203 protein-coding genes, 2 tRNA genes and 4 pseudogenes (2 of these 209 running past the window's edge) are annotated in these 227,185 nt (G+C 70.6%); 102 read left to right on the top strand and 107 right to left on the bottom strand.

The features are described 5' to 3' along the window. Positions 1-491, bottom strand: the beginning of a protein-coding gene (zwf, locus tag AC3EO4_RS10575; protein WP_431895090.1) for a glucose-6-phosphate dehydrogenase. Its footprint begins 970 nt before the window's first position; the window shows 491 of its 1,461 coding nt (coding positions 1-491); it begins with the start codon at positions 489-491; its stop codon lies beyond the left edge, outside the window. A 140-nt stretch (positions 492-631) separates the two neighbouring features. Here zwf and AC3EO4_RS10570 point away from each other — a divergent pair, with 140 nt between their 5' ends. Then, a complete protein-coding gene (locus tag AC3EO4_RS10570; RefSeq protein ID WP_379574503.1) occupies positions 632-1,819 on the top strand; it encodes an ROK family transcriptional regulator in 1,188 nt (395 codons plus the stop codon). Positions 1,820-1,902: 83 nt separating this feature from the next. On the opposite strand, the gene AC3EO4_RS10565 is transcribed toward AC3EO4_RS10570, so the two are convergent. Further along, positions 1,903-2,436 (bottom strand): hypothetical protein, encoded by a 534-nt coding sequence (locus AC3EO4_RS10565; protein ID WP_379574504.1) that lies wholly within the window; start codon positions 2,434-2,436, stop codon positions 1,903-1,905. Positions 2,437-2,545: 109 nt separating this feature from the next. Further along, positions 2,546-3,268: a DUF2470 domain-containing protein gene (locus tag AC3EO4_RS10560; protein WP_431895089.1), complete on the bottom strand. Its 723-nt coding sequence runs from the start codon at positions 3,266-3,268 to the stop codon at positions 2,546-2,548. 77 nt (positions 3,269-3,345) lie between these two features. On the opposite strand from AC3EO4_RS10560, the gene rpsD reads away from it, so the two are divergent. Both rpsD and AC3EO4_RS10550 read left to right on the top strand, forming a co-directional pair. Continuing rightward, positions 3,346-3,960 carry a 30S ribosomal protein S4 gene (rpsD, locus tag AC3EO4_RS10555; protein WP_379574582.1) on the top strand — a complete coding sequence of 205 codons (615 nt, stop codon included), beginning with the start codon at positions 3,346-3,348 and terminating at the stop codon, positions 3,958-3,960. Positions 3,961-3,962: 2 nt separating this feature from the next. Further along, positions 3,963-5,174, top strand: a complete 1,212-nt coding sequence (locus AC3EO4_RS10550) for a low temperature requirement protein A (protein ID WP_431895087.1) — start codon at positions 3,963-3,965, stop codon at positions 5,172-5,174. Here AC3EO4_RS10550 and AC3EO4_RS10545 read toward each other — a convergent pair. The 3 genes from AC3EO4_RS10545 to AC3EO4_RS10535 form a co-directional block, all read right to left on the bottom strand. After that, entirely contained in the window at positions 5,171-5,983 is an 813-nt protein-coding gene (locus AC3EO4_RS10545) for an ion transporter (protein WP_379574507.1), read from the bottom strand. The two genes, AC3EO4_RS10550 and AC3EO4_RS10545, sit on opposite strands and share 4 nt — an antisense overlap. A gap of 72 nt (positions 5,984-6,055) precedes the next feature. Continuing rightward, positions 6,056-6,535: a nitroreductase family deazaflavin-dependent oxidoreductase gene (locus AC3EO4_RS10540; RefSeq protein WP_379574508.1), complete on the bottom strand. Its 480-nt coding sequence runs from the start codon at positions 6,533-6,535 to the stop codon at positions 6,056-6,058. Further along, positions 6,532-7,167, bottom strand: coding sequence for a TetR/AcrR family transcriptional regulator (locus AC3EO4_RS10535; protein WP_431895084.1), 636 nt, complete (start codon positions 7,165-7,167; stop codon positions 6,532-6,534). Before AC3EO4_RS10535 ends, AC3EO4_RS10540 begins: the two co-directional genes overlap by 4 nt. Positions 7,168-7,220: 53 nt before the next feature. Between AC3EO4_RS10535 and AC3EO4_RS10530 the strand changes: the two genes are divergently transcribed. Further along, complete coding sequence (locus AC3EO4_RS10530; protein ID WP_431895083.1) at positions 7,221-7,919, top strand: ABC transporter ATP-binding protein; 699 nt, start codon at positions 7,221-7,223, stop codon at positions 7,917-7,919. Next, on the top strand, positions 7,916-8,638 hold the full coding sequence (locus tag AC3EO4_RS10525) for an ABC transporter permease (RefSeq protein ID WP_379574512.1): 723 nt from the start codon (positions 7,916-7,918) through the stop codon (positions 8,636-8,638). The genes AC3EO4_RS10530 and AC3EO4_RS10525 overlap by 4 nt, the downstream gene beginning before the upstream one ends. Here AC3EO4_RS10525 and AC3EO4_RS10520 read toward each other — a convergent pair. After that, positions 8,619-8,885, bottom strand: coding sequence for a hypothetical protein (locus tag AC3EO4_RS10520; RefSeq protein WP_379574513.1), 267 nt, complete (start codon positions 8,883-8,885; stop codon positions 8,619-8,621). The genes AC3EO4_RS10525 and AC3EO4_RS10520 overlap by 20 nt on opposite strands. 4 nt (positions 8,886-8,889) lie before the next feature. Continuing rightward, positions 8,890-10,248, bottom strand: a complete 1,359-nt coding sequence (locus tag AC3EO4_RS10515) for a S8 family peptidase (RefSeq protein WP_431895080.1) — start codon at positions 10,246-10,248, stop codon at positions 8,890-8,892. 176 nt (positions 10,249-10,424) lie between these two features. On the opposite strand from AC3EO4_RS10515, the gene AC3EO4_RS10510 reads away from it, so the two are divergent. After that, the gene (locus tag AC3EO4_RS10510; protein ID WP_431895078.1) at positions 10,425-12,461 is read left to right on the top strand and encodes a spermidine synthase; all 2,037 of its coding nucleotides are present in this window, start codon (positions 10,425-10,427) and stop codon (positions 12,459-12,461) included. 102 nt (positions 12,462-12,563) lie between these two features. Here the strand turns inward: AC3EO4_RS10510 and qcrB are convergent, their stop codons facing one another. The 4 genes from qcrB to AC3EO4_RS10490 form a co-directional block, all read right to left on the bottom strand. Next, a complete protein-coding gene (gene qcrB, locus AC3EO4_RS10505; RefSeq protein WP_431895077.1) occupies positions 12,564-14,204 on the bottom strand; it encodes a cytochrome bc1 complex cytochrome b subunit in 1,641 nt (546 codons plus the stop codon). Further along, a complete protein-coding gene (locus AC3EO4_RS10500; RefSeq protein WP_379574517.1) occupies positions 14,197-14,727 on the bottom strand; it encodes a hypothetical protein in 531 nt (176 codons plus the stop codon). Before AC3EO4_RS10500 ends, qcrB begins: the two co-directional genes overlap by 8 nt. 550 nt (positions 14,728-15,277) lie before the next feature. Further along, positions 15,278-17,305, bottom strand: coding sequence for an LCP family glycopolymer transferase (locus tag AC3EO4_RS10495; protein ID WP_431895075.1), 2,028 nt, complete (start codon positions 17,303-17,305; stop codon positions 15,278-15,280). Positions 17,306-17,440: 135 nt separating this feature from the next. Next, complete coding sequence (locus AC3EO4_RS10490; protein ID WP_431895074.1) at positions 17,441-18,859, bottom strand: neutral zinc metallopeptidase; 1,419 nt, start codon at positions 18,857-18,859, stop codon at positions 17,441-17,443. A 623-nt stretch (positions 18,860-19,482) separates the two neighbouring features. Between AC3EO4_RS10490 and AC3EO4_RS10485 the strand changes: the two genes are divergently transcribed. Continuing rightward, positions 19,483-20,352, top strand: coding sequence for a LysR family transcriptional regulator (locus AC3EO4_RS10485; protein ID WP_379574520.1), 870 nt, complete (start codon positions 19,483-19,485; stop codon positions 20,350-20,352). A 399-nt stretch (positions 20,353-20,751) separates the two neighbouring features. Here the strand turns inward: AC3EO4_RS10485 and AC3EO4_RS10480 are convergent, their stop codons facing one another. From AC3EO4_RS10480 to AC3EO4_RS10470, 3 genes are all read right to left on the bottom strand, one after another. Beyond that, positions 20,752-21,228, bottom strand: a complete 477-nt coding sequence (locus AC3EO4_RS10480) for a hypothetical protein (RefSeq protein ID WP_379574521.1) — start codon at positions 21,226-21,228, stop codon at positions 20,752-20,754. Positions 21,229-21,492: 264 nt separating this feature from the next. After that, on the bottom strand, positions 21,493-22,443 hold the full coding sequence (locus AC3EO4_RS10475) for an alpha/beta hydrolase (protein WP_379574522.1): 951 nt from the start codon (positions 22,441-22,443) through the stop codon (positions 21,493-21,495). Positions 22,444-22,528: 85 nt separating this feature from the next. Next, positions 22,529-23,455, bottom strand: a complete 927-nt coding sequence (locus tag AC3EO4_RS10470; RefSeq protein WP_431895071.1) for an NADP-dependent oxidoreductase — start codon at positions 23,453-23,455, stop codon at positions 22,529-22,531. A 135-nt stretch (positions 23,456-23,590) separates the two neighbouring features. Here AC3EO4_RS10470 and AC3EO4_RS10465 point away from each other — a divergent pair, with 135 nt between their 5' ends. Together AC3EO4_RS10465 and AC3EO4_RS10460 are read left to right on the top strand one after the other, a co-directional pair. After that, entirely contained in the window at positions 23,591-24,130 is a 540-nt protein-coding gene (locus AC3EO4_RS10465; RefSeq protein WP_379574524.1) for a MarR family winged helix-turn-helix transcriptional regulator, read from the top strand. A 336-nt stretch (positions 24,131-24,466) separates the two neighbouring features. Next, complete coding sequence (locus AC3EO4_RS10460; RefSeq protein WP_431895069.1) at positions 24,467-24,907, top strand: hypothetical protein; 441 nt, start codon at positions 24,467-24,469, stop codon at positions 24,905-24,907. Positions 24,908-24,999: 92 nt separating this feature from the next. On the opposite strand, the gene AC3EO4_RS10455 is transcribed toward AC3EO4_RS10460, so the two are convergent. Beyond that, a complete protein-coding gene (locus AC3EO4_RS10455; RefSeq protein WP_379574526.1) occupies positions 25,000-25,347 on the bottom strand; it encodes a helix-turn-helix domain-containing protein in 348 nt (115 codons plus the stop codon). 425 nt (positions 25,348-25,772) lie between these two features. Here AC3EO4_RS10455 and AC3EO4_RS10450 point away from each other — a divergent pair, with 425 nt between their 5' ends. Both AC3EO4_RS10450 and folP read left to right on the top strand, forming a co-directional pair. Next, entirely contained in the window at positions 25,773-26,141 is a 369-nt protein-coding gene (locus tag AC3EO4_RS10450) for a gamma-glutamylcyclotransferase family protein (protein WP_379574527.1), read from the top strand. Between the two features lie 145 nt (positions 26,142-26,286). After that, a complete protein-coding gene (folP, locus tag AC3EO4_RS10445) occupies positions 26,287-27,141 on the top strand; it encodes a dihydropteroate synthase (RefSeq protein ID WP_431895067.1) in 855 nt (284 codons plus the stop codon). A 108-nt stretch (positions 27,142-27,249) separates the two neighbouring features. Here folP and AC3EO4_RS10440 read toward each other — a convergent pair whose 3' ends face one another. Genes AC3EO4_RS10440 through AC3EO4_RS10420 form a run of 5 tightly spaced genes read right to left on the bottom strand, consistent with a single transcriptional unit; the run spans position 27,250 to position 32,520 of the window. Further along, positions 27,250-28,638 carry a pyridoxal phosphate-dependent decarboxylase family protein gene (locus AC3EO4_RS10440; RefSeq protein ID WP_379574583.1) on the bottom strand — a complete coding sequence of 463 codons (1,389 nt, stop codon included), beginning with the start codon at positions 28,636-28,638 and terminating at the stop codon, positions 27,250-27,252. 2 nt (positions 28,639-28,640) lie between these two features. After that, the gene (locus AC3EO4_RS10435; RefSeq protein WP_431895066.1) at positions 28,641-29,903 is read right to left on the bottom strand and encodes an MFS transporter; all 1,263 of its coding nucleotides are present in this window, start codon (positions 29,901-29,903) and stop codon (positions 28,641-28,643) included. Next, positions 29,900-30,481 (bottom strand): TetR/AcrR family transcriptional regulator, encoded by a 582-nt coding sequence (locus AC3EO4_RS10430; protein ID WP_379574530.1) that lies wholly within the window; start codon positions 30,479-30,481, stop codon positions 29,900-29,902. The genes AC3EO4_RS10435 and AC3EO4_RS10430 overlap by 4 nt, the downstream gene beginning before the upstream one ends. Positions 30,482-30,518: 37 nt before the next feature. Continuing rightward, positions 30,519-31,853, bottom strand: a complete 1,335-nt coding sequence (locus tag AC3EO4_RS10425) for a sensor histidine kinase (RefSeq protein WP_379574531.1) — start codon at positions 31,851-31,853, stop codon at positions 30,519-30,521. Then, the gene (locus AC3EO4_RS10420) at positions 31,846-32,520 is read right to left on the bottom strand and encodes a response regulator transcription factor (RefSeq protein WP_379574532.1); all 675 of its coding nucleotides are present in this window, start codon (positions 32,518-32,520) and stop codon (positions 31,846-31,848) included. The genes AC3EO4_RS10425 and AC3EO4_RS10420 overlap by 8 nt, the downstream gene beginning before the upstream one ends. Positions 32,521-32,629: 109 nt before the next feature. Here AC3EO4_RS10420 and AC3EO4_RS10415 point away from each other — a divergent pair, with 109 nt between their 5' ends. From AC3EO4_RS10415 to AC3EO4_RS10405, 3 genes are read left to right on the top strand one after another with little or no spacing between them, the layout of a single operon-like run. Continuing rightward, positions 32,630-33,748, top strand: coding sequence for a LolA family protein (locus AC3EO4_RS10415; protein ID WP_431895063.1), 1,119 nt, complete (start codon positions 32,630-32,632; stop codon positions 33,746-33,748). Positions 33,749-33,750: 2 nt separating this feature from the next. After that, positions 33,751-34,698: an ABC transporter ATP-binding protein gene (locus tag AC3EO4_RS10410; RefSeq protein WP_431895120.1), complete on the top strand. Its 948-nt coding sequence runs from the start codon at positions 33,751-33,753 to the stop codon at positions 34,696-34,698. After that, complete coding sequence (locus AC3EO4_RS10405; RefSeq protein WP_431895062.1) at positions 34,685-35,689, top strand: ABC transporter permease; 1,005 nt, start codon at positions 34,685-34,687, stop codon at positions 35,687-35,689. Before AC3EO4_RS10410 ends, AC3EO4_RS10405 begins: the two co-directional genes overlap by 14 nt. Positions 35,690-35,800: 111 nt before the next feature. On the opposite strand, the gene AC3EO4_RS10400 is transcribed toward AC3EO4_RS10405, so the two are convergent. Beyond that, the gene (locus AC3EO4_RS10400; protein WP_431895060.1) at positions 35,801-36,538 is read right to left on the bottom strand and encodes a YcnI family copper-binding membrane protein; all 738 of its coding nucleotides are present in this window, start codon (positions 36,536-36,538) and stop codon (positions 35,801-35,803) included. Positions 36,539-36,583: 45 nt separating this feature from the next. Then, on the bottom strand, positions 36,584-37,147 hold the full coding sequence (locus tag AC3EO4_RS10395; protein ID WP_379574537.1) for an MFS transporter: 564 nt from the start codon (positions 37,145-37,147) through the stop codon (positions 36,584-36,586). Between the two features lie 166 nt (positions 37,148-37,313). Between AC3EO4_RS10395 and AC3EO4_RS10390 the strand changes: the two genes are divergently transcribed. After that, positions 37,314-38,447 carry a hypothetical protein gene (locus tag AC3EO4_RS10390; RefSeq protein ID WP_431895058.1) on the top strand — a complete coding sequence of 378 codons (1,134 nt, stop codon included), beginning with the start codon at positions 37,314-37,316 and terminating at the stop codon, positions 38,445-38,447. Positions 38,448-38,561: 114 nt separating this feature from the next. Then, positions 38,562-39,011, top strand: a complete 450-nt coding sequence (locus AC3EO4_RS10385; RefSeq protein ID WP_379574540.1) for a hypothetical protein — start codon at positions 38,562-38,564, stop codon at positions 39,009-39,011. A 47-nt stretch (positions 39,012-39,058) separates the two neighbouring features. Here AC3EO4_RS10385 and AC3EO4_RS10380 read toward each other — a convergent pair. From AC3EO4_RS10380 to AC3EO4_RS10365, 4 genes and pseudogenes are all read right to left on the bottom strand, one after another. Next, a pseudogene (locus tag AC3EO4_RS10380) lies at positions 39,059-39,748 on the bottom strand (ABC transporter ATP-binding protein); the annotation flags it as partial. Between the two features lie 2 nt (positions 39,749-39,750). Beyond that, positions 39,751-40,539, bottom strand: coding sequence for an ABC transporter permease (locus AC3EO4_RS10375; protein ID WP_379574543.1), 789 nt, complete (start codon positions 40,537-40,539; stop codon positions 39,751-39,753). Continuing rightward, positions 40,532-41,197 carry an ABC transporter permease gene (locus AC3EO4_RS10370; protein WP_431895118.1) on the bottom strand — a complete coding sequence of 222 codons (666 nt, stop codon included), beginning with the start codon at positions 41,195-41,197 and terminating at the stop codon, positions 40,532-40,534. The genes AC3EO4_RS10375 and AC3EO4_RS10370 overlap by 8 nt, the downstream gene beginning before the upstream one ends. Before the next feature lie 211 nt (positions 41,198-41,408). Beyond that, entirely contained in the window at positions 41,409-41,792 is a 384-nt protein-coding gene (locus AC3EO4_RS10365) for a hypothetical protein (protein ID WP_431895055.1), read from the bottom strand. A gap of 96 nt (positions 41,793-41,888) precedes the next feature. On the opposite strand from AC3EO4_RS10365, the gene AC3EO4_RS10360 reads away from it, so the two are divergent. From AC3EO4_RS10360 to AC3EO4_RS10350, 3 genes are all read left to right on the top strand, one after another. Continuing rightward, complete coding sequence (locus AC3EO4_RS10360) at positions 41,889-42,854, top strand: alpha/beta hydrolase (protein WP_379574546.1); 966 nt, start codon at positions 41,889-41,891, stop codon at positions 42,852-42,854. Positions 42,855-42,900: 46 nt separating this feature from the next. Continuing rightward, complete coding sequence (locus AC3EO4_RS10355) at positions 42,901-43,710, top strand: siderophore-interacting protein (RefSeq protein ID WP_431895053.1); 810 nt, start codon at positions 42,901-42,903, stop codon at positions 43,708-43,710. Positions 43,711-43,917: 207 nt separating this feature from the next. Further along, a complete protein-coding gene (locus AC3EO4_RS10350) occupies positions 43,918-45,429 on the top strand; it encodes a serine/threonine-protein kinase (protein ID WP_431895051.1) in 1,512 nt (503 codons plus the stop codon). Between the two features lie 139 nt (positions 45,430-45,568). Here the strand turns inward: AC3EO4_RS10350 and aceA are convergent, their stop codons facing one another. Beyond that, on the bottom strand, positions 45,569-46,852 hold the full coding sequence (gene aceA, locus AC3EO4_RS10345; protein ID WP_431895049.1) for an isocitrate lyase: 1,284 nt from the start codon (positions 46,850-46,852) through the stop codon (positions 45,569-45,571). Positions 46,853-47,154: 302 nt separating this feature from the next. Here aceA and AC3EO4_RS10340 point away from each other — a divergent pair, with 302 nt between their 5' ends. Continuing rightward, positions 47,155-48,627, top strand: a complete 1,473-nt coding sequence (locus AC3EO4_RS10340; RefSeq protein ID WP_379574552.1) for a helix-turn-helix domain-containing protein — start codon at positions 47,155-47,157, stop codon at positions 48,625-48,627. Here the strand turns inward: AC3EO4_RS10340 and AC3EO4_RS10335 are convergent. The 3 genes from AC3EO4_RS10335 to AC3EO4_RS10325 form a co-directional block, all read right to left on the bottom strand. After that, on the bottom strand, positions 48,624-48,869 hold the full coding sequence (locus AC3EO4_RS10335) for an Ada metal-binding domain-containing protein (RefSeq protein WP_379582237.1): 246 nt from the start codon (positions 48,867-48,869) through the stop codon (positions 48,624-48,626). The genes AC3EO4_RS10340 and AC3EO4_RS10335 overlap by 4 nt on opposite strands. Continuing rightward, positions 48,869-49,579: a 2OG-Fe(II) oxygenase gene (locus AC3EO4_RS10330; protein WP_431895046.1), complete on the bottom strand. Its 711-nt coding sequence runs from the start codon at positions 49,577-49,579 to the stop codon at positions 48,869-48,871. The genes AC3EO4_RS10335 and AC3EO4_RS10330 overlap by 1 nt, the downstream gene beginning before the upstream one ends. Positions 49,580-49,721: 142 nt before the next feature. After that, positions 49,722-50,222 (bottom strand): methylated-DNA--[protein]-cysteine S-methyltransferase, encoded by a 501-nt coding sequence (locus AC3EO4_RS10325; protein WP_431895044.1) that lies wholly within the window; start codon positions 50,220-50,222, stop codon positions 49,722-49,724. 809 nt (positions 50,223-51,031) lie between these two features. Here AC3EO4_RS10325 and AC3EO4_RS10320 point away from each other — a divergent pair. After that, positions 51,032-51,958, top strand: coding sequence for a glucosyl-3-phosphoglycerate synthase (locus tag AC3EO4_RS10320; RefSeq protein ID WP_431895042.1), 927 nt, complete (start codon positions 51,032-51,034; stop codon positions 51,956-51,958). Positions 51,959-52,553: 595 nt separating this feature from the next. After that, positions 52,554-53,144 carry a class I SAM-dependent methyltransferase gene (locus tag AC3EO4_RS10315; RefSeq protein WP_431895040.1) on the top strand — a complete coding sequence of 197 codons (591 nt, stop codon included), beginning with the start codon at positions 52,554-52,556 and terminating at the stop codon, positions 53,142-53,144. A gap of 160 nt (positions 53,145-53,304) precedes the next feature. Here AC3EO4_RS10315 and AC3EO4_RS10310 read toward each other — a convergent pair whose 3' ends face one another. Next, on the bottom strand, positions 53,305-53,880 hold the full coding sequence (locus tag AC3EO4_RS10310; RefSeq protein ID WP_379582247.1) for a TetR/AcrR family transcriptional regulator: 576 nt from the start codon (positions 53,878-53,880) through the stop codon (positions 53,305-53,307). Positions 53,881-53,949: 69 nt separating this feature from the next. Between AC3EO4_RS10310 and AC3EO4_RS10305 the strand changes: the two genes are divergently transcribed. After that, positions 53,950-55,125 (top strand): MFS transporter, encoded by a 1,176-nt coding sequence (locus AC3EO4_RS10305; RefSeq protein WP_431895038.1) that lies wholly within the window; start codon positions 53,950-53,952, stop codon positions 55,123-55,125. A 79-nt stretch (positions 55,126-55,204) separates the two neighbouring features. On the opposite strand, the gene AC3EO4_RS10300 is transcribed toward AC3EO4_RS10305, so the two are convergent. Genes AC3EO4_RS10300 through AC3EO4_RS10290 form a run of 3 tightly spaced genes read right to left on the bottom strand, consistent with a single transcriptional unit; the run spans position 55,205 to position 56,615 of the window. Next, the gene (locus tag AC3EO4_RS10300; RefSeq protein WP_379582251.1) at positions 55,205-55,468 is read right to left on the bottom strand and encodes a hypothetical protein; all 264 of its coding nucleotides are present in this window, start codon (positions 55,466-55,468) and stop codon (positions 55,205-55,207) included. A gap of 2 nt (positions 55,469-55,470) precedes the next feature. Further along, the gene (locus AC3EO4_RS10295; protein WP_431895037.1) at positions 55,471-55,947 is read right to left on the bottom strand and encodes a hypothetical protein; all 477 of its coding nucleotides are present in this window, start codon (positions 55,945-55,947) and stop codon (positions 55,471-55,473) included. Continuing rightward, complete coding sequence (locus AC3EO4_RS10290; RefSeq protein ID WP_431895035.1) at positions 55,944-56,615, bottom strand: DJ-1/PfpI family protein; 672 nt, start codon at positions 56,613-56,615, stop codon at positions 55,944-55,946. The genes AC3EO4_RS10295 and AC3EO4_RS10290 overlap by 4 nt, the downstream gene beginning before the upstream one ends. 176 nt (positions 56,616-56,791) lie before the next feature. Here AC3EO4_RS10290 and AC3EO4_RS10285 point away from each other — a divergent pair, with 176 nt between their 5' ends. Both AC3EO4_RS10285 and AC3EO4_RS10280 read left to right on the top strand, forming a co-directional pair. Continuing rightward, positions 56,792-57,730, top strand: coding sequence for a GlxA family transcriptional regulator (locus tag AC3EO4_RS10285; protein WP_379582257.1), 939 nt, complete (start codon positions 56,792-56,794; stop codon positions 57,728-57,730). A 505-nt stretch (positions 57,731-58,235) separates the two neighbouring features. Then, positions 58,236-59,447, top strand: coding sequence for an acyl-CoA dehydrogenase family protein (locus AC3EO4_RS10280; RefSeq protein WP_379582259.1), 1,212 nt, complete (start codon positions 58,236-58,238; stop codon positions 59,445-59,447). Between the two features lie 467 nt (positions 59,448-59,914). On the opposite strand, the gene AC3EO4_RS10275 is transcribed toward AC3EO4_RS10280, so the two are convergent. Next, positions 59,915-60,187, bottom strand: coding sequence for a hypothetical protein (locus AC3EO4_RS10275; RefSeq protein WP_379582261.1), 273 nt, complete (start codon positions 60,185-60,187; stop codon positions 59,915-59,917). Positions 60,188-60,241: 54 nt separating this feature from the next. Here AC3EO4_RS10275 and AC3EO4_RS10270 point away from each other — a divergent pair, with 54 nt between their 5' ends. Then, positions 60,242-60,550, top strand: coding sequence for a hypothetical protein (locus AC3EO4_RS10270; protein WP_431895033.1), 309 nt, complete (start codon positions 60,242-60,244; stop codon positions 60,548-60,550). A 77-nt stretch (positions 60,551-60,627) separates the two neighbouring features. Here AC3EO4_RS10270 and AC3EO4_RS10265 read toward each other — a convergent pair whose 3' ends face one another. The 6 genes from AC3EO4_RS10265 to AC3EO4_RS10240 all read right to left on the bottom strand — a co-directional run bounded on the left by AC3EO4_RS10265 (position 60,628) and on the right by AC3EO4_RS10240 (position 69,083). Continuing rightward, positions 60,628-62,775 (bottom strand): hypothetical protein, encoded by a 2,148-nt coding sequence (locus AC3EO4_RS10265; protein WP_431895031.1) that lies wholly within the window; start codon positions 62,773-62,775, stop codon positions 60,628-60,630. A 10-nt stretch (positions 62,776-62,785) separates the two neighbouring features. Beyond that, positions 62,786-64,540, bottom strand: a complete 1,755-nt coding sequence (locus AC3EO4_RS10260) for a beta-galactosidase (protein WP_431895029.1) — start codon at positions 64,538-64,540, stop codon at positions 62,786-62,788. A 94-nt stretch (positions 64,541-64,634) separates the two neighbouring features. Beyond that, entirely contained in the window at positions 64,635-65,471 is an 837-nt protein-coding gene (locus AC3EO4_RS10255) for a carbohydrate ABC transporter permease (protein ID WP_379582268.1), read from the bottom strand. 5 nt (positions 65,472-65,476) lie between these two features. Beyond that, positions 65,477-66,478, bottom strand: coding sequence for a carbohydrate ABC transporter permease (locus AC3EO4_RS10250; RefSeq protein ID WP_379582270.1), 1,002 nt, complete (start codon positions 66,476-66,478; stop codon positions 65,477-65,479). After that, the gene (locus AC3EO4_RS10245) at positions 66,478-67,752 is read right to left on the bottom strand and encodes an ABC transporter substrate-binding protein (RefSeq protein WP_431895027.1); all 1,275 of its coding nucleotides are present in this window, start codon (positions 67,750-67,752) and stop codon (positions 66,478-66,480) included. The genes AC3EO4_RS10250 and AC3EO4_RS10245 overlap by 1 nt, the downstream gene beginning before the upstream one ends. A 116-nt stretch (positions 67,753-67,868) precedes the next feature. Then, entirely contained in the window at positions 67,869-69,083 is a 1,215-nt protein-coding gene (locus AC3EO4_RS10240; protein WP_379582274.1) for an ROK family transcriptional regulator, read from the bottom strand. Positions 69,084-69,192: 109 nt separating this feature from the next. Here AC3EO4_RS10240 and AC3EO4_RS10235 point away from each other — a divergent pair, with 109 nt between their 5' ends. The 4 genes from AC3EO4_RS10235 (at position 69,193) to AC3EO4_RS10220 (ending at position 78,329) form a co-directional block, all read left to right on the top strand. Then, positions 69,193-73,401, top strand: a complete 4,209-nt coding sequence (locus AC3EO4_RS10235; protein WP_431895026.1) for a glycoside hydrolase family 38 N-terminal domain-containing protein — start codon at positions 69,193-69,195, stop codon at positions 73,399-73,401. Continuing rightward, positions 73,398-74,198 carry a DUF7158 domain-containing protein gene (locus tag AC3EO4_RS10230; RefSeq protein ID WP_431895025.1) on the top strand — a complete coding sequence of 267 codons (801 nt, stop codon included), beginning with the start codon at positions 73,398-73,400 and terminating at the stop codon, positions 74,196-74,198. The genes AC3EO4_RS10235 and AC3EO4_RS10230 overlap by 4 nt, the downstream gene beginning before the upstream one ends. Positions 74,199-74,394: 196 nt before the next feature. Then, the gene (locus AC3EO4_RS10225; protein ID WP_431895023.1) at positions 74,395-76,266 is read left to right on the top strand and encodes a glycoside hydrolase family 5 protein; all 1,872 of its coding nucleotides are present in this window, start codon (positions 74,395-74,397) and stop codon (positions 76,264-76,266) included. Between the two features lie 14 nt (positions 76,267-76,280). Continuing rightward, positions 76,281-78,329, top strand: coding sequence for a phosphocholine-specific phospholipase C (locus AC3EO4_RS10220; protein WP_431895021.1), 2,049 nt, complete (start codon positions 76,281-76,283; stop codon positions 78,327-78,329). Positions 78,330-78,812: 483 nt separating this feature from the next. On the opposite strand, the gene AC3EO4_RS10215 is transcribed toward AC3EO4_RS10220, so the two are convergent. Continuing rightward, positions 78,813-79,655: a sulfurtransferase gene (locus AC3EO4_RS10215; protein WP_431895019.1), complete on the bottom strand. Its 843-nt coding sequence runs from the start codon at positions 79,653-79,655 to the stop codon at positions 78,813-78,815. Positions 79,656-79,948: 293 nt separating this feature from the next. Between AC3EO4_RS10215 and AC3EO4_RS10210 the strand changes: the two genes are divergently transcribed. Then, on the top strand, positions 79,949-80,107 hold the full coding sequence (locus AC3EO4_RS10210; RefSeq protein ID WP_379580929.1) for a hypothetical protein: 159 nt from the start codon (positions 79,949-79,951) through the stop codon (positions 80,105-80,107). A 34-nt stretch (positions 80,108-80,141) separates the two neighbouring features. Here the strand turns inward: AC3EO4_RS10210 and AC3EO4_RS10205 are convergent, their stop codons facing one another. After that, entirely contained in the window at positions 80,142-81,233 is a 1,092-nt protein-coding gene (locus AC3EO4_RS10205) for an RICIN domain-containing protein (protein WP_431895017.1), read from the bottom strand. A 513-nt stretch (positions 81,234-81,746) separates the two neighbouring features. Between AC3EO4_RS10205 and AC3EO4_RS10200 the strand changes: the two genes are divergently transcribed. Further along, positions 81,747-83,522 carry a flavin monoamine oxidase family protein gene (locus AC3EO4_RS10200; RefSeq protein WP_379580932.1) on the top strand — a complete coding sequence of 592 codons (1,776 nt, stop codon included), beginning with the start codon at positions 81,747-81,749 and terminating at the stop codon, positions 83,520-83,522. A 226-nt stretch (positions 83,523-83,748) separates the two neighbouring features. On the opposite strand, the gene AC3EO4_RS10195 is transcribed toward AC3EO4_RS10200, so the two are convergent. After that, the gene (locus tag AC3EO4_RS10195) at positions 83,749-84,024 is read right to left on the bottom strand and encodes a hypothetical protein (protein ID WP_379580933.1); all 276 of its coding nucleotides are present in this window, start codon (positions 84,022-84,024) and stop codon (positions 83,749-83,751) included. 174 nt (positions 84,025-84,198) lie between these two features. Here AC3EO4_RS10195 and AC3EO4_RS10190 point away from each other — a divergent pair, with 174 nt between their 5' ends. Next, positions 84,199-86,889: a helix-turn-helix transcriptional regulator gene (locus AC3EO4_RS10190; protein WP_379580934.1), complete on the top strand. Its 2,691-nt coding sequence runs from the start codon at positions 84,199-84,201 to the stop codon at positions 86,887-86,889. Here AC3EO4_RS10190 and AC3EO4_RS10185 read toward each other — a convergent pair. After that, on the bottom strand, positions 86,882-87,895 hold the full coding sequence (locus AC3EO4_RS10185; RefSeq protein ID WP_379580935.1) for a nuclear transport factor 2 family protein: 1,014 nt from the start codon (positions 87,893-87,895) through the stop codon (positions 86,882-86,884). The genes AC3EO4_RS10190 and AC3EO4_RS10185 overlap by 8 nt on opposite strands. Before the next feature lie 325 nt (positions 87,896-88,220). Beyond that, complete coding sequence (locus tag AC3EO4_RS10180) at positions 88,221-90,848, bottom strand: helix-turn-helix transcriptional regulator (protein ID WP_379580936.1); 2,628 nt, start codon at positions 90,846-90,848, stop codon at positions 88,221-88,223. 95 nt (positions 90,849-90,943) lie between these two features. Between AC3EO4_RS10180 and AC3EO4_RS10175 the strand changes: the two genes are divergently transcribed. Further along, entirely contained in the window at positions 90,944-91,693 is a 750-nt protein-coding gene (locus AC3EO4_RS10175; RefSeq protein WP_379580937.1) for an alpha/beta fold hydrolase, read from the top strand. 202 nt (positions 91,694-91,895) lie between these two features. Here the strand turns inward: AC3EO4_RS10175 and AC3EO4_RS10170 are convergent, their stop codons facing one another. Further along, positions 91,896-94,178 carry an ATP-binding protein gene (locus AC3EO4_RS10170; RefSeq protein ID WP_379580938.1) on the bottom strand — a complete coding sequence of 761 codons (2,283 nt, stop codon included), beginning with the start codon at positions 94,176-94,178 and terminating at the stop codon, positions 91,896-91,898. 193 nt (positions 94,179-94,371) lie between these two features. Here AC3EO4_RS10170 and AC3EO4_RS10165 point away from each other — a divergent pair, with 193 nt between their 5' ends. From AC3EO4_RS10165 to AC3EO4_RS10130, 8 genes are all read left to right on the top strand, one after another. Beyond that, complete coding sequence (locus tag AC3EO4_RS10165) at positions 94,372-95,193, top strand: alpha/beta fold hydrolase (RefSeq protein WP_431895013.1); 822 nt, start codon at positions 94,372-94,374, stop codon at positions 95,191-95,193. A 12-nt stretch (positions 95,194-95,205) separates the two neighbouring features. After that, entirely contained in the window at positions 95,206-96,036 is an 831-nt protein-coding gene (locus tag AC3EO4_RS10160; RefSeq protein WP_379580940.1) for an alpha/beta fold hydrolase, read from the top strand. 13 nt (positions 96,037-96,049) lie between these two features. Further along, positions 96,050-96,844: an alpha/beta hydrolase gene (locus AC3EO4_RS10155; protein WP_379580941.1), complete on the top strand. Its 795-nt coding sequence runs from the start codon at positions 96,050-96,052 to the stop codon at positions 96,842-96,844. Between the two features lie 169 nt (positions 96,845-97,013). Continuing rightward, the gene (locus AC3EO4_RS10150; RefSeq protein WP_379580942.1) at positions 97,014-97,265 is read left to right on the top strand and encodes a hexameric tyrosine-coordinated heme protein; all 252 of its coding nucleotides are present in this window, start codon (positions 97,014-97,016) and stop codon (positions 97,263-97,265) included. Positions 97,266-97,270: 5 nt separating this feature from the next. Next, a complete protein-coding gene (locus AC3EO4_RS10145; RefSeq protein ID WP_379580943.1) occupies positions 97,271-98,062 on the top strand; it encodes an MBL fold metallo-hydrolase in 792 nt (263 codons plus the stop codon). A gap of 50 nt (positions 98,063-98,112) precedes the next feature. Continuing rightward, positions 98,113-98,562 (top strand): Dps family protein, encoded by a 450-nt coding sequence (locus AC3EO4_RS10140; protein ID WP_379580944.1) that lies wholly within the window; start codon positions 98,113-98,115, stop codon positions 98,560-98,562. A 390-nt stretch (positions 98,563-98,952) separates the two neighbouring features. Further along, positions 98,953-99,552, top strand: coding sequence for a hypothetical protein (locus AC3EO4_RS10135; RefSeq protein WP_379580945.1), 600 nt, complete (start codon positions 98,953-98,955; stop codon positions 99,550-99,552). Between the two features lie 2 nt (positions 99,553-99,554). Further along, positions 99,555-100,445 carry a hypothetical protein gene (locus AC3EO4_RS10130; protein WP_431895010.1) on the top strand — a complete coding sequence of 297 codons (891 nt, stop codon included), beginning with the start codon at positions 99,555-99,557 and terminating at the stop codon, positions 100,443-100,445. Here the strand turns inward: AC3EO4_RS10130 and AC3EO4_RS10125 are convergent. Further along, entirely contained in the window at positions 100,442-100,693 is a 252-nt protein-coding gene (locus AC3EO4_RS10125) for a hypothetical protein (RefSeq protein WP_431895008.1), read from the bottom strand. The two genes, AC3EO4_RS10130 and AC3EO4_RS10125, sit on opposite strands and share 4 nt — an antisense overlap. A 21-nt stretch (positions 100,694-100,714) precedes the next feature. Between AC3EO4_RS10125 and AC3EO4_RS10120 the strand changes: the two genes are divergently transcribed. Then, positions 100,715-100,915: a DUF4158 domain-containing protein gene (locus AC3EO4_RS10120; protein ID WP_431895006.1), complete on the top strand. Its 201-nt coding sequence runs from the start codon at positions 100,715-100,717 to the stop codon at positions 100,913-100,915. Between the two features lie 97 nt (positions 100,916-101,012). Continuing rightward, positions 101,013-101,516: a KOW domain-containing RNA-binding protein gene (locus tag AC3EO4_RS10115; protein WP_431895004.1), complete on the top strand. Its 504-nt coding sequence runs from the start codon at positions 101,013-101,015 to the stop codon at positions 101,514-101,516. Positions 101,517-102,191: 675 nt separating this feature from the next. Here AC3EO4_RS10115 and AC3EO4_RS10110 read toward each other — a convergent pair. Further along, positions 102,192-103,058: an alpha/beta fold hydrolase gene (locus AC3EO4_RS10110; RefSeq protein WP_431895003.1), complete on the bottom strand. Its 867-nt coding sequence runs from the start codon at positions 103,056-103,058 to the stop codon at positions 102,192-102,194. 1,407 nt (positions 103,059-104,465) lie between these two features. After that, positions 104,466-104,678, bottom strand: coding sequence for a hypothetical protein (locus AC3EO4_RS10105; RefSeq protein WP_379580950.1), 213 nt, complete (start codon positions 104,676-104,678; stop codon positions 104,466-104,468). Positions 104,679-104,866: 188 nt separating this feature from the next. On the opposite strand from AC3EO4_RS10105, the gene AC3EO4_RS10100 reads away from it, so the two are divergent. Next, positions 104,867-105,040 carry a hypothetical protein gene (locus tag AC3EO4_RS10100; RefSeq protein WP_379580951.1) on the top strand — a complete coding sequence of 58 codons (174 nt, stop codon included), beginning with the start codon at positions 104,867-104,869 and terminating at the stop codon, positions 105,038-105,040. A gap of 52 nt (positions 105,041-105,092) precedes the next feature. On the opposite strand, the gene AC3EO4_RS10095 is transcribed toward AC3EO4_RS10100, so the two are convergent. Next, positions 105,093-105,557 carry a luciferase domain-containing protein gene (locus AC3EO4_RS10095; RefSeq protein ID WP_379580952.1) on the bottom strand — a complete coding sequence of 155 codons (465 nt, stop codon included), beginning with the start codon at positions 105,555-105,557 and terminating at the stop codon, positions 105,093-105,095. 49 nt (positions 105,558-105,606) lie between these two features. Between AC3EO4_RS10095 and AC3EO4_RS10090 the strand changes: the two genes are divergently transcribed. Next, on the top strand, positions 105,607-105,822 hold the full coding sequence (locus AC3EO4_RS10090) for a hypothetical protein (protein ID WP_379580953.1): 216 nt from the start codon (positions 105,607-105,609) through the stop codon (positions 105,820-105,822). 119 nt (positions 105,823-105,941) lie between these two features. On the opposite strand, the gene AC3EO4_RS10085 is transcribed toward AC3EO4_RS10090, so the two are convergent. The 5 genes and pseudogenes from AC3EO4_RS10085 to AC3EO4_RS10065 form a co-directional block, all read right to left on the bottom strand. Further along, positions 105,942-106,115 carry a hypothetical protein gene (locus AC3EO4_RS10085; protein ID WP_379580954.1) on the bottom strand — a complete coding sequence of 58 codons (174 nt, stop codon included), beginning with the start codon at positions 106,113-106,115 and terminating at the stop codon, positions 105,942-105,944. A 14-nt stretch (positions 106,116-106,129) separates the two neighbouring features. Next, positions 106,130-108,544 (bottom strand): DUF4132 domain-containing protein, encoded by a 2,415-nt coding sequence (locus AC3EO4_RS10080; RefSeq protein ID WP_431894998.1) that lies wholly within the window; start codon positions 108,542-108,544, stop codon positions 106,130-106,132. 1 nt (position 108,545) lies between these two features. Then, on the bottom strand, positions 108,546-108,938 hold the full coding sequence (locus AC3EO4_RS10075; protein ID WP_431894997.1) for a hypothetical protein: 393 nt from the start codon (positions 108,936-108,938) through the stop codon (positions 108,546-108,548). 97 nt (positions 108,939-109,035) lie between these two features. Further along, complete coding sequence (locus AC3EO4_RS10070) at positions 109,036-110,064, bottom strand: NAD(P)/FAD-dependent oxidoreductase (protein WP_431894995.1); 1,029 nt, start codon at positions 110,062-110,064, stop codon at positions 109,036-109,038. A gap of 40 nt (positions 110,065-110,104) precedes the next feature. Continuing rightward, positions 110,105-110,224 (bottom strand): annotated as a pseudogene (locus AC3EO4_RS10065) (FAD-dependent oxidoreductase); the annotation flags it as partial. An 88-nt stretch (positions 110,225-110,312) separates the two neighbouring features. Between AC3EO4_RS10065 and AC3EO4_RS10060 the strand changes: the two are divergent. Continuing rightward, a complete protein-coding gene (locus tag AC3EO4_RS10060) occupies positions 110,313-112,847 on the top strand; it encodes a helix-turn-helix transcriptional regulator (protein WP_431894993.1) in 2,535 nt (844 codons plus the stop codon). 14 nt (positions 112,848-112,861) lie between these two features. On the opposite strand, the gene AC3EO4_RS10055 is transcribed toward AC3EO4_RS10060, so the two are convergent. Continuing rightward, positions 112,862-113,758: an aminoglycoside phosphotransferase family protein gene (locus tag AC3EO4_RS10055; protein ID WP_431895116.1), complete on the bottom strand. Its 897-nt coding sequence runs from the start codon at positions 113,756-113,758 to the stop codon at positions 112,862-112,864. A 164-nt stretch (positions 113,759-113,922) separates the two neighbouring features. Between AC3EO4_RS10055 and AC3EO4_RS10050 the strand changes: the two genes are divergently transcribed. Together AC3EO4_RS10050 and AC3EO4_RS10045 are read left to right on the top strand one after the other, a co-directional pair. Further along, a complete protein-coding gene (locus AC3EO4_RS10050) occupies positions 113,923-116,070 on the top strand; it encodes a HEAT repeat domain-containing protein (RefSeq protein ID WP_431895115.1) in 2,148 nt (715 codons plus the stop codon). After that, positions 116,067-117,053, top strand: a complete 987-nt coding sequence (locus AC3EO4_RS10045; RefSeq protein ID WP_431894991.1) for a nucleotidyl transferase AbiEii/AbiGii toxin family protein — start codon at positions 116,067-116,069, stop codon at positions 117,051-117,053. Before AC3EO4_RS10050 ends, AC3EO4_RS10045 begins: the two co-directional genes overlap by 4 nt. Before the next feature lie 2 nt (positions 117,054-117,055). On the opposite strand, the gene AC3EO4_RS10040 is transcribed toward AC3EO4_RS10045, so the two are convergent. Beyond that, positions 117,056-118,015, bottom strand: a complete 960-nt coding sequence (locus tag AC3EO4_RS10040) for a MerR family transcriptional regulator (protein ID WP_431894990.1) — start codon at positions 118,013-118,015, stop codon at positions 117,056-117,058. 45 nt (positions 118,016-118,060) lie between these two features. Here AC3EO4_RS10040 and rplK point away from each other — a divergent pair, with 45 nt between their 5' ends. After that, a complete protein-coding gene (rplK, locus tag AC3EO4_RS10035) occupies positions 118,061-118,489 on the top strand; it encodes a 50S ribosomal protein L11 (RefSeq protein ID WP_431894988.1) in 429 nt (142 codons plus the stop codon). A gap of 122 nt (positions 118,490-118,611) precedes the next feature. Here rplK and AC3EO4_RS10030 read toward each other — a convergent pair. The 3 genes and pseudogenes from AC3EO4_RS10030 to AC3EO4_RS10020 form a co-directional block, all read right to left on the bottom strand. After that, positions 118,612-120,674, bottom strand: a pseudogene (locus tag AC3EO4_RS10030) (ABC transporter ATP-binding protein). Further along, positions 120,671-121,585, bottom strand: a complete 915-nt coding sequence (locus tag AC3EO4_RS10025) for an ABC transporter permease (protein WP_379580963.1) — start codon at positions 121,583-121,585, stop codon at positions 120,671-120,673. The pseudogene AC3EO4_RS10030 and the gene AC3EO4_RS10025 overlap by 4 nt, the downstream one beginning before the upstream one ends. Next, complete coding sequence (locus tag AC3EO4_RS10020) at positions 121,578-122,558, bottom strand: ABC transporter permease (RefSeq protein WP_379580964.1); 981 nt, start codon at positions 122,556-122,558, stop codon at positions 121,578-121,580. The genes AC3EO4_RS10025 and AC3EO4_RS10020 overlap by 8 nt, the downstream gene beginning before the upstream one ends. Positions 122,559-122,779: 221 nt before the next feature. Between AC3EO4_RS10020 and AC3EO4_RS10015 the strand changes: the two genes are divergently transcribed. The 11 genes from AC3EO4_RS10015 (at position 122,780) to AC3EO4_RS09965 (ending at position 137,528) form a co-directional block, all read left to right on the top strand. Then, positions 122,780-124,384 carry an N-acyl-D-amino-acid deacylase family protein gene (locus AC3EO4_RS10015; protein WP_379580965.1) on the top strand — a complete coding sequence of 535 codons (1,605 nt, stop codon included), beginning with the start codon at positions 122,780-122,782 and terminating at the stop codon, positions 124,382-124,384. 17 nt (positions 124,385-124,401) lie between these two features. Next, a complete protein-coding gene (locus AC3EO4_RS10010; RefSeq protein ID WP_431894985.1) occupies positions 124,402-126,174 on the top strand; it encodes a serine hydrolase in 1,773 nt (590 codons plus the stop codon). Positions 126,175-126,199: 25 nt separating this feature from the next. After that, positions 126,200-127,933 carry an ABC transporter family substrate-binding protein gene (locus tag AC3EO4_RS10005; RefSeq protein WP_431894983.1) on the top strand — a complete coding sequence of 578 codons (1,734 nt, stop codon included), beginning with the start codon at positions 126,200-126,202 and terminating at the stop codon, positions 127,931-127,933. A 26-nt stretch (positions 127,934-127,959) separates the two neighbouring features. Further along, positions 127,960-129,051, top strand: a complete 1,092-nt coding sequence (locus AC3EO4_RS10000; RefSeq protein ID WP_431894981.1) for a M20 family metallopeptidase — start codon at positions 127,960-127,962, stop codon at positions 129,049-129,051. 207 nt (positions 129,052-129,258) lie between these two features. Next, positions 129,259-130,761, top strand: a complete 1,503-nt coding sequence (gene arfA / locus AC3EO4_RS09995) for an arabinosylfuranosidase ArfA (protein WP_379580969.1) — start codon at positions 129,259-129,261, stop codon at positions 130,759-130,761. A gap of 419 nt (positions 130,762-131,180) precedes the next feature. Next, a complete protein-coding gene (locus AC3EO4_RS09990; protein WP_379580982.1) occupies positions 131,181-132,158 on the top strand; it encodes a LacI family DNA-binding transcriptional regulator in 978 nt (325 codons plus the stop codon). Positions 132,159-132,234: 76 nt separating this feature from the next. Further along, positions 132,235-133,200, top strand: a complete 966-nt coding sequence (locus AC3EO4_RS09985; protein ID WP_379580970.1) for an ABC transporter substrate-binding protein — start codon at positions 132,235-132,237, stop codon at positions 133,198-133,200. A gap of 150 nt (positions 133,201-133,350) precedes the next feature. Continuing rightward, a complete protein-coding gene (locus AC3EO4_RS09980; RefSeq protein WP_431894979.1) occupies positions 133,351-134,907 on the top strand; it encodes a sugar ABC transporter ATP-binding protein in 1,557 nt (518 codons plus the stop codon). Further along, positions 134,904-135,917: an ABC transporter permease gene (locus AC3EO4_RS09975; RefSeq protein WP_379580972.1), complete on the top strand. Its 1,014-nt coding sequence runs from the start codon at positions 134,904-134,906 to the stop codon at positions 135,915-135,917. Before AC3EO4_RS09980 ends, AC3EO4_RS09975 begins: the two co-directional genes overlap by 4 nt. Next, entirely contained in the window at positions 135,914-136,897 is a 984-nt protein-coding gene (yjfF, locus tag AC3EO4_RS09970) for a galactofuranose ABC transporter, permease protein YjfF (protein WP_379580973.1), read from the top strand. Before AC3EO4_RS09975 ends, yjfF begins: the two co-directional genes overlap by 4 nt. A gap of 46 nt (positions 136,898-136,943) precedes the next feature. Beyond that, positions 136,944-137,528: a hypothetical protein gene (locus tag AC3EO4_RS09965; RefSeq protein ID WP_379580974.1), complete on the top strand. Its 585-nt coding sequence runs from the start codon at positions 136,944-136,946 to the stop codon at positions 137,526-137,528. Here AC3EO4_RS09965 and AC3EO4_RS09960 read toward each other — a convergent pair. From AC3EO4_RS09960 to AC3EO4_RS09950, 3 genes are all read right to left on the bottom strand, one after another. Further along, complete coding sequence (locus AC3EO4_RS09960; RefSeq protein ID WP_379580975.1) at positions 137,506-137,643, bottom strand: hypothetical protein; 138 nt, start codon at positions 137,641-137,643, stop codon at positions 137,506-137,508. The two genes, AC3EO4_RS09965 and AC3EO4_RS09960, sit on opposite strands and share 23 nt — an antisense overlap. Before the next feature lie 128 nt (positions 137,644-137,771). Next, positions 137,772-138,581, bottom strand: coding sequence for an MBL fold metallo-hydrolase (locus AC3EO4_RS09955; protein WP_431894975.1), 810 nt, complete (start codon positions 138,579-138,581; stop codon positions 137,772-137,774). Then, positions 138,575-139,171 carry a dihydrofolate reductase family protein gene (locus AC3EO4_RS09950; RefSeq protein WP_431894973.1) on the bottom strand — a complete coding sequence of 199 codons (597 nt, stop codon included), beginning with the start codon at positions 139,169-139,171 and terminating at the stop codon, positions 138,575-138,577. The genes AC3EO4_RS09955 and AC3EO4_RS09950 overlap by 7 nt, the downstream gene beginning before the upstream one ends. A 74-nt stretch (positions 139,172-139,245) precedes the next feature. On the opposite strand from AC3EO4_RS09950, the gene AC3EO4_RS09945 reads away from it, so the two are divergent. The 5 genes and pseudogenes from AC3EO4_RS09945 to AC3EO4_RS09925 all read left to right on the top strand — a co-directional run bounded on the left by AC3EO4_RS09945 (position 139,246) and on the right by AC3EO4_RS09925 (position 143,998). Beyond that, complete coding sequence (locus tag AC3EO4_RS09945; RefSeq protein WP_379580978.1) at positions 139,246-139,749, top strand: winged helix-turn-helix transcriptional regulator; 504 nt, start codon at positions 139,246-139,248, stop codon at positions 139,747-139,749. A gap of 227 nt (positions 139,750-139,976) precedes the next feature. Further along, complete coding sequence (locus AC3EO4_RS09940) at positions 139,977-140,792, top strand: CPBP family glutamic-type intramembrane protease (protein WP_379580979.1); 816 nt, start codon at positions 139,977-139,979, stop codon at positions 140,790-140,792. A gap of 38 nt (positions 140,793-140,830) precedes the next feature. Continuing rightward, positions 140,831-140,905 (top strand): annotated as a pseudogene (locus AC3EO4_RS09935) (ISAzo13-like element transposase-related protein); the annotation flags it as partial. A 221-nt stretch (positions 140,906-141,126) separates the two neighbouring features. After that, positions 141,127-142,527, top strand: a complete 1,401-nt coding sequence (locus AC3EO4_RS09930; protein WP_431894970.1) for an IS110 family RNA-guided transposase — start codon at positions 141,127-141,129, stop codon at positions 142,525-142,527. Positions 142,528-142,795: 268 nt separating this feature from the next. Beyond that, positions 142,796-143,998: an alpha/beta hydrolase family protein gene (locus AC3EO4_RS09925; RefSeq protein ID WP_431894969.1), complete on the top strand. Its 1,203-nt coding sequence runs from the start codon at positions 142,796-142,798 to the stop codon at positions 143,996-143,998. A gap of 82 nt (positions 143,999-144,080) precedes the next feature. Here AC3EO4_RS09925 and AC3EO4_RS09920 read toward each other — a convergent pair whose 3' ends face one another. From AC3EO4_RS09920 to AC3EO4_RS09870, 11 genes are all read right to left on the bottom strand, one after another. Continuing rightward, entirely contained in the window at positions 144,081-145,166 is a 1,086-nt protein-coding gene (locus tag AC3EO4_RS09920; protein ID WP_431894967.1) for a leucine-rich repeat domain-containing protein, read from the bottom strand. Further along, positions 145,160-146,410, bottom strand: a complete 1,251-nt coding sequence (locus AC3EO4_RS09915; protein WP_431894965.1) for an SDR family NAD(P)-dependent oxidoreductase — start codon at positions 146,408-146,410, stop codon at positions 145,160-145,162. Before AC3EO4_RS09915 ends, AC3EO4_RS09920 begins: the two co-directional genes overlap by 7 nt. An 18-nt stretch (positions 146,411-146,428) precedes the next feature. Beyond that, a tRNA-Ala gene (locus tag AC3EO4_RS09910) sits at positions 146,429-146,502 on the bottom strand. Positions 146,503-146,513: 11 nt separating this feature from the next. Next, positions 146,514-146,586, bottom strand: a tRNA-Asp gene (locus AC3EO4_RS09905). Between the two features lie 259 nt (positions 146,587-146,845). After that, positions 146,846-147,265: an MmcQ/YjbR family DNA-binding protein gene (locus tag AC3EO4_RS09900; RefSeq protein ID WP_379575015.1), complete on the bottom strand. Its 420-nt coding sequence runs from the start codon at positions 147,263-147,265 to the stop codon at positions 146,846-146,848. Between the two features lie 128 nt (positions 147,266-147,393). After that, entirely contained in the window at positions 147,394-148,392 is a 999-nt protein-coding gene (locus tag AC3EO4_RS09895; RefSeq protein WP_379575016.1) for an aldo/keto reductase family protein, read from the bottom strand. A gap of 3 nt (positions 148,393-148,395) precedes the next feature. Further along, on the bottom strand, positions 148,396-149,397 hold the full coding sequence (locus AC3EO4_RS09890) for a LacI family DNA-binding transcriptional regulator (protein WP_379575018.1): 1,002 nt from the start codon (positions 149,395-149,397) through the stop codon (positions 148,396-148,398). Between the two features lie 133 nt (positions 149,398-149,530). Beyond that, positions 149,531-150,856 carry a GH1 family beta-glucosidase gene (locus AC3EO4_RS09885; RefSeq protein WP_379575019.1) on the bottom strand — a complete coding sequence of 442 codons (1,326 nt, stop codon included), beginning with the start codon at positions 150,854-150,856 and terminating at the stop codon, positions 149,531-149,533. After that, positions 150,853-151,674 carry a carbohydrate ABC transporter permease gene (locus AC3EO4_RS09880; RefSeq protein WP_379575020.1) on the bottom strand — a complete coding sequence of 274 codons (822 nt, stop codon included), beginning with the start codon at positions 151,672-151,674 and terminating at the stop codon, positions 150,853-150,855. The genes AC3EO4_RS09885 and AC3EO4_RS09880 overlap by 4 nt, the downstream gene beginning before the upstream one ends. After that, a complete protein-coding gene (locus AC3EO4_RS09875; RefSeq protein WP_379575021.1) occupies positions 151,671-152,624 on the bottom strand; it encodes a carbohydrate ABC transporter permease in 954 nt (317 codons plus the stop codon). Before AC3EO4_RS09875 ends, AC3EO4_RS09880 begins: the two co-directional genes overlap by 4 nt. 102 nt (positions 152,625-152,726) lie before the next feature. Then, positions 152,727-154,019 (bottom strand): ABC transporter substrate-binding protein, encoded by a 1,293-nt coding sequence (locus tag AC3EO4_RS09870; protein WP_379575022.1) that lies wholly within the window; start codon positions 154,017-154,019, stop codon positions 152,727-152,729. Positions 154,020-154,243: 224 nt separating this feature from the next. On the opposite strand from AC3EO4_RS09870, the gene AC3EO4_RS09865 reads away from it, so the two are divergent. Beyond that, positions 154,244-156,415 (top strand): glycoside hydrolase family 9 protein, encoded by a 2,172-nt coding sequence (locus tag AC3EO4_RS09865; protein WP_431894962.1) that lies wholly within the window; start codon positions 154,244-154,246, stop codon positions 156,413-156,415. A 32-nt stretch (positions 156,416-156,447) separates the two neighbouring features. Further along, positions 156,448-157,869 carry a glycoside hydrolase family 6 protein gene (locus tag AC3EO4_RS09860; RefSeq protein WP_431894960.1) on the top strand — a complete coding sequence of 474 codons (1,422 nt, stop codon included), beginning with the start codon at positions 156,448-156,450 and terminating at the stop codon, positions 157,867-157,869. Positions 157,870-157,913: 44 nt separating this feature from the next. On the opposite strand, the gene AC3EO4_RS09855 is transcribed toward AC3EO4_RS09860, so the two are convergent. Beyond that, the gene (locus AC3EO4_RS09855) at positions 157,914-159,923 is read right to left on the bottom strand and encodes a glycosyl hydrolase family 28-related protein (RefSeq protein ID WP_431894959.1); all 2,010 of its coding nucleotides are present in this window, start codon (positions 159,921-159,923) and stop codon (positions 157,914-157,916) included. 106 nt (positions 159,924-160,029) lie between these two features. Next, entirely contained in the window at positions 160,030-161,034 is a 1,005-nt protein-coding gene (locus AC3EO4_RS09850) for a zinc-binding alcohol dehydrogenase family protein (protein WP_431894957.1), read from the bottom strand. A 248-nt stretch (positions 161,035-161,282) separates the two neighbouring features. Between AC3EO4_RS09850 and AC3EO4_RS09845 the strand changes: the two genes are divergently transcribed. From AC3EO4_RS09845 to AC3EO4_RS09815, 7 genes are all read left to right on the top strand, one after another. Further along, on the top strand, positions 161,283-163,049 hold the full coding sequence (locus tag AC3EO4_RS09845; protein WP_431894955.1) for an MOSC domain-containing protein: 1,767 nt from the start codon (positions 161,283-161,285) through the stop codon (positions 163,047-163,049). A gap of 136 nt (positions 163,050-163,185) precedes the next feature. Next, positions 163,186-164,322: an FAD-dependent oxidoreductase gene (locus tag AC3EO4_RS09840; RefSeq protein ID WP_431894954.1), complete on the top strand. Its 1,137-nt coding sequence runs from the start codon at positions 163,186-163,188 to the stop codon at positions 164,320-164,322. A 117-nt stretch (positions 164,323-164,439) separates the two neighbouring features. Then, the gene (locus AC3EO4_RS09835; RefSeq protein ID WP_431894952.1) at positions 164,440-165,060 is read left to right on the top strand and encodes a TetR/AcrR family transcriptional regulator; all 621 of its coding nucleotides are present in this window, start codon (positions 164,440-164,442) and stop codon (positions 165,058-165,060) included. Between the two features lie 215 nt (positions 165,061-165,275). Beyond that, on the top strand, positions 165,276-165,632 hold the full coding sequence (locus tag AC3EO4_RS09830) for a hypothetical protein (RefSeq protein WP_379575030.1): 357 nt from the start codon (positions 165,276-165,278) through the stop codon (positions 165,630-165,632). Between the two features lie 72 nt (positions 165,633-165,704). Next, positions 165,705-166,880, top strand: a complete 1,176-nt coding sequence (locus tag AC3EO4_RS09825) for an ROK family protein (protein ID WP_379575031.1) — start codon at positions 165,705-165,707, stop codon at positions 166,878-166,880. Between the two features lie 87 nt (positions 166,881-166,967). Then, a complete protein-coding gene (locus tag AC3EO4_RS09820; RefSeq protein ID WP_431894950.1) occupies positions 166,968-167,723 on the top strand; it encodes an SDR family oxidoreductase in 756 nt (251 codons plus the stop codon). A gap of 85 nt (positions 167,724-167,808) precedes the next feature. Beyond that, positions 167,809-168,642, top strand: coding sequence for a citryl-CoA lyase (locus AC3EO4_RS09815; protein ID WP_431894948.1), 834 nt, complete (start codon positions 167,809-167,811; stop codon positions 168,640-168,642). A 15-nt stretch (positions 168,643-168,657) separates the two neighbouring features. Here AC3EO4_RS09815 and AC3EO4_RS09810 read toward each other — a convergent pair whose 3' ends face one another. After that, complete coding sequence (locus AC3EO4_RS09810) at positions 168,658-172,332, bottom strand: nSTAND1 domain-containing NTPase (RefSeq protein WP_431894946.1); 3,675 nt, start codon at positions 172,330-172,332, stop codon at positions 168,658-168,660. 177 nt (positions 172,333-172,509) lie between these two features. On the opposite strand from AC3EO4_RS09810, the gene AC3EO4_RS09805 reads away from it, so the two are divergent. The 3 genes from AC3EO4_RS09805 (at position 172,510) to AC3EO4_RS09795 (ending at position 175,039) form a co-directional block, all read left to right on the top strand. Beyond that, positions 172,510-172,935, top strand: coding sequence for a hypothetical protein (locus AC3EO4_RS09805; protein WP_379575035.1), 426 nt, complete (start codon positions 172,510-172,512; stop codon positions 172,933-172,935). 417 nt (positions 172,936-173,352) lie between these two features. After that, positions 173,353-174,144 (top strand): NAD-dependent protein deacetylase, encoded by a 792-nt coding sequence (locus AC3EO4_RS09800; protein WP_379575207.1) that lies wholly within the window; start codon positions 173,353-173,355, stop codon positions 174,142-174,144. 85 nt (positions 174,145-174,229) lie between these two features. Then, positions 174,230-175,039 carry an SAM-dependent methyltransferase gene (locus tag AC3EO4_RS09795; protein ID WP_379575036.1) on the top strand — a complete coding sequence of 270 codons (810 nt, stop codon included), beginning with the start codon at positions 174,230-174,232 and terminating at the stop codon, positions 175,037-175,039. Between the two features lie 5 nt (positions 175,040-175,044). On the opposite strand, the gene AC3EO4_RS09790 is transcribed toward AC3EO4_RS09795, so the two are convergent. Beyond that, entirely contained in the window at positions 175,045-176,262 is a 1,218-nt protein-coding gene (locus AC3EO4_RS09790) for a hypothetical protein (RefSeq protein WP_379575037.1), read from the bottom strand. Positions 176,263-176,409: 147 nt separating this feature from the next. Further along, complete coding sequence (locus AC3EO4_RS09785; protein WP_379575038.1) at positions 176,410-177,195, bottom strand: DeoR/GlpR family DNA-binding transcription regulator; 786 nt, start codon at positions 177,193-177,195, stop codon at positions 176,410-176,412. A gap of 192 nt (positions 177,196-177,387) precedes the next feature. Here AC3EO4_RS09785 and AC3EO4_RS09780 point away from each other — a divergent pair, with 192 nt between their 5' ends. The 10 genes from AC3EO4_RS09780 (at position 177,388) to AC3EO4_RS09735 (ending at position 188,470) form a co-directional block, all read left to right on the top strand. Next, positions 177,388-178,452, top strand: coding sequence for a substrate-binding domain-containing protein (locus AC3EO4_RS09780; RefSeq protein ID WP_379575039.1), 1,065 nt, complete (start codon positions 177,388-177,390; stop codon positions 178,450-178,452). Beyond that, entirely contained in the window at positions 178,453-179,220 is a 768-nt protein-coding gene (locus tag AC3EO4_RS09775) for an ATP-binding cassette domain-containing protein (protein WP_379575040.1), read from the top strand. Positions 179,221-179,352: 132 nt separating this feature from the next. Further along, positions 179,353-180,618 carry a sugar ABC transporter permease gene (locus AC3EO4_RS09770; protein ID WP_379575041.1) on the top strand — a complete coding sequence of 422 codons (1,266 nt, stop codon included), beginning with the start codon at positions 179,353-179,355 and terminating at the stop codon, positions 180,616-180,618. A gap of 6 nt (positions 180,619-180,624) precedes the next feature. Beyond that, positions 180,625-182,061 carry an FGGY family carbohydrate kinase gene (locus AC3EO4_RS09765; protein ID WP_431894944.1) on the top strand — a complete coding sequence of 479 codons (1,437 nt, stop codon included), beginning with the start codon at positions 180,625-180,627 and terminating at the stop codon, positions 182,059-182,061. After that, positions 182,058-183,575 (top strand): FGGY-family carbohydrate kinase, encoded by a 1,518-nt coding sequence (locus AC3EO4_RS09760; RefSeq protein WP_379575043.1) that lies wholly within the window; start codon positions 182,058-182,060, stop codon positions 183,573-183,575. The genes AC3EO4_RS09765 and AC3EO4_RS09760 overlap by 4 nt, the downstream gene beginning before the upstream one ends. Continuing rightward, positions 183,572-184,189, top strand: coding sequence for a histidine phosphatase family protein (locus AC3EO4_RS09755; RefSeq protein ID WP_431894942.1), 618 nt, complete (start codon positions 183,572-183,574; stop codon positions 184,187-184,189). The genes AC3EO4_RS09760 and AC3EO4_RS09755 overlap by 4 nt, the downstream gene beginning before the upstream one ends. Beyond that, positions 184,186-185,247 (top strand): 2-hydroxyacid dehydrogenase, encoded by a 1,062-nt coding sequence (locus AC3EO4_RS09750; RefSeq protein ID WP_431894940.1) that lies wholly within the window; start codon positions 184,186-184,188, stop codon positions 185,245-185,247. The genes AC3EO4_RS09755 and AC3EO4_RS09750 overlap by 4 nt, the downstream gene beginning before the upstream one ends. Positions 185,248-185,383: 136 nt before the next feature. After that, complete coding sequence (locus AC3EO4_RS09745) at positions 185,384-186,448, top strand: ABC transporter ATP-binding protein (RefSeq protein WP_379575046.1); 1,065 nt, start codon at positions 185,384-185,386, stop codon at positions 186,446-186,448. Then, on the top strand, positions 186,441-187,532 hold the full coding sequence (locus tag AC3EO4_RS09740) for an ABC transporter ATP-binding protein (protein WP_431894938.1): 1,092 nt from the start codon (positions 186,441-186,443) through the stop codon (positions 187,530-187,532). The genes AC3EO4_RS09745 and AC3EO4_RS09740 overlap by 8 nt, the downstream gene beginning before the upstream one ends. Then, entirely contained in the window at positions 187,529-188,470 is a 942-nt protein-coding gene (locus AC3EO4_RS09735) for a carbohydrate ABC transporter permease (RefSeq protein ID WP_379575048.1), read from the top strand. Before AC3EO4_RS09740 ends, AC3EO4_RS09735 begins: the two co-directional genes overlap by 4 nt. A 121-nt stretch (positions 188,471-188,591) precedes the next feature. Here the strand turns inward: AC3EO4_RS09735 and AC3EO4_RS09730 are convergent, their stop codons facing one another. After that, positions 188,592-189,686, bottom strand: a complete 1,095-nt coding sequence (locus AC3EO4_RS09730; protein ID WP_431894936.1) for an RNA-guided endonuclease InsQ/TnpB family protein — start codon at positions 189,684-189,686, stop codon at positions 188,592-188,594. 122 nt (positions 189,687-189,808) lie between these two features. Here AC3EO4_RS09730 and AC3EO4_RS09725 point away from each other — a divergent pair, with 122 nt between their 5' ends. From AC3EO4_RS09725 to AC3EO4_RS09715, 3 genes are read left to right on the top strand one after another with little or no spacing between them, the layout of a single operon-like run. Further along, positions 189,809-190,612, top strand: a complete 804-nt coding sequence (locus tag AC3EO4_RS09725) for a carbohydrate ABC transporter permease (RefSeq protein WP_431894934.1) — start codon at positions 189,809-189,811, stop codon at positions 190,610-190,612. A 2-nt stretch (positions 190,613-190,614) separates the two neighbouring features. Beyond that, a complete protein-coding gene (locus AC3EO4_RS09720; RefSeq protein ID WP_379575050.1) occupies positions 190,615-190,890 on the top strand; it encodes a DUF2160 domain-containing protein in 276 nt (91 codons plus the stop codon). A 10-nt stretch (positions 190,891-190,900) separates the two neighbouring features. Further along, on the top strand, positions 190,901-192,661 hold the full coding sequence (locus AC3EO4_RS09715) for an ABC transporter substrate-binding protein (protein ID WP_431894932.1): 1,761 nt from the start codon (positions 190,901-190,903) through the stop codon (positions 192,659-192,661). Positions 192,662-192,818: 157 nt separating this feature from the next. Here the strand turns inward: AC3EO4_RS09715 and AC3EO4_RS09710 are convergent, their stop codons facing one another. Next, positions 192,819-194,618, bottom strand: coding sequence for an ABC transporter ATP-binding protein/permease (locus tag AC3EO4_RS09710; RefSeq protein WP_431894931.1), 1,800 nt, complete (start codon positions 194,616-194,618; stop codon positions 192,819-192,821). A gap of 236 nt (positions 194,619-194,854) precedes the next feature. Between AC3EO4_RS09710 and AC3EO4_RS09705 the strand changes: the two genes are divergently transcribed. Beyond that, positions 194,855-195,433 carry a TetR/AcrR family transcriptional regulator gene (locus AC3EO4_RS09705; protein ID WP_379575053.1) on the top strand — a complete coding sequence of 193 codons (579 nt, stop codon included), beginning with the start codon at positions 194,855-194,857 and terminating at the stop codon, positions 195,431-195,433. Here the strand turns inward: AC3EO4_RS09705 and pcaDC are convergent. The 8 genes from pcaDC to AC3EO4_RS09665 form a co-directional block, all read right to left on the bottom strand. Continuing rightward, complete coding sequence (pcaDC, locus tag AC3EO4_RS09700) at positions 195,415-196,518, bottom strand: bifunctional 3-oxoadipate enol-lactonase/4-carboxymuconolactone decarboxylase PcaDC (RefSeq protein ID WP_431894929.1); 1,104 nt, start codon at positions 196,516-196,518, stop codon at positions 195,415-195,417. The two genes, AC3EO4_RS09705 and pcaDC, sit on opposite strands and share 19 nt — an antisense overlap. Beyond that, a complete protein-coding gene (gene pcaB / locus AC3EO4_RS09695; RefSeq protein WP_379575055.1) occupies positions 196,515-197,807 on the bottom strand; it encodes a 3-carboxy-cis,cis-muconate cycloisomerase in 1,293 nt (430 codons plus the stop codon). Before pcaB ends, pcaDC begins: the two co-directional genes overlap by 4 nt. After that, positions 197,794-198,330, bottom strand: coding sequence for a protocatechuate 3,4-dioxygenase subunit alpha (gene pcaG, locus AC3EO4_RS09690; RefSeq protein ID WP_379575056.1), 537 nt, complete (start codon positions 198,328-198,330; stop codon positions 197,794-197,796). Before pcaG ends, pcaB begins: the two co-directional genes overlap by 14 nt. After that, positions 198,327-199,067 carry a protocatechuate 3,4-dioxygenase subunit beta gene (pcaH, locus tag AC3EO4_RS09685; RefSeq protein WP_379575057.1) on the bottom strand — a complete coding sequence of 247 codons (741 nt, stop codon included), beginning with the start codon at positions 199,065-199,067 and terminating at the stop codon, positions 198,327-198,329. The genes pcaG and pcaH overlap by 4 nt, the downstream gene beginning before the upstream one ends. Before the next feature lie 9 nt (positions 199,068-199,076). Next, positions 199,077-200,222, bottom strand: coding sequence for a thiolase family protein (locus AC3EO4_RS09680; protein WP_379575058.1), 1,146 nt, complete (start codon positions 200,220-200,222; stop codon positions 199,077-199,079). A gap of 79 nt (positions 200,223-200,301) precedes the next feature. Then, positions 200,302-201,402: an NAD(P)/FAD-dependent oxidoreductase gene (locus AC3EO4_RS09675; protein ID WP_379575059.1), complete on the bottom strand. Its 1,101-nt coding sequence runs from the start codon at positions 201,400-201,402 to the stop codon at positions 200,302-200,304. Positions 201,403-201,431: 29 nt separating this feature from the next. Further along, complete coding sequence (locus tag AC3EO4_RS09670; RefSeq protein ID WP_379575060.1) at positions 201,432-201,866, bottom strand: DUF6196 family protein; 435 nt, start codon at positions 201,864-201,866, stop codon at positions 201,432-201,434. 178 nt (positions 201,867-202,044) lie between these two features. Then, positions 202,045-202,971, bottom strand: a complete 927-nt coding sequence (locus tag AC3EO4_RS09665) for an LLM class flavin-dependent oxidoreductase (RefSeq protein WP_379575061.1) — start codon at positions 202,969-202,971, stop codon at positions 202,045-202,047. A gap of 75 nt (positions 202,972-203,046) precedes the next feature. On the opposite strand from AC3EO4_RS09665, the gene AC3EO4_RS09660 reads away from it, so the two are divergent. After that, positions 203,047-203,772 (top strand): helix-turn-helix domain-containing protein, encoded by a 726-nt coding sequence (locus tag AC3EO4_RS09660; protein WP_379575062.1) that lies wholly within the window; start codon positions 203,047-203,049, stop codon positions 203,770-203,772. Positions 203,773-203,884: 112 nt separating this feature from the next. Here the strand turns inward: AC3EO4_RS09660 and AC3EO4_RS09655 are convergent, their stop codons facing one another. The 4 genes from AC3EO4_RS09655 to AC3EO4_RS09640 all read right to left on the bottom strand — a co-directional run bounded on the left by AC3EO4_RS09655 (position 203,885) and on the right by AC3EO4_RS09640 (position 207,705). Beyond that, a complete protein-coding gene (locus AC3EO4_RS09655) occupies positions 203,885-204,106 on the bottom strand; it encodes a hypothetical protein (protein ID WP_379575063.1) in 222 nt (73 codons plus the stop codon). A 200-nt stretch (positions 204,107-204,306) separates the two neighbouring features. Further along, positions 204,307-205,527, bottom strand: coding sequence for a winged helix-turn-helix domain-containing protein (locus AC3EO4_RS09650; RefSeq protein WP_379575064.1), 1,221 nt, complete (start codon positions 205,525-205,527; stop codon positions 204,307-204,309). Positions 205,528-205,643: 116 nt separating this feature from the next. After that, positions 205,644-206,939, bottom strand: coding sequence for a 2'-5' RNA ligase family protein (locus tag AC3EO4_RS09645; protein WP_379575065.1), 1,296 nt, complete (start codon positions 206,937-206,939; stop codon positions 205,644-205,646). Between the two features lie 16 nt (positions 206,940-206,955). Next, positions 206,956-207,705 (bottom strand): SDR family NAD(P)-dependent oxidoreductase, encoded by a 750-nt coding sequence (locus AC3EO4_RS09640; RefSeq protein WP_379575066.1) that lies wholly within the window; start codon positions 207,703-207,705, stop codon positions 206,956-206,958. 50 nt (positions 207,706-207,755) lie between these two features. Here AC3EO4_RS09640 and AC3EO4_RS09635 point away from each other — a divergent pair, with 50 nt between their 5' ends. After that, positions 207,756-208,865 carry a methyltransferase gene (locus AC3EO4_RS09635; RefSeq protein ID WP_431894924.1) on the top strand — a complete coding sequence of 370 codons (1,110 nt, stop codon included), beginning with the start codon at positions 207,756-207,758 and terminating at the stop codon, positions 208,863-208,865. Between the two features lie 94 nt (positions 208,866-208,959). On the opposite strand, the gene AC3EO4_RS09630 is transcribed toward AC3EO4_RS09635, so the two are convergent. Further along, on the bottom strand, positions 208,960-209,757 hold the full coding sequence (locus tag AC3EO4_RS09630) for an SMP-30/gluconolactonase/LRE family protein (RefSeq protein WP_379575068.1): 798 nt from the start codon (positions 209,755-209,757) through the stop codon (positions 208,960-208,962). Between the two features lie 147 nt (positions 209,758-209,904). On the opposite strand from AC3EO4_RS09630, the gene AC3EO4_RS09625 reads away from it, so the two are divergent. The 3 genes from AC3EO4_RS09625 to AC3EO4_RS09615 all read left to right on the top strand — a co-directional run bounded on the left by AC3EO4_RS09625 (position 209,905) and on the right by AC3EO4_RS09615 (position 213,399). Next, positions 209,905-212,226 carry an ATP-binding cassette domain-containing protein gene (locus AC3EO4_RS09625; RefSeq protein ID WP_379575069.1) on the top strand — a complete coding sequence of 774 codons (2,322 nt, stop codon included), beginning with the start codon at positions 209,905-209,907 and terminating at the stop codon, positions 212,224-212,226. A gap of 226 nt (positions 212,227-212,452) precedes the next feature. Beyond that, positions 212,453-213,004: a dihydrofolate reductase family protein gene (locus AC3EO4_RS09620; RefSeq protein WP_379575070.1), complete on the top strand. Its 552-nt coding sequence runs from the start codon at positions 212,453-212,455 to the stop codon at positions 213,002-213,004. Next, a complete protein-coding gene (locus tag AC3EO4_RS09615) occupies positions 213,001-213,399 on the top strand; it encodes a hypothetical protein (protein ID WP_379575071.1) in 399 nt (132 codons plus the stop codon). Before AC3EO4_RS09620 ends, AC3EO4_RS09615 begins: the two co-directional genes overlap by 4 nt. Here the strand turns inward: AC3EO4_RS09615 and AC3EO4_RS09610 are convergent. From AC3EO4_RS09610 to AC3EO4_RS09600, 3 genes are read right to left on the bottom strand one after another with little or no spacing between them, the layout of a single operon-like run. Beyond that, positions 213,383-214,027, bottom strand: coding sequence for a class I SAM-dependent methyltransferase (locus AC3EO4_RS09610; RefSeq protein WP_379575073.1), 645 nt, complete (start codon positions 214,025-214,027; stop codon positions 213,383-213,385). The genes AC3EO4_RS09615 and AC3EO4_RS09610 overlap by 17 nt on opposite strands. A gap of 58 nt (positions 214,028-214,085) precedes the next feature. Continuing rightward, on the bottom strand, positions 214,086-215,753 hold the full coding sequence (locus tag AC3EO4_RS09605) for a solute symporter family protein (RefSeq protein ID WP_379575074.1): 1,668 nt from the start codon (positions 215,751-215,753) through the stop codon (positions 214,086-214,088). Further along, positions 215,750-216,127 carry a DUF485 domain-containing protein gene (locus AC3EO4_RS09600; protein ID WP_379575075.1) on the bottom strand — a complete coding sequence of 126 codons (378 nt, stop codon included), beginning with the start codon at positions 216,125-216,127 and terminating at the stop codon, positions 215,750-215,752. The genes AC3EO4_RS09605 and AC3EO4_RS09600 overlap by 4 nt, the downstream gene beginning before the upstream one ends. A 329-nt stretch (positions 216,128-216,456) precedes the next feature. Between AC3EO4_RS09600 and AC3EO4_RS09595 the strand changes: the two genes are divergently transcribed. After that, positions 216,457-217,275, top strand: a complete 819-nt coding sequence (locus AC3EO4_RS09595; RefSeq protein WP_431894921.1) for a PIG-L family deacetylase — start codon at positions 216,457-216,459, stop codon at positions 217,273-217,275. Here AC3EO4_RS09595 and AC3EO4_RS09590 read toward each other — a convergent pair. After that, positions 217,272-217,490: a hypothetical protein gene (locus AC3EO4_RS09590; RefSeq protein WP_431894920.1), complete on the bottom strand. Its 219-nt coding sequence runs from the start codon at positions 217,488-217,490 to the stop codon at positions 217,272-217,274. The two genes, AC3EO4_RS09595 and AC3EO4_RS09590, sit on opposite strands and share 4 nt — an antisense overlap. Positions 217,491-217,742: 252 nt before the next feature. On the opposite strand from AC3EO4_RS09590, the gene AC3EO4_RS09585 reads away from it, so the two are divergent. Then, the gene (locus AC3EO4_RS09585; RefSeq protein WP_431894918.1) at positions 217,743-218,315 is read left to right on the top strand and encodes a TetR/AcrR family transcriptional regulator; all 573 of its coding nucleotides are present in this window, start codon (positions 217,743-217,745) and stop codon (positions 218,313-218,315) included. 482 nt (positions 218,316-218,797) lie between these two features. On the opposite strand, the gene AC3EO4_RS09580 is transcribed toward AC3EO4_RS09585, so the two are convergent. Together AC3EO4_RS09580 and AC3EO4_RS09575 are read right to left on the bottom strand one after the other, a co-directional pair. After that, positions 218,798-219,427, bottom strand: a complete 630-nt coding sequence (locus AC3EO4_RS09580) for a TetR/AcrR family transcriptional regulator (protein WP_379575081.1) — start codon at positions 219,425-219,427, stop codon at positions 218,798-218,800. A gap of 25 nt (positions 219,428-219,452) precedes the next feature. Continuing rightward, complete coding sequence (locus AC3EO4_RS09575) at positions 219,453-219,869, bottom strand: VOC family protein (RefSeq protein WP_379575082.1); 417 nt, start codon at positions 219,867-219,869, stop codon at positions 219,453-219,455. Between the two features lie 296 nt (positions 219,870-220,165). Here AC3EO4_RS09575 and AC3EO4_RS09570 point away from each other — a divergent pair, with 296 nt between their 5' ends. Genes AC3EO4_RS09570 through AC3EO4_RS09560 form a run of 3 tightly spaced genes read left to right on the top strand, consistent with a single transcriptional unit; the run spans position 220,166 to position 223,980 of the window. Further along, a complete protein-coding gene (locus tag AC3EO4_RS09570; RefSeq protein WP_431894915.1) occupies positions 220,166-221,893 on the top strand; it encodes a discoidin domain-containing protein in 1,728 nt (575 codons plus the stop codon). Between the two features lie 3 nt (positions 221,894-221,896). Further along, the gene (locus AC3EO4_RS09565) at positions 221,897-223,087 is read left to right on the top strand and encodes an MFS transporter (RefSeq protein WP_379575084.1); all 1,191 of its coding nucleotides are present in this window, start codon (positions 221,897-221,899) and stop codon (positions 223,085-223,087) included. Then, a complete protein-coding gene (locus tag AC3EO4_RS09560; RefSeq protein WP_379575085.1) occupies positions 223,084-223,980 on the top strand; it encodes a TolB-like translocation protein in 897 nt (298 codons plus the stop codon). The genes AC3EO4_RS09565 and AC3EO4_RS09560 overlap by 4 nt, the downstream gene beginning before the upstream one ends. A gap of 34 nt (positions 223,981-224,014) precedes the next feature. Here AC3EO4_RS09560 and AC3EO4_RS09555 read toward each other — a convergent pair whose 3' ends face one another. The 5 genes from AC3EO4_RS09555 to AC3EO4_RS09535 all read right to left on the bottom strand — a co-directional run. After that, entirely contained in the window at positions 224,015-224,860 is an 846-nt protein-coding gene (locus AC3EO4_RS09555) for a DUF4097 family beta strand repeat-containing protein (RefSeq protein ID WP_379575086.1), read from the bottom strand. 127 nt (positions 224,861-224,987) lie between these two features. Next, positions 224,988-225,737, bottom strand: coding sequence for a (2Fe-2S)-binding protein (locus AC3EO4_RS09550; protein WP_379575087.1), 750 nt, complete (start codon positions 225,735-225,737; stop codon positions 224,988-224,990). Positions 225,738-225,780: 43 nt separating this feature from the next. After that, positions 225,781-226,722, bottom strand: coding sequence for a M56 family metallopeptidase (locus tag AC3EO4_RS09545; protein ID WP_379575088.1), 942 nt, complete (start codon positions 226,720-226,722; stop codon positions 225,781-225,783). Then, complete coding sequence (locus AC3EO4_RS09540) at positions 226,719-227,093, bottom strand: BlaI/MecI/CopY family transcriptional regulator (protein WP_379575089.1); 375 nt, start codon at positions 227,091-227,093, stop codon at positions 226,719-226,721. Before AC3EO4_RS09540 ends, AC3EO4_RS09545 begins: the two co-directional genes overlap by 4 nt. Before the next feature lie 69 nt (positions 227,094-227,162). Further along, positions 227,163-227,185: the final stretch of a TetR/AcrR family transcriptional regulator gene (locus AC3EO4_RS09535; RefSeq protein ID WP_379575090.1), read on the bottom strand. 811 nt of this gene lie beyond the right edge of the window; the window shows 23 of its 834 coding nt (coding positions 812-834); its start codon lies off the right edge, out of view; its stop codon occupies positions 227,163-227,165.

Here is a 227,185-nt window from a genome sequence, read left to right as displayed (position 1 = left end):
CCGACCTCGTCGTTGATGCGCTGGGCGCTGACCAGGTCGCGGCCGAGCGGCTTCTCCAGCACCACGCGGGAGCGGGGCGTGACCAGCCCCGCCTCCTGCAGCTCCCTGCAGAACGGGCCGAAGGTCATCGGCGGGCTGGCCAGATAGAAGACCCTGTCCCTGTCCTCCTGCCCCGCCAGCATCTTCACCAGGCTGGACCAGCCGCCGCCGTCCTCACCGCCCACGTCGACCGACACGTGGTACAGGCGGCCGAGGAAGCGCTGCCAGGCGTCCGCGTCATCGGGCACGGCCGAGCGCACCTCGGCGTCGACCTTGCCGCGGAAGTCGGCGTCCGTCAGCCCGCCGCGCGACATCGCGATGACGCGCGTCTCGGGGGCGAGCCTGCCCTCGAGGTCGGAGTGGAACAAGGCGGGCAGCAGCTTGCGCATCGACAGGTCGCCGGTGCCGCCGAAGACGACCAGATCGGCGGTGTGACAGGTGGGGGACAACACGGCTGGACTCCGATGATCTACCAAGGAAGGACAGAACGGACATTAGCCAGAGTTCGGGGAGTACACAAGCGGGCTTTTGCTATTTGAGATGACAAAGTCTCGACTTTTCATTACCTAACTGTCTGTGATTCACTTGGCCGATGCCCAGACGTACCGCAGCCACGCTCGCCACCAGCGGGGAGGTCCTCGACCTCATCCGCACGGGTGAAGCCGTCACGCGAGCGGACCTGGGGCGGGTGACGGGCCTGTCGCGACCCGCGGTGTCACTGCGGGTCGGCGAGCTGCTCGAGCGAGGCCTGGTCGTCGAGCGGGCCGACGCGCCCTCCACGGGCGGGCGGCCTCCTGTCCGGCTGGAGTTCAACGCGGCGGGCGGCGTGGTGCTGGTGGCCGCGCTCGGCGCGAGCCGTACCAGGGTGGCCGTGTGCGACCTGGCGGGCCGCGAGCTGGCCGGCCGCGAGTTCGTCATCGACGTGGAGCAGGGTCCTGACGTGGTGCTGCCGCTGCTCATGGACACCTGGGACGAGCTGCTCGAAGGCTGCGGCGGCGGCCCGGTCAAGGGCGTGGGCATGGGTGTGCCCGCGACCGTCGAGTTCGCCGCAGGGCGGACGGAGTCGGCCAGGGTTATGGCGAGCTGGACCGGCGTGGTGATCCCCCCGCTGATCCGCGAGCGCTACCCCGTGCCCGTCTTCGTCGACAACGACGTGAACGTCCTGGCCATCGGGGAGCACCGCGGCGTCTACGCCGAGGAGACCGGCGACCTGATGTTCGTGAAGATCTCCACCAGGATCGGCGCCGGCGTCATCGCGGGCGGCGAGATCCTGCGCGGCGCGCTCGGCGCGGCGGGGGAGATCGGCCACATCCCCGTGCGCGACGGAGGTGGCGTGCTGTGCAGGTGCGGCAACGTCGACTGCGTCGACTCGGTGGCCAGCGGCACCGCCCTGCTCCGCGACCTGAGCGCGGCCGGGCGCGACGTGAAGACCATCGCGGACGTGACCGCGCTGGTGCGCGCGGGCGACGCGGGGACGATGGCGATCGTGCGTGAGGCGGGCCGCAGGATCGGCGAGGTGATAGCGGGCGCGGTCAACATCCTCAACCCCGCCGTGGTCGTGCTCGGCGGCGACGTGGCCGAGGCGTTCGGACCGCTGGTGTCGAGCATCCGCGAGGTCGTCTACCGCCGCTCCACCGCGCTCGCCACCCGCCGGCTGCGGATCGAGACCAGCAGGCTGGGCGCGGCGGCGGGCATCAGCGGATGCGCGGTGATGGTGCTCGACCACGTCCTGTCCCCTGACGCCGTGGACGAGACGCTGACGAACCGCCTGCCGCGCTGACGCGGGCAGGATCCGCCGGGCGCCGCTGCGCCCTCAGAAGCCACCGCCCCCCTCAGAAGCCGCCCCCTCGGAAGCCGTCGACCTCAGAAGCCGTCATCCTGCTGACGGCCGGAGTCGCCGACCTCCTTGAGATCGGTGTCGCTACGGATCAGCTTCTTCGGCCGCTTGGGCTTCTTCGTCCGCCGCGGCGGCTGGGGGGCCGCCGTGGTCGCCTCGATCAGTCCAGGCACGGGCGGCCTCGCGGCGGCCGACATGTCGGGGCTCTCGGTCGGCGTGGCAGGGGGGACCATGCCGGGGCTGCGCATCGCCTTGGTCCTGGCGGGTGACGACGCGGGCGAGGACGTGGGAGCGGAGGGGTGGGTGTTCTGCGTCGCGAGCGGCAGGGGCGCCTCACGCGCGCCGGAGGGCCGCTCGGTCGATCGGGGGGTGCTGCTCACCGAGTGCGTGGCGGCGGGGCGCTCGGCGGGCGAGGGCGGCTCGGCCTCGCCCTGAGCCCTCCACGGCCCAGGTGAGGGCAGGGATCCGCCTATGAGGATCGCCGAGAACGCCAGCATCATCGTGCCGGCGAGAGCCGCGATGGTCATCATGGCGCGCTCGCGCCGCCCGGTATCGCTCACGACATGCATGGTAGGCGAGCCGCCGAGCGCGTGGATCAAGCATGCCCGCCCTCGTGGAGAGTTGGCGGCGGTCGCGGGCGGCCTGGGCGGGGCGGCAGGGGGCGGCGGCTCAGCAGGTGCAGAGGATGGCCCTGAGCGCGGTTTCCAGGCACAGTCCGGTGCCCGCGGGCACCGGCCACGGGAAGCGCACCAGCGCGGGATCGTCGTCTCCGAGCCTGACCGTCGCGCCGTACCTGTCGAGCTCCCACAGCCACGCCGACTCGGCCGGCAGCCCGAGCAGCCGCCCGACGCCCGCCGCCAGCTGCGGCCGGTGCGAGCCGTTGACGTGGGCCAGCACCTGCTCGGCCACCTCGGCCAGGGGGTCGGGCGACGCGTCCAGGTACTCGTCGGCGTCCAGCGTGCCGGACTCCTCGCCCGTCAGGTAGACCACCTGGCCGACGTCGAGGCGCAGCAACCGGGGCGCCTCCGGCGAGCCATGCCGCTCCAGGGCCTCGAACAGGCCCTCGTCGGCGCTGTGCGCGGAGATCGCCACCGCGGCCTCCCGCGCCTCGTCCTCGGGCACGGCCTCGGCCCACCCCTGGACCTCGATCAGCCCACGAGGGTGCTCCACCTCGCCGAGCCGCCGCGTCGCGGCCAGGCTCACCGACACGACCGCGTCGCCGCGTAGCCCGTGCAGTACCTCGCCGGGCCTGACGAGGAGGACGGGGCGCCCGCGAGAGTCGGCGGCGCCGCTCACAGGGCATCGGACGCCGTCGACGACCAGCTGCGCGGCCCGCGACGTCGCGGCCAGGGTGCGGATCCGTTCGGGCAGCGGAGGGGCGGCCAGAGGCATGGCGTCTCCTTGAGATCTACGACAAATATAGGTTAGGCTTCCCTAAGTAAGGATTACCTAATCACATCGAGGTGAACGTGCGCTACACCGGCCCGAAGGTGCGACTGTCCCGACGCGCGGGCGTTCCGCTGACCAAGAAAGCCGTCCGCTATTTCGAGCAGCGCCCCTACCCGCCGGGCGAGCACGGCCGCAAGACCAACCGCCGCAGCACCGGCGACTACGGCCTGCGGCTGATGGAGAAGCAGAAGCTGCGCTGGTACTACGACGTCTCCGAGCGCCAGCTGCGCCGCTACTGGGACCTGGCCGTGCGCAAGTCGGGCGCCTCGGGCGCCGAGCTGGTCGTGCTGCTGGAGAGCCGCCTGGCCTCGCTCGTGCTCCGCGCGGGCCTCGCGCCCTCGATCTACGCCGCCAGGCAGTACGTCGCCCACGGCCACATCACCGTCGACGGCCGCAAGGTGGACATCCCCAGCTACCTGGTCAAGCCGGGACAGGTCGTTTCCGTGCGCGAGCGCTCGCGCAGGATGCAGCCGTTCGTGGCCGCGGCCGAGGGCGTCCACGCCGACGAGCGGATCGCCGCCTACCTGAGCGTCGACCACGCCGACCTGACCTTCACGCTGGCCGCCAGGCCCGAGCGCGAGCAGATCGCGGTACCCGTCGACGAGCAGCTCGTGGTGGAGTTCTACTCTCGTTAGCCGTGAATCACACGGACGAACGCCACGCCAGCTGGCTCGAGCTCTTCTTCGACCTGGTGGTCGTGGTGGCGGTCGCGCAGTTAGCGCACCGCCTGCACCACCCGACGTGGGCCGTTCTGGCCCTCTTCGCGGTTCTGTACTACGCGGTGTGGAGCGTGTGGACCTCGCTCACGCTCTACTCCAACGTCGAGGCGGACAGGGCCCGCACCCGCAGCATGCTGATCGGGATGTTCTGCATCGCGGTCATGGCCGCGGCCGCACCGCACGTCGCCGACAACCTCCCAGGAGAGCCGGGCACGCACGACACCGCCTTCGTGCTCGCCTACGTCATCTGCAGGATCAGCGCCTCCAGGTCGCTGCAGGCGACGGGGGCGGTCATCACCGCCTGGCCCGCCGCCCAGCTCGGCATCGGCCTCGGCCCGTGGATCGGGTCGCTGTTCGTCGACGATCCGCTGTGGCGCTATCTCATGTGGGGCATCGGCATGGCGCTCGACGTCGTCTTCACCGTGATCCAGGCGCGCAATCCCGAACGGCTCGTCGACGAGATGCGGCAGCACCATGCGCGCCTCCAGGCCCGCGAACTGCGCCGCGGCGGTGCCCTCCGGCGGATCGAGGCGCCCGCGGCGGCCGTCCTGCACACCGCGCACCTGGGGGAGCGGCTGGGGCTGTTCGTGATCATCGTGCTCGGCGAGGCGGTGATGCAGGTGGTCATGGCCGCCTCGGGTCAGGAGGAGTGGGGGCAGAGTCTCGTGCTGGCGGCCCTCGCCGGGTTCGGGCTGATCGTGTGCCTGTGGTGGCTCACCCTCCACTACGGCCTGAGTGCCGTACCGGAGGCCGGCGAGCAGGGGCTCAAGCCGTACCTGCTGCTGCCGGCCCACTTCGTCATGACCGCCTCGATCACCACGGTCGCCGCCGGCCTCGGCCTGGTGGCCGAGCACACCGAGGGTCACGTGCCCGACGGGATCCGCTGGCTGCTGTGCGGCGGCGTCGCGGCCTACTTCGCGGTCTCGACCCTGCTCGGCGTCTTCGCCAAGGCGGGGCGGCGGTGGATCCTGCTGTGGGCGATGCCCACGGTCGTGGCGCCGCTGCTCGCGGGGCTGCTGGCCGGGCCGCTGCCGGGCTGGGGTCTTGTCGCCCTCATGCTGGCCATCGCACTGTGGCGGGTGATCTACAAGCCTCCCGCGCCGGCCGCCGGCCCGGTCCTGCCGGCCTAGCCGGGCGAGCCGACGCCCATCTCCTCGCGCAGCAGCCTGACCTCCGCCCGCAGCGCCGCCAGCTCGGACATGATCGCCTGGGTGGCGTTGGCCGAGGTCTCCTCCACGACCTCGCTCAGCGCCTCCTCTTCGGCGTGCTTCTCGTCGTCCATGGCGCTCACCACGACCGCCATGAAGAGGTTCAGCACCACGAAACTGCAGATCAGGATGAAGACGACGAAGAAGATCCAGGCCGAGGGGTGCGAGGCCATGACCTCGCGGGCGATGTCAGGCCACGCCTCGCCCGTCATGGTCTGGAACAGCGTGAACAGCGAGACGGGCAGCGAGCCGAAGTACTCCGGCGCGGTCGTGCCGTAGAGCTTGGTGGCCATGACGCCGCCGACGTACAGCACGAGCGTGAGCAGCACCACGATCGAGCTCATCCCCGGCATCGCCGCCAGCAGCGCGTTGACCACCCGCCGCAGGCTCGGCACGACGGACACCAGGCGCAGTACCCGCAGGACGCGCAGCGCGCGCAGCACCGACAGGCCGCCCGTGGCGGGCAGGACGGCGACGGCGACGATGACGGTGTCGAAGATGTTCCACGGGTCGCGGACGAAGCGCCCGCGGTGGACGTAGACCTTGGCGAGCAGTTCGGCGACGAAGACGTACAGCGCCGCGTGGTCGACCGCGCCCAGCACGGGCCCGGCGCTCTCCATGGCCCAGGGGACGGTCTCCAGGCCCAGGGTGACCGCGTTGATCAGGATGACGGCGATGACGAATCGCTGGAAGCGGGGGCTCTCGATGATCAGACGAGCGCGCTCGCGCACAGAGGAACTCCTTGTGAGGGTGGTACGTGAGCAGACCCCCATGAGGGATGGGGGTGGACGTCCCGTGGACGGTCAGTCAACGGGCGTCAGCCTGAAGACGCGCAGGTGCCTGCCGGACTTGACGGTGTAGCGGTCGTAGACCGGCCACTGGGCGACCAGCCCCGGCCAGACGCGCTCCCGCTCCTCGCCCTCCAGCAGCCTGGCCACGACGGCGACCCGCGCGCCCCTGAAGCTGACGACGGCCTCGGGCGTCCTGAGCAGGTTGCCGCTCCAGGCGGGGTGATGGTCCCTGCCGAAGTTGCTGCCCACGATCAGGAAGGCGCCGCCGGGCTCGGGCAGGCAGGCCAGCGGCGTCTGCCTCGCCTGCCCCGTCTTGGCGCCGGTCGTGGTGAGCACGAGCGTGGGGATCATCTTGTCGCTGATCGGGCGGCCTCGGGTGACCTTGTGGACCAGGCGGTCCATCGCGGGGACGATCTTCGGGCCGACCTTCATGAAGGCGTCGGTGCCGGCCAGCCACTGGAAGAACGGCTTGAGCCGCTCAATGATCGTCACATTCGCACACAGTAGTCCGAGATTCCGCGTTCCAGAAGATCGAAGGCGCGCTCCGCCTGTGATCTGAGGAGGGGGATGATCTCCGCCCAGCTCTCGCCCGCGAGCTTGCGCGCGATCGCGTGGCGCGACAGCAGGCGCGTGGCGTCCATGATCTGCGCGGCGACCAGATCGGGCGTCAGGTCGTCGGGGTCGGCGTCCGACTCCTCGGCCAGCGTCCTCGCCAGGCGCTGGGTCTGCTCGTGCTCGAGTTCCCTGAAGCGCGCCATGAGCGAGGGGCTCTCACCCACGATGCGGCCGAAGACGTCGGAGCCCTCGTTGAGGCCGTAACGCCAGTCGCGCTGCTCGATGGCCTCCAAGAAGTCGCGGCGGAAGGCGGCCACGGCGCTCTCGCCGCTCCGCCGCTCGCGTACGACCCTGCTCTGCAGTTCCTCGACCTCCTCGCGCCGGTCGAGGAACAGGTCCTCCTTGGTGCCGAAGTAGTTGAAGACCGTGTTGACGGACACGTCGGCGGCCCTGGCCACCTCGGCCACCGTGACCTGCTCGAACCCGCGCATCATGAACAGCCCCATCGCCATGTCGGCGATGCGCTGCCTGGTCTCTCGCTTCTTGCGCTCCCGCAGCCCCTCTTCCATGTGGACATGCTACAAGGTTGCAGTGACTCTAAAAATGTGGCTACTCTAAAAATGTGATCGATGTATCCGGTCTGACCAAGACCTTCAAGAACGGCGTGAACGCCGTCGACGGCGTCGACTTCTCCGTCGCGCCGGGCGAGATCGTCGGCTTCCTCGGCCCCAACGGGGCAGGCAAGACCACGACCATGCGCATGCTGACGACCCTCCTGCCCCCTACTTCGGGCAGGGCCACCATCGCTGGACACGACCTGCTGACGGACCCCCGCGGCGTGCGGCGCAGCATCGGCTACGTCTCGCAGGGCGGCGGCATCAACCCCGTCAACCCCCTCGGTGACGAGCTCGAACTCCAGGCCATGCTGTACGGCATGAGCCGCGCCGAGGCCCGCGAGCGCATCGCGCAGACGCTGGAGACCCTCCAGCTGACCGGCATGGAGAGCATGCCGGGCGGGGCGCTGTCCGGCGGTCAGCGGCGCCGCTTCGACATCGCCTTCAGCCTGCTGCACCGCCCGTCCGTGCTCTTCCTCGACGAGCCGAGCACCGGCCTCGACCCGCAGAGCAGGGCGGGACTGTGGGATCACATCCGCTCGCTCGGCCTCACCGTCTTCATCTCCACGCACTACCTGGAGGAGGCGGAGGCGCTCTGCGACCGGCTGCTCATCATCGACAGCGGCAGGATCGCCGCCCACGGCAGCCCCGCGGAGCTGAAAGGCGACCGCACGCTGATCGAGGCGTTCATGGAGATCGCGTCATGAGGGACACCTGGCTGATCTTCCGGCACGACGCCCGCATCATGCTCCGCCACAAGCTGGGCATCCTCATCTCGGCCGCCCAGCCGCTGTTCTTCCTGGTGCTGTTCGGGCCGATCTTCGCGACCTTCGGCACGTGGGAGACGCTGGTCCCCGGCCTGATCATCCAGCTCGGGCTGCTCAGCGCGGGCCTGGCGGGGTTCGGGGTGGTCTTCGACTGGCGCTCGGGCGTGCTCGAACGGCTCAGGGTGACCCCGGCGAGCCGCCTGTCCCTGCTGCTCGGCCGGGTGCTCACCAACGCCTTCACACTGGTGATCCAGACCGTGCTGCTCGTCGCCGTCGCCTACGCCCTCGGCCTGCGGTCCCCCCTCCCCGGCGTGATCGCCGCACTGCTCCTGGTGATCGTGCTCGGCGTGAGCCTGGCGGCGCTGTCCTACGCGGCGGCGATGCGGTTGAACGAGCACCTGTTCGCGCCGGTCATGATGACGGCGGTGTGGCCGCTGATGCTGCTGTCCGGCACGTTCCTGCCGATGTCGATGGCGCCGGCCTGGCTGAACACGCTCTCGTACGCCAGCCCGTTCCGCTATGTGCTCGAGGCCATGCGCGAGCTGTTCGCCGGGCGGTACACGACCGGCACGGTCGGGCTCGGCGTGCTGGTCGTGGCGGTCTTCGCGGCGATCAGCCTGACGGTCGGCAACAGGGTCTTCAGTCGCGCGAACGCCTAGGCGGGCCGTAGGGCTCGATCCTGGGGTCGGAGAAGGGCGGACCGGCCGTGCGGCCCGCCTCCTCCGTGACGCGCAGCCCGTACAGATCCTGGTCGGGGTCGATGAGGACCAGGCCGTAGCCGGTGTCGACATCCTCCTCCGACAGGTGAAGCCGCTCGATCGCGTCGGCGAGCGTCGCGTCCCGCGGCAGCCGTACCGTGATCAGGACGTGGCGGCGCTCGCCGCCCTCGGACCCGGACTGCTCCATGGGGTCAGGCTACGCGCTTGGCCCTTCGCTGCAGCGCGGCGAGGATGCCGGCGGCGTCGACGACGCCGTAGCCGTAGTCGAAGTCGTAGCCGACCTCGCTGCGGTCCTCGGCGGTACGGCGCAGCAGCGAGCGCAGCTGGCTCGGCGAAAGGCGGGAGGCGGGCCAGTGGGTGCGGATCGCCGCCACCAGGCCCGCGGCCACCGGGCAGGCCGCCGAGGTGCCCGAGTCGGGCTCGCCGTCGCCGAACGCCTTCGACCCCGAGAAGTGGGTGAAGGCGCACACGTCGGGCTTGCGGGCGGTCAGCCGTCCCGGGCCCTGCGAGGAGTAGCCGACCCGCTCGCCGCTGATGTCGACGCCGCCGATCGACAGCGCCCTCGGGTGGGAGTTGGCGCCGACGATCGGCCGGTCGGGATAGGCGCACCTGCCGTCCTTGCAGTCGCGGCCGCAGTTGCCCGCCGCGAACAGCACGTCGGCGCCCGCCCTCTCGAGCGAGGCGACGATCAGGTTGAACGGGTGGGCGGCGTTGTCGGAGTAGTTGCCCGGATGCCCGGGAGGAAAGTCCCACCGCGGGGAGAACGAGCCCCACGAGTTGCTGATCACCAGCGCCCTGGTGTCGGCGGGCTGGGCCTCGAGCACGGTCCTCAGGTGCGCGAAGGCGGCCACCGCGTCCGACAGCAGCCCGTCGAGCGCCGACCCTCCGGGGCGGCTGGACAGCAGCACGGGAATGTCGATCAGCGACGCCTGCGGCGCGCCGATCAACGTGTCGAACGCGCACATCGTCCCGTGGTCGACCTCGAACTCGCCGGGCCGGCCTGAGACGCTGGAGGGGTTCCAGCTGCGCTCGGCGTCGAGGTTGACGCCCCTGCCCAGATGCCTGGCCACGTGCGCGGCGTTGATGCCCGTGTCGAGGACGGCGAGCGCCACACCCGAGCCGTCGAGCCCCTCCGAGTGCAGGGCGGCGACGCTCAGCAGCCGCTCGACGTCGCGCCAGTCACCGACGGGCGCGTCGCCGCCACACGTGAGGCTCGACTCGATGACAGGGTCGGCGTAGACCCCGACGACGTCGGAGCGCATCGTGGGCAGCAACGCGCTCCTCGTGGCCAGCTCGTCATCGGCGATCTCGCCCCGCACGAGCACCGAGGCGTCCTCGGCGGCCAGCGAGAAGTCGAGCGGCTGGTCGAGCGAGAGCGGGTCGGCGCCGGGGGCGGGAACAGGACGGGGAACCGCCACGGGAACGAAAGAAGGGTCGAGCACCACACCAGGGAGGCCGTCGGCGACGTCGGCGGTGGTGGCGATCCGCTCGGGGTCGGCGACCGCCGCCACGAGATCGGGGGATGGACGGAGCTGGATGAGCACGCGCATGGAGGATCACCGAATTCTGCTGGAGGGAATGAACCACCCCCACATTCCTTCAACATCACCTCCCGCGTCCAGCGAGTCTCCATGGTTGTGACCTGCAATAACGCGGCAAATCGCCCGTATCGGGACGCCGCGTGGGGGCTTCCCTGTTTACGGTCGGTTCACTAGCGTGTGACGGCATGACCGCACAGGTGCAGGCCACCTCCCCCGGCTCCATGCGTGATCACTGGATGGCCGTGCGGCCACGGCTGATCCTGGCGAGCGGGTTCATGCTCTTCCTCGAGCTCGCGCTGATCCGCTGGACCGGCTCGAACATCGTGCACCTGAGCTACTTCACCAACTTCGTCCTGCTCGGCTCCTTCCTCGGGATCGGCCTCGGGTTCCTGCGCGTGGGCAGGAGCAGGCGGCAGCCGTACTACTCGCCCGTCGTGCTGGCCGCGCTCGTGGTGGTCGTGCTGACGTTCCCCGTGACCGTCGACCGGCAGGCCGACGGCGTCCTGTACTGGACCAGCCTGGAGACCACGGGGCCGCCCGCGTGGGCCATCCTGCCGGTCATCTTCGCCGCCGCCGCGATCGTGCTCATGGGCCCCGCCGAGCTGGTCGGGCGCTGCTTTCCCGAACTGCCGAGGCTGGAGGCCTACCGCTACGACCTCATCGGCTCGCTCAGCGGGATCGCCCTGTTCACGGCGCTGTCGTTCCTGAGCGCCCCGCCCGTCTACTGGGGCGTCCTGGTGGCCGTCGCCTATGCGCTGCTGCTGGTGCCCAGACCGCCCGTGCCGTACCTGCTGCTGGTCGTGACGCCCTCGCTCGTCGTGGTCGGGCTGCTGCTGGCCGAGACCCTCACCGCGGGCGCCCTCTGGTCGCCCTACTACAAGGTCACCAACCGGCAGCTCGAGAGGGCCGGCGAGCAGGTCATGAACATCCAGGTCAACGGCATCCCGCACCAGGAGGCCGTGCCCGCGGCCGCCAGGCTGCAGTGGGAGGCGCAGTACGGCCTGCCGTACGAGAGGGCGGTCAACCCGCCCAAGGAGGTGCTGATCGTCGGCGCGGGCAGTGGCACCGACGTGGCCATCGCCCTGTCGAAGGGCGCGCAGAAGGTCGACGCCGTCGAGATCGACCCCAAGCTGCGCGAGCTGGGCGGCACCTACCACCCCGACCACCCCTACAGCGACCCGCGCGTGAGCACCACCATCACCGACGGCCGCGCCTACCTCGAGCAGACCGGCAAGAAGTACGACCTCATCCTGTTCGCCCTGCCCGACTCCCTCACGCTGGTGTCGGGGGCCTCGTCGCTGCGCCTGGAGAGCTACCTGTTCACCGAGGAGGCCATGCGGGCCGCCCGCGCGCACCTCAAACCAGGCGGGGCCTTCTCGATGTACAACTACTACCGGGAGAGCTGGCTGGTCGACCGGCTGGCCGCCACCATGCAGAACGCCTTCGGCCACAAACCGTGCGTCGACGTGGTCAGCCAGGCGGGCCAGCAGGCCGTCATCACCGCGGGCCGCACGCCCGAGGCCCAGCGCTGCGGCCGCGAGTGGGCGGGCGCGGCGGCGGGCACGCCCGCGCCGACCGGCGACGACCGGCCCTTCCTCTACCTGAAGGACTCCGCGGTCCCGTCGCTGTACATCGTCACGCTGACCCTCATCCTCATCGTCTCGCTGCTGGCGGTGCGGGTCGTCGCGGGGCCGTTCGCCAGGATGCGGCCCTACGCCGACCTGTTCCTGCTCGGCGTGGGCTTCCTGCTGCTGGAGACCAAGAGCGTCACCGGTTTCGCGCTGCTGTTCGGCACCACGTGGGTGGTCAACGCGATCGTCTTCGCGGGGGTCCTGGTGGCCGTGCTGGCCGCGGTCGAGGTCACCCGCCGCTTCCGCGTCCCGCCCCTGCCCGTGATGTACGGCGTGCTGTTCGCGGGACTCGCGCTGGCCTGGCTGGTGCCGAACTCGTGGCTGCTCGGCCTGCCGGTGCCCCTGCGCGCGGTCGCGGCGGTGTCGGTGGCGTTCCTGCCGATCTTCGCGGCGAACGTCGTCTTCGCCAAGCGCTTCGCAGACACCGCCGACGCCACCACCTCCTTCGGCGCGAACCTGCTCGGCGCGATGGTCGGCGGCTGCCTCGAGTATCTCGCCCTGGTCATCGGCTACAAGGGACTGCTGCTCGTGGCGGCCGTCCTCTACCTGGGCGCCTTCGCGCTCCTGCCGCGCCGGGCGGCGGCGGCCTGAGGAGACGACCACGGCGACCGCCCGCCCCGGCCTCGGTGGAGGTCACCGCGGGGGCGGCCGGCTCGTCCCACCTGGCGGGCGGGACGGCCGCCTGGCGTGCGGTCAGCCGGGGTGGGTCTCGTCGTCCTTCTTGCCGATGGCGGCGTGACCGTGCCCCTGGCCGTCGTCCAGCGGGACCTTCTCCCCGCCGTAGGCGTTCGACATCCGCCCGCGCAGCTTGCCGAGCGGACCGCGCAGGCCCTTCGGCGGGATGCCCTCCCCGTCGGCGCCCGCGGTCAGTTGCGGAACCGCCGTCTTTCCCCGCATGTGCGCCTCGATGTCGTCCGCCGGCGGCGTGTGCATCTCGACGTACTCGCCGTGCGGCAGCCGCTTGATCACACCCGCCTCGACGCCGTGCCCGATCACCGCGGCGTCCGAGATCTGCAACCCCAGGCAGATGCGGTAGGTGACGATGTAGGCGATCACCGGGCCCAGCAGGACCAGCACCCGGCCGATGTAGGTGGTCCAGGTCAGGCTGATGTGGAAGTTGGCCGAGATCTCGTCGTTGGCTCCGAGCAGCCACAGCACGCCGTAGAACGTGATGGCCGCCATGCCGATCGCGGTACGGTGCGGGTTGTTGCGGGGACGGTCGGTGATGTGGTGCTCGCGCCTGTCGCCGGTCACCCACTGTTCCATGAACGGATACAGGGCGAGCCCCGTCATGATGATGCCCATCGGCACCAGCGCCGGGATGATCACGCTCAACGGCAGCGTGCCGAACTGGCTGGTCCCGAACAGGTTGATCTCCCACGCGGGCATCAACCGCAGCGCGCCCTCCAGGAAGCCCATGTAGAAGTCGGGCTGCGAGCCGGCCGAGATGTCGGCCGGAGTGTAGGGGCCGAACGCCCAGATCGGGTTGATCTGCGCGAACGTCGCCAATCCGGTGATCACCGCGAAGGTGAACAGGAAGTACGCCCCGGCCTTGAGCATGAAGGCCGGGTAGAACGGCGCGCCGACCACGTTGTGGTTGTTACGGCCCTTGCCGGGCATCTGGGTGTGCTTCTGCACCCACATGAGCACCATGTGCGCCGTGATCAGCGCCACCAGGATGCCGGGGATCAGCAGGATGTGCAGCGAGTAGAACCGGGCGATGACATCCACACCCGGATACTCGCCGCCGAACAGGAAGAAGGTGATGTAGGTGCCGACCAGCGGCAGCGAGATCATCACGCCCTCGGTGATGCGCAGGCCCGCGCCGGACAGCAGGTCGTCCGGCAGCGAGTAGCCGGTCAGGCCCTCGAACAGCGCCAGCGTCAGCAACATCACGCCGATCAGCCAGTTCAGCTCGCGCGGCTTGCGGTAGGCGCCGGTGAAGAACACGCGGAGCATGTGCACCATCATCCCGGCCACGAACAGCAACGCCCCCCAGTGGTGGATCTGCCGCATCAGCAGGCCGCCGCGGACCTCGAAGCTGATGTTCAGCGTCGAGGCGTAGGCCTCCGACATCATGACGCCCCTGAGCGGCTCGTACGCGCCGTCGTACTCGACCTCGCTCATGCTCGGCTGGAAGAAGAACGTCAGGAACGTCCCGCTCAGCAGCAGGATGATGAACGAGTAGAGCGCGATCTCACCCAGCAGGAACGACCAGTGGTCGGGGAAGACCTTGCGCAGGTTCCTCTTCAGGAAGCCGCCGACGCCCGTCCGGTCGTCGATGAACGTGGCAGGTCCCGCGATGGCCTTGGGTACCGTCGTCAGGTCATCCATCGCCCTGAGCCTTCCTGCGCCGCGACACGGCACGGTGGTATCGCCAGGCCACCCAGAACCCCACGCCGACGCCGATGCCCGCGGCCAGCGCGTTGATGGTCCAGTAGACGACCTCGGAGCCGTACCCGTAGCCGTTGCCCAGCACGAGGATGGCGATGATGATCGCGGCCAGGACGCAGGCCCCGATGCCGGAGGCCACGCCGACGGCGATCGTGCGGATCAGCCGGGAGGCCCGCGACCGCTGCGGTGGCGGCGGCCCCGAGGGCACGGCCAGACGGCTGACGATGGCCTCCGGCGCCTCGCCCACGCGGCCGAGGCAACGCTGGGAGATCAGGCCGGATCGGTCCTCGCCGACGCAGATCCACTGGTCTCCCGACACGTACAGAATCGAGCGCGCGGAGTCGGGCAGGCCCAGGCGGACAAACTCCTCCCCCTCGGGGAAGTGCCTGATCCGGTACGGCACGGCGGGCAGCTGGGCGTCCAGCGCGTCGAGGAGTTCGGTCAGCTGGTGCATCCGGGTCATCGCCCCCTCACCCTCTCCCTCCTATCTTCGCGCGGCAACCGTCTGTGGATGCACTGCCAGCCGTCAAAGATGCATCCATACGGGGACAAAGGCCGCGCCTGTCAGGGAGGCGGTCGTCGCACCCGCCGGGGAGCGTGGCGGGCCGCGCGACGCACGCGCCGGGGAGCATGGCGGGCCGTGCGGCGCATCCGCCGCGACCCGCCGGTGGAAGGGGAACCGGTGTGAGAGGTCGTCGGAAAGGACCTTCGCCGGGCGATGGGGTCGGCGCGAGGGGGGCCGTCCATCCATCCCAGGAGATGTTACGGCCCGCGGCCCGTCAGGCCCTCTGGTCAGCCGCGAGATCCTCGGAAGCTCTCGGTCCGCCTGGGCCGCCTGGGCCGTCCTCGGGGGATCCGCACCCCATCGCTCGGCCCGGCCGACCTGGCCCAGCGCGGCGCGCACGGCGGCATCACCGCCGTGCTCGACGGGCACTCCCGCCGCCGCGCCGATCCCCGCCGGGATCCGCGCGATGATCGACGAGAGGCGGGGTGCTCGACCCGGTGTCAGACGGTCAGAGGCCGCACAGCTCCGACAGGCTCTTGGCAGACCCGTTCTGCGCCGCCTGCCCGTTCCTCGTCGGCGTCTGCGACGGCGTGGCCGTACGGCTGGCCGACGGCGTGACGGGGCGGCTGCCGGACGGCGTGGAGGTCGCTCCGGGGGACGCCGTCACCTGGGCCGCCAGGGCGCGCCGCGTCGGCTTCGTCGAGTCGCTCAGCGCCTTCACGGTCGCCCTGCGGATCTTCGCCCAGTCCGGTGATCCGGTGTAGAACTGCGGCGGCACGAACTGCAGGCTCGTGATCCGCGCGTCCTTCACCTTGAGCGCGAGGTTGGCCAGCGGCTCCAGCAACTCCTGCGGGATGTTCGTGTCCGCCATCCGCCTGGCCGCATGAGCGATCTTGGTGAAGTTGGTGAGGATCTTGTCCGGCGTGGCCTGCTGCGCGAACGCCCCGATGACGCACCGCTGCCTGGCCATGCGCCCGAAGTCGTCGTCGACGACGCGGGAGCGCCCGTACCACAGCGCCTCCTCGCCCGACAGTCGCTGGTAGCCCGCCTTGATCGTGCCCGCGGTGCCGTAGTGGCCGCCCCACGGGATGTCCTTCTCCACGCGGAGCTTGATGCCGCCGATCGCGTCGACCAGGTCGACGAAGCCGTACATGTTGATCAGCGCGTAGTAGTCGAGCCGCAGGTTGAGCGTGTGGCCGATGGCGTCCATCAGCGCGCGCGGGCCCTTGTTCTTGCCGCCCATGATCTGCGGGTTGTCGTTGGCGAACTTCCAGACCTCGTTCAGCAGGCCGCCGTTGGGAAGCTCGGCCATGAAACCGTTGGGGAAGTGCTTGGCCAGCGGGGAGGAGGCGGGGAACCGTACGTGCTGCAGGTTCCTCGGGAGGCTGAACAGCACGGTGTTGCCGGTCTTGATGTGGACGCTGGCCACGGTCATGCTGTCGGTCCGCACGCCGTCGCGGTTGCCGGCGCCGTCACCGCCGATGAGCAGGAAGTTGACCCGGTCCTTGCCGTTCCACGGGTCCTCCTCCTTGATCGGCTGTACGTCCGGGTCGGCGGTCGAGGGGAAGATGCCCTGCACGGTCTCGCGGACGGTCAGCATCGTGTTGGCGGTCAGCGCGAACGGCGCCATCACCGAAACGCACAGCAGGCCGACCACGATCCCCGAAACGATCTGGCCCCGGCCGTTCAGACGGTCGGGGCCGAGCGTGATGTAGGAGGTGAGCACGAGCGCGAACCACGCCAGCGCGCCGATCACGGCGGCCACCGACACGGTGAGCATCGTGCTCTCCCTCGTCACGGCGCCGATGTTGCCCATGAAGGACAGGCCGTAGACGAGCGCCGCGATCAGCAGCGCGCCGAACGATCCGAGCAGGATGAAGCCGGTACGGCGGCGCCCGGCACGCAGGTGCGCGGCGCCGGGGATGATCGCCGACAGGGCGGTCCACCCGATGATCGAGCCGAGGCTCATCTTCGCGGCGAACCTGGGCGCCTGAGCGGCCTTCGGCGCTCTCGGGGCCCTGCCCGCTCTGGGACGCGTGTTGCCGGGGTTGGTGTCCCGGTCCCGAACCGGATGGCCGGCCTCGGCACTCCCGGTGTCGGTACGGCCGGCAGGCCCGCGATCGGCGCGTCCCCGCTCACCGCGCCCCCGCGCGCCGGGCCCACCGCCGGCGCGACCAGGGTCGGTGTGGCCCTGGGGCGGGCCGTCCTGGCCTGCCCGCTCCCGCGCGGCACGGTCCTGGGGTACCTGGTCCCGTGCCGCCCGGTCCTGAGAACCGCGGTCCTGGGGCGCACGGCCCTGAGCCGCCTGGTCCTGAGGACCACGGCCCTGGGGTGCCCTGTCGCGGGGTGCGCGGTCCTGGGCGGGCTGGTCAGGGGCGCCGCGGTCCTGCGCCGCCCGGTCCGTCATGGCGGAGTCCTGGGCGGCGGGGTCCTGAGTCGAACGGTCCTGCGCGGAGGACTCGGCGGGCGTGGCGCGCCGCGGAACACGCCGCTTTCTGCCCCGCTCGGCGGAGTCTCCTCCAGGGCGCTTCGACACACCGGCTCCTTCGCATGTCGTACCAGGCCAAACCCAAAGGTTTGCCCCCCGTTGGTCACGAGATTGCCAGGATTCTAGCCCCCATATCGGGACATCAATGACAGATGACCAATGTGGGATGAACGGCCCATGAAGCTACGACGTCGTCGAAGCGGGAGCGAGCCAAGTGTTGCACTGGTAGGCCTTGTTCTTCAGCCAGCCCTGCCGGAACCAGACGTTGTTATTGGCTGGAGTGCCGTGGTCGCGGGGATATCCGGGGTGATCGCCGACTCTCGAGTAGAACCAGAACAACACATCACGTTGGCGAGAATTGACCGGATATGTCCCGGATACAGCCCGCATGAACATCCCGCCGAAACACGTTGCCTGGAGCTCCAGTTTTCTGCTGAGTGCCAGCCGCCCACTCTGGCTCGACGTCTGGAGATGCTTCTGCCAGTGAGAGTCGAGGATGCCGGAGATCTGCTGGATGTGGTGACCGTACTCGTGGGCCATCATGCTGATCGTCGCGCCGTGCCACGAGACCATCTCCCCGTAGCCGATGGAGTTGCCATTGCCTCTGGCCAGGGCCGAGGTGGAGGCGTAGATGGTGTTGTTGCGCGGGCAGTAGTACGGCACCATGCTGCCCGGGGACGGGTAGTCGCCGCACGCGCCTCTGCCGCGTTTGGCGGCGATCGCGTAGTTCGGCGGGCTCCACGGAATGCCCTTCTTGCGCAGGATCGGGGCCCACGCCGCGTCCATGCACTTGCCCGTCTTCAGAATCAGCGCCTTGAGCTGGCTGTGGCTGAACAGGCTCGCGTTCCCCGCCCTGCACGTCGTACGCGGCAGCGCGCCCGCGAAGTACAGCGTGTTGGCCTGCAGGCTCGTGTTGAGCGGGACCCTGGCCGGCTGCTGCGAGGGCTGCTCGGACGGCTGCTCGGACGACGGCTGCTCCGAGGAGGACGGTTGCTCCGAGGAGGACGGCTGCTCGGACGAAGGCTGTTCGGACGACGACGGCTGCTCGGTCGGCCGGTCCGACGGCTCGATCGGCGCGTCGGTCTCCTCGTTCCACGGCGTGAAGGTGGGCGGCGTGAACGTCGGGATCGCCACCGGCGAGGTGGTGTCGGTCTTCGAGGCGCTCTTGAAGACGGCCGAGCCGATCACGAGCAGCACGAAGATCGCCGCCATGGCGCCGAACACCGCGCCGATGACCGCGCCCGCGTTCGACTTCCTGCGCTGCGGCGGCCGCGGCCACGGCCCGTACGCGCCCTGGGGCGGCCCCTGGGGCGGCCTGTGGCCGCCGGGAGCCTGCCCCTGGTACGGCGGCCATCCCGGCTGCGGGTGGCCGTTCCCGTTCGGATACGGCCCGCCCTGCCCAGGCGCACCCTGCCCATGTCCGCCGTGCCCCGGCGCACCCTGCCCATGTCCGCCGTGCCCCGGCGCGCCCTGTCCGTGCCCGCCGTATCCGGGCCCGCCGTATCCGGGCCCGCCGTATCCGGGCCCGCCGTATCCGGGCCCGCCGGGACCCGGCATCCCGGGGCCGCCGGATCCCGGCCCCGGCGCTCCCGGAACGGGCATGCCCGGTCCCTGCACGCCCGGCCCCTGAGGCGGCGTGCCAGGCGGCGGCGGTTGCGGCCCACCGGGAGGCGGGGGCAGCGGACGGCCATACGGCTGGGGGCCACCGGGCGGCGGTGGCGGCGCGCCGTACGGAGGGCCCGTGGGCGGAGGCGGCGTCTGCGGCGGTCCCGCGGGAGGCGGCGGGGGCGCGTAGGGGCGTCCCTGCGGCGGTCCGGCGGGAGGCCCCTGAGGCGGTCCCTGGGGCGGGGCGGGCGGCGGAGGCGTGGGCCGGTACTGGCGGGTGGCCGGCTCCTCGTACGGCTGGCCGTACCCCTGCTGGTGCGGAGACTGCTGCGGAGGCCAGGGAGGGAAGGGTGGCTGCTGGGGTTCTCCTGAAGTGGGTTGCCCCTGATGTCCGGGAGGCGGCGGTGGGTATTGCCCGTTGCCTGTCACCCTGTCTCCCCCTTGACCTGGTTGTCCGAAACGGGACTCACACTTCGGACCTTTGCCGAATTTGGGGCAGAAGCATACTGATTTATCACCCGTCACGGATGTCGCGGTGCTCGGTTACAGTCCGAAATCATTCGAGGTGATCTCCGCTATGTCGCCGTCCGAGCGGCGGCCGTTGTCCTAGCTTCAATGCCATGAATCTGCAGCAGCTCCGCTACGTGGTCGCGACTGCGGAGCACCGCACCATGACCGACGCGGCCAGGTCGCTCTACATCGCGCAACCTGCACTTTCACGCGCGATCCGAGACCTGGAGCGCGAGCTCGGGATGACCCTCTTCGCCCGGTCGGGGCGCGGCGTGGTCGTCACCGCGCAGGGCCGCAGGGTCGTCAAACTGGCCAGAGAGGCGCTCGACGCGGTGGGGGAGATCGAGGCGCTCTCCGGCCACGGCGGTGTCTCCGACGCCGAACTGCGCATCGCATCGACAGCCAACCTCGAGCCCGGCCTGGCGGGGCGGCTGCTTCCCGCCTACGCGGCCGAGCATCCCGGCGTCCGCGTGCACATCATCCGCTGCGACGGCCGCGAAGCGGTCGTCAACGCCATCAGGGACCAGCGGGCCGATCTCGGCCTCACCGACCTGCCGGTCCCGACCGACCTGATCACCCACCCGCTCGAGCGGCAGGAGATCGTGCTCATCTCCCCGCCCGGGCTCGACCTGCCCGACCCCGTCCCGATGACCCGCCTCGACGGACTACGCCTGGCCCTGCCCGCGAGGGGCAGCGTCAGGAGAAGGGAGCTCGACGCGATGTTCGGCAAGTACGCGGTCAACCCGATCATCGTGCTGGAGACCGACGAAAGGAACGGCTGGCTCAACGCGGTCCGCGCGGGCCAGGCGTCGCTGCTGTGGTACCGCGGAATGGCCGAGCAGGCGGCGAGGGCGGGGCTGGTGGTGCGGTCACTCGAACCGGCCGTCCGCCGCGTGATCGCCGTCATCCACGCACGCCGGCGACTGCCGCTGATCGCCCAGGACTTCCTGGCGACCGCGGAGAAGGGCTCGGCCGCTTAGGAACGTTCCCAAGCCCACCGAACCATCCGCCCCGGGGGCCACGCGCCACCCCCGGGACCAATGCGGCCCCGGTTGAGCAAGCCGACGAGACCACCGTTCCCTCCCTGAGGCCACCGCCGACTGACAGCCGGCGACGGAGCCGCTCCCGCGAGACCGACCCGCGTCCCGCCGCGCCGAGAGACGCCGCCTCCCCTCGCCCCGGCCGTCCGGACGCGCTCACGCCCCCGTCCTCTGGATCCAGAGCCAGGCCCCTCCAGGGTCAGCTGGCCACAGCCATGTAGCGGGATGACAGCGCTCACGCATGCCCCGTTTCGACAGGGGAATCCACTGGTCGCCCGCCGTACGTGACGACGCCCCGCCAGGGCGCGCCGCCGGGCGGGGCCTCGCAGGGGAGTGACGTCAGGGCGTGAACGGCTCCACGTGGCCACCGCTGTTGCGGGCGTCGACGGCGTGCCCGGCGCACAGCAGCGTCTCGGCTCCGTCGGCGTCGATGAGGCGGTGCGTCGCGAACTCGGCGCACGGCGCTTTCTCGTGGCCGTGGCCCCATGTGCGGCCGCATCCGCGGGCGGTGCACCGGGTTGCGCTGCCGATCGAGGCGAGGGTGTCGCCGTGCTCGGGGCATACTCCCCAGCCCATGCTGCAGAAGGTGAACGGGGGGTAGCCGGACCGGGCCAGGTCGCCGGCGGTCGCCATCAGCTCGTAGGCGGCCTGGCGGAGGAGGCCGGCGGCATCCGGCAGCCGGAATCCGGCCCGGCCTTCGGGGTCGGCCTGCGACAGATCGCCCGACAGGGTGTCGATGGTGTCCGCCAGCTCCTCAATGTGGGCGGCGAGCTCACGTATCCCCGCGGCCGTGGGCTTGGCCGGTGTCGACGTCATGGTCACTTCTGCTCTGGGTGTCGGCGGGCCGCTGCAAGAAGCGGCTGGCCCTGCTGCCGGAAGTACCCCCGCTGGCGTCGTGAAACCTGTTCTGACCTGGCCGGTAGCAGGAAGCAGGAGCGCGAGGCGAGGCCCGCCAGGACGGCCGGGCGGGGTGCCAGGCGAGCGGGCTCGTGCTCCTGCCGGCCTGCGGCCCGCCGACGGCCGCACCGGCGGGTAGATCGTCCTTCGTCGTGGTCGTCGTGGTCGTCGTGGTCGTGGTGGTCACAGGGAGGCGAGGGCGCGGACACGGTCGGCGATGACACGGCGGGCGGCGTCGGAGGTGAAGGCGATGCCCTCGAACTCGTGGGGGACGCCCGGGTGCAGGTGGAACTCGACCGGGACGCCGGCCTGGCCGAGGCGCAGGGCGTAGGTGAGGTCCTCGTCGCGGAAGATGTCGAGCTGGCCGACTTCGATGTAGGCGGGCGGCAGGCCCGAGGGGTCGGCGACGCGGGCGGGAGCGGCGTAGGCGGGAGTGCCGGGGCCGCCGGCGGCCTCGCCCAGCAGGGCCTGCCAGCCGGTGCGGTTGTCGTCCCACGACCACAGGACGAACGGCGCGATCTGCGGGTCCGGGGTGAGTGTGCGGTCGTCGAGCATCGGCATCACGAGGATCTGCTTGGCGATGGCCGGGCCCTTGCGGTCGCGGGCCAGGATCGACACTGCGGCGGCCAGGCCGCCGCCGGCGCTGTCACCGAACACGCCGATGCGGGCGGGGTCGACGCCGAGCTCAGCGGCATGATCGTGCAGCCAGACCAGGGCGGCGTAGGCGTCCTCGACCGGGGTCGGGTAGGGGTGCTCGGGGGCGCGCCGGTAGTCGACCGACAGGATCGGGGTGCCGCTGGCCGACACGTAGCGGGAGACCGACCCGTCGAACAGGCCGACGTGTCCGAGGATCATGCCGCCGCCGTGGAGGTAGACGGCCGCGGGGCCCGGCTCGGAGTCCCGCTTGGCATACCAGCGCAGCAGGATCGTCGCGCCGTCGGCGGTGGCCAGGTGGTGGTCGATGATCGTGACGTCGTCCGGGGTCGGCTGGGCGGTGTCGGCGTGGCCGATGAGCCCTTCCAGGGCGGCGCGGCGGGCGGCGACGTCACCGACCGGTGGCGGTGTGCTGCCGGCCATCGCGGCGGCGATCGGGGCGAGGGCTTCGGCGACCTGGGGGTCGAGGGTGAAGGACATGACGGTTCTCCTTGTGGTTTGCGTGTTGTGGTGTGCGTGGCGGTTGCCGGGCACCCGGCCGGGGAGGCCGGGGGCCGTGCGGGGGTCAGGCGGGGGTGAGGACGGTCTTGCCGGCCAGCCGTCCGGTGACGGCCTCGTCGTGGACGGCGGCCAGGTCGGACAGGGGCCGCCGGGCGGCGACGTCGATCTTCAAATCGCCGGCGTCGACGCGGGTGACGAGTTCGGCGAGCTGGACGGCGTCACTGCGGGCGAAGACCCGTACGGCCCGCACGTCCCGATCGGTGTCGTCCTGGCCCGGGGTGGTGGTGCTGACGAACACCCCGCCGTCGGCCACGAGGCCGACCAGCGCCGCGGTCTCCTGCGGCGAGGTGGTCACCAGGTTGAGGACGACGTCGAACCGCTCCCCGGCCCCGGTGACGGGAGCGGCGGCGTAGTCGACGATCTTCTCGGCGCCGTGACCGCGCACCCTATCGGCGCTGCGGGCGCCGGCGGTCGCGGTGACCACGGCCCCGGCCTGGGCGGCGAGTTGGACGGCGTACCCGCCGACCGCACCGCCCGCCCCGTTGACCAGGACGCTCTGCCCGGCCTTCAGGCCGGCGTGCTCGAACAGCGACTGCCAGGCCGTCAGGCCGACCGCGGGCAGCGCCGCGGCGTCGGCCGGCTCCACCGTCTGGGGTGCGGCGGCCAGGATCTCGGCGGGGACGGCGTAGGCGGCGGCCGCGCCGTCGGCGTTCATCGGCAGGAACCCCACGACCGCGTCGCCGGCTTTCCAGCCGATGACGCCCGCACCGACCTCGGCGACGCTCCCCGCCACGTCGATGCCCGGCACGTGCGGGAAGGTCACCGGGAACACCTGCTGCAGATAGCCGGCGCGGATCGCCGCATCGACCGGGTTGAAAGAGGTGCCGGCCACTTTCACCACCACCTGCCCCGCTGCCGGAACCGGGCGGGCGGCCTCCTCGTAGACCAAGACGTCGCTGGCGCCGTAGCGGTGGTACCGAACTGCCTTCATTGTCTGTCTCCTCACTCATTTGCTTCGAATGTGAAGCATGTGGGGACTGTAACCTGCTTCGAGTTCAAAGCAATACCCGTGAATCGTGTGACGTCCGTCACTATGCTTTGAATTTGAAGCAGGTACGGTAGGGGAGTGACCGACACCGACGACCACGGCACCCTCGAACCCGAGCAACTGGGGGCCTACTTCGCGCTCATGGAGGCCGTCAGCCTGCTCCAGCACTCCGTTGAGCAGCAGCTACGTGCCGAGGGCGACCTCAGCTGGGTGCAGTTCCAGCTCCTGGCCCGCCTGGCCGACGCCCACGGGCAGCTGACCATGACCGCGCTGGCCGACGGCGTCGTCTACAGCCGCAGCGGCCTCACCTACCAGGCCGCCCAGCTGGAGAGGGCCGGTCTCGTCACCCGCGCCCCCAGCTCCGACGACGAACGTGTCACCCTGGTCACCATCACCCCCGCCGGCCTCGAACGCGTCGCCGCCGTCCTGCCCGGCCACATCGAGGTCGCCCGCCGCCTGCTGTTCGACCCCCTCGCCGACGACGACCTGCACCACCTCGGCGACATCATGACCCGCGTCCGCGACCACATGCGCGCCCAGCCGCCCCGCTCCGCCGCCCCCCGCAAGCGCCGCACGCCCACCGACGAACTCACGGACCCGGACGCAGCACAGACCTGACCCCTCCCTCTGGACCCGCGGCACAGCCTTCCTCACGCCCGAGGACCACGCCGCGGCGATGGGCCGATGGGGCGGGCGCAGCGGTCGCCACCTGACACCGGCGACTGTCCGCGCTCACCTCCTTCATCGCCTGGGCGAAGCCTTCATCGCCTGGGCGAAGCGGCAGGAGATCCTGGTCACCAACCCGGCGCGGCGGCTGGAGTGCCGCGCACCCGGCCGCCGCGGCGGCCCCACCATCGTGCTCTGGCCGGTCAATGTCCTCTGGCTGTCCTCGAACGGCACCGCGGACTACGCGACGGTTGGCAGAGGCAACCCCGACTCCAGAGAGGAACCAACATGCGCACCTGGCGGAAACTGTCGAAGCTCGCGGCTGCGGTCACGGTGGCCGGAGGCCTCGCGTTCACCGGAATGCCATCGGCGGTCGCCGACGAGCAACCGGCTCTGGGGAACGCCGCCCCGCTCACCTGCGGCAGCGGCGTGTTCCTCGACGGCCTCCGGGCTCTCACGATCACTGAGAGCGGCCGCGACGAGGTGTTCCTCACGAGCAATGGCGTGAAGATCTGGCCGGCGAGCTCGGCCTACGTGTCCATGTCCCAGGGCCAGCGGGTCGAGGTCGACAAGTGCGTTCCCAACGGCGCCCAACTCCGCCTCGTCGAGGTCGACGACCTCGATCCCAACGACACCATCGGAGGCCAAACCGTCAACGGGGACGTGACCCGGGACTACGAGTTCTGCTGTGGCGACGGCGGCCGGTACCGGCTCGGTGCCGTCGCCTGACCCGCCGCTCCCGCATGGCACGCCTCCAGCCTTCTTCAGCCGGCCGGAGGCGTGCCGTTCTCAGACGTGACCCAGCTCTCGCGGGACTGGGGTCACGTCTGAGAACACGAAGAGGAGTCATCGTCGGATACACCCGGGTTGCGCGGGATGAGCCCGGGGCGCCGGCATCTGGTCGCCCAGCCGCCCCAGGAGGTGCCGCACTCTCCAGGCCTGGGCGCCGCCCCGGCTGCGGGTGGCGCCACACCGCGGGCCGCCGCCGCGAGTATCGCGCGTTCCTCCTCGTCCAGTTCCAGCGCTTCGCCCACCAGCCGTAACGACGTGCTGCGAGCGCGTGGCGGGCTGCCGCCCTCCATCCGCCGAACGGTCCTGACGCTGAGCCCTGAACGCTCGGCCAGCTCTTCCTGGGTGAGCAGGGCCCGCTCCCGCCAGCGTCGCAGCACCGTACCCGACGCTCCTCGATCGTCCCTTTCCCCCTCGGTCACAGCCTTCCCGCCTTTCCTTCGGCCTGGTCTCCGGAGGGCGCAGCCCTCTCGCCAACACTCTCCTCGACCGGTCCGGCGCCCACATCCGTTGCCTGGCCGACTCCGTGATACATCACTGGATGTAGTGACAGGGAGTCGGCGCTTCCAGTCATCCAACCGGCGATACGGCCTTTCGCTCGGGCGGGGGACTTGGTCACTGCTGTGACCTGTGACAACACCGCTACTTTGGGCCTGTCGCACGGACCCGAAAGGAGGGCCGGCCAGAGGCCACCCGTACGGAATGGTCGATGGCGATACCTCCGCTCATGCCACCGGACGCTCGGTTGTTGCTCAAAGCCCGGTACTCCTGCAGGCCGAACAAGGCATGCTGGCACGATTGGGATATGGCGATCTCCCACAATGACCACCCTGTCCGCCTGTTCTCCTATGGAACCCTGCAAGATCCCGCGGTTCAGAAGGCCAACTTCGGCCGCGAACTGGCCGGCGACCCGGATTCGCTCCCGGGCTACGAACTGTCCATGGTGGAGATCACCGATCCGGACGTGGTCGCGGTCAGCGGGGCGGCGCTTCATCCGATCGTGCGGCCCACCGGCAGGCTCGAAGACGCGGTCGAGGGCACGGTGTTCAGCATCTCCGAAGCCGAACTCGCCATGGCGGACGACTACGAGGTGGACGACTACACCCGGATTGCAGTGGTCCTTGGTTCTGGTACGGACGCCTGGGTGTACGTCCAGGCAGACCTGGTGCCGTAGCGGCGCTCAGCGACAATCCTCACTGGCCGAGGCGTTCCACGTTCACGTTCACTCCCGCTGACCGCGACCGCCTCCGGGCTCGGGTGAGGCGCGCCGCGGACGGGCGATGTGCCAAGCCGTGGGATCTTCCGTAGGCTCGGAGGCGATGAGCATCTTGCGACTGCGCGGCAGGGAGTTCGGTACCGGTGATCACGCGGTGATGGCCGTGGTCAACAGGACCCCCGACTCCTTCTTCGACAAGGGGAAGACCTACGGCTTCGGCGCCGCGCTCGAAGCGGTCGACGCGGCCGTCGAGGGCGGCGCCGACATCGTCGACATCGGCGGGGTCAAGGCGGGCCCCGGCGAGCTCGTCGACGCCGCCGAAGAGATCAGGCGTGTCGCCGACCTGGTCTCGGCCGTGCGCGAACGCCACCCTGATCTGGTCATCAGCGTCGACACCTGGCGCTCCGAGGTAGGCGACGTCGTGGCCAGGGCGGGGGCCGACCTGCTCAACGACACGTGGGGCGGCGTCGATCCGCTCCTGGCCGAGGTGGCCGCCAAGCACGGGGTCGGGCTCGTGTGCGCGCACGCGGGCAGGGTGGAGCCGCGGACCAGGCCGCACCGCATCGCGTACGCCGACGTGGTCGCCGACGTCATCGGCTACACGGTCGACCTGGCGGAACGGGCGGTCGCGGCGGGGGTCTCGAGGGAGTCCATCCTCATCGATCCCGCGCACGACTTCGGCAAGAACACCTTCCACTCGCTGGAGGTGAGCCGGAGGCTCGACGAGATGGTGGCGACGGGGTGGCCGGTGCTGGTGGCGGTGTCGAACAAGGACTTCGTGGGGGAGACGCTGGGCGGGCTTCCGGTCGACGAACGGCACGCGGGCACGATCGCGACGCTGGCGGTGTCGGCGCTGCAGGGCGCCCGGGTGTTCAGGGTCCACGACGCGGCCTCCGCCCGTGCGGCACTGGCGGAGGTGGACCGCCTCAACCCCCACCCCAGGCCGGCCGACGGCTGACGTCCATGCAGGCGGCTGGCGGCCGGCGTCTTTTCGTCGGACGTGTGAGCCGCCCCCGGGGTGAGGAGCGGATGACCTGGCGCGGTGAAGGAGGGGGTCGCCCGCGGTTCAGGTGTAGATCGACGAGAGGAAACGCACCAGGATCTCCTCCCGTTTCGCGGCCGGCAGCGCGTCCAGAATCGTGTTGACCACTGCCATCTCCGGCTGGCCGCCCCCGGTCAGGTCCACACCCACCGAGGCGGCCAGAGCCCCGAACTCCTCGTCGTCCAGCGTCGACAGGTCCAGCGAGGCCACCAGTTCCACCAGCCCGTCCGGCACCACGACCGGCCCGCGCGTCCTGGCCGCAGCGACCGAGTCGGCGATCACCGACAGCATCGCGTCGACGCCGGCCAACGTGACCCCGGTGACCGTGATGTGCAGGTTCGCGGGGATACCCGCATACGAGAGCTGCGGCTGGATGAACCACCCCCTCCGCCTGGCCTCGTCCGCCACCACGAACACGTCCACCTCGTCCGAAGCGAAGGCGATCAACGACGAGCCCGGCGACCCGAGGACCCGAAGGCCGTGGATCTTGCCCAGGCCCTCGCGCAGCCGTACCGACGCCTCCAGAGTCGCCCGCCCCAGGGCCAGGTAGCCGTCCCGCCCCAGCGCCCGCAGCGTCGCCCACGCCCCGCCCAGCGGTCCCGCCGACTTCGAGCTCTGCACGGTGGCGTTGATGACCGTGTATCCGGGCCAGGCGGCCGACGCGAAGTACGCTCTGCGCCGCATCGCGGGGTCGGCGAACAGCACCACCGACGCGCCTTTGGGCGCGTAACCGAACTTGTGCAGGTCGCAGGAGATCGACGTCACCCCCGGCACCGACAGGTCGAAGGGCGGCACCTCGGCCCCCGCCAGGCGCAGCCACGGCAGCAGCCACCCGCCGACGCACGCGTCGACGTGACACGGCACGCCGCGCGCGGCCGCCACCGCCGCCACCTCGGCGACGGGGTCGATCACTCCCTGCGGGTAGGAGGGCGCCGAGACGACCACCATGATCGTGGACGGGGTGATCGCCGCGGCCACGTCGTCCGCGGACACCGTGAACGTCTCCAGCGAGACCGGCACCTGGATGACCGACACCCCGAGGTAGTGGGCGGCCTTGTGGAAGGCGGGATGCGCGGTCACCGGCAGCACGATCGACGGCTCGGCGGCGCCCGACGCGTCGCGCGCCGCCTTCACCGCGAGCATGATCGACTCGGTGCCGCCGCTGGTGAAGATGCCGTGCCCGCCGCCGAGCTGCGCCGCCACCGCCCCGACGACCTCCTTCTCCATCGCCACCACGCTGGGGAACGCGGTCGGATCGAGGGTGTTGGTCTCCAGCATCTCGAAGTACACCCTGGCCGCCGCCTCGTGGACCGCGGGCAGTCCGGTGTCGTAGACGTAGGCGGTCACCTTCCCCCCGCGCACGGGCAGGTCGTCGGCGCGCAGGCGGGAGACCTCCGCCAGCAGGTCGGACAGGTTCACGCGGACTCCTTGGCGTACCAGATGATCAACGGCAGGCTGGCGAGCATGAGCAGGGCGGGCAGCGCGCTGAACCCGAGCGTCAGCCCCGCCAGCGCCGGGGCCGGCTGCGTCACCGAGCCTTCGACGGACACGAAGCCGGTGGCGGCCAGCACCAGCGCGTAGAGCCCTGGACCGAGCGCCATGCCCGCGGTCTCGCCGGCCGTCCAGAGGCCGGTGAAGGCGCCGGCCTGGGCGTGCCCGGTGCGGGCGGCGTCGGCGTGGACGGTGTCCGGCAGCAGTGACAGCGGCAGCAGCTGCAGGCCCGCGTAGCAGACCCCGGCCAGCGCCGTGAGCGCCAGCACGCCGGGCACGCTCGCCAGGGAGATCGCCCCGATCAGCGCCAGCGCCACCAGACCGAACCCCGTCGCCGCGACCAGGTAGGCGCGGACCATGCCCGCCGCGCGCCCCAGCCACGCCCACGCCGGTACCGCCAGCATGCTCGGCCCCACCATCCCGACGAACATCGCCGACGTCAGCCCGTAGTCGCCGAGCCGGTGGGCGGCCACGTACGGCGCGCCCGCCAGCATCACCGACACGCCCAGCGCCTGCACGACGAACGCCGACAGCAGCGCGAAGAAGGCCCTGTTCCCGCGCGCGACCCTGAAGGCCGCCACCAGCCCGAGCGGGGCCGGTCCCGGCATCGAGCGCACCCAGCGGGTGGAGAGGGCCGCCGTCAGCAGCGCCGCCGCCATCACCGCGCCGACGGCCACGCCCATCCACGCGTAGCCCGCCGCATGCGCGATCGCCGGAGCCAGGCCGCCCGCCACCAGGATCCCCACCGTCAGGCACACCACCCGCCACGACATGATCCTGGTCCGTTCGGCGGGAGACGCCGACATCTCCGCGGGTAACGCCACGTAGGGAACCTGAAAGCAGGCGAACGCCGACGCCGCCAGGACGAAGGCCACCGCCACCAGCGGCGCGTTCGGCACGGCGAACGTGGCGGCGAAGGCCGGCGGCAGCGTCACCGACCCGAGCAGCAGCAGCCTGAAGCGCCTGGCCGTGCGGACCGCCTCGCGGTCGCTCGCCGCCCCGATGACCGGGTTCAGCACCACGTCCCAGATCTTGGGCGCCACCAGCACGGCGCCCGCCACCCCCGCGGCCACGCCCAGCACGTCGGTCAGGTAGTAGAGCAGCAGCAGACCCGGCACCGCCGAGAACACGCCGGTGCCGACCGAACCGATCCCGTAGCCGAGCAGCCGCCCTCGCGACAGGCTCACGGCGGGACGCCGGGCAGGTTCAGCGCGCGGTGCAGCACCTCGTGCAGGTAGGCGCGGAACCGCCGCAGCGCCGCGCGGTCGTCGGCGCCCCTGCGCACGCCCTTGTCGTCGAGGATGCCGCCCCTGACGAACCCGTTCACGCACCACACGACCGTCCACATCGCCATCTCGCTGTCCGCGCCCGTCGCCTCGCCGACGAGCGTCAGCAGCGGCCTGATGTACTCGCGTTCCAGCTCGGTGACATCGCTGGCGTCGAGCAGCCACCGGTGCAGCCACAGGGCCGACACCTCGGGATTGTCGACGTAGAAGTCGAGGTAGCGGTCGGCGATCAGATGGACGCGGTCGGCGAGGCCCATGCCCTCGGTGTCGGCGACCGCCCGTTCGAGCATCGCCCGTTCGGCCTCGTGGGCGCGCTTCATCACCGCGAGGTAGAGCTCACGCTTGCCGCCGACGTGGTAGTTGACCGTGGCGATGTTGAGCCCGGCGGCCTCGGCGATCTGCCTGGTCGTGGTGCCGTCGTACCCCAGGGCGGCGAACAGCTGTGTCGCCGCCCTGAGGATCGTCTCGACCTGGCTCATAGGACCGAAACTAGTTCCGGTCGCCTCGTCCGGTCAATCACTTGATGGAGGGCAGTGACACCACCGCGCGCAGGCCGGGCGCCGCGTCCTCCAGACGGACGGCCCCGCCGTGTGCCACCAGTGTCTCGCGGACGATCGCCAGGCCCAGGCCCGCGCCGCCCTCGTCCCTGCTGCGGCCGTGGTCGAGCCTGGTGAACCGGTTGAACACCCGCTCCCTGTCCTCCGCGGGGATGCCGGGCCCGTCGTCGGTCACCGTCAGCACGCCGTCACGGGTCAGCGCGACCTCGACCGTGGAGGCGGCGTGCCGTACCGCGTTGTCCATCAGGTTGGTCACCACGCGGCTCAGGTCGAGGGCGTCGCCGCGCACCACGACCGGATCGCAGGCGGTCAGCCTGGCCTCGCCGTACCTCTCCACGACCTGCCTGACGACCTCGTCCAGGTTGACCGGCTCGTTCCTGGCCAGCCTGCCGCCGCGCTCGTCGAGCCTGGCGAGGGCGAGCAGGTCCTCGGCCAGGCGCGACAGGCGCAGGGTGTCCTCCAGCACGCCCTCGGCCGTCTCGGGCCAGTCCTGTCCCTCGGGATGGCCGAGCGCCACCTCCAGCTGCAGCCTGATGCTGGCCAGGGGGCTGCGCAGCTCGTGCGCGGCGTCGGAGACGAGCGCGCGCTGGCGAGACTCGGCCTCCTCCAGCCTGGCCAGCATGTCGTTGAGCGTGACGGCCAGCGAGTGCACCTCGTCGCGCGCCTCCGGCACCGGCAGCCGCCTCGACCTGGCCGTGTGGGTGATGTCGGCCGCGCCCCTGCGCAGCGCGACGATCGGGCGCAGCGTCCTGCCGATGATCAGCCAGCCGCCGCCGGCCAGGAAGACCACCAGCAGCGGCGTGCCGAACAGCAGCACCCTGCCCGCCGTGAGCAGGCTCCGCTCGATCTCACGCACGGGCCGCGCGGCCAGCACGGTCACGCCCCTGTCGCCACTGATCACGATCACCCGCAGCGGCCCGGGGATCCCGTACGGCTCGCCGTCCAGGAACCACGCCGATTCGTGGCGCAGCGCTCTCCGCCGGTCGCCCGCGTCCAGCAGCGGGACCAGCCTGTCGGCCCCGTAGGTGCCGTGCGTGACCTTGCCGTCGGCGCCGACGACCTGCACGATCGTGCCGTCCTGCGTGGTGATCGGATCGGTCAGCGTGCCGCTGTCGGCCTGCGCGCGTACCGCCTGCGCGTGCTGTTGCGTGGTCTCGTCCACCGTGTCCATCAGGGACCTGCCGAGCACGATCATCAGTACCGAGGCCGACGCCGCGAACACGAGGGTGAGCCCCACCACCGACAGCGCCGTCAGCCTGAAGCGCAGGCTCTTGCGCCGCCACCATTCAGCCACCGTCGCCGGCCAGCCGGTAGCCCGCGCCCCGCACGGTCTGCAACGCGTTCCTGCCGAACGGGCCGTCGATCTTGCGTCGCAGGTAGCCGACGTACACCTCGACCACGTTCGGATCGGTGTCGAAGGTGTCCCACACGTGCTCCAGGATCTCCGCCTTCGACACCACCTCGTCGTGGCGGCGCATCAGGTACTCCAGCAGCGCGAACTCCCTGGGGGTCAGTTCCACCGACTCCTCGCCCCGCTGCACCCGCCGTCTCGCCGGGTCCAGCGACAGGTCGCCCGCCGTGAGCACCGCGGGACGCCGCCCCGCGTCGCGCCGCAGCAGCGCGCGCAGCCTGGCCACCAGCACCACGTAGGAGAACGGCTTGGTGAGGTAGTCGTCGGCGCCGAGGTCGAGCCCGTCGGCCATGTCGTACTCGCCGTCCTTGGCCGACAGCATGAGGATCGGCACCCAGTTCTCCTCCGCGCGCAACCGCTTGCACACGTTGTAGCCCGACAGCCTGGGCAGCATGATGTCGAGCACCACCACGTCGTAGTCGCCGTGCCGGGCCAGGTGCAGGCCCTCCTCGCCGTCGTGGGCGAGATCCACGGCGAACCCCTCGGCCTGCAGCCCCCGCTGGAGGGCGGCGGCCATCCGCCGTTCGTCCTCGACGACCAGAACTCTCATAGGGCACATAGTGCACCATCTGCGCTGAGAGGCCTCTCAGCTCGTCTCAGGATCGCCACAGCACTCCTCACGCACTGTTGAGACGTAAGCAATACCGTGAAGGAGTGAGATGTCCAGAGGCAAGCTCGTGAGGTGGGGCGTCCCTGTCGCGGCCGTCGCCGTGATCGGCGCGGCCATCGGCGCCGGCCCGGTGATCGCCGCGGTCAGCGGGGACCCTGTCCTGCCCGAACGCTCGGCGCAGCAGCTGCTGGCCGACGCGGCCGCGGCGGTGCAGAAGGACGGCCTGCCCCCGATGTCGGGGACCGTCCTGGAAACCGCCTCCCTCGGCCTTCCCGCCCTCCCGCAGGGCGCGGCCACCGCTTCCCCGCTCAGCCTGCTGTCGGGTTCCCACGAGGCGAAGGTCTGGTACGGCTCCCGCGACCAGTTCAGGCTGGCCGTGCCGGGGCCCATGAACGAGACCAACGTCATCGTGAACGGCGACCAGACGTGGCTGTGGGAGAGCCAGACCAACAAGGCCACCCGGATCAAGCTGGCGCCGGGCGCCACCGACCGGCCGGACAGGACGCAGGTGCCGAGCGCCCCCGCGATGACCCCGCAGCAGGCCGCCGAGCAGTTGCTGTCCAAGGTCGGCGAGCACAGCGTGGTCAGCGTCACCAACACCACCCAGGTGGCCGGGCGCTCGGCCTACGAGCTGGTGCTCGCGCCCAAGGAGGGCGGCTCGCTGATCCAGGACATCCGTCTGGCGCTCGACGGGGAGACCTACGTCCCGCTGCGCGTGCAGGTGTACGCCAAGGGGTCGGCCGAGCCCGCCTTCGAGGTCGGGTTCACCCAGGTCACCTTCTCCGCCCCCGCGCCTGAGAACTTCACCTTCACCCCACCGGCCGGCGCCAAGGTGGAGGAGAAGACGCTCAGCGCCCCCAAGGAGGCACAGCAGCGGAGGGAGGACTTCCGCGAGGGCGACGTCAAGACCGTCGGCGAAGGCTGGACCACGGTCGCGGTCCTCCCCGTCCCCAAGGCCGACGCGCCCCGGTCCACGGCCGAGTCCGGCGGGCAGGAGGCGCCGTCGCTCGAGACCATCCTGCGATCCGCCACCCCGGTGAGCGGGCCGTGGGGGAGCGGCAAGCTGATCAAGACCAAGCTGGTCAGCGCGCTGTTCACCGACGACGGCCGCCTGCTGGTCGGCGCGGTCACCCCGGAGGAGCTCACGAAGGCGGCAGGCGCCAGGTGAGCATGACGCTGGAAGCGGGGGCGCCCTTCGGGGCGTCCCCGCCCTCCGACGACCACGCGATCGTCACGGAGGGCCTGACCAAGCGCTTCAAGGGCGGGCAGATCGCGGTCGACGCCCTCGACCTGACCGTGCCGCGCGGCTCGGTCTACGGCTTCCTCGGCCCCAACGGGTCGGGCAAGACCACCACCATCCGCATGCTGCTCGGCCTGGTCGCCCCCACCTCCGGCACCTTCACGGTGGTCCCGCTACCGCGGGTCGGCGCGCTGGTCGAGGGTCCGGCCTTCTACCCCTACCTGTCGGGCGAGGCCAACCTGCTGCGCTACGACGCCGCAGATCCGACCGCGTCGGGCCGCACGGCCCGTACCAGGGTCACCACCGCGCTGGAACGCGTGGGACTGTCGGCCGCCGCGGGCAAGCGCTACCGCAACTACTCCCTCGGCATGCGTCAGCGCCTGGCCATCGCCGCCGCCCTGCTCGGCCCGCGCGAGCTGCTCATCCTCGACGAGCCGACCAACGGGCTCGACCCGCAGGGCACCCGCGAGGTCCGCACGCTGGTCAAGGAGATCGCCTCCGACGGCACCACCGTGTTCGTCTCCTCGCACCTGCTCGCCGAGGTCGAGCAGATGTGCACGCACGCGGCGATCATGCGCACCGGCAGGCTCGTCGCCCACGGCACCATCGCGTCGCTGAGCGGCGGCCGCGCCCCGCGCCTGCGGGTGGAGACGCCCGACGGGGCGGATGCCGCACGTGTGCTGCGCGGGCTCGGCCTGACGGCCGTCGCCCACGAAGGGCCGGAGGTGAGCGCCGAACTCGGCGGACACGCCCCCGAACGTCTCAACGCCGCGCTGGTCGAGGCCGGCGTTGCCGTCAGGGGCCTGTCGGTCGTACGGCCCAGCCTGGAAGAGGTCTTCGTCGGCCTGACAGGGGAGGGGTTCGATGTCGAAGGTTGAGCCTGAGGTCGCGCAGGAAGCGCCGGTCTCACGCGGCGCCAGGAGGACGCCGGGGCTCGTGCCGGTGAGCGAGTCGAGGCGCACCGCCGAGCACGGCCCGCGCGCCGACCTGCCTGAAGCCGGGCCGAGCGTCCCCGCCCGTCACGACCGGGCGGCTGCGGCGACGGGGCCCGCGGGCGCGTTCCTCAGGATGCTCGGCTCCGAGCTCGGCCTGACCTTCCGCAGGCCGCGCAACGTGGCCATGCTCGCCGTCCTCACCGCCGTCCCCGTCGTCATCGGCGTGGTCCTGCGCCTGCTGGGCGACGACATGTCCGACGGGCCGGGCGGCATCATCCAGCAGGTCACGGGCAACGGCTTCTTCCTGGCGTTCATCTCGCTGAGCGTGCTCGTCCCGCTGCTCATGCCGGTCGCCGTCTCCGTCGTGGCGGGTGACGCGCTCGCCGGCGAGGCCGCCGGAGGCACGCTGCGCTACCTGCTGGCGGCGCCCGCGGGCCGTACCAGGCTGCTGGCGGTCAAGTACCTCAACGCTGTGCTGTTCTGCCTGGCCATCGCCGCGGCCGTGGCGCTCGCGGCGCTGGTCACCGGCCTGCTGCTGTTCCCCGCGGGGCCGGTGACGCTGCTGTCGGGCGTCGCGATCCCGCTCGGCGACGCGCTGCTGCGCATGCTGATCGTCATCGGCTACGTCACGCTCGGCATGGCCGCGCTGGCGGCGGTCGCGATCGCGCTGTCGACGCTGACCGAGGTCCCGATCGGGGCCATCGCCGCGACCGTCGTGCTGGTCATCACCACGCAGGTGCTGCGGGCGATCCCCCAGCTCGACGTCATCCAGCCGTACCTGCTGCCGAACTGGTGGGACGACTTCGACGCGGTCCTGCGCGATCCGATCGCCTTCGACGACCTCACCTCGGGGCTGCTGACCTTCGGCGCCTACATCCTGCTGTTCGGGTCGTTCGCCTGGGCCCGCTTCACCAGCAAGGACATCACCTCCTGACGGCCGGCGGCCGGGGCGGGAGACCCTCCCACCCCGCCACCGTCCCGTGCGGTCGCCGCCGGCCGGGACCCCGGGCGTCATCGTCCCGGAAGCCCCCTGGCAGCGGAGGTCTCAGGCGCTGCGGCGGCGCAGCCCCAGGAAGCCGATCACCACGCCGACGATCCCCACGATCAGCCCAGCTCCGCCGAGCAGGCGGGCCGTCCCATCGGACGACGAGCCCGAGCCGGCCGCCATCGGCGCCACCGACGGGGCCGCGGGCGAGGCGGCCGGCGGCGCCGAGGGCGTGGCCGACGCCGTGCCGTGGTGGTCATCGTCGGCCGAGGCGGGCGTGAGCTTCAGCGTCGGCGCGGGCCGCTCCGCCTCCGTGCCGTCCGCCTTCGGCTCGTCGGCCCACTTCACGACCTCCCCGCCCGAGTAGGTCTGCGTCGTGGGGAACATCAGCCGGTCGGTGTCGGTCGGCAGCTGCCCCATCGACACCTCGAACTCCTGGAATTGGCCCGGCTTGATCTCGCCCCCCGACCAGACGACCTTGGTGACCGCCTCGGTCAGGTCGCCGTACTCGGTCTTCACCGGCTTGGGCAGCTTGCCCTCGGTGACCTTGACCTCCCAGCCGGGCACCGGCTTGACCGAGACGAAGGCCAGCGGGTGGTCGACGGGGAAGGACACCTCGATCTTGGTGGTCGAGGCGTCGTCCCGCTCGTTCGGCACGCGGAAGGCGACCTTGGTGAAGCCGCCCTGCTCGGCGGTGCCGGGGTTGACGGTGACGTGGGCGAGGGCGGGGATCGCCAGACCGAGGGACAGGGCGGTGGCGGCGGCGAGGACGGCCGCCGTACGGCGGAACTTGGACATGCGGAAACTCCACTTGACTGGGAAAGAAGGAAAGGGAAGAGGGCGTCAGCGGGCGGGAAGTGGAGGACCGCGCCTGCTGACGATGTGGCGGAGGAGCACGCCGCCTGAGGCGACGCGGACGGCCGTGCGCACCGGCGCCCGCAGTACCGCGGCCATGGAGGGCAGCGGCGGCAGCAGCCTGATCAGGCGGCGCCCGAGACGGCGCAGCAGCGACCAGAGCGCGGCCTCGCCGCGGGCCAGCCACCAGCCGGTGATGAGCGTCACCGTCAGGTGCGCCAGCAGCATGCCCAGGCTCTCACCGAGCCCCGAGCCGTGGCCCGACCCGTCCTGCCCGTGGGCCAGAGTGAGGACGGCGCCCGTGCCGTCGAGGCCGAACAGCTCGTGCAGCCCCGCCTGCAGCGCCACGAGCGTGACATTGATGGTGGAGGTCGAGCGCTCCCTGCCCGACAGGGTCAGCGCCACCAGCATGACGATGGCACCGCCCAGGCCGAACGCCCAGGTGGCCGGGCCCGTGCCGCCGGCCGCGCTGTGGCCGAGGGCGGCCAGCAGCACGCAGACGGCGGAGAAGGCCGCCGCCCGCGTCAGCCGCAGGGGGAGATTGGCGCGCATGGGTGACCATATGTTCTCACGGCGGCGGTGCCGCCGAGGGGCGGTGGGTTTCTTCGGGCCGCCTTCACTCTCAGTTCATGACTTTGTCGGAACCATCGCCGCTCACTCCATTAACGTCTATTTCGGTCTGCTCCCTAATGAAGACGGGTACCGGAACATGCGCACAATGGCGACGCTCACCTTGGCGGCCACCTTCACCCTCGGGATGTTCTCCTCCTCCGTGGCGGCGGCCGAACCGGACAAGGCGCCACGGGAGATGCCGACCGAGATCTACGGCGGGGCCTGGCCCTCGGGCCACGTCCAGGGCATCGCCGTCGACCAGCGGAAGGGATTCATGTACTTCTCCTTCACCAACCTCCTGGTGAAGACCGACCTGCGGGGCACCCCCGTCGGATCGGTGTCCGGCTTCACCGGCCACCTCGGCGACCTGGACTTCAACGAGCAGGACGGGCGGGTGTACGGGTCCCTGGAGTACAAGGAGCAGGAGTCGTTCTACATCGCCGTCTTCGACGTCGACCGGATCACCAGGATGGACATGGACGCCCAGTCCAGCGACGTGGTGAGCACGGTCTACCTGAAGGAGGTCGTGGACGACTACGTCGCGGACATGAACGGCGACGGCACCTTCGACGGCAACGTCGCCGACACGCCGGACCACCGGTACGGCTGCAGCGGCATCGACGGCGTGTCGTTCGGCCCCGAGTTCGGCAGGAGGCACGGCAGGCAGCGGCTCACCGTCGCCTACGGCGTCTACTCCAACGTCGGCCGCCAGGACAACGACCACCAGGTCATCCTGCAGTACGACGTGCGGGACTGGAAGAAGTACGAGCGGCCGCTCACCGAGAGCGCCCCGCACAGGAGCGGTCCCGGCAAGGTCGACGGCAAGTACTTCGCCTACACGGGCAACACCACCTACGGCGTGCAGAACCTGGAGTACGACCCCCACACCGGCAACTGGATGATGGCCGTCTACAAGGGCGTCAAGCCGCAGTTCCCCAACTACTCCTTCTTCGTCGTCGACGGTGGCCGGCCCCCCAGGACCGGCCCCGTCGTGGGCCAGCCCACCCCCGAGACCGGCAAGCTCCTCAGCCTGGCGCCCGCCGGACTCCAGCACGAGGCCTCCGGTGTCCGCGGCTGGGAGTTCGGCGGCCAGTACGGCCTGGCCGCGCTCGGCGACGGCCGCTTCTACGTCTCCAAGGCGGGGACCCTCACGGAGGGCGGGGTCACCAAGCAGACCAGCCACGCCCAGCTCTACCGCTGGACGGGCCAGGCGCCGACCCCGTTCGAGAGGATCGGCTAGCGGCTACGTGATGTCATACGGCTCCGGCCAATGCCTGGCTCAAATATCTGGTTTGTCGCTATGGTCGGGGCCGAGGTGATGTTTGTGCGGCATTTTGCTGGTTTGCTACTCGGCGTGATCGTGACCGGCGCCCTGCTGGTCGGAGGAGGCTGGGCAGTCCAGCAGGCGTTGATGATCGCGCCTGGAACGGCCGCCCCGGCCGCGGGGCCGAAGCTGTGGATCGCGCTCGGCGCCATGGCGGTGATCGGCCTGGTGGTCGGGTTGGTGGTGGCGGGCAGGGTGTCGCCGCTGGCCACGTTCGTGCCCTCGCTGGTGCTGCTGGCGTGGACGGTCGTCTACGCGCTCGACGTCAACAGGGCGCTGTCGTTCGTTCCCGACGAGCCCTCCATGCACCAGATCGTGCTGGAGGCGGGCGCGGGCAGCAGGACACTGCTCACGACCGGCGTCTACGCCATGCTCGGCGTGGCGTTGTTCCTGCCGGTGCTGATGCCGTCCCGCTGGGCCGGCCGGCGGGACGACATGGACGACGAGTACGACGAGAGCGAGCAGAGCGGCTACTACTGACCCGCGCGCGTGTAGAGCCTGGTCACGACCTCCTCGATGGTCTCGTCCGGCGCGGTGGCCATCAGGTCGCCGAGTGAGCCGTCGAAGGCCAGCCTGCCGTGGTCGATCAGCATCACCCTGCGGCACAGGCGTTCGATGTCGCCGAGGTCGTGTGTGGTCAGCAGCACGGTGGTGCCGCGCTCGGCGTTCACCTTCAGCAGGAACGCGCGGATGCTGTTCTTGCTGACCACGTCGAGTCCGATCGTGGGCTCGTCGAGCACCAGCACGTCGGGCGCGTGCAGCAGCGCGGCGGTCAGGTCGCCGCGCATGCGCTGGCCGAGGCTGAGCTGGCGCACCGGCGTGCGCATGAACCCGGCCAGGTCGAGGGTCTCCACCAGCTCCTCGAGCCGCCCGGCGAACACCTTGCGATCTACTTTGTAAAGGAGCCGGATCAGTTCGAAGCTGTCCCTCAACGGCAGGTCCCACCACAGCGTCGTCCGCTGCCCGAACACCACCCCGATCCGCCTGGCCAGCGCGGTCCTCCTGCGCGACGGATCGAGGCCCGCCACGCGGACCCTGCCGGAGGTGGGGGTGAGGATCCCGCACAGCATCTTGATCGTGGTCGACTTGCCCGCGCCGTTAGGGCCGAGGTAGCCGACGAACTCACCCGGCGCCACGCTGAAGGACAGGTCCTTGACGGCGTGCACGACCGTGCGCCTGACCTTGAACGAGCGCCCCGCGCCCTCCAGTTGGATCATCTCTAACTCCCCGTCGATCGGTAGCGGCGAAGGCCCTGGCGCCAGGCGAAGGCGGCCGTCAGGGCAAGGAGCAGGGCCGCGACGGGCCCGAGGAAACGCAGGAAGCCGGGCGTCCCGAAGGGGTCGTCCCTGCCCAGCACGTACAGGCCCGGCTGCCAGTTGACGAAGGCGAGCGGCAGCACGTAGGTCACTCCGGCCACCAGGTCGCGTCCGTAGACGCTGAAGGGGTACTGGGTGAGCTGGCCGCCGCCGTAGGTGAAGGCGTTGACCACCTCGGGGGCGTCGGTGAGCACGAACTGCGCGGCGCCCGCCAGCGTCCACAGTGACGCGAAGATGACCATCGCGGTGGCGATCATCACCGGGATCATCCACGCGCGCTCCCACGGCACGCCGACCCCGGCCAGCCCCGCGGCCAGGACCACGACGGCCTGCAGTACGCGGCCGATCCTGGTAGGGGTGAACCTGTCGGCGGCGGCCTGCACCCAGGCCGAGGCCGGCTTGACGAGCATCGTGTCCAGGGTGCCGGCCTTGATGTGCTGGCTGATCTTGTCGAGGTTGCCGACGCACATGTCGACCACGGAGAAGGCGGTGCCTGCCGCGCCGTACAGGAAGAGGACCTCGTCGCGGGTGAACCCGGCCAGCGCGGTGGTGTTGGCGAAGACGACCAGGATCACCGCGACGTCCACGGCCGCCATCAGGAAGCCGAAGGCGACCATGAGCGCGAAGGAGGCGGGGTAGGCGGCCGCGGCACGGGTCCACGTCCATACCAGCATGGCGTAGGTCCTAACCACCCTGGATCACCACCTTGTGCCTGATCGCATGGGTGCCGACCGCGCCGAGGGCGAGCAGTGCGGCCGCCCAGAGGGCCTGGAAGGGCACGGCGTCGAGGAGGCCGGCCTTGCCGAGGTAGACGTCGGCGGGCACCTGCGCCATCGCGGCCCAGGGCAGCGCGGCGGCCAGGTCGCCGAGCGGTCCTGGGAAGATCGTCAGCGGCAGCATCAAGCCGCTGAAGAACGTGGTGAGGACCAGCGACACCGTGGCCACGCCGCGGTCGTCGGCGAGCCAGCAGACCGACAGCGCCACCAGATAGCGCCAGGCGAAGCTGACCAGCACGCCGAGGGCGAAGCTGACGGCGAAGGCGGCCCACCGCCCCGGGTCCGAGGGCACGACGATGCCGAACACGAGCGCGCCGACGATCGTCGGCGGGACGCCGCGCACGAGGAAGAGGTAGGCGGCTCTGCCCAGGTCCTCCGACAGGGCCCAGGCCTGCAGGGAGGCGGGCCTGACGAGGTCGAGGGCGATGTCGCCGGTGCGGATGCGTTCGGGGATGGTCAGGCCGCCGCCGAACAGCTGCATCGGGCCGATGAAGGCCTGGGTGACGAAGCAGAAGGTGACGGCGTCGGTGACGTCGTAGCCCGCCAGTCCTGGCCTGACGTGCCAGAGCGCGATCAGGACGTAGGCGCGCAGGACGCCGAAGACGCTGTTGGTGAACGCGCCCGCCGCCGCTGCCCAGACGTAGGTGGCGTGTTTGCGGAAGCCGAGCCGGATGAGCCGGAGATAGAGGGAAATGGTGCGTCACCTCCGCAGAGTGATGGCATGACGACAGCCCGTGCCCGGAAGGGGGCACGGGTGTTCGGGGCGGTAATTATCCGCTCAGAGATCAGCGGTCGGCAAGCCGATAGACGAAGCGCAGACCCGACCAGGTGCTGTCGATGGCCGCGACCTTGTTGTCGACGAGACCCTGTGCTAGGCCGTACTGCCTGACGTGGTCGTCACTCAGGTCGGTCGGCACGCCGCTCGCCCGTTTGGGCCGGCACACCCACAGGCCGCCGTTCCTGACCAGCCGTGCCGCCGCCTTGCCGAACCGCTGGTGGAGGGTGGCCGCGTCGAGGCAGAAGAGCAGGACCACGTCGTACGGCTCTCGCCCAGGACGCCGGTGGTAGGCGGGCACGTCGAAGTCGGCGGGCGCGCCGACGGCGAGCACGCGATGGCCCGGTTTGATCCCCGGCTTCCGCGGCAGGGGCGTTCCGGAGTATCCGGCCATGCGTGAAGGGTCTCATACGGTCATCCGTGATTCACCGGAAACAGAAGAGTGACGTCCTTGTCGATAGAACGATCCTCTAGAGGGAATTGTTTAGGTGTGCGGCACGAGATCGACCTGGACGTCATCCCCGACTATCCGTTCAGCTGGCAGTCCCGAGCGCTCAACGGCCTGATGCGCGGCACCCTGAAGCCGGCCTCCAGCCTGCTCCTGCGTCACTCCCTGGCCATCACCGCCTGCTCCAGGCTCGGTGAGCTGGTCAGGCTGGTCCCGGTGCGACCGCCGAGCCACGTCGGCATCGTCCCGCACCGTTCGGGCGAGTGGGTGCGCGCGGGGCAGGGGCTCGACGAGCGCAAGGTGCTCCTCTACTTCCACGGCGGCGGCTACTTCAGCTGCTCGCCCGCCACGCACCGGCCGATCACCTGGCGGCTGTCGGTCGTGGCGCGCCGGCCCGTGTTCGCCCTCGACTACCGGCAGGGCCCCGTCCACTCGCTGGCCGAGTCGCTGCAGGACGCGCTCGACGCCTACGGCGAGCTGCTCGAACGCGGCCACGATCCCGCCGACATCCTGTTCGCGGGCGACTCGGCGGGCGGTCACCTCACGCTGGCCACCCTGCTCGCGCTGCGCGACCGCGGGCTGCCGCTGCCGGCCGCGGCCATCTGCCTGTCACCGTGGACTGATCTGAGTGACACCCCGCGCAGGGCCAACCGCTGGGAGGACCCGATGCTGCCGGCCGGCCGGGTCGAGTGGCTGGCCAGACGGTGGACGTCGGGCCTCGATCCGCGCGACCCGCTCGTCTCACCCGTCTTCGGCGACTACACCGGGCTGCCGCCGTTGATGATCGTCACAGGCTCGACCGAGGTGCTGCGGGACGAGGGCCGCCGAGTGGCGCTGCGCGCCCGCGAGGCGGGCGTGCCGGTGACCTACGAGGAGTGGCCGCGGATGCCGCACGTCTTCGCGATCCTGGCCGACGTGCTGCCCGAAGCGCGCCTGGTCTACCGGCACATGGCCCGCTTCCTGTCCGCCGTGCGCGGCTCGGGCGAGGAATCTTCTCTCGCGGCATGACGTTCCAGCTGTAGGTTAGGTGTGCCTAACTACAGCTGGAGGGTTCATGACGGAACACAGGGGCGTCGTGCTCAGGACCGAGCGGCTCACCCCGCACATGGTGCGGGTGGTGGTCGGCGGGGAGGGAATGCGCGGCTTCGCCACCGAAGGGTTGACCGACCACTACGTGAAGCTGGTCTTCCCCTACGAGGGGGTGGAGTACCCGACGCCGTTCACCGTGGCGAACTGCCGGGAGAGCGTGCCGCGCGAGCACTGGCCGAGACTGCGCACCTACACCGTGCGCGCATGGGACGCGGCTGCCAAGGAGTTGACGCTCGACTTCGTGGTGCACGGCGACGAGGGTCTGGCGGGCCCGTGGGCCGTGGCCGCGCGCCCCGGCGACGTGATCCACATGATCGGCCCAGGTGGAGGCTACGCGCCGAGCCCCGAGGCGGACTGGCATCTGCTGGCCGGCGACGAGAGCGCGCTTCCGGCGATCGCCGCCTCGCTCGAGGCGCTCGCCCCGGGCGCGAAGGCGTACGTGTTCATCGAGGTCGAAGGCCCTGAGGACGAGCAGAAGCTCGACGTTCCCGTGACCTACCTGCACCGTGCGGGCGCGCCGTACGGCAGCAGGCTCGTGGAGGTGGTTCGCACCCTCGACTTCCCCGAGGGCAGGGTGCACGCCTTCGTCCACGGAGAGGCCGCCTTCGTCAAGGAACTGCGCAGGCTCCTGCGCGTGGACAGGAAGATCCCGCTCGACCAGCTGTCGATCTCCGGCTACTGGCGGCTCGGCGTCGACGACGAGGGCTGGCGCGCGGTCAAGAAGGACTGGAACCGTCAGGTCGAGACCGAGGAGAGCGCCGCCCTCGGCGCGTGAGCCTCACCGCCCTCTCGTCTTACCTGAAAGCCCAGGTACCTCACTTCTTTCTCACTGCCGGGGAAGATTCGCCTTACCTTCGATACCCCTTGTGACAGTCCTGGGGAAATGCCTCGCCCGATCCGGTCACAGTGTGCTGTGGCCGTGTCCCAGCGCAGGAGAGGCGACCCCCGGATGGCACGTGGTTCGAGCGGCATGCCACCAGGCGTGCGACCGCTGACGGTGGGCGACCCCGTGATCATCGGCAGATACCTGCTGCTCGGGCGCCTGGGAACCGGCGGGATGGGCGTGGTCTACCTGGCCGAGCACCCCCGTGGCGGGTTCGTGGCGCTGAAGACCCCGCACGCCGTCCATCTCAAGGACGCCACTCTTCGCGCCAGGTTCGCCGAAGAGGTGACGTTCTCGCGCAGGGTGGTCCCGTTCTGCACGGCGGCCGTGATCGAGGACGGCACCGACCGCGACCGCCCCTACCTCGTCTGCGAGTACATCCCGGGGCCCGCGCTGTCGCAGGTCGTGGTCGCGCGCGGCCCGCTGACCCCAGACCTCGCCTACGGGGTGGCGCTCGGCGTGGCTGCCGGACTGGTCGCCGTGCACGACGCGGGGCTGGTTCATCGTGACCTCAAACCGGGCAACGTGTTGCTGTCGCCGGACGGGCCGCGCGTCATCGACTTCGGCATCGCCCGCGACGTCGACACCGCGGCGGCCCACACGCAGGCGGGTCAGGTGATGGGCAGTCCCGGCTGGGTGGCGCCCGAGCGGCTGACCGGCGGGGCCGCGCTGCCTGCCTCCGACGTGTTCGCCTGGGGATGCCTGATCGCCTTCGCCGCCACCGGCTACCACCCGTTCGGCACCGGTGAGGCCGACGTGCTGACCAGGCGCATCATGCTTGAGCCCGCGCGCGTCGAAGGTGTGCCCGCGCTGCTGCGGCCCGCGGTGGAGGCGTCGCTGGCCAAGGATCCAGCCGAGCGGCCCACCTCGGTCGAACTGCTGCGGGCCTTACTGGCCGCGGGCGGCGTGGGCGACCCATGGGACCTGCGCGAGGCGGTCGCCAGGGTGCTGGCGGAGATCTGGACGCCGGTGCCGTACCCGCCGGGCGGCGGCAGGGTGCGCCTCGCGGACGTGCCCCGGGAAGGGGCCGAGACGGAGACGCCGGGTCCATCGGCACGCCGGCGGCGGGCAAGGGCGGGGGCGCAGCTGTCGCACGCCAGCTTCGCGGCGCTGGCCACCGTCTCGATCGCGGCGCTGACGGTGGCCGCGGCCAGCGGGGGAGGAGGGGTACGGCTGGACGGCACCGGGCTGCCGGAGACCGTTCCCGTCGTCGTGCCGAACGGCACCGCGGGGTCCACGATCAATCCGATCACGCCGTCCAGGCGCCCGGCGGGGCCGTTCCCGGCCGGGCCGTCGATCACCCCGACCGTCGTCATCACCCACACCAGGACGGTGGAGCCATCGAAGCTGCGGCCGACGCGCTCGGAGTCGGAGGAGCGGACGTGGTCCGAGCACCGCGGCAGGTCGCCGGATCCGCCGGGCAACGGCGACCCGGGCGACTGCGTCAACCCCGCGGGCAGGAAGCGGGCGAGGGACTGCCCGCAGCCGTCCTCCAGCATCACGACGATCCCGCAGGAGGGGCCGGGGGAGACGCCCGATCCCACGGCGTCGGTGTCCGTCACCCCGACCGATCAGGTGTCGCAGACGCCCACCGGGTCGTCGTCGGGCTGACGCGGAGGCGGGTGCGGGGTTTCGCGGTTCAGGGCGGGGCCGGACAGCCGGATGCCCCGGCCCCGCGGGCGCGCGGGGCCGGGGCGGTCGCCGGGGAACCCTCCCATGCCCTAGGAGGAATCGGCGAGTCTCGGGCGGCTCAGTGGGCGAACTGCTCCTCCTCGGTGGAGCCCTTGAGCGCGGTCGTCGAGGAGTCGGGCGCGATCGCCGTGCTGACCAGGTCGAAGTAGCCGGTGCCGACCTCGCGCTGGTGCCTGGTGGCGGTGTAGCCGCGCTCCTCGGCCGCGAACTCGGCCTCCTGCAGTTCGACGTAGGCGGTCATGCCGTCGGCCGCGTAGCCGTGCGCCAGGTTGAACATGGAGTAGTTGAGCGAGTGGAAACCGGCCAGCGTGATGAACTGGAACTTGTACCCCATGTGCCCGAGCTCGCGCTGGAACTTGGCGATCGTGGAGTCGTCCAGGTGCTGCTTCCAGTTGAACGAGGGCGAGCAGTTGTAGGCGAGCATCTGGTCGGGGTACTTCGCCTTGATCGCCTCGGCGAACTCGCGGGCCACGTCGAGGTCGGGCGTGGAGGTCTCCATCCACAGCAGGTCGGAGTAGGGGGCGTAGGACAGGCCGCGGTCGATGCAGGCCTCGACGCCGTTGCGGACCCGGTAGAAGCCCTCGGCGGTACGGTCACCGGTGGTGAAGCGCTGGTCGCGTGGGTCCACGTCGCTGGTCAGAAGCGTCGCGGCCTGTGCGTCGGTCCGCGCGATGATCAGTGAGGGGACGCCCGCCACGTCTGCCGCCAGGCGGGCGGCGTTGAGGGTCTTGATGTGCTGGCCGGTCGGGATCAGCACCTTGCCGCCGAGGTGGCCGCACTTCTTCTCCGAGGCGAGCTGGTCCTCCCAGTGCACGCCCGCGGCACCCGCCGCGATCATGCCCTTCATCAGCTCGAAGGCGTTCAGCACGCCGCCGAAGCCCGCCTCGGCGTCGGCCACGATCGGAGCGAGCCAGTGGGTCTCGTCCGACCCCTCCGACCAGGTGATCTGGTCGGCGCGCAGCAGCGCGTTGTTGATGCGGCGCACGACTGCGGGGACCGAGTTGGCCGGGTACAGCGACTGGTCGGGGTAGGTCTGCCCGCCGAGGTTCGCATCCGCCGCCACCTGCCAGCCGGACAGGTAGATCGCCTTCAATCCCGCCTTCACCTGCTGCACGGCCTGGTTTCCGGTCAGCGCGCCGAGCGCGTGCACGTAGTCCTCGGTGTGCAGCAGGTCCCACAGCCGTTCGGCGCCGAGTCTGGCCAGCGTGTGCTCCTCCTGCACGCTGCCGCGGAGCCTGATGACGTCCTCGGCGGTGTAGGTGCGCTCGGTGCCCTTCCATCGGGGGTCGTTCTTCCAGTCGTGCCGCAGCTGCTCAGCCGCTCCCTTGAGGCGATCGTTCATTTTTCACTCCTTTGTCGTCCCCTGGGGTGCTTGCACCGAGTGTCTGCCCCGGTGCAGCCCTTCCAGTAGGGTTCGCATAGGAGAAGAACGATGAAATTTCCGACTAGGAGCATACTGGCGAGTATTCGATAGAGAAGAAATCGCGACTTTTCTCTATGGACTAGACCAATGTGGGTCCGTGCCCGGCTCGTCTGCCGCAGGGCGCGGTCGATTCGCGAGTGACTGCCGGCTTCGGGCCGATCTGAGGCGCACGGCGCAGCTGGCTATAGAAAAAGGGTGATTCTTCCGCCTATGATGCGCACATGGCCCCCTTGCTCGGCGAAGAACCGCTTTCTTTGACGCAGGAGCTCGATCTCATCGCCTTCGGCCAAAGGCTGCGTCACCTGCGCAAACAACGCGGACTGACCCTGTCCGACCTGGGCGGGCGTGTCAGCAGAGCGCCCAGCCAGCTCTCCCTGCTGGAGAACGGCAAGCGCGAGCCCAAGCTGTCGCTGCTCAAGTCGCTGGCCACCGCGCTCAACGTGCCGGTCGAGGAGCTGCTGCGCCGCCAGCCGCCCAACCGCCGCGCCCAGCTGGAGATCGCGCTAGAGGAGGCCCAGCGCGACCCGCTCTACGCGGGGCTCGGCCTGCCGCGGCTGAAGGTCTCCGCCCGCGTGCCCAACGACGTCCTCGAACACATCCTCGGCCTGTACGGCGAGCTGCGCGCCAGGCAGGCCCGCGGCACCGCCACCCCCGAGGAGGCCAGAGCCGCCAACGCCGAGCTGCGCCGCAGACAGCGCGAGCAGGGCAACTACTTCCCCGACATCGAGAAGGCGGCCGCCGCCGCCCTCGCCGCCGTCGGCTACCGCACGGGCGCGCTGTCCCAGAGCACGATCCAGGCGCTCGTCACCCATTTCGGGTACACCGTCCACACCGCGCAGGACCTGCCGCGCTCCGTCCGCTCCATCACCGACCTGCGCAACCGTCGCATCTACGTCAAGCACGAGCAGCTCGGCATGCACACCCCGCGCACGATCCTGCTGCAGACCCTCGGACACCTCGCGCTCGGCCACGGCAAGCCACGCGACTTCGCCGACTTCCTGCTGCAGCGCACCGAGGCCAACTACTTCGCCGCCGCCGTCCTCGTGCCCGAGCGCTCGGCCACCCAGTTTCTGCAGGAGGCCAAGCAGGACCGCGCCCTGTCGGTGGAGGACCTGCGCGACGTCTTCGCCGTCTCCTACGAGATGGCCGCCCACCGCTTCACGAACCTGGCCACCCACCACCTCGACCTGGTCTGCCACTTCGTCCGCAACGACGCGGGCGGCACGATCTACAAGGCGTACGAGAACGACGGCATCGTCTTCCCCGCCGACGAGCAGGGCGCCATCGAGGGCCAGCGCATGTGCCTGCAGTGGTCGGGCCGCCAGGTCTTCCAGTCACCCGACAGGTTCTCGGTCTTCTACCAGTACTCCGACTCGCCGACCGGCACCTACTTCTGCGTCGCCCACGTCGACCCCTCCCGCGAACGGGACTTCGCGATCACCCTGGGCGTGCCGTACAGGGAGTCGCGGTGGTTCCGCGGGCGCGAGACGACCAACAGGACCCGCTCGAACTGCCCGACCGGCGACTGCTGCCGCCGCCCTCCCACCGAGCTGGCCCAGCGCTGGGAGGGCTACGCCTGGCCCTCGGCGCGTGCCAACTCCCACGTGCTGGCCGCGCTGCCGCCCGGCTCGTTCCCCGGCGTGGACGAGGCCGACGTCTACACCTTCCTCGAACGGCACGCCACTCAGGCCTAGCGCGCCCTCCAGGCCAGATACCGCGCGGGAAGGCAGATCGAGCACGGGCGGTATCCCGCCGCGACGGCCGTGGCCTCATCGGCGAAGAACACCCGGTGCCGCACGTAGCCGCCCCTGGCGATCGCCCGCAGCGCCGAAGGGCAGTCCAGGCGCCCGTACAGGCGGCCGCCGCGGTGCCCGCCCAGCGCGCCGGGAGTCTCGCTCCGGTACGGCCTGCCGTCCCCGCCGGTCAGCGTGAACATCAGGCCGCGTCGTGGAAGACCAGACCGAGCGTGTGCCGCAGGCCACGCCTCACCGTGCTGACACCGTGCCTGACCGGTGAGGCCGACCAGCCGCGCGAGGAACGCACCGGCCGGTCCCTGGTCGTGAAGATCAGCCCGTGCCCCTGCGGCAGCAACGTCACCGTGCCCCGCGACTGCGCCCTCGGCCGCTGCTCGACCAGCAGGAACTCCCCGCCGTCGTAGTCCGCGCCCGGCTCGTTCAAGCCGACCACGACCTGCAGGGGGAACACCAGATCCCCGTACAGGTCGCGGTGCAGCGCGTTCCAGTCGCCGTCCCTGTAGCGCAGCAGGATCGGGGTGGACTTCCGCTGCCCCGCCCTGTGACACATCTCCAGCCACTCGGCCAGCGTGTCAGGCCACGGCGCCGGGCGGCCGAGCCTGGCCGCCCAGTCCCTGGCGATCGGCAGCAGCCTGGGGTAGAACGCCTGCCGCAACTCCTGCACCAGGTCGGGGAACGGCCGGTCGAAGTAGCGGTACTGGCCCCTGCCGAACCGGTAGCGCTCCATGTCGATCGTCGACCGGAAGCGCGCCACCTCGTCGTACAGGCCGGCGATCTCGCGGCACTCGGCGGCGGTGAGGATCGGCCCGGTCAGCGCGCAACCATGGGCGTCCATCTCCTCGGCCAGGCCGGCCCAGTCGGCCTTCTCCACCCGCTCGGATGGCTTGGACATGATGCTTCTCCTTCATCTCGGGCATATCCGGCGTGCCGGCTCAGTGCCCTGTGCCGGCTCAGTGCCCTGTGCCGGCTCGGTGCCCCGTTCTCGGTGCTCTGTCCGGCTCGGTGCTCTGTCCGGCTCTGTGCTCTGTGCCGGTTCAGACGAACAGCGGCTGCAGCGCGCCCTCGTGAGTCAGCAGGAACCGCTTGCGCTCCACGCCGCCCGCGTAGCCGGTCAGCGACCCGCTCGCGCCGATCACCCGGTGACACGGCCTGACAATCAGCAGCGGGTTGGCGCCGATCGCCCCTCCCACCGCGCGGATCCGGTCGCGCGGGACTTCGAGCTGCTCAGCGAGCCTGCCGTATGTGGTCGTCACGCCGTACGGCAGGCCGTCCAGCGCCGCCCACACGCGTTCCTGGAACGCGGTGCCGCGCCGGACCAAGTCCAGCTCGAACCCGGTGCGCTCGCCTGCGAAGTACTCGCCGAGCTGACGCTCCACCTCGGCGAACGCCTCCGGGTCCGGCTCGCCCTCCCTGACGGCTCCCATGTCGGTGAACGACACGGACACCAGGGCGAGCCCGCCTCTCGCCGCCTCCGACCTCTCCCCGACCAGCAGCAACTCGCCGGCGGGGCTGTCGAACGTGGTGTAGATGCTCATGGTCCGCACCTCCTTCGTGGTGTCTTCGTTGTGTAGAACACCGGAAGGCACCGAACGGTTCAGCGGTTTTCGGACGTCGTGCTGCGCGACTCCCGCACCGGCCGCGCACGACCAGGGAACCCGCCTCATGAAGGTCCCCCCAGCCTGCCACGGACCCGCCACCGGGCCCCTTCCCCCGGACCCGCCACCGGGCCGCCCCCTGGCCTGGACCGCCCCTGGACACGCTCACGGACCCTCCGCCGGGCACGCCGCTGGACCGGCCCCCCGGACTAGCCGCCGGACCCGTCCCCGGACTGCCGGCCGGACCCGTCCCCGGACCGGCCCTGGACTGGCCCTGGGCACGCCCTCGGACCCTCCGCGGGGCACGTCCGGAGTCGCCATCGAACGCGCCGCCGGACCCCTCGCCGGATACGCCCAAGGATCTGCCCTCGGAGCCTCTGCCGGGCACGCCCTCGGACCTGCCGCAGGGCGGCCCCGGACCCCCGCCGGATACGCCCGGGGATTTGCCCTCGGGACCTCTACCGGGCACGGACCTGCCGCAGGACCGGCCCCCGGACCCCTCGCGGGGGACGCCTACGGACCTGCCTTCGGACCCACCAGAGGGCCGCCGCCTGGACCCGGTGTAGGACCGGCCCCGGACCCGCCGGACCCCCTTGGGCCCGGCGTAGGACCGGCGTCCGAGACTCGGCGCAGGGCCTGTCCCGGACCCGTCGCCGGGGACGCCCTCCGGGCATGGCGCACCCGTCGTCCGGTCACCCCGGCCCGGGACTCTAAGCTGATGACCGGTGACAATGACGGGGGAGGGGTCTGTGCTGCCTGAGGTAGAGGCGTGGCTGCGGAGCCGTACGTCCTCGGTCGCCGACTGGCCCCTCGACGCGCTGCTCGAACGGAAGGGCGCCACCACGATCAGCGTCGTCCTGCCCGCGCGCGACGAACGTGAGACCGTGGGCGAGATCGTGAGCGTGATCAGGCACGAGCTGCACGCCCTGGTCGACGAGGTGGTCGTCATCGACTCCCGCTCGACCGACGACACCGCGGCCGTGGCGGGACGAGCGGGCGCGGCCGTCCACGCCCAGGACGAGATCCTCCCCGACCTCAAACCCCTCGACGGCAAGGGCGAGGCGCTGTGGAAGTCGCTGGCGGTGACCTCAGGCGAGCTGCTGACCTTCATCGACGCCGACCTGCGCGACTTCCGAGCCTCCATGGTGACAGGACTACTCGGCCCGCTGCTGTCCGATCCGTCCGTGGCCTACGTCAAGGGCAGCTACGACCGCCCCCTGCTGGACGCCCCCACCGGCGGCGGAAGAGTGACAGAACTGGTGGCCCGCCCTCTCATCAACCTGCACTGGCCCGAACTTGCGGGCTTCGTCCAGCCGCTGGCGGGGGAGTACGCGGGACGCCGCTCCGCGCTCGAACGCGTCCCCTTCCTCACCGGCTACGGGGTCGAACTCGGCCTGCTCCTCGACCTGCACTCCATGGCGGGCCTCGACGCGCTGGCCCAGGTCGACCTGGGCTCCCGAGAGCACTCCCACCAGTCCACCGAGGCCCTCGGCGCCATGGCAGGGCAGATCATGCTGGCCGCCTGGTCCCGCCTGGAACGGCAGGGCAAGATGATCCCCCTCCACGAGCCTTCGGCGTGTCTTGCGCAGTTCCACCGGACGGAGACCGGCCACCAGGTGCTGGCGAGAAACGTCTCGATCGCCGAACGCCCGCCCATGATCACCCTGATGAACTGACCGCCGGGCCCGCATGCTCGGTGCCCTTTCCACTGAACTGACCGCCGGGCCCGCACGCTCGGTGCCCTTTCCACCGCTGTGCACTCACCGAAGGGCGGCCCGCACCGCCCCGGGGATCGCTGGCGACTTGTTCGAGCGCGTCTCGCGCGCATCGCTCCCGGACACCGCCGGCGAGCCGTCCAAGACGCGGCGCGCACCACACCTGGCCACGCCCGCCGCTCCGTTACACCCCGCCCGGTCTCACGCTCATGAGCCGCTTCCAACCGAACCATCACTGGTCCACCAGCGCCCCCGCGGATCGTGCGCGAGTGGCGTCCGAGGGTCGCGTCTGGGGTGGCGTCCGAGGGTCGTGTCCGGGGGTCCGCGTTCGCGGGCCGAGTCTGGGGGTGGCGTCCGAGGGTCGCGTCTGGGGGTGGCGTCTGGGGGTGGCGTCTGGGGGTGGCGTCCGAGGGTCGTGTCCGGTGGTCGCGTCCTCGGGTCCGCGTCTACCGGTCGCGCCGCCCAGGGGGGCCAAGCGCGGGCGGCGTGGATGACGCGGATGGCGCGGATGGGGCCGAGGTGCCGGGCATGCGGGCGAGCCGTACAGAATGGGCGCATGAGCAGATGGAACGAGCTGACCGGCGGAACCCTGGGCGAGACCTACGACAGCCGGTTCGCCGCGCTGGCCGCCGGCGGTACCGACGTCCATGGTGAGGCTCGTTTCTGCGCCGCCCTCGTCCCGCCGGGATCGCGGGTCCTCGACGCGGGGTGCGGCACCGGCAGGGTGGCGATCTGGCTGGCCGAGCAGGGCTACGACGTGGTGGGCGTCGACCTGGACGCCTCGATGCTCGCCGTCGCCGAACAGCGCGCCCCCGGCCTGACCTGGATCGAGGGCGACCTCGCCGACCTCGACCTCGCAGGCTCCTTCGACCTCGTCGTCGCGGCAGGCAACGTGATCCCGCTGCTCGCCGAAGGCACCGAGCCGCAGACCATCCGGAACCTCGCGAACGCGCTCACACCGGCAGGCGTCCTGGTGGCCGGTTTCGGGCTCGACGCCGGACATCTGCCGGTGCGACCGACCTTCACGCTCGACGACTACGACGCCTGGTGCGCGGCGGTGGGCCTGCGGCTGGACGAGCGCTTCGCCACCTGGGACGGCGAGCCGTACCGGAACGGGGGTTACGCCGTCAGCGTCCACCGCCGCTGACCGGTCAATCGCACCCCTCTGGTCAGTCGCCCCAGGTCAGGCGTCCCTTCGGTCGTGGCACCGCCCTCGGGGCAGGTGCCCGGCTCGGGTCAGCCGCCGCAGCTCGGATCACGCCGCGCTTGGGTCAGGCCACGTGCTGGGCTCAGGTCACGTGCTGGGTTCAGGCGCCGCCTTTGAGGGCGGCGGCGACGAAGGCGGCGATCTGGTCGCGTCCTGCCTCCGCGTCGTCCGCGTCGTCGCCCAGGATGATGCGTCCGAGCTGTGTCATCATCGACGGCCACAGGGCCAGTCCGGTCAGCGTGAACAGCAGCCGCGCCACCTCGGGCGAGGCCTCCCTGCCCAGCCCCTCGGCCAGCGATGAGGTCTTGCGGCCGCAGCGCGCCACCCGTGTCTCGAAGCCCGGCAGTTCGGGGCCGCGGAAGTTCAGCGCCTCCCACATCAGCAGCCGTACCAGGTCAGGGTGCTCCCGGTAGTAGTCGGTCAACTTGGCCACGTACTCGACAGGGTCGCTCGGCAACGAGATCCGCTCGGTGAGGTCGTTGAGCGCGTCGCCGACCACGGCGTCGAAGAGATCTGTCTTCGTCCCGAAGTGGCCGTAGATGCGCTCCTTGTTGACGCCCGCCCGTTCGGCGATGCGGTCGACGCGTGCCCCGGCCAGGCCGTACGCGGCGAACTCCTCCCGCGCGGCCTTCAGCAGCGCGGCGCGGGTGGCGGCGGTCGAGTCCTTCGTTGCCATATCTCGCATCTTACAGCCACCAACTAGTTGGTTGACATCCAACTAGTTGGTTGGCTACGGTCCGACCACATGAGCACCTTGACGTTGAATCGTCCTGCCGCCTTTGCTCCCACCCTGACGGTTTTCGTGCTGACCGCCCTGCTCGTCAGCGGCCAGCTGTACGTGGTGATCCCGCTCCTGCATGACATGGCGCTCGGTTGGCATTCCGATCAGGGCGCGCTGACGTGGCTGGTCACCGCCTTCGCCATCGGCTACGGCCTGGGCTTCCTGCTGTTCGGTCCGCTTTCCGATCAGTACGGCAGGCGGCGGCTCCTGCTGATCGGCATGCCCGTCGCCGCAGTCGCGACCGCGCTGGTGGCCGTCAGCCCGAACCCCGCCGTCGCCATCGCCCTGCGCCTCGTCCAGGGCGTCGCCGTCGCGACCTTCCCGCCGGCGGGCATGGCCTACCTGAGCGAGAGCGTCGAGCCCCGCCGCCGGGTGGTGGCGATCAGCGCGATCACCGGCGCCTTCCTCGCCTCCGCCGTACTGCTGCAGGTCGTCGGCCAGCTCACGGTCGACGTGCTCGGCTGGCGGGGCCTGTTCGTCCTCTCGGCGGCGGGCTTCGTCGGAGCGGCGTTCGCGCTGCGCGCCGTCATGGTCCCTGACGTGCGGCGCGAGCGGACCGCCTCATTCCTGTCGGTCTACCGGGCAGTGCCGTCACTGCTGGTGAAGCCCGCTTTGGCGCTGCGCTACGTGGCCGTCCTCGTCCTGCTCGGCGGCTTCGTCGCCGTCTACACGGGGCTGCAGCTCTCGGGCATCGTCACCTCGTCCACCGAGATGCTCGGCCTGCGCGCCGGCGGTCTCCCCTCGATCCTGCTGGTCCCGCTGCTCACGCCCTGGCTCGCCCGCCTGAGCGCGCCCGTTCGTGCGGTCGTCTTCCTGGGGCTGGCCGCCGTTGTGCTCGCGGCCATCGGCGTGACCGTCCCCGGCGCGGTCGGCCTGGCCGTCCTGCTCGCCCTCTACGTCGCGGCGATCACGGCGGGCCTGCCCGCGCTGAACGAGTCCATCGCCATGCTCGCCGAAGGTTCGCGCGGCACCGCACTGGCGCTCTTCTCCTTCTTCCTGGCCGTCGGCAGCAGCCTCGGCCCGCTGGCCGCCGCCGCGTTCCCCGGCTTCGACCTGCTGATGTACGGCCTGGCGGGCGCGATGGTCATCGGGGCGCTCGCCGTACTGGCCTCCCGGGCCGTGACATCACGCCGCCGCTGAGCACGAGGTCGGTCGGCCGGAGCCGACCACCGCCTCGTCGGGTTCGACGGGGTCCTGGGCGGCTCCGCGTGCGGGGACGCTATTCGGCGGCGCCTCCCCGGGCGGCCGTCTCCATGCTTCTGATGGAGAGCCAACCGCCGATGCCCGGCAGGAAGGCCAGCAGCCTGGCCCTTCGACCGGCGGAGGGCAGTCGGAGGACGCCGATGACGACGACGAGGTAGGCGCAGCCGTGAAGAGGGCCGAGCAGGGAGGAGATCTCCCGGATGTGGGCGGTGGCGAGGTTGGCCAGCATGAGGACCAGGCTGATCACTTCCGTGTACGCGGCCGCGCGAACGTAGGTCATGCTCATGCTCCCGTGCTCGAACCCGGCCTGACGATCATCAGGATGGTGACCGTGACCCACAGAAGGTTGAAGACGCCGGCCGACATGGCCAGCCCGGCACCTGGCGGGATCCCGTCGACCGCGCCTGTCTCGCCAGGCGAGGCCACCTGGATGAGATCGAGGGCGGCTCGCTGTCCCGGCAGGACCATCAGGATGAGGACGGCGGCGGCGACCGCCGTCAGCACGATCGACACGATCAGCCACGCGTCGCCGAGCACGCCCATGCTGCTGGCCGTGGCGAACCCGAACACCGGCACCGCCATGCCCACGCCCGCGTAGACCCGGCAGATCCGGTGGAGGACGCGCAGGGTGGTGGCCGACTCGTCCGAGATGGCGTGGGCCCGACGCAGGATCCTGGGAAACATGCTCGCCGCCACCGCGACAGGTCCGACGGCGACGACCGCCGCCACGACGTGAAGTGAGAGGAGGAGCTTGGTCACGCGCGCCCGCCCGTGACCTCGAGCCCCACCGGCACATGCCCTTCCTCGCGCCAGACAACTCCCCGCCGCTCATGGGCGAACAACTCCTCGACGGCGTGCGCGATCCGCGGGCCGAGCTCGCGTTCGAGCAGGTAGAGCCCGAGATCCAGGCCCGAGGTGACGCCCGCGCCCGTCACGAGGTCGCCGTCGTCGACGACCCGTGCCCTGACCGCGATCGCGCCCGTCGCGTCCAGGGCCTCCATGCCGAGATGGTGGGTGGTGGCCCGGCGGCCCTCGATCAGCCCCGCCATCGCCAGCAGGAGGGAACCGCCGCAGACGGTGGCGACGGTGCGCCCTGGCCGGTCCATGACGGCCTTGAGCAGGGCGGGAAGGCCCGTGTGGAGGGTACTGCCGAGCCGTACCAGGACACTCTGCTCGCTGTCGGAGTCGGTCAGATCGCCCGCTGCCCCCGGAACCACGACAAGGTCGGCTCTGTCCGGATCGAGCACGGCCGTCGCTCTGAGCGCGAGGCCCTCGACCCCGCTGGGCACCTCGCGCGGTCCCTCGGCGGTGGCGAGCTCGACGGTCACTGCGCCGCCCGAGGCCACGCCGCCGGCCTGCAGGACCTCGTACGGCGCGACGGCATCCAGCGGATCGAAACCGTCGAAGAGAACTATCTGGGCATGCATGACGGCATTCCATTTCATGTTTCGTGCGAAGGGTCACCGACGCTACGCGGCGTTCTCGAGCCGGCCCAGTGGCTGAATCGCCACCTTTCAACGGGATATCGCCAGCGGCACAGCCAGTCCATGCCGGTCGGCGACGCGAAGTTGGCGAGAAGTGGCGCTCGGCCTACGTTATGGCCATGCACACGGTGGCGATTCTCGCGCTGGACCAGGTGATTCCCTTCGACCTGTCCACGCCTGTCGAGGTGTTCGGCCGCACCAGGCTGCCCGACGGGCGGTCCGGGTACAGGGTCCGCGTCTGCGCAGGCTCCCCCTCGGTCGACGCGGGGTTGTTCACCATCCAGGCGCGGTGGGGGCTGGACGCGCTCGCCGACGCGGACACGATCATCGTGCCCGGCGTCGCCGACGTGTCCCGCAGGCCGCCGCCCGAGGTGCTCGACGCGCTCAGGTCGGCGGCCGAGGCCGGCACGCGGATCGCCTCCATCTGCATCGGCACGTTCACACTCGCGGCCGCCGGACTCCTCAGCGGCCTGCGCGCGACCACCCACTGGCTGGCCGCGCCCCAGCTCGCCGCGACCTACCCCGACATCGCGGTCGACCCCGACGTCCTCTACGTCGACAACGGGCAGATCCTCACCTCGGCAGGCGCGGCGGCGGGGCTGGACCTGTGCCTCCACCTGATCCGCCGCGACTACGGCTCGGCCGTGGCGGCCGATGCGGCCAGGCTGTCGGTCATGCCGCTCGAACGTGAAGGCGGGCAGGCGCAGTTCATCGTCCACGAGCAGCCGCCCGCGCCCAAGGGCTCGGCTCTGGAGCCCGTGATGCGGTGGATGGAGGAGAACGCGGGCCGTGAGCTGACCCTCCACGCGATCGCGGAACAGGCGGGGACGAGCACCCGCACGGTGATGCGGCGCTTCCGCGAGCAGACCGGGACGAGCCCGCTGCAATGGCTGCACAGGGTCCGGGTACGGCAGGCCCAGCATCTGCTGGAGACGACGGGACACTCGGTGGAGCGGATCGCCTTCCGGGTGGGATTCGGCTCGGCGACGGCCTTCCGCGAACGGTTCAAGAAGGTGACCGGAGTCAGCCCCCAGGCCTACCGCCGCACCTTCCAGTGACCTGCGCGCGTCCGTGACCTGAACCCACGCCCCGCCTTCGCCCCCGTATCCACGCTCACCTCGTGACGGACGGTTCGACCACTCCCGCCTTGGCCGTCGTGCGCGTTTCTCGTGGATCCTCGACCAGCCGCCTTCACGCCTGCCCGCGACGGCCAGGGACGCCGCGACCGTGTATCTGCGCCCGCCTGCTCGTTCGCCGGCCCGTCTGTGTGTTCGGCGGTCTGTCTGTTCGTCTACCCGCCGGCCCGCGCGCCCATCTGCCCGCATGCCCGCTTGCCTGCTTGCTCGTTTGGCCGCATGCCCGCTTGCTCGCATGCCCACGTGGCCGCATTCTCGCCTGACCCGCTTGGTTCGCTCTGCTCGTCCTCGGCTTGGCTGCTCGCCGCCACCCCGCCGGAGTGTGGCGGCTTCGCCGTACAGAGGAGTAGTGTCGGCAGCTGTTACCACCGGTAACGTCCGCTGGGGCGCAGGCCGGAAATATCATCATGTGAGCGGGAGTAGCGGTATGAGCGGCTTCTGTCCAGAACCCAGCACCGAGGTCCTCGACGTGCGCAACTGGGTCCACGCATTCGCCCGCGACGTCATCCGTCCCGCCGGCGCCGAATGGGACGAACGCGAAGAGACCCCCTGGCCCGTCATCCAGGAAGCCGCCAAGATCGGCCTGTACTCCCTCGACTTCTTCGCCACCCAATGGTTCGAGCAGAGCGGCCTGGCCCTGCCCGTGGCGTTCGAGGAGATCTTCTGGGGCGACGCGGGCATCGGACTGTCCATCGTCGGCACCGGACTGGCCGCCGCCGCCGTCTCCTCCGGCGGTACCCAGGAGCAGGTGGGGGAGTGGCTGCCCCAGATGTTCGGTACGGAGAACGACGTCAAGCTCGGTGCCTACTGCGCCTCCGAGCCCGACGCCGGATCCGACGTCGGCGCCATCCGCACGCGTGCCGTACAGGACCCTTCCGGAGACTGGATCCTGAACGGCGTCAAGACCTGGGCCACCAACGGCGGCATCGCCGACGTGCACGTGGTCGTCGCCTCCATCGACCCGGCGCTCGGCACCCGCGGCCAGGCGTCGTTCGTCGTCCCGCCGGGCACGCCCGGCCTGTCGATGGGGCAGAAGTTCCGCAAGCACGGCATTCGCGCCTCGCACACCGCCGAGGTCGTCCTCGACAACGTCCGTCTGCCCGCCTCGTGCCTGCTCGGCGGCCAGGACAAGCTCGACGCCCGCCTGGCACGCGTCCGCAGCGGCGAGCGAGCCGGGGAACAGGCGGCCATGCGCACCTTCGAGACGACCCGCCCGTCCGTCGCCGCCATGGCCGTCGGGATCGCCCGCGCCGGCTACGAGTACGCCCGCGACTACGCCCGAGAGCGCGAGCAGTTCGGCCGCAAGATCGGCGAGAACCAGGCGATCGCTTTCCTGCTCGCGGACATGGCGACCAGGGTGGACATCGCCCGGCTGCTGACGTGGCGCGCGGCGTGGATGGCCAGGAACGGCCGGCAGTTCGAACGCGCCGAGGGCTCGATGTGCAAACTGGTGGCGGGCGAGACGGCGGTGTGGGTGACCGAACAGGCGATCCAGGTCCTCGGTGGTGCGGGATACACACGCGAGCACCCGGTGGAGCGTTTCCACCGCGACGCCAAGATCTACACCATCTTCGAGGGCACGTCGGAGATCCAGCGTCTGATCATCGGCCGCGCCGTCACCGGCCTGCCCGTGCGGTGAGAACTTCGCAGGTCAGAGGGAGAGCGTGGCCGTCGGAAAGGTGTCGCGCCACGCCTCCTCTCGCCGACGGATCATCAGGCGTCAGACCTCAGTTCTGTCTCAGTTCTGCCTCAGGCGGCTCCGGGCCGGCGAGATCCAGGATGCCTTGGAGGACAAGAAGCGCCGTGATCGTGGTTGAGGCTTCGTACCGGTCAGACGGCTCGGCAAGGAACTCCCGCACCTCTGACGGCTTGATCGACCCCACCTTGCGCTCGCCGAACGCGACGTGGAGCCGGGTGCAACGACTCATAGCGGATGACGGAGGCGCTGGGTCGATGCTGGCGCGGGAGGCCAGCCAACGCTGTCCATGGGCGTCGAACTGGGCGTTGCCGGCCGCCGGGTCGATGCACTCGCCCCGCGTGGGATTCGGTTAATCAGTCCGAGGGCGGCAGTTCGTCCCAACAAGGCAAGTCGGGGGCGTTTACATGTTACGTGGTGACGCGGGGGACGATCTGCGAGATGCGCTGGTGTGACAGGCCCAGCACGCTGCCGATGTCGCGGGTGGTCCAACCCTGGTCGATGAGGGCGCGGGCGGCGTTGCGGACGGCGTCGCGCTCGGCCTGTTCGGCGTAGATGCGTGCGAGGCGAGCGGCTTTGACGTTCTTCAGCGCGTCTGCTGCTTCCGGGTCGGCGGGGGTGAAGTAAAAGCCGACGGTGTCGGGGTCGGGGTTGAGCTGGTCGGCGACCACGCGCTCGCCCACAGGCTGATTGACCGCTGGGGCACTCGGTACGAGCGCGACTGGACCTGGCAGTTCGTGGCCTGGCAATGGGGTCTCATCGCCGCCGAACTCGGCCGCCCCGGCCCTGAGTCGATGCTGGCGGAGCTGCTGCCGATCAGCGACCAGCTGGTGACGCTGGGCACCGGGTGCGTGTCATGGGGATCGATGCACGACGTGGTGGCCATGCTGCTACGGGCGACGGGGGACGTCGCGGGGGCGCGCCTGCATGCTCGCGCGGCCGTGGAGACGCACCGGCGACTGGGCCTGTCACACCTGGAACGCCGCAGTGGGACTGTCCTGCACCAGCTGGACGCCTTGTGCCATCGAGGCCGGCCAACGCGCTGAGCCCGAAGTCGCATGCCCGCTCGACAGCCGCTCGCCGTCGCGCGGCAGAGCTGGGAGCCGGCGGAGTTCGGATCGGATCAGGACAGGGACAGGCCGGCGGCATCGCTGGTGATCGTGTGTTCGACACCGTTGAAGAGGACTCCCGACAGCGTGGCGGTGATTCCCCGCGGAACCGCGGCGTCCTTCAGGCGAGGGCCGGTGCCGTCCGGGGTGTAGCCGAACAGATCACTGATGACGACGTCGGCGAACTTGCCGCCGCACAGGTTGTTGAAGACCTGCAGGCTGTCAGGTGATGCCAGGACGGCGGAGGAGCCGTCGTCGGGCGTTCCATCGCCGGCCCGGAGCTGCTGAGCCTGGAGTTGGTGGGCCTGGAGTTGGTGGGCCTGACCGAAGGGACCACGGCGGGTCACATTGGAGAATCTCCGCAGCAGCGCGAGGAAAGCGGGATAGTCGCCGAAGCGCGCGAAGGTCTGGGCGGTCAGCGCGGGCCAGGAATCGAACGCGCCCTCGGTGCCGTGGTCGGCACGGTCGACCGGCGCCAGGGCGTCGTCGCGGGACAGCGCGCGCATCCAGCCCCCGGCCAGGAGTTCGGTGGCCACGAAGTCCTTCATGGCGGTCTTCTGCTCGACGGTCAGCGACGGGGCGAGCAGATTCCCCGCGATCACGAAGTCCACGACGGTCCGCACCGGCACGAGGGTGCCGTCCGCGTGCCGGCAACTCCACACCCCGCCGTTCCGGCTGTCGTAGAGCTCGAAGACGTCGGCGAGGAGGACGTCCGCCTCGCCTGTGAGGACGTCCGCGGTCTCGGGATCGCCGACCCGGCCACACAGGTCCGCGACCTCCCGCATCATCCACACGTTGGCCGCGTTGAACGACGGCACCTGGTTGACGTAGTTCGGCAGGACTTCCAGAAGGTTGTGGTCCGCTCCGTAGTCGGCCAGGGACTGTCCCGTCCGCACGAGCTTCCGCCAGTGTGTGGCGATGCCTTTCAGCTGGGGCAGGACCGTGCTGATCTCCTCGTCGGCGACACCGCTGTAGTTGACGTAGTTGAGGATCGTCGTGAAGACAGTGAGGTCGTTGGCGCTGTACCACGGGCCGACCAGTCCGCCCTGGACGCAGTCCACGGCGTATCCGTCGTGGATCCCCTGGGTGAGCCAGTACATGGTCTGGGCTTTCATCACGGTGGGATCGAGCAGGGCTAGGACGACTGAGCAGTAGGAGGTGTCCCAGAAGTAGGTGACGGTGTTCGCCCACTCGGGAGCACCGGTGACGTAGACGCGGTCGAAGCCGTTGAAGCCGCCCGGCACCCGGCCCAGGACGTCGTTGAAGTCGGCGCCGAGATTGGTGCGCTCGCAGGCCAGGACCGACAGGACGCTCATGTAGTACAGCCGGCTGACGGCGTCGTCGTCAGTGGTCAGGACCGGCAGGGACCCCGAGTAGTGGGTGTTGCCGGGGGTGAAGGCGTCCTGCCAACGCTTCTCCCACCCTGCGCGGACGGCGTCGAACGCCTGCTGGAACGATCCGGCGGTGGCATCGGCGTCGGCTAGGACGCCGACGCCGTCGGATACGGATGTCAGCGGGCTGCCGGTCGAGGTTTCGCCGAACGCCACGACGATGTCGATCGTCACGGTCCGCCCCGGCTCGACTTGCCATTCGGCGGTACCGCCGGCTCGCGCCGCGGTGAGGAGGGAGGGCGCGGGAGTGAGCGCCAGCACGGTCACCGCGGGGCTGCTCCCGTCGGAGATCACCAGGTTCGGACGGGCGAGCCGGGCTGTGAAGACGTGGCCGTCGGGGCGCGGCGGTTCCCAGTCCCACCCAGCGGTCGCTTTGGCGATCCGCGGATCGAGCCCGACCGACACGGTGGCCGCCGCCGGTGCCGTCGCGGGGTTCGCCGCCGTGAACCGGAGCAGCAGGCGATCGGCTTCGAAGGCGAGCCGGGCCGAGGTCAGGATCTCGACGCCGGCCGGCGTGATGGCCCTGCGCGTGATCTCGTAGGCGGACCACCGGTACTCGTCGGCCGGGACGGGAACGCCGTCCACGGCCAACGCGCACCAGTCGCCGCCGTCGTCCAGATACGGCGCGAGAGTGAGGTTGCGAACCGCAAGCACGTTGTCCGCAGCTCCGACCCCGCCCCAGAAGTTGCTGGTCGCTGGGAGGTGAGCCACTCCCCGGCGCGGCAGCCATTCGCTCGCGAGCGTGTCCAGGCTCGGTGGTGTCTGCGGCACAGGACTCTCTTTACTCCTCGGTGATGCCCAGATCCGACGAACCGCGCAGTTCGACCGCGTTCGTCGCCGAGCCGTGCAGCTCCAGCACGACGAGCTCGTTGCGCCCGGAACGCAGCACCGGCGCGGGGACGTACAGCGTCGCCTGCGGTCCGCGCGACCAGTACCTGCCGAGCGCGAAGCCGTTGATCCAGACGTGGCCCTTGGTCCAGCCGTCGGTCGCCAGGAACGCGTCCGCGGGTTCGTCGATCTCGAACTCGCCCCGGTGGAACGCGGGACCGACCCGAGCCGCCGACGCGGAGAATCGCAGACCTGATTCCCAGCCGCTCTCCTCGAGCGGAAGCGCGGTCGTGATCCACGTGTCCAGGGCCGCGCCGTTGACGGTGACGTCGCCGATCAGACCCTTGCGATCGTGGATTCCCTGACCGTAGTTCACCCGTCCCAGGTTCTCGACCAGCAGCTCCAGTACGGCCCCTGCCCGCGGTGCGACGAACGACATCGCGTGCTCGTGGTTCTCGCGCTCCAGCACGCCGACCGGTTGGCCGTCGATGAACACCTGGGCGCGATCCCGTACGTCCTCGACGCGCAGCACGGCCGGACCCGCGTCAGGCAGCGAGGCCCGGTAGAGCACGAAGCCGAACGACTGGCCGATCTCCTCCATCGACAGCGGTCGGGACGCCTCGACGCCCGACCCGAAGAGCTCCGCGTGCTCGAACAATCCGGCGGACTCCGTTAGCGGAACCCGGACCGGAGCGAGCTTGCTGCCCGGCGCGGGAATCGGCTCGTCCGGCACCGGCGCGTAGCGAGCGATCACCTCACGGAACGCCGCGTACTTGGCGGCCGGATCGCCCGCCTCGTCCAGCGGCGCGTCGTAGTCGTACGACGTGACCGTCGGCCGATACGTGCCTTTGTCGTTGGCGCCGTTGCTGAATCCGAAGTTGGTCCCGCCGTGGAACATGTAGATGTTCACCGACGCGCCGGCCGCGAGGAGACGGTCGAGGTCAGCTGCGGCGTCCTGTGTACTGCGGCCCTTGTGTACCGCACCCCAGCGGTCGAACCAGCCGATCCAGAACTCCGAACACATCAGCGGCCCCGTCGGCTGGATCTCGCGCAATGCGGCCAGGCCGGCGTCCACACGGCTGCCGAAGTTGACGGTGCGCAACACGCCGTCCAGACCGCCGCGCGCCAGATCAGCGGGCTGATCGCAGGTGAACAGAGGAACGTCGACGCCGCCGTCGCGCAGCAGCTTCGCGATGTGCTTCAGGTAATCGGTGTCGGAACCGTAGGCACCGTATTCGTTCTCCACCTGTACGGCCAGCACCGGACCGCCACGGCTGCCGAGGTACGGCGAGATCAGTGGCAGCAGGGCGTCGAAGTACTCTTCGACAGCCGCGAGGAAGACAGGATCGCAGCTGCGCATCGCGATTCCCTCTTGCGCCAGCAGCCATGACGGCAGGCCGCCGCCTTCCCACTCGGCGCAGATGTACGGGCCTGGGCGGACGAGGACCCTCAGCCCCTCCGCCGCGGCCAGTTCCAGGAAGCGAGTCAGGTCGAGGATTCCGTTTGTGCGGAATTCGCCGCGCCGGGGCGCGTGCAGGTTCCATGGGACGTAGGTCTCGACCGTGTTCAGCCCCATCAGGCGTGCTTTGCGCAGCCGGTCGGCCCACTGGTCGGGGTGGATCCGGAAGTAGTGGATCCCGCCGGAGATGATGCGGAACGGCTCGCCGTCGAGGCGGAATCCGTCCTCGACGATGTCCAGTCCAGGCATGCCTGTGGTGCTCCTCGCATGGTTGCTTCGAGTTCTTGGGGGCCGTCCAGATCAGACGGGCACGCCCTGGTCGTTCCACTTCCGAGTGATCGTTCTAACCCTTGAGGCCACTGGTGGCGATGCCTTCGACGATGTAGCGCTGTGCGACCAGGAACATGACGACGAGCGGCGCGATGGTCAGGACGGCTCCGGCGAACAGTCCCGGAAGGTTGATGGTCTGGGCGGTGAGGAAGTTCGAGAGCGTGATCTGTGCCGTCCACGATCCTGGGTCCTGTCCGATGACCAGCGGCCACAGGAAGGCGTTCCAGCTGTCGATGAACGCCAGCGCTCCGAGTGAGGCCAGCATCGCGGCGGAGCTGGGAAGCGCGATCCGCCGGTAGAGCCCGAACCAGCCGAGGCCGTCCAGGCGGCCGGCTTCTTCAAGTTCCCTGGGGAAGCGCAGGTAGAAGTTGCGGAACAGCAGTACCGCGAAGGGGTTGAACAGGCCGGGCACGATGATGCCCCACAACGTGTTCACCCCGCCGAGTGACCCTACGACGACGAACGTCGGGACGAATGTCGCCGAGCCCGGAATCATGAGGGTGCCGACGACGAACGCCAGCAGGAGTCCGCGCCCTGGCACAGGAAGCCGCGCGAAGGCGTATCCGGCCGCCGAGGCGAACAGCGTCGAGAGCGGCGCGGTGATCGCCGCGACGATCAGTGAGTTTCTCAGGCCGTCTGCCATCGGGACACTCGGGTCGGTGAACAGGGAGGTGAAGTTGTCCCAGTGCATGGAGGACGGCCACCATACCCAGTGTGGTGATGTGATCTCCCGGGAGTCCATCAGGGAGTTGCGGAGCATGAGGTAGAACGGCGTCAGGAAGATCAGGGTGACCACGCCGATGAGCGCGCTGCGGGCCGTTACCCGCAGCGTGCGGGTCAGTGGGTGCACGGTTGTCACTCCTCGCTCTTGCCGAAGCCGGTGATTCGGCCCTGGATCAACGTCACGGCCACGATGAGGCCGGTGAGCACGAATGCGCCCGCCGATCCGAGGCCGTAGTTCTGGGCCTGCATCGCCACGTCGTAGAGGTAGACCAGGGGTGGTCGGACAGCTGTCGCGGCGCCGCTGGTGGCCCCTCCTCCTCCGGTGAACAGGTTGTAGAACTCGTCGAACGCCTGGAACGCGGCGATGAACAGCAGCATGAGGACCGCGACCGAGGTGTTGCGCAACATCGGCAGCGTGATCCGGCGCAAGAGGCGCCAGCCGCTCGCGCCGTCGAGTGAGGCCGCCTCGTAGACTTCGCGGGGGATGCCCTGGAGTCCGGCCAGGAAGAGGATCATGAAGAATCCGACCTGGAGCCACAGCCGTAGGGTGACGATCACGACCCAGTACAGCGGCGGACTCTGCGTCTGGAGCCACGGTGTCGCGCTCATGCCGAACCAGTCGCCGATCGTGTTGGCGACGCCGCCTGGAAGGCCGTTGAACAGGGACATCTTCCACAGCAGCGACGCCGCCACATACGACACCGCCGCCGGGATCAGGAAGCTGGTCCTGAACAGGGCTCTGCCCCGCCGGATGCGGTGGACCAGCAGGGCCAGGCCGAGCGAGGCGGCGAACGTCACCGGCACGATGAACAGGGTGAACAGCAGGATCTGGGTGATGGATTCCCGGAAGTCGGGGTCGCCGAGGAGTTGGGAGTAGTTGGCGAACCCGACCCAGTCGCCCAGGGAGATCGTACGGTCCGCCTTGGAGAAGCTGAGCAGGAAGCTCCAGCCGATGGCGAAGTACTTGAAGATCCCGATCCCGAGCAGGACCGGGGCGGTCATCAGGGCGAAGACGCCCACGGCCCGCCAGTCGGTGCGCCTGCGTCGGGCCATCGTCGAGGCGGTGCCCCGCGACCGGGTCGCGGGACTCCCTGAGCCCGTCGGCGGCAGCGTCGCCTTCGGTGCCGTGTTCATCAGACCTTCTGCTTGTCGATCTCGGGCTGGGCCTTCTCGGCAGCGGCGGTCAGCAGGGCCGCGACATCACCCTGCCCGGTCATCGCCTTGGCGGCTGCGGTGTCGAACACGCTGCTGACCGCGCTGGACCAGGTGTTCGGGTTCGACTTGCCGTACTTGGCGGCCAGGTCCACGGCGTCCTTGGCGCTACCGGCCCGCAGCTTGTCGGCCGTGGCTGCGACGGTCTTGCGCGGGGGGACGTGGAGGCCGTAGCTCTCGTTGAAGTCCTTCTGCAGGTCGGTCTGCGAGATCCACAGCCACTGCACGTACTTCTTCGCGGCCTCGACGTTCTTGCCCTTCGCGTTGACCAGGCTGGCCCAGCCACCGATGCGGACCACGGGATTGCCGCCGGCCTTCAGTGCGGGCCACGGGGCCACACCGAAGTCGTCGCCGAGAGCCTTCTGCATGTCCGGCATCGACCACAGGCCGCCCCACTGCATCGCGGCAGCGTTCTGGGTCAGGGCCGCGGCGTCCCACCAGTCGGTGGTGAAGCCGAGCAGCAGCGACTTGTCGTCGTGCAGCCGCTTGACGGCGGTCACAGCCTCGATGGCCTGCGGGGAGGCGAAGGCGGCCTTGCCGTCGGCGATCAGTTCGCCGCCGTTGGACCAGATCGCGTTGGCGGGCGCGTTGCCGACGCCGTCGTTGCCGACGAACAGGCCCTTGGCGTCCTTGGTAGTGAGCGCCTTGGCCGCGTCGGCGAGCTCGGCGAGGGTGGTCGGAACCTTGATACCGGCCTTGTCCAGGACGCTCTTGCGGTAGTAGAGCATCATGACGTCGTCGACCTGCTTGATGCCGTAGATCTTGCCGCCGGCGCTGAGGTAGTCGAGATTGGTGGTGCTGAAGTCCGACTTGGTGTCGCCGTACAGGTCGTCGAGCGCGGCGATCTGGCCGCTCTGGATCAGTCCGGTGTTGAAGTCGCCGACCTCGAACACGTCGGGCGCGTCGGCGGTCAGCAGCGTCGAGTTCAGCTTCGTCCCGTAGTCGCCGGGAATCCAGGTGACCTTGACGGCGATGTCAGGGTTGGCCTTGGTGAAGGCGGCGGCGTAGCGGGTCACGGCCTGCTGCGTCCCGGCCTCGCCGTAGGCGTGGTACCAGACGTTCAGGGTGGTCTTCGCGGCGCTGGTGGCGGTGCCGCCCATCGGGTTGCTGCTGCACCCGGTGACGGCACCGGCGACGAACAGTAGCGAGCCTCCGAGGAATCCTCGTCGGCTAAGATCTGCGTTGCGTGTGCTCATTTCGCGTCCTTTCTTCGACTGGGGGGAATCGGGCGCGGCGGAAATGGCTCGCCCCAGCCGGTGTCTTCCGGAGATTGCTTGCAGGCAGTAGAGGACACCGGTCAGGGCCGTGCTGCTTACGCGCGATGGGTCAGAGCGCGCGCGTGGTGGGTGCGGACCTGTGGGAACAGGGCCCTGAGGCTGACCGCGGCGGCGCCGCGGGCCCACTCCTCGAACGGGAGCGGACGGATGAAGACCGGAGCCTGAGCGGCGGCTCCGAAAGCGTGCGCCGCGAACGACGCCCAGATGCGCTCCTCGAACAGGTCGTAGGTGTCGAGTCCTTCGCCGGAGACCACGATCCGCTCGGGGCCGGCGATGTTGACCATCGCCGCCACGGCGAGCCCGATGGCGGTGCCCGCCTTGGCGAAGACCTTCTTCACCGCCTCGTCGCCCGCGCGTGCCCGCTCCACGGCGCGTCCGAAGGTCATGTCGGCCTCACCGGACTCGGCCCGCGCCGCCGCCAGGATCGCTCCGGTGGTGGCGACGGTCTCGACGCAGCCCTGATTGCCGCAGCGGCAGGGTGCGCCGTCCGGATCGACGCAGATGTGTCCGATCTCCCCGGCCACGCCGAAGCCCCCGGTGAGGAGACGGCCGTCGACGACGATGCCGCAGCCGATGCCGGCCCCGACGGTGACGAGGGCGAACGAGTCGGTCCCCACCCCTTCGCCGAACCAGTGCTCGGCGACGGTGAGCGCCTTGACGTCGTTCTCGACGACGACGCTGAGCCCCGTCGCCTCGGCGGCGAGCTGTCCGATCGGGACGTCTCGCCAGCCGAACCTGGCCGACAGCCGGACCAGCCCACGGGCCCTGTCCACGTCCCCCGAGATGGCGATGCCGAGATTCCTGGTCCGCGCGCGGTAGTCGGGCCCGGCGTCCAGCAACTCGTCGACCAGGGCCGCCAGCTCGACGACCACCGCCTCGGGGCTGCGGTCAGGCAGCGGACGCCGTACGGACACCCGAACCTGAGCCCGAAGGTCGCAGAGGACTCCCACGATCTCGTCGACGAGGTCATCGGTGGTGACCTTCACGCCGACGAAGTACTCACGCTCAGCGGTGACGGCCAGGGGACTGACCGGACGGCCTGACCCCGGGGCAGTGCGCTCGGAGGCGAGCTCGTGCAGGTACCCGGCGTCGAGGAGCGGCCGCGCGGCCTTGGTGACGGCAGCCGACGACAGGTCGAGACGGCGCGCCATCTCCACCCGGCTGAGCGGGCCTTCTGTGAGCAAGAGGGCCAGGACGGCGGACGCGGCCGGCGTCGCCGCCAGCGTCTTGGCTGTCGGTTCTTGTAACACGGGTGAAACCTAGGAGGGAATCAATAACTTAGTCAAGTATTGAATCTCGACGCCTCGCGAATCTAAGCTCGGCACGCCGCCGCCCCTCCCCCGGAAAAGAGCGACCGCGTTGACGCTTCACATCGACTCGATCCAGAGCACCGATCTGTTCGTCGGATCGCAGGAGCATCCGCTCCAGGTTCTGCGTGTCACGGTTTCCGGCGTCCGGCCTGGCGCATCCGTCGAGATCTCGGTACGGGGCGGGGCCACGGGCACGTTGACCGCCGCGGGCTACTCGGGTCCGTTCGAGGTTCCTGTCGAATGTCAGGAGCCCGAGGGGGCCGAGATCGCCGTCTCGGTGAAGGTCGTGGCCGGCGACGAGCACGTCAGCCGCGATGCCGTGATGACCGTGGCCGAGGCGGGCTGGACGATGTTCATGGTCTCGCACTTCCACTACGACCCGGTGTGGTGGAACACCCAGGCCGGGTACACGGCCACATGGGACCAGGAGTCGCGGGGCGACTCCCAGCACACCGGCTTCGAGCTGGTACGGGCGCACCTGGACCTGGCCAGGCGCGACGCCGACTACTGCTTCGTCCTGGCCGAGGTCGACTACCTCAAGCCCTATTGGGACGCCTATCCCGAGGATCGCGCCACGATCCGCGCCCTGCTCGCCGAGGGCCGGCTGGAGCTGATGGGCGGGATGTACAACGAGCCGTCCACCAACCTGACCGGGGCCGAGAGCACCATTCGCAATGCCGTGTACGGGATCGGGTTCCAGAAGGACGTCGTCGGCGGCGATCCGGCCACGGCTTGGCAACTGGACGCGTTCGGGCACGATCCGCAGTTCCCCGGGCTGATGGCCGCGGCCGGTCTGACGTCGAGTTCCTGGGCTCGGGGGCCGTTCCATCAGTGGGGTCCGAACATGACGCTCGGCTCGCACGAGGCTCCCCAGGCGGAACTCGACGGCATGCAGTTCGCGAGCGAGTTCGACTGGGTTTCGCCCAGCGGGGACGCGCTGCTCACTCATTACATGGCCGCGCATTACAGCGCCGGCTGGTGGATGGACTCCTGCCCGACGCTCGAGGAGGCCGAAGCCGCCGTCCTGCGCTTGTTCCAGCAGATGAAGAAGGTGTCCGCAACCCGCAACACACTGCTGCCTGTCGGTACGGACTACACCCCGCCCAACAAGTGGGCGACCGCGATCCACCGGGACTGGAACGCGCGATACGTGTGGCCCCGGTTCATCTGTGCCCTGCCCCGAGACTTCTTCGCCGCGGTACGCGCTGAGCTGGAGGCGTCGGGGCGAAGGTTGTCGCCGCAGACCCGGGACATGAACCCGATCTACACCGGCAAAGACGTGTCCTACATCGACACGAAACTCGCCCAGCGCGCCACGGAGAACAAGCTCGTCGACGCCGAGAAGTTCGCCACCCTCGCCTGCCTGCTCGGCGACGCCGCCTACCCGGACGCCGCTCTGGACAAGGCCTGGCGCCAACTGGTCTACGGAGCGCATCACGACGCGATCACCGGATCGGAGTCCGATCAGGTCTACATCGACCTGCTGTCCGGGTGGCGCGAGGCATGGGATCTGGCTTCTGCGGTGCACGACCGCGCGTTGGAACACCTCGTGGGCCTGGTCGACACCTCCGGCGAGGGTGCGGCGGTGACCGTCTTCAACCCCAGCTCGTGGGCGCGGGACGACCTCGTACGCTTCACCGTCTCCGCGCCCTTCGCCGGGATCGTGGACGAAGGCGGACGGTCGATTCCCGTGGTGTGCGAACCGGATGCGGATCAGACGGTCGCGGTGACGTTCCTCGCCGAGTCAGTCCCGGCGCTCGGCTGCCGTACGTATCGTCTGACGCAGGACGGTGAGCCTTCCGCGTGGGTGCCGCGGCAGTCCACGACGATCGCCAACGAGTTCTGCGAACTGCGGGTCTCGCCCGCGTCGGGAGGGGCCGTCGAAAGCCTGGTCGAGCTGGCCAGCGGGCGGCAGCTGATCGCGCCAGGCGGCGTCGGCAACGAGATCGTGGTCTACGACGAGTACTCCGAGCACCCGGTCTTCCGCGAGGGGCCCTGGCACCTGCTGCCGACCGGGCACAGCGTGGGATCGGCAACGCGGCCGGCGGACGAGGTTCTGGTCGAGGACTGCGCGGTCGGCCAGCGGGTCACCGTTCGAGGCTCGGTCGGGACGGTCAGGTTCACCCAGCGGCTGACGCTGTGGCGAGGGCTGGACCGGCTCGACTGCGAGACTCACCTCGACGACTACACAGGAAGCGACGAACTGATCCGCCTGCGATGGCCGATGCCGGTCGAGGGCGGGCTGCCGGTGTCCGAGGTGGCCGACGCCGTGATCGGGCGAGGATTCGCTCATCCGGACGTCGACAGCGCCGCACAGCCGTGGACGCTGGACAACCCGGCGTACCAGTGGTTCGGGCTCAGCAGCACCGCCCGGATACGGCTGCTCGACGACGAGACGCTGGTCGGCACCCGCGCCATCGGCATCGCCGAGATCGTGGCCGCGGACGAGGCCGCGGCGACGGGCCTCGTCAGGGACCTGAGCGTCGCGCTCGTGCGATCCGGCGTCACCTCGACCTGCTCGGTGGCCGACGGCTACCGCTACGGCGCGCTGTCCTTCGACTCCAACCTGCCGGACGTACGCATCAGCGTCGGCGGCCCCGGCACCAACTCCTTCACCGCAACGGTCCTCGCCCAGGCAGACCCGGCCTACGCGGAAGAACTGCGCCGGCAGCTCGACACCACGGGCCGCGCCCTGGTCTGGGTCCCCGCGAGCAAGCCCCTCACCGAGGCCTGGATTCCCGGCGCGGACCTCACTGGCACCCTGGACCTGCCCGTCCTCATCATCGACGGGCCCGACCTCCCTGACGCCATCGCCCACGTCATCGCAGGACTACGCGACGCGCGCGTAGACGTCCGCCAGCCTGCGGCCCTGTCCGGAAACCCGGCGTTCGAGGACCGTACGGTCGCCCTCCTCAACCGGGGAATCCCCGGCTTCGCCGTCGACGTCAGCGGCCGACTCCACCTCTCACTCATGCGCTCGTGCACCGGCTGGCCGTCAGGAGTGTGGATCGACCCTCCCAAACGCACCGCGCCTGATGGCAGCGGCTTCCAGCTCCAGCACTGGACCCACTCCTTCGAGTACGCCCTCGTCACCGGACCTGGCGACTGGCGCCACACCGGCATCGTCGCCCGCGCCCACGACTACAACCACCCGCTGACCGCCGTGGTCTCGACCGGCGACCATCGGGGAGAACTCGCCGGCACCGGGTCGCTGCTCAGCGTCGAGCCGTCCACGGTCGTCCTCACCGCGCTCAAAGCCGCAGGCAACCCGCTGGCCACCGGCCGGGCGGGCGGCTCCGATCCGGCCTCCGGCATCGTGGCGCGGGTGTACGAAGCGCATGGCCGGGACACCGAACTGCGGATCGACCTCCCGGTCCCTGTGCGGTCGGCGTCACGCAGCGACCTCAACGAAGCCCAGGGAACCGACCTCGGAATCGAGCAGGGGACATCCGTATCGACCACGATCGGCGCCAACGCCGTCGAGACGCTGCTGATGGTCCCTTCTGCGGCTCCGGCACACAGTGCGCACACCTCACTCGGCCACGCGACGGAAACCGTCCAGCCGGTCTGCAGCCGATACTGGCTGCACAACAAGGGCCCGGCACCTCTGGGCAACCAACCGGTAAGCGTCCACCTGACGGCCACGGGCAACGCCGCCTTGCGAGTCACGGTCGCCTCGGACGTCATGGATCGCGCGGTCGAGGCGCGGCTCCGGTTGATCGCGCCCGAGGGCTGGCAGGTCGATCCGTCCGACCGCCCATGCTGGCTCGAGCCCGGCGGCTGGACCGGGATAGACATCACCGCGACGCCGCCCAAGAACGACGCAGGACCCGGCCCGCACCCGATCCGGGCACTGCTCGCATACGACGGGCAGACCTACGAGGACGTCGTGTTCGTGGACGGCCACGGCGAACCCGCGCCGTCGAACCGCGACCGGCTCCGGATCGAGCTGAATCAAGACAGCCTGACGCTCGCCGCAGGCGGCAGGGCCTCGCTGTCCGCGACCCTGCACAACGATGCCTCGTTCGAGATCCGCGGCGAGTGCCAGGCCATCAGCCCGTGGGGCACCTGGTCGGCGGTCACGCCCGCCATCCAGGAGTTCGTCATTCCCCCACTGGGCCACAGCGAGGTCCGGATCGACGTCACAGCCCCCGGCGACGCCCGCGGCGGGCAATGGTGGCTCGTCCTCAAGACGATGTGGTTCGGCCATGTGAACTACTCGCCGGCCGCCGAGATAGTCATCGAGACGAAGCCGTGACCGCGGCCGACCAGCACCACCGGCACGGCGGACATCACGCCGGAAGCCACGAGATCGCGGCCCACCTCAGAACCGGCGTGATCACGGCCGGCGAAGTCGACGCGCGGGTGGCCGAGCTGCGACGCGGCCCGCGTGCCGCCCTGCTCCCCGCGCCCGCCACCGCCGAAGGCCGCCAGCTGCGGCGGTGGACCGCGCAGGTCCTGGTCACAGAACGTCTGCTGCACGACGAGGCCCGACGCCACGGACTGTCAGCCCCGCCCGACGCGCCCCGTCGCCTGCCCCCGTCTGCACGCATCGACCTGGGAAGCGTGCTGGCGGCCGTCCTCGCCACGTCCCCGCCGGCCTGGGCGACGTACGACCTGGTGACCGCCGACGTCACCGTCTCCGACGCGGCCGTGCACGACTACCGCGACCGGCTGCACGGATCCGGGGCGGATATTCCGCGACGCTGGGTCGTCCACAGGCACCGCGGCCGGCGGATCAACAACGGAAAGCCCTACCTGCTCGCCGCGAACGAGGTCCCACCCCAGATCGCCGAAGCAGTCTTCGCCGGACAAACCAACGACAAGATCAGCCCATCACCCGACCACTGGTTCGAACTCGGTGAAATCCAGGCCGCCGACGACACCTCCGCCGCCCCCGCCCTGAGGGCGATCCGAGACGCGCTCACCCACGCCGAGCGGCGACGGGTCTTCGCGCTGTGGACGAGCGCGCAGATTGCGGACCACGTCCGCCTGATGCCGGGCTTCGAACACCCTGCGGACATCCATCAGCCCGACAGCACCCACCACCACTGACCTGATCGATCAGGAATCGAGGATCCATCCAGCCAATGGTTCATCTCGATCTCGAGCCCGCCGCCCGCCATCGACCCCTGCCAAGACCCCTCCTGACCCACCTGCTCGCCACCGGCGCCCCAAGGTCGAGCGGATCCCCCTCCACCCCGTGACGTCGCGGTCCTCGCGCGTCACTCCCCCCACCCGAGGTGCCCTCATGAGAATCAGAGCACTCTTAGCCGTATTCGCCACCGCTCTCAGCGGCCTGGCCGTCGTACCCGATCCCGCGTCCGCCGCCGAGCCGACCCCCCTCGCCGTGTCCTGGGAGGGACCGCTCAGCACCCGGGGCCGCTACATCGTGGACGCCACCGGCAACCGGTTCAAGCTGCGGTCCGGCAACTGGCACGGCGCCAGCGGCACCTGGACCGGCAGCGGCGACGACGAGGACCCCGCCAACAACTACGCCTCGGAGACCTCCCACCGGGTCCCGCTCGGCCTGGACCGCGTCCCGATGAGCAAGCTGATCGCGGACTTCCGCGCGCTCGGCGTCAACAGCATCCGGCTGCCGTTCTCCAACGCGATGATCAACGACACGCGGCCCGTCACCGACGCCGGCGTGGCGGCCAACCCGCCACTGCGCGGCCTCACCCCGCTCCAGGTCTACGACAAGGTCGTCGAGGCACTCACCGCCGACGGGCTCGCCGTCATCCTCAACAACCACACGACCACCACCCGCTGGTGCTGCGGCGTCGACGGCAACGAACGGTGGAACAGCAGCCAGAGCACCCAGAAGTGGCTGGACGACTGGGTGTTCATGGCCCGGCGGTACCGGGCCAACAACCGGGTCGTCGGCGCCGACCTGCGCAACGAGGTGCGCAGGGACACCTGGGACAATCCCAACTGGGGCTGGGGCGACGACCACGACTGGGCCGCCGCCGCCCAGCGGGCCGGTGATCGCATCCTCGCCGAGGCCAACCCGGATCTGCTCATCATGATCGAGGGAATCAACTGGATGGGCATCCCGGTCGACGGACTCTGGCACGACAGACCGCTCCTCAAGCCGGTCAGCACGCTCTCGCAGACCCTCGTCCGCTCGCACAAACTGGTCTACGCCGCTCACTTCTACGGCTACACCGGCCCGCAGCACACCGGCGCCGACGGCCTCGGCGAGACCCACGACCCCCGCTACCGCGACCTGAGCCGCTCCGACCTGTTCGCGGTCATGCGCGACACCGCCACCTACGTGGCGACCACCCCGGACCGGCATTTCACCGCGCCCGTGTGGATCAGCGAGTTCGGCGTCGGCAAGTCCGCCACCGACAAGGACAAGGCCTGGTTCGCCAACATGGTCGACTTCCTCATCGACACCGACGTGGAGTTCGCGTACTGGCCGATGGTCGGCTTCCAGGAGAACGACCAGGGAAACACCTGGGGCCTCGTCCGGTACGCCGCCGACGGCGGGCTGCGCAGCGTGCACGACACCGACGACTGGCGGGGCGCGCACTGGCGTCGCCTGATCGCCGCCGCCGGGCACACCGGCCAGGTCACCCCGGTCCGCACCTGGTCCATGCTGCAGGCCATCCGCGACGACGCGAACCAGTCCGCGCGCATGCGGGCCCAGGGAGACTGGGACTCCGGCGCGCACAAACTGTCCTGCCCTGACGACCAGCGCCTGATCGGCATCAGCCAGAAGGGCCAGGGCGGCCTGTGCACAGACGCCGGAGTGGCGGACCTGTGGGCTTCCGGCCCGGCGACCGTGGTGACCAGCGAGAACGTCACGACTGACTGGGCGTCAGGGTTCACCAAGTACCAGTGCCCCGCGGGCCGGTTCATGATCGGCTACAGTCTGCGGGGGGACCGGGTGTCGGCCGTCCTCTGCGCTCCCGGGCGGGTGCCGCTCGCTGGCGCCGGACGGACGCTGTGGGACGACCGGGGCGACAGCCGTCCCCCCTCCGGTGAGGGTGGCGACTACGCTTCCGGCTACCACAAGGCGCAGTGCGCGTCCGACGAGTACGCCGCCGGGATCGCGTTCTCCTACAGTGCCGGACGCTACGGTACGCCGGACGCCCTGTACTGCCGGAAACTCTGAAAGGCCGCTGCCCCTTGTCCGCTCTTCCTCCCTCCCTGCGGGCGGCGCTGGCCCGGCCGGTGCCGCCCGGCGGGCTCGGTTCCCTCGAGCACGTCGTGTTCTTCATGCAGGAGAACCGCTCCTTCGACCACTATTTCGGGACACTGCGTGGCGTGCGCGGGTTCGGCGATCGCAACGCCATCACGCTGCCGGACGGCCGGTCGGTGTTCGACCAGTCCGAAGTGCTGCCCTACCCGGTGCGCGCCGGGATCGGCGGCCGGGACCTGACCGAGGGCGACCTCCAGTACGTGGAGGGCGTCGACCACGAGTGGGACACGGGGCAGCGGACCAGGGGCGGCGGCTGGCACGACGGCTGGATCGCGGGCAAGGGGCCAGGCGCGATGGTCCACTTCGACCGCCGCGACCTGCCATTCCAGTTCGAGCTGGCCGACGCCTTCACCCTGTGCGACGCCTACCACTGCTCGATGTTCGGGCCGACGAACCCCAACCGGCTCTACCACTGGTCCGGGACCGCGGGGACCGAGCCGTCAGGGCGGCGCACCACCGGCAACGACGCCTGCGAGGAGGACACCCACCCCGGCTACACCCACACGTCCTACCCGGAGAGGCTGACGGCGGCGGGCCGTACCTGGCAGGTCTACCAGGAGTGGGACAACTACCAGTGCAACTCGCTGGACTACTTCGTCTCCTTCAAGGAGGTCGCGCGCAGGGCCCTGGCGCACACCCCCCACCGGAGCCTGCACTCCTTCTACACCTCGCTCGCCCGGCTCCCCGAGGCCGGGCGGGAGGAGATGCTCGCGGCGTTGCGTAAGGGGGTCGCGGAGCTGTCCCCCGCCGACCTCGTCGCCTACGAGCGAGGGCTGTCCAGGGTCGAGCCGGGGCGGCTCGCCGCGTCCTTCCGCGCGGCCGTGGCCGAAGGACGGCTTCCGCAGGTCTCCTACATCGTCGCGCCGGAGGCGTACTCCGAGCACCCGGACCCGTCCAGCCCGGCCCACAGCGCCGACCTCGTCTACGACATCCTGGACGCGCTCGCCTCACACCCCTCAGTGTGGGAGCGGACCGCGCTCTTCCTCACCTTCGACGAGAACGACGGCTTCTACGACCACGTGCCGCCACCGCTGCCGCCGGAGGGCACCGAGGACGAGTTCATCGACGGGCTCCCGATCGGGCTCGGCTACCGGGTGCCGATGACGATCGTGTCGCCGTGGACGGCCGGCGGGCACGTCTGCTCGGAGGTGTTCGACCACACGTCCACGATCCGTTTCGTGGAACGCTGGCTCGGCGTCGCGGAGCCCAACATCACCCCGTGGCGCCGCCGTGTCGCCGGCGACCTCACCTCGGCCTTCGACTTCAACCCGCCCGCGCCCACCACGGAGGCGAACGCCGGGGCGGTCGGACCCGAGGTCGGCGCGGTCGGGGAAGTGCCGCAGGCCGGTGCAGGGGTGGTCGTGCCACCGTTCCGGGTGCGCTGGCCTGCCACACCGCCCGCAGTGGGGCGGCTCGCCACACAGGAGCCCGGCACCCGGCCGGCCCGGCCGCTGCCGTACCGGCCGGAGGCGTCCGCCGTCCTGGCAGGGGACGGGCTGAACGTCACCATGACCGACGTCGGGGAACGGGGCAGCCATTTCGCCCTCTACCCATACGCCGGGGAGTTCGAATTCCCGCGCCAGTACGACGTGCTCGGCACGCAGACCCTCACCGTCCCCGTCAAGAGCGGCGCCTACCGGCTGGTTCTCACCGGCCCGAACGGGTTCCGGCGCGAGTTCGCCGGGTCGGACGCGGGCGCGGCCGCCGCAGTGGCGGTGTCCTCCCGCGGTGACGGACACCTGCTCACGGTGACGATCGCCAACCCGGGCCCTGCCCGGTTGTCGTTCACGCTGGAAGCGCTTGAGTACGGCGCCGGTAGGAAGAACGCGGTGGTCACGCCCGGAGGACGGACAGTCCTCTGCTGGGACACCACGTCAGGCTGGTACGACCTGCGGCTGACCGTGGCCGAGGACCCGTCCTTTCACCGCCGGATCATGGGCCATCTCGAGGACGGCCGGATCAGTGTTTCCGGCTAGGCACCACGCGATCGTCATCTTGGGCTGTTGGCCTCTTCCCGTAGGTCAGGGCTGTCTTTCGACGCCAGTCCGGCGCCAGCACTGGTAACGAGGTTCTGACCTGGACTTCCAGGCTCGGCTCTCGTGCTGTTTCGACTTCTGTATCTGCTGGTGGTCAGCGTGTTCGGCTGGCTGGTGCTGCTCACCTGTTACCCGCTCGCCTTCGACTGCATCGCATCGTGACACCCGGCACGCCAGGTGTTGCCGTGCTGCACGCCCCACGGGACGCTGCAGGCGCCGCCGGGCGGGAGGCGAGGCAGAACGTCGTGCCGGTGGCGTCCTGGCCAGCCAGAGACGCCGGCGAACGGCGAGCCCCTCGGGCACGTCGTAGGGGCCGAGGATCGGACCCTTTCCAGCAGCGCTGCGGGCGTCGGCGATCCTGCGCGTGGCGGGCGCAGAGGCCCGCCAACGGGCGGCACCGCTGTGTGAGCCTGCCGGAGACACTCAGACGTTGTCCCAGATCCGGCCGTCGCCCAGCTCGACGGGGACACCGACGAGGGAGCCGTACTCCGTCCACGACCCGTCGTAGTTGCGTACCTCGGGCAGGCCGAGCAGCTCGTGCAGGACGAACCAGGTGTGCGCGGAGCGCTCGCCGATTCGGCAGTAGACGATCACCTGGCCCTCCGGCTCGCCATAGAGCGCGCGCAGCTCTTCCTGGGACCTGAACGTGCCGTCGGAAGCGCAGGCTCTGGACCAGGGAACGTTCGTGGCGGTGGGCACGTGTCCAGGCCGCTGCGCACCTTCCTGGGGCAGGTGGGCAGGGGCGAGCAGGCGGCCCGCGTACTCCTCGGGCGAGCGCACATCGATCAGCTTGACGCTGCCGACGCCCTTGATGACGTCTTCCCGCAACGCCCTGATGTCGGTGCGGGGCTCGTGGGCGAGGTAGACCGTAGGCCGGCGGGCAGGCTCATCGAGAGTGAGCGTCCTGCCGTCGAGCTCCCACTTCTTACGTCCGCCATCGAGCAGCCGGACGTCCGCGTGGCCGTAGATCGTGAAGTACCAGTAGGCGTAGGCCGCGAACCAGTTGCTGTTGCCCCCGTAGAGCACCACCGTGTGATCATTGGAGATGCCTTTTCTGGCCATCAGCCTTTCGAACCCGGCCTTGTCGACGAAGTCCCTCCGGACGGGATCCTGCAGGTCCGTGGTCCAAGTCAGGCGAACCGCTCCCGGCAGATGACCTCTGTCGTAGGCGGAGGTGTCCTCGTCCACTTCGACGAAGACCACCCGGGGGTCGCTCAGATGCGCCTGCGCCCAGTCAGCGTCCACCAGCGCTGTGTCCCTGCTCATTGGAAAGCCCTCTCTATCCGGACATTTGCTGGGTCCAGCGTGAAGCGGGCCGATTGACGCCGGATGACAGGGGCCGATGAACGGATCTCGGAGGCCGTCAATCAATCGTCAAGTTCGTGACTGCAGGACCAGGGGTCAACCACGTTCGGGCGGACTGCGGAACGCGGGCCGGCACGCCATCGAGTACGGCCTGCCGACCAGCGGCGACTCGTCACGCGGGATTCCATGCCGGCCACCGCCGACAGGGCGGAGGCCGCCTGGTCATCCGTCGAACCGGCCAGGTCGGCCACGGCATGGAACTCGACTGGCCAGAGCGGTCGCGATGCTTGACCACGCTCACGCTTGGTCAGCCGGAAAGGGCGCGCACCTCGTGGTCGGCGGCGCTTGACGCATTCGAGGGCGTCGGCGTGCCGAAGGCTGACGAGGTGCGCGCCCGGCTGACCGTCGGGTGAGCGCCCGGGGGCCGGCGCCCACCCGACGGTCAGGTCAGGACAGCTTCCACAGCTGTTGGTTGCCCGGCTTGTTGCAGTCGATCGCCCAGATGGGCCTGCCGCCGTTGTCGTCGACGGTCAGGCAGCCGCCTTGCGGGTAGCCATGGGTCATGTTGTAGACGTTCTTGATGCTGTACCAGCCGTCTCCTTCGGGGTCGATGAAACGCCACAGCTGGGTGGGGCCGTGGTGGACGCGTTTGTCCTCGACCCGCCAGTTGTTCGGGATGACTTCCAGGACGTTGCCGGTGGCGGGGACCTCGATTTCCCAGGTGCCGTCGCCCTTGTCCCACACGGTGCGTCTGCCGAGGGAGAAGCCGCCTTGTGCGGTGATGGTCAGCTGCTTGCCGTGCTCGAGACGGTTACCCGGGACGGGCTTGGAGCCGTCGCCGCCGCCGCCCTGGCATCCGTCCTCCAGGTCCTCATCCCCGCAGTCCGGCTTGTTCTCGACGCCGTAGGGGGCGAATGTCACACTGGTCTGCCAGTCGTTGCAGCCGCCGGCGCCGCAGGACCCGAGATAGTCGTCCTCTCTGACCTGGACGCCGTCGTCGGCGCGGTTGGCCGTCTCCGGCTCGATCCACTGGATCCGGTCGCGCTGGCCCTTACGCCCCTTGAGCGTGGCTTCGCCCTTCTCGAAGATGGCGATGCTGTAGGAGAACGTCTGCTGGGTGCCGTCCGCGCCGAGGTCGACCGTTTCCTGCTCGAGGATCGGCCTGCCGTCGGGGCAGTCGTCGCACCGCAGCTTGCTCAGGTCGACTCGGCTGTCGTCGGCGATGAGCACGTGGTATCCGAACGGGAGTTGGTCGTCGGCCCCTGGACTGTCGTTGTTCCAGACGTCGTCAAGGACCGCCCGCATGTACTCCCGGCGATCATTCGCCTTCTGGGCCTCGTTCTTGAAGTGCCGCACGATGGCCTTGATGAGCTCTTTGGCCAGTCGGCGGCCGATCTTGGCCACGACAACCGGCAGGATGCGCTGCTGAACTCCGGCATTGACCTGGGCCGTGGCGGCCTGTGCCGTACCCGCGGCTCCGAATACCAGGCTCGCGCCCACGATGATGCCGACGAGCGCGCCGGCGATGCTTCGTTTCACTTGTGTCCACTCCTCGAGAACGGGATCCTTCTCGCCGGAGAGTCCACAAGATTCGCCTTGACAGCTGATTACTCCGTGATAGGCGAGCAGGTCCGCGAAGTCGACACAACGTCTATCCGCAGTCCAAGGACGAGGCCGTGTTCACCACCCTGGCGGAGATCCTCCGCGCGCCGCGTCCCAACCGAAGCGAACATGGGCTCGCAATTCGGCGTGGGCAAAGCGCCGTTCCCGAGACCACTCGCCCGCCCGGCGCTGATGCCGGCGTCATGGACGCACGCGACCTACCCGTCGGCGAACTCGTGGCCGGCGTCGGCGTGATCCTGGAGGGACTGCTCGCCGTCTTCGCCGCCGGCGGACAGGCTGTGGAGCAGGCTGGATGCTTCCACCGATCCATGCCACCCGTATGACAAAGCGACCCGACCGGGGTGTCGCCTCGACAAGTACGGCCGCCGGATGGAACATCGCCACGTCCCCCACTTGCGGAAACAGGTGCAAGCACGCCGGGGGAGTGACGTGAGCGTCCACAGCCACAGCAAGGACATCCAAACCGGGAAGCCGTCGGCGAGGGGCGGACCCACGCGGCGCGATCTACTCAAGGGGGGCGCGGCGGTCGGTACCGCCGCCATCGTCGAGGGATCGCTGGGTGCCACGGCGTGGGCCGCCTCGGCACCGACCACGGACGGCGTGATCGACGTCGCCGTCATCGGCGCCGGGGTGTCCGGGGCGTACGCGGGCTGGCGGCTGCTCGGACCGGAAGCCAGGAGCAGCGGCGTGCTGACAAGGCTCCGGCGGCGTCGCGGCGGCCGGCTCGTGGTGCGCCTGTTCGAGAGCAGCGAGCGCGTCGGCGGCCGTCTCTTCTCGGTGACGCCGCCCGGCATGCCACATCTGCACGCCGAGCTCGGCGGGATGCGTTACCTGAGCAACCAGCCGGTCGTGGCCGACCTGGTGAGACATCTTCGGTTGCCGACGGCCCCCTTCCCGGTCGACGAGCCGCAGAACCTCGTCTACCTGCGTCAGCGCCGCTTCACCATGAAGCAGTTCACTGACCCGAGGGTCGTGCCCTACGACCTGCCGGCCGAGATCCGGGGCATGACGCCGGACGACGCGCTCCTGTCGGTCATCCAGCGCTTCGTCTCCAACGCCGCCCAGATGAACCACCAGGCGTGGGACAGGATCAAGCCGACGGCGTCGGTCGGGGGCCGGCGCCTGTACGACATCGGGTTCTGGAACCTGCTGCTCGATGCGATCGGGCAAGAGGGATGGTCGTTCCTCCGCGACGGCTTCGGCTACGGGTCGGTGGTGTCCAACGTCAACAGCGTCGAGGCGATGGAGGCGTCGGTGGCGGACTTCGTCGGCTCCCCGCCGCCGCAGTACCTGCTCCTGCGCGACGGCTACCAGACGATGCCCGAGGAACTCGTCCGGCGGTTCGTGGCTGAGGGCGGGAGCGTCCACCTCCACCACCAGGTGCGCCGGATCGACCGGGAGACGGTTGACGGCGAGGAGGTGCTGGCCCTTGCCCTCACCGTGTGGCCCGGGGGCCAGCCGCTCAAGGTGCTGGCGCGCCACGTCATCCTGGCGATGCCCCAGCGCTCGATCGAGCTGCTGGACCCGGACACCTTCCTCTTCTCCAGCAGCCAGCTCCTGTCCGACCTCGGCTCGATCGTCACGAGGCCGGCCTCGAAGCTCTTCCTCGCCTACGACCGGCCATGGTGGGAGGATCTCGGCCTGGACGCCGGCCGCTCGGTGAGCGACCTCCCGCTGCGTCAGACCTACTACTGGGGCGTCGAGGGGAACCAGCCCGGGGCCGACCGCGCCAACCGCAACGCCCTGCTGCTGGCCTCCTACAACGACCTCAGCGACGTCGAGTTCTGGAACGAGCTGCTGACGCGGCCGAAACGCCTCGCCCCGGTGGCGGTGACACGGCCGCCGCGGCCGATGGACGCCTCGGCGCCGGGGGCACTGGTCGACGAGGCGCAGCGCCAGCTGCGCGAGCTGCACGGCCCCCGCGCCCGCATCCCCGACCCGACAGCGGCCTACTTCCAGAACTGGGTGCAGGACCCGTACGGCGCGGCCTACCACTTCTGGCAAGTGGGGGCGAAGAGCTGGGAGATCATGCCACGGATGCGCCGTCCGATCCGCGACGCCAACGTCTACGTCTGTGGATCGGCGTGGTCGACCGGGCAGGGCTGGGTCTACGGCGCGCTCACCCAGGCCGAGCTGATGCTCGAGGAGCACTTCGACCTGCCGCGTCCGGCATGGCTCTCGCCGGACGTCTACCTCGGCCCGTAGGCCGGCCATGCGGCGAAGGAGTCACGTGCCGACACCGGAGCGCGTGTCGCCCTACCCGCATCGCGGCGGACATGGAGCGGTGGGTGCGGTCGGTCGCCTCCCACGGCTTTCGCGCTTCGCCGGTCCCTGCGTTCGGAAGAACACCCCCAAATCGTTGGCCTACGTGCACGCCGGCCCCCCCCAGACACCACCCCGTTGCCCGATCTGAGGCGATCCGGGGCCGCCGTCAGAGCTTGCGGAGGCCGGCGAACTGAAGGCCGGTGAAGCCCGCGACCACCACCGCCTGGGCGATCACCAAGGCGAGGCCCAGTGTGGTGAGCGGGAACCACGCGGCGATCAGCGCCTCCGCGCTGGCGATCACCCAGGCCACGTTGACCGCCATCACCGTGATCACCGCCGGCCGGTTCACCACGTGCCGCGAGGCGAGGTGCAGCAGGAACCCGGCGAAGGCCACCAAGAAGACCCCGGTCGGCACCAGGACGGCCGTGGGCAGGCCGAACATCGAGCCGAAGACCGCGGCGGCGGCCAGGTGGACGAGCCCGTTGGCACCCGACCCGATGGCGTCCTGTGGCGTCCAGGCAGGCTCCCGGGCCGAAGGTCCGGGCAGGGATGCCGCCTGGGCCTTCGGTCCGGCCTCGAGTCCGAAGCTTTGTCAGCGTTCCGCTAGATTTCGGCCATGTTGTATGGGCGGGCCGTGGAGCAGTCTCAGGTCGATCGGCTGCTGGAGGACGCACGGTCCGGGCACAGCGGTGTGCTGGTGGTGCGCGGGCAGCCGGGCATGGGCAAGTCCGCGTTGCTCGGCCACATGACGGAGCGGGCCGCGGGGGTGCGGGTGCTTCGCGGGGTCGGTATCGAGTCCGAGGCCGAGCTGCCGTATGCCGCCCTGCATCTGCTCCTGCGTGCCGAGCTCGACCGCATCGACGCGCTGCCGGCGGCCCAGTCAGCGGCGCTCCAGGGAGCGCTGGGGCTCGGTGCGGCCGCGCCGGAGAACAGGTATCTCGTCGGGCTGGCCGTGCTCAGCCTCCTGGCCGAGGTCGCGGGAGAGGGGGCGCTGCTCTGCCTGATCGATGACGCGCAGTGGCTCGACCAGGCATCCATTGACGCGCTGGTGTTCGTGGCGCGGCGGCTGGACGCCGAAGGCGTCGCGCTCGTGTTCGCCGGCAGGGAGGAGTTCAGGCCGCAGGGGCTGCCCGAGCTGTGGCTGGACGGCGTGGACCGTGACGCCGCCGTCGCGCTGCTGGCCAAGGGGGCAGCGGATCTGGCGCCCTCGGTGCGTGACCGCATCCTGGACGAAGCCGGCGGAAATCCGCTCGCGCTCATGGAGCTGCCGTCCGCGCTCACCGCGGAGGAGCGGGCCGGCCAGCTGAATCCGTTCGCCACCATCCCGGTCGCCAGCCGGGTCCAGGAGGCTTTCCAGCGGCAGATCAGGGCGTTGCCCTGCACCGCTCAGTCGCTGCTCGCAGTGCTCGCCGCCGATGACACGGGCGACCTTGGCATCGTGCTGCGCGCTGCGGAATCCTTCTCCGCCAGGCTCGTGGACTTGGAGGCGGCGGAGCAGGCCAGGCTTGTCACGGTGAACGGGTCGGCGGTGGCCTTCCGCCATCCGCTCATCAGGGGCGCCGCCTACCAGAACGTTCCGTTGACGTCGCGGCTGGCCGTACGGCGCGCGCTTGCCGAGGTGCTCGTCGGGGGCGAGCACGCCGACCGCAGGGCCTGGCATCTGGCCGCCGCGACGACCACGCCCGACGAGGAGGTGGCGCGCGAGCTGGAGCTTGCCGCGGAGCGGGCGCGCACCCGTTCCGGCTATGCGGCCATGGCCGCGGCGTACGAGCGGGCCGCCGAGCTCACACCTGACACCGCCAAGCGGTCGATACGGCTGGCCGCGGCGGCTGTGGCGGCCAGCGACGCGGGCCAGCCGACCCGCGCGGGCGCGCTGGCCGACCGGGCCAGCGAGGAGATCCAGGATCCGCTGGCCCTCGCCCATCTCGTTCAGGTGCGGGCACATCGGGAGTTCGAGCAGGGCACCCCGGCCGCGGCCGGCGAGCTTGTCATCGGCGGCGCGGAGCGGGTGGCGCCGCTGGACGCCGAGCGGGCGGGCTACCTGTTGGTGGAGGCGGTGCGCTGCGGATGGTTTGCCGGTGACCCCGAGCTGTCAGGGCGGGCGGCGAAGCGGCTCAGGGCATTGCCTGAGATCGGCTCCCCGCTTGTGAGCGGCGCGTTGGGGCTGGCCGCGCTGCTCGACGGCGATCTGGAGAACGCGGTCACGCTGATCCAGGAGCTGGTGCTCGAACCGGATCAGTCCGCGTTCCAGGTGCCGGGCCTGCTCTTCGTGGCCCAGCTGTGCGTGCCGATCGGGCGGTACGGTCAGGGCGAGGCCGCCGCAGCGCGCGTGGAGGCCGAGTGCAGGGCTCACGACATGGGCGGCTGGCTGGCCATCGCCACGGAGACCCTGCTGCACGCGCGGACGCTGCTCGGCAGGTATCGCGAGGCGGCGGCCATGCTGGAGGAGATCATCCCCATGGTCGGCGACCTGGGGCAGTGGAACAGTGCGGCCACGCTCACCGCGCTGCTAGCCCTGGCGCGCGGTGAGCTGGGCGACGAGGAGGGCTGCAGGGCGGCGGCCGCGGCCGTCTTCGAGCAGGCCGGAGCGCGCGGGCTCCGCATGGCCGAGGCGATCGCGGTGGCCGGGCTCGGGCGGCTGGAGCTCGCGCTGGGCAGTCCGGAGGCGTCGCTGGGAATCCTGGAAAGCATTCCGGCCGAGGCCAACGCGCCGGTGTCCGTCTTCTTCGCCCCCGACCAGATCGAGGCCGCGGTCAGGGCCAGGGAGCCCGAGCGGGCACGCGAGCCCCTGGCGTACTACCTGGACTGGGCGGCCCGTGTCGGTCTGCCGTCCTCCGACGCGGTCGCGCTGCGCTGCCGTGCCCTCGTCGAGGACGACGAGGGACTTTACGATGAGGCCGTGCGGGTGCACGAGCAGGGCGAGCAGCCGCACGAGCGGGCACGCACGCAGCTGCTCTACGGCGAGTGGCTGCGGCGGGCGCGTAAGCGCGCCGCCGCCCGCGCCCAGCTGCGTGGCGCCCTGGAGACCTTCGACCGGCTCGGCATGGCGCTGTGGGCCGAGCGGGCGCGCGCGGAGCTGCGCGCAACGGGCGACGTCCCGGCCGCCCCGCGCCAGGCGGACGACCCGCTCAGCGTGCTCACCGCGCAGGAGAGGCAGGTGGTACGGCTGGCAGCCACGGGCGCGTCCAACCGCGACATCGCGGCCCAGCTGTATCTCAGCCCGCGCACGGTCGGCTACCACCTCTACAAGGCCTTCCCCAAGCTGGGGATCTCCTCGCGGGCGGAGCTGGCCGCGATCACTACCTGAGCTTGCCGTACAGCTCGATGATCTTGGCTTCGTCGGCGACGAGCGGCAGCTGGTCGAAGGTCAGGCTCCAGTCGCTCGAGACGCCCCTGGTGTCGCCGATGCGCTCGATGATGCCGAAGCTGACCGGGTCGGTCTGGCCCTTGGGCAGGACCGTGCCGTGCCATTCCAGGTACGTCGCGCCGTTGACCTTGACGGCCTGGCCCGGCTGCAGCTGGACGTCGCTGACCTGGTCGAAGAACGTCTTCAGGTAGGCGAGCTTGCCCTGCGTGGTGCGGAGCGTGCCGCCGTTCAGTCCCGGGGCGGACAGCGGCGCGCCGGTGAGCCGTCCCGCGAGCGCCTCGGCGTCCTCGTTGTTCCACGCCTCCACGCGCTCGACGAGCTCGTCGGAGCCGAGGACTGGCCGGCGGCCCTGGTCAGGCGCGCCGCCGTCGGTGACGTTCGCGAACAGGTCGGGCAGGCTGGGGTCGAGCGGCTTGAACCAGGAGTGCCGGTCGTAGTAGCGGCGGCCCTGGATGACCTTGCCGTCGTCGGTCAGCAGGACCCGGTAGACCGCGGAGTAGGCGACCTCGCGGCCCTTGAGCGTGGCCTCGTTGTGCGCCTCGAACATCACGGCAGGGCCGTTCACGGCGATGCGCGTGCCGCGGAAGCGGAAGTCGGGCACCAGCGCGAGCGTGCCGCTGATCGCCGTCCTGATGGCGTCCAGGCCCTGGACCGGCGGCCTGCCCGCCTTCGCAGGCTCCCACAACGTTGCGTCCTTGGACCAGATGTCGACGTAGGCGCCCACCCGGTCGGGGGTGATGACCTTGCCGAACGTGATCTGCCGCTTGATGAACGCGCACGCGCCGGGCGACACCCAGCCGCTGATGGAGGTGACCTCCGGCCGCGCCTCCGCGCAGCCCTCTCGGTCCCAGCCTCCCTTGGCCGCCTGCACCGGGCTCGCGAACGTGCACAGCGCGAGTACGGCCCCAGCTGCGAGTCCCATCGCCGCCACCGGAGTCACCTTCATGACCTCCCCTTTCGATGTTCTTTCTGGTGACACCGAAATTAGGCTGATCTTGTCCGCGGCGAATCTGTCAGCGCGACGGTAGTCAGGCTCGCCGCACCAGGTAGGCCACGAGAAGGGCCAGCGGTTCTGGCTGAAGTCACTCTGCGGCTGCCGATCCGGCCTGGCACCGCCCGGCTCCCCGCAACATCGACATTTCCAGGCGGGCGTTCCTGCGCACCCAGGCGAAAGGCCCGCTGGCCTGCGATCACTCTCTCCTCGAAGGTCGTGCCGGTACGGCGTTGGCCACGGCACGAGCATCGGCCGCCGTCGGATGGGCGCGAATCGGTCAGTTGACCGCATGGCCCTCCAGGGCGTCGCGTAAGGCGGCGCGGGAGGTGATGCCGAGCTTGGGGAAGATCCGGTACAGGTGGGCGCTGACGGTCCGCGACGACAGGAACAGCCGCTCGCCGATCTCCTTGTTGCTCAGCCCTGAGGCGGCCAGACGGGCCACCTCCAGCTGCTGGGCGGTCAGGCTGTGGGCGGCGTTGGCGCGCTGGGCGACCGCCACGCCGGTGGCCCGTAGTTCCTGCTCGGCCCGCTGCTGCCAGGCGGTCGCGCCGATCCCGGCGAACAGGTCGGCCGCCCTGCGCAGCTCGGGCCGCGCCTCGCCGGGCTGCAGCCGGCGGCGCTGCAGCTCGCCGAGCGCGAGCCGGACCCGGGCGTGGTCGAAGGGCCAGCGCTCGGTCCTGGGCAGCGCGAGCGCGGCCTTGAACAGCGGCACCGCCTCCTCCTCCGGCGCCACCAGCGCCTGGGCGGCCATGACATGCAGGCGCAGCCGGGGCGCCCGGTCTGCCAGCCCGGCAGCGGCGGCGGCGTGCGCCTGGGCCTCGGCCGTCCTGCCGGTGCGCACCGCCGACTCCACCAGCTCGAAGACCGCCCACGGCGCGAACGCCACGTGCGCAGGGATGACTCCCGGCGGGCTGATGCTCGTCCAATGCGCGTAGGCCGTCTCGTAGTCGCCGTGCGCGGTCGCGGCCAGCGCGAGGTTGCGGGCGGCCAGTGTCAGGTGCAGCGCGCTGCCGCGCGGGGCGGCCCACTGCTGGACGGTCCTGCTGTACTCCCTGGCGCTGTCGGCGTCGCCTCGTGCGGCCGCGATCCAGCCCAGGCTGCAGCGCAGGTCGTGGGCCAGCAGCTCCAGGTCGTGCCGGACGCACAGGTCCAGCCCGGCGTTGGCCGAGCTCTCGGCGGCCTCCCACTGGCCGGCCAGGAAGTGGTCGTGGGCGGCCAGCCAGTAGCCGCTGGCGGCGTGCGTCACCGCGCCCCGGCCGACCTCGCCGTCGATCAGGGCGCGGATGCGGGTGCGGTAGTCGGGCAGCAGGTCCATCCAGGTCGCCGCCCTGCACAGTGCGGCCACCCGTCCCGGCGGGGCGTCACCCGGCAGCTCGTCCAGCGCCGTGCGCACGCGCTCGGCCGTGCCGGTGCCCAGGAAGACGTCGTACAGCAGGCGTACGTGCTCGTCGTCGCAGCCGGCGACCACGTCGGTGACCTCCGCCCACTCCTGGGGATCCTGGGCATAGGAGGCGGCCATCACCCTGATCAGCGGGCCGGCCCCGGGCGTGCCGCGCAGCAGGCGGCGCGCGGCGTCCAGGTCGCCGTCGCGCAGCAGGAGAATCTGTGCCTTGACGGCCAGTGCCCTGGCCGGGTCGTTCAGGTGGCGGCGCGCCTGGTCCAGCAGTTCCTGCGCCAGGTCGAGCTGCCCGGACTCGCCGGCCAGCTCGGCGGCGTGCTCCAGCCGGGCGGCACGGGCCGCCGGGTCCGGGGTGAGGTCGGCCGCCCGCTGCAGCGCCTTGACCGCCAGGCCGCTGCCGCCGCGCAGGCTCACCGCGCGGGCGGCGTCCTCCATGTCGGCGGCCACGCGCTCGTCCGGTTCGACCGTGGCCGCCGCGAGGTGCCACATCCGGCGTTCCGGGTCGGCCCGGTGCTGCTCGGCCAGGACCGCGTGCGCCTGCCGCAGCTCGTCGGGTGCGGCCGTGTTGATGATCGCCGACCTGACCAGCGGATGCCGGAATCGCATCCCGGACGGCGTGGAGTCGCGCGTGACCAGGCTCAGCCGCTCGACCTTCAGGAGGTCGTGCGGCGACAGCTCGGCTTGGTGCTCGAGCCGGTCACCGTCCAGCGCGGTCACCAGCAAGGTGGTACGGATCTCCGGCGGCAGTGACAGCACCCGGCCGGCGAACGCGGTCTCCAGCCGGGTGCGCAACGGCGCGCCGGTGGGCAGCATCTCCACCCCGACGGAGGTCCGCGCCAGCTCGGTGAGCGCGAGGGGGTTGCCCGCGGCGTCACTCAGCACCCGCAGGCGTACCGACTCGGGCAGTCCTGGGTGGAGCAGATCCAGGAGTTCCCCGGCCGCCTGCTCGTCGAGCGGCCCGACCTCCAGCGTGTTGATGCCCGGGGTGACACGTTCGCCGGCCGTCAGCGGCCGCCGCGCGAAGATCGCCCTCAGGTCATACGGCTTCAGCCGCATCAGGATGAACATCATCACCTCGCGCGTGGGGTGATCGACCCAGTGCGCGTCCTCCACGGCGATCAGCACCGGCCCGTCCTGCGCCACCGTGGCCAGCACCGCCAGGGAGGCCACCGAGATCGCCAGCCGGTCAGGCGTCGGCCCGTCCTGCATGCCCAGCACCCGGCGCAGCACGTCCCGGTGATAGGGCTCCACCCGGTCGACATACTCCATCACCGGCCCGAACAACTGATACAGCCCGGCGAAGGCGAGCTGCGCCTCGCTCTCGAAACCGCTGCCGCCCACCACCCGCATTCCCCGCTGCCCGGCGTAGGCGATGCCGGCCTGCAGCAGCACGGACTTGCCGACGCCCGGGTCGCCGTGCAGCACGACGTTCGGCAGCACGCCGGGCGCGCGGTCGATCGCCTGCCGCAGCGCGGCCAGCTCCCGCTCCCGTCCGATGATGTCCATGCGTTGATCTCCTCACGTGCAGTCATTTGACCGATGGCGCGCGAACGCGCCCACGGCATGCTGTGCGGATGCCGCTCTTACAGGTGGAAAGAGAAGTGACCCTCTTCTATGAGGACTTCGGCGAAGGCGAGCCGGTCGTGCTGGTGCACGGCTGGCCGCTGTCGCAGCGCTTCTGGGAGGCGCAGGTCGGCGCGTTCGTCGCGGCGGGCCGGCGTGTGGTCTCCTACGACCGGCGCGGCTTCGGTCGTTCCTCGCAACCCTGGGACGGCTACGACCACGACACCTTCACAGGGGACCTTGCCGCGGTGGTGGACGCCCTCGGGCTGACCGGGGTGGCGTTGGTGGGCTTCTCCACCGGCTGCGCCGAAGCCGCCAGTTACACCGCCGGATCGGACCGGGTGAGCAGGCTGGTGCTGGCCAGCCCCGTGGTGTACCCGGACCCGCTCGCGCACGAGCTCAGGACGGCCGCGGCTGGGCATCGCGTTCACATGCTGGACGACGTCTTGCTGAGGTTCTTCGCCGTCGACGGCCACAGCGCCCTGGACGAGCAGACGCGGCTGTACCAGCTGCGGCTGGCCGCCGACGCCTCTCCCCGGGCCACCGCCGAGTCCCTGGCGGTCTGGGAGGCCGCGGACCCGGGCCTCGACCTGGCGCGGATCGCCGTACCCACCCTGATCGTCCAGGGCGAGGCCGACGCATTCGTGCCGCCCGAGGACGGCGGTCGGCGCGTCGCACGCGCTGTGGCGGGCAGCGTGCTCACCACCATTCCCGCCGCGCCGCACGCCGCGCCGCTCACACACCACGAGCAGTGGAACCAGCTCGTGCTGGAGTTCCTCGCCGGGTGAGAAACGTCTCGCGAGGTCATGCCAGGGGCATGCCGACCTGGTCAACGGGGCTCTCCTTTCGGCCGGAGTGAACCGGCGACGTCGCCGCGGCCGGCCAAGCAGCGGACCGCGCCGCTTTCCAGGCACCTTGGAGGCAGAAAACTCCAGCGCGCCCGCGCCGGCCTCGATCGCTCTCAAGCCGCGACGGAGTGCCGCTGCCGGATCAACCGGCTGCCGGAGGGTCGGAGAGCTTCACGCGCAGACGGCCGGTGCTCGAGTGATCGAGCGGGACGAGGAGGTCGAGTGCCTGCTGCCAGGCGGCGCCGGCGGCGTCGGCCTCGCCCAGGGCGCGGTAGGTGTCGCCGAGGTGCTCCAGGACTTCGGCCTCGAGGTGGGACCGGCCGGTGTCGCGGTAGAGGTCGAGAGAGCGCCGGTAACAGGCGATCGCCCGGTGGTGGTCGCCGAGGTGGTGGTGGGCGTAACCCAACGTGTCCCACGCCGTGGCCTCGTTGAGCGCCATCTTCTGCTCGGCCAGGTATGTGATGGCCTGCTCGCTGCAGGCGATGGCTTCGTCGTAGTGGCCGAGCATGGCGTGGTACCAGGCGACGGAGGCCAGCTCGTTGGCGTGGCCGGGCACGTTGCCGGCCTCGCGGTAGCGGCCGAGAGCCGCGAGGGCGTGGTGCAGGGCATCCTCGTATTCACCGAGATCGCCGTGCAGCCAGCCCAGATCGTGGTGGACCCTGGCTTGATCCAGCGGCCGGGCGATCGTGCCCGGCGATCGCAGCAGGGCCAGAAGACGCTTCTTGGCCGCCTCCGAGTGGCCGAGCCGATGCTCCTGCCTGGCCAGCCAGCCCACGACAGCGCCGGCGTACCTTTCTCCGGCGGGATCGCGGTGCACGGCTTCGGCGGCGCGGGTGAGGAAGGCGAGTGATTCCTGGCCGAGAATCCACACATGATCGAGGAAGGCGTCCACGACGGTCCAGGCGAGCTGCCACACATGGGTGTCGAACCCGCCCAGGACCTCCGCCTGTCGCTGAGCCGCCCACACCACCTGTAGCTCGCGGGCGGCCCACGCCACCGCCTGCTCACGGTCGCCGAAGCCGTCGACGACCGTGCCCGGCTGCGCGGGCGCCAGCTCGATGGGCGTGGAGACGACGGGGTAGATGACCTGATCGGCGGCGTGCGCGGTGTGCAACAGATGATCTAGAAGGCGGTGGAAAGCCTGCCGGCACCCGGCGGGCCCGTCGTGTTCCTCAGCGATCTCGGCGGCGTAGGCGCGCAGCAGGTCGTGCAGCCGCCAGCGGCCAGGCGCGTGCTCGGTGACCAGGTGGGCGGCGCAGCACTCCTCCAGCAAGGCACGAACCCGGCGCGTGGGCAGGGCGACGAGGGAGGCGGCGGCCGGCAGGGAGACGTCCGGGCCAGGATGCAGCCCCAAGAACCGGAACAGCCGAGCGGCCGCCGGGCTGAGAGCCCGATAGGACCAGGAGAAGGCCGCGCGCGGATCGACCCCGTCGGAGGTGTGGAAGGCGTCCAGGGTGCCGTGCGCCTCCCGTAACTCGGCCGCGATGTCCGCGAGCGTGAAGGACAGCCGCGCGGCGGCCCGTGCGGCCACGACCGCCACCGCCAGCGGCAGATGCCCGCACAGCTGCAGAATCTGCGCCACCGCCTCCGGCTCGGCCCCCACCCGCGTCTCACCGAGCCTGCGGGCCAGGGCTTCTCTCGCCTCCGCGGGAGTCCACACGTCCAACGTGAGCACGCGCGCGCCATGCGTGGCGGTCAGACCGGTGAGCTGGTTGCGGCTGGTCACGATCGCCAGGCACCCCGGTGCGGCGGGCAGCAGCGGACGGACCTGCTCGCTGTCGCGGGCGTTGTCCAGTACGACCAGCACCCGGCGGCCGGCCAGCTTGCTGCGGAACAGCGCGGCCCGGTCGTCGGTGCCGACCGGGATGCGGCCTTCGGAGACGCCCAGCGCGCGCAGGAACCCGCCTAGCGCCTGTCCGGGGTCGAGCACCTGGCCACTGCGGTCGAAACCCCGCAGGTCTACCCACAACTGCCCGTCGGGATAGGAACCGGCGATCCCGTGCGCCCAGTGCAGGGCCAGCGCCGTCTTACCGACGCCGGCCATCCCGCCGATGGCGCCAATCACTATGGCCGGTGTTCCCTGCCCTTCTTGGTCCAGGAACGCCAGGGCCTGCCGGAGTTCGGCGCGGCGGCCGGTGAACACCGGCAGATCAGCCGGAAGCTGGGCCAGAGCCCCCGCCCGCGGGCGCGTCTTGACCGTGGCGAGCAGCCTCGCCCGATCCTGGTCGCCCAGTTCCAGGCCGTCAGCCAGCGCCTCGGCCGTGCGACGCTGCGGCGAGCTCACCCTGCCCCGCTCCATATCGCCGATCGCCCGCACGCTCACCCCTGAGGACTCCGACAGCTCCTCGATCGTCATCCGCGCATCGGCGCGCAACTCCCGCAACAGGGAACCGAACTCCCGCTCAGCCACTCCGCCTGCCCCCACGATGGTGATCCGACGAGGACATGATCATCACACGACGACGGCCGGCCGGGCCTGGCCGTCTCACATCGCGGGCGCCGTCGCCGCACCTAAGTACCGCCGACTTCCCGCCGCGGTGCAGTCATCTGACCGATTGCCGCCGAGGGCCGCGGATCTAGCGTCGAGCCCATCGACACCGACCCGAAAGGGACCTGACATGCCCCACGTGAGCGCCGCCGACGGCACACAGATCTTCTACAAGGACTGGGGCGGCGGTCAGCCCGTCGTGTTCAGCCATGGCTGGCCGCTGAACGCCGATGCTTGGGACAGCCAGCTGCACCTGGTCGCCTCCCACGGCTTTCGCGCCATCGCCCACGACCGGCGCGGCCACGGCCGCTCCGGCCAGCCGTGGCAGGGCAACGACATGGACACCTACGCCGACGACCTGGCCGCCCTGCTGGACACGCTCGACCTGCGCGACGTCGTGCTGGTCGGGCATTCCACCGGTGGCGGTGAGGTCGCCCGCTACCTCGGAAGGCACGGCACCTCCCGGGTGGCCAAGGCCGTGCTGCTCGGCGCGGTGCCGCCGTTGATGCTCAAGACCGACGCCAACCCGCTGGGGCTGCCTGTCGAGGTGTTCGACGGCATCAGGGCCGGGGTCGCGGCCGACCGATCGCAGTTCTACAAGGAACTGGCCGTCCCCTTCTATGGCTTCAACCGTCCTGGCGCGCACGTGTCCCAGGGTGCCGTCGACGCCTTCTGGGCCTGGAGCATGCAGGTCGGTATCAAGGGCGCACTCGACTGCGTCCGCGCCTTCTCCGAGACCGACTTCACCGAGGACCTCAAGCGCATCGACGTGCCCGTCCTGATCGCGCACGGCGACGACGACCAGATCGTGCCCGTCGCCGCTTCGGCGCTGGAGACGGCCAGGCTGGTCAAGGACGCCACCCTGAAGATCTACGAGGGCGCCCCGCACGGCCTGGCCGGCGCCTTCGAGCGCGACTTCAACGCCGACCTGCTCGCCTTCCTGAACTCCTGAAGGAGCATCGCCATGACCTCTTTCCGCCGCCTGCTGGGCGTCCTCGCCGCCGGCTGTCTTCTGACGCTCGGCCTGACCACCGCCCCCGCGACCGCGACCAGCACCGTAGCCGGCACCGTAGCCGGCAGTGTGAAGCCGACCGTGGTGCTCGTCCACGGTGCCTTCGCCGACGCCTCCGGCTTCAACGACATGATCGACCTGCTGCAGCGGGCCGGGTTCCCGGTGATCGCCCCGGCCAACCCGCTGCGTGACGTGGCAGCTGACGCCGCGTACGTCTCCAGCGTCCTGGACACCATCACCGGCCCGATCATCCTCGTCGGGCACTCCTACGGCGGCATCGTCATCACCAACGCCGCCCGCGGTCACGCCAACGTCAAAGCCCTCGTCTACCTGGGCGCCTTCGCACCCGACAAGGGCGAGAGCGCTCTGAAGCTGGCCGACCAGTTCCCCGGCAGCGAGCTCGGTCACGCGCTGCTGGCCCGCGACTACAAGCTGCCCGACGGCACGCGCGGCGGCACCGACGGCTACATCGTGGCCGAGAAGTTCCGCGAGGTGTTCGCCGCCGACCTGCCCCCGGCCACGACCCGGCTCATGGCGGCCACCCAACGGCCCGGCAGCGTCGACGGCCTGAGCGGCGGCAGCGGCGAGCCGGCCTGGAAGACCATCCCGTCCTGGTACCTGATCCCCACCCAGGACAAGGTCATCCCGCCCGCCGCGCAGCGGTTCATGGCCGAGCGCGCCGGCAGCAAGGTCCGCGAGATCCGTTCGTCCCACGTCGTCATGACCTCCCACCCGGCCGCCGCGACCGCGGTCGTGCTGTCCGCCTACCACGCCACCCGATAAGGAGGAACCTTCCATGAGACCCGACACCATCGTTCTCATCCACGGCTTCTGGGTCACGCCCCGTAGCTGGGAGCACTGGATCACCCACTACCAGGCCCAGGGCTTCAAGGTCCTCGCCCCCGCCTACCCCGGCTTCGAGGTCGAGGTGGAGGCGCTCAACGCCGACCCGACTCCCATCGAGCAGGTCACCGTCCCGCAGATCATCGAGTCGCTGGAGGCACTGGTCCGTGGCCTGGACAAGCCGCCGATCATCATGGGCCATTCGGCCGGCGGCGTGTTCACCCAGATCCTGCTCGACCACGGCTACGGCGCCGCCGGCGTGGCGATCAACTCCGCCCCCACCGAAGGGGTGAAGGTCATCCCGCTGTCACAGCTGAAGGCCACCTTCCCGGTGCTGAAGAACCCCGCCAACCGGCACAAGGCGGTCGGCTTCACCTACGAGCAGTGGCGCTACGCCTTCACCAACACCTTCCCCGAGGACCAAGCCCGCGCAACCTACGAGCGCTACCACATCCCCGCCTCCGGCAACATCTTCTGGGGCAGCGCTCTGGCCAACATCCACCCCGGCAAGGACGACAACTGGGTGGACTACCACAACGACGAGCGCAAGCCGCTGCTGTTCGTCTCCGGCGAGAACGACAACCTCATGCCGCCCAAGATCCAGCGCTCGAACGCCGCGCACTACAAGTCGCCCAGAACCATCACCGAAGTGGTCGAGTACGCCGGCCGCTCGCACCTGATGCCCGCCGAGGACGGCTGGGAGAAGATCGCCGACCACGCCCTCACCTGGGCCCTGGACCACTCCTGACATCGGGGGTCGGCTTCCGCAGCGCAGGCTGCGGAAGCCGATGGGCGCCGGCCACCGTCGAAGCGGACGGCATGGGGGCGGCGTCGCCCGCGAGGAGCACCGCCTGCGAGCCGCCCGGAGCACCCACACCCGCGCGACAGCGCACATCAGTTGAAAGGCCGAAATCCTCATGACCCGCGTTCCCGACGAAGGCATGCTCCTCGTCCCCGGCGACACCCTCATCACCGCCACCCCCGAAGAAGGCCGGGCCCTGGCCATCACCCTCGCCCGCCACACCGTCCACACCATCCAGCCCGACCTGGAGACCCTGCGGGCCGGGCGCGCCCGGTACGGCGGAGACCCGATGGGACTGATCGCCGCCGCCCAGGTAGTGGCGTTGGAGTTCGCCACCATCGCCGCGGCCAACGACTACTGGCGCTGACCCCCATGACGAAGGCCCGGTTCACCCACATCGGCGGTCCCACGGTCCTCATCGAGTTCGGCGGCTGGCGGCTGCTCACCGATCCGACCTTCGATCCCCCAGGCCGCACCTACTCCTTCGGCTGGGGGACCTCCTCCCGCAAGCTGACCGGCCCCGCCGTGGACCCCGCCTGCCTGCCGCCCGTCGACGCCGTCCTGCTCTCGCACGTCCACCACGGAGACAACCTCGACGACGCCGGACGCGCTCTGCTGCCGGCCGCCGGCACCATCGTCACAACCTCCTCCGGCGCCCGCTCCCTGCCGTACCCGGCCCGGGGCCTGGAGGCGGGGCAGACGACCCGCCTGGAAGCGCCCAGCCGCCCGCCCATCGACATCACCGCCACCCCCTGCCGGCACGGACCCCCGCTGAGCAGGCCGATCGTGGGCGAGGTCATCGGCTTCGCGCTCACCTGGCCCGGCCAGGAGCACGGACCCCTGTGGATCACCGGCGACACCGTCCACCACCGCGCGCTGCGCCGGGCCGCCGCCGCGATCCGGCCAGGCACGGTCCTCCTGCACCTGGGCGGCGTCGGCTTCCCCGGCACCGGGCCGCTGCGCTACACCATGACCGCACGTCAGGCCGTACGGCTGTGCGCGGCCATCGCCCCGCGCACCGTCCTGCCGATCCACTACGAGGGCTGGCAGCACTTCAGGCAGGGCCGCGACGGCATCGAGCAGGACCTGCGGCGTGCACCGGAGCGCATCACCGGCCTGTTCCGCTGGCTTCCCCTGGGAACGCCGGAACAGGTGCAGCTCTAGACCACGACCTCGCCGACGACCCCTCACACACCGAAAAGGACGAAAGCGCCATGACCACCGCCACTCAGCTCGACAACCTGGCCATCGCCGCGTTGCAGGACGTGCTCGTCAACGTCGCAGAGCTGGCGTCCCAGGCCCAGCAGGCGCACTGGAACGTCCGCGGCGCCGCGTTCCTCCCCGTGCACCGATGGCTGGACGAACTGGCACAAACCCTGCGGGCCCACACTGACACGCTGGCCGAGCGCATCGCCGGACTGGGCGGCTGGCCGGACGCCTGCAGCGAGACGCTGAGCGAACGCAACACCCTGGAGTCCCTGCCGTTCGGCGCGCTCACCACAGGTCAGGCGCTCACCGCCATGGACACCGGTCTGGGGCGCGTCGCCGCGGTGGCCGCGGCGTGGTTGCGGAATCCGGCGGTCGACCAGGTGACCGCCGATCACCTCGCGAGCCTCTGTCGAGACGTCCAGAACCAGCAGTGGCTCGCCCGTGCCCAGCAATGAACAACCGCCATGGCCAACCTGCGCCCGATGAGCCCCGCCGCCTGCCGGACCTCGTATCGTTGCCAGCCGGGCTCGCCGGACGCTACCCCCGCGAGCTCTCCGGCGGCCGGCGCCAGCGCGATCGCCAGACGGGAGGCGACCGGACCTGCTCATCGCCGATGAGATCACTTCGGCGCTGGACGTGTCGGTGCAGGGCTCAGGTTGAACCTGATCCGCTCGCCTTCCTCGTGCGCTCGGCCACGGCTGGGTCGTACTCGATCGAGACCCGCCGGTGGCGCGCCACCCTGGAGGGCACCGAGAAGGTCGTCCAGCCGCGTACACCATCTGTTGGCGCGGGCTTCGCCTTCCCGATCTTTTTGCGACCCGTGCCCGGACCTAGATTGATCAGCCATGCGCAAGTCAGCACTCGCTCTGGTGTTCGCCATCACGGCGACACTTTCCGCCGGGCTCACGGCCGCCGCACCCGCGGGCGCGAACACGTTCGGTTTCTACGCCTACCACCCCACCTGGTGCTGTCCCAAGACCGACAACCGGGATGTCTACTGGAACGCGTCCACCCTCACCAGCAACATGATCACCGCGGCCGACTACGGCATGGCCAACCTCGACTACCAGACCGACCTGAGGATCGGCGGGTACGACAGCAGTGCGGGCACGCACACCGACCTGGTGATGTTCGACGCCTACTACGTCGACTACTGGGGCAAGGACTGGGACGGCTCGAGCACGGGCGTGAACATCACCGCCTCGACCAAGTGCGTCAGGGTGCTCGCCCAGATCGGCGGCGAGTACACGTGCGACCGCGCGGAGCTCCGCTTCGACCTGGCCGACATGACCAGCTCGACCATCCGCAAGAAGACGGCCTGTCACGAGATCGGACACGCCATCGGGCTCGGGCACACCAACCTGACCTCCTGCATGAAGCAGGGCTCGTCCACCACCCCGACCTACAGCAGCCACGACCGCTCGCACGTCAACGGGGAGTGGTGACCATGAAGAACCGTCTCCTGGTCGTCCTCACCGTCGCCGCCGCCGTGATCACCGGGGTCGGTGCGGGCAGCCTCCTGAACAGCCCCGAGCCCTCCTTCTGGGCCCAGCTCCGTAACGGCGGCAGTGCGAACGACGGCGAGTACCTGTTCGACTCGGTGGCCGACATCACCCCGGGAGCCGCCGACTCCGGCGCGTTCAAGGCTGCTGGGGCGCTGGTCCAGGGGTCCATCGTGGACATCGAGCCGGGCATCGCCTTCGCCTCCGACGACGCGCCGAGCGGCTCGGCCGTCGTGGCCTACGACAGCGCCGACGCCGCGATGCGTTACGCCAGCCTGGTGGTGCGCGTCGACACAGTGCTGGCCGGACGGCTCGGCGAGGGTTACGCCGACGGCAAGATCCGGCTCCAGGTCGAGCACCCGGCCACCAGCACGCTCGCCGAGCTCAAGGAGTCCATCGGTACGGCGGGCACCGGCCTGATGTTCGTGCACAACCTCGCGGAACGGCAGCAGCTCGTCGGCCGCCCGATCACCGACGCGACCCGGCTGGCCTACGCCCGGTCCGTCTACGCACCGATCGGCGAGGGCCTGTTCGTCGAGGAGACGGCGGGCATCCCGGTCATCGCACCGCTCATGGACGGCCAGCGCGCGGCACAGCTGCTGGGGTACACCTACGTCTCCGAGGACCACGAGGCGGAGCCGGCTCCCTCTCCTACCTGCGACGACTTCGACCCTTGCTACACGCCGACGAGCAAGCCCTCGGCGACGGCGACCTCGGTTCCGGCGGGCGGCACCGAGCCGGCCAACACCACGCCGCCGACGCTGACGGCCCTGCGCACGACGCTGGTCGCCGCGGCCTGCGCCGAGGGAACGGCGCTGGACTCCTCCTCCTGCTAGGACCTCATGAGGCGAGCACGCGCGCCGGCGCGTGCAGGGTGGGTCTTCAGGGACGTGCCGGGCGGCGCGGATACGCGCAGCACGGGTTCGCGCAGATCCAGCGGCGCCCGGGCGGGCGGCACGACGGCGACCGGCAGGTCCGCCACGGCCGCCCGGCCGACGGCCTTTCGGGGTTGAGGCAACAGTGGTAAAGCCATCAGCGCCGAGATGATCACGGCGTGGTTCTGTCGTTCGGAACGGTCGATCAAGGGCCCGACATGCAGTCCTGATTGATCGCTATCGTCCTGGCCGTGCCGGTGAAGTTTCTGGGCGATGAGCAGGCCGCGGCGGGAACCTCGTCGAGGTGCCGATGCGGTGGGAGTCTGAGGCGGTTCTTCTATCTGGACGACACGGACCGGGACCTGATCGCGCTGCGCCGTACAACGTCGCACCTGCTGGGGTTCGCGCTGCAGCTGACGACCGTGGGGTAGATCGGGTTGTTCCTGGAGGGCCCGCTCGCGGTGCCAGCCGAACTTTCTCGGTGGTGCACGACGAGGAGGCCGCGGGCGATGTGGAAATATCGGGCACATGGTCGAATTCCAGATTGGTCACCGGGTCGTCGTCACGGATGGGCCGTTCATGACGCTCGAGGCGACGATCGATGCGTCGGGTGAGACCCCGACCACGGCCAAGGGAACGATCGAGCTCTTCGGAAGGTCCGTGCGAGTCGTACTGTCCGCCGACACCGAATCGAGCGTGAACGCGGTCGTCGATCGCTCGGAGGTGATCGCGAGACATGCAGGAGCGGCCCGGTTCTACAACGTCGTCGGTCGGATCACATCCGGCACTCGGGCGGGGATGTACATCCGGGTCGACAGGTTGACGGACCTGGCCGAGACATCGCAGGACGCTGCGACAGGTGTCATGATCCGCATCGCCGCCGATCCCGGCATGGAGATCGACTGCATCGCGGAGTACGCGGAGGACTGGGCAGACGTGGAAGAGACTCTTCTGCGCGACGGCCATCGCGTCGACTGGAACGGCGCACGCCCCGGCGACTGTGCGTGGTCAGCGGCTCGACCGCCTTCTTGAAGGCGATGATCAGGTGCGGCAGGTTCGTGGTGGGGAGCGCGAGATCCTCGTGCCAGCGGGTCTCGGTCCGGCCGATGTAGACGCCGAGGCTGCCGGCGACGGCGAACCTGCGCACGCCCCAGGTGCGGGCGGCGTCCAGCGCGTTGAGCAGGCCGCTCGTCTCCGTGCGGAAGAAGGCGACCGGGTCCTCGTCGGGGATGCTTCCGGCGAGGTGGACGATGTCGCTGATGTCGTGGCGACCGGCGGGGGCCAGGAAGGCGTCCCGGTCCTGGCCGCCGCCCGCGTCCGCGGCCGGCGCCTGGGATGCCCGCCGGCTATGACCCCGAACAGGTCCGGCACGCCCGCGACCTGCTCACCCGGCCGGAGAACACTGTCTCATCCATCGCCCGCCTACTCGGCGGCAGCCGGTCGCCATCGACAAGTACGTCCCCGAATGTGCGACCGGCCGCGCTGCCGTCCAACAGTCAGCGGCGCGAGCCGAGCTGGAAGCGGGAAGCTGATTCCCGGCCAGGGCCTCTATGGTGGCCGGTGCCACGTTGCTTACCTTTTTTGGGAACGTGGCCGTGCCGAGTCCAGGCGCGAACCGCTCGGTCCGCGACGTCGTGGATCGCCTGGACAGCCCGTGTTCGCCTGCGCTGAGCCCCGGCCGTGTCCGCCATAGGGATCGTCGACCCGTCAGCCGGCCCTTCGGGACTGCCTCTCCACCGCAGCTCGGAGCGCCGCACCGAACTGGTCTGGTGCTTCCAACCATGGATTGTGCCCCGCGTTCGGGACGATGACGACCTCGCAGTCGAGGCGGGTTCCGAGACGTCGCAGGGCATCCGCTGGGCGGCTGTCGCCGGCCCCGCCGATGATCACCGCGCCGGGCGGCAGGTGCTCGCGAAGTTCGTCGACGTGTGATTCGAGCGGGTCGGCCTTCTTCGCCGCGTTGAGCTGGGTGTTCATCGCGTAGTTGATGGGCCGCAGCGTACGGGCTGATGCCAGCGCCCAATCCCATGCCCGCGTTTGGTCGGCGTGGTCAGTGAACCACGACAGCGTGAGGTAGTCGATCTCCTCGGCGTCTGTACGCGATTCGATCGCATCGAGTTCATCGAGCCTGGTCTGTTGCTCGTCGGTGCGTCGTGCCCGCTGTGTTGCTCGGTTGGCTTCCCGCCATGGATCGAGGAAGGGGCCGGCGATCTGAATCAGTCCGGCCACGCGTTCGGGATGGGCCAGCAGGAAGTAGCCGGCCATATTGGTTCCGAACGAATGCCCCAACAGAACAACCCGGTCGTGTCCCCACGCGTCGAGCAACAACGCCAAGTCGCGAACGTGGCGGATGATCGTGTGCTCGCCCTCCCAGGGTGATCCGCCGGTGCCACGCTGGTCGTAGCGGTGGACCAGGCACAGGTCGTCGATGATGCCGGCGACCGGGGCGAGATAGTCGGGGACTCCTGGACCGCCGTGCAGCATGACCACGGGAAATCTCTGCGGAATCACCGAGCCCGCAGTCCAAGTACGTAGCTGTGCACCGTCATCCAGCTCGATCATGGTCGCGATCATGGACGTGAGTGTAATGCGGTCGGGGTCCGATGAGACGATCCCTCAACGGGCACTCGCCGGGCTGGAAGTGGGAAGCTGATTCCCTGGTTCAGGGCCTATACGGCGGCTGGTGCCATGGTGGTTGACGGCGCCCCGACGCGTCCACGGACACCAGCAGCGACAGGGTGAGCACGGCGAGAGCGAGCCGCTGCCGCGCCTCGGGCCCGCCGGATCGGCCCATCGGCCCCGAGGCGCAGGCTGCGTCCGACCGCGCCCCGGGGAGCACGCGGCCCGAGCAGCCGCCCGCCCCCCGATGGCGCCGCACTCGTCGCACGCCGCGGGACGCAGGGCAGTGATCAGCCCAGCGGCTTGCAGTCCCACATGGTCACGGTCGGCTGCCCCGCCGAGCCGCCGCCGGTCGAGTAAGGGCCGTAGCAGCGTAGTCTCAGGCCGTCCGTGCCACGACTGATGAGCCACCGTTCGCCCGCCCCACCCGAACTGATCCCGACGAAGTCTCCGTCGGCGTCGTGGCAATGGCCATATCCGCTGTATATGTTGCGATCGGGGTTTACGGGGACCTTTGCGATCAAAGGGCAGGTGATGATGTCGCCAGGTGCGGGGGCGGCCGCCGCCGGGCCGGAGGGAACTGCCGCGAGGAGGCCCGCAGTGACCAGGACTGCCAGTGCCGGTGCTTTCATGCACACAACCTTTCGTTTCTCAGAGTAGAAGAACCATCACTCTTTGTAACCGGCAATGGGGTGTGGGAACCCCTTCCCCGCGGCGGAAACACCCTGACCGCGCCCGCACTCTCCGCCTGCGCCCTCCCAACGATGGCTGCTTGCGGGAGTGGGATGCTCCCTGATCAGTAGAGCCGTGCACCGATGGGGGTGTGGCGGATCGCCGTACTTACGAGACTTGTGGCAGCTCGTCCCGGGCTGAGGATCTCCAGATCCAGACTGGAGGGGGAAGAGCCTGCCCGTGACCACGAGGCGACCTTGAGCTCACGGACGGGACACCCCTGCGTGGTCCGTAGGGCCAACCCCGCCGCAAGGGCCTCGGAAACGTCATCGTGCAGGCTGAGGTCTTCGAGATCCGGGACTTGGGCCGTCAGGGCGAAGATCCGGCGATCCAGGTCGGTTGCGGGTACGCCGTAGGGGCCCGTTGACGGCCGTTCCCGCGAAGGTCGGCTCCCGAGATCTTCCTGAGTCCCACTCCCGCCAAAGCGCCGCTCGGCCGGAATGTAGATCTCAAAAGTGTGCTCGAACGCGAAGAGACGGTGGACCCGCTTCCTGTCCCACAGCAGGTTGTCCAAGGGGGATGAGGACGTCGGAGGATGCTCGGGGAGCGTCCGCGGCCCCTCCAGCGCAGCGGGGTCGGCGTAAGCGGCGCCTCGCCGGTCGGGCACCTGATCACCGCGAGATCGCGGTATCAGTCGCCGCCACCCCCGCCGCCGTCGGAGGAGCCGCTGCCGGAGGAATCGCTGCCGGGGGAATCGCTGTCGTTCCTGTCGTCCGAAGAAGACGCGTCGCCGGAGAACAAGGAGCGCTGGTGATGTGACCCGCTCCGCGAGGAGGAACCTCCGCCGATCATCGCCAGGACGCCCCCGATGACGAAGAGCACAAGCACGGCCACGAATGCCACTGGCATCACTGTGTCGAACATCATCGCCCCCTCTTCTCGCAGCTGTGTGGATCTTCAGCGTAGGGGTGTCGGGTTGGGTCGGACCATGGCGCCCTGCCGTGATTGCCCCGAGGTCGCCGTCGACCCCCGCCGGAGCTGAAGGAGCGGGCCGTAGCGCGTGACTCGGCGGCCGGATCGAGGCGGGGCGGATGGCGCTCATCCGGCCGGCCAATGGGCTGTCGATGTCGGTGTGGTTACCGAAGACGGCGATCGAGGCGTACGGGCCGGCCTCGCCGGAGCAGGAGGCCTTGAATGTGATCCTGCGCCGGTCGGTGCTGCCGATCTACGAGCCGGACCAGGCCGAGCCGAACCACGGTCGGTGACGGGGGAGCAGGCCCGCGCCGCCGCGGCGGAGCGGGTCGAGCGCATGACCGGTTACTCCTTCTCCAGGGACGCCTGCTGCCAGGAGGCGCGCAGGACATCGACGGCGACGGACAGCTCGGCCTCGTCGCGTGGGGCGTAGAACATGACGATCGTGTCCGGCCACTGCGGCCGCAGGCTGATCGGGTGCAGTTCGGCCCAGCCCGCCTCCACCAGCGGTGCGACCATCGGCTTGGGGACGGTGAGGTGCATGAAGCCGGCCTGGTGGATATGGGCGAACTCGTCCCGGCTGGGGTGCAGGAACGCCTCCCACGGCCCGGTCGGCCGGTGCAGGCGCAGCGCAAGCGAGGCGGGCTCGGAGACCTGGCTCGGCCCGGTGAAAACTCCGGGGAGGGCACGGGCCTGCTCGACCAGCGCGTCCCGGACAGGCGCCGGGGAGAACTGGTCAAGCTGGTCGTGCGGGATCTCGCGGCGGGTGGTGACCGGGCGGACCCCGGCTCTGTTCGGGGGATCAAACATGAGTACCGCACCTTCTGTGTGCTGGTTATCTTTTGTGCGCAGGGAGAGCTTGATCCACGATGCCGTCATGACGGAAGAAGGCACTTTGACCTGCCCACGGCACACCGATGTGCGCGTCTCCGAGGACCCCGGCGTCTGTACGCCGATCGCGGCCGCGACCATCTCATCCGCCGCCACCTGCGAGCGCGGGATCACACCGGTCATCGCCCGACGCGGCGTCCAGCACGGTTCCGGGCCGGACGGCATCCGGCGGGTGGTTGAGTGAACCCTGGCCTTGCCGCGTCAGTTCAAACGGCTGCGCGCTGATCTCCATCGGGGCCGCTTGGTCCAGCGTGCGGCGTCATCTGCCAGAGCTGTCTCCGGACCTCATGGTGAAACGACCGGCTAGAGGTCGTAGCCGCCGGAGACCTCGATGTTCTGCGCGGTGATCCAGCGGCCCTCGTCGCTGAGCAGCGTGGCGATGCCCGAGGACGTGGGGCTGCCCGCGGGAGGCAGGCGCCGCGTCCCCGGCGCTGGGGGAGCCGGCCCTTCTCGCCGGTCCTGAGGAGAAGGCCGCATGCGAGGGGATCCGGTCAGCCGTGGATCTGGCGGGTGATGGACGGGTCGGTGATCGTGGTGTCGGCGGCCAAGAGGAACGCCTTGGACAGGATGATCGACAGCATGCCGCCGTCCTGCTCGAAGGGCAGGAAGACGGGGTCGCCTGAGCCGCGGGGGACGATGCACAGGTAGGCGTCGTTGGGCTCCATCAGGATGTTGCCCGAGCCGAGGTGGATTCTGTAGGCGCGCAGGTCGCCGCGGACGCGCAGGAAGCGGTCCTCCAGGGTGCAGCGGTCGGCGATGGCCAGGCGGGGCACGAGCCGGGACAGGGCGTCGCGGCGGATCCGGGCGGTCTCGGTGAGGTCGCCGAAGCCGTAGGACTGCCAGTACTCGCCGCTGCCTGTCGGGTCCAGGCCGGTGGAGGTGACGCCGACGGCCAGGTCCGCGTCTCGCAGCGCCTCCGACAGGATGAGCGGGGGAACCTCGGCCAGCGGGACCGGTGAGGGGCCGGCGAGGAAACGGAGGTCGCCGCTGACGCAGATGGAGGCGGTGGTGCCGTAGCCGTCGCGTTCGAAGGAGTGCTCGTCCAGGTGGAAGTCCCAGGTGGCGGTGAGGCCGCCGGGCAGGTCTTTGGTGGCGTCGCACCAGTCCGACCCTCCGGCCGCGTCCCAGTGGCCAAGCGACATGCCGGTCCAGCCGCGCTCGGTGAGCAGTGCCTTGGCCTGGCCGTACCGGAGCAGGTGGCCGGTGAAGCGGCGGGAGTGGTCGCGGGTCTCCTCCTCGGCGGGCGTGAGCAGGTAGACCTCGCGGAAGGCCTGCTTGAACGGCTGGCGCAGGCCGTGCTCCATGAGATGGTCGCGCCAGGCGCGGACCTCGTCCGTCGAGTGGGAGATCGGATGCCAGAGGAGGACAGGCGTGTCAGGGCGGGGCTGGATCCGGCGTCCGGCCGGGTCGGTCAGCTCCCAGGTCCCGTCGACGCGGACGGGAAGCCCGGCCGGGCCCTGGAGGATCTCCCAGATCAGGCTCCGGGCGAACGAACCGGTGACCGGGTGGTCGAGGTAGAACTCGCACACGTCGCGCCAGCGCCAGATGCGTTCGGTGGCCAGGGCGCGCTCGATCCGGAAACGCTCGGCGGGCAGCGCCTTCTTCAGCTCCTTGGCCGTGGCCCTGAACTCGGTCAGAACCTCCTTGTGCTCCTCGCGGACCGCTTGGGGGACGGTCTTGCGGACCTTGCCGTCGGCGCCGACGTAGCCCACGAAGCCGTCAAGGCCCAGCCGCAGGCCGTGTTCCGTGCGCGTGCCGTCGAAGCCCAGTCCGAAGGCAGGGACGGTGCGTTCCAGCAACTGCTCGGTCGACAGCCCGGTCTGTACGGCCACCGCGTCCAGGGTGCGGCCCACGCGGGCCAGGATGGTCTTCTTGCGGACCTTGGCCTGCACCCGGGCCAGCTGGGCGACCACCTCCAGCCCGCCACGCCGGGACAGGACCCCGATGGCGGCGTTCGCCAGCATCTCGCTGCGCGCGTTGGCACCCGAGCCGCCGATGCCGGTGCCGGTGGCCACCGCGAGGTCGCCCAGCAGCGCGGTCACCCACGGCTCGTCGATCAGCTCGCAGGTCCAGACCATGCCCCGGAGCGGTACGGCGGTGCGCTCGCGCAGGAAAACGGTCTCTGTCCACTCGCCGTGAGGGGTGGGGTGCCGGTGCGTGACCTCGCGGTGGGCGAGGACCCGGCCGAGGATGTCTCTGACCAGGCCGGCGGCCTCCGGGGTCAGCAGGTCGGTGGCGCGCAGGGCCCATCTGGGGCTGGGGCCTGACGCGGTGGCGGTGTTCCAGTGCCGCAGCAGGGGCAGGACCTCGGGGCAGGCGAGCCGGGCCGCGTAGTCGTTGATCATCTGGGTGGCGAACGCGTCGTCCTCCCACATGATGTTGCGGACTCTCGCGCCGGGATCGTCGGTCTCCGGTTCGGTGAGCAGCGCCTCGACCGGTTCGCGCAGGACCTTCCACGCGGGCTTCCAGTGCTGGGCGAACCACTTGGGCAGATGGTTCAGTACGGCACGCCGCTCGGGAAAGGAAAGCAGGGCGGTGGCGGCGAGCGGCAGCCGGTACAGCTCGGCGTAGTTGGTGTGCTGCCAGGTCATCAGTCCGTTGGCCGCCGACCACAGCTGGGTGACCGTCGCCTTGGACAACGCCGGAAGACGGTCGATCACGTCGCGGATGACGGCCAGCCGTCGGTCCTCGTGGTCGCCGCCGCCGTCCCAACCGAGGCTGAGCCGCATCTGCGCCCACAGGGCGAAGAGACGGAGCCGGCTGTCGTCGTACGTCTCGACCTCGAAAGCCCCGTGCGCGGCGAAGGTCGCGTCAAACCGGTCGAAGGTCTCCTTGTGGTCGTTGGCCAGGTACACGAAGTCGTAGTGGTTGCGCAGCGGAGAGTCGGCGAGCAGTTCCCAGTCCATGTCAGCCCCCGACCAAAGGGACGAGCTTGACGAAGGACACCACGGGGTCGGCGGCCAGGTCGATCTCGGTGTCCAGATCCTCGATCTGCCGGTCGCCGACCAGCAGCAGGAAGCCGTTGCGGGCGAACGCGGCCTCGGCGGCGTCGGCCTGCCTCTCCCAGTTCAGCCTGCGGGCGGTCCGCATCCGGTAGCCGTTCAGCTCGGCCTCGGCGTCGGTCGGTCTGACCAGGCCGCGGAAGTGGTGGGAGGGGGCGGCGTTGTGGCGGGCCACCTCCTCACGCACGCGCAGCCGTACCAGTTCCCTGGCCGAGATCCGCTCGGGCAGGCCGGGGAGCGAGAACTCCTCCAGTGCCCGGCCCGTCGCGGTCTCATCGCGAAACGTTACTGATGCCATCGAACGCCCTGTTCTCGCGAAAGATCATCTGATGGCGTCATTCATAACAGCGGTCGCCGACAGAATCGGTGATGCCGTCCGACGGGGTGGTGACGCGTTACGGACGGATCGCGCCCCACACGGCCCGGAGAAGAGTCCGAGCGCTGACCAACCCGGCCGCGGGAATGGCGCGCATCGAGAACAGGTAGACGCGGCGGGCGAGCTCGCGATCGCGGTGAGCCGCTTTCGTGACCAGTTTCTGCGCCGGGTTGGCGGGCCGGGCCAGGGCGTCCCGCCGGCCGATCCGGTCATGCTCCACGATGAATTCGAGCGCCTGACGATAGACCGCGACGCCGGCTTCGAGGTCCCCGCCGTCGAGCAGCGCCGGAGCCGTCGATTCCACCAGCCATTCGGCGGCACGGAACGCCCAGCCGCAGCCGACGGCCGGTGTGGGATCGCCGGTGATGGCCGCATCCCCCACCAGCACGAGCCCGGGCCTCGGGGCCGGGTCGCGTCTCACGCAGGGGTAGTCGTTCGTCCCGATCACCTTGGACACCCGCTCCGCCGAGGACAGGTCAGGCGCGTCGGGAAGGCAGGCCATGAACCGCTCCAGCGCACCGGCGCGGTCGGCCTGGAATTCGGCGAGCCTGGCCTTGGCAGGGAACGCCACCAGCATGTGCAGGTCATGGTCGGTCCGGACGAGTATGCCGACATCCGGGTCGAGTGACCAGATCTGGCTCGCGGCGGGGCCGCGCGGGACGACGCCGCGGTAGTACGCCCACAGTCCGAAGCGCTCGTTGGGCGCCACGTCCTCGGGGACTCCTGCGACCTGTGCCACCGGCGACCTGTGCCCGTCCGCGCCGACGACGAGCCGCGCCTGGATCTCCTCGTCACCGACGCGCACACCGGTGATCCGCCCGCCCGATTCCAGCAGTCCGGTCACCGTACGGCCGAGCACGAGATCGACGCCGGGCGTGCCGGCCGCGATCGTCCGCAGGAGGGGGTCCAGTTTCTCCCTCCGCAGGCTGATGCACTCGGGGAGACCGGGTTCGGGCACGAACCACCCGGCCGTGGTCCAGCGTGCGATGTCGCCCACGGCCGCGCCCGCGTCGACCATGGCCTCCCAGAGGCCGGTACGCCGCAGCATCGGCTGCGTCCCACCGCACGAAGTGCCCGCACAGAACCTTGTGCGTCGAGATGGTGCGGTGCTTCTCGATGATCGCGACGCGCAGGCCGGCTCTGCCGTACAGGATGGCGGCGGTGCACCCCGCCACACCGGCGCCCACGATGACAACGTCGTAAGTCATGGGACCACTGTGTGGCGCGCCCGGCGCCATCACATCGGTAGTGGATTACTGCATTCTCGGCCACAGGCATGCGCAGTACCCTGCGGCTATGAATTCCTGGCCGCTGGTGGGCCGCGAGTGCGAGCTCGAACGCCTGGTGGCGGTGATGACCGGACGCGCAGGGTCCGGTCTGGTGGTCACCGGCCCGGCCGGGATCGGCAAGAGCCGGCTGCTCTCCGAGGCCAGGTCGAGAGCCGAGGCCGGTGGGGTCGGGGTGAGCTGGGCTTTCGCCACGCCTGGCGGCATCCCGCTGCTGCCCTTCGCGCACCTGCTGCCTCCGCGGGCCGTCGACGGCGAGCTCACACGTACGCTGACGGCGGCGGCCGCCCACATCGCCGGCGGGGGCGCGCTGGTGATCGACGACGCCCACCTGCTCGATCCGGCGTCGGCCGCACTGGCACGGCATCTCGTCGCCGGCGCCATGGTTCCCGTCGTGCTGGCCGTACGCGGCGAAGGGACCGACGAATGGTGGCGTGACCTCGAGCGACTGGCCCTGGAGGGGCTGACTGAAGGCCACACGGCTGAGCTGCTCTCGACGACGCTCGGCGGCCAGGTGGAATCGACGCTGCCCGCCCACCTGCTGCGACTGAGCGGTGGAAACCCGCTCTTGCTTCGCGAGCTCGTGGAGGCGGCGACCTTCACCGAGGTGGACGGTGTCTGGCGGCTCCTTCGGCCCGTCTTCGCGGACACGAACCTGCCCGCGGCCATCGCCGCCCGTCTCGACCGGCTCGCTCCTGCCGTGCGGGCCGCGGCAGAGCTCGTGGCTCTCGCCGAACCGGTCGGCGCGGCGATACTGGAGCGTCTCCTCACCCCCGAGGTGATCGCGGAACTGGAGTCCGAGCGGCTGCTGACCGCGATTCCCGACCGCCGTCGACACCTCGTGGCGCTCGTCCACCCCCTGTACGGCGAGGCGTTGCGAGCGACGCTTCCTCCGCTGCGGGCCCGCGACCACCGCAGGAGGCTCGCCGACGCGGTCGAGGCCGCGGGGGCGCGCAGGCGACGTGACAGGGTCAGGATCGCGGTGTGGCGCGTCGAGGCGGGCGTGGCCGCCGATCCCGCGCTGCTTCGCGAAGCGGCCAGGGAAGCGTCGGAGGCGCTGGACCACCAGCTCGCCGGGCACCTGCTCCAGGCCGCGGTCGATGCCGACGGGTCGTTCGAGTCGCGACTGTCGCTCGTCGCCGAGCTGCCCTACCTGGGAGAGGCCGGGCGCGCCCTCGACCTGGCCCGCGCACTCGAGGCGGACGCGCCGGACGACGCGTCGCGCGCCAGGGCGCTCTCGGCGCGGGCGCGCGTCCAGCTGATCCGCGGCCAGGTCGGGGAGGCGAGAGACACACTGGCGTCGGCCGCGCTGACGACGGCCGACCCGCGGGCCAGGCTGCGGCTGGAGATCGGCAGGGCCGCCCAGGCGTTCGCGGTCGGGCACATCGACGAGTCGGTGGAGCTCGCGGACCGGATCCTCCGCAGGCACCCGGCGGATCACGAGGTGCTCGCCGTGCTCGCCTTCTCCCAGGTACGCGCCCTCGCGTGCGCGGGACGGACCCGGGACGCCATCGAACTGGCCCGCTTCGCCCTGGACATCATCGACGGGCCGCGCGCCGAGCTCACCCGCATGGCCCTCCTCCAGGCCCTGGCCCTCGACGGCCAGATCGCGCAGGCGATCGACCTTGGTCGCTCTGCCCTGGAGGGAGAGGCGACGGGGACCGCCGCGACGTGGCGTGCCTACTGGGCTCACGATCTCGGGCAGGTGTACCTGCTCTCCGGCCGGCCGGCCACCGCGCGGCGCTGGCTGCGGGAGGCGCTCGCCGTGATGCCCATCCACGGCATCGCGGCCAGTCCGCAGATGTGGGGCCTGGACGCGCTGAGCGAGGCGGAGTCGCTGCTCGGCGACGCGCACCGAGCGGGGAAGGCCATGGAACGGCTGCGGGCCGCCCTTCCAGGAGGACTCGCGGCCCCGCGCCGGAGCGGCTCCGTCTGGCACGCCTACGCCGAGGGCGACCTGACGGCCGCCGTGAACCTGGCCATCAGACAGGGCGCGGAGCTGGAACAGGTCGGGTCGCTGCTGATGGCCTCCTGGGTGCTGCACGACGCCGCGCGGCTGGGCGCCGCCGTCGCGGTCGTCGACGATCTTCAGCGTCTGGCCTCGTCCAGCCAGAGTGCCCTGCAGGCGCTCATGGCCAGGAACGCCGCCGCCCTGTCCCGGCGGGACGCGGCGGCTCTCGACGACGTCTCCCGCGAGGCCGCGGCGGCCGGCTGCGCGCTGTGGGCCGCCGAGGCGGCGGCGACCGCGAGCCTGATCCACCGGGCAGAAGGACGCCTCGGGTCGGCGACGGCGTCAGCGACCCGGCTCAACGATCTGTCCGCCGCGTGCGAACGCGCCCGAACCCCGGGCCTGTCCTCACCGCCCGCGATCCTCACCCGCAGGGAGTACGAGGTGGCCGGATTCGCGTCGCGCGGGCTCTCCGACCGGGAGATCGCCGAACGCCTGCACCTTTCGGTGCGGACCGTGCACAGCCACCTGTACCGGATCTATCGCAAGCTGAACATCGAGCATCGGAGCCAGCTTCCCGGCATACTCGCTCCGTAAGGCCGTCCTGGCGCTCAGGAGGGCGGTTCGTCGGCCAGGATGCGCTCCAGGGTGCGTCGGCCCATCCGGCTCATGGCGGGGTTGGTCTCGCGGTAGTACCAGACGAGCCCCATCGCCTGGGCGAAGGCCCACGCCTTGCCCCGCTCCCATTCGAGGTCGTCGCACGCGAGGTCCAGACGGAGCACCCGCCGAGGCCCCGCCTCCAGCAGATGCCAGGCACTCACGAGATCCAGCGCGGGGTCGGCCGGCCCGAAGCCGCCGACGTCGAGAATCCCGGTCAGCCGGCCGGCCGACACGAGCACGTTGCCGGGGATGAGATCGCTGTGGGTCATCACGTCGGCCGCCTCGCGCGGCAGGCTCCGCAGGGCTTCCCACATGCGGCGAAGCCGGCGAACGTCCAGAAGCCGTTCGCTGTGCTGGAAACAGGTCTCCATCCACGCGTCGTGAGCGTGGAGGTCGCCTCCCCGGCCCTTGCCGGCGAACGTACGGCCACGCGTGTCGATGGCGCGCAGGTCGCCGATGAGGTCGGCCATGTCGTGGGCGAACGCGACTGACGCGCCCGGGTCCTCGTCGGTGGCAACCGCGCCGGGCAGCCATGTCTGCACCGACCACGGCAGCGGGTACCCCGACCCAGGTTCACCGATCGCGACCGGCTCTGGCGTGGGAAACCGCGTGCGGCCCGCCAGCTCGCGGGCCGCCTCCGCTTCGGACTCCAGCCAGCGTCGCGTCGAGTCGACGCCCCCGGACTGGAGGGGGAACCGGGCCGTGAAACGGTCGCCGATGCGGAAGATGGCGTTGACCGTCCCGTGGGCGGCGACGCCCGTGACGGACAGGCTCCGCCACTCGGGATACTGCTCATCCACCAGCGCGCGCACCGTCTCAGGCGCCACCGTCAGCTGGTCGTCGTGCATCTTCACGCCGGGATCGTCGCGCGGGCCGGCCTGCTACCGCAACGCGTTTTCGGCCGCGTGGGCGGCTGCGCGCCATGCCGCCGTGGCGAGCCTGCCTCTGCTGTCCGCTGGTGGGAAATATCCGATCGAAAGCGTCGTTGGCCGCGTGGAACGATGTGCGCGTGATGGGCGTCAGGATGTGGTTGCAGCGGTTCGTCCGGCATGAGGAGACGCCCGGTGATCCGGTGGTGGACGTGATTCGCCGGCTGGTCCTGCCGAGCGCACAGGGTCACCGCCACGCCTGTGACGACCTCGCGCGCGCGTTGTTCGGCGTCGTCTGCGACGGGTTGCTCGCCGAGGAGGCACTCGACGTCCTGACCACTGCAGGGCCGACGATCTGGATCGAGCTGGACCCGGCGCTGCGTCCCTGGGCGTACGGCTATCGCGACTCGCGCGTCGCCGCGGCTTCCGCCGTACCGCAGCCGAGCAACGCGCTCGCGGTCGCGCTGGCCGCCTGCAGCCGGGACGGCCGGGAACGTGAGGCGGCGCTCAGGCATCCGCTCATGGGCACGGACGTGCGGCTCCTGCCCGTGCTGGCCATCCGGACCGTGGACTGGGTGCCGGCCGTGCGCCGCCACGCCCTGCGGGTCATGGCGGAGGTTCTGATCCACGCCGACGCGGCGATGCTGCGGGCGCTGGTGCCGGTGACGGTGAGACTCCTGGATCGGCAGCGTGGGGATTCCGTCACGGAGCTGGTCCGTCAGGCCCTGCTGCGGACCGATGACGAGACGCTGAGCGCGGTTCGGCGGTGCGAGGACCTGCGCGGGCGGCGGTTCGCGTACACGGTGTCGCTGGAGGCGGGGAGGATGGACCTGCGGCGGCTCACCGCGGCGGCGCTCGGGGAGCGCGACATCGTTTCCCGGACCCGCTGCGCCGAGGTGCTGGCCGCGCAGGCGCTGGCCGGTGACCGGCCGGAACTGGTGGAGGAACTGCTTGACAGCGGTTCGGCGCGCGTCCGCGTCGAAGCGCTGACCGCGCTGGTGCGGCTCGGCCGTACCGCGGCGGGGGAGAGGTTCCTGGCCGACGAGGCATCCTTGATGCGCCTGACCGCGCAGTGGGCGGTCAGGCGGGCGGGCGGCGACCCGGCCGAGCTCTACCGGCAGCGGCTGGCACCGCCGGCCGGGCGGGGCGCGCGTGGGCTGCTGGCCGGGCTCGGTGACTGCGGCACGCGCTCCGACGCCGACCTGGCGCTTGCCTACCTGCGTGACCCGAGACCGCGTGTCCGGGCGGAGGCCGTGCGCGTGCTTCGCCGCCTGGGCGCACGAGCGGATCTGGCGGATCTGCTGGAGGATCCCGCGCCGGTGGTGGTCCGCAACGTGGTCGACGCGATACGCGCCGCGGGGCCGGGCGTGCCGGCCGAGCGGCTGTGGGCGTTGCTCGGCGAGGACCGTCCTCGTCACGTACGGCAGGCCGCGCACCGGCTGCTCACCGGGCGTGACGCCTGGACCAGGATCCGGGCGGACCTCGTCCTGGCCGGTGGCCGGGACGAGGCGCTGGTTCTGCGCGCCCGCGCCGACCTGGCCGTCTGGTGCGCGCGGGACGCGGCGACCACGTATCAACGCTGTCCCGACGAGCTGCGTGCGCACCTGCTCGACCTGCTGGCGCGGGCGGAGCACGCCGTGGGTGAGGGCACGGCCCGCACGCTGCGCTGGGTGCTCGGAACGCTGACCGCTTTCGCGGGCGTCTTCGACATCCACCTGACGGTGGCCGCGGGCGACGACGCCGTCCGGCTGGCTCGCTGGGCGCGGGCGAACGGCGTGAAGTTCACCCACATCGTGCTCGCGCGGGGTGAGGCCCCCTCCCAGCCCATGCTGACCCTGGCCGGTCGCGGCACACTGAGCGAGCAGCGGAGCGCGGCGGCCGACTGCGCGGCGAGGCTGCGCGCGGAGGGGTTCACCGTGGTCCGCGTGAAGATCGAGGCGGCGCCGTGGAACGCCGACGTGCCCCAGGAAGACGTGGTGACGCCCGGGCGCTACTTCGAGCACCACGTCAAGGTCGTGGTCCGCGACGACCTGATCGGCCTGGCGGAGCTGGCACAGGCGCACGCGGCGCACGTGTCACGCAACGCCAGGCGAAGGCACGGGGACGGGGTGCACGAACGGTTTGTCACCCAGCGCTGCCGCGATGTCGGGCTGCCTGCGGCCCGCCGGCGATTCGACGCGTTGCTGAAGGCGCTGGAGTCGGCAGGCTTCGCCGTACTGGAGGCCGAGCAGGAGTTCGTGGTGGACGACGACAACCCCGGCATTGATCACGGTTGGATCGAGGAGCGATGACATCGTCCTGGGAGCGGTACAAGGGCATGAACGTGCCCGATCAGCAGTGGGTGGCCGGACGCGGGCTGCCGGACTTCCCCGCGACCTACCTGCCGGTCGCGCAGGGGAAGGGAGTCCGGCAGCCGCCGATCTTCGATCCCGCGCTGAAGCAGTTCGCCCGGGCGTTCCGGGCGGGGGAGCCCGCGTTCGAGGACGAGGAAACCGGGCGAAGGTGGCGGCGGGCCCGCCGTTCGGCGATCGACCACCTCGCGCGCATCGTGGCCGGCTCGCCGTGGAGCGAGCATCTGGTACTGCGCGGCAGCCTCCTGCTGGAGGCGTGGATCGGGGAGGAGGCGCGCGAGCCGGGCGACATGGACTGGGTGGTGGTGCCGCACACGATCACTCTGGACAGCCCGCTGACCGTGCAGATGTTCAGGGGTCTCATCGGCGCCGTCGCTGCGGCACCCGACACACAGGACCAGGTGACCGTGGACGCGGACGACATCGCGGTCGACGACATCTGGACCTACGAGCGTGCGCCAGGACGGCGGCTGGTGTTCACCTGGCGCGCCGAGGGACTGCCGCCGGGAACGGTGCAGCTCGACTTCGTCTTCGCCGAACGCCTGCCGGTCGCCCCCACGACGGCGTTGATCCCGCGGGCCGGTGGGGCCGAGCCGACGCTAGTCCAGGCCGCGACTCCGGAGTTGTCACTGGCTTGGAAGATCCTGTGGTTGGCCGCCGACATGTGGCCGCAGGGCAAGGATCTCTACGACGCCGTCCTGCTGGCCGAGCGGGTCACGCTCGCGCCGGGACTGCTGCGGCCCATGCTGGTCGAGGCGCTGGGCGAGGCCGAGGCGGCGGCTTTCGACGCCGACGCGGTTCGGTCACTGGAGATGGTCGACTGGGCCGAGTTCCACGCCGAGTACCCCCAGGTGCGGGGGAGCGCCACGACGTGGCTGGAACGGCTGGCCCGCGCGCTCGGTCCGTCGTTCGCATCGGCCTGACCCTACGGTGGCGTTCCCCTGGTGCTCGACACGCGACTGGTGCTCGACACGCGACTGGTGCTCGACACGCGACTGGTGCTCGACACGCGACGCAACGTGGCCTCGATCCAGCCGTACGCGAGTGTGGGCTCCGACGGCCAGGGCGTGTCCTGGATGATCGACACCAGCTCCCACAGTCTGGCCGCGCGCGGGTCGTGCTCGTCGAACGCGCGCAGGGCCTCCTCGCGGCTTTGTCCCATGAGCGCCAGGATCCGATCGAGAACCTGCTCGGACTCGGGCGAGCCGGGCTCGATGCCCGCCTGGGAAGCGGTCAGCGCCTCCCGCATGACCTGGATGTTGATCTCGTGCCAGGCGCCGTAATCCCGTTCCTCCGTCCAGAAGTCCCCGCTCTGCCGGCGCAGGCTGTCGCGGTAGTCCTCGTCGGCGAGCAGCTCGGCCAGCTCCAGCCATGCGTCGAGCTGTGCGGTGGTCGGCTCCTCTGGCAGTTCGGGGAGCATGCAATCGCGCATGTGGGTCAGCCACTCGTGCCGAGCCTCGATGTCGCCGCCGACCTCGTCGACGAACTCGTCGAGCAGGATCGCCATCTCGGCCGCGCCGAGCCGCCCGAGCGCGTGGAGTCTGCGCAGATCCTCCTCAGCGGGATCGCCGTCCCGGGCGAGCGTCGCCCTGAGCACCGCCCTGGTCCGCTGGAGCGACTTGAGCTGCGTCTCGACCGCCTTGAGATGAAGGTCGAGCACGCTCCTCAGCCGGCGGTCGCCGAGCGAGCGGATCGTGGCCAGGTCGACCCCGATCTCCCTGAGCGTGCGGATCAGTTCCAGCCGCGCCCGGTCCTCGTCGCCGTAGAGGCGGTAACCGGAGGGAGTGCGTTCGCGCTCGGGCAGCACGCCCGCGTCCGAGTAGAAGCGGATCGTCTTCACCGGCAGGCCGGTCAGCTTCGCCAGGCGGCCGATCGTATAGCTCATAATTCCCTTGAGTCTCCAGTAACGGGAGACTTTAGCGTAACCGGCATGGTGAAGAACAAGGTAGCCAGGGTCGTCACCCTGCACATTCAGGCCGGCGAGGCGGGCCCGGCGAACGTCGGCAAGGACCTCGGCCCGCTCGGTATCAACCTCATGGAGTTCTGCCGGCAGTACAACGCGCAGACGCAGGACCGGCGCGGGTTCGTGATCCCCGCGGTCATCACCGTCTACGAGGACAGGTCGTTCGAGGTCGTCACCAAGCAGCCGACCACCGCCTCGCTGATCCGCCGCATCGCCGGGCTCGACGGCGGCAGCCCGCGTCCGGGCCACCAGAGCGGCGGCTGGATCACCCGTGCCCAGCTCCGCGAGGTCGCCCAGGCCAAGCTCCCCGACCTCAACACCGCCGACCTGGATCAGGCCGAGAAGATCGTCGCGGGCACGGCCCGCTCCATGGGTCTCACCGTCCGCGATGAGTAGAGGCGGCGGGGTCGGCCTGACGTGGCGGGCGAATCATTCCGCCCGCCAGCGTACGGCCTGACGTGGCGGGCGAGTCATTCCGGCCGCCAGGCGTCGTACGGCCGGGCGGAGAGGCGGACAGGTCAGACGACGGCGACGGCCTCGGCGTAGTGGCAGGCGGACGGATGGCCCTGACCGCGGTCGACCAGCTCCGGCGCCCGCTCGACGCAGGCCGCCTGCTCGGCGTCGGTGAGCTGGGCGAACTTCGGGCAGCGGGTGCGGAACCTGCAGCCGCTCGGCGGACTGGCAGGGTTGGGGACGTCCCCGCCGATGACGATCCGCTCGCGGGCCCTGATCCGTTCGCGCCGCGGGTCCGGCAGCGGGATGGCGGCGATCAGCGCCTGGGTGTACGGGTGGGCGGGCCGGTCGAACAGCTCGTCCCTGTCGCCGATCTCGACGACCCTGCCGAGGTACATCACGGCGACCCGGTGCGCGATGTGCCGGACCACGGACAAGTCGTGGGCGACGAAGAGATAGGCGAGACCCAGCTGCTCCTGGAGGTCCTCGAGCAGGTTGACCACGCCCGCCTGGATCGACACGTCGAGCGCCGAAACCGGTTCGTCGAGCACGAGCAGCTCGGGCCGCATCGCCAGCGCCCTGGCGATGCCCACGCGCTGCCGCTGGCCGCCGGAGAACTCGTGCGGGTAGCGGTTGCCGTGCTCGGGGTCGAGCCCGACGGTGCCGAGCAGTTCACGTACCCGGTCAGGCCCGCCCTGGCCGTAGGTGCCGTGGATGCGCAGTGGCTCGGCGATCGCGTTGCCGACGGTCATCCGCGGGTCGAGGGAGGCGTACGGGTCCTGGAACACGATCTGCATGCGTTGCCGCAGCCGGCGCATTTCCGTGTCGCCGGTCGCGCCGAGGTCCTGACCGTCGAACAGCACCTGCCCGGAGGTCGGTCGCTGCAGGTGGAGTACGGCCCGCCCGGTGGTCGACTTGCCGCAGCCCGACTCGCCGACCAGGCCGAGGGTCTCGCCCCTGTGCAGGTCGAACGACACCCCGCACACGGCGTGCACGTCGCCGGTGGCCCGCCGGAGCAGACCCTTGCCGCGCACCGGATAGTGCTTGACCAGGTCCCGCACGGACAGCAGCGGCCGTGGGCTCATCGTGCGCCTCCAGCGTTGTCGACCGATGTCAGAGTGAAGACGTCCTCGGGCCGCCGGCCCTCCAGATCGGCGGAGAAGTGGCAGGCGGCCAGGTGGCCAGGGCCCGAGGCGGCGAGCAGTTCGGGCTCGGTCGTCTCGCAGATCTCCTGCCGCATCGGGCACCGGGGCGCGAAGGGGCATCCGGGCGGTGGCTCGAGCAGCGAAGGCGGCGACCCGGTGATCGGGACCAGCCGGTCACCCCTGCGGGCGCTGTCGAGCCTGGGAAGGCTGCCGATCAGGCCGAGCGTGTACGGCATGCGCGGCCGGTAGTAGATGTCGTCGACGTCCCCGAGCTCCACCGGCCGGCCGGCGTACATGACGAGGACCCGGTCGGCCGTCCCCGCGACGACACCGAGGTCGTGGGTGATCAGCACCATGGCGGCGCCGGTCGCGGCCCGCGCGGTCTCCAGCGCCCGCAGCACCTGCGCCTGGACGGTGACGTCGAGCGCGGTGGTCGGCTCGTCGGCGATGATGACGTCCGGGTCGTTGGCCATCGCCGTGGCGATGACCACTCGCTGGCGCATGCCGCCGGAGAACTCGTGCGGATAGTCGCGGGCACGCTGCCTGGGACGCGGGATCTGCATCATCCCCAGCAGCTCGACGGCGCGTTCACGGGCCGCCGCGGCGCTGACGTCGTTGTGTGCCCTGACCGCCTCGGCGATCTGGTCGCCCACGGGGTGGACGGGGTTGAGCGAGGTCATCGGGTCCTGGAAGACCATCGCGATCCGGCCGCCGCGGACGGCTCGCATCTCCTTGTCGGGCGCGCCGAGCAGCTCCCTGCCGCGGAACCTGACCGAGCCGCCCACCTTCGCCGAGGCCGGCAGCAGGCCCATCACCGCCATGGAGGTGACCGACTTGCCCGAGCCTGACTCGCCGACGATCCCGAGCACCTCGCCCTGCCGCAGGCCGTAACCGACCCCGCGGACCGCCTGGACCAGGCCGTCGTCGGTCGGGAACGCCACGGTGAGGTCCTCGACCTCGAGCACGGTCTCGCCGCCGGTCATGCGCGCACCTTCCGCTGGGTCGGGTCGAAGGCGTCGCGCAGCCCGTCGCCGATGAAGTTGATGGTCAGGGCGATCACCACGATGAACGCGCCAGGGAAGTAGAACAGCCACGGCCGGGTGCTGACCGCGGTGTCGGCCTCGCTGACCAGCAGGCCGAGCGAGGTGTCGGGCGGCTGGACGCCCAGGCCGAGGAACGACAGGGCCGTCTCGACCAGGATCGCGGCGGCCACGAGGATCGTGATGTTGACGATGATCGGCCCGAGCGCGTTCGGGATCAGGTGCCGGAAGATGATCCAGCGGTCGGTGGCGCCGAGCGCGCGGCTCGCCTCGACGTACTCCTTCTCGCGCAGTGACAGCATGACGCCGCGCACGACGCGGGACACGTACGCCCACTGGAGGGCGGCGATGACGAGGGCGACGAACCACCACGAGCCCGAGGTCGCGCGGGTCAGCACGGCGGCGACCGCCAGCAGCGGCAGCGTGAGGACCAGGTCGGCGAACCGCATCATCACGCTGTCGGCGACACCGCGGTAGTAGCCGGAGAACGCGCCCCACAGGGTGCCCGCCAGCCCGGCCAGGAACGCGATGAGCAGGGCGATCTCGATCGAGCGCTGGGTGCCACGCAGCACCTGGGCGAAGGTGTCGTGGCCGAGGTTGTCGGTGCCGAAGGGATGCTCGAGCGAGGGCGGGACCGAGGCCGCCGAGGTGATGTCGGCGTAGTCGTAGCGCCAGAGCGCGCCGCCGACGAAGGCCAGGAGGACGACGGCGACGAACAGCACCAGGCTGATCACCGCCGCCTTGTGCCGGAGGAACCGGCGCAGCACCAGCTCACCCTGGCCGCGTTGCCGTACCACGACGGCCGCCGGCCGGTTCGGTGCGTGGCCGACCATGGCCTCGGTGTCGTCATTCATAGCGGATCCGCGGGTCGAGAACGGCGTACAGCAGGTCGGCGATCAGGTTGAACACGATGACGGCGACCGCGACCACCAGCAGCCACGCCAGCACCGCGTAGGCGTCGCGCTGGTCGACCGAGGTGACGAGGAAGTCCCCGAGTCCCCGCCACTGGAAGACCGTCTCGGTGATGACCGCGCCGGAGATCAGCGAGGCGAAGTCGAGCGCGGTGACCGTGGTCATGGGGATGAGCGCCGTCCGCAGCGCGTGCCGGACGACCACCCGTCGTCGTGAGAGCCCCTTGGCCCTGGCGAACAGGACGTAGTCGCTGTTCAGCACGTCGAGCATCGACGCGCGCTGGAACCGGCTCCAGGCGCCGAACGAGATCAGCGCCAGCGAGATCGTCGGCAGCACCATGTGGCCCGCCGTGTCGACCAGCTGGGCCCACGCCCCGCCGTCGACGACGACGGATCTCTCCCCGATCGTGTACACCACCTGGTCTCCGACGAGTTTGTTGAGCGAGATGCCGCCCTGTTTGAGCAGCACGGCGAACCAGAACGACGGCATGGACAGGAACAGGAACGCGGCGAGGGTGAACCCGTAGTCGAGCCCCGAGTACTGCTTCACCGCGCTGAGCACGCCCACCACGACGGCGAGGGCCAGGGCCAGGACGACGGCCACGGCGATCAGCCGGACGGTGACGCCGAACCTGGTGGCGATCTCGTGGCCGATGTCCAGGTTGGTCCGCACTGATGGGCCGAAGTCGCCGCGGACCACGCCGGTGATCCAGGTCCAGTACCGCAGCAGCGGCGGCTCGTCCAGGTGCAGCCGCTGCTCCTCGACCGCTATCACCTGCGGCGACGGGGGAGGGTTGCGGCCCTTGAGGTTGGCGAGCGGGTCGCCGGACAGCGTCACGAGCAGGAAGACGACGAAGGTCGAGGCCACGACCACCGGTACGGCGACCAGCAGGCGGCGCAACGCGTAGACGAGCACGATCGGGTCACCGGCTCCTCATCGCGCCCTCGACCTCGCCGGGCGGCGTTGGTGTGGTGGGGGTGCTCTCCATGGTCGACCTCCGCGTCGCCGTACAGGACCTCGTAGCCAGTGCAGCCGTTCGGGCCGCCCGGTACTTCGTCGAAAGCGACGTAAGATCTCCGACGAGTTCGTCGGATCGAATGAACTGCCGGAGCCCCCCGTCGGCGCAGGATGCTCGCATGTCGACGACGCTGGTGATTCGCGGTGGCACAGTCCATGACGGCAACGGCGGCCCAGGCCGTGTTGCCGACGTCCTCGTCGACGGTGACCGGATCGTCGCCGTCGAGCCCGGCGCGGGCGGGCACGACACGCCCGTGCTCGACGCCACCGGTCTGGTGGTGGCGCCCGGTTTCGTGAACGTGCTGAGCCACGCCTACTTCACCCTGGAGAAGGACGGCCGCGGCCTGTCCGACCTGTACCAGGGCGTGACCACGCAGGTGTTCGGCGAGGGCGTCTCGATCGGTCCCTTGACGCCGGCCGTCAGGGCCGAGCTCGAAGCGACGTTCGTCGAGCCCGGCGATCCGCCGCTGGTGTGGGAACGGCTGTCGGAGTTCCTCGCCCACCTCGAGGGCAAGGGAGTGGTCCAGAACGTCGCGAGCTTCGTCGGCGCGCACAACCTGCGCATGATCGGGGCAGGCGCGGACGACCGGCCGATGACCGCGGCGGAGCTCTCGCGGGTCCGGGGCATCCTCGACGAGGAGATGGCCGACGGCGCCCTGGGGCTGGGGTCGGCGCTCATCTACCCGCCGGGGTGTTTCGCCTCGACCGACGAGCTGGTGGCACTGTGCGAGGTGGTCGCCCGGCACGACGGCATGTACATCTCGCACATGCGCAGCGAGGGCGACCACTTCCTCGACGCCGTCGACGAGCTGATCGAGATCGGCCGCCGGGCCGAGCTGCACGCGGAGATCTACCACCTCAAGACCGCAGGACGGCGCAACTGGCCGAAGATGGCGCGAGCCGTCGAGCGTGTCGAGGCCGCCCGGGCGGCGGGCCGGCCCGTGACCGCCGACATCTACCCCTATCTCGCCGGGCAGACGCAGCTCGCCGCGTCGATCCCGCCGGACTTCCATGACGGCGGCCACGAGGCACTCGCTGCCAGGTTGGCCGACCCGGCCGAACGGGCGCGCATCCGCGCGGCCGTCGAGGCCCCGTCGGAGCGCTGGGAGAACCTCTACCTGGCCACGGGCGGCGCGAGCGGAGTCATGCTGCTGCCCGACCCGAACGGGCCGGCGGCCGAGTACCGGGGGCTCAGCCTCCTGCAGGCGGCGGACGCGGACGGCACCGAGCCGGTGGAGATGCTGCTCAAGCTGGTCGAGCAGGAGCCGGCGCTGCACGCCATGTACTTCATGATGGATGAGGAGGCGCTGCGCACAGCGCTGCGCAACCCGTGGGTCTCGGTCGGCTCCGACGCCCCGACCTTCGCGGTCGAGTCGCCGGACGCCGACGCCCCCACCCATCCGCGGGCCTACGGGACGTTCGCCCGCATCCTCGGCAGGTACGTCCGCGAGCAGTCGCTGCTCACCCTGGGCGAGGCCGTGCGCCGGATGACCAGCCTGCCGGCAGGCAACCTCGGCCTGCGTGATCGCGGCCTGCTCGCCCCCGGCCACTACGCCGACATCGTCGTGTTCGACCCCGGCACGGTCGCCGATCTGGCGACGTACGAGGAGCCGCACCAGTACGCGACCGGTGTCCGGCACGTGGTGGTCAACGGACAGACCGCGCTCGCCGACGGCGTGCCCACCGGACTTCTGCCCGGCCGCGCACTGCGGCGCGGGCGCTGAGACGACAGGAGCCACCCGTGAAGCAGCAGGCGGAACAGGTCCTCGGCGCCGTCGGCGCGCGAGCCTGGGTGCACGCCGTCGACCTGGACAGCGGCAAGGAGGTCGGCTACGGCGAGGACGGGCTCGTGGTGCTGGCCGGCGTCTTCAAGATCCCCGTGCTGGTCGAGCTGTTCCGCCGCTTCGGCGACGGGCGCCTCGACCCCGGCGCGCGCGTCGACGTCCCGGTCGAGGGCCGCTCGGCCGGTCCCACCGGACTGTCGGTGATGGCCGACCCGATCGAGATCTCGCTGCGCGACCTGGCCTACTGGATGATGAGCGTCAGCGACAACGCCGCCACCGACATCCTCGTCAACCTGCTGGGCACCGAGTCGATCAACGCCACCCTGCGCGAGCTGGGCCTGACCAGGACCCGTGTCGACGGCACCTGCGACGACCTCTACCGGATGATGGAGGAGGACGTGCCGGGCGGCGAGGGCGATCCCGAGACGCTGCGCGCCGCGCGAGCGGTCGACCCGGAACGTGCCCTGCAGTCCGGCACGCCCCGAGAGATCACCCGGCTGCTCGCCGCCATCTGGAACGACGAGGCGGCCGGCCCCGAGCAGTGCGCCGAGATGCGGCGCATCCTCGGCCTGCAGGCCTGGCCGCACCGGCTGCGCAGCGGGTTCACCGAGCCCGGCGCGCAGGTCAGCGCCAAGACCGGCACCCTCCGCTTCTGGCGCAACGAGGTCGGCGTCGTCGAGGACGGCGGCAGGCGGTACGCGGTCGCGGTGTTCGTGCGGAGCGACGACCACGAGTACCGCCGGCCCGCGGCCGACGCGTGCGTGGGCACGCTCGGCAGGCTGGCCGTCGACCACCTGCGCTCGGCCGAGACCCGCCTGCGGACCCCGGCCACCGCCAGAGCGGCGACACCCGAGCGGATCCGCGACCACGCGCGCTCACTCGGCGCGGGCATCTGGCTGCACGCGCGGGATCTCGGCAGCGGCAGGACGGTCGGCGTCGGCGAGAGCACACCGGTCGTCACCGCCTCGGTGCTCAAGGTGCCGGTGGCGCTGGAGCTGGCCCGCCAGTGCGTGAGCGGCGAGGTCGACCTCACCGAGCGGGTCGTCGTTCCTGACGAGGGCACGGTGCCCTCGCCGTTCGGTCTGGCCGCGCACCGCGACCCCGTCCTCGTCTCCTACCGCGACCTCGCCCACCTGATGATGGTCATCAGCGACAACGTGGCCACCGACCTCGTCATCGACCGGGTCGGCAAGGACCGGGTGGCTGCGCTGCTGGCGGGGCTTGGCCTCACCGCCACCGCCGTGCCGCAGAACTGCGCCGAGATCCTGGCCGGTATCGACGAGGACCTCGGCATCTCCTACATCGACGACGAACGTCAACTGCAAGGGATGCCGCTGGAGCGCCTCCAGGCGCTGCGGGCGCTGGCGCCGGAGCAGACCTGCCGGACGACACCCGAGGAGATCACCCGGCTGCTGGCCGCGATCTGGCGTGACGAGGCCGCCGACCCGCAGGCCTGCGCCCTGGTACGCGGCTGGATGGGCGACCAGATCTGGCCGCACCGGCTGACCAGCGGATTTCCCGCGGACGACATCCTGGTCAGCGGCAAGACCGGCACCCTTCCGCTGGTCCGCAACGAGGTCGGCGTGGTCGAGTTCCCCGACGGCGGCAGGTACGCCGTGGGGGTCTTCACCCGGACCGACGACCCCACCCCCAACGCCCCGCACCTCGACGCCCTGATCGGGTGGGCGGCCGCCGAAGCCGTCGCGCAGCTGCGCGGCGAGCGCCCCTGATCCTCCTCACCCCCGGGAGCCGACCATGGCTTTTCGCAGGACGTACACACTGGCTCTGACGACAAGCGCCCTGGCATTGCTGCTCGCCGCCTGCGCGGGCGGCGGTGGCGGCACGACGACGACCGGCGACGGCCGCGTCACGGGTGATGTCAACACGGCGAACACCGCCACGGTCGGCACCGGCGGGACGGTGACCTACACGATCACCTATCCGATCTCGAACTGGAACGTCCTGAACACCGGCGGCGCGACGTACTCGGTGATCGACATCTCCAGCGTGCTGCTGCCGGGCGTCTTCATGATCAGGCCGGACGGTTCGGTCGTCCGCAATGAGACGCTCGTGACGAGCGCGGAGAAGGTCTCCGACTCGCCGCAGACGATCAAGTACACGATCGACCCGAAGGCGGTCTGGTCCGACGGGCAGCCGATCTCGGCGGACGACTTCGTCTACACCTGGCGGGCCCTCGACCCGCGCCAGTGCCAGAAGTGCCAGGCCGGCAACACCGCCGGCTACGACCGGATCACCTCGGTCACGGGCTCGGACCAGGGCCGGACCGTCACCGTCGTGTTCGACCGGCCGTACGTGGACTGGAGGGCGTTGTTCTCGCCGTTCCTGCCGGCGCACGTCGCGAAGACCTACGGGCCGATCGACACCGCCGCCGGTCTGGAGAAGAGCTTCAACGAGGGCTTCGCCACGTCGGTCCCGAAGTTCTCCGCGGGGCCGTTCAGGATCCAGGAGTTCACCGCCGACGGTTCGGTGGTGATGGTCCGCAACGAGAAGTGGTTCGGCAAGCCGCCGAATCTCGACAAGCTGGTCTTCCGCCTCATCACGGACGTCTCGCAGCAGCCGACGTCGCTGGCGAACGAGGAGGTCGACGTCATCTACCCCAACCCGCAGGTCGACATCGTCCAGCAGGTCGACGAGCTACCCGCGGTTCGCTACCAGGTGTCGCCGAGCGCCTCGGTCCACCAAATCTGGCTGAACCTCAACGCACCCGCGCTGAAGGACGTGGCGTTGCGCAAAGCGATCTTCCAGGCGGTGAGCGTCCAGGATCTGATCGACAAGACGATCGGCCAGTTCGACGACACGGCGCAACCGCTGCGCAGCCACATGTTCCTCAGCGGTGCTCCCGGCTACACCGACACGGTGAGCGAGTTCGAGTACGGCATCGGCGACGCGGGCAAGGCCAGGAAGACGCTGGAGGACGCCGGCTACACCGGTGTCGGCTCGAAGCTCGTCGCGCCCGACGGCAAGGCCGTTCCCACGTTGCGCTTCGCGGTCCAGGCCGGTGACAAGCTGCGTGCCAGCGAGGCCCAGCTGGTCAAGGCGGCACTCGCGCCGCTGGGTGTCGAGGTGCAGGTCGCGACCGTGTCCAACACGGTCGAGGCCGTGCAGGAGGGGAACTGGGCCATGACCGTCGGCACGGTGTCGCAGTCGCCTTTCACCGCGACCAGCAACATCCCGTACTACCTGAGCTGCGAAGAGGGAGTGACCTTCTGCCGGTTCAACCTCAACAACTACGGCAACCCCCAGGTCGACACGCTGCTCGACGAGGCGCTGTCGGCCACGAGCACGCAGACGGCGACGAAGAAGCTGCAGGAGGCCGACAAGATCGTCTCGTCGGACTACGCGGTCCTGCCGCTCTACCAGAACAGGTCCTTTCTCGCCTACGACGCGAAGCTCGGCAACATCCGCGAGAACAGCCTGGGCTTCCCGACCTACAACACCGAGCAGTGGGGACTGCTCGGCGAGTCGTGACGGACACCGGAGGAAGGAGGACGTCCATGGACGAGCCGATGCTGGCGGATCTCGAGCGGCTGGTCCGCTGCGAGTCGCCCTCTTCGAACGTCAGCGCGCTGCACCGGTGCGCCGACGTGCTGGCCGAGATCGGCGCGGAGCGGCTGGGCGCGGCGCCGGTCCGCTCCGAGGCCGGTGGAAAACCGGTCCTGTGGTTCGGGCCCGCCGATCCCGCGGTGCTGCTCCTGGGCCACCTCGACACGGTCCACCCTCTCGGGACGCTCGCCGAGGTGCCGTACCGGCTGGCCGGCGGGCGGGTCTACGGGCCCGGCGTCTTCGACATGAAGGCCGGGCTGGTGCAGGCGCTGCACGCGATGGCGGGAGCCGAGCACCGCGACAGGGCCGCCCTGCTCGTCACCTCCGACGAGGAGCTCGGCTCGCCCGACAGCAGGCCGGTCATCGAGGCGGCGGGGCGCCGTACCGGGGCGGTGCTCGTGCTCGAAGCGAGCAGCGAGGGCAGGCTCAAGACCGCGCGCAAGGGAGTCTCCGACTACCACGTGCTGTTCAGCGGCCGCGCCGCCCACGCGGGCCTGGAGCCGGACAAGGGGGCCAACGCCTGCGTGGCGCTCGCCCACGCCGTGCTCGCGATCGTGGACCTCGCCGACCCCCTCGCGGGGACGACCGTCACGCCGACGGTCGCCTCGGCGGGGACGACGTCCAACACCGTCCCCGACCAGGCTTCGCTGCTGGTCGACGTGCGGGCGGCGACGATCGCGGAGCAGGAGCGCGTCGACAAGGCGATGCGGGCGCTGACCAGCCCGGTGCCCGGCGTCGGCATCGAGCTGCGCGGCGGGATCAACCGCCCGCCGCTGGAGCCGGAGGCGTCGGCGCGGCTGTTCGCCCTCGCGCGGCAGGTGGCCGTCGAGCTCGGGTCGCCGCTCCTCGAAGGCGCTCACGTCGGCGGCGGCTCCGACGGCAACATCACCGCGGGCCTCGGCGTCGACACACTCGACGGACTCGGAGCCGTCGGCGACGGCGCCCACACCAGGCACGAGTGGGTCGACGTCGCCGCGCTCGTCGAACGGACGCGGCTGGTGTCGCGGCTGGTCGACAGGATCGTCTCCGGAGCGCGCGGTTGACGGCGTCCTCAACGGGGCGCGCGGCGGACGGTCCCGCGCACGGTACGTGACGGTCCCGTCGTCAGGGGCGTGCCGCCGACGGCCGCACGCCCCTGACCAGGGAAAGCGGATCATGATGGAACTCGTGCTTGACGGCGGCGGCCGGAGTGCTGACACTCTCATCCAAGCGAGCAAGATGTTAACGCTAACATATGCGAGGAGACGTTCGTGCTGACCGCTCATGTCACGCTGGACCCCGCCTTCCGCCTTGCGCCCGTCCATCGGCGAACGTTCGGCACCTTCGTCGAGCACCTGGGCCGGTGCGTCTACACCGGCCTGTACGAACCCGGCCACCCCACCGCCGACGAGGACGGATTCCGGCGCGACGTGCTGGAGCTGACCCGCGAGCTGGGCGTCACCACGGCCCGCTACCCAGGCGGGAACTTCGTCTCCGGCTACCGCTGGGAGGACGGCATCGGGCCGCGCGAGCACCGGCCGCGCAGGCTCGACCTGGCCTGGCACAGTACGGAGACCAACGAGTTCGGGCTGGACGAGTTCGTCCGCTGGACGCGCAAGGCGGAACTCGAGCCGATGATGGCGGTCAACCTGGGCACGCGCGGCATCGCCGAGGCGGTGGACCTGCTCGAGTACTGCACGATCGGCTCCGGCACCCACCTGTCCGACCTGCGTGTCGCCAACGGTGCCAAGGAGCCGTACGACATCCGCATGTGGTGCCTGGGCAACGAGATGGACGGCCACTGGCAGATCGGCCACAAGGACGCGCGCGAGTACGGGCGCCTGGCGGCCGCCACCGCCAGGGCCATGCGCATGCTCGATCCGGGGCTGGAGCTCGTGGCCTGCGGAAGCTCGGCATCGAGCATGCCGACCTTCGGCGCATGGGAGGCCACCGTGCTGGAGGAGACCTACGACGTGGTGGACTTCGTCTCCTGCCACGCCTACTACGAGGAGCACGACGGCGACCTGGCCGGCTTCCTGGCCTCCGCGGTCGACATGGACCACTTCATCGACTCGGTGGTGGCCACCGCCGACAGCGTCGGCGCCAGGCTGAAGTCCACCAAGAAGATCAACATCTCCTTCGACGAATGGAACGTCTGGTACCTGTCCCGCTACCAGAACGCGGAACCGCCGCGGGACTGGCCGGTCGCGCCGCGCCTGCTGGAGGACCACTACCACCTGGCCGACGCGGTGACCCTCGGCGGCCTGCTGATCTCGCTGCTGCGCCACAGCGACAGGGTGACCTCCGCATGCCTGGCCCAGCTGGTCAACGTCATCGCTCCGATCATGACCGAGCCCGGCGGACGGGCGTGGCGGCAGACCACCTTCCACCCGTTCGCCCAGGCCTCCCGCCACGCCGCAGGAGACGTGCTGCGCGTCGAGGTCGCCTCGCCCACGCACGAGACCGAGCGCTACGGCGAGGTCGCCACGCTCGACGCCGTCGCCACCCATGACGGCGAGTCCACCACGCTGTTCGCCGTCAACCGCTCGGTCGACCGGCCGCTCACGCTGACGGCCGACCTGCGCGCGCTCGGCCCGGTACGGATCGCCGAGGCCACCGTCCTGTCCGGTCCCGACCCCTACGCCCGCAACACCGCCGACGCGCCCGACACCGTCAGGCCGCGGCGCAACGACGAGGCCCGCCTGGACGGCGGCGCCCTCGAGCTCACCCTCCCGCCCGTCTCGTGGAACGTGATCCGCCTGACCCGCGCATAGCCGCCCTCGAGGGGAGGGCGACGCCCGGCGTGCACCGCATGCCCTGCCACCTGGTGATCCGTGACTCCACGGCGCCGCAGGGCATGGCCTCATAGGCCCACTCGGCCCGGAGCGCCCGCGGGCGTGCGGGTGAAGGCGGGGGAGGGGCTCTCCACCCGCCGCTCCACCGGCGCGGCCTCGGTCCGCCTGCGGACGGCTTCGCACAGCCTCCCGAGAATGTTAGCGCTAACAAGCGAAGACCGGTGACCAGTTAAGGCTCTCGGCGGTCGTCGCGTCAAGGGGTGTTTCCATCAGGTTTCGTGTAACCGGACCGTAATCGAGCAGCCCCTTGACGACACCTATTGTTAGCGTTCACAGTCTGTGCCAAGCGAGGAAGGAGCAACGCTGTGGCATCGACTCAGGGACGCAGTCCGCCCGTGATGGCCGACGTGGCCGAGGAGGCGGGAGTGTCCCACCAGACGGTCTCACGCGTGCTCAACGACCACCCCAACGTGCGCGGCGAGACCAGAACCCGGGTCCTCGAAGCGATCGACAAGCTCGGCTACCGCCGCAACCTCGTCGCCCGCGCGCTGGTCACCAGGCACTCCAGGACGTTGGGCGTGGTCAGCTTCGACACCACGCTGTACGGCCCCGCCAGCACGGTCTACGGCATCGAGCAGGCCGCCAGGGCCGCCGGCTACTTCATCAGCATCGTCAGCCTCAAGTCGATCGACAGATCGGGGATGCGCGACGCGCTCGACTACCTGGCCGACCAGGGCGTCGACGGCATCGTCGTGGTCGCCCCGCAGTGGACGGCGAGCCAGGCGCTCTCCGATCTGCGGCTCGACCTGCCCATGGTGGCGGTGGAGGGCGGCGAGGCCGACGGGCTCTCCGTCGTCTGCGTCGACCAGGTGGAGGGCGGCAGGCTCGCCACCGAGCACCTGCTCGCGCTCGGTCACGAGACCGTGTGGCACGTTCGCGGGCCGTCGGACTGGCTGGAGGCGGAGGGCCGCGTGTCCGGGTGGCGCGCCGCGCTGGAGCGAAAGGGTCGCGATGCGCCCAAGCCTCTGCTCGGCGACTGGAGTCCCCGCTCCGGTTACGAGGCGGGACGCAGCCTGGCGGCGATCACCGATGTCACCGCGGTGTTCGTCGCCAACGATCAGATGGCGCTGGGCGTGCTGCGGGCGTTCACAGAGCTGGGGGTGACGGTGCCCGAGCAGGTGAGCGTCGTCGGATTCGACGACATCCCCGAGTCGGAGTTCTTCTCGCCTCCGCTCACCACCATCAGGCAGGACTTCGGCGCGGTGGGCAGGCACAGCATCGAGGTGCTCCTGAGACAGATCGAGGGCACCGACGAGCTCCAGCGGCTCGTGGTGCCGCCCTCGCTCATCTCCCGGGCCAGCGCGGCCCGGCGATAGCCGTACAGGATCGGCAGGAGGGCGCGGCTCGCCGAGCGCGAGCGTTAGCGCTCACATCAGAAAGGACACCCCTCACGTGTTGAAGAGGATCTCGGTGCTGGTGCTCACCGGGCTGGTCGCGATGTCGGTCGCCTCGTGCGGCTCCGGCGGCGGTTCGGGCGACGGCACGATCACGATGGGCTTCTCCCAGGTCGGCGCGGAGAGCGGCTGGCGCACGGCCAACACCAAGTCCGTCCAGGACTCGGCCAAGGAGGCCGGCATCACGCTGAAGTTCTCCGACGCGCAGCAGAAGCAGGAGAACCAGATCAAGGCGATCCGCTCCTACATCCAGCAGAAGGTGGACGTCATCGCCTTCTCCCCGGTGGTCGAGTCGGGCTGGGACACCGTGCTCAAGGAGGCCAAGGACGCCAAGATCCCGGTCATTCTCACCGACAGGTCGGTGGACTCCAAGGACACCAGCCTGTACAAGACCTTCCTCGGCTCGGACTTCGTGGAGGAGGGCCGCAAGGCGGGCACGTGGCTGGTGGAGGAGTACAAGTCCGCCACCGACCCGGTGAACATCGTCGAACTGCAGGGCACCACCGGCTCGGCTCCGGCCAACGACCGCAAGGCGGGCTTCGCCGAGATCATCGGGGCCGACCCCAAGTTCAAGGTGATCGCCTCGCAGACGGGCGACTTCACCAGGGCCAAGGGCAAGGAGGTCATGGAGGCCTTCCTGAAGTCCAACCCTGACATCGACGTGCTGTACGCGCACAACGACGACATGGGCCTGGGTGCCATCGAGGCGATCGAGGGCGCGGGCAAGGTCCCCGGCAAGGACATCAAGATCATTACGGTCGACGCGGTCAAGGACGGGATGCAGGCGCTCGCGGACGGGAAGATCAACTACATCGTCGAATGCTCCCCGCTGCTCGGCCCGCAGCTGATGGACCTGGCCAAGAAGGTCGTCAAGGGAGAGAGCGTCGAGGCCCGCGTGGTGACAGAGGAGACGACGTTCACCCAGGAGCAGGCCAAGACCGCGCTGCCCAGCCGCAAGTACTGACGCCGTCCGCCCGGTGCGGGCGCTGACGCGAAGGCGTGCCGCGGGTCCCCACTCCGCGCTCGGGGTGGGGACCCGCCAGGGCGATGCCACGCCGGCGCGCGAGGCAGACGGCAGTCACGACGCCAGGTCCGAGTCGAGAAAGAGGAGAGGATGGCCGAATCCGCGCCGATCCTGCGGATGAGCGGGATCGGCAAGCAGTTCCCCGGCGTGAAGGCGCTGGACGGCGTCGACTTCCGGCTGCTGCCGGGCGAGGTGCACGCCCTCATGGGCGAGAACGGCGCGGGCAAGTCCACGCTGATCAAAGTGCTGACCGGGGTCCACCCCGTCGACACGGGAACCATCGAGCTGGCAGGGAAGGACGTCGCCTTCGCCGGCCCGCTGGAGGCGCAGCAGGCCGGGATCAGCACGGTCTACCAGGAGGTCAACCTCTGCACGAACCTCTCGGTCGCGGAGAACGTCTTCATCGGCCGCGAGCCGCGCCGCAGGGGGCGCATCGACTGGAAGCGGATGCGTGCCAGGGCCCGCGAGCTGCTGGCCGGGCTGGAACTCGACCTCGAGGTGTCGGCCCCGCTGTCGCGCTTCTCCCTGGCCGTCCAGCAGATGGTGGCCATCGCCCGCGCGATCGACATCGACGCCCGCGTGCTGATCCTCGACGAGCCCACCTCCAGCCTGGACGCCGGCGAGGTCGAGCAGCTGTTCAGGGTGATGCGCAGGCTCAAGGCCGAGGGCATCGCGATCCTCTTCGTCTCCCACTTCCTCGACCAGATCTACGAGATCTCGGACCGGATGACGATCCTTCGCAACGGCAGACGTGTCGGCGAGTACCTCACCAGCGAGCTCAGCCAGGTCGCACTCGTCGGAAAGATGATCGGGCAGGAGCTGGCTGAGCTCGAGAAGCTGCACGGCGAGGTCAAGGTCTTCGACCGGCCTCTCGTCGAGGCGCGCGGGCTCGGCCGCGGCGCGGCCGTCGAACCGTTCACGCTGACCATCCACGAGGGCGAGGTCGTCGGGCTCGCCGGCCTGCTGGGCTCCGGCCGTACCGAGGTCGCTCGGCTGCTCTTCGGCGCCGATCACGCGGACGCCGGCGAGGTCTCGGTCGGCGGCTCGACGGTCGCGCTGCGCACGCCGCGCGCCGCGATGGGCCACAAGATCGCCTTCTGCTCGGAGAACCGCAAGCGCGACGGGCTGATCCCCGACCTCACGGTCAGGGAGAACATCATCCTGGCCCTGCAGGCCACCCGCGGCTGGGCCAGGCCTGTTCCGCGCGACCAGCAGGACGACCTCGTGGGCGGGTACATCAAGGCCCTGAAGATCAGCCCGGCCAACCCCGAGCACCTGGTGCGCAACCTCAGTGGCGGCAACCAGCAGAAGGTCGTGCTGGCCAGGTGGCTGATCCTGGAGCCCAGGCTGCTGATCCTCGACGAGCCCACCCGGGGCATCGACGTCGGAGCCAAGGCCGAGATCCAGCGCCTGGTCGCGCAGCTGTCCGACGGCGGCATGGCGGTGCTGTTCATCTCCGCCGAACTCGAGGAGGTGCTGCGGCTCAGCCACAAGGTCGGCGTTCTGCGCGACCGGCGGCTCGTGGCCGAACTGCCCAACGACGACGCCCTCACCACGGAGATCCTCATGGAGACCATCGCGAGCGGAGCCGGAGGAGCGCCCGCCGGGCACGGCGGGCCGGGCCACCGGAACGGAGGAGCGGGATGAGGCGCCTGCTCTGGCCGCTGCTCGTCCTGGCCGTGTTGCTGATCGTCAACGTGCTCTTCACGCCGAGCTTCCTGTCGATCCAGCTGCGCGACGGCCACCTCTACGGCAGCCTGATCGACATCCTGCGGTTCGGCGCCCCGCTGATCCTGGTCTCGCTCGGGATGACGCTGGTCATCGCGACCGGCGGCATCGACCTGTCCGTCGGCTCGGTGGTGGCGATCTCCGGAGCGCTTGCCTGCCTGCAGATCAGCCAGGACGCGAGCGTGTTCGGCGCGGTCGCGTCGGCGCTGGCCCTGGCGGTCGCGCTCGGCGCGTGGAACGGATTCCTGGTGGCGGGCGTCGGCATCCAGCCGATCATCGCGACCCTGATCCTCATGGTGGCAGGCCGCGGCCTGGCCCAGCTGATCACCGACGGGCAGATCATCACGATCAACAACCCCTCCTACAAGCTCATCGGCGGCGGCTACTGGCTGACCGTGCCCTTCGGGATCCTGCTGGTGCTGGCGGTCCTGGCGGTGACCGCCTTCCTCACGCGGCGGCTGGCCCTCGGCATGCTCATCGAGTCCGTCGGCGGCAACGCCGAGGCCAGCAGGCTCGCCGGCATCAGGGCACGCGGGATCATCGTGGTGGTCTACGCCTTCGCGGCCCTCTGCGCGGGCATCGCCGGGCTCATGATCAGCTCGAACGTCTCCAGCGCCGACGGCAACAACGCCGGGCTCTGGATCGAGCTGGACGCCATCCTCGCCGTGGTGATCGGCGGGACGTCGCTGTCGGGCGGACGCTTCTCGCTCGGCGGGACCGTGCTCGGCGCACTCGTCATCCAGACGCTCACCACGACCATCTACTCCGTCGGCGTGCCGCCGGAGACCACGCTGCTGTTCAAGGCGCTCGTGGTGACCGTGGTGTGCCTCATCCAGTCTCCGGCGTTCCGCCAGAAGGCCTTCACCCGACGGCCGCGCACGACCGCGCCGGCCCCGCGGGCCGAGGAGAAGGCAGAGGTGATCGTATGACCACGCTCGTGAGCGCGGCTCGCTCCATGCCCGCCAAGTACGTCCCCGTGCTCGTCACCGGCTGCCTGTTCGTGGCGATGTTCGTCGCAGGAGGCATCCGCTACGACGGGTTCGCCAGCGGGCAGGTCCTCATGAACGTCTTCGTCGACAACGCCTTCCTGCTGGTGGTGGCGGTCGGCATGACGTTCGTGATCCTCACAGGCGGCATCGACCTGTCGGTCGGCTCGGTCGTGGCGCTGTCCACGATGATCTCCGCGAGCCTGATGGCGGGGCCCGGCTGGCCGCCGTATCTGGTGATCCCCCTGGTGCTGCTGATCGGCTCCACGCTCGGGGCGGTGATGGGGTACATCGTCCACGCCTTCGACATCCAGCCGTTCATCGTCACGCTCGCCGGGATGTTCCTGGCCCGCGGCCTGTGCTACACGATCGGCACCGAGTCGATCCCGATCACCGACCCGACCTTCACCGCGTTCGCGCAGACCAGGATCGAGCTGGGCGCCGACCTGTGGGTCTCGCCGAGTGTGATCATCGCGGTGGTGGTCGTGCTCGCCGCCGCCTACGTCCTGCACTACACCAGGCTGGGCCGCTCCACGTACGCCACCGGCGGCAGCGAGCAGTCGGCGCTGCTCATGGGCCTGCCCGTGGGCCGGACGAAGATCGCGGTCTACACGATCAGCGGCTTCTGCTCGGCGCTCGGCGGGGTGCTGCTGTCGTTCTACATGCTGTCGGGCTACGGCCTGCACGCCGTCGGCATGGAACTGGACGCCATCGCGGCCGTCGTCATCGGCGGCACGCTGCTGACCGGTGGCTCAGGCTTCCTGCTCGGCACCGTGCTGGGCGTGCTGGTGCTCGGCCTGATCCAGACGGTCATCAGCTTCGAGGGCACGCTCAGCTCGTGGTGGACCAAGATCTTCATCGGTCTCCTGCTCTTCGTGTTCATCCTGCTCCAGCGCCTGTTCTCGGCGCGGAGCCGTACGTGAGGGGGCTGGGCCGCGAACGGACGCGCATCGCCTCTAGGATCCGACCATGAAGATCGTGATGTGTGCCGCCTTGTTCGCCGGGTCGCTGACGGCCGCTCCCGCAGCGGCCGCGACCGCCTGCTACGCCGGGACGTGGACGCTGACGGCGATGAAGGTCGTGGACAGGGAAACGCTGCCCGAGGGCGGGGTCGAGACGACCGTGCACAAAGGCAAGCCGCTGATCAAGATGGTGCTCTCCGCGACCAGCGTGAAGTACACCTTCACCGGCTCGAAGAAGACCTCCTTCACCCGGACCGGTGGCGTGGAGGATCTGCGGGGCTGGCATCAGTACTCCGGAGTGCTCACGATGCGTGCCAAGGTGGTCGGCGACACCAAGGGCAGGGTGGCCATGATCGCCAAGGGTGCCTCCGGCAACGCCGGTGAGACGGGGAACTTCATCCCCTCCACGCAGCCGGTGGGCGACCCCGTGCCTCTGCTGTCGGGGTTGGAGGACGGGTTCTATGACACGCCGCTGGTCAAGAACGCGGCGTTCACCTGCTCGGGTGACAGCATGCGATTCGTCGACAAGCGCACCTACCGCAAGATCACCACGGCTGCCGACCTCCGCTTCACTCGCGCTTCCCAGCGGTAGACGGCCGTTCGTCGGCGTCGGCCAGGATCCGTTCGGGCGAGCCGTCGGCGACGAAGGTCGGCATCTGGCCGTCGAAGCGTGTGATGTCCGCCGGGTCGTACTCGACTCCGTCCACGACCGCCGCCACCCGCGGCGGTCTGCCAAGGAGCCCTCGGCAAGGCCGCCCCAGATCTCGACCGGCGACCTCCGCGCACCGGCTGTGTCGCACACCGATCGCTGACGGGGCGCCCCGTCGCGCTCGCTTCATTGGGCGAGGCGCTGGAGTTGCCCTTCGTGCACGTCGCTCACCCACTCCCAGCCGGGCTTGGCCGATGGGCCGACCCGTGGGTCGGCGGGGACCTGGCCGTTCCGCAACGCGAGTACGTACGCCCGATCCTGGTCGATCCGTGCCTGTACCTGGTCGGATCCGCCGACGGAACCGTGGCCGGGGACGACGACGTCGACGTCGCTCGCCACGCCCTCGAGCAGCCGCAGCGCGGTGAGGTAGTCCTCGATCGGGTCCGCGGTGTCGTTCAGGTCGAGCATCGGAATCAGGACATCGGAAAGCATGTCGCCGACGACGAGAACCCCACGTTCCTCGATCAACAGCGCCGCGTGGCCCGGGGCATGCGCCTGATGCTCGATGATCCGGACTTGAGGGCCATCCCAAGGAATCTGCGCGGTTTCGGCGGGCAGGCCGGTAATGAGGCCGAGTAGGTCCAGCGGTACCTGCCCGGCGATTTCCGTCTCGAGCAGGTGGTCGGCGATGCGGGCCTTCGCATCTGCGTCCGACAGCCGATCTCGGACAGTGGCCGCGCAGCGCGCCGTGCCGTAACGGGGCGCCTCGCCGAGCCGGGCGTGCCAGAGCAGGTGGTCCCAATCCGGATGCGTGGAGAACCCTGCCACAACGGGCTGACCCAACTCGCGAAGGTCGTTCGCGAGGCAGTCGATCTCAGAGCCGGTCACGCCGGGGTCGATGAGCAACACGCCGGCCCGGCCCCGCACCACAACGGCGTTGCTCTGCACGAACTCGCTCTCGTGGACCAGCACACCCTCTGCGACCTGCCTCAGCACGGGCTCGCCTCCCTTGCGTCCCGGAGGGCGTAGCGATGCATCGTGACGCCCTGCTTGAACGATCGCTGCTCGAGCAGGTCGAGCTCGATCGGCACGTCGTAGTCGTCGAACAGCGGCCTGCCGAAGCCGAGGATCTCGGGATGGGTGAAGAGCAGCAGCTCGTCGAGAAGCCCCGCCCGGAGCAGCTGCGTCGCGAGTGCCGCGCCGCCCACACTGATGCTGCCTTCGGTCCCGGCCCGCAGGGCGGCGAGTTGCTCGATCGCGTCGTCTCCGCCGATGATCCGGGTGTTGTGATCGGCGCTGCGGCGGGTGCGGGAGACAAGTACCTTGGGCTTGGCGGTCCAGATCTCGCCGTACTCACGCATGTAGTCCGGCAGCGACGCGTCCTCGGGCGCTCGTGGCCAGTACTCCTCCATGACCTCGTAGTAGACCCGGCCCTGGACCATGAGCGCGAGCTCCTGCGTCAGCGCGTTGCACTCGCGGTGCAGTTCCTCGTCGATGCGCAGCCACTCGCCGGCACCGTTGTCCCCAGGAACTTGCTCGATCCGCAGGTCGAGGGACACCTGCATCGAATAGACGAAGCGGCCCATCAGCTCTTCTTTCCAAGAGTGATTGCATTCTGCAACTACTATACGTAGGGTGAAATACCTGTCAAGGAGGCATCGTGGAACCACGGTCCGGGTGTCCGATCAACGCCACCGTCGAGGTGCTCGGAGATCGCTGGTCGTTGCTCGTGCTGCGCGACGTCATCTTCGGCGACCGCCGCTACTTTCGGGCGCTGCTCACCGGGTCGATCGAGGGCATCGCTTCGAACATCCTCGCCGACCGCCTCGTGCGGCTCGTCAACGCAGGGATCCTCACCCGCGGCACCGCCGCGCGGGGGCAGCGCGCTCGCTACAGCCTCACTGAAGCCGGCATCCAGACTCTTCCGATCATCTACGCCCTCGGCAACTGGGGCCTCGACTGGCGCCCGGGCAGCGACGAGCTCCGGAGCCGACAGCAGCTCATGCGCGATGAGGGTCCGGCGTTCATCGAGGAGCTCATGGACGAGCTTCGCGTCCGCCACCTCGGCGCCCCGCCGAAGCCGCACAGCGGTCCAGGCCCGTTCGAGCGTCTCGAGGCCGCCTACGCCGCGGCCGCCGAGCAAGAACACGTCGATCAACGGTGACGGAACGGCTCCACCCCACCTTCTTGCCCGTCGCGCATCCCCGCCGGCCGCGGCAGGGCCCCGTGGCGCCCGAGCGGTGGCAGCGGCCGCTTCCGTGAAGGCGACGAGCTGGACCCGGCTGCTGTCACCCGACGGGCGCGCGTGTGACCTGCGCCTTTCACGTCGACTCGAAGCCGTGTCAGAGCGATATCAGGTCCGTGTCAGGTCGCGGGGCCACCATTCTCGGCATGGACACAGAAATGCGCCCCCCGGCCGACACCCAGGGCGACCAGCCGAAAGGCTTCGTCGCGAAGCTCCTCGCCGACCGTCACTCCGTCCCGTTCTCCATCGCACTGCACCTGGTGCCCGGCGCGGTCATCGTCGCCGTGTACGCGTTCATCGCCGCCCCTCTGGTCCGGGCGATCGACTACCCGATCTTCCTGGCGTGGGCCATCGCTCTCGCGGTTGTGCTCTTCCCGCTCCAGCTATTCCTGCTGTGGCTGGGCAAGAAGCAGACCGGCCGCTTCACGATGAAGGGCGTCGTCCACTACCGCGACAAGCCGGTCTCACGCGGCAAGGTCTTCTGGCTCGGGGCCGCGTGCCTCGTGTGGATGACCGTGGTCTCGCTCTCGCTGACCCCGCTGGACAACATCGTCTACGACTGGTTCTTCACCTGGGTGGACTACCAGGGCGCCGGCCCCGACGGCACCGCCTACCTCCAGGGCTACTCGCAGGACCTCGTGCTCACCACGCTGCTCATCTGCGCACCGTTCACCGGCTTCACCCTGCCCCTGCTCGAGGAGTACTACTTCCGCGGCTTCCTGCTGCCCCGCCTCCCGCAGCTCGGCAAGTGGGCCCCGTTCTTCAACACCTTCTTCTTCTCGGTGTACCACTTCTGGGCCCCTTGGACGGTCCTGTCGAAGCTCGTCTTCCTCTACCCGGGCGTCTGGCTCGCCTGGAAGAAGCAGGACATCCGCATCTCGATCGCCATGCACCCCGGCTCGGCGCTGCTGATGACCGTGGTCGGCGTCATCGCCCTCGCCTCCGGCGCCTACTCGATGTAAGACCGCCCGAAACCAGGGGTGCCGTCCGCAGGCCGAGGGCCGGATGCGCCGATGAGACCGGCCTGACCGTCACTGTCTGTCATCTGCCGCCCGCCACCTCGAAGTGGAACAAGTCCTCCTGACCCTTCCAGGGGACGCCGCGCAGGCGTGAAAATGGGGCCGGGTTGCCCGCCGACGCCGGTTCGATCTTGGGACTCGAGCCCGTGAACAAGTCTGGCGCCGGGGCCCCGACCTGAAGGGTCACGCACTGTTGCTTCGAGCACGCCGGTCAGAATTTCGGTTCCCGACCGAGGCCCCCGGGCACCCACCCCTGTCGAGGTGATGGAGGAGACGGTTGGGCAAGCGGGAGCCGGAGGAGATCCCTGATCAAGAGCATGAACAGCTCTATCAGCGGGTCTGCGCGATCGATGTGGCCAAGGACTCGGGCAAGGTGTGCGTGCGCACGCCGAGTGGCACCGGGACGGAACGCCGGGTCAGCAAGGTGTGGGAGGTCGAGGCCACGTTCAACGCGGTCAGCCAGTTGGGTGAGGAGCTGGTCGGCATGCGGGTTGAGAAGGTGACCGTCGAATCGACGTCGGACTACTGGCGGATCTGGTTCTACGTGCTCGAGGCTGCCGGTCTGGAGGTGCAGTTGGTCAACGCCCGTGAGGTGAAGAACGCCCCCGGGCGCCCCAAGACCGACCGGCTGGACAGCATCTGGCTGGCGAAGCTGACGGAAAAGGGGATGCTGCGGCCCTCGTTCGTGCCGCCGGCACCGGTCCGGGCGTTGCGGGACTACACCCGCATGCGCATCGACCTGACTCAAGAGCGCACCCGCTACTGGTCGCGGCTGGAGAAGTTACTGGAAGACTCCCTGATCAAACTGTCCACGGTGACCAGCAAGATGGACACCGCCTCGGGTCGCGACATGATCGAGGCGTTGATCTCTGGGGAACGCGGTCCGCAGCGGTTGGCCGGCCTGGCACGCGGCAAGCTGAAAGCCAAACACGCCCTGCTGGTCGAGGCGCTGACCGGCCGATTCGATGAGCATCACGCCGAGTTGGCCCGGCTGCTGCTGGACCAGATCGACGCGCTCACCGGTCAGATCGACAAGCTCACCACCAGGATCGAGCAACTGATCAGCGCGATGCCCGCCGCTGCGACCGCACCGGTCGGCGACCCGCCCGATCAAGGCACAGGCGCCGATAGCGGCGATGGCGGCCACCCGACCTCAGCATGCGACCGCCCAGGGGCGAGCCGAACCCCTCGCCCAGCGGTGGAGCGGCTGGATGACATTCCCGGAATCAGTACCCTGACCGCCCAGGTGATCATCGCAGAGGTGGGGCTGGACATGAGCCGCTTCCCCACCGCCGACCACCTGGTCTCCTGGGCCAAACTGTGTCCCCGGACCATCCAATCCGGCAGTAAGAACGGATCCGGCAAAGCCGGCAAGGGCAACCCCTACCTCAAGGGAGTCCTCGGCCAGGCCGCCGCGACGGCCGCCCGCACCGACACCTTCCTCGGCGAACGCTACCGAAGAATCGTCAAACGCCGCGGCAAGCTCAAGGCGCTGGTCGCCGTCGCCCGCTCCATCCTGGTCATCATCTGGCATCTGCTCGCCAACCCCGCTCTCACCTACTGCGAGCTGGGAGCCGACTACCACAGCAACCGGCTCGACACAGGAAAGAAGGTCCGCAACCACATCCGGCAGCTGGAAGCTCTCGGCTTCACCGTCACCCTCGCCGCAGCCGCCTGACCCACACCGCCCCCGCCCGCCCCTTACCGATGATCACCGGCTGGGGGTCGCTGCCGCGCGCCCAGCTGAGGTGGATCATTTTCCGGTCAGATCGAGCGATATCCGACCGGAATCTCCCAGGACTATGGGCACCCCGAGCGCCACCCGGCCACGCGATGTCGCCTCGGACGGGTCTCGCGGATCACCTCGCGTACTGGCTCGGTGCGCACCGCGTACCTGGGAATACCCGTCTCACTGGCAGGTTCCGGACCGGTGGGGGAGGTCCTTCATGGCTTACCGTTTCGCGCAGGACGAGAAGTTCAACTTCGAGATCCAGCTCGCGCTCGGCCAGGTCCAGGCGGGCGCGGGCGACGTGGGGGAGATTCTGTCGACGACGGCGCGCGTCATCGACGGCGACGCCGAGAGCTGGTTCACCGAGTGGACACGCACGGCTGAGCGCGTGCGCGCACTGGCCGGGGCGAGCGCGGCCCGCGGCCACCAGGTCAGCGCGCGCCAGGCCTACCTGCGGGCCGCCGCCTACTACGGGACGGCCCTGTCGGTGATCGACGGCACCGAGGACGTGTCGCGGCTGGTGCCGACCTTCCGCGTGCACCGGGCCTGTTTCGACGAGTTCGCCTTCCGCCTCGATCCCCCCGCGCTGCCCGTCGAGATCCCCTACGAGGAGACGGTGTTGCCCGGCTACCTGTTCGTCCCTCCGAACGAGCCCGCGCCGCGGCCGACGCTGGTCGTCAACAACGGCAGCGACGGGCCGATCACCTCCGCGTGGTCGCTGGGGGCGGCGGGCGGGCTGGCGCGCGGCTACAACGTCCTGCTGTTCGACGGGCCGGGCCAGCAGTCGATGCTCTTCCTGCACGGCGTGCCGTTCCGGCCCGACTGGGAGCGGGTGCTCACCCCCGTCGTCGACTTCCTGTGCGCCCGCCCCGAGGTCGACGCCGGCGGGATCGTGCTGATCGGCGTCAGCCAGGCCGGCTACTGGGTGCCCAGGGCGCTGGCCTTCGAGCACCGTTTCGCCGCCGCGGTGGCCGATCCCGGCGTCTTCGACGTGTCCACCTCGTGGCTGCGCAATCTGCCGGACGAGCTCCTCGCGCTGCTGGACGGCGGTGAGCGCGAGCTGTTCGACCGGGTGGTGGCCGAGGAGATGAGCCAGGCGACGCCGCAGGAGCGGCAGGAGCTGGCCTGGCGGGCCAAGCCGTACGGGATCGGCTCGCTGTTCGACCTGTTCACCGAGGTGCGCGGGTACACCCTGGCCGGGGTCGCCGAGCGGATCACGACACCGCTGCTGATCACCGACCCCGAGGGTGAGCAGTTCTGGCCCCGCCAGTCACGGCGCCTGTTCGACGCGCTGACCGGGCCGAGAGAGCTGGTGGCCTTCACCGCGGCCGAGGGGGCCGACGGGCACTGCGAGCCGATGGCGCGCAGCCTGGCCGACCAGCGCATCTTCGACTGGTTCGCCGAGCGGCTCCCGGGCTGACCCGCCGCGTCAGGCCCGCGCGAGCGAATGGACGCGCCCGAGCCCGGCCGACCGGACCGCGTGACGAGTGCAGGAACGACGCTCAAGCGCGGCTGGTCCGGTGAACGCTGCGGATCGCGGCGACCTCCGGGTGGGGGCGGAGTTCGGGCGCGTCCGCCGCCAGGGCGTTGAGGTCGCGCTTCACCCGCGAGGCGAACCCTCCCCCGAGCACGTACCTCGTCGTGGAAACCGCCTGACGGGCACCGGCGAGAAGGCGGAGCGCGCCTCGGCTGGTGATCCCGGTGTGGCGCAGGTCCAGAAGGGCGAGCCGGTGCGGAGCACCGGACAAGGCCTGTGCGATCAGGTCGGCGGCCGCGTCATCCAGGCGGTTGTCGGCGGCTCCCAGGTGCCGGGCCGCGGGGACCTGGCCCAGATCGAGCGCCTCGATCCCGGCCTTGGCGGCAGCCGCGACGAGTTCGGCCAGCGCGGCCGGGCCGATACCGTTGCCGGCCGCCGACAGGCGACGCAACCGTCCCGGCCGCAGCGCGCGCACCAGGATGCCGGCTCCTGAGTCGCCCAGTCCGGCCGCGGAGACATAGAGCTCCTCGACGCCGTCGCAGGCGATCAGCCGGGCCAGTTCCGACGCGCCCTCAGGGCCGAGCCGGTTGCCGCTGACGAACAACCGCCCGGCGCGCCCGGTGGCGAGCAGACGGTCCACCAGAACGGCCAGGCCGGCCGCGTCCAGGCCCGTCTGGACCAGGTCGATCGTGCTCAGCCCCGTCCATACGGCGTCGCCGACGCTCCGCCCGCCTTCGGAGCCCAAGGGGTTGCGCTTGAGCCAGAGCCCGCGCACGATCCCGGGCGAGGCGATCAAACGGTCGGCGATCCGGCAGACCCCTGCGGTGGTGATGGTGTTGCAGCCCAGGTACAGGGTCGATGCGCCGGAGCCGACGGCCCCGGCCGCCGCGGTGTCGGCCCCTTCGTCGCCGAGTTCGTCGGTGCCCAGCAGGAGGTGTCTCGTGGGGCCGCCGACCGGCATGGCGTCGGTGACCAGTCGCACGCCGCGCGGTCCGAGCGCCTGCTTGCACAGGTCCAGCCGCCCGTCGGGCATCGCCGTACCGACGGAGAAGTCGGTACGGCGCGTCACCGGCTCGCCGCCGCGCAGCCACGCGAGCAGGTCGTTCACCATGGCGCCACCTGGTAGTCCTTGAGGAGGACCCCGTGGACAGGGCGACCCGCCTCGCCGCTCACGATCGGGTCGTAAACGCGGGAAGCGCCGTCGACGACGTCCAGTGGGGTACGGCGGTCCAGCCGGTCCCTCACAGGTAGGGGCTGCTCGTCGGTGATCCAGCCGGTGTCCACGCTGCAGAGATGGACACCGTGTCGTGCCAGGTCCGCGGCGCTGGTGCGGGTCACCATGTTCAGGGCGGCCTTGGCCATGTTGGTGTGGGGGTGGCGGCCCGTCTTGTTGGCGACCGCGAACTGGCCCTCCACCGCCGAGACGTTCACGATGTAGCGCCGCTCGGCGGGAGAGGCCATCAGGAGCGGAAGCAGCCGGTCGATCAGCAGGAACGGCGCGACCGCGTTGACCAGTTGCGCCTCCAGCAGTTCCGAGGGGTCGACGGCACCGATCCTGGCCGACCAGGAGTTGGTGGGGGAAAGGTCGGGAAGCAACCCGGACACGTCCGGCAGGCCCGCGTCCGCTTCGGCGGCAGGGGCCACGGCGACGCCGGGCAGCACCTCGTGCCGCTCGCCTTCGACCAGCGCGCTGTAGGACGAAGCGGGGCGGCGGATGGTCTGGGCGGCGTTGTTGACCAGGATGTCCAGCGCGTCACCGGATTCCCGCAGCCGATCGGTCAACGCGATGACCTGTCGAGGGTCGCGCAGGTCGAGGCCGATGATCTGCAGGCGGCCTGTCCAGTCACCGGCCGCGGCGAAACGACGGGCGGCGTCGTTGGGGAAGCGGGTGGTGATGGTGACGTGGGCGCCGTCGTGGAGCATCTTCAGCGCGAGGTGGTGGCCGACCTTCACGCGTCCGCCCGTGATGAGGGCGCGCCGGCCTGTCAGGTCGGTGCGAGCCGTACGGCGGGCGGCGTTGGACGACGCGCACGCAGGACACAGCAGATGGTAGAGGCCGTCCAGCCGGGTGTACCCCGTCTTGCAGATGTAGCACGTGCGCGTTCTCCTCAGGTGACCCGTGGACGCCGTCGCCTCGACGGGCGCGTCGACGACTCGGCTGGGTGACCCCATGGCGGTCGTCGCCAGGACCTCCGCGTCAGCCTGTGCTGTGGCCCGTTCACGTCTCCGGCGGCGGCGCCGCTGACCGTCACGCACCAGTGCCAGAGCCGCGTGTTCCAGCAGGAGGCGGTCGGGATCGTCGAGCGGAAGCTCACGCGCCTGTCCGAGCTGCCGCAACACGGCTGAGACGTCCACTTCTCTCCTCCTGCGAGTGGGGCCCGGCTGGATTCGAACCAGCGTCCTCCTCCATGCAGTGGAGGCGCGACGGCCGACTGCGCTACGGGCCCCTGCGAGGCGTGGGATCCAGCCGGATTCGAACCGGCGTCCTCCGCCGTGACAGGGCGGCGCGACGACCACTGCGCTATGGATCCCACCGGTGCAATCTACCGGTTGTCGATCAATCCGCCGATACGGCGAGGGCACCCATGGTGAGGGCGCGGGGCCTGTCCGGCTCGCCCGCCAGGAATGGATGGGCGAGGCCGTGGAATGCGCTGGTGCGGAGCTCGAAGCGAACAGGCTTGTCGATCTCCAAGGAATGGAGACGCCGTCCATTTTCTGATCATCGTCGGTCTTCCGGATTCGGGCTGTCCCGTGCGGCCGGCATGTCGCCGGTGCGGTGGCCGGGAGCAGTCAGCGGTCTTCGCCGGCCGTCGACGCGCGGTTCGGCAGGGCGGCGTCGTAGGCGGCGACGGCGCGTTCGCCCGCCAGCATGCGCCAGGCCTGTTCGAGGAGGGCGCCGACCTCCGTCCAGTCGGGTGGGACCTCGTGGAGTTCGACGCCGACCCATCCGTCCACGTAGGCCGGGCGGAAGTACCGGTCGGGATCGGCGGCCGTCAGCGTCTCCAGCTCCCCGCGGGGCGCCTTCACGCACAGCGCGAGCCTGCCGTCGCCGTGGTGGTCGATGAACAGCCACGCGAGGCGCTTGCGCTCCAGCACGAAGGAGATGTGTCCGAAGGAGTCCTCGGCGACCACCCCTGGGAGCGGGGCGACCAGTTCGGCCAGTCGCTCGCGCACCCGTTCGACGTCCGTGTCCGTCCACCTACCGGCCATGGCCGACAGCCTACGGCCCGCGCCCCCGGCCGTGGCCGATTCCGTCCGTTGATCATCGGATGGCAGGCGCGCGGGCGCGCCCGGGCCGTGTCAGGGGCCGAAGGTCAGGGGGCGGGCGGCTGGGGGAGTCAGGGGCGGGTGGCGGGGCTGAGGGGACCGTCCAGGTCGCGTTCGACGATGTCGCCCAGGACGTCGTCGATGGCCTTGAGGGTGTCGGCGTCCAGCTTCACTCCTGCGGCCCGCGCCGAGTCGGTGATCTGCTCGGGTTTGGAGGCGCCGACGACGGCGGAGCAGACGTTGGGGTTGGCCAGGGTCCAGGCCACCGACAGCTGGGCGAGGGTGAGGCCGTGGTCGGCGGCGACCGGCTTGAGGTTCTGGACGCGGGTCAGCACCTCGTCGGTGAGCAGCCGGGTGACGAACTGGCCGCCCACCGGGTCGGTGGCCCTGGTCCCCGCGGGTACGGCGGCGCCGGGCACGTACTTGCCGGTCAGCACGCCCATCGCCATCGGCTGGAAGACGACCTGGCCGACGCCCTCCTTCTCGCACAGCGGGACGATCTCCGGCTCGATCACCCTGCGGAGCATGTTGTACTGCGGCTGGTTCGACACGATGCGGTCGAGGCCGAGGTCAGCGGCGATGCGCAGGGCGTCGGCGATCTGCTCGGCCGTCCACTCGGACACGCCGACGTAGAGCACCTTGCCCTGCCGTACCAGGTCGTCGAAGGCGCGCAGCGTCTCCTCGAGAGGGGTGCTGTGGTCGTACCGGTGCGCCTGGTACAGGTCGATGTAGTCGGTGCCGAGCCGGCGCAGCGAGCCCTCGGCGGAGCGCATGATGTGTTTGCGGTTGAGCCCTCGGTTGTTCACGCCGTCGCCCGTGGGCCAGTAGACCTTGGTGAGGATCTCGACCTCGTCGCGGCGTTCGGACTTCAGCGCGCGGCCGAGCACCTCCTCGGCGCTGCCCTCGGCGTAGGCGTCGGCGGTGTCGAAGGTGGTGATGCCCATGTCCAGCGCGGCGCGGACGCAGGCCTTGGCCCTGTCCTCGTCGATCTGCGACCCGTGGGTGATCCAGTTGCCGTAGGCGATCTCGCTGACCATGAGGCCGCTGCGGCCGAGATGACGGAAGTGCATGCTTCAACTCGATTCACGAATGACCAGATGAGGGGTGAGGACGAGCGCGGCCCTGGAGGGCCGTTCGCCGGAGATGAGGGAGGTCAGCAGCCTGACCATCTCCTTGCCCATGTCCTCGATGGGCTGGTGGACCGAGCTGAGCCCGGTGAACTGCGCGTGGCTGGAGTCGTCGAATCCGACGACCGCGACGTCCTGCGGCACCCGGCGGCCCGCCTCGGCCAGGACGCGCAGCGCTCCCACCGCCATCAGGTCGGAGGCCGCGAACACCGCGTCCACGTCGTGCCGCAGCAGCTCCTTCATCGCCCGGGCGCCGCTGAGCTCGGTGAAGTCGCCGTGGGTGATGAACTCGGGCAGCCCGGCCAGCATCAGCGCCTCCCGGTAGCCGCCCAGGCGGTGCACCCCGGCGATCATGTCGATCGGCCCGGAGATCGTCGCGATCCTGCGGCGGCCGCGCTCCACGAGGTGGTTGACGGCCATGTGCGCACCGCTGTGGTTGTCGACGTCCACGACCTGCGGCACCGTCTGCGGCCCTATCGACCTGCCGCCCTGCACGGTGGGCACGCCGGTGTCGACGAGGAACCCGGGCAGTGGGTCGTCGCGGTGCTGGGACAGCAGCAGCACCCCGTCGACGTGCCCGCCCGACAGGTAGCCTTCCAGGTTGGCCCGCTCCTCCGGTGTACCGGCCATGGTGAGCAGCAGCTGCCTGCCGGTGGCGGTCAGCTCGGAGGTGATGCCGCGGATGATTCCGGCGAAGAACGGGTCGGAGAACAGCCTCGCCTCGGGCTCGGCGATCACCAGGGCGATGCTGTCGGTACGGCTGGCGGCCAGCGACCTGGCGGCGTGGTTGGGCACGTAGTTGAGCTCGGCGATGGCCCGCTCGACCAGCTCCTTGGTCTCGGGGCTGACGTTGTCCGCCCCGTTGATCACCCGGGAGACGGTGCCCCTGCCCACGCCCGCGTGGGCCGCGACCTCGTCCAGCGTCACCCGTTTCCTGGGCGCGCTCACGCCGCGACCCTCCGCGCCGCCACGGGGTGGGTGGTGGCAGGGCGGGCGGCGGCAGGGCGGATGGCGGCAGGGAGGGTGGTGGCAGGGAGGGTGGTGTCAGGACGGGCAGCCGGACGGAGCGGGACGACGGGCACTACAGGCCGCCCTTGCGGATGCGGGCCGCGTACCACAGCGCCGAGTCCTTGGGGGTGCGCTTCTGCGTCTCGAAGTCCACGTGCACGATCCCGAACCGCTGGCCGTACCCGTGGGCCCACTCGAAGTTGTCCAGCAGCGACCACGCGAAGTACCCCTTGACCGGCACGCCCCTGTTCACCGCCTCCGCGCAGGCGGTGATGTGCCGCTCCAGGTAGTCGATGCGCCTGAGGTCGTGGACCGCCCCGTCCTCGCGGACCTCGTCGGCGAACGCGGCCCCGTTCTCGGTGATGTACAGGTCGATCGCCGGATAGTCCTTGTGAACGCGCTGCAGCAGCTCGAGGAGCCCGTTCTCGTCGATCTCCCACCCCATCGAGGTGCGGGGGCGCCCGCCGTCGACCCAGCGGGCCGACTCGGCGCCGATCCACGGCGTGCTGCCCGGGGCGGCGGGCTCGCCGGCGGCGACGAGGGCGGGGGAGTAGTAGTTGATCCCCAGCATGTCGATCTTCGTGGAGACGGTCTCCAGGTCCCCGTCGCGGACGTGGCCGAAGTCGCTCAGGTGGGCCAGGCCCGCGACCATGTCGGCAGGGTAGGAGCCGAGCAGGATCGGGTCGATGAACAGCCGGTTCTGGATGCCGTCGATGCGCCGGGCAGCGTCCAGGTCCGCGGGCGAGGCGGTGGCGGGTGTCACGTGCGACATGTTCAGCGTGATGCCGACGTCGCCGGTCAGCTCGGATACGGCCAGGCCGTGCCCGAGCAGCAGGTGGTGGACGGCCTTGACCGCCTCGGACGGCTCCTTGCGTCCTGGCGCGTGCTCGCCGTTGGCGTATCCGAGCAGGCTCGAACACCACGGCTCGTTCAGCGTCGTCCAGTTGCTCACCCGGTCGCCCAGCGCGGCGTGCACGATCGAGGCGTACTCCGCGAACAGGTAGGCGGTGTCGCGCCGCGGCCATCCGCCCGCGTCCTCCAGGTACTGCGGCAGATCCCAGTGATAGAGCGTCGGCCACGGCACGATGTCGCGTTCCAGCAACGCGTCGACCAGGCGCCGGTAGAAGTCCAGCCCCTTCTGGTTGACCGCTCCGCGCTCGGGCACGATCCGCGGCCACGCGACGGAGAACCGGTAGGCCCGCAGGCCCAGCCCCGACATCAGCTGCACGTCGTCGAGGTAGCGATGGTAGTGGTCGCAGGCCACGTCGCCGTTCTCGGCGTTCCTCACCTTGCCGGGGGTGCGGCTGAAGGTGTCCCAGATGGACGGCCCCCTGCCGTCATCCGCGAACGCGCCCTCGATCTGATAGCTGGACGTCGCGGCGCCCCACAGAAAACTCATGCCTTGACGGCCCCTTCCATGATGCCGCCGATGATCTGGCGGCCGAACACGACGAACACGGCGAGCAGCGGCAGCGTCGCCACCAGCGTCCCCGCGAACATGAGCGTGTAGTCGGTGTAGTACTCCGTGGCGAGCTGGCTGAGCGAGAACTGGACGGTGGGATTGTCCGCCTCCAGGACGGCCCGCGGCCAGATGAACTCGTTCCAGGTCCCCATGAACGTGAACAGCGCCAGGACGGCGGCGCCGGGCCGGAGCGCGGGCAGCACCACGCTCCAGTAGATGCGAAAGCTCGTGCTGCCGTCGACGATGGCCGCCTCGATGAGCTCGTCGGGGACCGCCCTGAGCGTGTACTGGCGCATCAGGAACACCCCGAACGCCGACACCAGGAACGGCACGACCACCGCCTGCAGCGTGTTCTGCCAGCCCAGCTTCACCATCACCATGTAGAGCGGGATGATCCCCATCTGGACGGGGATCATCATCGTGCCGAGGACGACGACGAGCAGCGCGTTCCGCCCGCGGAACCTCAGCTTGGCGAAGGCGAACCCGGCCAGGGAGCAGAAGAACACGGTCGAGACCGTCACGGCGACGGAGGCGACGGCCGAGTTGAGCATGCCCAGCGCGAAGTTCGCCTGCTCGGCCTCGAACAGCCGGGTGATGTTCGCGCCCAGCTCGCCGCCCGGCGTCATCGGCGGCGGATACTGCCCGACCACGTCGTTGGTCCTGGTCGCGATCACGAACATCCAGTAGAGCGGGAACACCGAGATCACGATGGCGGCGAGCAGCGTCAGGTACACCAGCCGGTTCTGTTTGATCACTTGTCGACTCCGCTCATCCTGCGCGAGAGCAGGAAGTTCACCAGCGCGACCAGCACGATCAGAATGAAGATCATCCACGCGACGGCGGAGCCGTACCCGTAGTCGAACTCCTCGAAGGCCTGCTGGAACATGTACATGGCGACCGTCTGGAACTGCCGCAGGCTGCCGCCCGACAGCTCGCCCTGGCCGAACAGCAGCGGCTCGGTGAACAGCTGCATGCCGCCGATCGTCGACATGATCACGGTGAAGACCACCGCGGGTTTGATCATCGGGATCGTGATCCGCCAGAACTGCCTGGCCTTCGAGGCCCCGTCGAGCTCGGCGGCCTCGTAGACGTCGCGCGGGATCGACTGCATGGCCGCCAGGTAGATCAGCGCGTTGTAGCCGGTCCACCGCCAGTCGACCATCACCGCGATCGCCGTCCACGACGACCACTTGTCGGCCTGCCAGTCGATCGGCTCCACGCCGAACAGGCCGATCGCCCAGTTGGCCAGGCCCGCGTCTCGCGAGAACAGCTGCGAGAACACGATGGCCACCGCGGCGATCGAGGTGATCATCGGCGCCAGCACGCCCATCCGCAGGAACGTCAGCCCGCGCAGCGGCCTGTTGAGCAGGCTGGCCAGGACCAGCGCGATGAGCAGTTGCGGCACGCCGGCCACCACGAACATGCCCACGGTGTTGGCCACCGCGTTCCAGAAGTCCGGGTCGGCGAACAGCGCGGCGAAGTTGTCCAGCCCGACGAATGTGCTGTCGCCTGCCAGCTGCCAGTCGTGCAACGACACCCAGGCGGTGTATCCCAGTGGGAACAGCCCGAAGACCGCGAACAGCATGAAGAACGGCGCGATGTAGACATAGGGTGCCACGCTCTTGTCCAGCCGCGACCGCAGACTCGAGGTCGCCACCTTCTTCGCGTGCCCGCCCCTGGAGCGCACACCCAACTCGATACTCACGGCTCGATACTCACGATTCCTTACTCGCTGCCTACGGCGAAGCCGGCGTGGTCGCCCGCCCCGCCGTACGGCGACTCGACGATGCCGCTTGTCGCGACGCGGCTACTTGGCGGTGCGCTTGGCGGATTCGATCGCCTGGGTCCAGGCGGCTCCCGCGTCGAGCTTGCCCTGCTCAAGAGCGAGCAGCGCCTCGCCGACCCGGTCGCCGACGGCCTGGTTGTCAGGCCCGAGGTAGACCGGCTTCAGCGTCTTGGCCGACTCGCCGAAGATCTTGCCGACCGGGGCGCCGTTGAAGTAGGCGTTGGTGAAGGACTGCACCGCGGGGTCGTCGATGGCCTGCGGCGAGGAGGGGAAGTTGCTCTCGGCCTTGAACGCCGCCAGCTGCCCCTCGGGACTGGTCAGGAACGTGACCAGCTCGGCGGCCTCCTTCGGGTGCTTGCTCTGCTTGGGCACCGCGAGGAACGAGCCGCCGCGCACCGCGCCCGAGCCTGGCACGCGGGCCACGTCCCACTGACCGGCCAGCCCGGCCCCCGCCTGGTCCTTGATCAGGCCGAGCATCCACGACGGGCAGGCGATGGTCGCGAACGAGCCCGTCTTGAAGCCGGCGTTCCACTGCGGGCCCCACATCTGGAGCTTGGCCGACAGGTCGGCGCCGACCATGGCCGTGGTGGTGTCCCACGCGGCCTTCACGCCCGGATTGGTGTCGATGACGAGCTTGTCGGCGGTGTCGAAGTAGGTGTGGTCGCCCTGCTGCATGAGGATGTTCTGGAAGATGTTGCCCGCCGAGTCGAAGAACCTGGCGTCCTTGGTGGCCGCCACGAACTTCTTGCCGGTCTCGGCGTAGGCCTCCCAGGTGGGCCACAGCTTGCCGACCTCCTCGCGGTCGGTGGGCAGCCCCGCCTTCTCGAACAGGTCGCGCCGGTAGCACATGCCCTGGGCGCCGACGTCGGTGCCGAGGCCGATCAGCGCCTTGCCGTCGGGGGTGAGCGCCTGCTTCCACTTCCACTCCAGGAACTTGTCCCGCAGGGAGGCGGCCCCGTGGTCGAGGAGGTTGACGAAGTTGCCGGGCTTCGCCATGAACTGGACGAGGATGCCCTCCTCCAGTGCCACGACGTCTCCCGCGCCGCTGCCCGTGGCCATCCATTGCTGCAGCTTCGGCAGGTAGTCGCCGAGCTGCGCGATGTTCTCCTCCTTGATCGTGACGTTCGGGTGCGCGGCCTCGTACTTCTTGTACAGCTCGCCGTAGCCGAACTTGCTGAAGGTCTTGACGACCAGCTCGATCTTCTCGCCCGCTCGGGGGGCCTCGCCTGTGGAGGAGCCGCCGCAGGCGGCCGTGGCGACAAGGCCTGCGAGGGCGACCGCTGCGAAGAGGCCACGGCGAACCTGAGTCGTCATGTGGGGGGAACCTCTCTAGAAGAAAGCACCTGACCTGTGTTGACGCCGCCGGTACCGGTGTTTCGTCCTATTGGGAGCGCTCCCATGACGGTAGAGCATGATCCAGCCGAGCAAAAGGGCCTCCTTCACAGAAAATTTTCAGTTACCGCGTGTCTTGACCCTGACCGTGCCAGTCAGTAATGATCGGCGCCGACGCCGCCGGACCGCACCGAGAGAGGTCCGGTATGACTTTTCGCTTGCGGATGGCGTGCGCGCTGACCGCGGTGGTGGTGACCCTCCCCGCTCCTGCCTCGCAGGCGGAGGCGACCTATGAACGCGTGCTCAACGGCACGTTCGACGGCGGCTCCAAGGAGCCGTGGTGGAGCAGCGAGACCACCTCCTCCCGGGTCGAGGGCGGCAGGCTGTGCGCCGACGTCCCCGCCGGCACCGCCAACCCGTGGGACTCGATGATCGGCCAGAACGACATCCCGCTGGAGAACGGCCGGCCTTACAGGTTGTCGTTCACGGCGGTGGCCACCAAGGACGTCACGATCACGGCCATCGCACAGATGAGCGGCCCGCCGTACACGACGCCGATCGCGGGCTCCGCGCAGGTCACCACCGCACCGCGGACCTTCGAGATCACCGGCACGTCCACGGTCGGCGAGCCCAAGTCGCAGGTCGCCTTCCAGATGGGCGGCGCCACCGAGCCCTACACGCTCTGCCTGGACGACATCTCCTTCACCGGTGGCGTGATCCCGCCGGGCGGTGTGCGCGACCTCGGCTCACCCGTGCGCGTCAACCAGCTCGGCTACCTGCCCGGCGGGCCCAAGCGGGCCACCGTCGTCACCGCCGCCACGCGGCCGCTCGCCTGGCGCCTGCTCGACGCCTCGGGCACGGCCGTCGCCACCGGCGAGACGCGGGTCCACGGCGACGACCCGATGTCCGGCGACCACGTCCACATCGCCGACTTCACGCGACATCGCAGGAACGGCACCTACCGGCTCGCGGTCGGCGAGGAGGTCAGCGAGCCGTTCGAGGTCAGCCGGGAGCTCTACGGCGGGCTGCGCGTGGACAGCCTCGCCTACTTCTACCACAACCGCTCCGGCATCCCCATCGAGGCGAAGTACGTCGGCGCCGCCTACGCCCGCCCTGCGGGACACGCGGGCGTCGCGCCGAACCAGGGCGATCTCGACGTCCCCTGCGCTCCCGGCGCCTGCGACTACCGGATGGACGTGCGCGGCGGCTGGTACGACGCGGGCGACCACGGCAAGTACGTGGTCAACGGCGCCCTGGCCGCCTGGCAGCTGATCGACGCCTACGAGCAGGCGGGCGACGTACGGCTGCGCATCCCCGAGTCGGGCGGCAGGCTGCCCGACATCCTCGACGAGGCCAGGTGGGAGCTGGACTTCCTCCTGCGCATGCAGCGGCCCGACGGCATGGTGCACCACAAGATCCACGACGCGGCGTGGACGGGGCTGCCGCTGCGGCCCGAGGCGGACGCGCAGGCGCGCCGGCTCTTCCCCGTCAGCACGGCCGCGACCCTGAACGTCGCCGCCGTGGGGGCCCGCTGCGCGCGGGTCTACCGGCCCTTCGACCCGGAGTTCGCGAGGACGTGCCTGGGCGCCGCCGAGAAGGCGTGGGCGGCGGCCCACCGCAACCCGTCCCTGTTCGCCCCGGCCGAGAGCGTCGGCGGCGGGCCTTACGACGACACCAGGGTGAGCGACGAGTTCTCGTGGGCGGCGGCCGAGCTGTTCGCCGTCACCGGCAGGCGCTCCTACCTCAAGGAGGTCACCACCGGCCTGACCGTGGAGAACTTCTCGTGGAGGGACACCGGAGGGCTGGCCGACCTGGCACTGGCGAGGGTGCGGGACCGGCTCGGCCCGCTCGATCGCCTCAAGCTCGTCCGCCGCGTCACCGGCGTGGCCGACCGGCATCTTGATGATCTGCGCCGTCAGGGGTACGCCAACCCGGTCCTGCCCGCCGACGGCGCCTACGTCTGGGGTTCCAGCAGTGCCACGGCCAACACCGCGCTGGTCCTGGCCTACGCCTACGACCTCACCCGAATCCCGAGGTATCGCGACGCGGCCGTGGAGTCGCTCGACTACCTCCTCGGACGCAACGCACTCAACCAGTCCTACGTGACCGGGTACGGCGAGCGGGCCAGCAGGAACCAGCACCACCGCTTCTGGGCCCACCAGCTCGACCCCGCTCTGCCCCATCCCGCGCCTGGCTCGCTCGCGGGCGGCCCGAACTCGGGCCTGCAGGACCCCGTCGCCCAGCGCAACCTGCGCGGTTGCGCCCCGGCGAAGTGCTACATCGACGACATCGGCTCCTACGCGACCAACGAGGTCGCCGTCAACTGGAACTCCGCCCTGGCGTGGCTCACCGCCTTCGCCGACGACACCACCCACTGAAACCGACGACACCTCCAATGAAAGGCGCATGAGTGCGATCCATCGCAGGGAAAGCCGCAGCAGTCTTAGCCGCCATCGCGGCAGCCGTCCTGATCGCCCCGCAGCCCGCCTCGGCCGCGGCCCAGCTGATCGGCAACGGCACCTTCACCACCAACACCAACGGCTGGAAGCAGATCGACAAGGCCACCATGACGGCCGAGTCGGGCCGCATGCGGGTGAGCGTCGGGGCGGGCGCCACCAAACCGTGGGAGGCGATGGTCGCCACCACGAACGCCATCACCCTGACCCCGGGCAGGAGCTACACGCTCTCCTTCGACGCCTACTCCACCACGGCCTTCACGGCCGTCACCACGGTGCAGTACCTGGCCACGCCCAGCACGAACCAGTCGCTGGCACAGGACGTCAGCCTCACCACCTCCAGCAGGCGCTTCAGCTTCCCCTTCGTGGCCACGGCCGCGACCGACACGAGGGCCGAGGTCACCTTCCAGGTCGGCGGCTCCGGCGGCACCCCCACGGTCCGCTTCGACAACGTGTCGCTGATGGAGACGCAGCAGGCCAGGCCGACCGCGCTGTACGTGTCCGGCCAGTCGAACCCGGCCAAGTGGGCGGCCGCCAACTCCGGCGACCCCAGGGCCCAGCCCATCGCCGCCAACATCGCGAGCAGGCCGATCTTCGAGTGGTTCGGGGGCTGGTTCACCGACATCACGCTGGCCGTGGACTCCTATGTCGGCGCCGCCCAGGCGCAGGACAAGCTGCCGATGCTGGTCGCCTACAACATCCCCAACCGCGACGCGTGCGCCGGCCCCTCGGGCGGCGGCGCCGGCGACAAGGACGCCTACCACGCGTGGATCACCGCCTTCGCGAAGGCCATCGGCAACAGGCACGCGGTGGTCGTGCTGGAACCCGACGCGGTCCCCGCCGCGGAGTGCGTGAAGCCGGAGAACGGCGGGCCCGCCGGCCAGTACGCCATGCTGGTGGACGCCACCCAGGTGCTGAAGGCGCAGGCGCCCAACGCCTGGGTCTACCTGGACGCGGGCAACGCCACCTGGCGCCCCGCCGACGAGACGGCCAGGCGGCTCGGCCTGGCGGGCATCGCCAACACCCGCGGCTTCTCGCTGAACGTCTCCAACTACATCACCACGGCCGTCAGCGACGCCTACGGCGTCCAGGTCAAGAACAGCCTCGCGCCCACGTACGGCGCCAAGCAGTACGTGATCGACACCAGCCGCAACGGCAACGGCCCCTACGAGGACTCCACTCCCGAGGACAACTGGTGCAACCCGCCCAAGCGCAAGCTCGGCACCCCGCCCGTCAAGCAGACGAGCGGCGCCGAGTACCTCTTCTGGGTCAAGGTGCCCGGTGACTCCGACGGCCCGTGCGGCATCGGCGGCACGACCCCCGCGGGAACCTTCAGCCCCGACCTCGCCATGGCGCTGATCAACGGCAACCCCTGACCGACGGGACGAGGGGCGTCCCCGCAGCGGACGCCCCTCACGCGTCACCAGGGTGACGGCGCGGGCGGCACGACGACCGGCGGGCGGTCGTCGCAGGTGATGGTGTTCGGCAGCTCCCACGCGGCCAGCCATGGCCCCGTCGTCCCGCCGCCGTCGTTGCCGCCGAGATCGGTCAGCGAGAACTCCGACCCGGTGGTCGGGAAGTTGAAGGAGCCGCAGTTGTTCACGCCGACCGCGCCCACGTTGCGGGCGTCCACGTTCTCGAAGGACGCCGACCCCTTCACCCGCGCGCTGACCACCGAGGTGCCCGTGCCGTCGACCTTGATGTCCTTGAAGCGGACGTTCGCGATCGAGTACAGGTCCTTCACCGCCCACTCGCTGACCAGCATGATCGCGTTGTAGCCGCTGTCGAGGTAGTGGTCACCCCTCACCTCGATCTCGGCGTCGATGCTCTTGTCGAGCGCGTAGAACCAGATGGCGCCCAGCCCGATCTTCCAGTTCAGCTCGAACGTGCCCGCTCTGACCGTGGTGTTGTCCCTGATCGACAGGCGCCCGGTGAACGCCTCAGCGCCGAAGCGCGAGCCGACCTGGATGGCGCTGCCCTCGCGGACCGGGTCGGCGATCAGGTTGCTCGAGACGGTGGTGTCGGCGCCGCCGTAGACGGCGATGCCGTTCGCGAGCACCGGCGACTGCACGGTGTTGTGATCGAAGGTGTTGCCGGCGTTCGCGGTCCTCTCCGACCACATGGCCAGGCCGTCGTCGCCGGTGTTGCGGACGAAGTTGTCCGACACGACCGAGTTCGTGACGCCGGTGTGGAAGTTGAGGGCGTCGGCGATCTGGTCGACGATGACGTTGCCGGTGATCCGCAGGTTCGTCATCGGCCCGTCGAACCACATGCCCACCTTGGTGTGGCGCAGGTGGAGGCCGTCGACGGTCGAGTCGCTCATCGCCCCGCCGATGCCGTTGACCTGGTCGGTGTCGACGCGTTCGCGGACGTCGCCCTCGATCGCGAAGCCCGACAGGTGGACGTTCCTGCTGCCGCCCGCCGACGCGTCCTTTCCGTAGAACCCCACCCCTGCGTGCACCGAACCGTCGGGCGCGGGGGGCTCCAGCGCGACCTCGCGGCCCTTGACGATCGTGTACCAGCTGCCCGCGCCCTCGATCGTCACGTCGTCGACGATGATGTGACGGTTCACCTGGTAGGTGCCCGGCGGGAGGTAGACCTTGAGGTGGTTGCGCCTGGCGAAGGCGATCGCCCTGTCGAACGCGTCGGCGGAGTCGCGGCGGCCGAGAGGGTCCGCGCCGAAAGCCAGCACGTTCGCCGCGACGAGCCTGACGCGCGGCGCGCCGACGAGCTCCGTGTCGAGCAGGTCGATGACCGTCCACGCGGCCGTGCTCGCGGCGGGGACCGTGAGCCGTACCCTGTCGCCCGCGCGGTACGTCCTGCCCAGCAGCAGCCGCTGCTCGTCGTAGAAGTGGAACGGCCGGAACGGCTTCGCGATCGCGGGGGCGGGGGTCGTGGCGGCCGGCACGCAGGAGCACTCGGTGATCCACCAGTCGGGATGCAGCAGATCGGCGTTCGGGTCGTTCGTGAACGGATACTGGTTGTACAGCCACGAGTACCGCGACGTGAGCGTCATGGACTTCTTGGCCGCGCCGTTCACCGTGATGTCGAGCGGCGCGGTGATGCCCCCGCCGCCGGTCGCGTCAGGGATGCTGTAGCGCACGGTGATCGCGTTGGCCGCGCTCGGCAGCCTGAACTCGACGTGCTGTCCGGGGGTCAGCTTGACCGCCTTACGCCCCGACGCCTCCGAGGGGAGCGTGTAGGGGGTCCGGTCAGGACCGATGACGGTGCCGTCGGTCGTGGCGTGCTCCGCCTCCTGCTCCACGAAGCCGACGCGGGCGCCGCGGCCGGAGACGAGTGACGGATCGAGGGCGGCACGCGTGACGACGGGAGCCGCGCCGTCCTGTGCCAGGGCCGCCGATCCGCCGCCGAGCACCGTGCTGACGGCGACGGCGGCCGCGGCAAGGACTGCTGTGAAGCTCCGTGACATCGAGGGCTCGTTTCTCTCGGGGGTGAGGCGACAGTAGATCCGCCCCTCGGGAATTCACAAGGCCCTGCTAGCTATTTTCGTGTTCTTGCCAGTTTCTTGCGGCTTGTCAGTCGCCGATGCGGAGGACGGCCGCGCCGGTCACGCGATCGGCGGCCAGGTCCGAGAGGGCTCGGTCGGCCTGGTCGAACTCGTAGGGCACGGTGGTCACCCGCACAGGGTGGAGTCGCGCGAACGCCAGGAGGGCATGGCCGTCCGCGCGGGTGTTGGCGGTGACGCTGCGCAGCGTCCGCTCCTGGAACAGGTGGTCCTGGTAGACCAGCGGCGGGATGTCGGTGAGGTGGATCCCGGCCACGGACAGCGTGCCGCCCCTGTCGAGCGCCGCCAGCGCCACCGGCACCAGGTCGCCGGCCGGGGCGAACAGGATGGCGGCGTCCAGCGGCTCCGGCGGAGCGCCGTCGGCCGGGTTCGCCGAGGCCGCGCCGAGTTCGAGGGCGAGCCTGCGCGCGGAGCCCGACCTGGTCATCACGTGGACCGTGGCTCCCTGGGCGAGGGCGACCTGGGTGGTGAGGTGGGCCGAGGCGCCGAAGCCGTACACGCCGAGCCGTCCGCCCTGAGGCAGTTCGGCGCGGACGAGCGCCCGGTAGCCGATGATCCCCGCGCACAGCAGCGGGGCGAGCTTGTCGGCGGGCTGGTCGCCGGGCAGCGGGTAGACGAAGTCCTGCGGAGCGACCAGGTACTCGGCGTAACCGCCGTCGGCGTCCCAGCCGGTGTAGCGCGAGGAGGGGCACAGGTTCTCGGCGCCGCGGACGCAGTACCGGCACGTCCCGCAGGTGGAGCGCAGCCACGCGACGCCCACGCGCGTGCCGTCCTCGAGCAGATCGGCCCCGGGTCCGCGGGCCACGACCCGCCCGACCACCTCGTGTCCTGGCACCGTGCCGGGCCTGCGGGGCTCCAGATCCCCCTCGGCCAGGTGCAGGTCGGTCCGGCAGACGGCGCACACCTCGACCCTGACGAGCACCTCGCCCGTGGCGGGCTCGGGCACCGGCAGGCGCACCTTCTCGAGCGGTCCTGTCTTCATGGGGCCAGGGCGACGCACCACCCAGGCCGTCATCGTGCCTCCCATCCCCCCATCGTCACACGGGGGCGATCGAGAAGGCCGGTCCGGCATCGGCCCGACGATTGACGGGCATGCCAAGAATCGACCGGATGTGTACGTGGGCAAGACGCGGGTGACCGGCTTGTTCCGTAACGTGACACGCGTCGATCCACAGGCGAACGGCCTGATGCGCGAGCACCGTGGACCGTCCGCACGCCCAGCCCGGCCGGCGTGGAAAGCGACGGACGAACGAGGTGAGGACGTTGGCCACACTGATCGCCGTGAACGTCGGGCTGCCCAAGGACGTCGCCTGGCGCGGCAAGCGCGTGCGCACCGGCGTGTGGAAGCACACCGTGTCCGGGCCCAGGATGGCGCGGCGGCTCAACATCGACGGCGACGGCCAGGGCGACCTGGACGGGCACGGCGGCGAGCAGCGGGCGGTGCTGGTGTACCAGAGCGAGTCCTACCGCTTCTGGGAGAGGGAACTGGGGCGCGACGACCTGCGGCCCGGCCACTTCGGGGAGAACTTCACCGTGGACGGCCTCGCCGATGACGAGGTCTGCATCGGCGACCGCTACCGGATCGGTGGCGCGCTCTTCGAGGTGACGCAGCCACGCGTGACCTGCTACCGGGTGGGGCTCCGTCTGGGAGAGCCGCAGATGGCGGCGTTGCTGGTGTCCCGCCGGCGGCCAGGCTTCTACTTCCGGGTCATCGAGGAGGGCGAGGTCGAGGCCGGGCAGGAGATCGTCAAAGTCTCCTCGGGTCCTGAGGGGATGACGGTCGCCGAGATCGACGGGGTCCTCTATCTGCCGGGACGTACGCGTGAGCAGGTCGAGCGGGCACTGCGGATCCCGGCGCTGAGCCCTGGATGGCAGGGCTCCATGCGCGCCCTTCTGGAGGCCGAGGGCGCGACGGCCGGGCCGGGCAACGCGGGGCTCACCGTGGCCGCGACCGCCCCGCCCCCCGCATGGCAGGGCTTCCGCCCCCTGACGATCACGCGCGTCCAACCGGAGAGCCGCAGCGTCTTCTCCCTGTCGCTGGCCGACGCCGACGGCGCGCCGCTGCCGGCGGCACTGCCGGGGCAGTTCCTCACCGTGAAGGTTCAACCGGACGGCGGCGTGCCGCCGTTGATCCGCAGCTACTCGCTGTCCGGTGAGCCCGGCGCGGGCACGTACCGGATCAGCGTGAAGCAGGAGCCCCATGGCGCGGCCAGCGGTCTCCTGCGCGCCCGCGCCCGCGTCGGCGACACCCTCGACGCCGCCGCCCCCCGGGGCACGTTCTACCTGGCCGACGGCGCCGGCCCGGTGGTGCTGCTGTCCGCGGGAGTCGGCGTGACGCCCGTGCTGGCCATGCTGCACGCCCTCGCGCGTGCGGGTTCCGCCCGGCAGGTGTGGTGGCTGCACGGGGCGCGCAACGGCACCGAACATCCCTTCGCGGCGGAATGCCGTCGCTTGCTCGACGGTCTGCCTCACGCGCGCATCCGCGTCTACTACAGCAGGCCGACGTCCGCGGATCGCGCGGGCACCGACTACACCGATGCCGGCAGGCTGTCGCCGGAGCGCATCTCCGGACTCGGTCTGCCTACCGACGCCGACGTCTACCTCTGCGGGCCCGTGGGTTTCATGGCGGGTGTCACCGACGCGCTGGTGGACGCCGGCCTGCGCCGCTCGCGGGTCCACACCGAGGTCTTCGGCGCCGGAGCCTCCCTCACTCCTGGCGTCACGTCCGCCGTTCCGGCTCGGGCCCCGCACCAGCCCGCCGGGGCCGCGGGTACGGGCCCGCCGGTCTCCTTCGCCCGCAGCGGTCTGACCGTCCCGTGGAACGACGACCACGGCTCCCTGCTCGAACTGGCCGAGGCGTGCGACGTCCCCGTGCGCTGGTCGTGCCGTACGGGCGTCTGCCACACCTGTGAGCTCGCCCTGATGTCGGGCGCGGTGGACTACTCGCCCGACCCGGTCGAGCCACCGGCCGAGGGCGACATCCTGATCTGCTGCGCCCGGCCGAGCGAGGCCGTCGTCCTGGATCTGTGAACCACTCGACGGTGCTCCTCCGCCGACCCGTGCGGCGGTGGGCGCTGATCACGCGAACCTGGATCTTGCGGATGGCGCCCCCTTTCCTCTATAAAGCGTAGTACTACAGCTTGTAGAGTTGATGGGGAGATCTCCGATGCGGGTGCTTGTGGTGGGGGCGGGGATCGGCGGGCTCGCGGCGGCGAGGGGACTGATCGCCGCGGGGCACGAGGTGGTGGTGCTGGAGCAGGCGCAGGAGCTGCGCCTCGGGGGTGGGGCCGTCACCCTGTGGTGCAACGGCACGGCGATCCTCGGGGACCTCGGCGTCGACCTGGAAGGGGCGGGGCAACGGCTGGCGACGTTACGCCTGCGCACCGCGAGCGGCCGCACGGTGCTGGATTTCGACCTGGAAGCGCTCGCGGAACGGTTCGGGACGGCGGCGCGGGTGGTCCCGCGCGGGTCGCTGATCACCCTGCTGGAGAGCGGGCTGCCGGAGGGGACCGTACGGCTGGGCGCGCGGGTCACGGACGTGCGGTCCGAGCGTGACGGCGTATGGGTGCGGACGCGGGCAGGTCAGGACTACAGCGGTGACTTCCTGGTCGGAGCCGACGGTGTGCACTCGCGGGTGCGTTCCCTCGTCCTGGGCGGCGGCCCGGCGGCCCTGACCGGTGTGGCGACCTGTCAGGCCCTGACGCCGGCTCCCTTCGATCCCGGGTCTGTCACCACGATGATGGTCGGCCGTCAGGGCGACTTCGGGTTCATGGGTGCGGGCGACGGACTGATGCAGTGGTTCTTCGACGTGCCGTGGTCGCCGGGCGCGCCGCCGGAGGACAAGCCGCTGGAGATGCTGCGCAGGCGGTTCGCGGGGTGGGGCGGGCCGGTCGCGCGGGTGCTGGCGTCGGTGGAGAACGGCGACGCCGAAGTGTTCCCTCACACCCGGCACAAGGTGCCGCTTCGTTGGGGTGAGGGGCGGTGCGTGCTGCTCGGGGACGCGGCGCACGGGATGCCGCCGGTCATGGCGCAGGGCACGAACCAGGCGCTCGAGGACGTGGCGACGCTGGTGGACTGTTTGGACACCGTCCCCGATCCGGCCGCGGTCGTGCGCGTGTACTCGTCCAGGCGGAGACGGCAGGCGGCTCTGGCCTCCACGCTCGCCTCGCACAGCCTCGCGGTGTCCGGCCCGCGGACGTTCATGCAGAGCGAGTACCTCATGCGCATGAACGGTTCCGTGCCGCCGCGTCTGGCCACGCGCGGACTCGGACGCCTGCTGCGCACGCTCAGCAGCCGGATCTGACCGGCGGGTCCTGAGCCGGCTCGACGCTCGGTGCAGACTGAGTTTCATTTGCCATCAAGTCATAAAAGAGGCTCTGGCTGCTTAGATCCTGAGGAGCAGATCGTCTAGCATATCGGAATGCCGACCGACGACCGGGCGCTCCCGCTCCGTGAACGCAAGAAGCTCCGCACCCGCAGGGCGCTGGCCGACGCCGCGTTGCGGCTGTTCGGGGAGAAGGGCTTCGACGGGGTGACCCTGGAGGAACTGGTCGAGGAGGTCGAGGTCTCCAAGAGCACGTTCTTCCGCGCCTACCCGTGCAAGGAGGCGGTGGCGATCGAGGCCGAGGCCGAGATCTGGTCGGCCTACGTGGCCGCGCTGGAGGGGCGGGAGCTGACCGGCGTCGTCCTGGGCGAGTTGCGTGACGCTCTCACCGCGACGGCCGCCGCCCTGGAGCCCGGGTGGGACGAGCGCTACGTCGCCACCCGCCGCCTCGTCATGACCGCCCCAGCCCTGCTGGCCTACGTCGAGCACTACCGCGGGGGGATCAGGCGGCAGGTGATCGACTGCCTGGCGGGCAAGCTCGGCCTGAACGCCGACGATCTCCGGCTTCACGTGCTGGCCGAGCTGACCACCACCGCGTGGAGCGTCTCGGGCCGCGACTGGGTCCGCCACGGCGGGGAGGGGGGCCGCCAGGCCCTCATCGACGGCCTCGCAGGGGCCTTCGGCGCCATCCCCGCCAGCCTCGACCTGTCCGCCTGACGGTTCCCGGCCTCGACCTGTCCGGCTGGCGGTTCCCGGTCGCCGGCCTCAGCCCGTCCGCTTGGCGCCTTCCTCCGGAGGTCCGCGGTCCCGGCCTTTTCGCCCGGTTCCGTGCGGGTCAGCCGACTTCGGCGTGCGGCTTCCAGGAAGTCGAGCACCGTGCGGGCCGGCGCCACCCGGTGATCCGACAGGGCGTGATCGGTGGGGAAGCGGCGGTGCTCGAGCCGCTTCACCGGATGCGCGAGAAAGGCGTCGACCACCGGCTCGTAGTGGAGGGCGCGCGGGGTCACGACGTCGCGACCGGTCCCGACCGGCAGGACGGGACGCTCGGCAAGCCGGGCTTCCGTGGTTGCGCGATCATGGACGCGGCGGCCCAGCACCACGTCGCCGCCGACGTTCGCGGCATCGCCGCCCGTCACCTGGAGCGCTACCTCGACCTGCTCGCCGCCCGCGCCGGCGACCCCGCCTTCGTCCGGTGCGGGCGGGGCCTGCTCGGGCTGTTCGCCCAGGCCAGGGCGCTGCTGTCGGAAGCCGTGCGGGCGGGCTGCCGGACGATTACGGCGGTGCCGTGACGGAAGCTACCCGTGGGGCCGATCATCGTGCCAGTATTTAGTTTAAGGTCCTAATTATCGGGATGGGGGCGCATGAGCCGGCCGCGACGGGAGACGGTCCGTGACGTCCGGCGAAACAACAGATCCGTCATTCTCAGCACCCTCTACTTCGCCCGCGAGGCCGGCAGGTTCGAGCTGGCCAGGCTGACCGGCCTGAGCCCCGCCACCGTGGGCACCGTCGTCGCCGGCCTGATGGCGGAGGGCGTCGTCATCGAGGCGGGCCTGAAGGACTCCGACGGAGGGCGCCCCCAGACCCTCCTGGCGATCAACGCCGCCCACGGTCACCTGGCGGGCGTCGACGTCGGCGAGACCTGCGTTCGCGTCGAGCTGTTCGACCTCGCGCTGCGCGGGCTCGCCAGGACCGAGGTGCCGTCGCGGCCGGGCGGCGACGATCCCGAGGAGGTCGCGCGGCACATCGCGCACGGACTCGACGGCCTGCTCGAGAAGACGGGGCTCACCGGGGACCGGCTCATGGGCGTCGGCGTGGGCGTGCCCGGCATGGTGAGCAGGCAGCCGGCAGGACTCGTGCACGCCCCCACCATCGGCTGGACGTCGGTGCCGCTGGGCGCCATGCTCGCGGGTCCCGGCATGCCGCCCTTCGTCGTCGACAACGGCGCCAAGATGCTGGGCCTGGCCGAGTCCTGGTTCGGCGCGGGCAGGGGAGCCGAGGACCTGATCATGGCGCTGGTCGGCACCGGCATCGGCGCGAGCATCATCTCCAACGGCGTCACCTACCGGGGCAGCATGGGCGGCGCGGGGGAGTGGGGCCACACCAAGGTCGTGCGCAACGGGCGGCCCTGCCGGTGCGGCGGGCGCGGCTGCCTGGAGGCGTACGCGGGGCCGCAGGCGATCCTGCGGGAGGCGGGCAGGCAGATGGACGGCGTGGGCGAGGAGGGCGCCTTCGCCGCCTTGCTGTCCGATCCGGCGGCGCGGCCCCTGCTGGAGGAGGCCGTACGCCATCTGGGCAGGGGCATCGGCAACCTGATCAACCTGTTCAACCCCGAGCGCGTGCTGCTGGGCGGCTGGGCGGGGGTGCTGCTCGGCACGGAGTTCCTGCCGCAGCTCAGGGCGGCCGCGGCGGAGATCGCGCTGCCGTACCACTTCGCGCACGCCTCGATCGAGCGGGGACAGCTCGGCCCCGAGGCGATCGCGCTCGGGGCCGCCGCCCTCATCCTGGACGACTTCCTCACCGGCGGCACGCGTTCCTGAACCGGCGGCGTCACGCATCTTGACTGAGCTCTGAGGCGCGATCAGCGCACGCTGGATAACCAATCAAGCGCTTGGTAAAGTCCTGTCATGCTGCTGGACGGCAAGATCGCGGTCATCACCGGAGCGGGGCCGGGGCTCGGCAGGACGCTGGCCGGCCTGATGGCCAAGGAGGGAGCGCGGGTCGTCACGGTGGCCAGGACACCGCGCGAGATCCCCGGGGCGGTCACCATGCCGGCCGACGTCACCGTCCCGGCCGACATGGAGACCGTGGCCGGGGCGGTGCTGGAGCGTTTCGGCCGGGTCGACGTGCTGGTGAATGCCGCCTTCCCGGGCACGCATCGCATGAACGTTCTCGAGATGTCGCCAGATGACCTCGAATCCTGGCGTGCAGCCGTAAACATCGGAACTTATGGCACCTTGGTGGCCTGCCGCTACGTCGCCCCCCACATGGTCGCCCAAGGCTCAGGCTCGATCGTCAACGTCACCTCCATGTCGTCCAGGAAGGGCTACGCCGGCCGATCCGACTTCGCCGTCGGCAAGGCCGGCGCGCACCTGCTCTCCCACTGCCTCGCCGACGAGCTCGGCCCCTCCGGCATACGGGTCAACTGCGTGGCGCCCGGCTGGATCGCCAGCGAGGTGCTCGACGAATGGATGCGCACCAGGGCGGCGGCCGAGGGCGTGCCGTTCGAGGAGATCCGCGACCGCGACGTGCGGGCCATGGCCCTGCGCCGCATCGCCACCGAGGAGGACGTCTCGCGCGCGATCATCTTCCTCGCCTCCGACCAGGCCAGGGCCATCACCGGCGCCACCATCGACGTGAACTCCGGCCAGCTGTTCACCTGACCGGCGACCTGGTTACCGTGGAGGGTGACGGCACCCCCGGCGTCGCCATGCACCTGCCGCCGGCCGGAGAGGAGCACGATCCCGGATGAGCCGCTATCGCACGTCCATCGGAAGCTCGGACGAGAACACGATCACACTGCTGGGCCACGACCTGCCCGGGGAGCTGATGGGCCGGGTCGGATTCGGCGAGCTGGTCTTCTGGCTGGTGGCCATGCGCCGGCCGACGCCCGGCGAGCTGCGGCTGTTCGAGGCGGTGCTGATGGCGCTCGCCGACCACGGCTTCACGCCCGCGGCCATCACGGCCAGGCTCACCCTGACCAGCGCCCCCGAGTCCTACCAGGGCGCGCTCTCGGCGGGGCTGCTCGGCGGCGGCTCGCGCTTCCACGGCGCGGCCGAAGACTGCGCGCGGTTCCTCTCCCACGCCCTCGCGGAGGGCCTGGACGCCCCTGAGGCCGTGGCCGCCCGCAGGCACATCCCCGGGCTCGGCCACCCGGTGCACACGAACGGCGACCCGCGCACGCCGGTGATCTACCAGATCGCCCGCGAAGAAGGCCTGTACGGCAAGCACATGCGCTTCCTCGAGGAGGTCGCCGCATGCCGTCCCGACGAGTCGATCAACGGCGCGGGAGCATGCGGCGCTGCCCTCGCCGACCTGCACTTCCCCGTCGAGGTCATGCGCGGCTTCGCCCTGCTCGCCTGTACGGCGGGCCTGCTCGGCCACCTGGCCGAGGAGCAGCGCCGCCCGATCGGCTCGGACATCTACCGCGACATCGAACAGTCCGCGGACCACCTGGATCCAGAAGAACAGGTTGAGGTACCGGTCGGCCACGGCGAAGGCGCCGAGCACGGTGCCGGCGTTGCTCCTGCCGAACGCGGTGGGCGCCATGCTCCCCGCGGCGAACTCGATGACCGCGGGTAGTGCGGGCCGTTCGTCTCAGCCGGGGTTCGGGCAGGGTGGCTGGAACGGGACGTCAGCCACATGCTTCCGCCATTCCGCCTCGGTGATCGCGTCCCCCGACTCCCGGCAGATCCTGGCCGCGATCCGCGCCGGATCCACCTCCCACAGCCGCACATCGCCTCCGGCGCTGACCAGCGTGCTCCCGTCCGCGCTGAAGGCCAGGTCCGTGTAGCTCTCCCCCGGGCTGTTGACGGCGATGTGGCCACGCGGGCGCACCGGGTCCGTGATGTCCCAGAGCCACAGCTGGCCCGCCCCGGTCCCCACCGCCAGGACTTTGTCGCGCGGGTCGAAGGCCACGGCGAAGATCCTGCCGTCGGGCCCGGTCAGCGGCGCGCCCACGAGAACGGGCCGGGCCGGGTCGGTCACCTGCCACAGCCTGATGGTTCCCGAGGCGTTGCCCGCCGCGAGCACCGTGCCGCCGTGGCTGAAGCTCACCGACCGGACGTCGTCTCCCATCCCCGTCATGAGCGTCGCGCCGCGCACCGGCCGGGCCGGGTCGCTCACGTCCCACAGGGCCACCACGCCACCCTGCGTCGCCGTGGCCAGCCTGCGCCCGTCCGGGCTGAACGCCACGGCGAAGACCTGCCCGGAGTCCGGGCTGAGCGTGCCGAGCGCCCGCAACGTGCGCGCGTCCCACAGGCGCACCGTGCCGTCGTCGCTGCCCGCCACCAGCAGCCTGCCGTCCGGGCTGAACGCGACACCCTGGATGAGCGCGGTGGGCCCGAGCAGGGAGGCGCGGCGAACCGGCCGCCGTGGATCGGTGATGTCCCACACGAGCACGGCGTTGCCGAGCCGGGTGCTGCCTGCCAGCGTGCGCCCGTCCGGGCTGGCGGCGACTGTACTGCCCATCCTGTCGTACGGCGGAGGCGCGGTCAGCGGCGGGCTCACCGGCACGGGCCGGCGTCCGGCAACGTCCCAGAGCCTGATGTCACCCGCAGCGGCGGCCAGCAGGGTGGAGCCCGCGCGGAAGGCCACGTTGTCGATCGGGTGCTCGATGGCTTCGATCACCGGACCCGGCAGGTCCCACACCCTGGTCACGCCGTCGGCCCCGTTGGTGATGACGAGGCGGTCGCCGTTCCTGAACTGCACGGCGGTCACCGGCTCGGGGTGCGGCAGGGCGCTGACGACCCGCCCGGTGGCCACGTCCCACACCCGGGCGGTGTTGTCCGCGCTCCCGACTCCGAGCAGCCGGCCGTCCGCGCTGAAGGAGACAACGTTGATCCACACGCTGACCTCGGCGACCAGCGGTTGCCCGAACGGCTGCGGCCGGTCGGCGCGGGTCGTGTCCCACAGCCGGACGGAACCGTCGTTGCTGCCGACGGCGACCAGTTTGTCGTGGTAGGCGATGGCGTTCACCCGGCTCGGCAGTGGCAGCGGCGGCCCGGCGCGCCTGACGGCAGTGGGGTCGCTGGTGTCCCACAGCTGTAGCGCGCCGGCCGTGCCGGTGCCGTTGCCCGCGGCCAGCACCCGCCCGTCGGGCCGGAACGCGAGAGCGCGGACCGCGCCTTCGGGGCCGGTGAGCGGGGGCGCGAGCGTGGATGTCCGCAGGTCCAGGAGCCGGATCGTGCCGTCGCGGCTGCCGATGGCCAGGGCCTGCCCGCCGGGGCTGAAGTCGAGCGCGTAGACGGTGTCGGCCGGGCCGCTCACCGGGCCGCCCAGCGGCCGCGGGTGCGCGGGGTCGGCGACGTTCCAGAGGCGGACGGTGCGGTCCTTGCCGCCGGTGGCCAGGACGCGGCCGTCCGGGCTGAACGCAACCGCGTAGATGGGGCCGGCGTGGCCGGTGAGCGGGGCGCCGACCCGTGTGGGGCGGCGTGGGTCGGTCAGGTCCCACAGCAGCACGGTGCTGTCGGTGACGGCCGCGCCCGCGGCGGCCAGCAGCCGTCCCGACGGGGAGACTGCCACCGCCTGGAGCGCCCGGCCCGGACGGACCACCCGGGTGACCGCGGGCGCGCCGGCGACCTCCACGAGTCCGGACCGCGCCTCGAGTGTCGGCGCGATGCGATGGGCGGCCACCGCCAGCTGGGCGGCGAGCACGGGATCGGTGCCCCGCAGCCGTGCCGCCGTCATCGTCATGGTCCTGGAGATCGCCACGTCCCGCGCCTGGTCGGCTTCGACACGTTTCCATTGGGAGTAGGCGGCCAGGCCGCCGGCGAGGACGGCAAGCACGGCCAGCGCCGCCAGCAACTGGTAGAGGTGGCGGTTCCTCCGGCGGTGCTGCTGGAAGCTCACGTCGAGAAACCGCTGCTCCAGCGGGTTCAGCTGGGCGCGGTGCGCCGGATCGCCGGCCCATTCCCGCGCCGCCTCCAACTGCCCGCCCCGGTAGAGCACGCCGGAGTCGCGTTCGCTGGACTCCCATAATCGGGCGGCCCTGGTGAGCTGCCGGAACACGCGCAGCCCAGCCCGGTCCGCGTCGATCCACGACCGCAGCCGCGGCCAGGCGGACAGCAGGGCCTCATGGCTGATCTGCACGGTGTCCGCGTCCACGGTCAGCAGCCGGCGCTCCACGGAGTGGTCGAGCACCGGCTCGACCTCGTCGGCCAGCTCGTCCCGCCTCACTTTGCGCCGGGTGTCGGCGGTGTCGGTGCCGAGGTGGGTCAGCCGCAGGAACAGCTGCCTGGCCAGCTCCTGCTGGTCGGCCGTGAGCCCGGCGTAGACGGACTCGGCGGTGGTGGCCACCGCTGCCTGCAGACCGCCGCTGGCCCGGTAGTGTTCCACGGTCATCCTGCGGCCACGGCAGTTCTCCCAGGTGGCCAGGAGCGTGTGGGACAGCAGCGGGAGCGCGCCCGCCTCGTGCGGGGTGATCTCACGCAGGAGCAGCTCGACCAGGCCGGTGTCGATGTCGACGCGGGCGCGGCGGGCCGGCCCCTCGATGGCCTGCCGCAGCTGGCTTTCCGTCATCGGGCCGACCACGAGCTGGCGGGACTGCAAGGCGCTCGCCAACGCCGGGTAGCGCAACGCGTGCGGGTAGAAATCCGCCCGCATGCCGACCACGACCGGAGTCGTGCCCGCCAGGTCCGCCAGCTCGCCGACGAACCGCAGCCGGTCGCCGTCCGGCACGTCGGCGGTGAAGATCTCCTCGAACTGGTCGACGATCACCACCCCGTCCGCCGGCTCAGGGAACGGGCGTTCTCCGGGGGTCAGCAGCACCCAGGACGGCAACGCGGGAATCAGCCCGGCGCGTAACAGCGACGACTTGCCCGACCCCGACGGCCCCACCACCATGGTCAGCCCCGGCGACATCTGGTCGACCAGCCGCCGGGTCAGCTCCTGCCGCCCGAAGAACCAGTCGGCGTCCTCCGGTCGGAAACACTCCAGCCCTCGATAGGGCGGCACCTGGTCGTTCGGCCGTGGGCCTGGGGCTCGCCGTATCCGCAGCAGCGCCAGCACCCACCGCTCGCGCGCTTCCGGTTCCGTGACGCCGCACGTGATGAGGACCTTCTCGTACTGATCGGTTTGCGAGGCGAGCGGCACGTTCGCCCCGCGGAACCATCCGCCGAGCGTGCCGTACGGCATGTCGACGGCCTTGCCCAGCTCCCTGATCGTCTTCCGGGCCGTGTTGCGCAGCAGCGTCAGCTCGCGGGCCAGATCCTCACGAGTGGCGACCCGGTCAGGGTCGGGCCGGGCGACGTCCTGATCTGAACCATCGGTCATGCCACCCTCCGTGGAGCCGGCGCAACATCGCCCCAAGTGTGACGGACTCACGAATCCTGTGCGAGCTTGTGCGGAGATTCCCCGGCTCGTGGTCGCACCCCCCGCAAGCCGCTTTCACTGGCCTTGTCCAGCAGCCACAGCCTGCTCACGAAGCAGGCCGACAGCACGGGGAGAGAAATGCACAACCGCATCAAGCGAGCCCTGGTCGTGCTCGCGACGTCGCTCTTAGCCGCCACGGCGCTGTTCGCCGCCGGCCCGGCGCCGGCCAGTGCCGAACCCTGGGGGTGGCGCTGGTGCGCCCCCAGCTACGTCGTCCTCGACTGCGTCGTCAACCAGGCCGGATCGCAGTCCGGCAGCATCGAGCCGCACAACCCAGAGGGCTGGCTCCACGTGAAGTACAACTCGGCGACCGCGGCGGCGTGCTACCTGCACTTCTGGTACACCGACCGGACCACCGGGTCGGAGCGCTACTTCGGCGGCCGGTGGGCGTTCCCGTACCGGAGATCCACCGACATTACCGGGCTCAACCCGTCGCGCTTCTATGACGTCCGCGTGTCGGCCGTCAACTGCGCCGCCTACGTGCGGGTCCAGAACTACACGTAAGAATCGCGAGGGACAGCCCGGGGCGGGCGGACCTGCCCCGGGCTCACTCACGCCTCCCTGCGGTCGGGTACGGCGGTCGGCTCTCTCTCGCGGGCTGCCGCCGTGACCGGTGTCAGCCGAGCAGGTGCAGCACTCGTTCGGCCTGGCGTTCCAAGGTGCCTACGGGGTTGTGGGGTGTGGCGGGCCCGTCGGGGCCGAGCATGAGGAACCACCCCAGCGAACATCAACGTGACGGGCGGCCCGTCCAACTCGGGCACCGACGTCGCCAACCTCGTCGGCTACCCGTGAACCGGACGCCGTCCCCGGCCTCACCGCGGGGGCGGCGGACCCGCGGGCGGCGTCGGGCACTATGGAAAAGTGACGCAGGTGGTGCAGAACGGGCCGGACACCCGGTCCTTCGACAGGCTGGTCGACCTCATGGGCGACGGTGGAGTCGTGGTCCTGAGCGGAGCGGGACTGTCCACGGAGTCGGGGATCCCCGACTACCGCGGCGAGACCGGGCGCATGCGCAGGGCCGAGCCGATGACCTACCAGACCTTCGTCGGCAGCGCCGCGGCCCGCCGCCGTTACTGGGCCCGCAGCCACGTCGGCTGGCGGCACATCGCCCACGCCATTTCCAACGCGGGCCACCACGCCGTCGCCGCGCTGCAGGCGCGGGGCCTGGTCACCGGGATCATCACGCAGAACGTCGACGGCCTGCACCAGGCCGCCGGCGCCGAGGACGTGGTCGAGCTGCACGGCAGCCTCCACCGCGTGCGGTGCCTGTCCTGCGGCGAGCGAACCCCGCGCGAGCGGCTCGACCAGCGGCTGAGCGCCGCCAACCCGGGCTGGGAGGGCGCGGCGGGCCCGATCAACCCCGACGGCGACGCGGCGCTCTCCGACGACCGCGTCGAGGCCTTCACGATCGTCGACTGCGTCTCCTGCGGCGGGGTGCTGAAGCCCGACGTGGTGTTCTTCGGCGAGAACGTGCCCCGTCCCCGCGTCGCGGACTGTTTCGCGCTGACCGAGGGCGCCGACCTGCTGCTGGTGCTCGGCTCCTCGCTGACCGTGATGTCCGGCTACCGGTTCGTCCGGCGGGCCGTCGAGTACGACATCCCCGTCGCGATCGTCAACCAGGGGCCGACCCGGGGTGACGACGACGCCCACGTGGCACTCGACGCCCCGCTCGGGCCGACGCTCACCGCTCTGCTGGAGGAGCTCCGCCGATAGCCCCAGATCAGGAAAAATCCGGGAAGACGATCTACGGCATGCCGCTCTGCCATACGATCCTCTGAAACCGAGGAAGGGCAAGGGTGTGGAGCGCGACGAACAGGTGCCGTCGGTCATCGACCCGAACACGCCGAGCGTGGCGCGCATGTACGACTACTACCTCGGCGGCAAGGACAACTTCCCCTCCGACAGGGAAGCCGCCGAGAAGATCATCCAGCTCGTCCCCAACATCACGCAGATCGCGCGCGACAACCGCGACTTCCTGATCAGGGTCGTGCGCGTGCTGGCCGAGGCAGGCGTGCGCCAGTTCATCGACATCGGCACCGGGCTGCCCACCAGGCAGAACGTCCACGAGGTCGCCCTGGAGGCCGCTCCCGACTCCAGGATCGTCTACGTCGACAACGACCCGATCGTGCTCGTGCACGCCAGGGCGCTGCTCGCCGAGACACCCCAGACGATCGTCGTACGCGCGGACCTGCGCGACACCGCGTCGATCCTCGACGACCCCGAGGTCCGTGCCCACATCGACTTCACGCAGCCGGTGGCCGTACTGCTGTTCGCGATCCTCCACTTCGTCCCCGACCACAGGCAGTCGGCCGAGATCGTCAAGGGGCTGTGCGCCCCGCTGGTCAGCGGCAGTCACCTGGCCCTCTCGCACAGCTACGCGGGCGACCTGACGAGCGAGGCGATCAGGACCGGCAGGTCGGTCTACCGGGCGGCGACCGCAGGTTCGATCACACCGCGCACGACCGAGCAGATCAGCGTCTACTTCGACGGCCTCGAACAGCTCGAACCTGGCGTGGTGCCGATCGACGCGTGGCGTCCCGAATGGCCCGATGTCCAGCCCGACTTCGACAGGCCAGGCCTGCTCGGCGGCGTCGCCAGGATCCCGTAGAGCCGTCAGGGACGGCCGAAGCGCGCGGCCAGCCGCCCGCCGAGCGCGGCCGGAAGGGCGGGGATCGCCTCCCTGATCCGCTCGGCGTCCGGGGGACCGAACCGGTCGGCGTGCTTGAGGGCGAGCTGGGCGGCGCGGCCCTGCACCTCGTAGGAGGCGTGGTGGAAGGCTGAGACCAGCGCGGGGACGATCTCGCCGGGGTGGATCGCGGCCTGCCGCACGCTCTGGTCCAGCCAGGTCAGGCCGGTGCGCGCGAGCGTGACCTCGGACCTGAACACCAGCGCCTCGACGGCCTCCACCACGTCGCGGGGCTCGTGCGCCTCCAGCCGCCGCAGATGCCGCAGCGCCAGCTCGGCGACAGGACCAGGCGCGGCCGGCAACAGGCGCAGATAGTCGCGGCCGCGCCTGGCGACCTCCGCCTCGGAAGGCGCGATCAGCTCGTGCAGGCGGACGAAGAAGCGCAGGTCCTGCGCGCTGCCGCCGCGCAGGAAGCGCCGCACGCACCCGTCGAGCAGCAGCTCCCTGTCGCCCAGCCGGCGCAGCCTGCGCAGCCACGGTGAGAGCGGCTCGATGCGCTCGTGGCGCAGGACGCGGCCGACACCCTCGGCCTCGAACAGCCTCGGCACGAGCACGGGCAGCAGCGGATCGGGACGTGGCCGCGCCCCCTCCGACACCCACGCCACGACCAGCGGATCGTGCTCGGGCGGCGGGGCACCCGTGCTGCGCAGCAGCGCCAGCGCGAGCGGGACGCCCCCGTCGCGGGGGCCCTTCACCTTTCTGGCCAGCCGTACGGCCAGCTCGGCCTGCCACGCGGCGGGCCTGGCGCTGATCAGGCGGAGGAGGGGAGCGGGATCCCCGAAGCCGCCGCGGCCCGAGAACGGCCGCGGGCGGGACAGGTCACGCCTGGTCACCCAGGACGCCACGGCCGAGACGGCACTGATCGTGCCCGCGCCCGCCAGCCGTACCAGGTCGGGCCACCTCTCCCACGGCTGGTCGGACCCGTCCCACTCGTCCCAGTCGTCCGTGGCCCATAGGGCGCTCTCCCTGGCCTCGGAGCGCGCCCGCATGACCGTGATGTGGCCGCGCAGCCGCCCGGCGACCAGCTTGCGCTCCTCGCCGTCGAGCGTGAGCAGCCGTCGCACGAGCGGGTCGGCTTCACCTGCGTCGATGAGGTCGCGGATCTCCTCCCACGCCGCCGCGGGGGTTGCTGTGTCCTGCGTCATGGCTGGGAACCATAGAGATCACCTCCGACAGAAAATCCTCGGCTGCCGTCCGCCCGGCACCATCCGTTCGCCGGCCGCGCCGCGGGCCACACGGCCGCCGTACCGGCGACCGGGGCCCGCATCGCGGGCACGACCGAGAAGATCTCGTCAGGGGGCGGCGACGCGGAGCGGCACGCCCGCCGCGCGCAGCGGCGCGAGGTCGGAATCGGGAGTGTCGGCGTCCACGATGACCAGGTCGAACGAGGTGAGCGGCGCGAGCTGGTGCAGACCTCGCTTGCTGAACTTGCTGTGGTCGATGAGCAGCACCCGCCGTCCTGCCGACTCCATGAGCGCCCGCTTGACCGCCACCGTCTCCTGCGACTGGTGGTAGCAGTGCCCGTTGGTCACCGCCGTCGTCGACATGAACAGCACGTCGGCGTGCAACGACCTGATCGCCTCGGTCGTGCGCATCCCGAGGAAGGCGTCGTAGGCGGGGTAGTAGGCGCCGCCGAGCCCGATGAGGTCGACGGCCGCCTCGCCCGCCAGCAGGTTGACCACGGCGAGGAAGTTGGAGATCACGGTCACCGGCCCCTTGGCGGGCAGCAGCCCGGCCACCGCGAGCCCTGTCGTGCTCTCGTCGATCATGACGGACGACCCTGGCTCGACCAGCTTCACCGCCTCCTCCGCGAGCCTGCGCTTGGCCTCGGCCATCGCCTGCATGCGGTGGCGCACGTCGCCGTGGTAGAGCGCCGACGGCTGCGCCGTCGCGCCGCCGCGGACCTTGCGCAACCAGCCCTCGCTCTGCAGCACGTCGAGGTCGCGGTGGATGGTCATGAGGCTGACGCCGTGGGCTTCGGCGAGCTGCTCCATGCGGACGAAGCCCTCGCTGGCCACGAACTGGCGGATCTGGTCGCGGCGTTCCCTGGGATTCGGGGCCGGATCGCCGTCTGCCACGTTGTGTCGCCTCCCGATCAGTGTGAAGTCGGTGCTAAAGATAACACTCCTTCATGGGGTGGTTTGTCGAGAGAGTCGCGGAAATTCTCACACTCTATGCTGTTGGAGTTATCAGACTCTTGACATGTTTGGGCGCCTGGGTGTTTCGTTCCTCACATCGACGACCTCTCGTCGATGAGCCAAGGAGCAGTCATGAAGAGGTTTCCCCTCGCGGTGGTGGTCGCGCTGGCGGCGGCCACCGCCTGTTCGTCCACCGCCACGTCGGCAGGCCAGGGCGAGAGCGCCTCAGCCCAGGGCGCGAAGATCGCCTTCCTCATGCCCGACATCGCCTCGACCCGCTACGAGCTCTACGACGCGCCGCTGTTCAAGGCGAAGATGAAGGAGCTCTGCCCCACCTGCGAGGTGCTGTACCAGAACGCGGGCGCCGACGCGGCCAAGCAGCAGCAGCAGGCCAACTCCGCGCTGGCCCAGGGCGTCAAGGCGATCGTGATCGACCCCGTCGACTCGGCGGCCGCCGCCACGATCGTGCAGTCCGCGCAGGCGCAGAAGGTGCCCGTCATCGCCTACGACAGGCCGATCCCCGCGGCCAAGGCGGACTACTACGTCTCCTTCGACAACGAGAAGATCGGCTCGCTCATCGCCAAGTCCCTGGTGGACGAGGTGAACAACAAGGGCGCCAAGGGCGGCCTGCTCGTGGTGAACGGCTCACCCACCGACGCCGCCGCCGGCCTGATCAAGAAGGGCATCCACACCTCGGTCGACGCCAGCGGCCTCAAGCTCCTGGCCGAGTACGACACACCCGGCTGGCAGCCGAACAAGGCCCAGGAGTGGGTCAGCGGCCAGATCGCCCAGTTCCCCGGCCAGATCGCCGGCGTGGTCGCCGCCAACGACGGCACAGGCGGCGGCGCGATCGCCGCGTTCAAGGCAGCCGACACCCCCGTCCCGCCGGTCAGCGGCAACGACGCCGAGCTCGCCGCGGTGCAGCGGATCATCAGCGGCGACCAGTACAACACGATCTCCAAGCCGATCAAGATCGTCGCAGAGGCCGCCGCCGTGATCGCGAACGACTTCGCCCAGGGCAAGAAGCCCGCCGCGAAGACCACGCTGTTCGACACCCCGTCGGAGCTGTTCACCCCCACGGTCGTCACGAAGGAGAACGTGCAGAAGGAACTGCTCGGCCCCGACGGCGCGCTCAAGGTCGCCGACGTCTGCACCGACGCCTACAAGGCCGCCTGCGACAAGCTCGGGATCAAGTAGATGAGCATCCTGTCGCTGCGCGGGATCACCAAGACGTTCGGCGCCGTCGCCGCGCTCACCGGGATCGAGCTGGACATCGACTCGGGTGAGGTCGTCGCGATCGTCGGCGACAACGGCGCGGGCAAGTCCACCCTGGTCAAGATCCTCTCAGGCGTCCACGCCGCCGACTCGGGCACGATCTCGTTCGAGTCGGCCGCGGTGGACATCTCCAGCCCCGCCGACGCCCACAGGCTCGGCATCGCGACGGTCTTCCAGGACCTGGCGCTGTGCGAGAACCTGAACGTGATCGAGAACCTCTTCCTCGGCCAGGAAATGCGGGCGCTGCGCCTCGACGACGTGGCCATGGAGGTGCGCTCGTGGGAGCTGCTCCGCCAGCTCTCCGCGAAGATCCCCTCGGTGCGCACCCCCGTCGCCTCGCTGTCCGGCGGCCAGCGGCAGACCGTCGCGATCGCCAGGTCGCTGCTGGCCGACCCCAAGGTGGTCATCCTGGACGAGCCGACCGCCGCGCTGGGCGTCGCGCAGACCGCCGAGGTGCTGAACCTGATCGAACGGCTGCGCGACCGCGGGCTCGGCGTGATCATGATCAGCCACAACATGGCCGACGTGAAGGCCGTCGCCGACAAGGTGGCGGTACTGCGGCTCGGCCGTAACAACGGGACCTTCGCCGTCGGCGAGGTGTCCCAGGAGGACATCGTCGCGGCGATCACCGGAGCCACCGACAACGTGGTGACGCGCCGTGCGCAATCGCAGGAGAGGCTTCGCCCGTGACCGAGCTTGTCGAGGTCATCAACAGACACAGCACCTTGGTCATGAGGCCGACGAAGGAGGACTCGTGACCGAGCTTGTCGAGGTCATCAATGGACACAGCACCTTGGTCATGAGGCCGACGAAGGAGGACTCATGACCGACAGGAGTGAGGTCATCAAGCAGACCGACCTCGAGACGCCCACCGACCTGCGGGACGAACGCCTGATCGGCAGACAGGGCCTGCGCGGCGTGGCCGAGGGCCTGCTCGACCGGATCCGCGGCGGCGACCTGGGCGTGCTGCCCGTCGTCATCGGCCTGATCGTCATCTGGTCGGTCTTCCAGGCGCTCAACCCGATCTTCCTGTCCAGCGTCAACCTGGTGAACCTCACGCTGGAGTGCGCGCCCGTCGGCATCATCGCGCTCGGCGTGGTCGTCGTGCTGCTGGTCGGCCAGATCGATCTGTCGGTCGGCTCGGTCAGCGGCCTGACCTCCGCCGTGATGGCGGTGCTGTTCGTGGACCGAGGCCTGCCCGCGTGGCTGGCCATCCTGAGCGCGATCGTGCTCGGCTGCGCGATCGGCTGGATCTACGGGCAGGTGTTCAACAGGTTCGGCGTGCCGAGCTTCGTCATCACCATGGCCGGCCTGCTCGGCCTGCTCGGCGTGCAGCTGTGGGTGCTCGGCGCGAAGGGCTCGATCAACCTGCCGTTCGACTCGGGCCTGGTCTCCTTCGCACAGCTCGCCTTCGTGCCCGCGTGGCTGTCCTACGTGTTCGTCGCCGTGGCCGCCGCCGGGCTGTTCGCCAGCGGCTACGCCCATGCCAGGCGGCGCAGGCAGGCATCGCTGTCGGCCACCTCGACCCGGCTCCTGATCGCGCGCAGCGCGCTGGTGCTCGTGGGGCTCGGCGTCGTGGTGTGGTATCTCAACCAGACCAGGGGCGTCGGCTGGATGTTCGTCCTGTTCCTCGCGCTGGTGCTGGTGGCCCACTACGTGCTCGCCCGCACCAGGTTCGGCAAGTCGATCTACGCGGTCGGCGGCAACGCCGAGGCGGCCCGACGCGCGGGCATCAACGTGAAGGCCGTCTACACCTCGGCCTTCGTCCTGTGCACGACGCTCGCCGCCGTCGGCGGTGTGCTGGCCGCCGCCAGGCTGGCGGCCGTCAACCAGAGCAGCGGCGGCGGCGACGTGAACCTCAACGCCATCGCGGCCGCGGTCATCGGCGGCACGAGCCTGTTCGGCGGCAGGGGTACGGCGTTCGCCGCCCTCCTGGGCATCGTGGTCATCCAGTCCATCTCCAGCGGGCTCACGCTGCTCAACCTCGACTCCTCCTTCCGCTTCATGGTCACCGGCGCGGTCCTCCTGTTGGCCGTGGCCGTGGACTCGGTGGCGCGCAGGTCGCGGGCCTCCCACGGAAGGGCATAGGGGCACATGGCAGTCGTCTGCGTCGACGCGGGCACCACGATGATCAAAGCGGTCGGGTACGACGAGGCGGGCGCGGAGACGGTGGTGGCACGCAGGGCCACCACCGTGGCCCGGCCCCGCCCCGGCTGGGCCGAACAGGACATGACCTCGGTGTGGGAGGCGGTCGCCGCGTGCGTGCGCGAGGTCGTGGCCGAGATGGACGCCCCCGTCGACTACGTGGCCGTCACCGCCCAAGGGGACGGCTGCTGGCTGGTCGACGAGGCGGGCGAGCCCACGGGCCCCGCCATCCTCTGGAACGACGGGCGCGCCGCCGCCTTCGTGGCCGAGTGGACCGCGGGCGGTGTGCTGGAGGAGGCCTTCCGCCTGAACGGCTCCCTTGCCTTCGCGGGGCTGCCCAACGCCATCCTCGCGTGGCTGCGCGCCCACGACCCCGGCCGGGTGGAACGCTCCGCCGCCGCGCTCACCTGCGGCGGCTGGGTCTTCGCCAAGCTCACCGGCCGGATCGCCGCCGACAGCTCCGACGCCTCCACCCCGTTCGCCGACCTGGCCACCGGGCGCTACTCGGCCGAACTACTGGCCCTCTACGACCTGGAGTGGGCCGCGCGCCTGCTGCCCGCTCTGCTGGACGACGACGGCCGTGCCGCCCCGCTGACCGCGGACGGGCTCGGCCTGCCCCTCGGCACCCCCGTCGTCATGTCCTCCTACGACATCGCCTCGACCGCGGTCGGCGTGGGCGCGGTCAGCCCTGGCCAGGCCTGCACGATCCTCGGCACGACTCTGTGCACGGAGATCGTCACCGACTCCGTCTCGCTGGGCGAGCGGGCGTCGGGGCTGACCGTGGCCCTCGGGCTCCCCGGCCTGCGGTTGCGGGCCTTCCCCACGCTCGCCGGCGGCGAGGTGATCGGGTGGGCGTGCGAGATGCTCGGCCTGCGCGGACCCGACGAGCTGGGCGAGCTGGCCACCAGGGCGCCGGAGGGCGCAGGAGGGCTGGTGTTCCTTCCCTACCTTTCTCCCGCAGGCGAGCGCGCGCCGTTCCTCGCCCCCTCCGCGCGGGGCGCCTTCGCCGGCCTGTCCTTCGAGCACCGCCGCGAGCACCTGGCCCGCGCGGTGCTCGAAGGACTCACCATGGTCATCAGGGACTGCCTCACCGCCTCCCTCGTCAGGCCGACCGAGCTGAGGGTCTGCGGCGGCGGCGCGGCAAGCGAGGTGTGGTCGCAGCTCATCGCCGACGTCGTCGGACTGCCGGTGCTGCGCTCGGCCGACGCCGAGGCGGGCGCCAGGGGCGCCTACGTCCTGGGCGGGCTGGCCACGGGCACGCTGACCGGGATCCCCCCGGCCCGTGTACGGCCGGCGCTCGAGCCCGCGGAGGGGCCGTACGACGAGCTCTTCGACCGGTTCCTCGAGGTCAGGCAGAGCGTGGCGGCCACCTGGGGGAAGAAGTGAACGAGGTGTGGGTCGGCCTGGACCTCGGCACGCAGAGCGTCAGGGCGCTCGCCGTCACCGGTTCGGGCGAGGTCGTGGGCATGGGCATGCGCAGGCTGACCAGCAGCCGCGAAGGAGTGCGGCACGAGCAGGACCCCGAGCAGTGGTGGAGCGCCGCCACGGCGGCGTGCGCCGAAGCGCTGAGCGAGGTGCCCGACGGTGCCGTGCGCGGCGTGGCGGTGGACGCCACCTCCGGCACCGTCCTGCTCGCCGACGCCGGAGGCCGCCCGCTCACCCGCGGCCTGATGTACGACGACACCCGCGCCGCGGACGAGGTCGAACGGATCAACGACGCCGGGGCGGCGGTCTGGGCCAGGCTCGGCTACCAGCGCATGCAGGCCGCGTGGGCGCTGCCGAAACTGCTGTGGCTGCTCAAGGAGTTCGGCGTCCGCGACCCGGACGGAAGGCGCGACGGACAGCGGTGGCACGCCGTTCCGCGAGCACACGGCGTTCGCCTCCTGCACCAGAGCGACTTCGTCAACACCCGGCTGACGGGACACGCGGTGCCGACGGATCTGAGCAGCGCGCTCAAGACCGGCGCCCACCTCATCGACGAGACCTGGCCCGCCGGTGTGTTCGACGCGCTCGGCGTTCCCTCCGAGGTGCTGCCGCCGCTGGTGCGGTCGGGAACGGTGATCGGCCAGGTCTGCGCCGCCGCGGCGCGGGTCAGCGGCCTGCCCGAGGGCACGCCGGTGATCGCGGGCGCCACCGACGGCTGCGCCGCCCAGCTCGGCGCCGGCGCGCTGACGCCGGGCAGCTGGAACTCGGTCCTCGGCACCACCCTGGTGATCAAGGGAGTGACCCGCGACCTGGTCATGGACCCGCTCGGCGCCGTCTACTCCCACAAGGCGCCGGACGGCGACTGGCTGCCGGGCGGCGCGTCCAGCACGGGCTCGGGCGTGATCGCCCGCGACTTCCCCGGCCGCGACCTCGACGACCTGACCACCCGAGCCGCAGCGCACGAGCCGGCGGGCCCCGTCGCCTACCCGCTCGTCTCCCCGGGCGAACGCTTCCCCTTCGTCGCACCGCAGGCCAGGGGCTTCCTGCTCGGCGAGGTCGCCGGCGAGGCCGAGCACTTCGCCGCCCTCCTGCAGGGTGTCGCGTTCGTCGAACGGCTCTGCTTCGACTACCTCGACCTGCTGGGAGCGCCCGTCGACGGGCCGCTCATCTTGACCGGCGGCGCGACGAGGAGCGCCTACTGGTGCGAGCTGCGCGCCGGCGTGCTCGGCCGCCAGGTGACGCTCCCGGAGAACGCCGAGCCCGCCCTCGGCATGGCTGTCCTGGCCGCCTCGCAGGGGCGCCCGATCGCCGACGTCGCCGCGGAGATGGTACGCGTGCGCGACAGGATCGACCCGAGACCCGGCTCCTCAGGACGATTCGACGACGCCTACCTGCGCCTGATCGACGAGCTGGCCCGCCGCCGTTGGCTGCCCACGGCGGTCGCCGCCCACGCACACGAAAGGACAAACCGATGACCCGCCTGGTCCTGGTCCGTCATGGAGAGTCGGTGTGGCACGCCGAGAACCGCTACGCGGGGATCAGCGACATCGCGCTGACCCCCTTGGGCGTACGGCAGGCCGACTGGCTGGCAGGATGGGCGGGAGAGGCGGGACTGTCGAGCGTGTGGGCCTCCACCCTGTCCAGGTCCATGCGCACCGCCGAGCCGTGCGCGCAGGCGGTCGGCGCGCCGTTGCGCACCGACGAGCGGCTGCGCGAGCTGGCCTTCGGTGAGGCGGAGGGCCTCACCGCCGCCGAGATGAACCAGCGCTTCCCTCGGGCACGCGAGGACTTCCGCGCCGACCCCGTCGCCCATCACCTGCCTGGAGGAGAGGACCCGGTCAAGGCGGCCGCGCGTTTCACCGAGTGCCTGCGCGACATCGCCGCCGAGCATCCCGGCGAGCGGGTCCTGGTCGTCGCGCACACGACGGTCATCAGGCTCGCGCTGTGCCGGCTCATCGGGGTGCCGCTGCGGGAGTACCGGCGGCTGTTCCCCTTCCTGCGCAACTGCGCGCTCACCGAGATCAGCCTGCACGAGGACCGCACCGCCGTCCTCGAGTTCAACTCGCCCCTTCCCGGAGCCCCGTCATGACCGTCCGCATCCTCGCCGCAGGCGACCACTTCGTCCTGAACCGGCTGTTCGTCGACGCCCTGCGAGAGCTCGACGTCGCGGGGGATCGCGCGGACGCGCGCCTTCCCGAGCTGGACATCGCCGAGCTGACCCTGCCGTGGCCGGTCGAGCCGTTCGGCCCCGTCGCCGAGGTGCGCGAGGCGTCGGGCAGCGAGGACGAGCTGATCGGGGCGCTGCGCGGGGTCGAGATCTGTGTCACCCAGATGGCCCCGCTGACCGAGCGGGTGCTCGCCGCCTGCCCCGACCTGCGCCTGTTCTGCGTGAGCAGAGGCGGCCCCGTCAACGCCAACCTGGAGGCCGCCACCGCGCACGGCGTGGCCGTCACGTTCGCGCCGGGACGCAACGCCACCGCCACGGCCGAGCACACGCTCGGCATGATCCTCGCCACGGTCCGCCGTATCCCCTCCACCCACGGCGAGCTCATGTCCGGCGTGTGGCGCGGCGACTACTACACCTACGACAGCGTCGGCCCCGAACTGGACGGCGGCACCGTCGGCCTGGTCGGTTACGGCGCGATCGGCGGCAAGGTGGCCAGGATGCTGGCCGGGTTCGGGGCACGGGTCCTGGTGTTCGACCCCTACGCGGCCGACGACGGGTACGCCGAGCGGGTCTCCTCCCTGGACGAGCTGCTGTCGCGCTCGACGGTGGTCTCGCTGCACGCCCGTGCCACCCCCGAGACCAGCGGCATGATCGGCGCCGCGCAGCTCGCCGCCATGCCCGAGGGCTCGGTGCTGGTCAACTGCGCGCGCGGCGGCCTGGTCGACTACGAGGCGGTGTGCGACGCACTGGAGTCAGGGCACCTGTTCGGTGCGGCGTTCGACGTCTTCCCCGAGGAGCCGCTGCCGAAGGACTCGCGGCTGCTCACCGCGCCGAACGTGGTGATGACCCCGCACCTGGCCGGGGCGAGCAAGGAGACAGCACAGAAGGCCGCCCGCATCGTGGCCGCCGACGTGGGCCGCCACCTGCGCGGAGAGTCGCTCGCCCACTGTGCGAACCCGGAGGTATTCCGGCTCCGTTAACGACGGAATTCGTACCAGACATTTACTCTAGGCACGCACTGACTTGTCATGTTAGATGGAAGAGCCACCGCGGTAAACGATCACGCACCGGGAGAGAGGACCGGGCAGGATGGCGCTGGTTCTTGACGGTGTTGGCGTGCGACGACGTGACGAGATCTGGCTCGACGGCATTGACCTGGAATTATCCAGCGGCATGACGGTCCTCATCGGACCATTGGGCGCGGGCAAGACGACGCTGATGCGCGTCATGGCCGGTCTGCAACCCCCCACCACGGGTCGGGTCATTGTCAATGGAAAAGACGTGGCCGCCATTTCGGTGCGAAAGCGCTCGGTGGCCTTCGTCTACCAGCAATTCATTAACTATCCGTCGCTGACGGTCCACGAGAACATCGCCTCTCCGCTCCGGCTCGATCCCGCCTTTCCGAAGGAGAACGTCGAGCGCAGGGTGCGCGAGGTGGCCGAGCTCATGGGCATCGGTGGCCTGCTCGGCCGCAGGCCCGCGGAGCTGTCGGGCGGCCAGCAGCAGCGCACCGCCATCGCCAGGGCGCTGGCCAGGCCGGTCGACGTGCTCCTGCTGGACGAGCCGCTGGCCAACCTCGACTACAAGCTCAGGGAGCAGCTCAGGGGCGACCTCAGGAGCATGTTCGCGGGGTCGCCGAGCGTGGTCGTCTACTCCACCGCCGATCCCGCCGAGGCGCTCGGCTTCGCCGCGCCGACCGTGGTCCTCGGCAGGGGAAAGGTCCTGCACACCGGCGACGTGGCCGACATGTACGACAGGCCGCCGACGCTGGCCGTCGCCGCCACGCTCAGCGACCCGCCGCTGAACCTCCTGCCAGGGCTCGTGCGCGACGGCTGGATCGAGTGCATGGGCGCCTCCCTCCCCGCCCCCCGAGCGCACGCCCCCGGCCAGCGCGTCGTGCTCGGCGTGCGCCCGCACCAGGTGAGCATCGAGAGCGCGGGGCCTGACGCGCTCGCCTTCCCCGCGGAGATCAGGTTGGCCGAGGTGACGGGCAGCGCCACGTTCCTGCACCTGCTGCTGCCGGGGGAGCGGCATCTCGTCGCCCAGTTGAAGGGCACACGCGTGTTCACCCCCGGCGAGCGGGCGACCGCCTACGTCGACCCGTCCCACGTCCTGGTCTTCGACGAGGCGGACGGCGGTCTGCTGGCGGGCTCGGCGACGGAGGTCGATCTGCATGGCTGACATCCGCCTCGAAGGTGTCGGGCACAGCTACGACGGCGGCCGGACGTGGGCGCTCAAGCCGCTGACCTGGACCTGGCGCGACGGCAGGGCGTACGCGCTGCTCGGGCCGAGCGGCTGCGGCAAGACCACGCTCCTGAACATCATCTCCGGCCTGCTCTCACCGACCGTGGGACGGATCTGGTTCGGCGAGCGCGAGGTGACCTCGGTGCCGACGGCCGGCCGTAACATCGCGCAGGTCTTCCAGTTCCCCGTCCTGTACGAGGAGATGTCCGTCTACGACAACCTCGCCTTCCCGCTGCGCAACCGCAGGTACCCGAAGGCGGAGGTCGATCAGCGGGTGCGCACCGTGTCGCGGCTGCTGGGGCTCGACGACCAGCTCGGCCGCAGGTCGCGCAGGCTGGACCCGGGCAGGCAGCAGATCGTCAGCCTCGGCCGCGGGTTGGTCCGTCCGGAGGTCGCGGCGGTCCTGCTCGACGAGCCCCTCACGGTGATCGACCCCGCGCTGAAGTGGACGCTGCGCAGCAAACTGAAGGAGATCCACCGCGACACCGGGCACACGCTCGTCTACGTCACCCACGACCAGACCGAGGCGCTGACGTTCGCCGACGAGGTGGTCGTGCTCAAGGACGGGGAGATCGTCCAGTCGGGCACGCCCGCCGAGCTGTTCCTGTCGCCCGCGCACGAGTTCGTCGGCCACTTCATCGGATCGCCCGGCATGAACGTGCTGCCGGCCGAGACGGCGGACGGGCTGGTCATGGTCGGCGAGGCCGTGGTCGGCAGGGCCGTGGGCGAGTTGCCTCCGGGTCCCGTGAACGTCGGTGTCAGGCCCGAGTTCGTACGGATCACCGCCGCCCATGACCCGCCGGGCCTGCAGGCGAGGATCACGGGAGTGGACCGCATGGGCGCCTACCACCTGGTCCACGCCGAGGCCGGCGGTCACGAGCTGGTGGCGAAGATGGACGCGGACTCGGCGTACTCGCCGGGCACGACCGCGTTCTTCCACTTCGCCGATGCGGCGTTCCTGTTCAGGGACGAGTTCAGGTGCGGGTCGATCGCGCCGCTCGAAGGGAGGCGGGAAGCGTGAGCAGCCAGGTGGCCGACGGCCCCGTGACGGCGCAGGCGAGCGCCCCGCCCGAGGAGGACAGGGGCAGGCGGGCCGACCTGAAGCCGAAGAACAACCGCGCGTGGTTGCTCGTGCTCCCCGTCGTGGTGTCGGTCGCGTTCACCGCGGTGATCCCGCTGATGACCGTGGTCAACTTCTCCGTGCAGGACATCTTCACCCCCACCGACCGGATCTTCGTGGGCCTCGACTGGTTCAGGTCCGTCTCCCGCGACCCCGAGGTCCGCGCCGCCTTCGTGCGGACGCTGCTGTTCTCGGCCCAGGTGCTGCTGGTGGAGATCCCGCTCGGCGTGGCGATCGCGGTGTGCATGCCGCGCCGCGGCTTCTGGGTGTCGGTGGCACTGGTCGTCGTCGCGCTGCCGCTGCTCATCCCCTGGAACGTGGTCGGCACCATCTGGCAGATCTTCGCCCGCGGCGACATCGGACTGGGCGGCTGGACGATCAACAACGTCCTCGGCATCGGTTTCAACTACACCCTCGACTCCACCGACGCCTGGATCACCGTCCTGGTCATGGACGTCTGGCACTGGACGCCGCTGGTGGTGCTGCTGGCCTACGCGGGCCTGCGTTCCATCCCCGACCCCTACTTCCAGGCCGCGCAGATCGACGCCGCCTCCGCGTGGGCGACCTTCCGCCACATCCAGCTGCCGCGCCTGCGCGGCGTGCTGACCATCGCGATCCTGCTGCGATTCATGGACAGCTTCATGATCTTCACCGAGCCGTTCGTGGTGACCGGTGGCGGTCCTGGCAACGCCACCTCCTTCCTCAGCATCCTGCTGTCGAAGATCGCCGTCGGACAGTTCGACCTCGGGCCCGCAGGCGCGTTCTCGTTGCTCTACTTCCTCATCGTCCAGATCATCTCGTACGTCTTCTTCACCGTGCTGACAAGGAGCGGGAGTTGACCTCCTCCCTGCGGCTGAAGCCGAGGGATTCCAACCCTCGCGGGTCGGGTTTCCTGCTTCACCGCCGATTGCCCGCCGAGGAGGTCTCCTCTTGAGGTCTTACATCAGCTCCACAGGCGTTTCACCTCTCGGCCGGCCCGGCCGCGAGGATGTTCCTGGCCGCGTTCACGTCCCGATCATGGGATGCGCCGCAGGCGCACACCCACTCCCGGACGTTCAACGGCATCCAGTCTTGCAAGGTCCCGCAGGCCGAGCACAGCTTGGAGGAGGGGAACCAGCGGTCGATCACGACCAGTTCCCGCCCGTACCAGGCCGTCTTGTACTCCAGCATGCTCCGCAGCTCCCGCCAGGACGCATCCGAGATGGCGCGGGCCAGCCGGTGGTTCTTGACCATGTTGCGCACGGTGAGGTCTTCGATCACGACCGTTTGGTTCTCACGGACGAGTCGAGTCGACAGCTTGTGCAGCTGGTCGCGGCGGCGGTCGGCGATCCGCGCATACACGCGGGCCACCTTCACCCTGGCCTTGGCCCGGTTGGCCGAGCCCGTCTCCTTCCGAGCGAGCCCTCGCTGGGCCTTGGCCAGCTTGCGCCGGTCGGCCCGCTCATGCCGAGGGTTGACGATCTTCTCTCCGGTGGACAGCGTCACCAGCGCGGTGATGCCCGCGTCCAGCCCGACCGACTGTGCCACGGGATCGAGCGGCCGGATCGAGTCCTCGCAGAAGATGGACACGAACCAGCGGCCCGCCGCGTCCTTCGACACCGTCACCGTGGACGGCCGCGCGCCCTCCGGCATGGGGCGCGACCACACGATGTTCAGCGGGGCGTTCATCTTGGCCAGGGTGAGCTGACCGTCCCGCCAGGTCAAGGCGGAGCGGGTGTACTCCGCCGACAGCCGCGACTTCTTACGGGACTTGAAGGCGGGGTACTTGGCGCGTTTGGCGAAGAAGTTCGCGAACGCCGCCTGAAGATGCCGCAGCGGGACCGAGGACACCTCGGCGAGGAAGCCCAAATCCTCGGTGCGTTTCCACTGCGTCAGCACGGCCGAGTCCTGCTCGTAGGAGACCCGGCGGCCTTCCAGCGTGTAGACGCGGGTGCGCTCCTCCAACGCCCTGTTGTAGACGAGCCGGACGCAGCCGAACGTCCGGACAAGCTCTCTGGCCTGTTCGGGGGTCGGGTAGAAGCGGTACTTGAACGCCCGCTTCATGATCTGCGCCACATCGCACAGCCTAGCGACAGATCGGCATTCCTCGCTTGTGTGTTCGATCCAGAACCTGTGGCCCCAGGCCGCGTTTCATCCTCACGGATGAACCCGAGCGTCTTCACACTTCAGGAGTTTCGATGAGGCTGCCATGGGCGCGCGCCGTGTTCTGGCTCTACGCCGCCACTCTCATGCTGCCGCTGCTGTGGATGTTCGGCATGTCCATCAGACCCAACGAGGACATTCTCGGCAGTTTCTCGCTCATTCCGCAGAGAGTGACGCTGGAGAACTACGAGACGTTCTTCACCGACTCGGTGTGGTATTCGAGTTATCTCAACTCGATCCTCTACACCTCCATGAACGCGGTCATGTCGCTGGTCGTGGCGTTGCCCGCGGCGTACGCCTTCTCGCGTTTCAGATTCGCCGGTGACAAACACCTGTTCTTCTGGCTGCTGACGAACAGAATGGCGCCGCCCGCCGTTTTCCTGCTGCCGTTCTTCCAGATCTACCAGAGCGTGGGACTGTTCGACACGCATCTCGGCGTCGCCATCGCGCACATGCTTTTCAACGTGCCGCTGGCGGTATGGATCCTCGAAGGATTCATGTCGGGGATTCCGCGCGAGATCGACGAGACGGCGGCCATCGACGGCTATTCGCTGCAGCGTTTCTTCGTCCGCATCTTCCTGCCGATGATCCGCTCGGCGATCGGCGTCACCGCCTTCTTCTGCTTCATGTTCAGCTGGGTCGAGTTGCTCATCGCCAGGACCATCACCTCGGTCGACGCCAAGCCCATCGCCGCGACGATGACGCGGACGGTGAGCGCGGCGGGTGTCGACTGGGGACTGCTGGCGGCGGCGGGCGTGCTGACGATCATCCCTGGGGCGATCGTCATCTGGTTCGTGCGGAACTACATCGCCAAGGGCTTCTCCATGGGGAGGGTCTGACCGTGCTCGAGTGGATGGTGTGGACCCCGCCCACGGCCCTGGTGTTCGCCGGGCTCGGCCTGCTGCTGTGCGGGATGGCGGTGTGGGCGTGGATCTCGCCGCCCGTGGCGCGCCGCGGCTTCCTGCGCATCGAGACCGACAGAGGCGACCGGCTGTACATCGGGCTGATCAGCGCGGCCGTGGTGCTGGCCGGGTGGATCGCCGTCACCGACCTGTCCATGTGGCTGGCACTGGGATGCGCGCTGCTGGTGGCGCTGGTCATCGGCGTATGGGGATGAAGGAGGGACGATGTCGTCGACGCTCAACCGGGTGGGTGCCGTACTCATCCTGCTGGTGGCGGGCTGCAGCGCCGGTGGGGGAGGTGGGAGCGCGAGCGACTTCAGGGAGGAGGACGGCAGGGCCGCGGCCCGCCGGTGGGTGAGCGAGGAGTTCACCCCCAGCACGCTCTCCCGCGACCAGCAGCTGGCCGAGATGGACTGGTTCATCAAGGCGGCCGCGCCGTACAGGGGCATGGAGATCAATGTCGTCTCCGAGACGATCACCACCCACGAGTACGAGTCGCAGAAGCTCGCCAAGGCCTTCAGCGAGATCACCGGGATCAGGCTCAAGCACGACCTGATCCAGGAGGGCGACGTCGTCGAGAAGCTCCAGACCCAGATCCAGGGCAACCAGAACATCTACGACGCCTACGTCAACGACTCCGACCTCATCGGCACCCACTCGCGCGGCGACTACGTCTTCCCGCTGTCGGACTACATGGCGGGAGAGGGCAAGGCCGTCACCTCTCCCACGCTCGACCTGCAGGACTTCATCGGGATCAGTTTCACCACCGGGCCGGACAAGAAGCTTTACCAGCTGCCCGACCAGCAGTTCGCCAACCTCTACTGGTTCCGCTACGACTGGTTCACCGATGAGAAGATCAAGAAGCAGTTCAAGGACGCCTACGGCTACGACCTCGGCGTCCCCGTCAACTGGGCCGCCTACGAGGACATCGCCGACTTCTTCACCAACAAGGTGAACGGCGACGGCACCATCGACGGCAAGAAGGTCTACGGCCACATGGACTACGGCAGGAAGGACCCGTCGCTCGGCTGGCGCTTCACCGACTCGTGGCTGTCCATGGCGGGCAACGGCGACCCCGGCATCCCCAACGGGCTGCCGGTGGACGACTGGGGCATCAGGGTGGAGAACTGCAGGCCCGTCGGCTCGTCGGTGAGCCGCGGCGGCGACACCAACGGTCCCGCGGCCGTCTACGCGCTGAACAAGTACGTGGACTGGCTGAAGAAGTACGCGCCGAAGGAGGCGGCGGGCATGAACTTCAGCGAGTCGGGCCCCGTGCCCGCGCAGGGCGCCGTCGCGCAGCAGGTCTTCTGGTACACCGCGTTCACCGCCGACCTGACCAAGCCGGGATTGCCCGTCGTCAACGCCGACGGGACGCCGAAGTGGCGGATGGCGCCCAGCCCGCACGGCGCCTACTGGAAGGAGGGCAACAAGCTGGGCTACCAGGACGCCGGCTCGTGGACCCTGCTGAAGAACACCCCCCAGGAACGGCGGGCGGCGGCGTGGTTGTACGCCCAGTTCGTCACCTCCAAGACGGTCTCGCTGAAGAAGTCCATCACCGGCCTCACCTTCATCCGCGACTCCGACATCAGGAGCGACTTCTTCACCGACAACGCCGCCAAGTACGGCGGGCTGATCGAGTTCTACCGCTCGCCCGCCCGCAAGCAGTGGACGCCGACGGGCACGAACGTTCCCGACTACCCGAAGCTGGCCCAGCTGTGGTGGCAGAACGTGGCCACCGCCGTCACGGGCGAGACGACCGCCCAGCAGTCCATGGACAACCTGGCCAAGCAGCAGGACGAGATCCTCTCGCGGCTGGAGCGGCGAGGCTACGGCGGCGCCTGCGCGCCGAAGCTGAACCAGGAGAGGGACGCCCAGTACTGGCTCGACCAGCCGGGCGCGCCCGCGCCGAAGCTCGCCGACGAGCGGGGCAAGCCGGAGACGCTCGACTACGACAAGCTGCTCGCCCAGTGGAAGGACGCCGACTGACACGCGGTCAGGGGCCGTGCGGCGCCGTCCCGCCGGAGAGGATCGCCGGTGGGACGGGCCGCTTCGGCGGCTGGATCAGGCGGGGTCCCGAGGGAGACCGTCACGGTGCGAGCGGCCGTCCGGCGGCAGAGTGGCCGACAGGGCCGGCCAGGACCTGTCAGTCCGCGGCCGCCATGCCCCATCGTCCCGCGCCGAGCAGGTGGAGACGGTGGGTGTGGAAGGCCGCCAGCGTGTTGCGATGGCCGACGCTGACGAGCATGCACTGGGGCAGGCGCTCGCGGATCAGCCTGTACAGCGCGTACTCGAGACCTTCGTCGACCGCGGAGGTCGCCTCGTCGAGGAAGGCCAGCCTGGGCCGGTACAGCAGGATCCTGGCGAACCCGAGGCGCTGCTGCTCGCCGGGGGACAGGGTGCGGGACCAGGGGGCCTCGTCGTCGATCTGATCCTCCAGGTGCCCGAGCTGCACCGAGCGCAGCACCTCGCGCGCCCGATCGTCCTCGACCCGGTGCGCCGGGCCCGGGTAGGCCAGCGCGGCGCGCAGGCTTCCCAGGGGCAGGTACGGCTGCTGTGACAGGAAGAGCGTATGGGCACTCGCAGGGCGGCGGACGGTGCCATGGGCGTGCGGCCACAGACTGGCCAGGCTGCGCAGCAGCGTGGTCTTGCCGCTGCCCGAGGCTCCCCTGACCAGCAACGCCTGTCCCGGGCCCATGCTCAGCGTCAGCCCGTCGATCAGCGGTCGCCTGTCGGGACGCCATACCCTCAGGTCCTCGATCTCCAGCGCGTCGGGACGGTGCGTGAAGGCCGGCGACGCCAGGTCGCGCGAGTCGCTGTTCGCGTCCATCAGCGCCGTCAGCCGGTTCAGCGTCGCCCGGTAGTTGGCGAAGGAGTCGTAGGAGTTCCTGAAGAAGGACAGCGAGTCGTGCACCTGGGTGAAGGCGTCGGAGGTCTGGGTGATGTCGCCGAGTGAGATCGTCCCGCTGAGGAAGCGCGGCACCTGGACGATGATCGGGAACAGCACCGAGACCTGGGTGACCGTGTCGTTGAACACCTGCAGTCTCAGGGACCGCTTGGTGATCGCCCACGTGTTCCTGATGACGGACGAGAACCTGGCCGCCAGCGCCGAGCGCTCGACGTCCTCGCCGCCGTAGAACGCGATGTTCTCGGAGTTGTCCCGCAGGCGTATCAGGGCGTAGCGGAAGGAGGCGGACAGCCCCTCCTGCCGGAAGTTCAGGTGGATCAGCGGGCGGCCGATCCTGAAGGCGAGAAGCGACGCCACGATCACATAGGCGTAGGCGAGCAGGACCATCGCCCGCGGCACCTCATGTCCGAGGACGGACATCGGTCCCGACAGCCCCCACAGGATGGCGGTGAACGACACCAGCCTCAAGGCGGCGCCGATCGCCCCGAACGACAGCTCGTAGGAGTCCTCGACGAACTCCGTGACGTCCTCTTGGATGCGCTGATCCGGGTTGTCGACCGGCGCGCTCACGAACTGGCCCCGATGATAGGCGTGGCCGTGCAGCCAGTCGGTGACCATGCGGTCGTTGAGCCAGGTCCGCCAGTGGATGAACAGCCGCTGGCTGATGAGATACCCGAGCTGGGTGCTGAAGACGGAAAGGGCCGCGACGGCCACGCAGACGACGATGTAGAACCAGAAGGTCTCCGCGTCCAGTTCCTGCAGCGCCGTGAAGAGACTGTTCGTCGCATACGACATCAGCACCTCGAGGCGCACCGCGAGAACCGTCAGCCAGAGCAGCAGCAGGAGGGTCAGCAGCGGGCGCCAGCTGGTCCGGCTGCGCCCGGGCTTGAGATAGGGAAAGGCGAGCCGCCGGAACTGCCGCCCCCAGTGCGTGTACCGGGTCAGCAGCCAGACCGCCAGAGCGCCGACCACGACGGTGACGACGCAGGTCATCGCCGTCGAGGTGAGCGAAGTGAGCCATTCATGCTGCCAGTTCATGGCGCCGTTGGCGGATCGCGCCGATATTGTCAAGAAGTTTCATCCCTAAAATCCGATTTATTCCTGTTGCTGAGGATTTATAGGTCGGGCGGCTTGTCAGCCGCTTTCAGGCTGATAACCTGCGCGCTCGCCCAGCCGGCGCGGCCAGGGCAGCCGATGACGTGGGCGGGTCCGACAGGGGGTCAGGATCGCGCTACCCTGTCGGCTACCAGCGAGAAGTCGGGGGCGGAAGAGTGGTGCGAGCACCGGGAAGGCCGCGCAGCCAGGAGGTCGACGCGGCCATCCTCGCCGCCGCGCTCGACCTGCTCATCGAGTACGGCGCCAGCCAGACCAGCATCGAGCAGGTCGCCCAGCGGGCGGGCGTGACCAGGGCCACGGTCTACCGCAGGTTCGCCGACAAGACCGCCCTGCTCGTCCAGGCGATCGAGTCGGTCCACCGCGACCACGAGCCGGGCGCGATCGACTGGCCGGACGTCGACGCGATGCTGACCGACTGGGCGCGCTACCTGAGCGACCCGCGCAACCGAAGGATGCTGCGCCGCCTGTACGGCGCCGCCGACGACTACCCCGAGCTGCTCAAGGCCTACCGCGACCAGAACGGCCGGCGGCGGGCGGAGGCCGAGCACGCCACGCTGGCCGCCGCGCGCGACAGCGGGCAGCTGCCGCGCGACACCGATCTCGGCATCCTCCAGCAGGTGCTCAACGGCTCGATCCTGCAGCACCTGGGTTCGCGTCCCGACACCGACAGCATGGCCGACATCAAGGCCTACCTCGACGCGGTGCTCAGGCAGGTGGGCTACCGGCCCTCCTCCTGAACCTCCCGCAGGACCCGCTGGGCGACGGCGAAGGCGGCGTTGGCCGCGGGCACGCCGCAGTAGACGGCGCTCTGCAGCAGCACCTCGCCGATCTCGTCGGGTGTCAGCCCGTTGCGCAGCGCCCCGCGCACGTGCAGCGCCAGCTCCTCGGTGTGCCCGCGGGCCACGAGGGCGGTGAGCGTGACGCAGCTGCGGGTCCGCAGGTCGAGCCCCGGTCTGGTCCAGATCTCGCCCCACGCGTAGCGGGTGATGAGGTCCTGGAAGTCGCGGGTGAAGGGGGTGGTGCGGGCGACCGCCCGATCGACGTGCTCATCGCCGAGCACGGCTCGCCGCACCTCCATCCCTGTGGCCCTGCCGAGGTGAGTGTCGAGGGCGGCGGTGACCGGCTCGGGCCTGTCGACGTTGGCGAGGTGGGCGGCGCGCGGCAGCTCGACGAGCGTCGCGTCGGGCAGACCGTCGGCCAGCTCCCGCGCGTGGGCCGGCGGGGTCGCGGGATCGGCGCGTCCGGCGATGACCAGGGCGGGCGCGCCGATCTTCGGCAGGCCTGCCCGCAGGTCGTAGCCGGCCAGCGCGTCGCAGCAGGCCGCGTACGACTCAGGATCGGCCGCGGCCAGGTCGTCGAGGAGAGCGGGGACCGGCTCGCCCGCGAACCAACGGGCCGCCGTGGCCTCCAGCAGGGGAGCGGTGCCGCGCGTCCTGACCAGGGCGGCCCTTTCCCGCCAGCCCTCGGGCTCGCCGAACCTGGCCGAGGAGCAGACGAGCGTCAGCGTCCTGATCCTGCCGGGGTGGTGGAGGGCGAGGTGGGCGCCGACCGCGCCGCCGAGCGAGATGCCCGCGTAGTGGAAGCGGTCCCACCCGTGGTGGTCGGCCAGCCGAAGGACGAGCTCGGCGAGGTCCGCGATGCCGGTCACAGAAGCCGGCGCGGACCCGCCGTGACCCGGCAGGTCGTAGCGCAGCACCCGGTGGCGGCGAGCGAGGGCGGCCACCTGAGGCTCCCACACGCGCAGCGACGTGCCGAGCGAGGGTCCGAGGATGATCGGCCGGCCGCCGACGGGGCCGTCGAGCAGGTGGTACGGGAGTGTCACGGGGTCTCCATCGCGGTACGGCGCAGCGCCCTGTCGACGAGCGCGGGCGCCGCGCCCAGATAGTCCGTCGGGTCGAGCAGGCCGGGATCGGCCACCTGCCGCAGGTCCTTGCTCTCGGCCGCTTCCCTGCCCATGACGGCGGCGACGCGTTCGGAGACGATCAGCCCGCCTGTCGCGTCGAGGTCGGCGCGCATGCGCTCCGGATGAACGCGCAGCCCCTCGGCCAGGTCGGCCGCGTCCCGGGCGGCCCCGCCGACGACTCTCAGCAGCTCGCGCAGCGGCTGCCACTCGGCGTGCCAGGCGCCCGAGGGCCGTTCGTCCTCGGCGGCGAGCGAGCCGTACAGGACGGCGGCCAGCGGCGGCGCCTGGCGGGCCGCGGCGGCGACCCAGGTGGCGCGCACGGGGTTGCTCTTGTGCGGCATCGCCGACGAGCCGCCGCCCGTCCCCTCCGACACCTCGCCGATCTCGGTGCGCGACAGGACCAGCACGTCGGCGGCGAGCTTGCCGAGCGCGCCCGCGGTGAAGGCGAGCGCACCGGCCAGGTCGGCGACCGGCGTGCGCAGCACGTGCCACGGCAGCTCGGGCTCGGCCAGCCCCACCTCCCTCGCGAAGGCCCCGGCCAGCGTGATCCCCACATCGGGCGCGGGCGGCGAGGAGGGGGACAGCCTGAGAGCGTGGGCATGGAAGGCGGCCAGCGTGCCCGCCGCGCCGCCGAGCTGGGCGGGCAGGGCGGCGCGCACGGTGCCGAGGCGGTCGAGGGCGTCCAGGGCCAGTGCCCGCCATCCCGCGGCCTTCAGCCCGAACGTCGTCGGCACCGCGTGCTGGGTCAGCGTGCGGCCCGGCATCGGCGTGGCGCGATGCTCGGCGGCCAGCGCGGCGAGGGCCGCGGCCGTACGGGCGAGATCGGCGAGCACGGGCGCCAGCGCGCGGCGTGCGACGAGCATCAGCGCGGTGTCCATGACGTCCTGGCTGGTCGCGCCGAGGTGCACGTAGGGAGCGGCCTCCTCGCCGGCGGCCGCTCGCAGATCGGCGACCAGGGGGATCACCGGGTTGCCGCCCTCGCGGGCGCGCAGGACGAGCGAGGCCAGGTCGAAGCGGTCGGCGCGGGCCGCCTCCGTCACCACCCGCGCCACGCCGGAGGGGACCGCGGGCAGGACCGCCGCCCAGGCGCGGGCCAGCGCGGCCTCGGAGTCCAGCAGCGCCTGCAGGATCGCCGCGTCGCCCGTCGCCGCCTCGGCGGCCGACCCCGCGCGCCCCGCCGACAGCAGCCCCAGGTCAGCCGAAGTCAAGGAACACCGTCTCCCGCTCACCCTGCAGGCGCACGTCGAACACGTACACCCCGTCGCGCTCCTCCCGCGCCAGCAGCGTCGCCCTCCGCTCGGGACTCAGCCCGGCCAGCAGCCGGTCCGTCTCGTCCGGGCGCAGGTAGGCGCGGGTGTACAGGTGGTGGCCCAGCCCCCGCGCGAAGACGCACACCGAGATGTACGGCAGGCCCGGCACGAGCGTGCGCAGCATCCAGTGGCCGTCGGCGTCGGTGGCGACCCTGCCGAACCCGGTGAAGTCGAGCCCGTGCCTGCCGATGATCTCGCCGGTGACGGGGTCGCGGCGCAGCGAGCCCGGCGCGCCGCTCAGTCCCCCCGCCGGATCGGCCTGCCAGAACTCCAGCAGCGCGTCGGGCACGGGCTCGCCCGCGCCGTCGTACACGTGACCGTGGACGACGATGCCGCCGGTCGCGATGTCACCGCCGCCCGCGAACGGCAGCGCGTAGCCGTAGAAGGGACCGACGGTCTGCGAGGGCGTGGGCTGCGTCATGACTCCGTCCAGGTGGCGGAGGGGCCGTCCAGCACGATGTCCCACCGGTAGCCGAGCGACCACTCGGGCACCGACAGGTCGTGGTCGTAGGCGGCGATGAGCCGCCCGCGGGCCCGCTCGTCCAGCACCGAGTTGAAGATCGGGTCGTAGGGGAACAGCGGATCGCCTGGAAAGTACATCTGTGTGATCAGCCGCTGGGCGAAGGCCGTGCCGAACAGCGAGAAGTGGATGTGCGCGGGCCGCCAGGCGTTCAGGTGGTTGCGCCACGGATAGGCGCCGGGCTTGATCGTGGTGAAGGCGTAACGGCCCTCGTCGTCGGTCAGGCAGCGGCCCACCCCCGTGAAGTTGGGGTCGAGCGGGGCCGGATGGTCGTCACGCTGGTGGGCGTACCTGCCCGAGGCGTTGGCCTGCCACACCTCGACGAGCTGGCCGCGGACGGGACGGCCCGACCTGTCCAGCACCCGCCCCGTGATGGTGATGCGCTCGCCGAGCGGCTCGCCATGGTGCCGGCGGGTCAGGTCGGCGTCCAGAGCCGTCACGTCCGTCACGCCGAAGACGGGACCCGTCAGCTCGGCGGCGTCGGGGTCGTCGAGCACGACCAGCGGCCGGTGGGGGTGGCGCAGGGCGCTGCTGCGGTAGGGGGCGAAGTCGCGCGCCGAGTGATGCCGCACGACGCCCTCTTTGAGATAGGCCTCGTGCAGGTCGGCGATCTCCGCGGAGATCCGCTCTTGCGTCATGGGGGCTCCTCAGCGTTCCAGAACGACGGCCAGGCCCTGGCCGACACCGATGCACAGCGCCGCGACACCGAGGCCGGTGCCCCGGGCGGCCAGCTGGTGCGCGATCGCGCCGGTGATCCGCGCGCCCGAGGCGCCCAGCGGGTGCCCGACAGCGATGGCGCCGCCCCGCGGGTTGACGATCTCGGGATCCAGCTCGGGCAGCTCGGCCAGGCAACCGAGCACCTGCGCGGCGAACGCCTCGTTCAGCTCGACGACGGACGGCTCGCGGCCCCGCAGCGCCTTCCTGATCGCCTCGACCGGCCCCAGGCCGAAGTACTGCGGCTCGACGGCGCTGACCGCGCTCGCGGTGATCCTCGCCAGCGGCTCGCGCCCGGAGCGCGCCAGCCCCTCCTCGTCGCACAGCAGCAGAGCGGCCGCTCCGTCGTTGAGGGGCGAGGAGTTGCCCGCCGTGACCGTGCCGCCCGGCCTGAAGGCGGGCTTCAACCTGGCCAGCGCCTCCATCGAGGTGTCGTCGCGGATCGACTCGTCCCGCGTCACCTCGCCGACCGGGACGATCTCGCCGCTGAAGTCGGCCTTGGCCGCCTTCGCGTGGCTGGCCAGGGCGTAGGCGTCCTGCGCCGCCCTGCCGATACCGTGCTTGTCGGCGATCAGCTCGGCGCCCTCGCCGAGCGGGACCGTCCATTCGGGCGCCATGAGCGGGTTGACCAGCCGCCAGCCGAGCGTGGTGGAGACCAGCTCCTGGTTGCCGGCGGGGAAGGCGCGCGACGGCTTCGGCAGCACCCAGGGGGCGCGGCTCATCGACTCGACCCCGCCCGCGACCACCACGGACGCCTCGCCGAGCGCGATGGCGCGATACGCCTGGATCACCGCCTCCATGCCCGAGCCGCACAGCCGGTTCACCGTCACGCCCGGCACGCTGACCGGCAGGCCCGCCAGCAGGACGGCCATGCGGGCCACGTTGCGGTTGTCCTCTCCCGCGCCGTTGGCGTTGCCGAACACGACGTCGGCGATCGCGGCGGGGTCGAGGGCGGGGGAGCGGGCGAGCAGCTCCCTGACGACGTGCGCCGCCAGGTCGTCGGGGCGGACGCCTGACAGCGCGCCGCCGTACCTGCCGATGGGCGTGCGGATCGCGTCCACGACGTAGACCTCGTTCACAGCCTCGACGCTAGGCCGCACGCCCCTCCACCGCACGCACCGGCTTCCGGTGAGTGGAAGATGTCGTGCGCCCCCGCGCCTAGATCACGAACTTCTCGGGACGCGGGGCGCCCAGCAGGAAGCGGTCCGCGGACAGAGGTGTGAGATCGAGGGTGGGCTCCTGCTTCAGCGCCAGCTGGGCGAGGTGCTCGCCGACGGCGGGGGACTGCTGGAAGCCGTGACCGGAGAACCCGGTGGCGTAGTAGAGGCCCTCGACGGGGGCCGCGCCGATCATCGCGTTGTGGTCGGGGCTCATGTCGTAGTAGCCCCACCACGACGACTCGATCGGGAGGTCGGCGAGCACGGGCAGCCGCCTGACGGCCGGCTCGCTCAGGTCTTCGAGGTCCCGCTCGCGCCCGCCGAACAGCAGGCCCGTGCCTTCCCGGTGGAAGTAGAAGCCCGAGGCGAAGTCCACGGTGAGCGGCGCGGTCGCCGGGACGCCCCCGTCGCCGCCGCTGTAGTGAACGGCGCGCGCCTGCCCGTGCACGGGCAGCTCGAAGCCCGCCGACCGCGCGAGCCCTGCCGAGTCGACCCCCGCGGCGCACACCACCGCCCGGCTGGCGATGGGCCCCTCCTCGGTGTCCACGCCCACCACCCGGTCGCGGTGGACCCTGATCCCGGTGACCCTGCATCCCACCCGCACGGCGGCGCCACCCCGCCGCGCGGACGCCGCGTAGCCCTGCACCACGGCCTCAGGGGTGGCATACCCCTCGATCGGGCAGAACGTCGCCCCTGCCAGGCCGGCGGTCTCCACCTGGGGAACCATGCTCCTGACAGTGTCGAGGCCGACCACCTCGCTGGGGATGCCGAGGGCCTGCTGAGCCGTCACCGCACGCTTGAAGGAGTCCAACTCCTCGTCGGACGACAGCAGGAACAGGTAACCGACCTGCTTGAAGCCGATCGGCACGCCGGTGAGCTCCTCGAAGTGGAGGAACTCGGGCAGCGAGCGCTGGACGATGCGGGCGTTGAGCTCGTCGGCGTGCTGCAGCCGGATCCCGCCGGCCGCCTTGCTCGTCGCCCCCGCGCCCAGGGTGTCGGCCTCCAGCAGGACGACGTCCGCGCATCCCCTCGCGGCCAGGTGGTGCGCCGTGCTCGTCCCGACGCAACCACCACCGATGATCACAACCTCTGCGCTCCTCATACGCCCACGGTGTCAGACCCGGGCGGGCCTCAGCCTTTCCGCAGCCCTTCGACGACCGTGACCGCCTGATCCAGTAGCTCGGCGGGGCAGCCCCAGTAGTCGTAGACGCCGCCACGGGCCCTGTTGCTCCCGCAGATGACGAACACCCCCGTCCCCAGGCTCGCTTTGAGATGGGTGGCGAGCCAGCCGACGAACCCGCTGTTGTCCAGCTCGGCGGGGAAGTGGAAGGAGAAGATCCCGAACCGTTCGACGCCTTCGCCGGCGCCGGAGAGGGGGACCAGGCGGCTCCAGCTGTCCTCGTCGCGGACCACGGCCAGCGTGTCGCCGGTGAGCGCGGGCGGTCGGTCGGCGGGCGACTCCTCGAAGAACCAGACGCCGTCGTGCACGACGAGCTCGGCCCTGGCGATGACCCGGCGCAGGCGTTCCTCGGTCTGCTCGGGGGTCTCCATGCTGACACTGACCATCGGTGGTGTCTCCTCCATGGTTCGGCGCGGTCACGCCGCGCTCGCCGGGACGGTCCGGCGGACGTTCGGTCCTCTGCGTCAAGGCGCGGGCCGCTTCCCTTGTTCCGCCCACGCCCCCGGCGAGATGCCGGTCGGCGCGCAGCATGCGATCACCAGGTGAGTCCTGGGCTCGGGGACCTCACGGGCGGGCGATCCCCGCCAGCAGCTCCAGCTGCTCGAACTGGGCGTCGAGCGTCGGGGCCGCGATGCGGCAGACCAGGTGCCCGGCGCCCGCCGCCACGTAGCCGGCCAGCGTGGCCGTCACCTGCTCGGCCGGGCCCGCGACCAGGACCTGGATCGTCCGCACCGTCTCGTACGGCAGGCCGTAGGTGGCCCTGCAGTAGGCGTCGAGCTCCTTCTCGCCCCGTTCGGCGTCGTCGATGACCAGCACCGTGACGAACAGCGCGGGCGTGACCGCCTCCTCGGGCCGCCCCGCGGCCGCGGCGGCCCGCCGTACCCCCTCGAGACCAGTGCGGTAGTCGGCGGGGTCGGGCGGGTAGGGCAGCCACCCGTCGTAGAGCCTGCCCGTGCGCTCCAGCGCCGAGGGGCTCGCGCCGCCCAGCCAGATCGGCGGCCCGCCGGGCCGGAAGGACGGCGTCGACTCCGGCAGGTCGTCGAAGCGCAGCACCTTGCCGTGGAAGGCCCGCTCGCCCGACCACAGCGCCCGCCACAGGGCGACGGTGTCGTCGAGCCGTCCGAAGCGCCGCTGCCAGGGCACCTCCGACACCGCGTACTCCACCTCCGACCGGCCGGGGAAGCCCGCGCCCACGGTGACGACCAGGCGTCCCGCGGACAGGTGGTCGATGGAGGCCAGCTCCTGGGCGGTCGTCACGGGGCGGCGGAAGGCCGGCAGGAGCGCCGCGGTGCCGAGCGTCACGCGCTCGGTGGCGGGTGCGAGGGCGGCGAGCATGGCCAGCGGCTCGATGCGCGCGCCGAGCAGGGTGTCGTTGGCCCACAGGGAGTCGAAGCCGAGCCGCTCGGCGCGGACGCCGAAGTCGACCAGCCGGCGTGCGTCGTTCCACTGGCTCTGGTTGGTGGGGAGAAGGACTCCCAGTCGCGTGTTCACAGGGAGGATCGTGCTCTCGCCAGGGAATGACGACAATTCCCTCAAGGGAATGGACACATCGCGCACACTGGGAACGTGGACTTCTCTCAGACCCTGCGCGCGACGCGCCAGCGCCGCCACCTCAGCCAGCTCGACCTCGCCCTGCGCGCGGGCACGACACAGCGCCACCTCAGCTTCATGGAGAGCGGCAGGTCCCGCCCCGGCAGGAGCATGGTCGTACGGCTGGGTGAGTCGATGGAGCTTCCGCTCAGAGAGCGCAACGACCTCCTGCTCGCGGCCGGCTACGCGCCCGTCTACCCGCAGACCCCGATAGACGACCCCAGCATGGAGCACGTGCGCACCGCGCTGAGCCATATCCTGACCGGGCACCTGCCCTATCCCGCGGTCGTCGTCGACGCCAGGCACGAGGTGGTGCTCGCCAACGACGCGCTGTCGCTGCTCACCGACGGCGTGGCCGACCACCTGCTGCGCCCGCCCGTCAACGTGCTGCGCCTGTCCCTGCATCCGGAGGGCCTGGCTCCGCGGATCGTCAACCTGGCCCAGTGGGCCCAGCACATCCTCGACCGCATCCCCCGCGACGAGCTCTACGCCGAGCTGACCGGCTACGTGCCGCACGTGCCGCCGGGTCCCGACCACGTGGGCTTCGCCGTGCCGATCCAGCTGCGCTCGCCACGCGGAGAGCTGCGGCTCACCACCACGATCACGACGTTCGCGACAGCGCTCGACGTGACCGTCGCGGAGCTCAAGCTGGAGGCGTTCCTGCCCGCGGACGCCGCCACGGCCGCGTTGCTGGCAGGGTGAGGCCTCGCTCAGCCGGGGACATGTAGTCGGTGGCGATGCGGCCGTCCTCGTCGAGCACGAGGACCTCCAGGCCGCCGCCCACCGCGTCGCCGTCGGCGACGGACACCGTCTCTCACCTGAAGGTGACGACGTCGCGCAGCCGGACGGCATCGCTCCGAGCCCTGAACGTGAACTCACCCGTCGCCACGAACCGCTCGTAGCTGCGGGCGACCCTGGTCTCGATCGCGTCGTATCCGCGCGCTTCGAGGGTGCTGGAGTCGAAGCCCAGCGCCGCGGCGACCTGCCTGATCTCCTGCGGAGGCTGGAGGACGTGCTCGCCGTCCTCGGCCCACAACTCCTGTACGGCCTTGCGGCGCGACTCGGGATCCGGCTCGATTCAGAGCGCGATGTAACGGTTCGCCAGATCCTGGACCTGCGTGTCGGTCACTGCTGCTCCTCGATGTCGTTGTTCCCCCGAATCCTGCGGAACGGCGGGAATCTGGACAATTCCCTGGAGGGAATGACGAACGCCGAGCCGTAGAGTGCGGCACCGGCTCATCCGGCGTTCACGGGTCGCCACGGCTCGGCCACCTTGTCGCCGTAGGAGACCTCCCTGGCGCCGACGAACCGGCCCAGCTCGGCGACCGCCCTGCCCACCGCGTTGACGGCCGCCTCGTCCGCGGCGATCTCCGCCTCGGGGAACACGCCCTCGACCTCAAGCACCCCTCTGCGCCGGTCCAGGCGCGGCACGAGCCTGCCGATCAGCCGCTCGCCGTGCAGGATCGGCAGGATGTAGTGGCCGTACTGCCGCTTGTCCTTGGGCACGTACATCTCCGTGCGGAACGCGAACCCCCACAGGCGTTCGGTCCGCTCCCTGTCGCAGATCAGGTTGTCGAACGGAGACAGCAGCGTGGTGCGCGGCTCCCAGGCCCGCTCCATCAGGCCGAGGACGTCGCGGTGCACGTACCACCGCTCGCTGCCGCCCTCCACCTCGGCGGGCAGGACGCGACCCGAGCGCTCCAGTCCGTCCAGCACCCCGGCGAGGTCCGGATACCGCGCACGGGTGAAGTGCCGCTCGATGTCGGCCGCCCTGGCCACGCCGAGCGCCCGCAGCGCGTGCTCGGCCGCCAGCGACACCGACTCCTCGGGCGGCAACGGCCTGCCGCCGACCCACTCAGGCAGCCAGCGCTCGGCCAGATCCCAGCGGCGCCGCCGCCCCTCCCTGCCCGCCACCATGATGTGGCCCTGGGTCCACAGGAAGTCCAGCATCCGCTCGACGTTGCGGCCGTTGGTCCAGCCTCGCGACTCCCATGCCACGACCGCGCGGTCCTCGAACCCTCCCACCGGCTGCGGCCCGTGCTCCCGCAACCTGTCCAGCACGTGCTGTCGCAGGCCGTCGTTCGCCTCCAGCCAGTCGCCGACCCGCCGGCCGTACGTCGACCGGCCCGCGGGGTAGCCGCGCATCATGACGTGATGGATCGGGTAGTCCTCGGCCAGCACGATCGACGCGGCGTGCGCCCAGTACTCGAACAGCCACCGCTCCCGCCACAGCAGGACGTCCAGGTCGGCGGGGTCGTAGTCGCCGACCCTGCTCCACAGCACCAGCAGGTGGCTGCGCGCCACCACGTTGACAGGGTCGAGCTGCAGGCAGCGCAGGGTCCGCAGGACGTGCCGCAGCCCCTCCAGATCGCCGCAGGGCCGGGGGCCGGCCAGATGCTGACAGCTCACGGCCAGACGCCGCGCGGACTCCATGCTCAGAACAAGGGGGAACGGCATGGCCCCGCACTATATCCGAAAACAAGTTCGATAGAGGCGGACCGATCGCGGGCGAGGGGCACGCCGAAGCACCACAGCCGGAGGTCGCCTCGTCCGCCGCGACTGACGCAGTGGCCTCAGAAGCCGAGCTGCCCGAAAGGACGCCCTTCCCCGATCGCCCTGATCGCCGCCTCGGGGTAGTCGACCGTGCCGGCGGGCAGCCGGTCGAGCGGATGCCACGCGAGCGCGTCGCACTTGCCCGGCTCGGCGTTGTACGGCTCGCCGTCCCACCGCTCGGCGCGGAAGAACAGCCCGACCCGGTCAGGGGCCCGATGCATGGCGTGGACGAAGGTCAGGTCGGCGGGGTCGATCGTCACGCCCACCTCCTCCCTGGCCTCCCTGACCGCGCCCTCGACCGCCGACTCGCCGGCTTCGAGGTGCCCCGAGGGCAGGTGCCACAGCCCGTCGGCGTACCCGGTGTTCGCCCTGCGCCCGAGCAGCACCCTCCCGTCGCGGACGAACAGCACGTGCACGTCCACGATCGCCTTGAACCTGGGCTTGCGCACCTGGTGCGGGGCGGTCGCGCCGCGCCCTCCCAGCGCCTGGGCCCACTTGACGGCCACCGCCGCGACCTGGATCAGCTCGGCGCGCAGCCGGTCGGGGTCGCTCTCGGCGAAGGCCTCCAGCACCTCCTCGTGCAGGATGTGCCGCCAGGTGACCCCTCCGGCCCGCCTGGCCGACTCCAGTTCGGCCTTCGCCCGGTCGGCGGCGGCCGTGCGCTCGGGGCCGGTGCCGTCGGCGGGGTCCTGAATGCCGAACAGCACATCCTGGGCCACGCGCTCGGCGGTCACGTCGGCCAGCACCTCGGCCAGCGAGCCCGGCCGGCCGTAGTCGCCGTCGGCCTGGCCGGCGCCGCCCAGCGGGAAGGACAGGTCAGGGCGCCACGCCGTGCCGTCATAGACCACGAGCGCGACCTCGCTCACGCGGGCGGCGAAGGGCAGCCCCGCGGCCAGGTCGGCCTCGATCAGGGGGTAGGCGTCGGCGGGCGCGCCGTCGGCGACCGTCAGGTGGGGGACGGCGTCCGGATACCGCCCGCCGTACGGCGGAGCCTCCGGCCAGCGCCGCCACACGGCCTCGGTGAGCTCGCGCAGCGGCCCCGACGGCTCGGGCGCGAGGTAGAGCACCCCGGGAAAGCGGCCGCTGGCGCGGAAGGTGACCTCGAACGGCTCGACGGCGGCGAACAGCCTGCTGAGCTCGGCCACCACCGCGGCGTCCACGCGGTCGCGGCGCAGGAACGGGTACAGGACGGTCACGTGCGCCGGCACGCCGTAGGCGGCGGAGGAGTCGTGGCGCTCGCGCCAGCGCCCGACGACGGGCTCGGCCGCGGGGACCTCGACCACCAGTGCCGTCAGCCCAGCCTCGTAGCGATCCACCCGATCATCCTTCCACTCAGGCGATCGTGTGACCGCCGTTGACGGCGATCCGCTCGCCGGTGACGAAGCCCGCCGACTCCGAGGCGAGGAAGGCGACCACGGCGGCGACGTCGTCAGGGGTGCCCACCCTGCGGGCGGGGGTGTCGGCGACGTAGCCGGCAAGCTCGTCGGCCGGCAGGTCGGCGTGGCGCTCGACGGGGATCCAGCCGGGCGCGACGAGGTTGACGGTGACGCCGTGCGGGCCGAGCTCGCGCGCCCACGAGCGGGTGAGCCCGAGCTGCGCCCCCTTGGCGGCCACATAGGCCGACATGCCGGGCAGAGCACGGTCGAAGGCGTCGGAGCCGATCTGGATGAACCTGCCGCGCCGCCTCGCCTTCATCGCCGGCAGCGCGGCCCGCAGCAGCAGCGTCGGGCTCTTGACGAAGAACAGCAGCTGGTCGAGGTGGGCCTGCCAGGTGAGGTCCTCGACCGGCACGATCGGCTGCGGTCCCGTGGCGTTGGCGACCACGACCTCGGCGGGGCCCAGCGTGTCGCCGACCCGTGCGAGGAGATCCGCGACCGACGCCTCGTCGGTGACGTCGGCGGCGAACGCCTCCGCGACGCCGCCCGCCTCGCGGATCTCCCGGACGACGGCTCCGGCCCGCTCGGCATCCGAACGGTAGTTGACGGCGACCGCCCAGCCTTCGGCGGCAAGCCGCCGTGCGATGGTGGCGCCGAGTCCGCGGGAAGCTCCGGTGACAAGCGCGACAGATGGAGTGTTCGGCACGGGCAAGAGCTAACCATGTCCCCTCCGGCGCTCGGATACCCTGGGGGCCGATGAACGAGCTCGACCTGACCCGCTTCCCCGAGAATCCCCGCGAACAGCTGCGCGCGTGGGACGCCGCCGACGAGTACCTGCTGCGGCACCTCGGCGGCGATCTCCACGGCAACGTGGTGGTGGTCGGCGACAGGTGGGGCGCGCTGGTCACCGCGCTGGCCGCCCACCGTCCCACCCAGATCACCGACTCCTACCTCACCCAGGAAGCCACCAGGGCGAACCTCAAGCGCAACGGGATCGGCCCCGACCAGGTGCGCCTGCTGTCCACCAGGGACACCCCTCCCGACCGGGTCGACGTGCTGCTGGTCAGGGTGCCCAAGAGCCTCGCCCTCCTGGAGGACCAGCTGCACCGCCTGGCGCCCGCCGTGCGCGAGGACACGGTCGTCGTCGGCGCGGGCATGGTCACCGAGATCCACACCTCGACGCTGCGGACCTTCGAGCGCGTCCTCGGACCCACGAGGACCTCGCTGGCCGAGCGGAAGGCCAGGCTCATCTTCTGCGCCCCCGACCCGGCGCTGCCCAGGACCGCCAGCCCGTGGCCGCTGACCTACGCGCTGCCCGACGACGTCGGTGACCTCTCGCGGCGTACCGTCACCAACCACGCCGGCATCTTCTGCGCCGACCGTCTCGACATCGGCACCAGGTTCCTGCTGCGCAACCTGCCGCAGAGCAGGGGGCCCGAGCGGATCGTCGACCTCGGCTGCGGCAACGGCGTGGTGGGGCTGGCGATGGCGCTGCGCAACCCCTCGGCGGAGGTGCTGTTCGTCGACGAGTCCTACCAGGCGCTCGCCTCCGCGGAGGCGACCTTCGCCGGCAACGCCTCATCCGCCGCCCGGTTCGTGATCGGCGACGCCCTGGCGGGCCTCGAACCGGGCTCGGCCGACCTGGTGGTCACGAACCCGCCCTTCCACAGCCACCGCGCGACCACTGACGGCACGGCGTGGCGGATGTTCACCGGATCCCGTACGGCACTGCGCCGCGGCGGCGAGCTGTGGGTGATCGGCAACCGGCACCTCGGCTACCACGTCAAGCTCCGCAGGGTGTTCGGCAACTGTGAGGTCGTGGCCGGCGACCCGAAGTTCGTCGTGCTGCGCTCGGTCAGGCGCTGAGCAGGCGGCCGGCCTGGATGTCCCGTCCTCCCGGTCGGCACGCAGCGACGTCGGCGCGGGCCATCCCGCACCTTGGCCTCGATCGTCTCGGTCGTCACGCGTCCTTCCTCACCCACTGGATCTTCGCCTCGCGCTGCTCGGCCGCCTTCTCCGCGTCGGGAGCCGTGCACAGGAAGAGCGTCCGCCCGTCGTCCCCGCCCAGCGCGCACGCGAACACGCCGTCCCCCGTGGTGCGGACCTCGTCGACGATCTCGCCGCCCTCGCGGACCCTGATCGCCCTGTTGCCGCCCGCGTCGGCCACCCAGACGCTCCCGTCGGCCTCCAGCGCGATGCCGTCCGGCGCGCACCCGTCGGGCAGGCGCGCCCAGACGCGGCGGCCGGTCAGCGACCCGTCGCCGCCGAAGTCGAAGGCGGTCAGCCGCGCCGCCCACGACTCGGCGACGATCAGCGTCGCTCCGTCATGGGTGATCACCGGGCCGTTGGGGAACAGCATCCCCTCCGCCACCACGGTGACCGAGCCGCCGGGATCGACCCGCAGCAGGGTGGTCGGGGGGCCGCTGAAGTCGATCGTCCCGATGTAGGCGCGGCCATGGGCGTCGACCACCATGTCGTTGCTGAACTGGCTGCTGTACGGCGACAGGTCGGCGTACACGGCGGCCCTGCCGTTCGCCACCCTGAGCAGTTTGTTGTCCATCATCGAGACCACCAGCATCGTGCCGTCGGGCAGCCACCCGAGCCCGGACGGCGCGCCCCGCACCTCGGCGACGGTCTCGACGGCGCCGTCCATCCCGATCGCGAAGACCTGGTGACGCCAGAAGTCCGACACCCACAGGCGCCCGTCGTGCCATCGCGGACCCTCGAAGAACGCGCCGCCGCTGACCAGCGTTTCCATCACTTTCTCTCCTTCTGCTGCCGACTCTCACCAGGGACGTAGAAGCCGCTGCCCCGGCTCTCGACATCGCCGCGGAGAAATCTTCGAAGACGTTCGCGGGCGCCACCCGCGGCGCCGGTCGGCCGGAAGGGTCGCTACCGTCGTCGCATGGAGTCCGACCGGTTCGTCAGGGTGCGCGGGGCGCGGGTGCACAACCTGCGCGGCGTCGATGTCGCCATGCCGCGCGACGCCCTGGTCGCCTTCACGGGCGTCTCGGGCTCGGGCAAGTCCTCCCTCGCCTTCGGCACCCTGTACGCCGAATCGCAGCGCCGTTACCTGGAGTCCGTCGCGCCGTACGCCAGAAGGCTGCTGCACCAGGCAGGCACCCCAGACGTCGACGATGTCACGGGCCTGCCGCCGGCGGTCGCGCTGGAGCAGCGGCGCTCGGTGCCGTCGAGCCGCTCGTCGGTCGGCACGGTCACGATGGTCTCCAACTCGCTGCGGATGCTGATGTCCAGGGCGGGCGACTACCCCGACGGCGCCGAGCGGCTCGACTCCGACGCCTTCTCAGCCAACACGGCCGCGGGAGCGTGTCCCGAGTGTCACGGCCAGGGCGTGGTGTACGAGGTCACCGAGGACTCCCTGGTCCCCGACCCTTCGCTGACCATCAGGCAGGGCGCGATCGCCTCCTGGCCCGGCGCGTGGCAGGGCAAGAACCTGCGCGACCTGCTGGCCGTCCTCGGCCACGACATCGACGTGCCGTGGCGCGACCTGCCGGCCGAAGAGCGTGCGTGGATCCTGTTCACCGACGAGCAGCCTGTGGTGACCGTTCACCCCGAACGCGATCCCGACCGCATCCAGCGCCCCTACCAGGGCAAGTACTCCAGCGCCAAGCGACTGGTCCTGCACGCCTACGCCGACTCCAAGAGCGAGACCAGCAGGAAGCGGGCCGAACGCTTCCTGGTCAGCGCCGCCTGTCCGCTCTGCGGCGGCAGGCGGCTCCGTCCCGAGGCGCTGGCCGTCACGTTCGCGGGACACGACATCGCCGCGCTCGCCGCGATGCCGTTGCGTGTCCTGGCCGACCTGCTCAGGCCGTACGCCGAGGAGGGGCAAGGACCCGCCGCCGTGCTCTCGCAGGACCTCGTCGCCAGGATCGACGTGCTGGTCGAGCTGGGTCTCGGCTACCTCAGCACCAGCCGTCCCAGCCCGACCCTGTCGGGCGGCGAGCTGCAGCGCCTGCGTCTGGGCACCCAGCTGCGCTCAGGGCTGTTCGGCGTCGTCTACGTGCTCGACGAGCCGTCGGCGGGGCTGCACCCCGCCGACACCGAGGCGCTGACCTCGGTGCTGGTACGGCTGAAGCGGTCGGGCAACTCGGTCTTCCTCGTCGAGCACGACCTCGACGTGGTCAGGACGGCCGACTGGGTGGTCGACGTCGGCCCCGGCGCGGGCGTCCACGGCGGCCGGGTCCTGTTCAGCGGTCCCGTCGCCGGGCTGGAGCGGGTGGAGGAGTCGGTGACCCGCCGCTACCTGTTCCGCGAGCACGCCCCGCGCGTGGGGGAGCCGCGCACGCCGGGCGGTTGGCTGAAGCTGCGCGGCGTCACCCGCAACAACCTGCGCGACCTCGACGTCGACGTGCCGCTCGGCGTGTTCACCGCGATCACCGGCGTGTCGGGCGCGGGCAAGTCCACGTTGCTGGACGCCCTGGCGGAGGCGAGCGAGGCCGGCCGTGTGGTGCGGGTCAACCAGCAGCCCATCGGCCGCACCCCGCGCTCCAACCTGGCGACCTACACCGGCCTGTTCGACGTCGTCCGCAAGCTGTTCGCGGCCACCGACGAGGCCGTGCGGCGCGGCTACGACGCGGGGCGCTTCTCCTTCAACGTCCAGGGCGGCCGCTGCGAGACGTGCAAGGGCGAAGGCTACGTCTCTGTCGAGCTGCTGTTCCTGCCCAGCACCTACGCGCCGTGTCCCGACTGCCACGGCGCACGCTACAACCCCGAGACCCTGGAGATTACCCACCAGGGGCTGACCGTCGCCCAGGTGCTCGACCTGACCGTGGACGACGCGCTCGCGTTCCTGCCCGAGGCGGCCAGGTCGCTGCGGACCCTGCACGACGTCGGGCTCGGCTACCTGCGCCTCGGCCAGCCCGCGACCGAGCTGTCGGGCGGCGAGGCCCAGCGCGTCAAGCTGGCCGCCGAGCTGCAGCGCACCGGGCGCGGCCACACCCTCTACCTGCTGGACGAGCCGACCGCCGGCCTGCACCCCGCCGACACCGAGGTGCTGATGCGCCAGCTCGGCGCGCTCGTGGACGGCGGTGGCACCGTCGTGGTGGTCGAGCACGACCTCGACGTCATCGCGCGGGCCGACCACGTCATCGACCTCGGTCCCGGCGGCGGCGAGGAGGGCGGGACGATCGTGGCCCAGGGCGCCCCAGCGGAGGTCGCGGCCTCACCTGCCAGCCGTACCGCCGCCTATCTCGGCGCCCGCCTCTAGGGTCCCGCGGAGCGTCGCGGACAGCCTCGACTGTTCGTATGACCAGCAGTTTGCGACGTGAGCGCGCGGCCGCGGGTCGTCAGCCGGGGCCTGCGCGATGCCGCCGCCATCGAGGACACCTCCGACTCCCGTGCGCTGAACTGTCGCGCGTCGCCGCAGCTCCAGGCTTGACAAAAAAAATTGTCGGTGAGAGGCTGAAGCCACACCGAGAAACAAGGAGCAGGACATGCGCAAGATCGTCGCTTCGTTCTTCATCTCGCTCGACGGTGTGGTGGAGTCCCCTGACAAGTGGCACTTCCCCTACTTCAACGACGAGATGGGCGCCGCCATCGGCGCGCAGATGGGCCAGTCCGACGCGATGCTCATGGGCCGCGTCAACTACCAGGACTGGGCCGCCTACTGGCCGTCCAAGGCCGGCGAGGACGACCCGTTCGCCGACTACATCAACGGGGTCCAGAAGTACGTCGTCTCCACCACGCTCGACTCGGCCGACTGGAACAACACGACGCTCATCCCCGGCGACTCCCTCGTCGAGCGGCTGACCGAGCTGAAGCGGCAGCCGGGCGGCACCATCTCGATGAGCGGCAGCCCCACCCTCGTCCGCTCGCTGCTGAAGCACGACCTGCTCGACGAGCTCTACCTCATGGTGCACCCGATCGTGGTCGGCGCCGGGCAGCGGCTGTTCGAGGGCACCGACCAGATCCCGCTCAAGCTGACCTCCTCCACGATCTTCGAGACTGGCGTCCTTTCCCTCATCTACTCGACGGAGACGAAGTGACCACCAAGACCACCGCCGACAAGCTGCTCCTCAAGCCGGGCACCTCCTTCTGGGTCTCGGACCCCGACCGGCGCGCGCTGGTCGGCCCGCTGCCCGACGGCGTGACCGACGCCCCGAGCCCGGACACCGCCGGTGTGGCCCTCGTCTTCGGCGACGACGCCGCGGCCGTGCGCCAGGTGCTCGGCAAGCACGCCGCCGACATCACCAAGCCCCCCGTCGTCTGGATCGCCTACCCCAAGGGGAACAGGTCCGACATCAACCGCGACACCCTCTGGCCGATCGCCGGCGAGTACGGCCTGCGGCCCAACGGCCAGGTCGCCATCGACGACACCTGGTCGGCCCTGCGCTTTCGCGCGCTGAAGCCGGGCGAGCCCCCGTTCACCGGCGGCCGTTGAGGCCGGTCCTCCGATACACGGCCACCGCGAAAGGCCGACGGGTCTCGGTGTCGACCCGCCTGGCGACCAGCGAGACGGCAGGGTCGGAGTCCGCGAACCTGTGCAGGCTCACGGCCTCGGGCCACGGATGCACCAGGACCAGCACCCCGCCGTCCGCCAGCAGCCCCGTCAACCGCTCCGACGCCCTGCGCAGCCGGTCCGCCCTACCGACGTAGTAGAGCGTCTCCGCACAGAACACCAGATCGAAACCCTCCTCAAGACCATGGCTGAGGAGGTCGGCGTGCACGAAGCGAGCGCGCCCCGTACGCGCCCTCGCCCGCTCCAGAGCCCGCGCGGAGATGTCGATCCCCGTCACCTCGGCGCTGGGGAAACGCGCCACCAGCACGTCGGTGAACACGCCCTCGGCGCACCCCACCTCCAGGATCCTCCGGTACGGCAGGCCCGGCACCTCGCCGAGCGTCGTCTCGTACTTGCGCCGCTCGTAGGCGTCGGTGCCCAGCCTCCACGGATCGGGCGTGCGATGCCACCAGTCGAAGTAGCGCCGCAGGAAGAGGCCCTGCCCTCGAGGAGAGAGCAGGGACATCATCCGGAAGAACGCGCGATGCAGATGCTCCGGCAGCTCCGCCATGCGGCCCCCTTGATCGAAAGGCTCTCATCAGGAACCTAGGATCTGGGGGCCCAGGCGGCTAGTACTGTCGGCGTGTCCCGCGCGTGGCGGCCCGGTGGGCGCCGGTTCCCGTCAACGAGCGGACCGACAGCTCGTCGAAACGGTCGGGATCGGCCTTCTCCTTACTGCACAGCGCCCCGACGACCGCGCACAGGAACCCGAACGGGATCGACACCAGGCCGGGATTCTCCATCGGGAAGACGGCGAAGTCGAAACCATGGGGGAGTAGCGACAGGCTGGCCCCTGTGACCGGATCGATCTTCCCCGACACCACGGGGGAGAAGAGCACCAGCAGCAACGATCCGAACAGCCCGCCGTACACCCCGGCGACGACGCCGGTGGAGTTGAACCTCTTCCAGAACAGGGAGAGCACGATCGCGGGGAGGTTGGCCGAGGCGGCCATCGCGAACGCGAGCGCCACCAGGAAGGCGACGTTCTGCTGGCGGGCGATCACCGCGAGCGCGATCGCCAGCAGGCCGATCACCAGCGCGGAGAAGCGGGCGACCCCGACCTCCTGCGACTCGCGCGGCCTGCCGAACATCAGCACGTGGCCGAAGTAGTCGTGGGCCAGCGAGGTGGAGGAGGCCATCACCAGCCCCGACACCACCGCCAGGATGGTGGCGAAGGCGACGGCGCCGATGAAGGCCAGCATGAGATCGCCGCCCATCGGCCCGCCGACGAACTCGCCGAGAACCTGGGCGAGCTGCAGCGCGGCGGTGTTGCCCGACGGATCCTGCGCCGTGATCGCCTGGTGCCCTACCAGGGCCGTCGCCCCGAACCCCAGCGCGAGCGTCATCAGGTAGAAGACGCCGACCAGGCCGATCGCCCAGTTGACCGAGGTGCGGGCGGCGCGGGCGTCGGGGACGGTGAAGAACCTGGTGACGATGTGCGGCAGGCCCGCCGTCCCCAGCACCAGCGCCAGCGCCAGGCTGATGAAGTCGAGCTTGTTCAGCAGCGTCCTGACCGGGTCGCCCGCCACCTCCCTTGCGTAGTGCCCGCCCGGCAGCAGGAAGTCCGACCGGCCGCTGGCCTTCACGGCGGCGCCCAGCATCTCGCTCAGGTTGAACCCGAACCTGCCCAGCACCAGCACCGTCAGCACGATCGTGCCCGACATCAGCAGCACGGCCTTGATGATCTGCACCCACGTGGTGCCCTTCATCCCCCCGAACATCACGTAGAAGATCATCATCGCGCCGACCGACACGATCGTCACCACCTTGGCGGCATCGGTCGAGACCCCCAGGAGCAGCGACACCAGCGCGCCCGCGCCGACCATCTGGGCCAGCAGGTAGAACACCGACACGGTGACCGTGGAGATCACCGCTGCGGTGCGCACCTTGGGCTGCCGCCGTACCCGGTAGGACAGCACGTCGGCCATCGTGAACCTGCCGGCGTTGCGCATCAGCTCCACCAGCAGCAGCGTCAGCAGCCACGCGACCAGGAAGCCGATGGAGTAGAGGAAGCCGTCGTAGCCGGACAGCGCGATGATGCCCGCGATGCCGAGGAACGAGGCGGCGGACATGTAGTCGCCCGCCAGCGCCAGCCCGTTCTGCGCGCCGGAGAAGGCTCTGCCGCCGGCGTAGAAGTCCTCGGCCGACCTGGTGTTGCTCCTGGCCCAGAAGGTGATCACCAAGGTGATGGCGATGAACAGGACGAAAAGCCCGAACGTCAGCACGGTCCCGCTCACCGGCGCCGCCTTCCGTGCCGGGGCGAGGGTGTCCAGTTCTCGATCCGCCGGCGCTCGGCGAGAACCTGTTCGGCCCTGTCCTGCTCGGCCTGCCGGAGCTCGGCCTCGTCGCGCAACTGCGCCGACAGGGGGTCGAGCATCCTGCGGGCGTAGCGGGTGTAGCGCCAGGCGAGAACGAAGGTGGAGACGAACTGGAGGATGCCCAGGAGCAGGGCGACGTTGATGTTGCCGACGGCCGGATAGGCCATGAAGTCGCGGGCGAACGCGGACAGTGAGATGTAGAGGAAGTACCAGCCCAGGAACGAGGCGACGATCGCGATGGCCAGGCGGCGAAAGCGTTTCTTGAGAAGTCGGAACCTCCTGTCCTGCGCCAATTCCGCATATGGCCCTGGCGGGCCGTTACGTCCTGAGCCCCCCACCATGCGGCCCTCCCCTGGCTCGCGATGACACTCTGTGGCGGTGCGACTCCACAGTGAGATGAACGATACGGGCGGCTCAGGACTTTTTCCTGGAAATGCGGGAACTCCCACTCGCGACTACCGGACCCCCGGATTCACGTGCGCGCGCACGCCCCCCGGGCCTGTCACCCCGCCCTTCACCCCGCCCGTCATCTCGCCCTTCACTCCGCCTGTCGTCTCGCCTGTCGTCTCGCCCGGGGCCCTGCCCGGGCGGAACTGTCGGCGGCGTGCGGTTGAATGCAAAGATGGATCGACAGTTGACAGTGATGGCCGTTCACGCGCACCCCGACGACGAGGTGATCGGCACCGGCGGGATCCTCGCCCGCTACGCCTCCGAGGGCGTCAGGACGGTCCTGGTCACGTGCACCAACGGCGAGCAGGGCGACGGCCCCGGCGGAGTGAAGCCCGGCGACCCGGCCCACAACGACGCCGAAGTGGCCGAGCGGCGGCTGGCCGAGCTCAAGGAGTCCGTCGCCCACCTAGGCATCGAGCACGTCGAACTGCTGGGCTACCGTGACTCGGGCATGGACGGCTGGGAGGGCAACTCCCATCCCGACTCTTTCTGGAATGTGCCGGTCGAGCAGGCGGCGGCCAAGCTGGCCGCGTTGATGGAGCACTACCGGCCCGATGTCGTGGTCACCTATGACGAGACTGGCGGCTACGGTCACCCCGACCACATCCAGGCGCACAGGATCGCGGTGGCGGCCACCGAGTCGACGGGCATCCCCGACAAGCTCTACTACACGGCCGTCTCCCGGGCCCGCGTCGCCGAGATGTTCGACTGGATGAAGGCGTCGGGGATGGAGATGGAGGAGTTCGAGCTGCCCGAGGACTTCGGCACCCCAGACGAGCTGATCACCACCGTGGTGGACGTCTCGCCGTACGTGGAGAACAAGGTGAAGGCGCTGCGCGCGCACGCCAGCCAGGGGGACAGCATCTTCCTGCTGCAGATGCCGCAGGAGGCGCAACACCGGGCGTTCGCGACCGAGGCGTTCGTACGGAAGGTCTGCAAGGTGGCCGCCCCCGACCACGAGGACGACCTCTTCGCCGGGCTCCGCGGCTAGTTCCCCCTTTCAGCGCCCCAGGGGCCGTGCCGGGCGCCCCGGGATCGTGCCGGGCGCCCCAGGGCCGTGCTGGGCGGCCATGGGTCGCGTTGGACGGCCTCATGGCGGGAGATCTCCACCCACATCGCCCATCCGGCCAGGCCGAGGAAGGCGGGCACGGTGATGAAGGCGGTCATGCCCATGGCCTTGAATCCGCGGATGACCAGCGCGGTCACGCCGCGGCGTGGGGTGCTGAAAGTCCGGGATTGCGTCGGACGCCCAGGGGTCGAGCGGCCTGAGATTGAGCCGCACGGCCCGGTGCTGCGCTGGACGACCTGAGGTCCAGCGGGACGGAGGGCTCGGTGCTGCGCTGGACGACCTGGGGTCCAGGCGGATGGCTCGGGGTCGCGCTGGGCGGCCCCGGCCGGCCGCTCGGCGCTTGGGCGTCAAAAACTACCAACCGATAGGTTTTTGTTATCCTCGGTCGCATGGTCACCAGGAAGCCCTACGCCGTCGGCGTCACCCGCAGGCAGCAGATCCTCGACGCCGCCCGCGAGCTGTTCAGCGTCCGCGGCTACCGCGGCGCGTCGATGCGCGACGTCGCGGCCCAGGTCGAACTCACCCTGGCGGGCGTCCTGCACTACTTCCCCTCCAAGGAGGACCTGCTGGCCGCCGTCCTGCAGCAGCGCGACGACACCGACACCCCGTGGTTCGAGGAGAAGTGGGCGGAGGTGGGCAGCTTCCGCGTGGCGATGCGCGAGCTCATGATCCGCAACATGAACGCCCCGGGCGTGGTCCGCCTCTTCGTCACGCTCTCGGCCGAGGCCACCGACCCCGAGCATCCCGCGCACGACTTCTTCCAGAAGCGCTACCGGACCAGCCGCGAGCTCTTCTCGGCCACCATCGCCGAGGCGCAGAGGCGTGGCCAGGTCGTGCCCGAGGCCAGTGGCCCGCTGCTCATCGCCGTCCTGGACGGCCTGCAGATCCAGTGGCTGCTGGAGCCCGACTTCGACCCGCTCGCCGCCCTCGAGTCCTACCTGGACAGCATCACGCTGGAATGACCGGCCGGCCACCCGGCCCGGCGGCGCCTCCCCTCGGGCCCGCCCCCGGTCAGACCTGCCGCGTCGCTCTGGAGGGCGCCCCCCTGAAGCCTCGCACGCTCTTACGCCCCGTGCCCCGCGTGGCCGTGCTCGCGTGGTCGTGCCCCGCACGCGCGAGTCCGCACGTCCGGGCCCGCTCCCGGTGAGACCTGCTGCGTCGCTCTGGAGGGCGGTCCCCTGAAGCTTCGCGCGCTCCCACGCCTGTGCCCTGCGTGGTCGTGCCCCGCACGCGCGTGTCCCGGCCCGCTCCCGGTGAGACCTGCCGCGTCGCCCCGGAGGCGGCCCCCTGAAGCCCGCACCGCCCGGTCCCGCACGCCCGCACGCCCGTGCTCCGAGTGCCCGTATCTCGAGTGCCCGTATCTCGAGTGCCTGTGTCTCGTGTGCCTGTGTCTCGTGTGCCCTGTCCCCGGCGGCTGTGTTCCGGGTGGTTGGGAGGGAGCGGCCTATCGGCCGCAGTTCCGGATCGACATCCGCACGAGCTCCTTCTCGCCGGGCAGGTCGGCGTTGCCGGGGCGGGCGCGGAGGCCGTCCAGGATGACGGCCAGGTAGCGGCGCCACAGGTCCGGCCGGCCCGTGTGCTCGGTCACCGCCGCCACCATCAGCTGGATGATCGGCAGGTCGGCGGCCACCGCGTCGTCCCGTAGCGCTCCCTGCTCCTTGGCCCTGGCCAGCAGCCGGTCGACCGCCGGCCGTACGCGCTCGCGCATCTCCGCCTGCCGTTGCGGTCCGCGTCCTGTGCCGAGGGTGACCTCGCGCAGCCCCCGGTCGAGTGCCTGGATCTCGCACACCCGCACCAGGCAGGTCGTCAGGCCTCTCCAGGCGTCGGGCTCGGCCGCGGCCTGCGTCGTGAGGGTCTCGACGGTGTCGATCATGTCCTCGAAGAGCGCGTCGACGAGTTCCTCCTTGTTGGCGAAGCGCCGGTAGACGGTGCCGACCCCGACGCCGGCGCGCCTGGCCACGTCGTCGAGGGTGGCGCTCACCCCGCGCTCCCTGAACACCTCGTGCGCGGCGGCGATGATCCGCCGCCTGTTGCGCTCGGCGTCCTTGCGCGGCGGCGGGGTGGTGGAGGCCATGGGTTCGTCCAGGTCAGCCGGTGTGTCAGTCCTCGTTCGATGCTATCGGGGGGCTTTCCTGGAGCACCCAGCCGTTGCCGTCGGGGTCGGCGAAGAAGGCGAAGGAGTTCCACCGCCCGCCGGGGCCGTCGGCCAGCGAGCCGTCCTTCTCGTAGTGCTTGATCTCGCTGACCTCGACCCCGCGTGCGAGGAGCCGCGCGCGGGCGGCGGCGAGGTCGGAGATGACCAGTTGCAGGCCCTGCAGGGTTCCAGGGGGCGTGCTGACGGGGGCGCCGATGACGATGGAGCAGGCCGAGCCGGGCGGCGTGAGCTGCACGAAGCGGACGGTGGCGTTGACCTGGGTGTCGTGGTCGGCGTTGAAGCCCACCTGCTCGGTGTAGAACCGTTTGGCCCGTTCGACGTCGGTGACGGGAACGGGCACGACCTCGAGCTTCCAGTCCATGGCGGATCCTCACGTGAGAGGGGCGGCGACGGCGGTCACCCAGATCGTAGACATCTGAGTGACCCTGCGCCGCCGCGATCCTTCCCGCGGGCCATGCGGTCGAGGCGGATCGTCAGATCGCCGAGCGGAATGAACAAGTTAGGAAGGTTTCCTAACTTCCTTGACAGTCGCCCGAACCGGTTGCCAGGATGCGGCTAAGCGGCTTGGCGCGGCGTCGGCGACGACGTGACGCGCTCAGTTCCCCTTCTGCCCCGGCCGCGCGTCGTGAGTCGTCGCCCCCTGCCTTGGAGAGCCCCATGCCGCGTGCGCTGCTGTTACCCCTCGTCCTGCTGGCCGGGTCGCTCGTCGTCCCCGCCTCCGCCACCGCATCCGTCTCCGCCACCGCCGGCTCGGCCGGCGCCTCCGGCTCGCTCACCGCTTCCGCCGCCGAAACCCTCCTGTCCCAGGGCAAGCCGTCGACCGCCTCCTCCACCGAGAGCGCCTCGCTCGGCCCTGCCGGCGCCTTCGACGGTGACCTCACCGGCACCAGATGGGCCTCCGCCGAAGGGCACGACCCCGAGTGGATCCAGGTCGACCTCGGCGCGGTCACCCCGATCTCCCGCGTCAGGCTGACCTGGGAGGCCGCCTACGCCAGGGCCTACCAGATCCAGACCTCCCCTGACGGCGTCTCCTGGACCGCTGTCCATTCCACCACCAGCGGCGACGGCGGCACCGACGATCTGACGGTGACCGGTGAGGGCCGGTTCGTCCGCATGTACGGCACCGCCAGAGGCACCTCCTACGGCTACTCGCTCCACGAGATGCAGGTCTACGGCGATACCCCCGGCAACCCCGGCGGCCCCGAGTACCAGGCGGAGAACGCCACGCTCTCCCAGGCCACGGTCGCGAGCAACCACGCCGGATACACCGGCAGCGGCTTCGTCGACTACGTCAACACCGTGGGCGGCTACGTCGAGTGGACGGTCCAGGCCGCCACCGCGGGCCCTGCCACCCTGACCTTCCGCTACGCCAACGGCACCACGGCCGTCCGCCCGCTGGCCATCGCCGTGAACGGAACCGTCGCCAACCGTGACTTCCCCGGCACCGGCGCCTGGGCCACCTGGTCCGACCTGACGCTCACCGCGACGCTCAAGGCCGGCGCGAACACCGTGCGCGCCACCGCCACCGGCGCCGCCGGCGGCCCCAACCTGGACAAGCTCACGGTCGGCGCCTCCTCGGGCGGCGAGACGTTCGTCGTGGCCGCAGCCGGAGACATCGCCGAGCAGTGCACGGCGAGCTCGAGCTCCTGCGCCCATCCCAAGACCGCCAACCTGGTCAAGTCGATGAACCCCGACTTCGTCATCACGATGGGCGACAACCAGTACGACGACGCCAGGCTGCAGGACTTCACCGCCTACTACGACAAGACATGGGGCGCGTTCAAGAACAAGACCCGCCCGTCGGCAGGCAACCACGAGAGCTACGACCCCGCCGGGTTCGAGGCGGGCTACAAGTCCTACTTCGGGCCGATCGCCTTCCCCAACGGTAAGAGCTACTACAGCTACGACCGCGGCAACTGGCACTTCGTCGCCCTCGACTCCAACCTCTTCGACCAGAGCGCGCAGATCAACTGGCTGAAGGCCGACCTGGCCGCGACGGACAAGCGGTGCGTGGCCGCCTACTGGCACCACCCGCTGTTCAGCTCGGGCGAGCACGGCAACGACCCCGTCAGCAAGCCGGTGTGGCAGATCCTCTACGAAAGGCGAGCCGACCTCGTCCTCAACGGCCACGACCACCACTACGAGCGGTTCGCCCCGCAGAACCCGAACGCGCAGGCCGACCCGAACGGCATCGTCGAGGTGCTCGGCGGGATGGGCGGCGCCTCGCCGTACAACATCGAGAACGTGCAGCCCAACAGCCAGAAGCGGCTGTCGGGGACCTTCGGCGTGGTGAAGCTGACGATGGGGGACAGCACCTTCTCCTCGCAGCTGATCGGCGTCGACGGCCAGGTCAAGGACACCAGCCCCACCTACACCTGCCACTGACGCGTGTACATATCCGGTTTCCGCTATCGACGGCTGACCACGGCCGTGCCCGCCAACGTGCTGGCGCTGGGCCTGGTCAGCCTGGTCACCGACATCTCCTCCGAGATGGTGACCGCGGTCCTGCCGTACTACGCGGTGCTCGTGCTGGGGCTCAGCCCGCTGGCGTACGGCCTGCTGGACGGCCTCTACTTCGGGGTGACCGCCCTGGTACGGCTGGCCGCGGGGCACGCGGCCGACCGGTGGCGGCGGCGCAAGCTCGTGGCGGGGATCGGCTACGGGCTCTCGGCGGCGTGCAAGCTAGGCCTGCTGGCCGCCGGGAGCTCGGTGGGCCTGCTCGGCGCGGTCGTCGCGGCCGACAGGACGGGCAAGGGGCTGCGCACCGCGCCGCGCGACGCGCTCATCTCGCTGAGCGCGGGGCCCGAGACGCAGGGGCAGGCGTTCGGCGTGCACAGGGCGATGGACACGGTCGGCGCGTTCCTCGGGCCGCTGGCCGCGTTCGCGGTGCTCGGCGCGACCGGCGCGTACGACGCGGTCTTCGTGGTCAGCTTCGCGTTCGCGGTGCTCGGCGTCGTGCTGCTGGCCCTGTACGTGAGGGAGCAGCCCGTGGCGGCGACGGTCACTCCGCCGAAGGACGGCACAGGCCTGCGCCCCGCGCTCGCGCTCCTGCGGCGGCGGCCGTTCCGGCGGGTCTGCGTGACTGCCGCCGCGCTCGGCCTGGTGACCGTCAGCGACCCCTTCGTCTACCTCCTGCTGCAGAAGGGGACGGGCATCGCCCCCGAGCACTTCCCGCTGCTCCCGCTCGGCACCGCCGCGGTGTACCTCCTGCTCGCCGTCCCCATGGGCAGGCTGGCCGACAGGTGGGGCCGGGTCCCGGTCTTCCTGCTGGGCCACCTCGCGCTCGTCGGCGTCTATGCGCTGCTCGCGGGCGGGGCGCCGTACTGGCTGGTCCTGGGGGCGTTCGGGCTGTTCTACGCGGCGACCGACGGCGTGCTGATGGCGGCGGCGGGCCCGCTGCTGCCCCCGCACCTGCGCACCAGCGGGCTCGCGCTGCTGCAGACGGGCCAGGCCGTCGCCCGGATGCTGTCCTCGATCATGTACGGCGCGGCGTGGACGCTCGCCGGGCCGGTGCCCGGGCTGGTCGTGATGGGCGCGGGGATCGTGGCGTGCCTGGCGTTCTGGAAGGTGGTCCGATGAGAAAGACGCTGATCCTCGCCGTGACGCTGCTCGTGCTGGGCGGCGGCGCGTTCTTCTACGCGGTGCGCGCCGCCGGAGCCGGCCCGGGCGGGGGAGCGGGCGTCCTCGATCTGGCCAGGCCGGGCCAGATCGTGGTCAGGGACCAGGACACGGGCCTGGTGCGCGGCAGCCGTACCCGGTGCGAGCGGTTCGCCACCGCCTCGGGAACGGGCGTCTGCCTGGTCACCGGCGTGGCCAGGACCGACGCCGTCGTCGTGGACCGGACGATGAAGGAGACCAGGCGGCTGCACCTGGCAGGCATCCCGAGCCGTGCCAGGGTGTCGCCGAGCGGCCGGATGATCTCCTGGACGGTGTTCGTCACCGGCGACTCCTACAACACGAGCGGCTTCTCCACCTGGACCGGGATCCTCGACGACCGCACCGGCTACGCGATCACCAACATGGAGCAGATCCCGTTGATCAAGGACGGGCGCCGCTACCACTCGCCCGACGTCAACTACTGGGGCGTCACGTTCGCCGCCGACGACAACCGCTTCTACGCCACCGTCTCGACGCGCGGGCAGACCTACCTGGTGCAGGGCGACTACGGCAAGTGGGAGGCCCGGGTGCTGCGGGCGAACGCGGAGTGCCCCTCGCTGTCGCCGGACGGCAAGCGGCTGGTGTTCAAGAAACGCATGCCGGGGGGAGCGTGGCGGCTGCACGCGCTCGACCTGTCCACGATGGCCGAGACGCCGCTCGCGGAGAGCGCGAACGTCGACGACCAGGTGGCATGGCTGGACGAGGCGACCGTGATGTACGCCAAGGGGCGCGACGTGTGGGCGGTCCCCGCCGACGGCACGGGCGCGGCCCGCCTGCTGGTCGGCGACGCCTCCTCGCCGTCGGCCGTCCGCTGAATCTCGAGCGGGCCGCCTGCGGGGCGCGCGCGGGTCAGGCGCGGCGGATCGTGACGTCGCCGTAGTGTGTTCGCGCGCGCACCTCGACGGTCTCGTCGGACTCCTCGGGCCCGGCGGCGGCCGTCATGAAGTTGCGCACCGTGCCGTAGGGCGCGTTCAGGTCGAGCCACGCGGCCGTACCCCGCCTGATGCCGATCTCCAGCTGGCCGTGGCCCGTCTCGAGCTCGAGCGAACCGCGGACGGACTCCTCGACGGTGATGTCGCCGTAGGCGGTCCTGGCGTGCACGCTCGCCAGTGCGCGGTCGACGGTGATGTGGCCGTAGGCGGTGTTGAGCCGCAGGTCGCCGGTCACCTCGCCGAGCTTGATGTCGCCGCTGGAGGTCTTGATCACGGCTGTGCCGTCGATCCGCCGCACGCTGATCGTGCCGTTGGCGGTGGTGATGTCGGTGTGGCCGGTCGAGCCGGTCACGCTGATGTCGCCGTCGGCCGTGCTCAGCCGCGCCCTGCCCGTCTCCTCGAGCGTGATGCCGCCGGAGGCGGAGGCGAGCGTGGACTCGCCGAGACCGCCCCTGCAGCGGATCTCGCCCGCCGTGGTGGCCTCGACGCGCGAGCCCGATGGCAGCTCGATCGTCATGTCGACCGAGCCCGTGTGGCTGAACAGCGAGTGGCCCCTGCTCTTGGGCGCCTGCACCAGCAGCCGGCCGGCCGCGTACTCCACCGTGGACTGCCTGGCGGCCTTCACGTCGGCGTCGTCGGACTCGTCGGCCGGGCGGATCGTGACGACGGTGTCGGCGCGGTCGCTCGCGATGATCCGCAGGCGGCCTGTACCGGCGGAGATCGTCGCGGTGATCGGGTCTGGGGTCTCGAACGAGTCAGGCACGGCACCACTATGACGCCAGAATGACATCATGGCAAGAGGACTCGTGGCAACATGCTGGCGTCAGATCCGTAAGCGGCGGCGCGTCGAACGGGTCGCGCCCGAGGATCCAGGCGAGCCGGCCGGCCGTCTACGCCCCCCTCAGCACCGACCGGTAGTGCGCGACGCGGTCCGCCTCGCTGTCCAGGCAGCAGCTCGCGCAGAGGACCTTCTCGGCCGAGGTGTAGTACAGGCAGCAGGTGTTGCGCAGATAGAACAGGCCCTCCCGCGCGCCCTCCCTCAGTCGCACCACCCTGCCCAGCCGGTCGAGCCCGTTCCCCGCCGCGGCGACGAAGCGGTGGTAGGCCGCCTCCAGTTCGTCCACGTCCCCGCCGCGCAGGCTCGCCCCGCAGAACGCCATCGCGCAGCCGTGCGCGATGCCGCCGTGCAGCTGCCGCAGTCCTGCTCTCGTGCGCACGCGCAGGGCGCGCGCCAGCGGCAGCAGGTGCTCCTCCAGCACCCAGGAGACCAGGGTCTCCACCGAACCCTCGACGGCGTAAGGCTTCCGCAACCCCACCGCCTCGAACCCGTGGTGCTCCGACAGCCTGATGGCCGTGTTGGAGGGGCGCACGTCGATCAGGACACCCCGCAGCGCCCATGCCAGCAGCGCGGCGGTGGTGACGCGGCCCGCGTAGACGGCGATCACGGTCAGCGCCGTCGCGTGGTCGCTGACCTGGCCGCTGGCGTGCCGTTCGGCGTCGAGGACGCGGGTCAGCTCGGGGGACCCGGGGTCGAGCAGCCGTGAGCAGTCGATCCAGTCGCCGCCTGAGGACAGGTCCAGGTCGAGGTCGAGCCGGTAACGCTCGCCGAAGGTGTCGAGCCTGGCGAACACGTCGTGCATGGAAATCCTTCGTCGAGGCAAAGCTACGACGCTGGATCGTAGTTCATAGCAGGGTGAGCGAGTGACAGTGGTGGGAGACGAACGCGGTCAGACCGGGTACGGCGGCCACCGCCGCGGGCCCTGCGAGCAGCAGGGCGACCGCCGCCAGCCCCGCCACCCGCTGGCGGCGGCCGAGCGGCGCGGGGGGACGCAGCATGCGCCGCACCCTGGCCAGCGCGCTCTGCCCGCCCGCGCCCATCACGAACGCGGGCACCCGCCCCGTGGCCAGCCCGACCAGCGCGGCGGCGATCTGCACTCTGGGGTGGCGGCTGGCGGCCACGTCGTCGGCGCGCAGCTCGAGCAGGCGGGCGAGCTCGGCCCTCGCCGCGGCGAACAGCGGTACGAAGGGGAACGCCCGCGCGAACGCCTCGCCCGCGGCCAGCACCAGATGATGCCTGCCGCGCACGTGGGCCCGCTCGTGCGCGAGCACGGCGGCGACCTGTTCGCCGTTCAGCGACCGGAGCGCGGCCGTGGTGATCACGGTCGTGGCGCCCCGGCCTGGCAGGCAGTAGACGAGCGGCTCGGCGTGGTCGACGACGACGGCGCCGAGCTCGTGGTCGGGACGGCCGAGCAGGGCCAGTCCCTCGGCGTGCCGGCGGCGCTGCCTTCTGGCCCTGGCCAGGACGGAGGCCATGGAGAAGGCCACCCTGCCCACGACGAGCCCGCCGGCGACCAGCGCCGCCCACGCGGCCGTGCCCGGCCCCTCGGCGAGCATCATCGTGCAGAGCTCGAACAGGTCGGCCAAGCCGTGCCCGATCGCGTCCGCGGGGACCGTCGCGGTCACCAGCGCCAGCGGCGCGGAGACGATGACCGACGCGCAGGCCGCCAGCCACATGGCAATCGCCAGCCTGGGCGCCCGCTCGGCCCACCGCGCCCTGCTCAGCGGACCGGCCGGCAGCACGGAGGCGGCGAGCGTGTAGCAGGCCAGGACGACGGCGTCCGTCATGCCTGGCGGCCCTTCGGGGGGTAGACCTGCAACGCCGACTCCAGGGCGGCGGACTCCTCGGGGGTCAGCCGCTCCAGGAAGTGGACGAGCGTGGCGGCCTGGTTGCCGCTGCTGGCCAGAGTCTCGCGCATGAGGCCTGCGGTGTAGGCCTCCTTGCTGGTGACCGTCTCGTAGACATAGGCCTTGCCCACGGGATGGCGGGTGAGCAGGCCCTTCTTGTGCAGCTTGTCCATGACGGTCATGACCGTGGTGTAGGCGATCTCCCGCTCGCGGCGAAGATCTTCGAGCACGTCGCGCACCGAGGCGGGGCGATGGTAGGACCACATCCTGTCCATGATCGTGGCTTCGAGATCACCCAGAGCGCGCACCATGCGGCTCATGCTACCCGCGATCGTAGAAGAGTCGAGGGGGCGAACCCCGCTCCCGCCCGCCGGGGGCGCTCAGGACAGGGCGGCGCCGACCT

The sequence above is a fragment of the Nonomuraea sp. bgisy101 genome (assembly GCF_057708945.1).
This window is presented reverse-complemented; position numbering and strand designations above follow the sequence as displayed.

Bases quoted from the DNA above. Each gene is read 5' to 3' on its own strand.
- AC3EO4_RS09625 (WP_379575069.1), top strand. From the start codon at position 209,905: ATGGAGTCCGACCGGTTCGTCAGGGTGCGCGGGGCGCGGGTGCACAAC.
- AC3EO4_RS10535 (WP_431895084.1), bottom strand. From the start codon at position 7,167: ATGGAAGAGGGGCTGCGGGAGCGCAAGAAGCGAGAGACCAGGCAGCGC.
- AC3EO4_RS10070 (WP_431894995.1), bottom strand. From the start codon at position 110,064: ATGCTGCGGCGTACCGGCCTCTGGGAGGCCATGGTCGACGCGGGCGCG.
- AC3EO4_RS10430 (WP_379574530.1), bottom strand. From the start codon at position 30,481: ATGAGCCAGGTCGAGACGATCCTCAGGGCGGCGACACAGCTGTTCGCC.
- AC3EO4_RS10180 (WP_379580936.1), bottom strand. From the start codon at position 90,848: ATGGACATCATCGGACGGGAGCGGGAGCTGGCCGCGCTGCGGCAGGCG.
- AC3EO4_RS10340 (WP_379574552.1), top strand. From the start codon at position 47,155: ATGGCCCCCTTGCTCGGCGAAGAACCGCTTTCTTTGACGCAGGAGCTC.
- AC3EO4_RS09595 (WP_431894921.1), top strand. From the start codon at position 216,457: ATGGATCGACAGTTGACAGTGATGGCCGTTCACGCGCACCCCGACGAC.
- AC3EO4_RS09980 (WP_431894979.1), top strand. From the start codon at position 133,351: ATGGCCGAATCCGCGCCGATCCTGCGGATGAGCGGGATCGGCAAGCAG.
- AC3EO4_RS10460 (WP_431895069.1), top strand. From the start codon at position 24,467: ATGCGCACCTGGCGGAAACTGTCGAAGCTCGCGGCTGCGGTCACGGTG.
- AC3EO4_RS10500 (WP_379574517.1), bottom strand. From the start codon at position 14,727: ATGACCCGGATGCACCAGCTGACCGAACTCCTCGACGCGCTGGACGCC.
- AC3EO4_RS09550 (WP_379575087.1), bottom strand. From the start codon at position 225,737: ATGCACGACGTGTTCGCCAGGCTCGACACCTTCGGCGAGCGTTACCGG.
- AC3EO4_RS09620 (WP_379575070.1), top strand. From the start codon at position 212,453: ATGCGCAAGATCGTCGCTTCGTTCTTCATCTCGCTCGACGGTGTGGTG.
- AC3EO4_RS09670 (WP_379575060.1), bottom strand. From the start codon at position 201,866: ATGGTCAGTGTCAGCATGGAGACCCCCGAGCAGACCGAGGAACGCCTG.
- AC3EO4_RS09790 (WP_379575037.1), bottom strand. From the start codon at position 176,262: ATGACGCAGGACACAGCAACCCCCGCGGCGGCGTGGGAGGAGATCCGC.
- AC3EO4_RS09805 (WP_379575035.1), top strand. From the start codon at position 172,510: ATGCACAACCGCATCAAGCGAGCCCTGGTCGTGCTCGCGACGTCGCTC.
- AC3EO4_RS10395 (WP_379574537.1), bottom strand. From the start codon at position 37,147: ATGCGCGCCAATCTCCCCCTGCGGCTGACGCGGGCGGCGGCCTTCTCC.
- AC3EO4_RS10480 (WP_379574521.1), bottom strand. From the start codon at position 21,228: ATGACGTCGACACCGGCCAAGCCCACGGCCGCGGGGATACGTGAGCTC.
- AC3EO4_RS09940 (WP_379580979.1), top strand. From the start codon at position 139,977: ATGGACACAGAAATGCGCCCCCCGGCCGACACCCAGGGCGACCAGCCG.
- qcrB (WP_431895077.1), bottom strand. From the start codon at position 14,204: ATGGATGACCTGACGACGGTACCCAAGGCCATCGCGGGACCTGCCACG.
- AC3EO4_RS10115 (WP_431895004.1), top strand. From the start codon at position 101,013: ATGGTCGAATTCCAGATTGGTCACCGGGTCGTCGTCACGGATGGGCCG.
- AC3EO4_RS10325 (WP_431895044.1), bottom strand. From the start codon at position 50,222: ATGAGCATCTACACCACGTTCGACAGCCCCGCCGGCGAGTTGCTGCTG.
- AC3EO4_RS09570 (WP_431894915.1), top strand. From the start codon at position 220,166: ATGCCGCGTGCGCTGCTGTTACCCCTCGTCCTGCTGGCCGGGTCGCTC.
- AC3EO4_RS10225 (WP_431895023.1), top strand. From the start codon at position 74,395: ATGAGAATCAGAGCACTCTTAGCCGTATTCGCCACCGCTCTCAGCGGC.
- AC3EO4_RS10165 (WP_431895013.1), top strand. From the start codon at position 94,372: ATGCCCCACGTGAGCGCCGCCGACGGCACACAGATCTTCTACAAGGAC.
- AC3EO4_RS10410 (WP_431895120.1), top strand. From the start codon at position 33,751: ATGACGCTGGAAGCGGGGGCGCCCTTCGGGGCGTCCCCGCCCTCCGAC.
- AC3EO4_RS09740 (WP_431894938.1), top strand. From the start codon at position 186,441: ATGGCTGACATCCGCCTCGAAGGTGTCGGGCACAGCTACGACGGCGGC.
- AC3EO4_RS10215 (WP_431895019.1), bottom strand. From the start codon at position 79,655: ATGAGCAGGGACACAGCGCTGGTGGACGCTGACTGGGCGCAGGCGCAT.
- AC3EO4_RS09755 (WP_431894942.1), top strand. From the start codon at position 183,572: ATGACCCGCCTGGTCCTGGTCCGTCATGGAGAGTCGGTGTGGCACGCC.
- AC3EO4_RS10130 (WP_431895010.1), top strand. From the start codon at position 99,555: ATGAAGAACCGTCTCCTGGTCGTCCTCACCGTCGCCGCCGCCGTGATC.
- AC3EO4_RS09610 (WP_379575073.1), bottom strand. From the start codon at position 214,027: ATGGCGGAGCTGCCGGAGCATCTGCATCGCGCGTTCTTCCGGATGATG.
- AC3EO4_RS09725 (WP_431894934.1), top strand. From the start codon at position 189,809: ATGAGGCTGCCATGGGCGCGCGCCGTGTTCTGGCTCTACGCCGCCACT.
- AC3EO4_RS10195 (WP_379580933.1), bottom strand. From the start codon at position 84,024: ATGTTCGGCCTGCCCACGGCCGTCCTGGTGCCGACCGGGGTCTTCTTG.
- AC3EO4_RS09770 (WP_379575041.1), top strand. From the start codon at position 179,353: ATGACCGACAGGAGTGAGGTCATCAAGCAGACCGACCTCGAGACGCCC.
- AC3EO4_RS09870 (WP_379575022.1), bottom strand. From the start codon at position 154,019: ATGACGACTCAGGTTCGCCGTGGCCTCTTCGCAGCGGTCGCCCTCGCA.
- AC3EO4_RS09780 (WP_379575039.1), top strand. From the start codon at position 177,388: ATGAAGAGGTTTCCCCTCGCGGTGGTGGTCGCGCTGGCGGCGGCCACC.
- aceA (WP_431895049.1), bottom strand. From the start codon at position 46,852: ATGAACGATCGCCTCAAGGGAGCGGCTGAGCAGCTGCGGCACGACTGG.
- AC3EO4_RS09650 (WP_379575064.1), bottom strand. From the start codon at position 205,527: ATGCCGTTCCCCCTTGTTCTGAGCATGGAGTCCGCGCGGCGTCTGGCC.
- folP (WP_431895067.1), top strand. From the start codon at position 26,287: ATGAGCATCTTGCGACTGCGCGGCAGGGAGTTCGGTACCGGTGATCAC.
- AC3EO4_RS10085 (WP_379580954.1), bottom strand. From the start codon at position 106,115: ATGCGGCCTTCTCCTCAGGACCGGCGAGAAGGGCCGGCTCCCCCAGCG.
- AC3EO4_RS10025 (WP_379580963.1), bottom strand. From the start codon at position 121,585: ATGAATGACGACACCGAGGCCATGGTCGGCCACGCACCGAACCGGCCG.
- AC3EO4_RS09775 (WP_379575040.1), top strand. From the start codon at position 178,453: ATGAGCATCCTGTCGCTGCGCGGGATCACCAAGACGTTCGGCGCCGTC.
- AC3EO4_RS09675 (WP_379575059.1), bottom strand. From the start codon at position 201,402: ATGAGGAGCGCAGAGGTTGTGATCATCGGTGGTGGTTGCGTCGGGACG.
- AC3EO4_RS09825 (WP_379575031.1), top strand. From the start codon at position 165,705: ATGAGCCGGCCGCGACGGGAGACGGTCCGTGACGTCCGGCGAAACAAC.
- AC3EO4_RS09575 (WP_379575082.1), bottom strand. From the start codon at position 219,869: ATGGACTGGAAGCTCGAGGTCGTGCCCGTTCCCGTCACCGACGTCGAA.
- AC3EO4_RS10560 (WP_431895089.1), bottom strand. From the start codon at position 3,268: ATGCCTCTGGCCGCCCCTCCGCTGCCCGAACGGATCCGCACCCTGGCC.
- AC3EO4_RS10080 (WP_431894998.1), bottom strand. From the start codon at position 108,544: ATGGACTGGGAACTGCTCGCCGACTCTCCGCTGCGCAACCACTACGAC.
- AC3EO4_RS10510 (WP_431895078.1), top strand. From the start codon at position 10,425: ATGACCGCACAGGTGCAGGCCACCTCCCCCGGCTCCATGCGTGATCAC.
- AC3EO4_RS09710 (WP_431894931.1), bottom strand. From the start codon at position 194,618: ATGAACTGGCAGCATGAATGGCTCACTTCGCTCACCTCGACGGCGATG.
- AC3EO4_RS10285 (WP_379582257.1), top strand. From the start codon at position 56,792: ATGCACACGGTGGCGATTCTCGCGCTGGACCAGGTGATTCCCTTCGAC.
- AC3EO4_RS09885 (WP_379575019.1), bottom strand. From the start codon at position 150,856: ATGAGTTTTCTGTGGGGCGCCGCGACGTCCAGCTATCAGATCGAGGGC.
- AC3EO4_RS10570 (WP_379574503.1), top strand. From the start codon at position 632: ATGCCCAGACGTACCGCAGCCACGCTCGCCACCAGCGGGGAGGTCCTC.
- AC3EO4_RS10135 (WP_379580945.1), top strand. From the start codon at position 98,953: ATGCGCAAGTCAGCACTCGCTCTGGTGTTCGCCATCACGGCGACACTT.
- AC3EO4_RS10040 (WP_431894990.1), bottom strand. From the start codon at position 118,015: ATGAGCTATACGATCGGCCGCCTGGCGAAGCTGACCGGCCTGCCGGTG.
- AC3EO4_RS10280 (WP_379582259.1), top strand. From the start codon at position 58,236: ATGAGCGGCTTCTGTCCAGAACCCAGCACCGAGGTCCTCGACGTGCGC.
- AC3EO4_RS10400 (WP_431895060.1), bottom strand. From the start codon at position 36,538: ATGTCCAAGTTCCGCCGTACGGCGGCCGTCCTCGCCGCCGCCACCGCC.
- AC3EO4_RS10525 (WP_379574512.1), top strand. From the start codon at position 7,916: ATGAGGGACACCTGGCTGATCTTCCGGCACGACGCCCGCATCATGCTC.
- AC3EO4_RS10335 (WP_379582237.1), bottom strand. From the start codon at position 48,869: ATGTTCACGCTGACCGGCGGGGACGGCAGGCCGTACCGGAGCGAGACT.
- AC3EO4_RS10145 (WP_379580943.1), top strand. From the start codon at position 97,271: ATGACGAAGGCCCGGTTCACCCACATCGGCGGTCCCACGGTCCTCATC.
- AC3EO4_RS10520 (WP_379574513.1), bottom strand. From the start codon at position 8,885: ATGGAGCAGTCCGGGTCCGAGGGCGGCGAGCGCCGCCACGTCCTGATC.
- AC3EO4_RS10260 (WP_431895029.1), bottom strand. From the start codon at position 64,540: ATGCCTGGACTGGACATCGTCGAGGACGGATTCCGCCTCGACGGCGAG.
- AC3EO4_RS10045 (WP_431894991.1), top strand. From the start codon at position 116,067: ATGACATCGTCCTGGGAGCGGTACAAGGGCATGAACGTGCCCGATCAG.
- AC3EO4_RS10055 (WP_431895116.1), bottom strand. From the start codon at position 113,758: ATGCACGACGACCAGCTGACGGTGGCGCCTGAGACGGTGCGCGCGCTG.
- AC3EO4_RS10515 (WP_431895080.1), bottom strand. From the start codon at position 10,248: ATGCGCGTGCTCATCCAGCTCCGTCCATCCCCCGATCTCGTGGCGGCG.
- AC3EO4_RS09990 (WP_379580982.1), top strand. From the start codon at position 131,181: ATGGCCGACGTGGCCGAGGAGGCGGGAGTGTCCCACCAGACGGTCTCA.
- AC3EO4_RS10110 (WP_431895003.1), bottom strand. From the start codon at position 103,058: ATGATCGCGACCATGATCGAGCTGGATGACGGTGCACAGCTACGTACT.
- AC3EO4_RS09975 (WP_379580972.1), top strand. From the start codon at position 134,904: ATGAGGCGCCTGCTCTGGCCGCTGCTCGTCCTGGCCGTGTTGCTGATC.
- AC3EO4_RS10000 (WP_431894981.1), top strand. From the start codon at position 127,960: ATGGACGAGCCGATGCTGGCGGATCTCGAGCGGCTGGTCCGCTGCGAG.
- yjfF (WP_379580973.1), top strand. From the start codon at position 135,914: ATGACCACGCTCGTGAGCGCGGCTCGCTCCATGCCCGCCAAGTACGTC.
- AC3EO4_RS09840 (WP_431894954.1), top strand. From the start codon at position 163,186: ATGCGGGTGCTTGTGGTGGGGGCGGGGATCGGCGGGCTCGCGGCGGCG.
- AC3EO4_RS10190 (WP_379580934.1), top strand. From the start codon at position 84,199: ATGTTGTATGGGCGGGCCGTGGAGCAGTCTCAGGTCGATCGGCTGCTG.
- AC3EO4_RS10415 (WP_431895063.1), top strand. From the start codon at position 32,630: ATGTCCAGAGGCAAGCTCGTGAGGTGGGGCGTCCCTGTCGCGGCCGTC.
- AC3EO4_RS10140 (WP_379580944.1), top strand. From the start codon at position 98,113: ATGACCACCGCCACTCAGCTCGACAACCTGGCCATCGCCGCGTTGCAG.
- AC3EO4_RS09715 (WP_431894932.1), top strand. From the start codon at position 190,901: ATGTCGTCGACGCTCAACCGGGTGGGTGCCGTACTCATCCTGCTGGTG.
- pcaH (WP_379575057.1), bottom strand. From the start codon at position 199,067: ATGACGCAAGAGCGGATCTCCGCGGAGATCGCCGACCTGCACGAGGCC.
- AC3EO4_RS10075 (WP_431894997.1), bottom strand. From the start codon at position 108,938: ATGGCATCAGTAACGTTTCGCGATGAGACCGCGACGGGCCGGGCACTG.
- AC3EO4_RS09765 (WP_431894944.1), top strand. From the start codon at position 180,625: ATGGCAGTCGTCTGCGTCGACGCGGGCACCACGATGATCAAAGCGGTC.
- AC3EO4_RS09900 (WP_379575015.1), bottom strand. From the start codon at position 147,265: ATGGCCGGTAGGTGGACGGACACGGACGTCGAACGGGTGCGCGAGCGA.
- AC3EO4_RS09800 (WP_379575207.1), top strand. From the start codon at position 173,353: ATGGGCGACGGTGGAGTCGTGGTCCTGAGCGGAGCGGGACTGTCCACG.
- AC3EO4_RS10420 (WP_379574532.1), bottom strand. From the start codon at position 32,520: ATGAGAGTTCTGGTCGTCGAGGACGAACGGCGGATGGCCGCCGCCCTC.
- AC3EO4_RS09920 (WP_431894967.1), bottom strand. From the start codon at position 145,166: ATGGTGAACGACCTGCTCGCGTGGCTGCGCGGCGGCGAGCCGGTGACG.
- AC3EO4_RS09635 (WP_431894924.1), top strand. From the start codon at position 207,756: ATGAACGAGCTCGACCTGACCCGCTTCCCCGAGAATCCCCGCGAACAG.
- AC3EO4_RS10185 (WP_379580935.1), bottom strand. From the start codon at position 87,895: ATGAAGGTGACTCCGGTGGCGGCGATGGGACTCGCAGCTGGGGCCGTA.
- AC3EO4_RS10490 (WP_431895074.1), bottom strand. From the start codon at position 18,859: ATGCCCGTTCCGGGAGCGCCGGGGCCGGGATCCGGCGGCCCCGGGATG.
- AC3EO4_RS10245 (WP_431895027.1), bottom strand. From the start codon at position 67,752: ATGAGCACACGCAACGCAGATCTTAGCCGACGAGGATTCCTCGGAGGC.
- rplK (WP_431894988.1), top strand. From the start codon at position 118,061: ATGGTGAAGAACAAGGTAGCCAGGGTCGTCACCCTGCACATTCAGGCC.
- AC3EO4_RS10450 (WP_379574527.1), top strand. From the start codon at position 25,773: ATGGCGATCTCCCACAATGACCACCCTGTCCGCCTGTTCTCCTATGGA.
- AC3EO4_RS10315 (WP_431895040.1), top strand. From the start codon at position 52,554: ATGAGCAGATGGAACGAGCTGACCGGCGGAACCCTGGGCGAGACCTAC.
- AC3EO4_RS09810 (WP_431894946.1), bottom strand. From the start codon at position 172,332: ATGACCGATGGTTCAGATCAGGACGTCGCCCGGCCCGACCCTGACCGG.
- AC3EO4_RS10150 (WP_379580942.1), top strand. From the start codon at position 97,014: ATGACCCGCGTTCCCGACGAAGGCATGCTCCTCGTCCCCGGCGACACC.
- AC3EO4_RS10300 (WP_379582251.1), bottom strand. From the start codon at position 55,468: ATGACCTACGTTCGCGCGGCCGCGTACACGGAAGTGATCAGCCTGGTC.
- AC3EO4_RS09585 (WP_431894918.1), top strand. From the start codon at position 217,743: ATGGTCACCAGGAAGCCCTACGCCGTCGGCGTCACCCGCAGGCAGCAG.
- AC3EO4_RS10310 (WP_379582247.1), bottom strand. From the start codon at position 53,880: ATGGCAACGAAGGACTCGACCGCCGCCACCCGCGCCGCGCTGCTGAAG.
- AC3EO4_RS09925 (WP_431894969.1), top strand. From the start codon at position 142,796: ATGGCTTACCGTTTCGCGCAGGACGAGAAGTTCAACTTCGAGATCCAG.
- AC3EO4_RS10250 (WP_379582270.1), bottom strand. From the start codon at position 66,478: ATGAACACGGCACCGAAGGCGACGCTGCCGCCGACGGGCTCAGGGAGT.
- pcaG (WP_379575056.1), bottom strand. From the start codon at position 198,330: ATGACGCAGCCCACGCCCTCGCAGACCGTCGGTCCCTTCTACGGCTAC.
- AC3EO4_RS09895 (WP_379575016.1), bottom strand. From the start codon at position 148,392: ATGCACTTCCGTCATCTCGGCCGCAGCGGCCTCATGGTCAGCGAGATC.
- AC3EO4_RS10290 (WP_431895035.1), bottom strand. From the start codon at position 56,615: ATGCATGCCCAGATAGTTCTCTTCGACGGTTTCGATCCGCTGGATGCC.
- AC3EO4_RS10485 (WP_379574520.1), top strand. From the start codon at position 19,483: ATGAATCTGCAGCAGCTCCGCTACGTGGTCGCGACTGCGGAGCACCGC.
- AC3EO4_RS09965 (WP_379580974.1), top strand. From the start codon at position 136,944: ATGAAGATCGTGATGTGTGCCGCCTTGTTCGCCGGGTCGCTGACGGCC.
- AC3EO4_RS09865 (WP_431894962.1), top strand. From the start codon at position 154,244: ATGACTTTTCGCTTGCGGATGGCGTGCGCGCTGACCGCGGTGGTGGTG.
- AC3EO4_RS10095 (WP_379580952.1), bottom strand. From the start codon at position 105,557: ATGTTTGATCCCCCGAACAGAGCCGGGGTCCGCCCGGTCACCACCCGC.
- AC3EO4_RS10305 (WP_431895038.1), top strand. From the start codon at position 53,950: ATGAGCACCTTGACGTTGAATCGTCCTGCCGCCTTTGCTCCCACCCTG.
- AC3EO4_RS09545 (WP_379575088.1), bottom strand. From the start codon at position 226,722: ATGACGGACGCCGTCGTCCTGGCCTGCTACACGCTCGCCGCCTCCGTG.
- AC3EO4_RS09835 (WP_431894952.1), top strand. From the start codon at position 164,440: ATGCCGACCGACGACCGGGCGCTCCCGCTCCGTGAACGCAAGAAGCTC.
- AC3EO4_RS10365 (WP_431895055.1), bottom strand. From the start codon at position 41,792: ATGGCCGGATACTCCGGAACGCCCCTGCCGCGGAAGCCGGGGATCAAA.
- AC3EO4_RS10475 (WP_379574522.1), bottom strand. From the start codon at position 22,443: ATGTCCTTCACCCTCGACCCCCAGGTCGCCGAAGCCCTCGCCCCGATC.
- AC3EO4_RS09560 (WP_379575085.1), top strand. From the start codon at position 223,084: ATGAGAAAGACGCTGATCCTCGCCGTGACGCTGCTCGTGCTGGGCGGC.
- AC3EO4_RS10210 (WP_379580929.1), top strand. From the start codon at position 79,949: ATGGAACTCGACTGGCCAGAGCGGTCGCGATGCTTGACCACGCTCACG.
- AC3EO4_RS09580 (WP_379575081.1), bottom strand. From the start codon at position 219,427: ATGGCCTCCACCACCCCGCCGCCGCGCAAGGACGCCGAGCGCAACAGG.
- AC3EO4_RS10060 (WP_431894993.1), top strand. From the start codon at position 110,313: ATGAATTCCTGGCCGCTGGTGGGCCGCGAGTGCGAGCTCGAACGCCTG.
- AC3EO4_RS10005 (WP_431894983.1), top strand. From the start codon at position 126,200: ATGGCTTTTCGCAGGACGTACACACTGGCTCTGACGACAAGCGCCCTG.
- AC3EO4_RS09540 (WP_379575089.1), bottom strand. From the start codon at position 227,093: ATGGTGCGCGCTCTGGGTGATCTCGAAGCCACGATCATGGACAGGATG.
- AC3EO4_RS09950 (WP_431894973.1), bottom strand. From the start codon at position 139,171: ATGGGCCGCTTCGTCTATTCGATGCAGGTGTCCCTCGACCTGCGGATC.
- AC3EO4_RS10050 (WP_431895115.1), top strand. From the start codon at position 113,923: ATGGGCGTCAGGATGTGGTTGCAGCGGTTCGTCCGGCATGAGGAGACG.
- AC3EO4_RS09630 (WP_379575068.1), bottom strand. From the start codon at position 209,757: ATGGAAACGCTGGTCAGCGGCGGCGCGTTCTTCGAGGGTCCGCGATGG.
- AC3EO4_RS09750 (WP_431894940.1), top strand. From the start codon at position 184,186: ATGACCGTCCGCATCCTCGCCGCAGGCGACCACTTCGTCCTGAACCGG.
- AC3EO4_RS10405 (WP_431895062.1), top strand. From the start codon at position 34,685: ATGTCGAAGGTTGAGCCTGAGGTCGCGCAGGAAGCGCCGGTCTCACGC.
- AC3EO4_RS10160 (WP_379580940.1), top strand. From the start codon at position 95,206: ATGACCTCTTTCCGCCGCCTGCTGGGCGTCCTCGCCGCCGGCTGTCTT.
- AC3EO4_RS10470 (WP_431895071.1), bottom strand. From the start codon at position 23,455: ATGAAGGCAGTTCGGTACCACCGCTACGGCGCCAGCGACGTCTTGGTC.
- AC3EO4_RS09850 (WP_431894957.1), bottom strand. From the start codon at position 161,034: ATGACGGCCTGGGTGGTGCGTCGCCCTGGCCCCATGAAGACAGGACCG.
- AC3EO4_RS09855 (WP_431894959.1), bottom strand. From the start codon at position 159,923: ATGTCACGGAGCTTCACAGCAGTCCTTGCCGCGGCCGCCGTCGCCGTC.
- AC3EO4_RS10390 (WP_431895058.1), top strand. From the start codon at position 37,314: ATGGCGACGCTCACCTTGGCGGCCACCTTCACCCTCGGGATGTTCTCC.
- AC3EO4_RS10100 (WP_379580951.1), top strand. From the start codon at position 104,867: ATGGCGCTCATCCGGCCGGCCAATGGGCTGTCGATGTCGGTGTGGTTA.
- AC3EO4_RS10330 (WP_431895046.1), bottom strand. From the start codon at position 49,579: ATGTCCAAGCCATCCGAGCGGGTGGAGAAGGCCGACTGGGCCGGCCTG.
- AC3EO4_RS10155 (WP_379580941.1), top strand. From the start codon at position 96,050: ATGAGACCCGACACCATCGTTCTCATCCACGGCTTCTGGGTCACGCCC.
- AC3EO4_RS10015 (WP_379580965.1), top strand. From the start codon at position 122,780: ATGTCGACGACGCTGGTGATTCGCGGTGGCACAGTCCATGACGGCAAC.
- AC3EO4_RS10355 (WP_431895053.1), top strand. From the start codon at position 42,901: ATGACGGAACACAGGGGCGTCGTGCTCAGGACCGAGCGGCTCACCCCG.
- AC3EO4_RS09820 (WP_431894950.1), top strand. From the start codon at position 166,968: ATGCTGCTGGACGGCAAGATCGCGGTCATCACCGGAGCGGGGCCGGGG.
- AC3EO4_RS09815 (WP_431894948.1), top strand. From the start codon at position 167,809: ATGAGCCGCTATCGCACGTCCATCGGAAGCTCGGACGAGAACACGATC.